At 54.5% G+C, this 230,686-nt stretch carries 207 protein-coding genes, 2 tRNA genes and 1 pseudogene (1 of these 210 cut by a window edge); 106 read left to right on the plus strand and 104 right to left on the minus strand.

From position 1 onward, the window contains the following. Window positions 1–224: 224 nt before the first annotated feature. Window positions 225–1,427 (minus strand): tyrosine--tRNA ligase, encoded by a 1,203-nt coding sequence (gene tyrS, locus AADB16_RS00005; RefSeq protein ID WP_309045076.1) that lies wholly within the window; start codon window positions 1,425–1,427, stop codon window positions 225–227. Window positions 1,428–1,730: 303 nt separating this feature from the next. On the opposite strand from tyrS, the gene AADB16_RS00010 reads away from it, so the two are divergent. Continuing rightward, window positions 1,731–3,110, plus strand: a complete 1,380-nt coding sequence (locus AADB16_RS00010; protein ID WP_410803537.1) for an OapA family protein — start codon at window positions 1,731–1,733, stop codon at window positions 3,108–3,110. A 6-nt stretch (window positions 3,111–3,116) separates the two neighbouring features. Beyond that, the gene (locus AADB16_RS00015; RefSeq protein ID WP_410800551.1) at window positions 3,117–4,214 is read left to right on the plus strand and encodes an anhydro-N-acetylmuramic acid kinase; all 1,098 of its coding nucleotides are present in this window, start codon (window positions 3,117–3,119) and stop codon (window positions 4,212–4,214) included. A 38-nt stretch (window positions 4,215–4,252) separates the two neighbouring features. Here AADB16_RS00015 and erpA read toward each other — a convergent pair whose 3' ends face one another. The 4 genes from erpA to argC all read right to left on the minus strand — a co-directional run bounded on the left by erpA (window position 4,253) and on the right by argC (window position 6,939). Further along, window positions 4,253–4,585: an iron-sulfur cluster insertion protein ErpA gene (gene erpA, locus AADB16_RS00020; protein ID WP_298453167.1), complete on the minus strand. Its 333-nt coding sequence runs from the start codon at window positions 4,583–4,585 to the stop codon at window positions 4,253–4,255. 84 nt (window positions 4,586–4,669) lie between these two features. After that, window positions 4,670–5,149 (minus strand): bactofilin family protein, encoded by a 480-nt coding sequence (locus tag AADB16_RS00025; protein WP_410800553.1) that lies wholly within the window; start codon window positions 5,147–5,149, stop codon window positions 4,670–4,672. 2 nt (window positions 5,150–5,151) lie between these two features. Further along, window positions 5,152–5,892: a DUF6776 family protein gene (locus AADB16_RS00030; RefSeq protein WP_410800555.1), complete on the minus strand. Its 741-nt coding sequence runs from the start codon at window positions 5,890–5,892 to the stop codon at window positions 5,152–5,154. Between the two features lie 9 nt (window positions 5,893–5,901). After that, window positions 5,902–6,939 carry an N-acetyl-gamma-glutamyl-phosphate reductase gene (gene argC / locus AADB16_RS00035; RefSeq protein ID WP_410800557.1) on the minus strand — a complete coding sequence of 346 codons (1,038 nt, stop codon included), beginning with the start codon at window positions 6,937–6,939 and terminating at the stop codon, window positions 5,902–5,904. A gap of 170 nt (window positions 6,940–7,109) precedes the next feature. Between argC and AADB16_RS00040 the strand changes: the two genes are divergently transcribed. The 6 genes from AADB16_RS00040 to AADB16_RS00065 all read left to right on the plus strand — a co-directional run bounded on the left by AADB16_RS00040 (window position 7,110) and on the right by AADB16_RS00065 (window position 13,330). Then, entirely contained in the window at window positions 7,110–8,885 is a 1,776-nt protein-coding gene (locus AADB16_RS00040; protein WP_309045071.1) for a chloride channel protein, read from the plus strand. A 3-nt stretch (window positions 8,886–8,888) separates the two neighbouring features. After that, window positions 8,889–9,311: a protoporphyrinogen oxidase HemJ gene (gene hemJ / locus AADB16_RS00045; protein ID WP_309045070.1), complete on the plus strand. Its 423-nt coding sequence runs from the start codon at window positions 8,889–8,891 to the stop codon at window positions 9,309–9,311. A 12-nt stretch (window positions 9,312–9,323) separates the two neighbouring features. After that, a complete protein-coding gene (locus tag AADB16_RS00050; RefSeq protein WP_410803539.1) occupies window positions 9,324–10,112 on the plus strand; it encodes a bifunctional hydroxymethylpyrimidine kinase/phosphomethylpyrimidine kinase in 789 nt (262 codons plus the stop codon). Next, window positions 10,100–10,768 carry a thiamine phosphate synthase gene (gene thiE, locus AADB16_RS00055; RefSeq protein WP_410800559.1) on the plus strand — a complete coding sequence of 223 codons (669 nt, stop codon included), beginning with the start codon at window positions 10,100–10,102 and terminating at the stop codon, window positions 10,766–10,768. Before AADB16_RS00050 ends, thiE begins: the two co-directional genes overlap by 13 nt. A 15-nt stretch (window positions 10,769–10,783) precedes the next feature. After that, the gene (hemL, locus tag AADB16_RS00060) at window positions 10,784–12,064 is read left to right on the plus strand and encodes a glutamate-1-semialdehyde 2,1-aminomutase (protein WP_309045068.1); all 1,281 of its coding nucleotides are present in this window, start codon (window positions 10,784–10,786) and stop codon (window positions 12,062–12,064) included. A gap of 345 nt (window positions 12,065–12,409) precedes the next feature. Then, entirely contained in the window at window positions 12,410–13,330 is a 921-nt protein-coding gene (locus tag AADB16_RS00065) for a lipase family alpha/beta hydrolase (protein ID WP_309045067.1), read from the plus strand. Between the two features lie 55 nt (window positions 13,331–13,385). On the opposite strand, the gene AADB16_RS00070 is transcribed toward AADB16_RS00065, so the two are convergent. Both AADB16_RS00070 and mrcB read right to left on the minus strand, forming a co-directional pair. After that, window positions 13,386–13,958 carry a tetratricopeptide repeat protein gene (locus AADB16_RS00070; RefSeq protein ID WP_410800561.1) on the minus strand — a complete coding sequence of 191 codons (573 nt, stop codon included), beginning with the start codon at window positions 13,956–13,958 and terminating at the stop codon, window positions 13,386–13,388. Next, entirely contained in the window at window positions 13,955–16,288 is a 2,334-nt protein-coding gene (gene mrcB, locus AADB16_RS00075) for a penicillin-binding protein 1B (protein WP_410800563.1), read from the minus strand. Before mrcB ends, AADB16_RS00070 begins: the two co-directional genes overlap by 4 nt. 157 nt (window positions 16,289–16,445) lie before the next feature. Between mrcB and AADB16_RS00080 the strand changes: the two genes are divergently transcribed. From AADB16_RS00080 to AADB16_RS00090, 3 genes are read left to right on the plus strand one after another with little or no spacing between them, the layout of a single operon-like run. Further along, the gene (locus tag AADB16_RS00080) at window positions 16,446–17,984 is read left to right on the plus strand and encodes an AAA family ATPase (protein ID WP_410803541.1); all 1,539 of its coding nucleotides are present in this window, start codon (window positions 16,446–16,448) and stop codon (window positions 17,982–17,984) included. A 32-nt stretch (window positions 17,985–18,016) separates the two neighbouring features. Next, on the plus strand, window positions 18,017–18,376 hold the full coding sequence (locus AADB16_RS00085; protein WP_309045063.1) for a pentapeptide repeat-containing protein: 360 nt from the start codon (window positions 18,017–18,019) through the stop codon (window positions 18,374–18,376). Then, the gene (locus tag AADB16_RS00090) at window positions 18,373–18,759 is read left to right on the plus strand and encodes a Rieske (2Fe-2S) protein (protein WP_410800565.1); all 387 of its coding nucleotides are present in this window, start codon (window positions 18,373–18,375) and stop codon (window positions 18,757–18,759) included. The genes AADB16_RS00085 and AADB16_RS00090 overlap by 4 nt, the downstream gene beginning before the upstream one ends. Here AADB16_RS00090 and sfsA read toward each other — a convergent pair. Next, on the minus strand, window positions 18,743–19,474 hold the full coding sequence (gene sfsA, locus AADB16_RS00095) for a DNA/RNA nuclease SfsA (protein WP_410800567.1): 732 nt from the start codon (window positions 19,472–19,474) through the stop codon (window positions 18,743–18,745). The genes AADB16_RS00090 and sfsA overlap by 17 nt on opposite strands. Before the next feature lie 182 nt (window positions 19,475–19,656). Between sfsA and dksA the strand changes: the two genes are divergently transcribed. The 10 genes from dksA to pgi all read left to right on the plus strand — a co-directional run bounded on the left by dksA (window position 19,657) and on the right by pgi (window position 31,614). Then, window positions 19,657–20,097 carry an RNA polymerase-binding protein DksA gene (dksA, locus tag AADB16_RS00100; protein WP_298452730.1) on the plus strand — a complete coding sequence of 147 codons (441 nt, stop codon included), beginning with the start codon at window positions 19,657–19,659 and terminating at the stop codon, window positions 20,095–20,097. Window positions 20,098–20,160: 63 nt separating this feature from the next. Beyond that, a complete protein-coding gene (gluQRS, locus tag AADB16_RS00105) occupies window positions 20,161–21,036 on the plus strand; it encodes a tRNA glutamyl-Q(34) synthetase GluQRS (RefSeq protein ID WP_410800569.1) in 876 nt (291 codons plus the stop codon). A 50-nt stretch (window positions 21,037–21,086) separates the two neighbouring features. After that, the gene (locus AADB16_RS00110; RefSeq protein ID WP_298452738.1) at window positions 21,087–21,263 is read left to right on the plus strand and encodes a hypothetical protein; all 177 of its coding nucleotides are present in this window, start codon (window positions 21,087–21,089) and stop codon (window positions 21,261–21,263) included. After that, on the plus strand, window positions 21,253–24,216 hold the full coding sequence (locus tag AADB16_RS00115; RefSeq protein ID WP_410800571.1) for an ATP-binding protein: 2,964 nt from the start codon (window positions 21,253–21,255) through the stop codon (window positions 24,214–24,216). Before AADB16_RS00110 ends, AADB16_RS00115 begins: the two co-directional genes overlap by 11 nt. A gap of 7 nt (window positions 24,217–24,223) precedes the next feature. Then, on the plus strand, window positions 24,224–25,621 hold the full coding sequence (locus tag AADB16_RS00120) for a sigma-54-dependent transcriptional regulator (protein ID WP_309045058.1): 1,398 nt from the start codon (window positions 24,224–24,226) through the stop codon (window positions 25,619–25,621). Window positions 25,622–26,325: 704 nt separating this feature from the next. Next, entirely contained in the window at window positions 26,326–27,708 is a 1,383-nt protein-coding gene (gene pcnB / locus AADB16_RS00125) for a polynucleotide adenylyltransferase PcnB (RefSeq protein WP_410800573.1), read from the plus strand. Further along, window positions 27,708–28,205, plus strand: a complete 498-nt coding sequence (folK, locus tag AADB16_RS00130; protein WP_309045057.1) for a 2-amino-4-hydroxy-6-hydroxymethyldihydropteridine diphosphokinase — start codon at window positions 27,708–27,710, stop codon at window positions 28,203–28,205. The genes pcnB and folK (AADB16_RS00130) overlap by 1 nt, the downstream gene beginning before the upstream one ends. Before the next feature lie 72 nt (window positions 28,206–28,277). Continuing rightward, on the plus strand, window positions 28,278–29,072 hold the full coding sequence (panB, locus tag AADB16_RS00135; RefSeq protein ID WP_298452751.1) for a 3-methyl-2-oxobutanoate hydroxymethyltransferase: 795 nt from the start codon (window positions 28,278–28,280) through the stop codon (window positions 29,070–29,072). Continuing rightward, on the plus strand, window positions 29,069–29,917 hold the full coding sequence (gene panC / locus AADB16_RS00140) for a pantoate--beta-alanine ligase (RefSeq protein WP_410800574.1): 849 nt from the start codon (window positions 29,069–29,071) through the stop codon (window positions 29,915–29,917). The genes panB and panC overlap by 4 nt, the downstream gene beginning before the upstream one ends. A gap of 32 nt (window positions 29,918–29,949) precedes the next feature. Further along, window positions 29,950–31,614 carry a glucose-6-phosphate isomerase gene (gene pgi / locus AADB16_RS00145; protein ID WP_410800575.1) on the plus strand — a complete coding sequence of 555 codons (1,665 nt, stop codon included), beginning with the start codon at window positions 29,950–29,952 and terminating at the stop codon, window positions 31,612–31,614. Here the strand turns inward: pgi and folK (AADB16_RS00150) are convergent. Both folK (AADB16_RS00150) and AADB16_RS00155 read right to left on the minus strand, forming a co-directional pair. Then, complete coding sequence (gene folK, locus AADB16_RS00150; RefSeq protein WP_309045054.1) at window positions 31,597–32,121, minus strand: 2-amino-4-hydroxy-6-hydroxymethyldihydropteridine diphosphokinase; 525 nt, start codon at window positions 32,119–32,121, stop codon at window positions 31,597–31,599. The two genes, pgi and folK (AADB16_RS00150), sit on opposite strands and share 18 nt — an antisense overlap. Beyond that, entirely contained in the window at window positions 32,114–32,491 is a 378-nt protein-coding gene (locus AADB16_RS00155; protein WP_410800578.1) for a dihydroneopterin aldolase, read from the minus strand. The genes folK (AADB16_RS00150) and AADB16_RS00155 overlap by 8 nt, the downstream gene beginning before the upstream one ends. Window positions 32,492–32,631: 140 nt before the next feature. Here AADB16_RS00155 and plsY point away from each other — a divergent pair, with 140 nt between their 5' ends. After that, complete coding sequence (gene plsY / locus AADB16_RS00160; protein ID WP_309045052.1) at window positions 32,632–33,222, plus strand: glycerol-3-phosphate 1-O-acyltransferase PlsY; 591 nt, start codon at window positions 32,632–32,634, stop codon at window positions 33,220–33,222. Between the two features lies 1 nt (window position 33,223). Here plsY and tsaD read toward each other — a convergent pair whose 3' ends face one another. Continuing rightward, a complete protein-coding gene (gene tsaD, locus AADB16_RS00165) occupies window positions 33,224–34,282 on the minus strand; it encodes a tRNA (adenosine(37)-N6)-threonylcarbamoyltransferase complex transferase subunit TsaD (RefSeq protein ID WP_410800579.1) in 1,059 nt (352 codons plus the stop codon). 249 nt (window positions 34,283–34,531) lie between these two features. On the opposite strand from tsaD, the gene rpsU reads away from it, so the two are divergent. From rpsU to AADB16_RS00215, 10 genes are all read left to right on the plus strand, one after another. Then, a complete protein-coding gene (gene rpsU, locus AADB16_RS00170; protein WP_072794797.1) occupies window positions 34,532–34,747 on the plus strand; it encodes a 30S ribosomal protein S21 in 216 nt (71 codons plus the stop codon). A gap of 150 nt (window positions 34,748–34,897) precedes the next feature. Beyond that, window positions 34,898–36,634, plus strand: coding sequence for a DNA primase (dnaG, locus tag AADB16_RS00175; RefSeq protein ID WP_410800581.1), 1,737 nt, complete (start codon window positions 34,898–34,900; stop codon window positions 36,632–36,634). Between the two features lie 107 nt (window positions 36,635–36,741). Further along, window positions 36,742–38,598: an RNA polymerase sigma factor RpoD gene (gene rpoD / locus AADB16_RS00180; protein WP_309045049.1), complete on the plus strand. Its 1,857-nt coding sequence runs from the start codon at window positions 36,742–36,744 to the stop codon at window positions 38,596–38,598. Between the two features lie 99 nt (window positions 38,599–38,697). After that, window positions 38,698–38,774 (plus strand) — tRNA-Ile (locus AADB16_RS00185). A 367-nt stretch (window positions 38,775–39,141) separates the two neighbouring features. Next, on the plus strand, window positions 39,142–39,516 hold the full coding sequence (locus AADB16_RS00190; RefSeq protein ID WP_309045048.1) for a DUF4398 domain-containing protein: 375 nt from the start codon (window positions 39,142–39,144) through the stop codon (window positions 39,514–39,516). A gap of 26 nt (window positions 39,517–39,542) precedes the next feature. Continuing rightward, window positions 39,543–40,352 carry an OmpA family protein gene (locus AADB16_RS00195; protein WP_309045047.1) on the plus strand — a complete coding sequence of 270 codons (810 nt, stop codon included), beginning with the start codon at window positions 39,543–39,545 and terminating at the stop codon, window positions 40,350–40,352. Window positions 40,353–40,690: 338 nt separating this feature from the next. Beyond that, window positions 40,691–42,028 (plus strand): outer membrane protein transport protein, encoded by a 1,338-nt coding sequence (locus AADB16_RS00200; protein WP_309045046.1) that lies wholly within the window; start codon window positions 40,691–40,693, stop codon window positions 42,026–42,028. A gap of 13 nt (window positions 42,029–42,041) precedes the next feature. After that, complete coding sequence (locus AADB16_RS00205) at window positions 42,042–45,293, plus strand: Ig-like domain-containing protein (RefSeq protein ID WP_410800584.1); 3,252 nt, start codon at window positions 42,042–42,044, stop codon at window positions 45,291–45,293. A gap of 160 nt (window positions 45,294–45,453) precedes the next feature. Further along, the gene (locus tag AADB16_RS00210; protein ID WP_410800586.1) at window positions 45,454–47,751 is read left to right on the plus strand and encodes a molybdopterin oxidoreductase family protein; all 2,298 of its coding nucleotides are present in this window, start codon (window positions 45,454–45,456) and stop codon (window positions 47,749–47,751) included. A 19-nt stretch (window positions 47,752–47,770) separates the two neighbouring features. Continuing rightward, window positions 47,771–48,226 (plus strand): DUF2489 domain-containing protein, encoded by a 456-nt coding sequence (locus tag AADB16_RS00215; protein ID WP_309045043.1) that lies wholly within the window; start codon window positions 47,771–47,773, stop codon window positions 48,224–48,226. A 295-nt stretch (window positions 48,227–48,521) separates the two neighbouring features. Here the strand turns inward: AADB16_RS00215 and AADB16_RS00220 are convergent, their stop codons facing one another. From AADB16_RS00220 to AADB16_RS00230, 3 genes are all read right to left on the minus strand, one after another. Beyond that, window positions 48,522–49,886, minus strand: coding sequence for an aminoacyl-tRNA deacylase and HDOD domain-containing protein (locus AADB16_RS00220; RefSeq protein WP_309045042.1), 1,365 nt, complete (start codon window positions 49,884–49,886; stop codon window positions 48,522–48,524). A gap of 103 nt (window positions 49,887–49,989) precedes the next feature. Next, entirely contained in the window at window positions 49,990–52,065 is a 2,076-nt protein-coding gene (gene recG, locus AADB16_RS00225; RefSeq protein ID WP_410800588.1) for an ATP-dependent DNA helicase RecG, read from the minus strand. Between the two features lie 8 nt (window positions 52,066–52,073). Then, entirely contained in the window at window positions 52,074–53,030 is a 957-nt protein-coding gene (locus AADB16_RS00230; protein ID WP_410800590.1) for a hydrogen peroxide-inducible genes activator, read from the minus strand. A gap of 76 nt (window positions 53,031–53,106) precedes the next feature. Here AADB16_RS00230 and AADB16_RS00235 point away from each other — a divergent pair, with 76 nt between their 5' ends. Beyond that, window positions 53,107–53,973 carry an NAD-dependent epimerase/dehydratase family protein gene (locus tag AADB16_RS00235; RefSeq protein ID WP_410800591.1) on the plus strand — a complete coding sequence of 289 codons (867 nt, stop codon included), beginning with the start codon at window positions 53,107–53,109 and terminating at the stop codon, window positions 53,971–53,973. Between the two features lie 65 nt (window positions 53,974–54,038). Here the strand turns inward: AADB16_RS00235 and AADB16_RS00240 are convergent, their stop codons facing one another. From AADB16_RS00240 to gmk, 4 genes are all read right to left on the minus strand, one after another. Continuing rightward, window positions 54,039–54,425, minus strand: a complete 387-nt coding sequence (locus AADB16_RS00240; RefSeq protein ID WP_309045038.1) for a RidA family protein — start codon at window positions 54,423–54,425, stop codon at window positions 54,039–54,041. Window positions 54,426–54,514: 89 nt separating this feature from the next. Beyond that, on the minus strand, window positions 54,515–56,656 hold the full coding sequence (locus AADB16_RS00245; RefSeq protein ID WP_309045037.1) for a RelA/SpoT family protein: 2,142 nt from the start codon (window positions 56,654–56,656) through the stop codon (window positions 54,515–54,517). Window positions 56,657–56,803: 147 nt separating this feature from the next. Further along, window positions 56,804–57,016 (minus strand): DNA-directed RNA polymerase subunit omega, encoded by a 213-nt coding sequence (rpoZ, locus tag AADB16_RS00250; RefSeq protein WP_298452807.1) that lies wholly within the window; start codon window positions 57,014–57,016, stop codon window positions 56,804–56,806. An 89-nt stretch (window positions 57,017–57,105) separates the two neighbouring features. Further along, window positions 57,106–57,750 carry a guanylate kinase gene (gene gmk / locus AADB16_RS00255; protein ID WP_410800594.1) on the minus strand — a complete coding sequence of 215 codons (645 nt, stop codon included), beginning with the start codon at window positions 57,748–57,750 and terminating at the stop codon, window positions 57,106–57,108. A gap of 147 nt (window positions 57,751–57,897) precedes the next feature. Between gmk and AADB16_RS00260 the strand changes: the two genes are divergently transcribed. Both AADB16_RS00260 and AADB16_RS00265 read left to right on the plus strand, forming a co-directional pair. Further along, a complete protein-coding gene (locus AADB16_RS00260; RefSeq protein ID WP_410800596.1) occupies window positions 57,898–58,785 on the plus strand; it encodes a universal stress protein in 888 nt (295 codons plus the stop codon). Further along, window positions 58,785–59,600, plus strand: coding sequence for an RluA family pseudouridine synthase (locus tag AADB16_RS00265; protein WP_410800598.1), 816 nt, complete (start codon window positions 58,785–58,787; stop codon window positions 59,598–59,600). Before AADB16_RS00260 ends, AADB16_RS00265 begins: the two co-directional genes overlap by 1 nt. A gap of 6 nt (window positions 59,601–59,606) precedes the next feature. On the opposite strand, the gene AADB16_RS00270 is transcribed toward AADB16_RS00265, so the two are convergent. Continuing rightward, window positions 59,607–60,380 (minus strand): enoyl-CoA hydratase/isomerase family protein, encoded by a 774-nt coding sequence (locus tag AADB16_RS00270; RefSeq protein WP_410800599.1) that lies wholly within the window; start codon window positions 60,378–60,380, stop codon window positions 59,607–59,609. Between the two features lie 393 nt (window positions 60,381–60,773). Here AADB16_RS00270 and AADB16_RS00275 point away from each other — a divergent pair, with 393 nt between their 5' ends. The 5 genes from AADB16_RS00275 to AADB16_RS00295 are packed head-to-tail and all read left to right on the plus strand — an operon-like array spanning window position 60,774 to window position 67,830. Beyond that, window positions 60,774–62,273, plus strand: a complete 1,500-nt coding sequence (locus AADB16_RS00275) for a flavin-containing monooxygenase (protein ID WP_410800601.1) — start codon at window positions 60,774–60,776, stop codon at window positions 62,271–62,273. Next, a complete protein-coding gene (locus AADB16_RS00280; RefSeq protein ID WP_410800603.1) occupies window positions 62,263–63,873 on the plus strand; it encodes a GMC family oxidoreductase in 1,611 nt (536 codons plus the stop codon). Before AADB16_RS00275 ends, AADB16_RS00280 begins: the two co-directional genes overlap by 11 nt. A gap of 33 nt (window positions 63,874–63,906) precedes the next feature. Continuing rightward, a complete protein-coding gene (locus AADB16_RS00285) occupies window positions 63,907–65,442 on the plus strand; it encodes a class I adenylate-forming enzyme family protein (protein WP_410800605.1) in 1,536 nt (511 codons plus the stop codon). A 2-nt stretch (window positions 65,443–65,444) separates the two neighbouring features. Then, entirely contained in the window at window positions 65,445–66,407 is a 963-nt protein-coding gene (locus tag AADB16_RS00290; protein WP_410800607.1) for an alpha/beta hydrolase, read from the plus strand. 1 nt (window position 66,408) lies between these two features. Continuing rightward, a complete protein-coding gene (locus tag AADB16_RS00295; protein ID WP_410800608.1) occupies window positions 66,409–67,830 on the plus strand; it encodes a coniferyl aldehyde dehydrogenase in 1,422 nt (473 codons plus the stop codon). A gap of 11 nt (window positions 67,831–67,841) precedes the next feature. Here AADB16_RS00295 and AADB16_RS00300 read toward each other — a convergent pair whose 3' ends face one another. Both AADB16_RS00300 and AADB16_RS00305 read right to left on the minus strand, forming a co-directional pair. Continuing rightward, complete coding sequence (locus tag AADB16_RS00300) at window positions 67,842–68,456, minus strand: TetR/AcrR family transcriptional regulator (RefSeq protein ID WP_309045027.1); 615 nt, start codon at window positions 68,454–68,456, stop codon at window positions 67,842–67,844. A gap of 254 nt (window positions 68,457–68,710) precedes the next feature. Continuing rightward, entirely contained in the window at window positions 68,711–69,931 is a 1,221-nt protein-coding gene (locus tag AADB16_RS00305; protein WP_410800610.1) for an oxygenase MpaB family protein, read from the minus strand. Window positions 69,932–70,082: 151 nt separating this feature from the next. Here AADB16_RS00305 and AADB16_RS00310 point away from each other — a divergent pair, with 151 nt between their 5' ends. Continuing rightward, window positions 70,083–70,667, plus strand: coding sequence for a TetR/AcrR family transcriptional regulator (locus AADB16_RS00310; RefSeq protein WP_410800612.1), 585 nt, complete (start codon window positions 70,083–70,085; stop codon window positions 70,665–70,667). 33 nt (window positions 70,668–70,700) lie between these two features. Here the strand turns inward: AADB16_RS00310 and AADB16_RS00315 are convergent, their stop codons facing one another. Further along, the gene (locus AADB16_RS00315) at window positions 70,701–71,567 is read right to left on the minus strand and encodes a YicC/YloC family endoribonuclease (RefSeq protein WP_410800614.1); all 867 of its coding nucleotides are present in this window, start codon (window positions 71,565–71,567) and stop codon (window positions 70,701–70,703) included. A gap of 168 nt (window positions 71,568–71,735) precedes the next feature. Here AADB16_RS00315 and rph point away from each other — a divergent pair, with 168 nt between their 5' ends. Then, window positions 71,736–72,452 (plus strand): ribonuclease PH, encoded by a 717-nt coding sequence (gene rph / locus AADB16_RS00320; protein ID WP_410800616.1) that lies wholly within the window; start codon window positions 71,736–71,738, stop codon window positions 72,450–72,452. Window positions 72,453–72,712: 260 nt separating this feature from the next. On the opposite strand, the gene AADB16_RS00325 is transcribed toward rph, so the two are convergent. Then, window positions 72,713–73,519, minus strand: a complete 807-nt coding sequence (locus AADB16_RS00325; RefSeq protein ID WP_309045023.1) for an exodeoxyribonuclease III — start codon at window positions 73,517–73,519, stop codon at window positions 72,713–72,715. Window positions 73,520–73,600: 81 nt separating this feature from the next. On the opposite strand from AADB16_RS00325, the gene pyrE reads away from it, so the two are divergent. After that, entirely contained in the window at window positions 73,601–74,239 is a 639-nt protein-coding gene (gene pyrE / locus AADB16_RS00330) for an orotate phosphoribosyltransferase (RefSeq protein ID WP_309045022.1), read from the plus strand. 3 nt (window positions 74,240–74,242) lie between these two features. After that, window positions 74,243–74,896, plus strand: coding sequence for a DUF4124 domain-containing protein (locus AADB16_RS00335; protein WP_410800618.1), 654 nt, complete (start codon window positions 74,243–74,245; stop codon window positions 74,894–74,896). A gap of 134 nt (window positions 74,897–75,030) precedes the next feature. Here the strand turns inward: AADB16_RS00335 and AADB16_RS00340 are convergent, their stop codons facing one another. Further along, window positions 75,031–75,411 carry a hypothetical protein gene (locus AADB16_RS00340; RefSeq protein WP_298452858.1) on the minus strand — a complete coding sequence of 127 codons (381 nt, stop codon included), beginning with the start codon at window positions 75,409–75,411 and terminating at the stop codon, window positions 75,031–75,033. Between the two features lie 362 nt (window positions 75,412–75,773). On the opposite strand from AADB16_RS00340, the gene AADB16_RS00345 reads away from it, so the two are divergent. Further along, the gene (locus tag AADB16_RS00345; RefSeq protein ID WP_309045019.1) at window positions 75,774–76,289 is read left to right on the plus strand and encodes a fibronectin type III domain-containing protein; all 516 of its coding nucleotides are present in this window, start codon (window positions 75,774–75,776) and stop codon (window positions 76,287–76,289) included. Window positions 76,290–76,302: 13 nt separating this feature from the next. Here AADB16_RS00345 and AADB16_RS00350 read toward each other — a convergent pair whose 3' ends face one another. Beyond that, window positions 76,303–76,641 carry a DUF2782 domain-containing protein gene (locus AADB16_RS00350; RefSeq protein ID WP_298452865.1) on the minus strand — a complete coding sequence of 113 codons (339 nt, stop codon included), beginning with the start codon at window positions 76,639–76,641 and terminating at the stop codon, window positions 76,303–76,305. 87 nt (window positions 76,642–76,728) lie between these two features. Here AADB16_RS00350 and polA point away from each other — a divergent pair, with 87 nt between their 5' ends. Next, window positions 76,729–79,476 (plus strand): DNA polymerase I, encoded by a 2,748-nt coding sequence (gene polA / locus AADB16_RS00355; protein ID WP_410800620.1) that lies wholly within the window; start codon window positions 76,729–76,731, stop codon window positions 79,474–79,476. A 73-nt stretch (window positions 79,477–79,549) separates the two neighbouring features. Here polA and AADB16_RS00360 read toward each other — a convergent pair whose 3' ends face one another. The 3 genes from AADB16_RS00360 to AADB16_RS00370 all read right to left on the minus strand — a co-directional run bounded on the left by AADB16_RS00360 (window position 79,550) and on the right by AADB16_RS00370 (window position 83,324). Then, a complete protein-coding gene (locus tag AADB16_RS00360) occupies window positions 79,550–80,971 on the minus strand; it encodes an OmpP1/FadL family transporter (protein ID WP_309045017.1) in 1,422 nt (473 codons plus the stop codon). Between the two features lie 121 nt (window positions 80,972–81,092). Then, on the minus strand, window positions 81,093–82,214 hold the full coding sequence (locus tag AADB16_RS00365) for a PilT/PilU family type 4a pilus ATPase (RefSeq protein WP_298452874.1): 1,122 nt from the start codon (window positions 82,212–82,214) through the stop codon (window positions 81,093–81,095). Between the two features lie 75 nt (window positions 82,215–82,289). Next, window positions 82,290–83,324 carry a type IV pilus twitching motility protein PilT gene (locus AADB16_RS00370; protein ID WP_200203444.1) on the minus strand — a complete coding sequence of 345 codons (1,035 nt, stop codon included), beginning with the start codon at window positions 83,322–83,324 and terminating at the stop codon, window positions 82,290–82,292. Window positions 83,325–83,463: 139 nt separating this feature from the next. Here AADB16_RS00370 and AADB16_RS00375 point away from each other — a divergent pair, with 139 nt between their 5' ends. From AADB16_RS00375 to AADB16_RS00420, 10 genes are all read left to right on the plus strand, one after another. After that, the gene (locus AADB16_RS00375; RefSeq protein WP_309045016.1) at window positions 83,464–84,168 is read left to right on the plus strand and encodes a YggS family pyridoxal phosphate-dependent enzyme; all 705 of its coding nucleotides are present in this window, start codon (window positions 83,464–83,466) and stop codon (window positions 84,166–84,168) included. Window positions 84,169–84,229: 61 nt separating this feature from the next. Then, complete coding sequence (gene proC / locus AADB16_RS00380) at window positions 84,230–85,063, plus strand: pyrroline-5-carboxylate reductase (protein ID WP_410800623.1); 834 nt, start codon at window positions 84,230–84,232, stop codon at window positions 85,061–85,063. A 30-nt stretch (window positions 85,064–85,093) separates the two neighbouring features. Next, window positions 85,094–85,678, plus strand: coding sequence for a YggT family protein (locus AADB16_RS00385; protein ID WP_309045014.1), 585 nt, complete (start codon window positions 85,094–85,096; stop codon window positions 85,676–85,678). Window positions 85,679–85,932: 254 nt separating this feature from the next. Beyond that, a complete protein-coding gene (locus AADB16_RS00390) occupies window positions 85,933–87,897 on the plus strand; it encodes a dynamin family protein (RefSeq protein WP_410800625.1) in 1,965 nt (654 codons plus the stop codon). 135 nt (window positions 87,898–88,032) lie between these two features. Further along, window positions 88,033–89,181, plus strand: coding sequence for a homoserine O-succinyltransferase MetX (locus tag AADB16_RS00395; protein ID WP_309045012.1), 1,149 nt, complete (start codon window positions 88,033–88,035; stop codon window positions 89,179–89,181). Then, window positions 89,178–89,780 carry a methionine biosynthesis protein MetW gene (metW, locus tag AADB16_RS00400; RefSeq protein ID WP_298452892.1) on the plus strand — a complete coding sequence of 201 codons (603 nt, stop codon included), beginning with the start codon at window positions 89,178–89,180 and terminating at the stop codon, window positions 89,778–89,780. Before AADB16_RS00395 ends, metW begins: the two co-directional genes overlap by 4 nt. 32 nt (window positions 89,781–89,812) lie before the next feature. Then, window positions 89,813–90,238: a DUF4426 domain-containing protein gene (locus AADB16_RS00405; protein ID WP_410803542.1), complete on the plus strand. Its 426-nt coding sequence runs from the start codon at window positions 89,813–89,815 to the stop codon at window positions 90,236–90,238. Between the two features lie 7 nt (window positions 90,239–90,245). Then, window positions 90,246–90,845: an RdgB/HAM1 family non-canonical purine NTP pyrophosphatase gene (gene rdgB / locus AADB16_RS00410; RefSeq protein WP_309045010.1), complete on the plus strand. Its 600-nt coding sequence runs from the start codon at window positions 90,246–90,248 to the stop codon at window positions 90,843–90,845. A gap of 5 nt (window positions 90,846–90,850) precedes the next feature. Then, window positions 90,851–91,999: a radical SAM family heme chaperone HemW gene (gene hemW / locus AADB16_RS00415; RefSeq protein WP_410800627.1), complete on the plus strand. Its 1,149-nt coding sequence runs from the start codon at window positions 90,851–90,853 to the stop codon at window positions 91,997–91,999. Beyond that, window positions 91,999–92,532: a hypothetical protein gene (locus AADB16_RS00420; RefSeq protein ID WP_309045008.1), complete on the plus strand. Its 534-nt coding sequence runs from the start codon at window positions 91,999–92,001 to the stop codon at window positions 92,530–92,532. The genes hemW and AADB16_RS00420 overlap by 1 nt, the downstream gene beginning before the upstream one ends. Window positions 92,533–92,549: 17 nt before the next feature. On the opposite strand, the gene trmB is transcribed toward AADB16_RS00420, so the two are convergent. The 3 genes from trmB to AADB16_RS00435 form a co-directional block, all read right to left on the minus strand. Then, on the minus strand, window positions 92,550–93,302 hold the full coding sequence (trmB, locus tag AADB16_RS00425) for a tRNA (guanosine(46)-N7)-methyltransferase TrmB (RefSeq protein ID WP_410800629.1): 753 nt from the start codon (window positions 93,300–93,302) through the stop codon (window positions 92,550–92,552). A 71-nt stretch (window positions 93,303–93,373) separates the two neighbouring features. After that, the gene (locus AADB16_RS00430) at window positions 93,374–94,900 is read right to left on the minus strand and encodes a YifB family Mg chelatase-like AAA ATPase (RefSeq protein WP_309045007.1); all 1,527 of its coding nucleotides are present in this window, start codon (window positions 94,898–94,900) and stop codon (window positions 93,374–93,376) included. A 90-nt stretch (window positions 94,901–94,990) separates the two neighbouring features. Then, on the minus strand, window positions 94,991–95,245 hold the full coding sequence (locus AADB16_RS00435) for an accessory factor UbiK family protein (protein ID WP_298452910.1): 255 nt from the start codon (window positions 95,243–95,245) through the stop codon (window positions 94,991–94,993). A gap of 390 nt (window positions 95,246–95,635) precedes the next feature. On the opposite strand from AADB16_RS00435, the gene glnK reads away from it, so the two are divergent. After that, complete coding sequence (gene glnK / locus AADB16_RS00440; protein ID WP_200203395.1) at window positions 95,636–95,974, plus strand: P-II family nitrogen regulator; 339 nt, start codon at window positions 95,636–95,638, stop codon at window positions 95,972–95,974. A 71-nt stretch (window positions 95,975–96,045) separates the two neighbouring features. Further along, window positions 96,046–97,314: an ammonium transporter gene (locus AADB16_RS00445; RefSeq protein WP_410800632.1), complete on the plus strand. Its 1,269-nt coding sequence runs from the start codon at window positions 96,046–96,048 to the stop codon at window positions 97,312–97,314. A 66-nt stretch (window positions 97,315–97,380) separates the two neighbouring features. On the opposite strand, the gene speE is transcribed toward AADB16_RS00445, so the two are convergent. Further along, window positions 97,381–98,262: a polyamine aminopropyltransferase gene (gene speE / locus AADB16_RS00450; RefSeq protein ID WP_410800634.1), complete on the minus strand. Its 882-nt coding sequence runs from the start codon at window positions 98,260–98,262 to the stop codon at window positions 97,381–97,383. A 214-nt stretch (window positions 98,263–98,476) separates the two neighbouring features. On the opposite strand from speE, the gene speA reads away from it, so the two are divergent. The 6 genes from speA to AADB16_RS00480 all read left to right on the plus strand — a co-directional run bounded on the left by speA (window position 98,477) and on the right by AADB16_RS00480 (window position 106,696). Further along, entirely contained in the window at window positions 98,477–100,387 is a 1,911-nt protein-coding gene (gene speA, locus AADB16_RS00455) for a biosynthetic arginine decarboxylase (protein ID WP_410800636.1), read from the plus strand. A gap of 132 nt (window positions 100,388–100,519) precedes the next feature. Beyond that, window positions 100,520–101,119 carry a sigma-70 family RNA polymerase sigma factor gene (locus tag AADB16_RS00460; protein WP_410800637.1) on the plus strand — a complete coding sequence of 200 codons (600 nt, stop codon included), beginning with the start codon at window positions 100,520–100,522 and terminating at the stop codon, window positions 101,117–101,119. Beyond that, window positions 101,116–101,754 carry a ChrR family anti-sigma-E factor gene (locus AADB16_RS00465; protein WP_309045002.1) on the plus strand — a complete coding sequence of 213 codons (639 nt, stop codon included), beginning with the start codon at window positions 101,116–101,118 and terminating at the stop codon, window positions 101,752–101,754. Before AADB16_RS00460 ends, AADB16_RS00465 begins: the two co-directional genes overlap by 4 nt. Before the next feature lie 265 nt (window positions 101,755–102,019). Then, on the plus strand, window positions 102,020–103,795 hold the full coding sequence (locus AADB16_RS00470; RefSeq protein WP_410800639.1) for an acyl-CoA dehydrogenase C-terminal domain-containing protein: 1,776 nt from the start codon (window positions 102,020–102,022) through the stop codon (window positions 103,793–103,795). A gap of 135 nt (window positions 103,796–103,930) precedes the next feature. After that, window positions 103,931–104,722: a tRNA cyclic N6-threonylcarbamoyladenosine(37) synthase TcdA gene (gene tcdA / locus AADB16_RS00475; RefSeq protein ID WP_410800641.1), complete on the plus strand. Its 792-nt coding sequence runs from the start codon at window positions 103,931–103,933 to the stop codon at window positions 104,720–104,722. 21 nt (window positions 104,723–104,743) lie between these two features. Beyond that, window positions 104,744–106,696 carry a cation:proton antiporter gene (locus AADB16_RS00480; RefSeq protein WP_410800643.1) on the plus strand — a complete coding sequence of 651 codons (1,953 nt, stop codon included), beginning with the start codon at window positions 104,744–104,746 and terminating at the stop codon, window positions 106,694–106,696. Window positions 106,697–106,718: 22 nt separating this feature from the next. Here AADB16_RS00480 and AADB16_RS00485 read toward each other — a convergent pair whose 3' ends face one another. The 4 genes from AADB16_RS00485 to AADB16_RS00500 form a co-directional block, all read right to left on the minus strand. Next, window positions 106,719–107,702 carry an NADP-dependent oxidoreductase gene (locus tag AADB16_RS00485; protein WP_410800645.1) on the minus strand — a complete coding sequence of 328 codons (984 nt, stop codon included), beginning with the start codon at window positions 107,700–107,702 and terminating at the stop codon, window positions 106,719–106,721. A 103-nt stretch (window positions 107,703–107,805) separates the two neighbouring features. Next, complete coding sequence (locus AADB16_RS00490) at window positions 107,806–108,270, minus strand: acyl-CoA thioesterase (RefSeq protein WP_410800646.1); 465 nt, start codon at window positions 108,268–108,270, stop codon at window positions 107,806–107,808. Further along, on the minus strand, window positions 108,270–109,352 hold the full coding sequence (locus tag AADB16_RS00495; RefSeq protein ID WP_309044996.1) for an SMP-30/gluconolactonase/LRE family protein: 1,083 nt from the start codon (window positions 109,350–109,352) through the stop codon (window positions 108,270–108,272). The genes AADB16_RS00490 and AADB16_RS00495 overlap by 1 nt, the downstream gene beginning before the upstream one ends. A 35-nt stretch (window positions 109,353–109,387) precedes the next feature. Further along, window positions 109,388–110,191, minus strand: coding sequence for an alpha/beta fold hydrolase (locus AADB16_RS00500; RefSeq protein ID WP_410800648.1), 804 nt, complete (start codon window positions 110,189–110,191; stop codon window positions 109,388–109,390). A gap of 400 nt (window positions 110,192–110,591) precedes the next feature. Here AADB16_RS00500 and AADB16_RS00505 point away from each other — a divergent pair, with 400 nt between their 5' ends. From AADB16_RS00505 to AADB16_RS00515, 3 genes are all read left to right on the plus strand, one after another. After that, window positions 110,592–111,641: an AraC family transcriptional regulator gene (locus tag AADB16_RS00505; RefSeq protein WP_410800650.1), complete on the plus strand. Its 1,050-nt coding sequence runs from the start codon at window positions 110,592–110,594 to the stop codon at window positions 111,639–111,641. Next, window positions 111,641–113,071 carry a cardiolipin synthase gene (gene cls, locus AADB16_RS00510; RefSeq protein ID WP_410800651.1) on the plus strand — a complete coding sequence of 477 codons (1,431 nt, stop codon included), beginning with the start codon at window positions 111,641–111,643 and terminating at the stop codon, window positions 113,069–113,071. The genes AADB16_RS00505 and cls overlap by 1 nt, the downstream gene beginning before the upstream one ends. Before the next feature lie 98 nt (window positions 113,072–113,169). Beyond that, window positions 113,170–113,853, plus strand: coding sequence for a GntR family transcriptional regulator (locus AADB16_RS00515; protein ID WP_410800653.1), 684 nt, complete (start codon window positions 113,170–113,172; stop codon window positions 113,851–113,853). Here the strand turns inward: AADB16_RS00515 and AADB16_RS00520 are convergent. Next, complete coding sequence (locus tag AADB16_RS00520; RefSeq protein ID WP_298452956.1) at window positions 113,850–116,066, minus strand: patatin-like phospholipase family protein; 2,217 nt, start codon at window positions 116,064–116,066, stop codon at window positions 113,850–113,852. The genes AADB16_RS00515 and AADB16_RS00520 overlap by 4 nt on opposite strands. A 28-nt stretch (window positions 116,067–116,094) precedes the next feature. Next, complete coding sequence (locus AADB16_RS00525) at window positions 116,095–116,670, minus strand: hypothetical protein (protein ID WP_298452958.1); 576 nt, start codon at window positions 116,668–116,670, stop codon at window positions 116,095–116,097. 227 nt (window positions 116,671–116,897) lie between these two features. Here AADB16_RS00525 and AADB16_RS00530 point away from each other — a divergent pair, with 227 nt between their 5' ends. Continuing rightward, entirely contained in the window at window positions 116,898–117,263 is a 366-nt protein-coding gene (locus AADB16_RS00530; protein WP_410800655.1) for a hypothetical protein, read from the plus strand. Window positions 117,264–117,269: 6 nt separating this feature from the next. Here the strand turns inward: AADB16_RS00530 and AADB16_RS00535 are convergent, their stop codons facing one another. The 8 genes and pseudogenes from AADB16_RS00535 to AADB16_RS00570 form a co-directional block, all read right to left on the minus strand. Then, the gene (locus AADB16_RS00535; protein WP_410800657.1) at window positions 117,270–120,077 is read right to left on the minus strand and encodes an ATP-binding protein; all 2,808 of its coding nucleotides are present in this window, start codon (window positions 120,075–120,077) and stop codon (window positions 117,270–117,272) included. Then, window positions 120,077–121,516, minus strand: coding sequence for a diguanylate cyclase (locus AADB16_RS00540; RefSeq protein ID WP_410800659.1), 1,440 nt, complete (start codon window positions 121,514–121,516; stop codon window positions 120,077–120,079). Before AADB16_RS00540 ends, AADB16_RS00535 begins: the two co-directional genes overlap by 1 nt. After that, window positions 121,516–122,439 (minus strand): tyrosine recombinase XerC, encoded by a 924-nt coding sequence (xerC, locus tag AADB16_RS00545; protein ID WP_410800661.1) that lies wholly within the window; start codon window positions 122,437–122,439, stop codon window positions 121,516–121,518. The genes AADB16_RS00540 and xerC overlap by 1 nt, the downstream gene beginning before the upstream one ends. 52 nt (window positions 122,440–122,491) lie before the next feature. Beyond that, complete coding sequence (locus AADB16_RS00550; RefSeq protein ID WP_309044989.1) at window positions 122,492–123,238, minus strand: DUF484 family protein; 747 nt, start codon at window positions 123,236–123,238, stop codon at window positions 122,492–122,494. Between the two features lie 16 nt (window positions 123,239–123,254). Next, window positions 123,255–124,172: a diaminopimelate epimerase gene (gene dapF / locus AADB16_RS00555; RefSeq protein ID WP_410800663.1), complete on the minus strand. Its 918-nt coding sequence runs from the start codon at window positions 124,170–124,172 to the stop codon at window positions 123,255–123,257. Between the two features lie 14 nt (window positions 124,173–124,186). Beyond that, entirely contained in the window at window positions 124,187–125,437 is a 1,251-nt protein-coding gene (lysA, locus tag AADB16_RS00560; RefSeq protein WP_298452976.1) for a diaminopimelate decarboxylase, read from the minus strand. A 126-nt stretch (window positions 125,438–125,563) separates the two neighbouring features. Beyond that, window positions 125,564–125,671 (minus strand): annotated as a pseudogene (lptM, locus tag AADB16_RS00565) (LPS translocon maturation chaperone LptM); the annotation flags it as partial. Between the two features lie 70 nt (window positions 125,672–125,741). Then, complete coding sequence (locus AADB16_RS00570) at window positions 125,742–128,612, minus strand: class I adenylate cyclase (protein WP_410800665.1); 2,871 nt, start codon at window positions 128,610–128,612, stop codon at window positions 125,742–125,744. 117 nt (window positions 128,613–128,729) lie between these two features. Here AADB16_RS00570 and AADB16_RS00575 point away from each other — a divergent pair, with 117 nt between their 5' ends. Continuing rightward, a complete protein-coding gene (locus AADB16_RS00575) occupies window positions 128,730–131,198 on the plus strand; it encodes an EAL domain-containing protein (RefSeq protein ID WP_410800667.1) in 2,469 nt (822 codons plus the stop codon). Between the two features lie 40 nt (window positions 131,199–131,238). Here the strand turns inward: AADB16_RS00575 and argH are convergent, their stop codons facing one another. Both argH and AADB16_RS00585 read right to left on the minus strand, forming a co-directional pair. Next, window positions 131,239–132,648, minus strand: a complete 1,410-nt coding sequence (argH, locus tag AADB16_RS00580; protein ID WP_410800669.1) for an argininosuccinate lyase — start codon at window positions 132,646–132,648, stop codon at window positions 131,239–131,241. Between the two features lie 58 nt (window positions 132,649–132,706). After that, window positions 132,707–133,558 (minus strand): substrate-binding periplasmic protein, encoded by an 852-nt coding sequence (locus AADB16_RS00585; protein ID WP_410800671.1) that lies wholly within the window; start codon window positions 133,556–133,558, stop codon window positions 132,707–132,709. Between the two features lie 310 nt (window positions 133,559–133,868). Between AADB16_RS00585 and AADB16_RS00590 the strand changes: the two genes are divergently transcribed. From AADB16_RS00590 to AADB16_RS00615, 6 genes are all read left to right on the plus strand, one after another. Further along, window positions 133,869–134,837 (plus strand): sensor histidine kinase, encoded by a 969-nt coding sequence (locus AADB16_RS00590; RefSeq protein ID WP_309045078.1) that lies wholly within the window; start codon window positions 133,869–133,871, stop codon window positions 134,835–134,837. Further along, the gene (locus tag AADB16_RS00595) at window positions 134,834–135,604 is read left to right on the plus strand and encodes a LytR/AlgR family response regulator transcription factor (protein WP_410800673.1); all 771 of its coding nucleotides are present in this window, start codon (window positions 134,834–134,836) and stop codon (window positions 135,602–135,604) included. The genes AADB16_RS00590 and AADB16_RS00595 overlap by 4 nt, the downstream gene beginning before the upstream one ends. A 104-nt stretch (window positions 135,605–135,708) precedes the next feature. Then, complete coding sequence (gene hemC / locus AADB16_RS00600; protein ID WP_309044982.1) at window positions 135,709–136,650, plus strand: hydroxymethylbilane synthase; 942 nt, start codon at window positions 135,709–135,711, stop codon at window positions 136,648–136,650. Next, window positions 136,631–137,443, plus strand: coding sequence for a uroporphyrinogen-III synthase (locus AADB16_RS00605; RefSeq protein ID WP_309044981.1), 813 nt, complete (start codon window positions 136,631–136,633; stop codon window positions 137,441–137,443). Before hemC ends, AADB16_RS00605 begins: the two co-directional genes overlap by 20 nt. Window positions 137,444–137,451: 8 nt before the next feature. Then, window positions 137,452–138,534, plus strand: coding sequence for a uroporphyrinogen-III C-methyltransferase (locus AADB16_RS00610; protein ID WP_309044980.1), 1,083 nt, complete (start codon window positions 137,452–137,454; stop codon window positions 138,532–138,534). Next, the gene (locus tag AADB16_RS00615) at window positions 138,531–139,772 is read left to right on the plus strand and encodes a heme biosynthesis HemY N-terminal domain-containing protein (protein ID WP_309044979.1); all 1,242 of its coding nucleotides are present in this window, start codon (window positions 138,531–138,533) and stop codon (window positions 139,770–139,772) included. Before AADB16_RS00610 ends, AADB16_RS00615 begins: the two co-directional genes overlap by 4 nt. A 41-nt stretch (window positions 139,773–139,813) precedes the next feature. On the opposite strand, the gene AADB16_RS00620 is transcribed toward AADB16_RS00615, so the two are convergent. From AADB16_RS00620 to rho, 3 genes are all read right to left on the minus strand, one after another. After that, the gene (locus AADB16_RS00620) at window positions 139,814–140,818 is read right to left on the minus strand and encodes a 2Fe-2S iron-sulfur cluster-binding protein (protein ID WP_309045077.1); all 1,005 of its coding nucleotides are present in this window, start codon (window positions 140,816–140,818) and stop codon (window positions 139,814–139,816) included. A 1-nt stretch (window position 140,819) separates the two neighbouring features. Continuing rightward, window positions 140,820–142,307 (minus strand): 4-hydroxy-3-polyprenylbenzoate decarboxylase, encoded by a 1,488-nt coding sequence (gene ubiD, locus AADB16_RS00625; RefSeq protein WP_410800675.1) that lies wholly within the window; start codon window positions 142,305–142,307, stop codon window positions 140,820–140,822. A 263-nt stretch (window positions 142,308–142,570) separates the two neighbouring features. After that, window positions 142,571–143,833 carry a transcription termination factor Rho gene (gene rho, locus AADB16_RS00630; protein ID WP_309044977.1) on the minus strand — a complete coding sequence of 421 codons (1,263 nt, stop codon included), beginning with the start codon at window positions 143,831–143,833 and terminating at the stop codon, window positions 142,571–142,573. A 365-nt stretch (window positions 143,834–144,198) separates the two neighbouring features. Here rho and moaB point away from each other — a divergent pair, with 365 nt between their 5' ends. Genes moaB through AADB16_RS00650 form a run of 4 tightly spaced genes read left to right on the plus strand, consistent with a single transcriptional unit; the run spans window position 144,199 to window position 146,718 of the window. Next, the gene (gene moaB / locus AADB16_RS00635) at window positions 144,199–144,771 is read left to right on the plus strand and encodes a molybdenum cofactor biosynthesis protein B (protein ID WP_309044976.1); all 573 of its coding nucleotides are present in this window, start codon (window positions 144,199–144,201) and stop codon (window positions 144,769–144,771) included. 22 nt (window positions 144,772–144,793) lie between these two features. Next, window positions 144,794–146,005, plus strand: a complete 1,212-nt coding sequence (gene glp / locus AADB16_RS00640; protein ID WP_410800677.1) for a gephyrin-like molybdotransferase Glp — start codon at window positions 144,794–144,796, stop codon at window positions 146,003–146,005. 1 nt (window position 146,006) lies between these two features. Continuing rightward, window positions 146,007–146,267, plus strand: coding sequence for a molybdopterin converting factor subunit 1 (gene moaD / locus AADB16_RS00645; protein WP_410800679.1), 261 nt, complete (start codon window positions 146,007–146,009; stop codon window positions 146,265–146,267). Window position 146,268: 1 nt separating this feature from the next. After that, entirely contained in the window at window positions 146,269–146,718 is a 450-nt protein-coding gene (locus AADB16_RS00650) for a molybdenum cofactor biosynthesis protein MoaE (RefSeq protein ID WP_410800681.1), read from the plus strand. 175 nt (window positions 146,719–146,893) lie between these two features. Here the strand turns inward: AADB16_RS00650 and mobA are convergent, their stop codons facing one another. Both mobA and trxA read right to left on the minus strand, forming a co-directional pair. Then, window positions 146,894–147,484 carry a molybdenum cofactor guanylyltransferase MobA gene (gene mobA / locus AADB16_RS00655; protein WP_410800683.1) on the minus strand — a complete coding sequence of 197 codons (591 nt, stop codon included), beginning with the start codon at window positions 147,482–147,484 and terminating at the stop codon, window positions 146,894–146,896. Between the two features lie 70 nt (window positions 147,485–147,554). Further along, window positions 147,555–147,881, minus strand: a complete 327-nt coding sequence (gene trxA / locus AADB16_RS00660; RefSeq protein ID WP_100639177.1) for a thioredoxin TrxA — start codon at window positions 147,879–147,881, stop codon at window positions 147,555–147,557. A 256-nt stretch (window positions 147,882–148,137) separates the two neighbouring features. Here trxA and ppx point away from each other — a divergent pair, with 256 nt between their 5' ends. Continuing rightward, window positions 148,138–149,619 (plus strand): exopolyphosphatase, encoded by a 1,482-nt coding sequence (gene ppx, locus AADB16_RS00665; RefSeq protein ID WP_410803544.1) that lies wholly within the window; start codon window positions 148,138–148,140, stop codon window positions 149,617–149,619. A gap of 31 nt (window positions 149,620–149,650) precedes the next feature. Here the strand turns inward: ppx and AADB16_RS00670 are convergent, their stop codons facing one another. Beyond that, window positions 149,651–151,627 (minus strand): ATP-binding cassette domain-containing protein, encoded by a 1,977-nt coding sequence (locus tag AADB16_RS00670; protein WP_410800685.1) that lies wholly within the window; start codon window positions 151,625–151,627, stop codon window positions 149,651–149,653. Between the two features lie 46 nt (window positions 151,628–151,673). Between AADB16_RS00670 and AADB16_RS00675 the strand changes: the two genes are divergently transcribed. The 3 genes from AADB16_RS00675 (at window position 151,674) to AADB16_RS00685 (ending at window position 153,508) form a co-directional block, all read left to right on the plus strand. After that, window positions 151,674–152,234 (plus strand): TIGR02444 family protein, encoded by a 561-nt coding sequence (locus tag AADB16_RS00675; RefSeq protein WP_410800687.1) that lies wholly within the window; start codon window positions 151,674–151,676, stop codon window positions 152,232–152,234. Then, complete coding sequence (locus AADB16_RS00680) at window positions 152,228–152,614, plus strand: DUF4124 domain-containing protein (protein ID WP_298453037.1); 387 nt, start codon at window positions 152,228–152,230, stop codon at window positions 152,612–152,614. The genes AADB16_RS00675 and AADB16_RS00680 overlap by 7 nt, the downstream gene beginning before the upstream one ends. Window positions 152,615–152,773: 159 nt before the next feature. Further along, entirely contained in the window at window positions 152,774–153,508 is a 735-nt protein-coding gene (locus AADB16_RS00685) for an FKBP-type peptidyl-prolyl cis-trans isomerase (protein WP_410800688.1), read from the plus strand. Between the two features lie 99 nt (window positions 153,509–153,607). Here AADB16_RS00685 and rsd read toward each other — a convergent pair whose 3' ends face one another. Continuing rightward, entirely contained in the window at window positions 153,608–154,087 is a 480-nt protein-coding gene (gene rsd / locus AADB16_RS00690) for a sigma D regulator (RefSeq protein WP_410800689.1), read from the minus strand. Between the two features lie 101 nt (window positions 154,088–154,188). Beyond that, window positions 154,189–154,695, minus strand: a complete 507-nt coding sequence (locus AADB16_RS00695) for a disulfide bond formation protein B (protein ID WP_410800691.1) — start codon at window positions 154,693–154,695, stop codon at window positions 154,189–154,191. Between the two features lie 114 nt (window positions 154,696–154,809). Here AADB16_RS00695 and fliL point away from each other — a divergent pair, with 114 nt between their 5' ends. Continuing rightward, window positions 154,810–155,253: a flagellar basal body-associated protein FliL gene (gene fliL, locus AADB16_RS00700; protein ID WP_410800693.1), complete on the plus strand. Its 444-nt coding sequence runs from the start codon at window positions 154,810–154,812 to the stop codon at window positions 155,251–155,253. A 38-nt stretch (window positions 155,254–155,291) separates the two neighbouring features. Here the strand turns inward: fliL and rmf are convergent, their stop codons facing one another. From rmf to AADB16_RS00720, 4 genes are all read right to left on the minus strand, one after another. Continuing rightward, window positions 155,292–155,510 (minus strand): ribosome modulation factor, encoded by a 219-nt coding sequence (gene rmf, locus AADB16_RS00705; protein ID WP_309044963.1) that lies wholly within the window; start codon window positions 155,508–155,510, stop codon window positions 155,292–155,294. Between the two features lie 144 nt (window positions 155,511–155,654). Next, window positions 155,655–157,208, minus strand: a complete 1,554-nt coding sequence (gene gshA, locus AADB16_RS00710; RefSeq protein ID WP_410800695.1) for a glutamate--cysteine ligase — start codon at window positions 157,206–157,208, stop codon at window positions 155,655–155,657. Between the two features lie 68 nt (window positions 157,209–157,276). Further along, the gene (locus tag AADB16_RS00715) at window positions 157,277–159,634 is read right to left on the minus strand and encodes a Tex family protein (protein ID WP_410800697.1); all 2,358 of its coding nucleotides are present in this window, start codon (window positions 159,632–159,634) and stop codon (window positions 157,277–157,279) included. A 47-nt stretch (window positions 159,635–159,681) separates the two neighbouring features. Then, window positions 159,682–161,418 (minus strand): EAL domain-containing protein, encoded by a 1,737-nt coding sequence (locus AADB16_RS00720; protein ID WP_410800699.1) that lies wholly within the window; start codon window positions 161,416–161,418, stop codon window positions 159,682–159,684. 146 nt (window positions 161,419–161,564) lie between these two features. Between AADB16_RS00720 and rep the strand changes: the two genes are divergently transcribed. Further along, complete coding sequence (gene rep / locus AADB16_RS00725) at window positions 161,565–163,583, plus strand: DNA helicase Rep (RefSeq protein ID WP_410800701.1); 2,019 nt, start codon at window positions 161,565–161,567, stop codon at window positions 163,581–163,583. Between the two features lie 49 nt (window positions 163,584–163,632). Here rep and AADB16_RS00730 read toward each other — a convergent pair whose 3' ends face one another. Continuing rightward, on the minus strand, window positions 163,633–164,046 hold the full coding sequence (locus tag AADB16_RS00730; protein ID WP_309044958.1) for a c-type cytochrome: 414 nt from the start codon (window positions 164,044–164,046) through the stop codon (window positions 163,633–163,635). Window positions 164,047–164,244: 198 nt separating this feature from the next. Between AADB16_RS00730 and AADB16_RS00735 the strand changes: the two genes are divergently transcribed. After that, window positions 164,245–164,583 carry a hypothetical protein gene (locus tag AADB16_RS00735; protein WP_298453062.1) on the plus strand — a complete coding sequence of 113 codons (339 nt, stop codon included), beginning with the start codon at window positions 164,245–164,247 and terminating at the stop codon, window positions 164,581–164,583. Between the two features lie 13 nt (window positions 164,584–164,596). After that, window positions 164,597–165,721: a phospholipase A gene (locus tag AADB16_RS00740; RefSeq protein ID WP_410800703.1), complete on the plus strand. Its 1,125-nt coding sequence runs from the start codon at window positions 164,597–164,599 to the stop codon at window positions 165,719–165,721. Window positions 165,722–165,904: 183 nt separating this feature from the next. Here AADB16_RS00740 and AADB16_RS00745 read toward each other — a convergent pair whose 3' ends face one another. From AADB16_RS00745 to AADB16_RS00800, 12 genes are all read right to left on the minus strand, one after another. After that, the gene (locus tag AADB16_RS00745) at window positions 165,905–167,257 is read right to left on the minus strand and encodes a phosphomannomutase (protein WP_410800705.1); all 1,353 of its coding nucleotides are present in this window, start codon (window positions 167,255–167,257) and stop codon (window positions 165,905–165,907) included. A gap of 8 nt (window positions 167,258–167,265) precedes the next feature. Continuing rightward, window positions 167,266–167,742, minus strand: a complete 477-nt coding sequence (gene bfr, locus AADB16_RS00750) for a bacterioferritin (RefSeq protein ID WP_298453070.1) — start codon at window positions 167,740–167,742, stop codon at window positions 167,266–167,268. A gap of 182 nt (window positions 167,743–167,924) precedes the next feature. Beyond that, window positions 167,925–168,131, minus strand: a complete 207-nt coding sequence (locus AADB16_RS00755) for a bacterioferritin-associated ferredoxin (RefSeq protein WP_298453072.1) — start codon at window positions 168,129–168,131, stop codon at window positions 167,925–167,927. Between the two features lie 98 nt (window positions 168,132–168,229). Continuing rightward, complete coding sequence (pepQ, locus tag AADB16_RS00760; RefSeq protein ID WP_410800707.1) at window positions 168,230–169,522, minus strand: Xaa-Pro dipeptidase; 1,293 nt, start codon at window positions 169,520–169,522, stop codon at window positions 168,230–168,232. Beyond that, a complete protein-coding gene (locus AADB16_RS00765; protein ID WP_410800709.1) occupies window positions 169,515–170,429 on the minus strand; it encodes a LysR family transcriptional regulator in 915 nt (304 codons plus the stop codon). The genes pepQ and AADB16_RS00765 overlap by 8 nt, the downstream gene beginning before the upstream one ends. Window positions 170,430–170,538: 109 nt before the next feature. After that, complete coding sequence (locus tag AADB16_RS00770) at window positions 170,539–171,549, minus strand: ABC transporter ATP-binding protein (protein ID WP_410800711.1); 1,011 nt, start codon at window positions 171,547–171,549, stop codon at window positions 170,539–170,541. After that, window positions 171,546–172,556 carry an ABC transporter ATP-binding protein gene (locus AADB16_RS00775; RefSeq protein WP_298453084.1) on the minus strand — a complete coding sequence of 337 codons (1,011 nt, stop codon included), beginning with the start codon at window positions 172,554–172,556 and terminating at the stop codon, window positions 171,546–171,548. Before AADB16_RS00775 ends, AADB16_RS00770 begins: the two co-directional genes overlap by 4 nt. Window positions 172,557–172,558: 2 nt before the next feature. Further along, on the minus strand, window positions 172,559–173,491 hold the full coding sequence (locus AADB16_RS00780) for an ABC transporter permease (protein ID WP_298453087.1): 933 nt from the start codon (window positions 173,489–173,491) through the stop codon (window positions 172,559–172,561). Next, window positions 173,488–174,537, minus strand: a complete 1,050-nt coding sequence (locus tag AADB16_RS00785) for an ABC transporter permease (RefSeq protein WP_298453090.1) — start codon at window positions 174,535–174,537, stop codon at window positions 173,488–173,490. Before AADB16_RS00785 ends, AADB16_RS00780 begins: the two co-directional genes overlap by 4 nt. Before the next feature lie 96 nt (window positions 174,538–174,633). Continuing rightward, complete coding sequence (locus AADB16_RS00790) at window positions 174,634–176,196, minus strand: ABC transporter substrate-binding protein (RefSeq protein ID WP_309044953.1); 1,563 nt, start codon at window positions 176,194–176,196, stop codon at window positions 174,634–174,636. Window positions 176,197–176,363: 167 nt separating this feature from the next. Further along, on the minus strand, window positions 176,364–177,086 hold the full coding sequence (locus AADB16_RS00795) for an LrgB family protein (RefSeq protein WP_298453120.1): 723 nt from the start codon (window positions 177,084–177,086) through the stop codon (window positions 176,364–176,366). Continuing rightward, complete coding sequence (locus tag AADB16_RS00800; RefSeq protein ID WP_309044951.1) at window positions 177,079–177,444, minus strand: CidA/LrgA family protein; 366 nt, start codon at window positions 177,442–177,444, stop codon at window positions 177,079–177,081. The genes AADB16_RS00795 and AADB16_RS00800 overlap by 8 nt, the downstream gene beginning before the upstream one ends. Before the next feature lie 75 nt (window positions 177,445–177,519). On the opposite strand from AADB16_RS00800, the gene AADB16_RS00805 reads away from it, so the two are divergent. Together AADB16_RS00805 and AADB16_RS00810 are read left to right on the plus strand one after the other, a co-directional pair. Next, entirely contained in the window at window positions 177,520–178,059 is a 540-nt protein-coding gene (locus tag AADB16_RS00805) for a YaeQ family protein (RefSeq protein WP_410800714.1), read from the plus strand. Window positions 178,060–178,159: 100 nt separating this feature from the next. Then, window positions 178,160–178,236, plus strand: a tRNA-Arg gene (locus AADB16_RS00810). 96 nt (window positions 178,237–178,332) lie between these two features. Here AADB16_RS00810 and gcvA read toward each other — a convergent pair. Next, window positions 178,333–179,292 (minus strand): transcriptional regulator GcvA, encoded by a 960-nt coding sequence (gcvA, locus tag AADB16_RS00815; protein WP_410800715.1) that lies wholly within the window; start codon window positions 179,290–179,292, stop codon window positions 178,333–178,335. 128 nt (window positions 179,293–179,420) lie between these two features. Here gcvA and AADB16_RS00820 point away from each other — a divergent pair, with 128 nt between their 5' ends. Then, entirely contained in the window at window positions 179,421–179,600 is a 180-nt protein-coding gene (locus tag AADB16_RS00820; RefSeq protein ID WP_410800717.1) for a hypothetical protein, read from the plus strand. A 63-nt stretch (window positions 179,601–179,663) separates the two neighbouring features. Here the strand turns inward: AADB16_RS00820 and AADB16_RS00825 are convergent, their stop codons facing one another. The 3 genes from AADB16_RS00825 to AADB16_RS00835 all read right to left on the minus strand — a co-directional run bounded on the left by AADB16_RS00825 (window position 179,664) and on the right by AADB16_RS00835 (window position 183,411). After that, a complete protein-coding gene (locus AADB16_RS00825; RefSeq protein ID WP_410800719.1) occupies window positions 179,664–180,599 on the minus strand; it encodes a ketopantoate reductase family protein in 936 nt (311 codons plus the stop codon). Window positions 180,600–180,664: 65 nt separating this feature from the next. Further along, on the minus strand, window positions 180,665–181,720 hold the full coding sequence (locus tag AADB16_RS00830; RefSeq protein ID WP_410800721.1) for an MBL fold metallo-hydrolase: 1,056 nt from the start codon (window positions 181,718–181,720) through the stop codon (window positions 180,665–180,667). Window positions 181,721–181,743: 23 nt separating this feature from the next. Continuing rightward, on the minus strand, window positions 181,744–183,411 hold the full coding sequence (locus AADB16_RS00835; protein WP_410800723.1) for a long-chain-fatty-acid--CoA ligase: 1,668 nt from the start codon (window positions 183,409–183,411) through the stop codon (window positions 181,744–181,746). A 426-nt stretch (window positions 183,412–183,837) separates the two neighbouring features. Between AADB16_RS00835 and AADB16_RS00840 the strand changes: the two genes are divergently transcribed. The 5 genes from AADB16_RS00840 (at window position 183,838) to AADB16_RS00860 (ending at window position 189,451) form a co-directional block, all read left to right on the plus strand. Beyond that, window positions 183,838–184,527, plus strand: coding sequence for a nitroreductase (locus AADB16_RS00840; RefSeq protein ID WP_410800725.1), 690 nt, complete (start codon window positions 183,838–183,840; stop codon window positions 184,525–184,527). A gap of 53 nt (window positions 184,528–184,580) precedes the next feature. Continuing rightward, on the plus strand, window positions 184,581–185,759 hold the full coding sequence (locus tag AADB16_RS00845) for an acyl-CoA dehydrogenase family protein (protein ID WP_410800727.1): 1,179 nt from the start codon (window positions 184,581–184,583) through the stop codon (window positions 185,757–185,759). A 32-nt stretch (window positions 185,760–185,791) separates the two neighbouring features. Beyond that, on the plus strand, window positions 185,792–186,925 hold the full coding sequence (locus tag AADB16_RS00850; RefSeq protein ID WP_410800728.1) for an acyl-CoA dehydrogenase family protein: 1,134 nt from the start codon (window positions 185,792–185,794) through the stop codon (window positions 186,923–186,925). Continuing rightward, on the plus strand, window positions 186,922–188,346 hold the full coding sequence (locus tag AADB16_RS00855) for a hypothetical protein (RefSeq protein ID WP_410800730.1): 1,425 nt from the start codon (window positions 186,922–186,924) through the stop codon (window positions 188,344–188,346). The genes AADB16_RS00850 and AADB16_RS00855 overlap by 4 nt, the downstream gene beginning before the upstream one ends. Window positions 188,347–188,482: 136 nt before the next feature. Then, window positions 188,483–189,451: an NAD(P)H-dependent flavin oxidoreductase gene (locus AADB16_RS00860; protein ID WP_410800732.1), complete on the plus strand. Its 969-nt coding sequence runs from the start codon at window positions 188,483–188,485 to the stop codon at window positions 189,449–189,451. Window positions 189,452–189,519: 68 nt separating this feature from the next. On the opposite strand, the gene AADB16_RS00865 is transcribed toward AADB16_RS00860, so the two are convergent. The 12 genes from AADB16_RS00865 to AADB16_RS00920 form a co-directional block, all read right to left on the minus strand. Beyond that, window positions 189,520–190,704, minus strand: coding sequence for an acetyl-CoA C-acyltransferase (locus AADB16_RS00865; protein ID WP_410800734.1), 1,185 nt, complete (start codon window positions 190,702–190,704; stop codon window positions 189,520–189,522). A 42-nt stretch (window positions 190,705–190,746) separates the two neighbouring features. Continuing rightward, window positions 190,747–191,529 (minus strand): enoyl-CoA hydratase/isomerase family protein, encoded by a 783-nt coding sequence (locus AADB16_RS00870; protein ID WP_410800736.1) that lies wholly within the window; start codon window positions 191,527–191,529, stop codon window positions 190,747–190,749. A gap of 28 nt (window positions 191,530–191,557) precedes the next feature. Next, window positions 191,558–192,631 carry an acyl-CoA dehydrogenase family protein gene (locus AADB16_RS00875; protein ID WP_410800738.1) on the minus strand — a complete coding sequence of 358 codons (1,074 nt, stop codon included), beginning with the start codon at window positions 192,629–192,631 and terminating at the stop codon, window positions 191,558–191,560. 66 nt (window positions 192,632–192,697) lie between these two features. Then, the gene (locus tag AADB16_RS00880) at window positions 192,698–193,861 is read right to left on the minus strand and encodes an acyl-CoA dehydrogenase family protein (RefSeq protein WP_410800739.1); all 1,164 of its coding nucleotides are present in this window, start codon (window positions 193,859–193,861) and stop codon (window positions 192,698–192,700) included. A gap of 200 nt (window positions 193,862–194,061) precedes the next feature. After that, on the minus strand, window positions 194,062–195,648 hold the full coding sequence (locus tag AADB16_RS00885) for an acyl-CoA synthetase (RefSeq protein WP_410800741.1): 1,587 nt from the start codon (window positions 195,646–195,648) through the stop codon (window positions 194,062–194,064). A 61-nt stretch (window positions 195,649–195,709) separates the two neighbouring features. Further along, window positions 195,710–197,056 carry a TRAP transporter large permease gene (locus AADB16_RS00890; protein WP_309045701.1) on the minus strand — a complete coding sequence of 449 codons (1,347 nt, stop codon included), beginning with the start codon at window positions 197,054–197,056 and terminating at the stop codon, window positions 195,710–195,712. Window positions 197,057–197,061: 5 nt separating this feature from the next. After that, complete coding sequence (locus AADB16_RS00895) at window positions 197,062–197,643, minus strand: TRAP transporter small permease (protein WP_410800743.1); 582 nt, start codon at window positions 197,641–197,643, stop codon at window positions 197,062–197,064. Further along, window positions 197,631–198,704, minus strand: coding sequence for a C4-dicarboxylate TRAP transporter substrate-binding protein (locus tag AADB16_RS00900; protein ID WP_410800745.1), 1,074 nt, complete (start codon window positions 198,702–198,704; stop codon window positions 197,631–197,633). The genes AADB16_RS00895 and AADB16_RS00900 overlap by 13 nt, the downstream gene beginning before the upstream one ends. 45 nt (window positions 198,705–198,749) lie before the next feature. Continuing rightward, a complete protein-coding gene (locus tag AADB16_RS00905; protein WP_410800747.1) occupies window positions 198,750–199,817 on the minus strand; it encodes a C4-dicarboxylate TRAP transporter substrate-binding protein in 1,068 nt (355 codons plus the stop codon). 211 nt (window positions 199,818–200,028) lie between these two features. Then, window positions 200,029–200,493 carry a PaaI family thioesterase gene (locus AADB16_RS00910; protein WP_410800749.1) on the minus strand — a complete coding sequence of 155 codons (465 nt, stop codon included), beginning with the start codon at window positions 200,491–200,493 and terminating at the stop codon, window positions 200,029–200,031. A 193-nt stretch (window positions 200,494–200,686) separates the two neighbouring features. Further along, window positions 200,687–201,460 carry a class II aldolase/adducin family protein gene (locus AADB16_RS00915; RefSeq protein ID WP_309045706.1) on the minus strand — a complete coding sequence of 258 codons (774 nt, stop codon included), beginning with the start codon at window positions 201,458–201,460 and terminating at the stop codon, window positions 200,687–200,689. 37 nt (window positions 201,461–201,497) lie between these two features. Then, window positions 201,498–202,535: a TauD/TfdA family dioxygenase gene (locus AADB16_RS00920; RefSeq protein ID WP_309045707.1), complete on the minus strand. Its 1,038-nt coding sequence runs from the start codon at window positions 202,533–202,535 to the stop codon at window positions 201,498–201,500. 405 nt (window positions 202,536–202,940) lie between these two features. Between AADB16_RS00920 and AADB16_RS00925 the strand changes: the two genes are divergently transcribed. Beyond that, window positions 202,941–203,999, plus strand: coding sequence for a C4-dicarboxylate TRAP transporter substrate-binding protein (locus tag AADB16_RS00925; protein WP_309045708.1), 1,059 nt, complete (start codon window positions 202,941–202,943; stop codon window positions 203,997–203,999). A gap of 74 nt (window positions 204,000–204,073) precedes the next feature. Here the strand turns inward: AADB16_RS00925 and AADB16_RS00930 are convergent, their stop codons facing one another. Next, window positions 204,074–205,135, minus strand: a complete 1,062-nt coding sequence (locus AADB16_RS00930; protein ID WP_410800752.1) for a C4-dicarboxylate TRAP transporter substrate-binding protein — start codon at window positions 205,133–205,135, stop codon at window positions 204,074–204,076. 258 nt (window positions 205,136–205,393) lie between these two features. Between AADB16_RS00930 and AADB16_RS00935 the strand changes: the two genes are divergently transcribed. After that, window positions 205,394–206,173 (plus strand): enoyl-CoA hydratase-related protein, encoded by a 780-nt coding sequence (locus tag AADB16_RS00935; RefSeq protein WP_309045710.1) that lies wholly within the window; start codon window positions 205,394–205,396, stop codon window positions 206,171–206,173. Window positions 206,174–206,265: 92 nt separating this feature from the next. Here AADB16_RS00935 and AADB16_RS00940 read toward each other — a convergent pair whose 3' ends face one another. The 14 genes from AADB16_RS00940 to AADB16_RS01005 form a co-directional block, all read right to left on the minus strand. Further along, window positions 206,266–207,819: an acyl-CoA synthetase gene (locus tag AADB16_RS00940; protein ID WP_309045711.1), complete on the minus strand. Its 1,554-nt coding sequence runs from the start codon at window positions 207,817–207,819 to the stop codon at window positions 206,266–206,268. Window positions 207,820–207,869: 50 nt separating this feature from the next. After that, window positions 207,870–208,664, minus strand: a complete 795-nt coding sequence (locus tag AADB16_RS00945) for an enoyl-CoA hydratase/isomerase family protein (protein ID WP_309045712.1) — start codon at window positions 208,662–208,664, stop codon at window positions 207,870–207,872. A gap of 40 nt (window positions 208,665–208,704) precedes the next feature. After that, a complete protein-coding gene (locus AADB16_RS00950; RefSeq protein WP_410800754.1) occupies window positions 208,705–209,835 on the minus strand; it encodes a CaiB/BaiF CoA transferase family protein in 1,131 nt (376 codons plus the stop codon). 42 nt (window positions 209,836–209,877) lie between these two features. Further along, window positions 209,878–211,098: a CoA transferase gene (locus tag AADB16_RS00955; protein ID WP_410800756.1), complete on the minus strand. Its 1,221-nt coding sequence runs from the start codon at window positions 211,096–211,098 to the stop codon at window positions 209,878–209,880. 35 nt (window positions 211,099–211,133) lie between these two features. Continuing rightward, the gene (locus tag AADB16_RS00960) at window positions 211,134–211,991 is read right to left on the minus strand and encodes a MaoC/PaaZ C-terminal domain-containing protein (protein WP_410800758.1); all 858 of its coding nucleotides are present in this window, start codon (window positions 211,989–211,991) and stop codon (window positions 211,134–211,136) included. A 90-nt stretch (window positions 211,992–212,081) separates the two neighbouring features. Then, a complete protein-coding gene (locus tag AADB16_RS00965; protein ID WP_309045716.1) occupies window positions 212,082–213,002 on the minus strand; it encodes an SDR family NAD(P)-dependent oxidoreductase in 921 nt (306 codons plus the stop codon). Between the two features lie 41 nt (window positions 213,003–213,043). Beyond that, complete coding sequence (locus AADB16_RS00970; protein WP_410800760.1) at window positions 213,044–214,747, minus strand: acyl-CoA dehydrogenase family protein; 1,704 nt, start codon at window positions 214,745–214,747, stop codon at window positions 213,044–213,046. 32 nt (window positions 214,748–214,779) lie between these two features. Then, on the minus strand, window positions 214,780–215,982 hold the full coding sequence (locus AADB16_RS00975) for an acetyl-CoA acetyltransferase (RefSeq protein ID WP_410800762.1): 1,203 nt from the start codon (window positions 215,980–215,982) through the stop codon (window positions 214,780–214,782). A gap of 28 nt (window positions 215,983–216,010) precedes the next feature. After that, entirely contained in the window at window positions 216,011–217,459 is a 1,449-nt protein-coding gene (locus AADB16_RS00980; RefSeq protein WP_410800764.1) for a 3-oxoacyl-[acyl-carrier-protein] synthase III C-terminal domain-containing protein, read from the minus strand. Between the two features lie 32 nt (window positions 217,460–217,491). After that, window positions 217,492–218,637, minus strand: a complete 1,146-nt coding sequence (locus AADB16_RS00985; RefSeq protein WP_410800766.1) for an acyl-CoA dehydrogenase family protein — start codon at window positions 218,635–218,637, stop codon at window positions 217,492–217,494. Next, window positions 218,637–219,512: an HpcH/HpaI aldolase/citrate lyase family protein gene (locus tag AADB16_RS00990; protein WP_410800768.1), complete on the minus strand. Its 876-nt coding sequence runs from the start codon at window positions 219,510–219,512 to the stop codon at window positions 218,637–218,639. The genes AADB16_RS00985 and AADB16_RS00990 overlap by 1 nt, the downstream gene beginning before the upstream one ends. Next, on the minus strand, window positions 219,509–220,417 hold the full coding sequence (locus AADB16_RS00995) for a MaoC family dehydratase N-terminal domain-containing protein (RefSeq protein WP_410800769.1): 909 nt from the start codon (window positions 220,415–220,417) through the stop codon (window positions 219,509–219,511). The genes AADB16_RS00990 and AADB16_RS00995 overlap by 4 nt, the downstream gene beginning before the upstream one ends. Beyond that, window positions 220,414–221,571 (minus strand): CaiB/BaiF CoA transferase family protein, encoded by a 1,158-nt coding sequence (locus tag AADB16_RS01000; RefSeq protein ID WP_410800771.1) that lies wholly within the window; start codon window positions 221,569–221,571, stop codon window positions 220,414–220,416. Before AADB16_RS01000 ends, AADB16_RS00995 begins: the two co-directional genes overlap by 4 nt. Beyond that, window positions 221,571–222,728 (minus strand): acyl-CoA dehydrogenase family protein, encoded by a 1,158-nt coding sequence (locus tag AADB16_RS01005; protein ID WP_410800773.1) that lies wholly within the window; start codon window positions 222,726–222,728, stop codon window positions 221,571–221,573. Before AADB16_RS01005 ends, AADB16_RS01000 begins: the two co-directional genes overlap by 1 nt. A gap of 220 nt (window positions 222,729–222,948) precedes the next feature. Here AADB16_RS01005 and AADB16_RS01010 point away from each other — a divergent pair, with 220 nt between their 5' ends. The 9 genes from AADB16_RS01010 to AADB16_RS01050 all read left to right on the plus strand — a co-directional run. Next, window positions 222,949–223,926: a LysR family transcriptional regulator gene (locus tag AADB16_RS01010; RefSeq protein WP_309045724.1), complete on the plus strand. Its 978-nt coding sequence runs from the start codon at window positions 222,949–222,951 to the stop codon at window positions 223,924–223,926. A 223-nt stretch (window positions 223,927–224,149) separates the two neighbouring features. Next, window positions 224,150–225,301: a DcaP family trimeric outer membrane transporter gene (locus tag AADB16_RS01015; protein ID WP_410800775.1), complete on the plus strand. Its 1,152-nt coding sequence runs from the start codon at window positions 224,150–224,152 to the stop codon at window positions 225,299–225,301. Window positions 225,302–225,427: 126 nt separating this feature from the next. Then, window positions 225,428–226,177 carry an electron transfer flavoprotein subunit beta/FixA family protein gene (locus AADB16_RS01020; protein ID WP_410800777.1) on the plus strand — a complete coding sequence of 250 codons (750 nt, stop codon included), beginning with the start codon at window positions 225,428–225,430 and terminating at the stop codon, window positions 226,175–226,177. Continuing rightward, window positions 226,178–227,119 (plus strand): electron transfer flavoprotein subunit alpha/FixB family protein, encoded by a 942-nt coding sequence (locus AADB16_RS01025; protein ID WP_410800779.1) that lies wholly within the window; start codon window positions 226,178–226,180, stop codon window positions 227,117–227,119. A 1-nt stretch (window position 227,120) separates the two neighbouring features. Beyond that, a complete protein-coding gene (locus AADB16_RS01030) occupies window positions 227,121–227,324 on the plus strand; it encodes a hypothetical protein (protein ID WP_309043912.1) in 204 nt (67 codons plus the stop codon). 138 nt (window positions 227,325–227,462) lie between these two features. Then, the gene (locus AADB16_RS01035; protein WP_309043913.1) at window positions 227,463–228,395 is read left to right on the plus strand and encodes a siderophore ABC transporter substrate-binding protein; all 933 of its coding nucleotides are present in this window, start codon (window positions 227,463–227,465) and stop codon (window positions 228,393–228,395) included. Window positions 228,396–228,406: 11 nt separating this feature from the next. Continuing rightward, window positions 228,407–229,396 carry an ABC transporter permease gene (locus AADB16_RS01040; RefSeq protein WP_309043915.1) on the plus strand — a complete coding sequence of 330 codons (990 nt, stop codon included), beginning with the start codon at window positions 228,407–228,409 and terminating at the stop codon, window positions 229,394–229,396. After that, the gene (locus AADB16_RS01045; RefSeq protein WP_309043916.1) at window positions 229,387–230,346 is read left to right on the plus strand and encodes an iron chelate uptake ABC transporter family permease subunit; all 960 of its coding nucleotides are present in this window, start codon (window positions 229,387–229,389) and stop codon (window positions 230,344–230,346) included. Before AADB16_RS01040 ends, AADB16_RS01045 begins: the two co-directional genes overlap by 10 nt. Beyond that, window positions 230,343–230,686 carry the 5' portion of an ABC transporter ATP-binding protein gene (locus tag AADB16_RS01050; RefSeq protein WP_309043917.1) on the plus strand. The gene runs 424 nt beyond the window's last position, so only the first 344 of its 768 coding nucleotides appear in the window; its start codon is at window positions 230,343–230,345; its stop codon lies beyond the right edge, outside the window. Before AADB16_RS01045 ends, AADB16_RS01050 begins: the two co-directional genes overlap by 4 nt.

Genomic DNA, 230,686 nt, shown 5'->3' on the forward strand with positions numbered 1-230,686 from the left:
GCCGTTGCTCAATCAAGGTGGCGTATTCTACATCGTCTCGCCGCCTTGTCAACCGTTTAATTAAAGAATCTTCAAACTCGTTTTCTTTAATACTTTCAAACAGTTGACCTTCTCAATCCACCCCGTCTCAACGGTGTGTCCCTCGAAGGAGATGCGCATTCTACAGACACACGCAGATCTGTCAACGGCCATTTTGAAATAAACTCAAAATAGCCGAAAATCGATCAAGCAGTGATCAAAATGCGGGCAATCTTCTTCTTCCCAGCCTGAATCACACAACTATCACCTTCGACAAAGGCACGATCACCCTCAAATTGCTGTCCATCAACAAACACCGCACCGCGACCCAGGACATCCCGCGCAGCCGCTCCATTCTTTACAAGGCCAGCCATTCGCAAGACAGACGGCATAAGAATCTCCGCCTGCCCCTCCAGGGAAACCTCTACTTGAGGAACATTCTCCGGGATATCCCCCAATGCAACCCGGTTACCTGCGGACTTGTGGGCCGTACTTGCAGCTTCTTCGCTGTGAAAACGGGTAATGATCTCTTCCGCCAACAGCTTCTTGTAGTCCTGGGGATTAGCCCCCTCCTCAACAGCCTTCTGGAACTCAGCCACCTCCGCAAGGGGACGGAAGCTCAAAAGCTCAAAGTATCGCCAAAGCAACTCATCGGGCACAGACAGTAGCTTGGTGTACATCTCACCCGGCGCGTCGTTTACACCTATATAGTTACCCAAAGACTTGGACATCTTCTGAACGCCATCCAGACCCTCCAATATGGGCATAGTCAGGACAGCTTGCGGAGCCTGACCGTAGTGCTTTTGCAATATACGCCCCATCAGAAGATTGAACTTCTGATCCGTACCGCCGCACTCAACATCCGCCTCCAGCGCAACCGAGTCGTAACCCTGTATTAGCGGGTAAAGAAATTCGTGTATGGCAATCGGTTGTTCAGAGCGATAGCGCTTGGTGAAGTCGTCACGCTCCAACATCCGGGCAACAGTATACTGACCCGCTAACTGGATCATGTCGGCCGCAGCCATCTTGCTCATCCACTCAGAGTTGAAGACCACCCGGGTTTTGTTCGGATCCAGAATCTTAAACACCTGCTCTTTATAGGTAATCGCATTTTGCGCGACCTGCTCATCGGTTAACGGTGGCCGGGTGGCACTCTTACCCGACGGGTCACCGATCTTTCCGGTGAAGTCTCCTATAAGGAAGATGACCTCGTGCCCGAGATCCTGAAACTGGCGTAGCTTATTAATCAGCACGGTATGACCGAGATGGAGATCGGGGGCTGTAGGGTCGAAACCTGCCTTAATACGCAAAGGGCGACCTTCTTTTAACTTCGCAACCAGATCATCTTCCGGTATTAGTTCGTCTACGCCTCGCTTGATAATCGCCAGCGCTTCATCAATAGATGCCATGAATCTTGTATCCCCAATCGGTTTCACAAAAAATATCAGTTACAGACTTCAACAAAAGAACTCTGTGAGTTACCTGGTGCCCTGCTAAAGTGTAAGCGCTCAGTTTTTAAACAATGCCGGGCATTTCGGGCGGTCGCATTATATCAATGGCACCGCAAGAAATCCGGCCTGCAGCGCAACAACCGTAATGTTCTACGCTGTTCCACGCGCTTTTTATACGGTAATCTGTTGGTTCACACTTGAACAACAGCTTTAACTAGATGGCACAAGCTGCCGGAATACGGATTGAAACGGATGCGACACTTGTTGAAAATGTTTCCAAAAACCCATATTACCATTGCCGCTGCTGCAACCGTTGTAGTATCTGCCGCAATTTTGATGAGCCCCAGCGCCGACGTTGAGGCCAAACGAATGTCATATACCCTCGACTTGGAGCAGGGTAAGGCGTCAGCAATTATCTCCCAAAAGTCGCCACAGAAGCGCTCCACCGCTGCCGAGCCCGTTGCTGCAGATCAGCCTGCTGTTGTTTCTCCGGAGACTCCAGAGCCTGTAACCGCCGAAATTACACCCCGCCATACCTGGCAAACATTCGATATTAAATCAGGCGACACACTATCTTCCCTTTTCAAGAAAGCGGGATTCAACGACGGCACCATGCTCTCCGTAATTCATGGCGAAGGTGAGGCAAACAAGCTGCAACGCCTCTACGCTGGCGAAACGATCCGCTTTGCCATTGATAGCGACGGTGAGCTTGCAGCAGTTGAACTCCAGCGCAGCCGCCTGGAAACACTGAAGATTGACATACAAGAAGGGACTTTTACAGGCCAAACGGAAGTCCGCGAACCCGAGCCCAAGCCTGCGTTTGCTTCGGGCACCATCGATGGTTCACTTTACCTCGCCGCGCGCGAAGCTGGGCTAAACGATCGCCTAACTATGGAGCTTTCTGGCATATTTGGCTGGGACATCGACTTTGTTTACGACGTTCGCAAGGGCGACCAGTTTGAAGTTGTCTATGAAGAACTCTATCTCGATGGTGAGAAGTTTAGCACCGGCCGCATTCTGTCTGCCCGCTTTATAAACCGTGGCGAAGAAAACGTTGCCCTCCTCTATACAGACAGCAATGGCGATAGCGACTACTATACACCCGACGGTAAAAGCATGCGCAAGGCTTTCTTGCGCACGCCTATCGACGCGCGAATTTCCTCGTCATTTAACCTACAACGCCGCCACCCAGTACTGGATGTAGTGCGCCCCCATGAAGGAACAGATTACGCCGCACCTCCAGGATCACCCATCAAGGCTGCGGGTAACGGCAGAGTTCAGTTTTCCGGTTGGAAAGGCGGCTATGGCCGTACAATTGTCTTAAAGCACGGTGACAACATCACCACGCTGTATGCACACATGAGCCGATTAGCCAAAGGCATGAAAAACGGCGCCCGTGTCAAGCAAGGCCAAACCATAGGTTACGTTGGCTCCTCCGGCATGGTAACCGGGCCGCACCTACACTATGAATTCCGCGTAAACGGCTCGCCGCGCAACTCCAGAACCGTAAAACTGCCTGATGCACAGCCAATTTCGGCGACTGAAATGGCACGATTCAAAAAGCATACGCAACAGCAAGTTGCGCAGTTTGAAGCCTTCCGGACAAACTTCCAACACCTGGCTTTGGCCTCGGACAACTGATTTATTATGGACACCTGGATCGGGCTCATGTCCGGCACCAGCATGGATGGCATAGATGCCGTGCTGGTGTCCTTCCAGGGCAAATCTGTCCGCACTCACGCCACGCACTCCTGTCCTTACCCTGAAGATCTGCGCAAGCGCCTGGTACTGGCTAGCCAGAATCAAGCCACACCAGACGAAGTGGGCGAACTCGGTACACTGGTCGGCACACTTTTCGCAAACACCGCGGAAGCCCTGATCTGCAAGTCCGGGGTAGACAGGTCGTCAATTCGTGCCATTGGAAGCCACGGACAAACCCTGAGGCACCAACCTTCCGGGCCCGGCCGCTTCTCACTCCAGATCGGCAACCCGTCAATCATTGCAGAGAAAACCTGCGTTACGACAGTGGGAGATTTCCGCAGCCGTGACATGGCCGCTGGTGGGCAAGGCGCTCCTCTGGTTCCAGCCTTTCATCAGCATTTTTTCGGTTCGGACACAGAAGACAGATGCATCCTCAATCTCGGCGGCATCGCCAACATAACCTGGATTCCATCAGCTCGACGCAGCCCGGCAACCGGCTTCGACACGGGGCCTGCAAATGCTCTGATGGATGCATGGTGCCAGGATCAAACCGGACGCCTTTACGATGAAGACGGCCACTGGGCCATGGAAGGCATTGTTGACCACGCACTGTTGAGTGACATGCTCACGGATGCTTACTTTGAGCGGCCGACCCCCAAGAGCACCGGGAAAGAAAAGTTTAATCTTGAATGGGTTAAAACTCTGGTGAAGCGACACGAAAATGTTCTGCCAGAAGACGTTCAGCGCACGCTATTGCAACTGACCGTGATCACAGCGATCCGACAAATGCCTCAGTCACCAGGCATGATCGTTTATGCCTGTGGCGGGGGTACTCGGAATAGCTTGCTTATGAAGGAAATTTCTCAGGGACTTAGCCCTATTCGCGTGCACAGCACCGCTGAACTCGGCCTTGATCCGCAGTGGGTAGAGCCTACTGCATTTGCATGGCTGGCACAGCAAACGATGGAGCACAAACCAGGGAACTTGCCAGAGGTAACCGGAGCTAAAGGTCCGCGAATTCTTGGGGCAATTTACCCGGCATAATAAAAGCGATCGCTGCCGGGCATTAAACTCACACAACCTCAAATCGTAAACGAGCTACCACAACCACAGGTAGAGCTCGCATTAGGGTTCTGTACCACAAACTGAGAGCCCTGCAAGCCTTCCTGGTAATCTACGGTGGCGCCCACAAGGTACTGGTAACTCATAGGGTCTACCAGCAATACAGCTCCATCCCGCTCAATTACAGTATCTTCCTCATCCTGAGTTTCATCAAATGAGAACCCGTACTGAAACCCCGAACATCCACCGCCGGTAACAAACACGCGCAGCCTGAGGTCGGAATTGCCTTCCTCATCAACCAGTTCTCGTACTTTGTTGACCGCACTATCGCTGAAAAACAGCGGTGCGGCCATTTGCTGTTGAACTACACTCAAGCTTGCCTCCGGATTACCTGATACAACTGCATTGATTATGGTATTCCTGAGTAAAACAATCAACTATTCGGACTTACCACCATCTTGGCCGGAAGACTCGTCAGCGCTTTCGACGGAAAGATTGCGATCAGCTTCCGGCCGCGACACCTTATCCTGGGTCAGCAACCCAGAAGGCTCACGCTGGTGAACGAGATTGCCGTTTACCGATGCGCCCATCGCCATCTGGATGAGATTGTAGTAAACGCTGCCGTTAATAGCGGCCTTTTCAGCAAGCTCCAGATGCGCAGACGCATACACGTCGCCGTTCACTGTTCCGTTGATGACTACGTGCGGGGCGGATATGTCGCCGGTCACCTCACCTACCTCTGAAACTCTCAGAACCGCATCACTCCCCTCTTCAGCCAGCACTTTGCCCCTGATATGTCCATCAACATGCAAGCCACCAGAAAAACGCACATCCCCTTCTATGGTCGTGCGCGAAGAGATCAGCGTATCGAAGTTACCGGTGGCCCGACGGGGCTTTGCCTTTTTCTTGCCAAACATTTCTAGTTCTCCGTTAAATCGCCCCAGCCGAAGGTTCGTTCGGCCTGCGAGGATTTGCGTCCTTCGGCCTGAGCAACCACCTGCACTTCAAGTGGTTCAAAACCGTCTGGCAATGTCAGTTTACCTTCCACATCCTGGAAATACCGAAAGCGGAATTTCACGCCAAGATCTTTTATTTCCTGGGACAGGTCTCGCAGTGCGATAACTTCTTTTTCCTGGTCGCGCATCCCAATTATATTGACGGCCACAACACCTGCAATATAGCTCTTGTTGTTACCAACCTGTGTCAACACGAGTTTGAAATTATAAACGCCTGCCTGCCTATCGTTGGTCAGTGAAAACCGATCAACCTGCAACCCCTTGCTGGTTTCAGAGGGCGCCATGATATTTTTATAGAATGTGAGATCTGATTTAAGCGAACCTACCCGGGTTTCCAATTCCACAATGATGTTCCGGGCCTGATTCAGCGCTTGCTCATCAATGAGTTTACCACGCTCGAGATTAACCAAACGCTGACGGGCATCGCGATAGTTGGCTTCCAGAGCTGCCAGCTTGTCTTCCAATCGCTCGTTGGAGGCTTCGACCCCAGTGGACCGAAAACCTCCCTGAGCCAGCCCAGCAGCATACCCGCCAGCGCCAGCAATCACTGTGCACACAATCAGGATCAGCGCCCGCTTCAGCCGGTATCCCGGCCGATGGCGGATAACAACATATTCCTCAGAGGGTTTTCGTTGTTCGCTCACTGGCGTTCCTCACGGCAGTAGCGCAGGTGCTTCAAGGCCCAGCGTTTCTTTGAGGCCAAACATGATGTTCATGTTCTGGACAGCTTGGCCGGCCGCGCCTTTCACCAGGTTATCAATCACAGAGGAAATGATCACAATGTTGCTCTGTTCCTGGCGATGCAGTGCCATACGGCACAAGTTTGCACCCCGTACACTCCGGGTCTCCGGATGGCTACCGAACGGCATCACGTCTACAAACGGCTCGTCACGGTAACGCTCCTCGAACAGTGCCTGCAAACGGTCAAAATCAACCGGATTCTTCAGCTCTGCATAGAGCGTTGCTTCTATGCCGCGAATCATCGGAACAAGATGAGGCACAAATGTTACACCGGTTTCAGTGCCGGCCGCGGCAGACAAGCCCTGTCGAATCTCCGGCAAGTGACGGTGGCCTGATGCCCCATAGGCTTTGAAACTTTCACTGACTTCACCATGCAACATGGCAATTTTGCCCTGTCGGCCACCGCCGCTGGCGCCGGATTTGGCATCTGCAATCAACCGTGACGGGTCAACCAGCCCACTCTCCAGCAGTGGGAGAAAGCCCAGCTGAACCGCTGTCGGATAGCACCCGGGGTTAGCAACCAGCTGTGCCTTGGCAATTTCAGCGCGCGCGACTTCTGGCAAACCGTAAACAGCCTTTTCAACCCACTCCGGTGATTTATGGGGCAAGCCGTACCACTGGGACCAGACCTTCAGATCCTTGAGTCGGAAGTCTGCTGACAGGTCAACAACCCGCACACCCGCAGCCATTAACTCAGGAATCATCTCCATTGCAACGCCGTGTGGTGTTGCAAAAAACACCAGATCGCAGGCGGCAAGAACACTGGCGTCCGGCTCTGAATAAGCCAGATCAAAGTGCCCACGGAGATTTGGGTACATATCGGATACCGGCACTCCGGCCTCAGATCTTGAGGTTATGCAGCTTACCGTTGCTTCCGGATGAACAGCGAGAATTCTGAGGAGTTCGACGCCGGTGTAGCCGGTGCCGCCCACAATGCCTACTTTTATCAACTTGCTCTCCAGCGACGTTGGATAAGGATTTCGAGGTGTCTTTGCCTGTAGCTTAACGCCTTAGTCTATCATGATAAACCAACGACTCATTGCAGCCTGCAAAGTGACAGTTACAATGATGTCAGAAACCCTCTGGAAGGCCACTCTCTTGTTCCGGAACATCGGCACCCATGAATAAAGTCTGGCATCGGATTAGTGAAAGAATAACCTCTGTTTTCACACGCAGTATGTCCGGTGTGGATTCTTTACCACAGCTGGCTATTCTGGGTCTGCTATCCGGGCTGGTCACGGGCGCCGTGATTCTGGTCTTCCGGCTGGCCATCGAATGGCCGCTGGAGTATTTCCTACCGGGAGAAGGCTCCGAAGCGTTTGAAAGCCTCGATATAATCACCCGCGGCGTGCTGCCACTTGCAGGCGCGCTCAGTATTGGCCTGTTTTTACACCGCCTAGCCACTCATGACCGGAAAGTTGGTGTCGTCCATGTGATGGAGCGCCTGAATTACCACCAGGGTTACATCACCGCACGGAGCGCTATTATTCAGTTCGTTGTGGGTGTGGGCACGGTGATCACCGGGCAATCAGCTGGCCGGGAGGGGCCTGCCGTTCATTTGGGCGCTGCATTCTCTAGCCTCATGGGGCAGTGGATGCGCCTACCCAACAACAGCATACGCACCCTGGTGGCATGCGGTTGTGCTGCCGCCATATCCGCATCATTCAACACCCCAATTGCCGGAGTAATTTTCGCCATGGAAGTGGTGATGATGGAGTACACGATAGCCGGGTTCACGCCCATTATTCTTGCGGCCGTTAGCGCAGCGGTGGTCACCCAGCTAGTGTATGGATCTGAGCCCGCATTTAACGTACCTGCGTTGACCATGAACTCGTTTCTGGAGATACCCTGGATTCTGGTTATTGCTATTATTATTGGCGTTTCCGCAGCGCTATTCATTCATCTGGTCGACGCCATGGGGCGGTTCAACCAGCGCCCCATCTTATTGCGAGTGATCATCGCCGGGATGCTGATGGCCGTTGCCGCTGTGGCAGTTCCCCAAACCATGGGCATTGGATACGACACAGTAAACGAAACCATGAACGGCGAACTCGGCCTCTGGTTACTTCTTAGCGTAGGTGCTGCGAAACTGGTTATCACCGCGTTGACCGTCGGGCTGGGCATGCCCAGCAGCATTATAGGCCCAACGCTTGTTATGGGCGCTGCGCTTGGCGGGGCTCTGGGCCTCATCGGGGGAGACATCCTCCCCGGCCACGCTTCATCGGTCGGCTTTTATGCCATGCTCGGAATGGGCGCCATGATGGGTGCGGTGTTACAGGCTCCCCTAGCCGCGCTAATGGCTCTTATGGAGCTAACCCGCAATCCCAACATTATTCTTCCCGGTATGCTGGTTATTACCACAGCTACGCTTATCACAAGTGAGGCATTCGGAAAAAAATCCCTCTTCCTGACCGTACTTAAAAGCCAAGGCCTTAGCTATCAAAGCTCACCGGTTATCCAGGCTTTGCGACGGGTATCTGTGGCGGCAATCATGGACAAGAGCATACTGCGCATAAATAGACACCTCACGGCGGAAGAGGCCCGCAAAGCGCTCCAGGCGGAACCAAAGTGGTTGATCGTCGATGGCAAGAACGGCCCCACAGCTTTGTTACCTGCGGTCGACCTTGCCCGTTACCTGGAAGATTCAGTAGATGCCGCGTCGAACGAAACGGACGAACCTGTCGAATCGATTGACCTGATGGACATACCCGCACACCGGCGCGATATTGCACCGGTGCAATATCAAGCGACCCTCGAAGAGGCAATGCACGAGTTTGAGAACTCCAGCGCTGAGGCGTTGTATGTGCAACGCCATGTAGCACCAATGATTCAAAGGGTTTACGGCGTTATGCTTAAATCTGACATCGAAAGTTATTACCAATATCGACGGAGCTGATCAATGCTGTGGGTTAAGGCCTTTCATATAATTTCTCTGGTGTGCTGGTTTGCCGGCCTGTTCTATCTGCCAAGGCTGTTCGTCTACCATGCAGCCTGTGAGGATGAGCCGGGGCGCGAGCGTTTCAAAATCATGGAGCGCAAACTCTATCGTGGTATAACCACACCCTCGATGATTGCCACAGTGATCTTTGGCACCTGGTTGCTTACTTATAATGTGTCGGGCTACTTCAGCCAGGGCTGGCTGCATGTGAAACTGCTGCTCGTGGCATTGTTGATTATCTACCACTTTTATTGCGGGCATCTGGTCAAGGTGTTCCGCGACGACCTCAACACTCGCGGCCATGTATTCTATCGCTGGTTCAATGAGTTGCCGGTGCTTATCTTGCTCGCAGTTGTTATTCTCGCTGTCGTTAAGCCGTTCTAGGGAGTTTTAGCAATCAAATACTACACTCGCCCCCACGTACTTGTTCTTTCCGGCCTGGACCCTTCCGGCGGCGCCGGCATCCAGGCGGACATTCAGGCCATCACATCACTCGGGTGCCACCCGTTACCTGTGCTCACTTGTCTGACTGTTCAGGATACCCGGAATGTATACGGTGCCGAAGCCGTCAACCCGGAACTGATACGTGAGCAACTCAGATGCATCGCCGAAGATGTCCCAATACACGCGGTAAAAACCGGAGCCCTGGGCAACTCTGCGGTTGTGGATGTTTTGGTTGATTTTCTCAAGAAGCATCCTGATATACCGGTGATAACCGACCCGGTAATCAAGGCGGCTGGCGGTGGCGATCTGGCGGACGACGAACTGCTTGCCACCATGAAAGCACGCCTATTCCCCCTGGCGGAGATGATCACTCCTAATGGTATAGAGTTGGCCTTACTGGGGGAGTGTGATGATCCTGCCGAGGCTGCGCGCAAACTGCTAAGTAAAGGGTGTGCTTCGGTGCTCGCAACCGGCGGGCATGGCACGGGCATTCACATCACCAACACACTTTACAACCACGCCCCCACACCCACATCGTGGGATGTTGAGCGCATTGGCGGAGAATACCATGGTACAGGCTGCACACTGGCAGCCGCAATTGCTGCCGGTCGAGCGCTAGGTCTATCCCCCCGTGCCGCGATTTCCCAGGCTCAGAACTACGTGCACCGCACTATTTTGCACGCCCTTAAGGTGGGAAGAGGCCAACCGGTTCCGGATCGGGGCATTCTGTGGGAGCGATGAAACGGCGTGTACCCATCGGGCTTTATGCCATTACCGACAGCCAACTAACTCCTTCTGCAACTATGGTTGCCTCCGTAGAAGCCGCCATTCTCGGCGGTGCTGTGATGGTGCAGTATCGGGAAAAGTCGGCGCCCATGGCGGAACGGCTGGCACAAGCAAGAAATCTGCAATCCGTATGCGCCACTACAGACATCCCACTGCTGATTAACGATGATATCGAACTGGCAAAGCGCATCGGCGCTGCGGGCGTTCACCTTGGCCAAACAGATGGATCGGCGGCAGAGGCTCGCCATCTGCTTGGGGATGGCGCAATTATTGGCATCACATGCCATGCCGACCTTGCACTGGCTGAAGCAGCCGCGGCAGACGGCGCAGATTACCTGGCATTTGGTCGGTTTTTCAATTCATCAACCAAACCGGATGCCCCGCCCGCCCCAACCGCCATCTTGGCCGAAGCAAAACGTTTCAAGCGCCCAGTTGCGGCCATTGGTGGAATCACTACAGAAAACGGCGAGCTCCTTGTTCGCGCAGGCGCCGACCTGCTTGCGGTTGTTGGCGGACTTTTTGGGGGTAACCCCGAAGCCACAATACAGAAAGCACAGACATTCCAAAGGCTGTTTGCCAGCCACCATCCACTATTTTCAACTCCCAGATAACAGGAGCTCCCACAAATGACACACTCCGAAACCCTGTTCGAACAGGCACAGAAATACATCCCTGGCGGCGTTAACTCCCCCGTTCGCGCATTCCGTGGCGTGGGTGGCACCCCGATCTTTTTCAAACACGCTGAAGGCGCCTACCTCTACGATGAGGACGGCCAGCGCTATATTGATTACATCGGATCCTGGGGCCCAATGATTCTTGGCCACTCTGACAAGCGCATCAAAGAGGCCCTGCACGCTCAGGTAGATCTCGGGGTTGGCTACGGCGCACCTACCTCTATCGAAACCGATATGGCTCGCAAAGTGTGCGAACTGGTACCGTCAATTGATCTGGTGCGCATGGTGAACTCTGGCACCGAGGCCACTATGAGCGCCATTCGGCTAGCCCGCGGATTCACCGGCCGCGACAAAATCATCAAGTTTGAAGGCTGCTACCACGGGCACGTTGATTCACTGTTGGTTAAAGCTGGCTCCGGCGCACTAACCTTGGGCGTTCCCAACTCGCCCGGCATTCCCAGTTGCCTGGCTGAGCTCACGCTGACTCTCGACTTCAACGATATTGAAGGTGTTCGCAAGACCTTTAAAGAAATGGGCGATGAGATTGCAGCCATTATCGTGGAGCCGGTTGCAGGCAACATGAATTGCATACCTCCGGTTCCGGGCTTTCTGGAGTGCCTGCGTGAAGTCTGCGATGAGCACGGCACCGTGCTGATATTTGACGAAGTGATGTCCGGGTTCCGCGTATCACTCGGCGGTGCTCAGGGTCTGTATGGGGTAACCCCGGACCTGACAGCGCTAGGCAAGGTAATCGGCGGAGGCCTGCCTGTTGGCGCCTTTGGTGGAAAGCGTGAAATCATGGAGTATATTGCGCCTCTAGGCCCGGTGTACCAGGCCGGCACGCTGAGCGGCAACCCACTGGCCATGAGCGCAGGTCTGGCAACCCTGAACGCCATCTCTGAACCAGGTTTTCACGATCGTCTGACCGAGAAAACTGTTGCACTACGGGATGGCTTGAAGGCTGCAGCAGATGCGGCAGGCATACCTTTAGCCGTTCAGGGCGCAGGCGCTATGTTTGGTTTCTTCTTCACTGAAGAATCCAGTGTTACCAGCTTCAATCAGGTAATGGCCTGCGACGTGGAACGCTTCAAGACATTTTTCCAAGGCATGCTTAAAGAAGGAGTTTACCTCGCGCCTTCTGCCTTTGAGGCTGGTTTCACTAGCGCCGCTCTGTCGGATCAGGACATCGCCGATACGATTGCTGCAGCCAAGAAGGTTTTCGCAACTCTTTAATTGCCCAAGCTTGTCGGTTCAGATCGGGCAATACGCTTTTGCACCGACACTCGGCAGGACGTCAAAACGATGTCCTGTCGAGACAATCTGTGACCCTCGTCACGCTATAACCCCCTCCCTGGAAGTTTTGCCCCTTTAGCCGTTGACTATAAAACCGCACTGATCAAATTATAGCCAAGTATCCGTAGCGATGCTCTGACGGCAAACATCTAACAACAACATGGAAGTCAGTAAGCAGAGGCTCTGCGCCATGCGTTATGGCACAGGCGCGAAGTATCTGGAACAACCCGTTAGGTTGAGCCGCAGTTTGAATAACAAACACAACCTCAAACTGTAGGAAAAACCATGAAACTCTGGATCAAAACACTCGCTCTGGTTGTGACCATAGCTTGGTCAGCCCCCTCCGCCGCCTGGTGGTGGAACTCTAAACCCGCAAATTACGCTGGCACCCAGTACCCCATAGTATTGGTGCACGGTATGTTCGGCTTCAACTCGATTATTGGCGTGGACTACTGGTATGGCATCGCAGAGGATCTCCGCAAAAATGGCGCGGATGTTTATGCAACGCAGGTACCGGCCCTGGAAAGCACTATTGCCAGGGGTGAGGAACTGCTGTCACAGGTAGAATCTATTGCTGCCGTGCACGGCAAAGTAAACCTCGTAGGCCATAGCCATGGCGGACCTACGGCCCGCTATGTAGCCCGGGTACGGCCTGACTTGGTGGCCTCGGTTACATCTATAGGCTCGCCTCACAAAGGCTCCGCTGTTGCTGATGTGATCATCGGATCACCAGCAAGCGGACTGGCAAATACGTTGGGCAACGCGCTTGGCGGTCTTATAGACCTGATCTCCGGCGGCGGATACGATCAAAATATGGAAGCAAGCCTTCAATCTCTTACAACCCAAGGCAGTGCAGAGTTCAACAGCTTTGCACCTGCAGGCATCCCAACAAGCGCCTGCGGTGAAGGCGCACATTCCGCAAACGGCGTTCGCTTCTATTCCTGGGGTGGCACTGGCGTTCTCACCAACGTTCTGGACCCTTCCGACGCCCTACTTGGTGTTACCAGCCTGGCAATGGGTTCATCTCAGCATGACGGCCTTGTTGAGCGCTGCAGCAACCATTTTGGCAAGATTATCCGGGACAACTACTTTATGAATCACCTGGATGAAGTAAACCAGGCATTAGGACTGCACAGCTTATTCGAGACCGATCCGAAAGCTGTAATCAAGCAACACGCAAACCGGTTGAAGAACGCCGGTCTTTAAGCGACATCCGGCCCTGCCAGAAAATCTCTCTGGCAGGGTCATTCACCACGCTATGTTACAAGGCTGCCGCACGCTCTTCAGCTTGGCTTGCCCCTGCCACATTACCCCGCGCCCTGCGTATATCCGCCAGCAACAACCAACCTGCGCGCTGCAGTCGGGAATCGTTTCCCGCCAGAGATAACCCTTTCAACGTAAATTGCTCTGCAGGCCCAAGCTTATTGCCGGCCACGTAGGCTTCAGACAATTTAAAGTAGACCTCTGCAGATCTGGGCGCGATTCTTTGCGCACGCTCCAGTCGAACAATGGCACCCTGGGCATCGCCACTTTTTAACAGGGCGTCCGCTTCGCGAACCAGGCTGAGAGCTGCTGGTGAAAGCGCATCCCCGGCATCCTGATAACTCGGTTTGCTGCTACGCTGGGGCTGCTGTTCTGGCTCTCGGCTTTCCGTCTGCTCACTCTTGCGCCAGACTTGAGTCTCGTCTTTTCCTTCAGCCGTCTGTGGTGGTTCCGGCGCACGTTCAGAGCCCCCTGCAGGCACGTAAATAGGGCCTCCCGGCCCAGTTGCGCAACCCGCCAGGCTCAGAAATGCTGCCAACATACCCACATGAAAAACACCTTGCCTACTCATTGGAACAACCCTTCAAACCAGCCTCGAATTTTCCGCTCAAGGGTACCAGAGCAAGACACCTTCTGTGTCGGCTCACTACCCGATATAAACGGCAGAAGGCGCGCATTATCGCAGTACTCATCGGTTAATGCCTGCTTTTCCGGATTTACCCAGTGGTAGCTGACACCATCGGGTATTACCGGGGAGAAACCGTGCTGTGGCACTTGTGCCATGAACCGCGACCATACGGGCAAGGCTCCGGTAGCGCCGGTTAGCGCGGTGGGTCCATTATCGTCCCGGCCCACCCAGGCAACCGCCAGCAAATCTCCGCTGAAGCCGGCAAACCAGGAGTCGCGGCCGTCGTCGGTTGTTCCGGTTTTACCGGCCAACGTAAGCTCCTTGGGAACCGAGTAGTAAGCCGAGCGCCCTGTACCTTCCTGCATGGTTTCTTGCATTGCGTACTGCAGCAGATGCACTGCCGCGGGGTCCGCCACCTGATCCACCTCAAGGCTATAGCGTGAAAGCGCCCCACCGGCTGAATCCGTCACTTCTCTGATCGTGCGCAACGGCGTATTGAACCCGGACGTCGCCAAGCCTTGGTAGATTTGGGCAACGGTGACCGGGCTCATGGCAACCGAACCCAATAGCATGGACGGGTATTCAGAAATCGGTGTTGCCACACCAAACGCCCGCAAGGTTTTAATGACAGCCGGAACGCCAACATCCAGGCCCACACGCACGGCCGGCAGGTTATAGGACTTCGAAAGCGCGCGATGCAGGGGTACTTCGCCACGCTCTTCACCACTGTAGTTTTTCGGCTGCCAGCGCCGGCCGTCATCAAATTCAAGCGTAAAAGATTTATCCAGCACTGGCGTCATCAGGGTGTAACGATCCGGCTGTTCCAACGCGGTCAGATAAGTAAACGGCTTGATCAGGGATCCTATGGGGCGGTTAGCATCCAAAGCCCGGTTAAACCCGGCAAACTGCGGGTCTTTGCCGCCCACCAGAGCCAGAACTTCACCGGAATCCTTGGCGGTGACTACCAGCGTCGCTTCCAGGGCTTTGCCGACATCTCCGCTGGCCAGCCTAGGCAAGGTATCCGTAACGGCATACTCAGCTGCGTACTGAATGGCCGGGTTCAGGGTGGTAAAAATTCGGAGACCATCGCTGCGCAGATCTGCTTCTTTGTAATCCCGTGCCAGATGCCGCCGAACAAGATCGATATACGCGGGGTAGCGGTTTTCTGAATACGACGGTTTTGCACTAACGCCAAGTGACAGGCCGCGAGCACGGGCCGCTTTTGCTGAATCAATCAGGCCAGCATCCTCCATCTCACTGATAACCAGATTGCGGCGCTGAGTCGCTCGCTCCGGATGGCGACGGGGGTTGTAATAGCTCGGTCCTTTAACCATACCCACAAGCAGCGCAGTCTGGTGAACGCCCAGGTCTTTCAATGACTCACCAAAATAGAACTGGCTGGCCAACCCGAACCCGTTGATGCTGCGGGTGCCCGCCTGCCCCAGATACACTTCGTTCAGGTAGGTTTCCAGTATGTCGTCTTTCTCGTAATGCCATTCGAGCAAGATCGACATCAAAGCTTCATTGCCCTTGCGTAGCAGGGTCTGATCCCGAGTAAGGAAAAAGTTTTTAACCAGCTGCTGCGTGAGGGTGCTGCCGCCCTGAACGATTTGCCCAGCGCGCATATTGGCCAGCATGGCACGGCCTATGGAGGCCGGTGCAATTCCAAAATGGTTATAAAAGTTGCGGTCTTCCACAGCCATCAGGGCCTGGGGCAGCAACTCAGGGACCTCTTCCAGACGCACCAGTATGCGATCTTCCTTGTGCGCCGGGTAAATTCCGCCAATGCGCGCAGGTTCGAGCCTTACGATTGCTGCGTTGTCACCGGAGGATACGGAGAAACCCTGGATACGATCGCCATATATGTTCAAAGAAAGCCTTCGCCTGGGCTCATTGCCATCCGGAAAACGAAATCCGCGGGTGCTGATAATAAAGTGGCCGCCGTTGCGCCGGTAACTACCAGGCTTTACTCCGTCGCCCTTGCGATAGCCCGCAAGCGTCAATTCCCGCTCCAGTGCGCCCGAACTTACCCCTGCGCCATCGTAGAGTTCCAAGGGCCGCGCATACACTCGGGAAGGCACTTCAAAGCGCCGCCCCTCAAATCTGGATGTGACGACTGCGTCGAGGTACACCATCCAGCAAGCCAGCAGCACAAGGCCAATGGCAGACACACGCATGAACAATTTCCAGAACCAGGAGCGGCGCCCATTCCCGGCGTTTTTTTTCTGGGGCTTTTTATTGGGCTTTTTTGCAGAGGAGCTGTTTTTTTTCATGTGTGGATTATAACGAAGCCTGTACAAGATAAGGCAGGCCAACTATGTGTTATTTATGTAACCTGCCCGTTATGATGGGACGATAAAAATTCAATAAGTTCAGGGAAGCGAGGAGCACACCGTGAGTGAAACATCCCCAGGCAATCTGTTGCTGGCAATGCAGAATCCTGCACTGTACCACCACCCGGTAGATGGATTTCAGATTATAGAAACCCACATCTCTCAGGTGATTCTAACGGGCCAGTATGCCTACAAAATCAAAAAGCCTATGGATTTCGGGTTTCTTGATTTCTCCACGCTGGAACTCCGCAAGCATTTTTGCGAAGAAGAGCTTCGCCTGAACCGTCGCTTGGCAGAGCCACTCTACCTCGAAGTGCTTCCGATCACCGGCAGCCCTGAGCAGCCCGTTATCGGCGGCGATGGTGTGCCGTTTGAGTACATGCTAAAAATGCGTCAGTTCCGTCAAAACCAGCTGTTTGACCAGCAGCAGGAAGCCGGCGAGCTTAAACCGGAACTGCTATCCAGCCTGGCTAAACAGGTGGCAAACTTCCATAACAGCCTTGAACCGATCGCAGACGACAAGCCGCTGGGCACACCAGAAGCCGTGTACGCGGCCATGCAGGAAAACTTTGACCAGATTCGGCCGCTGATCAGCGATGCATCCCTGCTCAGCCAGCTCGATAACCTCGAAACCTGGACCCAAACCACCTTCGAACGCCATCGTGACTTGATTGCGCAACGCAGGGCGGACGGATATGTGCGGGAATGCCACGGTGATCTGCACCTCGCTAACATCACAGTATACGAAGGCAAGGTGACCGTGTTCGACTGCATCGAATTCAACGAGTCTTTTCGCTGGATTGATGTAATTAACGACCTTGCGTTTTTGCTGATGGACCTGGAATCCCGACGCGAGTCAGCGCTGGCTAACCTAGTGCTGAACACTTATCTGGAATACCGGGGCGATTTCGAAGCGCTACCCCTTTTGCCTCTATATAAAGCATACCGCGCGCTGGTCAGGGCGAAGATCGCACTGTTCACTATGGCTAACCCTTCTCTTACTGAACAGGAGAAAGAAGGGCTGATGCAACACTACCGCGACTACGCTCAACTTGCGGAGGATTATAGCAACATTCCAAACCCCTACCTGCTGGCTACCGTGGGCCTTTCCGCCAGCGGGAAGACCTGTATCAGCGCAGCCATGTCAGCAGAACTGGGCCTGATCCGCCTGAGATCTGACGTGGAACGCAAGCGACTGCATGGGCTCGCGCCATTGGAAGACAGCCAGTCCTCCACCGGGGAAAATCTGTATTCTGCCGAAGCCAACGAAAAAACTTACTCGCGGCTGGCCACGCTTGCCGGCGGCTTGCTCGCTGCCGGGCAGCCTGTAATCGTCGATGCCGCCAGCCTGAAAGAAAAGGAGCGCGCATTGATGGCAGCCGTTGCGGAAAGTCAGGGAGTACCCTTTGCCCTGATTCACTGCGAAGCGCCCGAAGCTTTGCGCAAAGAGTGGGTCCGTAACCGTAAGGGCGACGCGTCAGAGGCCACGGTAGAGCTACTGGACGCGCAGAAGGACTGGTTTGAGCCCCTGACAACTGAAGAAACAAGCTACACCGTGCACCTGCGCAGTGATCAGGAACACGTTGCAGAAGCAGTGGCAGACCGCATACGACAGCACTTTGGCCTGCCAAGCTAAAGAACATGAAAGAAACATAATAAGGAAAAACCATGGACACCGACGCAGTACGCCAAATCAATGACCCGCTCTACGAAATGCTTCGCAAGGAAGATGTTACTGCGTTCAATGCTGAAAAACTTGCGCGAACTGATGATCTGCCAAGCTTCGCTCGCGGCGACTTTCGCGGGCTCGATTTACGCGGGCTGGATGCAAAAGGTCTGGACTTCCGGCACGCCTACTTTCGCGGAGCAGACTTGCGGGGCATCAACTTCGCACGCTCTGCCATGGAAGGCGCAAGCATTGCCGGCGCTAAAATTTCTGGATGTTTTTTCCCCCGTAGACTTGAGGCATCCGAAATCGTGATGTCGCTGAACCATGGCACACGGATGCGGTACAACGCCGAAAAATGAGCGACACACAAACAAACCCTTGGCAGGCAGTGTGCGCCCGGGCAGACTTAAAGGCAGGGCAGTTTATTGAATGTTCGCTGCCCCGGGCCGAAGCCGGTCTTGCAACACATTCCGACACCTTGCCGCCGACCGGCTTTGTATTCCTGGATGGTTCAACGCCAAGAGCCTACCTGAATCAATGCCCTCACATGGGCGTTGAGCTGAACTGGAAACCCGGAAGCTTTATGGATTCCGACAACCTGTTCCTTCAATGCTCAACCCACGGCGCCCTGTTTAAGCCCCGGGACGGCGAATGCATAGCCGGCCCCTGTCAGGGCGACGCACTCACTCCGTTGGATATTCGAGTGGTCGAAGGCGTTGTCGAAGTCAAATTTCCAGAATAACCGGGACAGATTCCGACAGAGCCAAACCACCCGTCGGATTACCATCCTCACCCATAAGATTTGCCCGATAGGCTAAAACCTCCACGCCAGCATCGCACGCCTGCCGCAGCAGTTGGCCATAATGGGGGTCGATGTGATCCGCCGGCCGCACCGTTTCAATCCCCGTATGATTTACCACGAAAAGCAGCACAGCGCGGTCACCTAGCGCCACCTGAGCCATGAGCTCTCGCAAATGTTTCTGCCCTCGGGTAGTGACCGCATCGGGGAAGAAGCCCTGACCGGATTCTTCAAGGGTGGCATTCTTCACCTCTACCCAGGCATCGGGCTCGGAGTTGTGGCCAGACAGCAGCAGATCTATCCGGCTTTTCTCCTCGCCGTACTTCACCTCGGACCGGACATGGCTGTAGCCGGCAAGTTCATGAATGCGCCCCCCTTCAATGGCTTCACGGGCCTGCGCATTCGGTCTGGCTGTATTCACACACGCCAGCATGCCAGGTGCCGTTTCGACAAGCTCCCAAGTGAACGGCAATTTGCGCGCGGGGTTACTACTACGACTTAGCCATACCCTGCCATCGGGAGGCTGACAGCCCAGCATGGAGCCGGTATTAGGGCAATGGGCCGTAACCTCCCCGCCATCTGGCAAACGCACATCTGCCAGAAAGCGTTTATAGCGTCGAATTAAGCGTCCTTCAATCAAAGGTTCCGGGAATTTCATGAGCTCTCCAAACACCAAGTACGTATCATAGGGCTGGCACCTCCGGGACTTATCTGCTATTTTCCGCAAAATCCCGTTTTAGGACGACCGCTTCATCCAACTAAATAACCGCGCCGCGGCGGGGGCTGGCGCGCAGGGAAGCTCGGTGTCCTTGTAAGGAATATAAAAAGAGGCCTGGTCATATGGCAACCACAGCAGACCAATCACGCGAACGTTTCACCAACTTCACCCCTTACGAAATGAAAAAGGGTGAAGACTACATGAGTGCTGACATGCGGGAGCACTTCAAAGAGCTGCTGCTGCAATGGAAGCAGGAGCTCATGGAAGAAGTGGATCGCACTATGCACCACATGCAGGAAGACGCTGCAAACTACGCGGATCCCAGCGACCGCGCAACTCAGGAAGAAGAGTTCAGTCTGGAACTGCGCACTCGTGATCGCGAGCGCAAGCTGATCAAGAAAATTGATCAGACCATCGACCGTATCGACAAAGACGACTACGGTTTTTGCGACCAGTGCGGTGTAGAAATCGGCACCCGTCGCCTTGAGGCGCGCCCGACTGCAACACTGTGCATCGACTGTAAAACTCTTGCCGAAATCCGCGAGCGCCAAACTGGCATCTGATACGGCAACCCCCACCTGGCCGGCGCAGCCTGATATGGCCCAGCCGGCCACTGTGTCCACTCCATGATCACACCACGGCAATACCGAGGTCGTTTCGCCCCCTCACCTACTGGCCCACTGCACTTTGGTTCGCTGGTTACTGCTCTGGCAAGCTACCTGGAAGCCAAATCACAAAACGGACAATGGCTGATCCGCATTGAGGATCTTGACCCTCTGCGGGAACCTCCGGAGGCCACCGGGCAAATTCTGAATAGCCTTGACGCCCACGGGCTTTTTCCAGACGAACCGGTCGTTTTTCAGTCTCGCCGCCATCCAGTCTATCAGGCAGCCACCGAGCAATTGCTGAGTAACGGTTTTGCATACCGCTGCATGTGCTCGCGCAAACAGCTTGAAGCACACCGCGGCAGGCATCCACTACGTTGCAGGGATCACAACAGAAAATACGTCGACCAGCCTTTTGCCATACGCTTTGCTCTCAGGGACGAAGTCTGCCACTGGCAAGATCAATTACTGGGGCCGCAAACACACATTGTTCGCGCAGAAATCGACGACCCGGTAATTTTGCGCAAGGAAGGCTTTTTTGCTTATCAGCTCGCAGTGGAAGTGGACGATATCGAGCAGGGCATTACTGATGTGGTCAGAGGCTCCGACCTGCTGGACATGACAGCTCAGCAGCTACAGGTATACCGGGCGCTGGGCGCAACACCCCCACGATGGCTGCACATACCTGTAATTGTGAACGAGCACGGACAAAAACTCTCCAAACAGAATCACGCACCGGCTCTGGACAATCTTAATCCGGTGCAAAACCTGTTTTCCGCGCTGGTTGCTCTCAATCAACAGCCACCGCAATTCTTGCTGTCCGGATCGCTGGAAGATCTTCTGGAGTGGGGTCGCATCCACTGGAATAGAGGGACCGTTCACCTGACATCCCGGTGACTGCCGTGGTATAAAGCCTGTCACAATCCTCAGCGCGGATCGCATGCCGGATGTATATCTATCGCCTGGTTTTTTTGCTGGTTCTGGCCATCTATATTTTTTCGCCCAACATTCTTGACTGGTGGACCACACCAGGGAATGCCTGGTACAGCCCCTTTGTAATCTGGGCCGCTCTTATTGCCGTCGGCTTCTGGCTTGAGTGGCGACGGGACCCCAATGAGTTTTAGTGCTCCCGGGCTGCTCCTTGCCAGCCTTCTCTACCTTATGCTTCTGTTCGGCATTGCCTGGGTAACCGAGCGCGGCATTATTCCCCGACACTGGGTACGCCATCCGCTGGTATACACTCTCAGCCTCGGCGTCTACGCCGGCATATGGGCGGTCTATGCTGCTGTGGGTCTGGCTGCGGAATCCGGATACGGTTTCCTTGCGTACTACCTGGGTATCAGTGGCGCCTTTTTACTGGCGCCGGTACTTCTCAACCCGATCATGAGAATTGGCCGGGCCTACCAGCTCACTTCTCTTGCCGATCTGTTCGCCTACCGCTATCGCAGTCAATGGGCAGGAACACTGGTTACCCTTTGCTCAGGCCTCGCGATCCTGTCACTGCTGAGTATGCAGATACAGGCGGTATCGACATCAGCCAGCATTCTTGCCCCGGATACTTCTCCCCACCTGATCAGCATTATGTTCAGCCTGATTGTTGTGCTCTTTGCCATGCTCTTTGGCGCGAGACGCAATCAGGAAATGGAGAACCACCCCGGACTGGTCGTAGCCATTGCGTTTGATTCCCTGGTCAAGCTGGTCGCCCTGTTGGTGATTGGCGGCGTTGTGCTTTTCACTGTTTTTGGCGGCATGGGCGGACTTGAAACCTGGCTGGCGGGCAACACTACGCCTGCAACCTCCATGTCTATGAGCATAGACGACGGCAGCTGGCGGGCACTCATGTTGATGTCTTTCGCAGGGGCATTGGTGTTACCCCACATGTACCACATGACATTCAGCGAGAACCCTTCACAAAAGGCGCTAGCCAAAGCCAGCTGGGGGCTTCCGTTCTATTTATTACTGCTGGGCATCCCGGTACCATTGATTCTCTGGGGTGGTCAGGAACTGGCGGTAACCACCGGCCCCAACTTCTATACGCTGGGGATTGCTCAAGCACTGGAAAACCCGGCACTGACCCTGTTCATGTACATTGCCGGACTATCGGCCGCCAGCGGCCTGATGATCGTCAGCACACTGGCATTAGCCGGCATGGTTCTTAACCACATTGTTCTTCCCCTGAAAACCCCCAAGGATCAAGGCGACATATACCGCTGGCTACAGTGGGTTAAGCGCATGCTGATTGCCGCAATCATCTTTTTGGCTCTGCTGTTCCATGAGACCCTTGGCAAGAACCTGGACTTATCCATTCTCGGAGCAATATCTCTCGCAGGCACACTGCAACTGCTGCCAGGCGCGCTGGGGGTCATATACTGGCCAGAAGGGAACAGGCGAGGCCTGATTGCCGGGCTGCTGACCGGTTTAGCCATTTGGCTGATCACCCTGGTACTACCCTTCTCCCACACCGCTAACCTGCTGGGCTGGCTGAACGCCCCCATAGTGCCGGATTACGGCAACTGGCACATATTCACGTTTGTCAGCCTTACCGCAAACATAATTGTATTTACCCTGACGTCAATATTGAGCTCCAGCTCAAATGACGAAACCAGTGCAGCCCAAGCCTGCTCCATGGGTGCCCTATCGCGCCCCCAGCGCCGTGAATTACTGGCAAGCTCGTCAGACGACTTCGAACACCAGCTAGCCGAGCCTCTCGGCCGAGATGTAGCCAAACGCGAAATAACGCGTGCGCTCGGGCAGCTGAAGCTGCCAAACGTGGAATACCGCCCGTACCAACTACGACGCCTGCGCGACCAGATTGAAATCAACCTGTCGGGCTTGCTTGGCCCATCGGTAGCCAGGGATATGGTAAAACGCCATCTGGGCTTCAAACCGATGACTGGTGGCAGCAGCGCCCAGGATATACGCTATGTAGAGCGCGCACTGGGTGATTACCAGAGCCAGCTCACAGGGTTGGCCGGGGAACTCGACACGCTGCGCCGGCACTACCGGCAGACCCTTCAAAATCTCCCTATACCCGCCTGCTCTGTGGGCGAGGACGGCGAAATACTGATGTGGAATCAGGCGATTGCTGAGCTCACCGGCATCACGGCCGATGAAGTTGTCGGCGCCCGACTGATGACCCTACCGGATCACTGGCATCACCTACTCGACGACTTCAACCGCGGTGAAGACCTGCATCGCTACAAACACCGCCTGGATCTGCGAGGCCGGCCACACTGGCTAAACCTGCACAAAGCGGCCTTGAGCGGCCCTGACCACCCGGATGGTGGCAGTGTTATTCTGGTTGAGGATCAAACTGAAACCCGTTTGCTGGAAGACGAACTGATGCACAGCGAGCGACTCGCCTCCGTGGGGCGCTTAGCTGCAGGCGTTGCCCACGAAATCGGCAATCCGGTTACGGGCATCTCCTCTCTGGCGCAGAACCTGAAGCTGGAAACGGACAACCCGGATATCCTTGAGACCGCCAGTCAGATTCAACAGCAGACGCGCCGCATATCAGCCATTCTGCAATCACTGATGAACTTTGCCCGCACTGGCAATCATTCCAGAACCAACCGATACGAACCTGTTAGCATCCGCCGTTGCGTAGACGAAGCCAGCAACCTTCTCTCTCTCAGCGATAAAGGGATGGGCATTCGCTACATTAACGATTGCCCCGACACCCTGCAGGTACTGGGTGACGAACAACGGCTTGTACAGGTTTTTGTTAACCTGTTAGCCAACGCCCGTGATGCCTCTCCAGACAGAGGCTCAATCCAGGTGACTGGCAAGCAAGACGGCTACTCGGCTATCATCGAGATCATTGATCAGGGCTCGGGTATACCCGAAGATCAGCTTGATCATGTCTTCGAGCCCTTCTACACCACTAAAGCCTCCAACAAAGGAACGGGGCTTGGTCTATCGCTGGTTTACAGCATTATTGAAGAACACTATGGGAACATTCAGGTTGAAAGCCCGGCCAATGCTCAAAGCGGGCTTGGTACCTGTGTACGATTGAAGTTACCCGCTTACGAGCCGGAGACAGACTCCGTCACCACCCGCCCGAACGAAAGGTACTGAGACTGCCATGCCCCGTATTTTGATCGTGGAAGATGAAGACATTATTCGTTCCGCCGTTCGCAAACTGCTATTGCACGCGGGCTACGAAGTTGAAGATGTCGGCTCTGTAGAAGAGGCCGAACAAAACCACGATCCTGACCAGTTCGACCTGATCATTTCAGATCTGCGACTCCCGGGCGCTGCTGGTACAGAGTTGATCAACCGCGCGCCAAATACGCCAGTGTTAATCATGACCAGCTACGCAAGCCTGCGCTCAGCGGTAGACTCCATGAAGTTGGGAGCAGTGGAATATATTGCCAAGCCCTTTGATCATGATGAAATGCTGGCAGCGGTAGAAAGCATTCTCGCCCGAACTGCGCCGTCCGGCCATGACCGTGACACCGATGCCACCGCGGCCCCGGAGAACGGTGACCCTGCAAGCATCATGTACGGCCAGTGCGAGCCCATGCAAAGAGTGTTCACTCTTATTCGAAAGGTGGCACCGACCGAGACAACCGTGCTTGTTCAGGGGGAGTCGGGTACCGGTAAAGAGCTCGTTGCTCGCGCGCTTCATCTCCTTAGCCCCCGCGCCACAAAACCGCTGATCTCGGTAAACTGCGCAGCCATTCCCGAAAGCCTCATCGAATCTGAACTATTTGGGCATGAAAAAGGCGCCTTCACCGGGGCCGTGTCGGCCAGAACAGGTCTGATCGAAGCTGCAGATGGTGGCAGTTTGTTTCTGGATGAAATTGGCGAGCTGCCAGCGGAAGCTCAGGCACGTTTACTGCGGGTTCTTCAGGAGAGTGAAATTCGCAAAGTGGGCTCAACCCAGAGCCGAAAGGTGAATGTACGAATGATCGCAGCCACCCACCGCAACCTGAAAGCAATGACTCGCACCGGCGAGTTCCGGGAAGACCTGTACTATCGCCTGAATGTAATGCAGATACGCATTCCGCCACTGCGGGAACGCCAGAGCGATATTTTAGGTCTTGCCCGACGCTTTCTTATCACCCAGGGCAACAAAGTGGGCCGACCAAACCTGAACCTCAGCCCCGAAGCCATGCGAGCGCTTGAAAGGCATCGTTGGCCGGGTAACGTGAGGGAGCTGGAAAATGCCATCGAGCGCGCCAGCATTCTGAGCGATGGGGATATCATTACACCGTCACTGCTAGACCTCGATAGTGAGGGTGGTGACGAGTACATCCCGGAATCACTGGTGGCAGGCAACAATGAGCAACTAACGGCCCGAGAACCCGATAGTGCAAATGACCTTTCCCTGGAGGACTACTTTCAGCATTTTGTGCTGGAAAACCAGGATCGCATGAGTGAAACCGAGTTAGCTCAGAAGCTGGGCATTAGCCGGAAATCCCTTTGGGAGCGTCGACAGCGCCTTGGCATTCCCCGGAAAAAGACCTCTGGAAACTGACATTTTTAAGGGACGTGAATGCCCCTCTTTACAAAAGCCATAGTATGAACCACGACTCAGATGTTACCGCCTGTTCCTCTTGGTAACACTTCCCACGGAAACCACAGGTAGTGGGTAACACTTATACCGGATACGGGGTAACACTTACACTGATAATTTTTTTAACCTACTGTTAACTAACAATATTTAAATGTTGGCACACCAACTGCAACCTATTTAAGCGCACGACAACAAAAACAACAGTGACAATGCAGCGCCTCAACAAAAACAAAAAGCTGCGGGAATGCGTTCAGCAACAAAAACAAAAATAGAACGTGAGCGAACTGAGTGTTTTGGGTACTTTGCTTTTTTGGTAGTCCCTTGGCATGGGCAAGTTGTAGAGATGCAAAGAAGAATCACCCTTGAGGTGACGCAGCACCTACCAATAACTTGTTTGATGTCGTTGACTGCTCATTGTGTTCAAAGCTTTCCGTTTGCACTACTGATTAGCCCCGGTTTCGGGGACGCACAGTGGGGTAAAAAAACGAAGAAAAATCCCGAACAAAAATAAAAACAATGCAGATCGTCAACGTTTTGAGGGCGGATTCGTGTAAGCGAATCCGCCTTTTGATTATTCGGGGTATGCAAGATTCCACGGCAAACGTGTGCAAATCCTGCTCAAACCGTTAAACTCTCGGTTTTGCCCAACGCAACCACGGATTTCAATGTCAAAATCACTCTCCTCCATTTTCGAGCAATCCGTCGACAAGCTCCGCTCATTCATCCCCGGAAACGGTAAGAAGAAAGCTCGGGCCTACCAGCGACGGGAGGTTCCCAGGGACCAGCACAACGTATCACGCTCAGTACTGAGCGAGCCCGCCAAAAAGGTTCTCAGCCGCCTCAACAACTCCGGTTATGAGGCGTACCTTGTGGGTGGCGGCGTGCGCGATGTGCTTCTTGGCAAACAACCCAAAGATTTTGACATAGCCACCAACGCCACTCCGGAAGAAGTACACGACCTGTTCCGCAACTCCCGCCTGATAGGCCGGCGCTTTCGGATTGTTCACGTTGTTTTCGGGCGCGAAGTTATTGAAGTAACCACCTTCCGCGGCAATGCAACAGATGCAGATGACAGTAATACTGACGATGATCGCAAAACCAGCGAGCACGGCCTGCTGTTGCGCGACAATGTTTATGGCAACCTGGAAGAAGATGCACTGCGCCGGGACTTTACAGTCAACGCGCTTTATTACTGCATTCGGAACTTTACTATTGTTGATTTTGCAAACGGCATGGAAGATCTCCATAACAGGCAACTCCGGCTGATTGGCGACCCGGAAACCCGTTACCGCGAAGACCCTGTGCGCATGCTTCGCGCAATTCGCTTCGCGGCAAAGATGGACTTTGCCATCGAGCCCGAGACAGAAGCTCCGATCCGGGAACTGGCACCGTTACTGACTCACATTCCTCCAGCGCGCTTGTTTGAAGAAGTTCTGAAGTTGTTTTCCGCCGGTTACGGCGAAGCAACCTACGACCTTCTCACCCACTACAATCTGCTGGAACCATTATTTCCTGAAACGGTGAAAGCCATCGAAGCCGGGGAGTCGGATGAACTGATTCGTCAGGCACTGCGCAATACCGACAGCCGTATAGCCCAAGGCAAGTCCGTTACCCCCTACTTCCTGTTCGCCGCCATGCTCTGGCCTGCATTGCAAAGAGAGTGGAACCATCGCCAGGATAACGGCGACCCGGTGCAGCCTGCTCTGCACGGCGCAATTGGCAAGGTCATTGGCCGCCAGGTACAGGCCACCTCTATACCCAAGCGTTTCTCGGGCCCCATGAAGGAAATCTGGGAGCTGCAGATGCGCCTGCCTCGCCGTCAAGGCAAGCGGGCCTTTGTAACCATGAGCCACCCAAGATTCCGTGCAGCCTACGACTTCTTGCTGGTTCGGGAAGACTGCGGCGAAATCGAACCCGGCCTGGGCCAGTGGTGGACAGAGTTTCAGCGCATGGATGAGCGCGGGCAGGAGCGCATGCTTTCAGAGCTCAGCAGCGACGCACCTAAAAAGCGCCGTCGCCGCAAGCCGGTCAAACGGCCAGCCCCCTGATGAGAACCGATGCCTTTATTGGCTTGGGCAGCAATCTGCAAGAGCCGGCAGCCCAGCTGGCAAGAGCGGTAGCAGAGCTGGCAGCCCTGCCCGAGACAACACTGGTCGCGCAGTCGCCGTTTTATGCCAGCAGCCCCGTGGGCCCGCAAGATCAGCCAGACTTTGTTAATGGCGCCGCGTGGATCTCCACCGGGCTTGAGCCCCATGCCCTGCTTGACCAGCTTCAGGCCATTGAACAAGCCCACGGGCGGGAACGCCTGAAACACTGGGGACCACGCACGCTGGACCTTGACCTGCTGGTGTTTGGCGACCAGTTACTGGACGACGACCGGCTTACCGTCCCCCACCGCGAACTCCCAAACAGGAACTTTGTTCTTCAGCCGCTGCTGGATCTGAAACCGGATCTGCAGTTGCCTGACGGCACCACAATCGCTAACTTGAGGGCACAATGCCCTGACAACCGGTTGCGCAAACTTCCGCCTCGGGATTACCCTTAGCAATTAGATAGCAATTGAACGCCGGTCATCCCGGCACGGTCTTGGCCCACCTACCCAAAAGGCAAGGATATTATGGCTGTTACCATCAACACCCTGCTGGAATACAAGCAAAAAGGCGAAGCCTTCTCCGCCCTCACCTCTTATGACTCTACCTTTGCACAGGTAGTCAGCGAAGCCGGCGTGGATGTTATCCTGATTGGCGATTCCCTGGGCATGGTGCTTCAAGGCCACGACAGCACCTTGCCCGTCACCATGGATCAGATCGTGTATCACACTAGCTGTGTCGCCAAGGGCAACCGTGGCTCCCTGATCATGGCTGATATGCCTTTCATGAGTTACGGCACTGTAGAGGCTGCGCTGGAAAATGCCGCCGAGCTCATGCGGGCCGGTGCCCACATGGTCAAGCTGGAAGGCACAGACTGGATGAAAGACACCATTAGCGCGCTCAGCGAGCGAGCGGTGCCGGTATGCGCACATCTGGGCCTCACGCCCCAGTTCGTCAACAAATTTGGCGGATACAAGGTTCAGGGTCGTGATGAAAAATCTGCAGAGCTGATGATCAACCACGCCTGCGAATTGGTCGCTGCCGGCGCAGACGTTATCCTGCTGGAGTGCGTACCCGCGCCCTTGGCCGCCCGCATCGCGCAAGCAGTAACTGCCCCGGTGATTGGCATTGGTGCCGGCGCCGATACAGATGGCCAGATTCTGGTACTGCACGACATGCTGGGGGTTACCACAGGCCGAAAACCACGGTTTGTGAAAAACTTTCTGGCAGAGACAGATTCCATTCAGGAGGCCATTGCGGCCTACGCAAAAGCCGTGCGTGAGCGCACATTCCCCGCCGAGGAGCATACGTTCAAGGCATGAGAACCGTCCATTCGCTGAAAGAACTGCGTGCCATCCTCCGCGGTTACCGCCAGCAGGAAAAAACCATTGGCCTGGTGCCCACTATGGGCAACCTGCATGAGGGGCATATCTCACTGGTTCGCAAAGCTGCCGAAGCGGCAGACGTTGTGGTTACCAGCATCTTCGTGAACCCCATGCAGTTTGGCGCCAACGAAGATCTTGATACTTACCCGCGCACGCTGATCGACGATCAGAACAAGCTTGGCGAAGCCGGGAACACATTGGTGTTCGCACCCTCTGCTGAAGAAGTCTATCCCGACGGCCTGGCCCGGCACACCCGGGTGGTGGTGCCTGATGTCAGCGATGGCCACTGCGGAGCCAGTCGTTCTGGGCACTTTGAAGGTGTCGCAACGGTGGTTTCCGTTCTGTTCAACATGATCCAGCCGGATTTCGCCGTGTTCGGTGAAAAGGATTTTCAACAACTGGCGGTGATTCGCAAGATGGTGCGGGATTTAATGATGCCGGTTGAAGTTATCGGCGCGCCCACCGTGCGGGAAGACGATGGCCTGGCCAAAAGCTCGCGCAATGGTTACCTCTCGGAAGACGATCGCACCAAGGCGCCGGCCATTTACCAGGTACTGCAAGCCACCGCCGCGAAGATTGAAGGCGGGCGCGATGACTTTTTGGCCCTTGCACAGGAAGCAAGTGAACGCCTGAGCGAGGCCGGCTTGCGCCTTGATTACTTCAACATCGCAAACAGCCAGACCCTGAAGCCAGCCACCCGGGAAGACCGGGACCTTACATTGTTGGCAGCCGCTTTTCTCGGCTCCACCAGGCTGATTGACAACATCTCGATAACCCGCTGAAGCCTTATGCCCAAACACCAGGAAAGGACTCTATGACGACTTCGCCAGACGCTGCACTGACATCGTCTCCCGAATGGCAAGCGTTGGTTGCCTGTCGGGAAAGCCTGCGACACCGCCCCATGAAGTCGCTTTTTGTGGAAGATCCGGAGCGAGCGAGCCGGTATTTTATTGAAGGTGCCGGCCTGTCCCTCGACTTCTCCAGGAACCGGCTTACCGACGAAACTCTTGAGGCACTGATGGCTCTGGCGCGCAGCCGGAAGCTGGAAGATCGCAGGGCTGCGTTGCTGCGCGGCGACAAGGTGAACATTACCGAGGACCGCCCTGCACTGCACACAGCGCTGCGCAATCCCGGAACGGACTCCCTAATAATTAATGGGCAGGACGTGATTGCGGAAGTGAACGCCACCCTGGATCGTATGGAGACCTTCGTCGCAGAAGTGCTGAACCACTCCCGGACCGGCTATACCGGCAAGGGCTTCACCGACGTAGTCAGCATTGGCATCGGCGGCTCGTTTCTAGGCCCCAAACTGGTGAGCGAAGCGTTGCAGCCGTACCGGGTACCCGGCATTCGCTGCCATTATGTAGCCAACATTGATGGCACAGAAATCAGCGAAACCCTGGCCAAAGTGAACCCCGAAACCACTCTGTTTCTGGTTCAGTCGAAATCCTTTGGCACCCGGGAAACCCTGGAAAACAGCAAGGTCGCGCGAGCCTGGTTTATAGAACGCAGCGGTAACGAGCAGGCAGTCGCCAGCCACTTCATGGCGGTAACCGCCAACGTAAGCGCCGCACAAAAATTCGGCATAAACCCCGACAATGTCTTCCCCATGTGGGACTGGGTCGGTGGGCGTTACTCCCTCTGGTCCGCAATCGGGTTGCCCGTAGCGCTGACCATCGGCATGGATAACTTCCGGGCTCTGCTCGCAGGCGCCCACGCCATGGATAACCATTTCCGCGACGCCCCCCTGGAAAGGAACTTGCCCGTTGTCATGGCCATGCTGGGCATCTGGTACAGCAATGTCTGGGGCGCAGAAACCCACGCCATACTGCCTTACGATCACTACCTCCGCAGCTTGCCGGATCATCTTCAGCAGCTGGACATGGAGAGCAGCGGCAAACGGGTTAATCAGCAAGGCAAGCTTTTGGATTACCACTCTGGCCCCGTCATCTGGGGCGGCGTGGGAGCCAATGGCCAGCACGCTTACCACCAGCTGATTCACCAGGGCACCCGGTTGATTTCTGCCGACTTCATCATTCCTCTGCAAACTCACAACCCGGTTGCGACCCATCACGCCGACTTGTTTGCCAACTGCCTGGGCCAATCCCGCGCTATGATGACCGGAAAAACACTGGAGGAAGCAAAAGCCGAATTGGCGGCCAGCGGTATGGCGGAAGCAGACATTGAACGCCTGGCGCCACATAAGGTGATACCCGGAAATCAGCCCAGCAATACCTTGATGATGAGCAAGGTAACTCCGGAAACCGTCGGCGCACTCATAGCCCTGTATGAACACCGCACCTTTGTGCAGGGTGTTATCTGGGACCTGGATTCGTTTGATCAGTGGGGTGTTGAGCTGGGCAAGAAACTGGGTGAAAACATTCTACCGAGGCTGCTTGAATCGGAAACGTCGGGCGAAGCGAGTGACAGCGCTACGGACAATCTGATAGCGCTATTTCGATCAGCAAACGGCCGTTGAAATCACCCTGCCCTGCCAGCTGAAGTTTACCGGCCAGAGTTTCTGGTCGATGCTATATGCCTGCCATAGTTCAAGGTAGCTTTTGCGGCATATCGGGTGCTTTACTCCCGGGGCAACATCTGCCAGAGGCCGCAACACAAAAGCATTCTTAAGAATCTCACTTCTGGGCAGCTCCACGCCGTCGAGACAACCTACCACTTCACCGTAAGTCAGAATATCCAAGTCCAGAGTTCTCGCACTGAACTTCGGGGCCTCTGGCCGTCGACCGTTATCAGCTTCCAGCTGTTTGAAATGCTGTGAAAGCTCGCCCACTGCGAGGCTGGTCTTCACGCCCACTACCAGATTCAGAAACGGAGAGCCGTCAAACCCTACCGCCTCACTCTCATACACGGGAGAAATCTCCAGCTCACCAAACCAACTTGCCAGAGCGTCCAGAGCCGCTTTTACATAGCGCTCTCTGTCGATATTACTGCCGACACTGATATATACCGGAACCTCATCAGGCATCACCGGGCACTCCTTCACATGCAGTCCGTTCAATACAAACACCGACAGATCGGGCGGCAGGCACAGCTCCTGGCTTGCGTAGCGTTAATCGTAACCAGCCGATGCCGAACTCTCTTTGCAGTTTCTCTGCAAGAACCTCAGCACCGTGCTCCAACAGCTTTGGCTTTAGCTCTTTCAAGCAGCGCTCTACGCACTCACTGACCGATGCGTAATCAAGGGCATCCGCGACATCATCAGACCCTCCGGGAATGCGGTTATCCCAAGCCATTTCCAGATCCACAACCAGGGCCTGGGTCACATCGCGCTCCCAGTCGTATATACCCACCACGGTTTCTACGACCAAGCCTTCGATCAATACGCTGTCTGCCAAGAGGGCTCCCGGGGCGATCCCACACACTGCTGATTGAAAAACATACAAACTGCGACTACTGTAACGGCGCCGGCCTGTAAATTGAGGGCCGGCATTTTCGCACATTTTACCCTGACACGTCTTCGTCTCTGAGCGCACAAATGTTCCTGAGTGACCCAGTAATGATTGTTTTGCTTTGTATGGCTGCCTATCTGGGGGGCTCAGTACTGTTTGCGCTGCCGGTGTGCAAGATATGGGGGCTGCCCGATCCACGGGCACAGGGCTCCGGTAATCCCGGGGCCACCAATGTTTACCGAACCGGGGGCTGGCGCCCGGCGCTAATAACTTTGGCCTTGGATGCGGCAAAAGGCTGGCTGCCAGTCTGGCTCGCACACAACGCTGGGCTATCTGCTTTGGTTCAGGCTATGGTGGCGCTCTTCGCAGTTACCGGGCATATGATTCCGGTTTTCTATCGTTTCAAAGGCGGTAAAGGAGTCGCAACAGCCCTTGGCGCGGGGCTTGCGCTGGCTCCCGTCACCACAGCCTCCATGGCAGCACTGTGGCTCCTGGTCATTTGGCGTTGGCGGATCTCCGCGTTAGCCTCAGTGATCGCCATTGTTAGCGGGCCACTCATTAGCGCACTCATCGAACCCGAAACGCTTCCCATGTTCGGCTTACTGGCAATCCTCGTTGTTGTACGCCACCGCAACAACCTGATCCGGCTCGCACAAGGCCGGGAAACCAGCCTCTAGTTCAGTCTACCAGCCCGGCCAGCCGAGCCTCACTGAGAGGTGGCAATGTATTCATTGGCCATCTAGGCACAGCTACAATGCGCTCTCCGTCACGCTGACCCACTTTCATTCGCTGGGCACCAGCGTACGCAATCATCGCTCCATTATCAGTACAGAATTCGGGGCGCGCATAGAACACATGAGCGCGGAGCTTTTCAGCCATTTTCTCCAAGCCAGCCCGCAACCGCTTGTTGGCGCTCACCCCGCCGGCAATGACCAGCCGGTCACATCCTGTTTGCTCCAGCGCTCTGCGGCATTTGATCACCAGGGTATCTACAGCGGCCGTTTCAAACGCCAATGCAATATCAGCTCGAACCTGGTCACTCAAGCCCTCCGCCGACTTCATTTCTGCACTCACTGTATTCAGCGTGAAGGTTTTCAAGCCACTGAAACTGAAATCCAAGCCCGGGCGATCCGTCATAGGCCGAGGGAAACGGTAACGACCAGGCGTGCCTTTTTCTGCCAGCGCAGCCACCCGGGGCCCACCGGGGTAATCCAGCCCAAGCATTTTTGCCGTTTTATCGAAGGCTTCTCCTGCTGCGTCGTCTACCGACTCCCCCAGCATCTGGTATTCCCCAATGCCATCTACCCGGACCAACTGGGTATGCCCACCCGACACGAGTAACGCCACAAATGGAAAGGCCGGTGGATTGTCTTCCAGCATAGGTGCCAACAAATGGCCCTCCATGTGGTGTACCCCAAGCACCGGAATGCCAAGAGCAAAGCCCAGAGCATGGGCCACCGACCCACCCACCATAAGCGCACCAATCAAACCCGGCCCTGCGGTGTAGGCAATCCCGTCTATGTCCTCGCGAGCATGGCCAGCCTCTGCAAGAACCTGCTCACACAGGGGCAGCAGCTTGCGAACGTGGTCGCGGGATGCCAGCTCCGGCACCACACCGCCATAATCAGCATGCATGTCAATCTGACTGAACAGGGCATGGCTCAATAGCCCCTTGTCGGTGTCAAACAACGCAACACCGGTTTCATCACAGGAAGTCTCAATACCCAGAATCAGCATAAAACCCGCCCACTTCGGTTGGCGTAAATGGATAAACGACCCGCATTTTAGCAGAAACCCGAAACTCACAGGCAGTTTCGTCGAACAAACATTGACCTTGCCACGACCGAGGCGCTATCATTGCCGCCCTAAATTACGAACTGGTCGAGTTTTAGCCAATCTGGCCAGGAATCGAGAGAATCGAGCCAGTCTGGCCTTGCCAGATGCGCATCTAAATGAAACCGAATCTATCAGGTAGGTGATTGTCGAATGCCAGCTGTTAAAGTGAAAGAGAATGAACCGTTTGACGTAGCACTGCGTCGCTTCAAGCGTTCTTGCGAAAAAGCAGGTGTGCTTTCGGAAGTACGTCGTCGTGAGCACTATGAGAAGCCGACTTCCGTTCGCAAGCGCAAAGCAGCTGCAGCCGTTAAGCGTCATCTCAAGAAGCTTCAGCGGGAACAGCGCAAGTTCGAGCGTCTGTACTGAGTTACCGCAGACGCCGCTTGACTGCAAAGCACTGATTGCCTGTACAGCCACAGGCTGCACAGAGCGACCAAGAAATGCCGCCGGGGCCTGGCTTCGGCGGCATTTTTGGCTATTGGCCCTTGCACGCCAAGGACCTGATGTGGAGCCATTATGAGCGGACTGATCCCCCAGCGCTTTGTCGAAGACCTGCTCGACCGGGTAGATCTGGCAGAGCTGATCGGATCGCGCATCACTCTCAAAAAGGCTGGCGCCAACTACAAGGCGTGCTGCCCGTTTCACGATGAGAAAACGCCGTCGTTCAATGTTAGGCCAGATAAAGGCTTCTACCATTGTTTTGGCTGTGGCGCCCATGGTGACGCCATAAGTTTTGTTCGTGAATTTGAAGGCTTGGGGTTTACCGAAGCCGTAGAAGATTTGGCCCGCCGTGCGGGATTGGAAGTGCCTTACGATGAGGCGGCCAAACATGAAATTCAGCAAGCTCGAACACTTACCGACGCTCTGGATTTTGCCAGCCGCTTTTACCAATCGGCGCTTTATGGCCAGCAAGGCGCCTTCGCCCGTGACTACTTAAAACAACGGGGACTGGACGACACTATTATTCAGCAGTACCAAGTGGGCTATGCACCTGCCGCTGGCACTGCATTGTTCGATGTTGCCAGCAAGGACTTGCAGGGGCCGCTGATCGAAACCGGGACCGTCTCGGATAAGTACGGCAGGCCAAGGGATCTTTTTCGCAACCGGGTCATGTTCCCTATTCGTAACAGCCGGGGCAAAACCATTGCTTTCGGTGGTCGAACTCTTGGTGATGACAAAGCGAAGTACATCAACTCCCCGGAGTCGGATGTTTTTCACAAAAGCCGGGAAATATATGGCCTGTTTGAGGCAAAGCAGGCGTTAAAGCAGCTCGACAAACTGCTTGTAGTAGAAGGTTACATGGATGTTATTGCCCTCGCACAGAACGGTATTCATTACGCCGTAGCGACCTTGGGCACAGCAACGAATCAGGATAGCCTCACCGCCCTGCTAAGACAGGTGCGGCACATTGTGTTCTGTTTTGATGGTGACCAGGCCGGGTTCCGAGCCGCAGACAAAGCCATGGAAAACGCCCTGGAACTAATGGCAGACGGATTGCATCTGCAATTCCTGATGCTGCCAGAAGGCGAAGATCCGGACACTTTGGTGCGCAAAGAAGGCCCAGATGCATTCCAGAAACGCATTGATGGCGCAACACCGTTCTCGCGGTATCTGTTTGACCGTCAGAGCGAAGGACTGGACCTTCAGCTACCGGAAAATCGAGGCGAACTGAGAGCCAAAGCAGAACCGCTCCTGAATAAAATGCCCAGAAGCACCCTCAGGGATGCCATGTGGCACGAAATGCTGCGGCTCTGCGGGGGGCGCAACCAGTGGCAAGATCGCAAGCCCCAACAGCGGGGTAACTGGAAAGGCGAGCGCCGCGACCGGGTTACAGAAGAACGCATTGACGTAAAGCTGAGCAAAGATAGCATCTTGTGCCTTGCTCTACTGGAAGCACCGGATCTGGCGACAGAAGTAACTGAACTGGCGCGCAGCTCCCGCCAGTATAACCAAGCCATGACATTTGCCGGCTTTATCCTGGACCAAAAGATCCGGGATCGGAAATCACTTATAACAACCCTGGCAATGGATAGCCAGGCACGCGAACGGTTCTACAATCTGTTTGACGGCATTGAGCACATCCCAACCCGGGAAAGCACGCTGGCCGCAGCACGAGAACTGTTGAGCCCCAACGAAGAAGCTGCAAGACAGCAAAAGCTGGCTACACTTTTACGTAACTTCGCAAATCTTACCGCCGACGAACGGCAGGAACTGCGAGAGCTGAGCGGGGGAACCCCGGAAAGCAGCACTTGAAACTTTGCGCATTGATCACCATCTAACCATTCGGTGGCAGTGCATTAGAGCGGCAGCTATAATGGCTGTTTCATTTTTATTTATTTAAGCGAGTTCACAGGGTGTCTATGTCAGGCAATTCGCAGAAATCACGTTTGAAAGACCTCATCGCACGAGGCAAGGAACAAGGCTACCTGACTTACGCCGAGGTAAACGACCACCTCCCGGAAGACATTGCCGATCCGGATCAGGTCGAAGACATCATTCGCATGATCAACGATATGGGCATTCAGGTATCCGAAGTGGCACCGGATGCCGATACCTTGCTGATGACCGACGGTGATTCCACCGCCGACGAAGCCGCTGCCGCTGAAGCCGCCGCTGCTCTCGCCGCCGTTGAATCCGACGCCGGTCGCACCACAGACCCTGTCCGCATGTACATGCGCGAGATGGGCACCGTGGAACTGCTGACCCGTGAAGGCGAAATTGTTATCGCCAAACGCATCGAAGAAGGCATTCGCGATGTTATGGCAGCCGTCGCCCACTTCCCGGGCACCGTCGGCACGGTTATTCAGGCCTATGATCGCATCATCGAGAATGAAGGCCGCATTACCGACATTATTACAGGCTTCCTGGACCCGGACGACGCCGAACCTTTCATGCCGGAACCGCCACCAAAACCCGAAGCCTCCACTGACGATACGTCTGACGACGATGCCGACGACGATGCGGACGAGGAAGAGGAAGAGCCAGAAAGCGGTCCAGATCCTGAAGAGACACGCTTGCGGTTTGAGCTGCTCAAAGAAAAGCTGGAAGCTGCGGAAAAATTGCTGGCCAAGCACGGCCGGGGCGACAAGAAAACCCAGGCCGCCTTGAACGATCTGGGCGTGGTTTTCGCACCGTTCAAACTGGGAAACAAGGCATTTGACGAGCTGGTTAACGTTGTTCGCTCAACCAACGATCTGATACGCGAAAACGAACGCGCAATCATGAAGATCTGTGTGCGCGAGTGTAAAATGCCACGCAAGGACTTCATCAAATCATTCCCGGGCAACGAAGCAAACCAGGAATGGGGCGAGAAAATCGCCAAAAGTAAAAAGCCTTACGCTTCTGCCATTAACGAGCGCATGGACGAAATCGTCCGCCTCCAAAAGCGCATCATGAACGTGCAGATTGATGTGGACCTTGATGTTGTCGACATCAAAGAGATCAACCGCCGAGTTTCTATTGGCGAGGCAAGAGCCCGCCGCGCCAAGAAAGAAATGGTTGAGGCCAACCTGCGTCTGGTTATTTCTATCGCCAAGAAATACACCAACCGTGGTCTACAGTTCCTCGACCTGATCCAGGAGGGCAACATCGGCTTGATGAAAGCCGTCGACAAGTTTGAATACCGTCGTGGCTACAAGTTCTCAACTTATGCCACCTGGTGGATTCGTCAGGCCATTACCCGCTCCATTGCGGATCAGGCCCGCACCATTCGTATTCCGGTGCACATGATTGAAACCATCAACAAGCTCAACCGGATTTCTCGCCAGATGCTGCAGGAAATGGGCCGCGAACCCACGCCAGAAGAACTGGGTGAGCGCATGGAAATGCCGGAAGACAAAATCCGCAAGGTTCTGAAGATTGCCAAAGAGCCGATTTCCATGGAAACGCCGATTGGCGACGATGAAGACAGCCATCTGGGCGACTTCATTGAAGACATCCAGGCCCTCTCACCAGTGGATTCCGCAACAGCCGAAGGCCTGCGTGAGGCTACTCGCTCAGTACTGGCCGGCCTCACAGCTCGTGAGTCCAAAGTACTGCGGATGCGTTTCGGTATCGAGATGAACACGGACCACACACTGGAAGAAGTCGGTAAACAGTTCGACGTAACCCGTGAGCGAATCCGTCAGATCGAAGCCAAGGCCCTGCGCAAATTGCGCCATCCTTCCCGTTCCGATCACCTGCGCGGCTTTATTGACGATCAGGGAAATCAGGGGTAAATCGAAAAAACTAACAGTAGCGGGCGCTGTGCCTCATCGGTATAATGGCGCCCGCTTTGTTTCCTCTTCCGGGAACTCCCAAAGCAAACACTGCATTTCGGGCCTATAGCTCAGTTGGTTAGAGCAGAGGACTCATAATCCTTTGGTCGGTGGTTCGAGTCCACCTGGGCCCACCATATTTTTCAATAACTTAGCCTGCTTTCGAGCGGGCTTTGTTGTTTATCGCGACTCCTCAGATCATCGTTTGTGACATCTTATTCACGTCAGATCGGTCCCCCGAAATTATTTTATTTCAATCACTTGAGCGCACTCGCAAACCCTAGATTGCGCGCCTGCGGTGTCCGACAGCCTGTATCTATTGCAAATCAGTCACCGTTGATGGCTAACCGACTGCTAAACTTAGGTCAGGTGCGCATGGCACTCCGCAGTTTTACGGTGTTCTCACCGTTCATGGTAAGTGTCCGTCAACCCTGACGGCAGGTTGGTATTCGTGCAGTCCACACTTTCCTGCAGAGCAGTTATATCGCTGAAAGGAGATCGTGCATGAAAACACATAAATCGATGTTGTACACCGCCGGCATCGCCGGACTACTACTTACTTTGGGTGGTTGCGCCAGCCCTGGCGAGCCGCCGGATTCCGAGCTTCAGTCCGCAGAGAGTTCTCTCCAGCAGGCCGTTGCCGCAGACGCCCGGGAATTTGAGCCGGTTCTGCTCAATAATGCCCAGAACAAAGTCGCCGACGCTAAAAAACTGATCGAGCAGGAAAAATATTCGCAAGCTGAGCGACTGCTGGAGCAAGCCGCTGTAGATGCTCAACTTGCAAGCGCGCGCTCAGATACAGCAAAGGCGAAACACGCGGTAGAAGAGATCAATAGCAATATTGAATCTCTGCGCCAGCAAATCAATCCAGACCAGTAACCGCCCTGCGTGAAAAGGAGATTGTTATGAACAAACGCAACATAACACTGGGCATGGCGATGGGCTTGTCCGTAGTGCTTGCTGGCTGCGCCTCAACGCCGCAGGAAAATGCAATGGTAGATGAAGCCCGCGCATCCTATGCCAAGATAAAAGATGACCCGGATGTTGCTCGCAGTGGCGACCGCCAGTTGCGTAGCGCACGAGATGAGTTAACCCGAGCCGAGTCTCTGTTGGAGGAAGGCGAAGATACCTCGCGCATTGAGCACGCTGCCTACCTTTCCAATCGTCACGCTCAGATTGCCAGTGAGCAAGCAGAGCGCGCCAGACTACAAAAGCAGATTGACTCTGCCGAAGAACGTCGGCGCACACTCATGCTGGACAAGCGCTCCGGCGAGGCGGCCCGCGCTCAAAAAGAAGCCGAAATGCTGCGCAAGAGAATGGAAGAACTGCAAGCAGAGCGCACGGATCGGGGCATGGTACTCACCTTGGGTGATGTGCTCTTCGACCTCAACAAGGCAGATCTGAAACCATCTGGAGAACAGACTGTAGGGCGTCTTGCAGAGTTCATGAGGGAATATGAAGACCGGAGAGTCCGCGTGGAAGGCTACACCGATAGCACCGGTGCCGAGAGCTACAACCAGACCCTATCCGAGCGGCGGGCACAGTCAGTGAGTGATGCGTTGGTATCCCAAGGCATTAATCGCAACCGAGTCGAAACCAAAGGTTTTGGTGAGCAATACCCTGTAACGAGCAACGACACCTCTACTGGCCGCCAACAAAATCGCCGCGTAGAGATTGTGATCTCCGATAAGGAAGGCAAGATCGAGACGCGGTAAAACCAGCGCAACCGTTTGTAAATCTCACCAGGGGGGAGGCTTTCCTCTCCCCTCGTTCCAGATGCCCCCTCTTGTTTACCGCATTTACCTCCCATACTCCAAAATGAGACAAGATTAATAAACTCTTACCTACTGTATTAACAGGCATTTTTTGAACCAATACACCGAAAATGGTCATTCCGCCATGATACCGTGTCAAAAATGCCAACGTCCTAAAAGGACAAGCGCCATACACTGTCAGATCAATCAACGTACCAGCCGTTACTGAACCGTCTTCCTGCGAGTTGATGAGCATACGGCCAGAGTATAAAAACAACGCGATAAAATGGAGTGTATCAATGGTTCCCATCACCCGGTTCTCAGTACGGGCGCTGAGCCTAGCGGTTGCAGCTGTATCCACAACTTTCGCCATGTCGGCATCTGGCAGCATGGGCAACATAGGTACAACCTATGGCGTAATGCCCGTAGACGTTGCTACTGCCCAGTCTCTCTCCATGTTTAATGACCAGGTTTCCGCTACCTACTACAATCCGGCTGCACTTACCCGGGATGAGCGCGGCGAACTTACCTCTGGTCTGCTGCACGCCGAACAAGAACTTCGCTCTGCAAATCCCAACGCAACTGGCGATGTGCTTTCCAGCTCTCCCAGCCAGCACGTATTAATCGGCATGAAAACCAACCTGGGCTCACTTACCCGGTTTGATCACCCGATTTATTTGGGTTTCATTGCCGGTGTTGAGAAATACGGCAAGGAAATGCTGGCCTTCGGATCGGAAACGTCGGAAACCGGCCAGTTCCTGCAAAACGGCAAAGAGCCGCTATTTCTGAACATTGGTGGTGCCACACCCATTTGGCGGGGTATCTCGGCCGGAGCCTCTGTTCGAATTACACTTGCAGCAGCTGCACAACTTAACGCAGTAACCGAACTTAACGGCGACTCCCGGCAGGAGCAGTTGACGGTAAACGCTGAGCCCACTCTGAAAACCATTCTCGGCACTAACATTGATTTTGGCAGCACATTTTGCGCCGACAACAGCTGTTTTCTTGATGGCTGGGAAGCCGCTTTCTCTTACCGCACCAAATCAGCAGCCAAGACCACCGTTGGCTCCAACATTGAGGTTCCGGGTATAACCGTCAGCGAGCCCCTGATTTTGGCGGTCTCCACTATTGATTCGTTCCAGCCCGAAACGTTTGTTTTTGGTACTCAGTACCGCGGCGATGGCTGGCGGGTTGGCGGTAGCATCGAGCAACAGAACTGGTCTGAGCTTGAAAATGAGTTTGCCAAAGACAGCATTAAGGATCAGGAGGCCGTTCCTCCAGGCAACCGCATCGGCTTCAACGACACAATTATTCCCCGCATCGGCGCCGAGTATCAGCTTAACGAGAACTTCGCTTTCCGTGGCGGTATCGCCTACGAAGAATCGCCTCTGAAAACCACTAAAAACCCCGAACTGAACTATCTGGATACCGACAAAATAATCGTCGGGGTGGGTGTAAGCGCTACGTACAACCGTACGCGCCTTCTGGCCTACCCGGTGCGTTTGGACTTAGGCTATCAGTACCAACAACTACAAGAGCGGGACTTCACACTGGTCGACTATGACGGGAACGAAACCAGCGTCACGGCCGACGGTGATATCCATGTAATCAGCGGCTCCATCACCCTGAAGTTCTGAGGAGAAGCAGGTCATGAGAAAACTAAAAACATTAGCCTTGGTTCCTGCCATTTTGCTAGCAGCTTGTGGTGGGGACGAACAAAGCGTTAAAGAAAGAGCTACGCCCGGCTCGTTGGTTTATTCCTACCCGACCGATGGGCAAGCAGATGTAAGCCCTAAAGCTGACATCGTTTTACGCTTCAGCCACGCCATTGTGGATGATGAAACAGACATTGCCGATAAGATTGAGCTGGCCTCAAGCGGCAGCGTTCCGGCGTTTACCGTGAAAAAGATCGACGGTGGCAAAAGCCTGAAGCTGGAAATTGCTGATGGGCAAAAGCTGGGCAGCCGAGCGGGTTATTCCCTTACCTTCAACGCACCTCTCAACGCTGAAGGCGGCAGACTTGTCGACACCCCCAACGCTGTTGGCGATGAAGGCATCCAGTTTAATACCCGCGGTGAGCTTAGCGGTATTGCTGGCCTGGCCAACACGTCTGACACCTTTGGTGTCGCTTGGCAGGTGCCCGATACTGAAGGCCTTTTCCAAGTGATGAACTTTTCTACCTTCCGCCTGGCCATGACTCAACCGGTTCACCCTGAGTGGCAAACACTTGGGGGTTCCATTGAGCTTCTGGACAAAGACGGAGAGGCGGTGCCTGCCACTGTACTGGTAAAAGGCAACAGAATTACCGTTGATCCTTGTCTCACAGAGCAAAAAATCGACTGCGGAAGCCGTGCAGACGTATTGAGCGCTGGCCAAACTTATACTCTCAAGCTCGATAGCATCGCCAGCCTGACGAATGGCCCAGACGGCACTCGATACAGCGAGGAGTTTAGCTTCACACCGCGCGCCACAGGCCCAACTGCTGTATTGGCTCAGGACGCTATAGACTCAATTGACGGAAGGTACTCCTCCATATTGAATGGCCAAGCCATTAACGGGGTAGTGCTTAACTCCGTACTTCAGGGCGTTACCGATTCATCACAGCAAACCGGCTCACTGTTTGCCGAGTTAGGGCATGCACCCTCCTTTGCCGCGGATGAAGCAATACCTTTGCGGATTCCAAAAGGCAGTGTGCTGGAGAGCACCAGCTTGAGCATTAAGGTTGGCGGCACAGTTCAGGCTCTGAACATTGATGATGGCAGCCCTCAGGAAACCGGTACCATCAAGGTTACCATGCTGTCTGACGCCTCCGGCTACATGACCCCCAACTCTTATACCAACGAAAAAACAGCACCTCGCCACATTACTCTGTTTATGGACGTTTCCATGAACACAGAGGAAAAAATGCCTAATGCTGCTTTGTCCCAGGATTTAATGGGGGTTGAGCTTCGAGGTATTGTGCGTGTTAAGGATGGTGTACTGACAATCGATGCCATAGGCATGGTTGAACCCAACTTGTTGGGCCAGGAGTATACCGATTCGACTATCGCATTCCATCTGCAGGCCAACATGGATGGAAAAGGCCTGGATGCGGCAGACGAGTGGGAAGCCACCCGTGATCAAACACCTCCCCAGCTGGTTAGTTGGATGCCGGGAGCAGAAGATGCCAAGCCTGCAACACGTCAGTCTATGCATCGCCCAGGTGACCCGATTATCCTGTTCTTTGATGAGCCTTTGGATCCTGCGTCAATCTCCGCAGGTGTAAACCTCTATGCCGATGGCCAAGAGCTAACGGTAGCCAACGGCACGCTCAATACCGCACTCGACGGAACAGCCTTAACACTGAATCCGGAAGGCGGGTTGAAGCCAGGTGTTCAATATAGAGTGTCAGCACCTGGTTTAATCGATTTGGCCGGAAACCCCTTCGTATTGGCGGATGATTTATCGTTCAGCCTCGATGGCCAGCGCGATGTGCTCGCCAATGCGCCACCTCTGGCGTTAACCACCTACCCTGGCTACCCATGCGAAACCGACCACACACAGCTGGATCTGGAAGCTGGTGTTTTGGGTAAATGCTGGACAGCAAAAGATAACCGGGGGGACGTATTACCGGTTAGCAAAATGCCGGGAGATCGCCCGATCACCGTAGTCTTTTCGCAGCCCATGGACCTTGATTCGATACGCTTGAACGAAACCTTCATAGTCCAAAAAGTTGATAGCGATGGGAATGATGTAGAACCAATCACTGGTCGTTTAGAAAAAAACAACCAGCGTGTGCGCTTCTATCCGGATCAGCCTTGGGAAGTAGGTGCATTCTACCAGTACACACTGATCTCCAGGAGAGGCGACGACTCCACAGCAGGCTCAGCGTATTCCAACTATTGCGATATGAGCGTGCCTCAATCCATCTGCGGTGCAAACGCTTACCCGCTCAAAGCGGATTTGCTGGAAGGTTTGAATGGCGGCTGGGGAAATGGAGAAGACCCATATAACCCCATGAAGATCTACTTCGAGGGTGCTGAAGCAAAAGATTCAGTATTCACAGCCTTGCGGAATCTTCCAATTCGCGACACCAATGCCAACTTCAACATAGACTGTGGCTCCAACGACGATCCTGACTGCCTTGAGCCCTTTGTTCATGAATATAAGGACCCTGCAGAAGTCGCGGACAGCACCCATGTAAGCGGATGGCTGCCGTCAGCAAACTCAACAAAATTGAGCGTCGTAAATAACAAGGCCAAGCTGACGGCCCTTGGAATTCCGAGTCAGATTCCCGCTCGCGTCGGATGTAAAAATGACGAGAGATGTCCGAAAGACAAATTCATCTATCAAACCTATGCGTTGAATAGCGAAGTCATAGGTCCAGGTACCTGGACCGACCCGGCGACGGGTACCGAGGAAGATGCAATCCTTGTTGAGTTGTATCCAACTCTATTGGCTACGAGCTCCATCGATACTTACGTTGATCTTGGAATACTGGAAGCTGATGTCCCTACAAACACCCAGATCATTCGGATGCGCTATTCAGAAGACCCGAGCTGTGCTGGACAAAACGGTTGCCCTCGCAATCAGTTGATAAAGGGCGCAATCGTGACGGTTGATGGGAAGCCAGTATTCAAAACACGAGCGGAGTTGATGCTTGATGCTCCCGAAATGAAAATTACTGCCAACGGCCCGCACGACCTTTACGCCCGGCCCTTCTACTTTGATCTGGAGGGCGATGTTACCTTCTTTGATGATGGTCGCATGCAGATCGAGCAACGCAATACGAACCTGGTAGATATCAAAGTTGAGGCCAAACCTTTGGGCCTCATTATAGACCTGCCCCTGCAGATCCCTGTGGGTGGCACCTACCTCAACTTCATTACAAATCCTGTTAAGGATCTCCCCTCCGTGCAGTAAATCTGCCGCGGTACTCTTAAGGCCAGTGGCCAGTCTCCGGACTGGCCTTTTTTGTGCCTAAAACAATACCCCGGAGTTTCCCACCACAGCGTATTTCCTGCTAATCTGGTTGCACAATGAAACCCAACCTGTAACAACAAAAACATCAGGAGAGACCTTCATGCGAAACGGCACTCATTACCGCACCTGTCATTTATGCGAAGCCATGTGCGGCGTTGCCATTGATGTGAAGGAGGGGCGCATTGCGTCAATTCGTGGAGACGACAAGGATCCTCTGAGCCGGGGCCATATTTGCCCCAAGGCGGTGGCCCTACAGGATCTACATGAAGATCCTGAGCGCTTACGCAAGCCGGTTCGTAAAACCGCCAATGGCTGGCAAGAGATTGAGTGGGATGAAGCCTTCTCAATCGTGGCTGAAAAGCTTCACGGAACCCGCACAACCCACGGCCGCAATAGTATTGGCGTGTACCTAGGCAACCCAAATGCCCACAACCACAGCTCATTAATCGCCACCATGCCGTTTCTACGGGCCATTGGCTCCCAGAATCGCTTTTCTGCCACCTCCAATGACCAGCTTCCCCACATGCTGGCAAGCCTGGAGATGTTCGGCCATCAGGTTCTGTTCCCCATACCGGATATCGACCATACAGATTTGTTTATCTGTATTGGTGGCAATCCGATGGCGTCCAATGGCAGCCTGATGACGGTGCCGGATTTCCGTGGCCGGCTGAAAGCGCTTAAAAAGCGCGGCGGTAAAATGATTGTGGTGGATCCCAGGCGCACAGAAACCGCCAAGCAGGCCGATGACTTTCATTTTATTCGCCCTGGCACCGATGCATTTTTGCTGATGGCCATGGTGAACACGCTGTTCTCAGGAGGGCTGATCCATCCAGGGCCCGCAGAGCATCTTATAAAAGACCTGGATCTTTTGCGCCTGGCATCCATGCCCTTTACACCCGAAGCCGTAGCCCAACGCACAGGCATTGCAGCGGCAACCATACGGGATCTAGCTCAACAGCTTGCAGACACGCCAAAAGCAGCACTTTACACCCGCATGGGCACCAGCACCCAAACGTTCGGAAGCATCACAACCTGGCTGGCGTACTGCCTGAACATTCTTACCGGCAAACTGGACACCGTGGGCGGCGTGATGTTTACCCAGCCAGCCATCGATCTGATTGCCCTGGGCGCCATGTCTGGTCAGCGAGGGCACTTTGGCGCTCGCCATAGCCGGGTTAAGGGGTTGCCGGAGTTTGCTGGAGAATATCCGTCCAGCACCATGGCTGACGAAATACTCACACCGGGCGACGGGCAAATCCGAGCCTTTGTGACCGTTGCCGGCAATCCGGTGCTTTCCAGCCCGAACGGGCGCCGGCTGGACGAAGCCCTGAACGGGCTGGATTTTATGGTATCGGTGGATTACTACATTAACGAAACTACTCGCCATGCCGACATTATCCTGCCGCCCACCGCCGTGCTCGAGCGCAGCCACTACGACATTATTTTCAACATGCTGGCCGTTCGCAATGTATCGAAATACAGCGAAGCACTGTTTGATGCTGGCCCGGACAGCCGTCATGACTGGCAGATTCTGCTGGAGCTGGCGCATAGGCTTGAGAAACTACGCAAGGGTGGCAAGCTGCCGATCCGTTCCGAGTTGGGCTGGCAAGCGTTCAAACGCGCAGGCCCTGACACCATCGTTGATATGCTTCTGCGTACCGGGCCTTATGGCACAGATACAGGGCGCGTCCGTGGGGTTTTGGAGCCCGCGACGAAACGGATTCTGGAACTGCTGCCTAAGCAACATCCTTTGCGAGGCCTTGCCGAACTGAGTTCTCTCAACCCCCAGTGGCAGAGACTTCCTAAAGGGCTTTCCCTGAAGCGATTGAAGGAGCACCCCAGCGGGATTGATCTCGGCGCTCTGAGGCCCGCTCTGCCCGGCCGGCTGTTCACCCGGGATGGAAAGATTAACCTGGCTCCCCGGCGCTATCTGAAAGACGTAGAGCGCCTGCACCAGCAGCTCTCTGTGCCTGAATCGCCCAACGAACTGCTGCTGATTGGGCGGCGCCATATTCGCAGCAACAACTCATGGATGCACAACAGCCACCGTCTGGTAAAAGGCAAAGACCGCTGTACCCTGCTGGTCCACCCGGACGACGCCAAGCGTTTGGGGCTTAAGGAAGGCAGCACTGCTGAGGTCCGCGCTGATGATCGCCTGGTGGTCATGGCCGTGGAAATTACTGAAGACATGATGCCGGGAGTGGTTTCCATTCCCCATGGCTGGGGTCATAACCGCGAAGGAACTCAGCAGTCCACGGCGACAGCCCATGCTGGCACCAGTATCAACGATGTGTTGAGTGATGAATTAACCGACCCGGTGGCGGGTACTTCCGTATTGAATGGTCAGCCAGTAACTGTCAAAGTCTGCCAACCAGAACAGCAACCTACACCCGCCTGAACCAGACTGGGAGAACAACATGCCTCACTGGCTACAATGGAGCCTGATTATTGCCGGCGCGGTCGCCATCCTTGCCCTGCTGGGGTTTATCCGGCGGCAAATGGTCACTCTGTCTGAAGACCGGAGACGGCAGCGAAAAGCAGAGGCTTTTCAGGCGAAACGGCGCAAGGATATGGTCGATAGCATTCGCGTTATTGCCATGGCCATTGAAGAAAACCAGATCGAATACTCCGAGGCATGCCTTCGCATAAAAGGCTTGCTCGACCATGTAGCTCCAGAATTGATGAATGCCCCGCCATACCGGGTGTTTATGGATGTATATGAACAGCTTCGCCACATGCCTACTCACCAAGCTCGTCAGAATACCGAGACGCGCTTCGTGGAAAAGATGGACAAGGAGCGGTTTGAAGTCGAAAGGCGACACACCGATGAAATACGCCGTGCCGCAACGGCCATCCGGAATCACAGCTTCTGACTTGCTCCGGATTTGTGTCGTTTTGTAACAGAATTGTCTGCAAATGATAATTTTATCGATTTGATATCAGAAGCTTGCTCGAATCCCTAAAAATGACGGAGCGCTCAGCTTCTCATTCCCGCCGGTGGGTGCCTTTCCTTTTTGCATATGTTGTCTAAGTTGAAATCAGGGTGATAGGTTTTTACGGTTGGTGTTGAGATCGCGATGATCGCCCTGGGTTATTTCTCCTGTTACGTTCGGACGACGCTGCAATGAGCGGAAACCTTGCCGGCCTTTATGGCCGGCCTTTTTATATCTACTGATTCATCATACCAGCCATGGCCATGACCTTGTCCCGGTTGGCTACCAACTCATCAAACTGTTCTTCTACCAGCTCACGATTGAGGCCGAGCTCGTCATAGACCTCTTGTTCAGCGGGTGTATATGCACCCATGGCGACGCCCCTTTCGGTAAGCAACTGGCGGCCAAGCCACAGGATTCGGGCATATACATTGTGGGTGCCTTGGTAGGTTATGCTTTTCTGATACCTTATGGCCTGTGTGACCTCATCTGGCATACCCCAGTTTTCCATAAGCTGAGCTGCGATCTGCTCCCGGGTGATCCCCAAAAGATAGTGCTCCGATACCGAGGAATCAATATCAGAGTTCACCTCCAAAGAGCGACATACCAGCTTGAAATGGGGAGGGAAAACCTGGGCCAGCAGAAGGTAACCAAAGTTGTGTAGCAGACCTGCCAAATAGGCCAGCCCGAACATGGGGCGCTCTCCCCGCGGCATCATACTCGCCAGAATGCCCGCTGACTGAGCTTGCCAGATGGCTTGTTGCCAATAGTCCACATAGCCTTCGGGGTGGTCCTGGGGCTGCTTGAGTGCTCGCCCCAACGACAAGCCCATAGCCAGGTTCATCACCATATCAAAGCCAAGCACCCGTGATACCGCATCGTGCACTGAGCGCACTTGCCCGGCCGCGGCATAAAACGATGAGGATGCCCAACTCACCACCTGAGCCGCCAGGCTTGGGTCACTCTCGACGATATCGACCAAATCCCCCATGACAGCGTTTGGATTTACCCGCAAGTGAATAATGCGCTGTGCGGTTTCCGGCAACGGTGGCAACTCCAGCGTGTCTTCCAGACGCTGTTGAATGCGCAAACTGGTGAATTTTTTGATGGCGAAGGTTAACTGGTTACGGTCATTGCCCGGATCATCCAGATTTACGGTTATGTTTTCCGATGCCACCGTAAACGACAGGCGATCCGCATTTTGCGTCAGAGCACGGAACTCCTCAGCAGGCATCACCATCGCCAGATTTTGATCGCCCAACGCTAAAGCTACCGAGGGCAAATCATCGACCCGGCGATCCACGATGGTGGGCCAACCCGTAAGTGAAGGCAGAGCCGGCAGTTCTCGCAGGCCGGCACGCTCTTTAACCCGAATTTGCTCGCGAGGTTTCATCAGGCGAAAGTCCCGCCCCATCTGCTTGTTCAATCGTTCCAGATCAATCAAATCGTCTTTGCAGCATATGGCTTGAAGGTTGTCCTGCCCGTCGTGAAGCAACACCATCCGCAACAGCTCGTGCTGATTAGCCTGGCGCATATCTCTCAGTGATACGCCTTTGGCTGAATTGCCCAAAGCCTGTTGAACCGTGACAGGTAGTTCCATCTTTTTCTCCTGATTATCGCTGCTTGCCATCCGGCCACCAGAATCTGGCGTTGGTTTTTTAGTATAGATCATGTGTTAGCTGTATAAATTTTCATGCACCGGTTCAAACATCCCCGTAACGCATTTTTTCACCCATCCACCGTCGAATCAGCGCCTGCACCAGTTGTGGCTGCCTCATGAGCCCCGGCGCCATCTCCCGCACCGGTTCAATCCACCCCTTGTCCCGCTCAAAGTCTGCCAGCCGGAACTGCATCATGCCAGTCTGGCGGGTTCCAAGCACTTCCCCTGGCCCACGTATCTCCAGGTCCTTTTCGGCAATAACAAAGCCATCCTGACTGTCTCGCAGGGCCTGCAGGCGCGCCTTGCCATTGGTCGACAGCGGAGGATGGTACATGAGCACGCAGAAGCTGGCCTGCTCGCCCCGCCCCACCCTGCCACGGAGCTGATGCAACTGGGCCAGGCCCAGGCGCTCCGGATTTTCAATGATGATAAGTGAGGCGTTGGGCACATCCACGCCCACTTCAATCACCGTAGTGGCAACCAGTAAATCCAGCTCCCCCTGTTTAAAGCGTTCCATCACTTCGGCCTTTTCCGAAGATTTTAGTCGCCCGTGCACCAGCCCGACTTTCAGGCCAGTCAAGCGATCAGTCAGTTCTTGCGCTGTTACTTCTGCCGCCTGGCACTGCAAGGCTTCCGACTCTTCAATCAGTGTGCACACCCAGTATGCCTGGCGACCGTCAGTGCAGGCGCTGCGTACGCGCTCAATCACATCGTCCCTACGGCTGTCAGGAATGACGATAGTTTCAATGGGCTTTCGGCCCGGGGGTAATTCGTCGATCACCGAGGTATCAAGGTCGGCATAGGCACTCATGGCCAGAGTACGAGGAATGGGTGTGGCGGTCATGATCAGCTGGTGGGGTGCAAGGGTTCCGCCTACACCTTTTTCCCGCAAGGCCAGGCGCTGGTGCACGCCAAACCGGTGCTGTTCATCCACAATGACCAACGCCAAGCGGTGAAACAGCACATCATCCTGAAACAACGCATGGGTGCCGATGATTACGCTGGCCGTACCCGTATGCACGGTTTCCAGCGCTTCTTTCCTGGCTTTGCCTTTGACCTTGCCAGACAGCCAGGCCAGCTGGATACCGAGTGGCTCCAGCCAGCCTTTAAAGTTCTGATAGTGCTGTTCAGCCAATATTTCAGTCGGCGCCATAAGCGCCACCTGGGCACCCGCGCCGATGGTTTGAATTGCCGACAGCGCGGCCACCACGGTTTTACCCGAGCCTACATCCCCCTGCACCAAGCGCAGCATGGGTAGCGGCTGGCTTAAATCCTGCCGGATTTCACTCATAACTTGACGTTGGGCACCCGTAAGCGCAAACGGCAATCCCTCAAGAAAGCGCTCTGCCAGGTCGCCAGTGGGGAGCAAGGGCAGAGCTTGCCGAGCCTGAATCTGTTCACGAACCTGCAGCATACTCAATTGATGCGCCAGCAACTCCTCCATCACCAGGCGCTGCTGGGCAGGATGGCGCCCCTCCATCAGCAGATGAACCGGAGCGCTCGCCGGGGGAGAATGCACCATCTGGACAGCTTCATTAATTCCCGGCAACTGATAGCCCGCCAGCAACTCAGCTGACAACCAGTCTCGTATAGGGTGGCGCTGAAGGTATCCCAGAGCCTGCTGACACAAACCTCTTACTCTGGGTTGCTGTATGCCTTCGGTCAGCGGATAAACCGGTGTAAGGGTGGCCTGCTCCCCTGTGGGCATAGCTGGCGGGTTGGTTTGGTACTCCGGGTGGTAAAACTCGTACCCGGCGCGCCCCGGACGCACCTCGCCAAAGCAGCGAACCCGGGCACCTTCGGACAGCTGGTTTTTTTGCGCAGCATTGAAGTGGAAAAACCGTAGCACCAGAAACCCGCTGCTGTCTTTCAGAGTGACCTGCAGGCTACGACGACGCCCCATCACCAGATCTGACTTCATCACCTCGCCTTCCACAACGGCGACATCGCCTACCCTCAAGCTACCCATGGGGATAATGCGGGTACGATCTTCGTATCGATGGGGAAGGTGGAACAACAAATCCTGTAATGATGAGATTCCCAGGCGCGCAAGCTTCTCGGCAAGGGCGCTTCCTACGCCCTTGAGCTCCGTAACCGGGAGGTCATCCAGTGATGCCATATCTGGGCTCAGCCTGTCGCAACAACCGGAGTGTCCTCTGTCGCTTTTTCAATCACCCGGCATTGGCCGGCTGCAAGCGAGAGAACATCAATGGCTTTGGGCCGGGGGAAGGTTACCCGCCAGGCCAGGGCCACGGTGCGGGATGGTACCGGGGCGGCAAAGGGCCGGGTAACGAGCACATCCTGCTGATAACGCATACCGGTGGCGGCGGAGAGTGGCAGTACGGTAATTCCTAAACCGGAGGCAACCATGTGGCGTATGGTTTCCAGAGAGCTGCCTTCCGTAACCAGCGAAGGCGATCCTGCATCTGCCCGGTTTGTGACGGCCTCCACCAGAGGTGGGCAGGCTTCCAGCACCTGATCCCGGAAGCAGTGGCCGGGGCCAAGCAAGAGTAATTGCTCGTTGGCCAGTTCATCCCCTGTAATTTCTGCCTTGGCGGCAAGGGGATGGTCTGCAGGCAGTAGCACCACAAACGGCTCGTCGTACAGCGGTAGGGTCAGCACCTCCGCCTCTTCAAACGGCAGCGCAATGATAATGGCGTCCAACTCGGACTGACGCAGTTTTTTGCGCAGGTTAGCAGTGTAGTTTTCTTCTATATAGAGCGGCATTTCCGGCGCGGCACGGCGCAATTCAGGCAAAAGGTGCGGAAACAGATAAGGCCCGATAGTATAAATGGCGCCCACTTTGAGCGGCGAACTCAACTGGTTTTTACCATCCTGAGCCATGTCGCGGATAACACCCACCTGATCCAGAACCCGCTGGGCCTGCTCAACAATACGCTGACCCGTTTCCGTTACGCGAATACTGCTTTTGCTTCGCTCAAACAGCGGGATACCCAACTCTTCCTCGAGTTTTTTGACCGCAACGCTGAGTGTCGGCTGGCTAACGTGACAGCGCTCGGCGGCACGGCCAAAATGCCTTTCACGGGCAAGCGTAACGACGTATCGTAACTCGGTAAGAGTCATGGTGATCTCCGGTCAAAAGGATACAGGTCGAAGTTTCACTAATTTATGAGATAGAGGATAAGGATTGATATTGTCTATGGCAATCGCTGATCGCAATAGTATGCCCAGAATTCTTGTGGCAGGTTGTGGCAAGCTCGGGGGCACCATCGCCAGTATGCTGACAGAGTCGGCGCAGGTGTATGGCTTACGTCGTAACCCAGCCAAGGTGCCCGAAGGCGTGACGGGGATAGGTGCGGACCTGACTCACCCGGAAACCTTAACGGGCATGCTGCCTGAGAACCTGGAAACGGTGATCTACTGCCTGACACCCTCCAGTTATGACGAGCAAGGCTATCGCGATGCCTACGTTAACGGCCTTGCCAACCTGCTGAAAGCCATTGACAACCAACATCTAAAGCGCCTGTTTTTTATCAGCAGCACCAGCGTTTACGCCCAGAACGATGACAGTCTGGTTGATGAAACCAGCCCGGCCTCACCCTCACGTGTCACGGGACAGCAAATTCTGGCCGGAGAAAAGACGGCACTGAATAGTGGTCATCCCGCTACTGTTATTCGCTTTAGCGGAATCTACGGGCCATCAAGAGGTCGTTTTCTGGAGGAGGTGATCGACGGCCGCATGAACCCGACAAAGCCGGCACCATTCAGCAATCGCATTCACGAAGATGACGCGGCCGCGGCTGTGGTCTTTCTTAACCAGCGAGCGCTATCAGGCAGGCGTTTGGACACCTGCTACGTGGCCAGCGATTGCGAGCCGGTTCGGCTGGATGAGGTGGTCGACTGGGTTCGCCAGCAAGTGCCCTGCGCCGAGCCCTTAGCCGACGCCAGAAAAGGCGGCCGGGCGGGCAGCAAGCGCTGCAGCAACCAGCGGCTACTGCAATCAGGCTTTACCTTTCGCTACCCGGACTTCCGTGCCGGATATCGCGATATGATCGATAAGGGCTAGACCTACAACGAACAAAGGCGACCCGCAGGCCGCCTTTGTTCTGACTATCCTGGCTGCGTGCTGAATCAGCTCAGCACCATTACCGCTTCTACTTCTACAGGAACATCCTTAGGCAACGCTGAAACCTGCACCGCTGCGCGTGCCGGGTATGGCTCGGGAAAATACGTCGCCATAATCTCGTTAACCGTGGCAAAGTTTGCCAGATCGGTCACATAGATATTCACTTTAACGATGTCTTTCAGCTCACCACCTGCCGCTTTACAGACGGCCTGCAGGTTATCGAATACCTGACGGGTTTTCGCGGAAAAATCGCCCCCGACCACATCCATGGTTTCAGGATCCAGCGGAATCTGACCAGAAATATAGACAGTGTCACCGGCCTTTACAGCCTGGGAATAGGGGCCAATTGCCTTGGGTGCGTTTTCAGTCTGAATTATGGATTTGTTGGTCATACCGTTTACTTTCCTTATCGTCTAAAACACCAATCGTCGCTGTTCCATACGTGAACTGTCAACCAGACAGTTCACCCCTGCCCACCTCGTCAGTATTTGACCCGGTTGATCGAGGTAACGGCTTTGATATTGCGAACCCGGCGCATTACGCGGGCCAGATGTTTGCGGCCGTGCACCTTCACCACAAGGCTGACCACGCTAAAGCGGGCATTCTGTTCATCTACATTTATCCGCTCTATATTGCCATCCGCCATGGCTACTGCATTGGCCACTTCGGCAATCACTCCATGCTGCCGCTCCAACTCAACCCGCAGCTCTACGGAGAACTCATCGGTAATGTCCTTAGCCCAGGTGAGGTGGGTCAGGCGGGACCGACCCTCATTGTCTTCCGGCAAACGAGAGCAGGTATCAGAGTGGATATGCATGCCGCTGCCTGAATCCATCACGCCAACCACCGGGTCACCGGGGATCGGCTTGCAGCAAGTGGCAAAGTGGACCAGCATGCCTTCGGTTCCCTGGATGGTTACTGGCACATCATTACCACCCTGAATATCCTTGACCTCCCCGCTGGACCCTGCGCTTTCAGCACCACTCACAAGCTGGCGCGCAACCAGGTAAGCCATTCGATTGCCCAGCCCAATATCGCTGATAAGCTCATCGAAACTGTTTACCTGATTATGGTTCACAACAGCCTGTTTCTGGGCATCATCGATATCGGCCAAGCGCTTACCAAACCCGTTGAGGGATTTTTTCAGCAGCACGCGTCCCAATTCCATTGATTCCGCCAGCTTTTGCCCTTTAAGGGTATGACGTATGCTACTGCGAGCCTTGCCGGTCACCACAAAACTGAGCCAGGCGGGGTTCGGGCGGGCCCCGGGCGCGGTGATAACCTCTACGGTTTGGCCGCTTTGTAATGGCTTGCTCAGCGATCCGAGATTACGGTTGATTCGGCAAGCGACTGTAGCATTGCCAATATCTGTATGAATGGCATAGGCGAAATCCACGGGCGTAGCACCCCTGGGTAGCTCCATGATTTTACCCCTCGGGGTAAACACATAGATTTCGTCCGGGAAGAGATCCACTTTTACGTGCTCGATAAACTCTAAAGAGTCATCCGCGCGTTCGCGCATCTCCATCAACCCTTTCACCCAGCGATCAACCCGCGTTTGGTTCACGCTGGTAACGCTGCTGGGCTCATTTTTGTACATCCAGTGGGCTGCAATACCATCGTTGGCTATATGCTCCATTTCCTCGGTACGGATCTGGATTTCAATGTTTACGTGCATACCAAAAAGGGTGGTATGCAATGACTGGTAACCATTGGCCTTGGGCATGGCAATGTAATCTTTGAACCGACCAGGCATTGGCTTGTAAAGGCTGTGGACAGCACCCAGAATCCGGTAGCAATCGTCTTCGGTGTCGGTGATGATGCGGAAGGCGTATACGTCCATGATTTCGTAAAAGGACTTCTGCTTGAGCTTCATCTTGTTATAAATGCTGTTCAGATGTTTCTCGCGCCCCATGATCCGGCCCGGCAGGCCACGCTCTTCCAGCTTTTCCTGAAGTCGGCCTCGTATGTCTTCAATAATCTCCCGATGACTGCCGCGCAACTTGTCCACGGCCTTGGAGATATAGCGGGAACGCATCGGATGCAGCGCAGCAAACCCCAGGTCTTCAAGCTCTGTGGAAATTGCGTGCATACCAAGGCGGTTAGCTATGGGGGCGTATATATCGAGGGTTTCTGTGGCGATGCGCTGGCGCTTTTCGTAGGGCATGGGGCCGAGAGTGCGCATGTTGTGCAGGCGGTCAGCCAGCTTTACCAGAATAACGCGAATATCCCTGGCCATGGCCAGAGTCATTTTCTGAAAATTCTCGGCTTGCGCTTCTGCACGGGAACGGAATTCTATTTGGGTCAGTTTACTGACGCCGTCCACCAGCTCGGCAACATCGTCACCGAATTGCTCGGCAAGCGCATCCTTGGGAATACCGGTGTCTTCAATAACATCGTGGAGCATAGCCGCCATCAAACTCTGATGGTCAAGCTTCAGATCTGCAAGAATGTGAGCAACGGCGAGGGGATGGGTGATGTAACGGTCACCACTTTTGCGCATCTGGCCCTCATGGGCCTGCTCGGCATAATAGTAGGCCCTTCGCACCTGGTTAATGCGATTGGTATCCAGATAGGTGCTGAGCTCAACCGCCAGACCTTCTACCCTAGCCTCAAGTGACACCGCGCCTCCGTAATACTCCAGTTTCCCACGTTTGCCAGCAGCAGAAACAAAAAGACCCGAATGCATGCATTCGGGTCTTTTTTCTATCCTTCCAGCAACGATCTATAGATACACTATAAAACTGCGGAGGCAGATTTCAATGCATTCTTAGTCTTCTTCGATTTCGTTCAGCAAATCGCGGCTGACCAAACCTGCAGCAATTTCGCGCAGGGCGATAACCGTAGGCTTATCGTTTTCTTCCGCAACCATCGGATCAGCGCCTTTGGTGGCTATCTGGCGGGAACGCTTGGTGGCCAGCATGACCAACTGGAAGCGGTTATCAACGTGTTCCAGACAATCTTCAACAGTAACTCGTGCCATAACATCCCCGAAAATAATAAAAATGACTGATTTAGCAGACCGCGTAGTTTACTGCCAGCGGCACAATTTGTATACAGCAAAAGTCCCTATCAGGCGGAGCCGTCACTTTCACCACAGAGTTCCGCAAGCAGTTGCCTGTGCCGTAACTGTTGCGTGGTTACCTGCATACGCTGGCTGCGTACGATCGCCAGCAGGTCCGCCAGCGCTTCCTTGAACTCATCGTTTACAACAATGTAGTCAAACTCGCCTACATGGCGGCACTCTTCTCTGGCCTCAGTCAACCGCCGACTCACGACATCCGGCGCGTCGGTTCCTCTGCCCACGAGGCGTTCCCGAAGGGCTTCCGCCGAAGGCGGCACAATAAAAATACTGACACACTCGGGAATAAGCCGACGCACCTGGGAAGCGCCCTGCCAGTCGATTTCCAGAATCACATCTCGCCCGCTGGCCAGCATCTCTCGGACCCACACCTGAGATGTGCCGTAATAATTACCGAAAACGTCTGCATGCTCCAGAAAGTCGCCTTTACCGATCATGGCTTCAAACTCGGAGCGGCCAACAAAATGGTAGTTAATGCCATCCTTCTCGCCTTCGCGCATGGGGCGCGTCGTATGAGAGACGGACACTCCCAACTTGTGGTCTGCATGTAGCATTTCTGCTACAAGACTGGTCTTACCGGCACCCGATGGCGCAGAAATAACGAACAGCGTACCCGTTTCACCGGCCTGGCTCATGATTGAACAACTCCTGGACTGGACCTGGCCGCCACTAGTGGAGGCCCGCAAAGCGAATAATTATACGACCTTTGACCAAACACCGCATCCCGGATGCCGCCACAACTGGTAACATCAAGGAAACAGCAGCAAACGACGGAAGGCAGCATGGATAAACTTCTGATTGTCATGGATCCGGCCCACAAGCACCAGAAAGCTCTGGCCCGGGGAATCGAACTGGCACGCGCCACGGGCGCCCAACTGGAAATCGTGGCGTTCATCCATGAACATCTGGGCGCTTTGCCGTCAGACCCTACCGTGCAACAACGTGCCCGGGATGCCCTCATTGAACTTCGTCAGCGCTGGCTGGATCAGATGCTGGCGCTTTCCGACTGCACCGACCTGCAAGTCGCCACGCATACTGTGTGGGAAAAGAATATTCACCAATGGATCATTGAACACGCCCATCCAGTCCGCTTCAAGGCCGTCATCAAAACCGGAAGCCGCTCGGAAACATGGTTATACACGCCGACTGACTGGCACCTTATCCGTGAGTGCCCGGTACCGGTGATGCTGGTAGCAGAACAGAAATGGAACCATGCCCACCCGATTCTTGCCGCGGTAGACCTGAGTTCCACCAAACCGGTCAAAAAGGCCCTGAACACTAAAATCATTGAGCAGGCTCGCGCATTGGCAAAGGCCTTTGGATCCGAGGTTCATCTGGTTCATGCCCTGCATATTTCCGAGGTGCTGGCAGATCTGGAGATCATCAATGTGGCCGAACATGAGCAGCGGCGCCGGGCAGCACTGGAGCCGACCATTACCCACCTGTGCAACACCTGGCACCTGAGACGGGACCAGGTTCACCTGGCCGCTGGCCCGGCACACAAGGTTATCCCCAGCGTGGCCAGCAAGTTGAAAGCCGATATGGTGGTCATTGGTACCAGCGGTAAAACCGGCCTGAAGGCTCGCGTGATTGGTAACACCGCAGAGAAGGTGCTCATTCACCTGAGAACCGACTTGCTAGCGATCAAGCCCGGAGACACTGGCCAGTAATGCGTAGAAAATTTGACGTTACGATAAAGCAGCCTGAAACAGCCAGCGAAGCCCTGAGCACGGCATCAGGGCTTCCCCGCCAACGCATCAAAGACGCCATGAACAAAGGCGCCTGCTGGTGGACTCTGAAAGGCAAGAAAGTGCGGTTGCGGCGTGCAACCAAAGAGCTGCAAGCCGGCACCCAGTTGCAGCTTTATTACGATGAAAATGTTCTGAACCGCAAGCCCGAAGCGGCCACTCTGGTCGAAGATAAAAGCCGTTACAGTGTGTGGTTCAAACCCCATGGCTTGTTAGCTCAAGGCTCACAATGGGGAGACCATTGCAGCCTGTTGCGCTCGGCTGAGCTTGAGCTGAAGCGCCCTTGCTTTCTGGTTCACCGACTAGACGGGGATGCTGCGGGGCTAATGCTGATTGCCCACGACTCAAAAGCCGCGGGCGCACTATCCCAATGCTTTGCCGGCCGCACCATGACCAAACACTACCTGGCCCGAGTAACCGGCATTATCAATACTCAGGATCAGCTAATCGATTCCCCAGTTGACGGTAAAGCGGCTATCAGCCGGGTAACGACACTAAGCACCGATGAAGCCGCCGAAGCCAGTCTTCTGCAAGTTATCATCGAGACCGGCCGCAAACATCAGATCCGCAAACATTTGCAGAGCATTGGGCATCCGATTATTGGCGACCGCCTATACGGAAAACCTGCACGAGTTCCCTTGCAGCTCCTCGCCGCCGGCCTGGGGTTCGACTGCCCCTTTAGCCGCCAGCGGGTAACTCTGGAATTACCGAAAGAGCTTGCCAACCTGGCCGAATGAGCCCACTCAGTTACCTTCAAACTCCGGGGCACGGCGAGCAACAAATGCCTGAACGCCCCGCATGAAGTCCTTCGACTTGGTTGTAACATTCTGTTCCTCGGCCTCAACCGCTACCGCTGAGCGCCAGTCGCAGCTGGCCACTTCACGCAGCAATCGTTTGGTTCCGGCGACAGCAAGCGGCGCGGCACCAGCCAACGCACTGGCCCATTCAAACGCTTCTTGCTCGAGGCTTTCAGCAGGCACGGCCTTATTGGCCAAGCCATGAGTTAAACAAGTCTCTGCGTCAAGCCGCTTACCTTCGATGATGGCCGCCAGTGCACGGTGACGCCCCATGGCATTCAGCAGATGCCATGTGAGCCCGCCATCGGGCACAAGCGCAATGGCAGCAAACGCGAGATACACACTGGCATCTTCTGCCATCATCACCAGATCGCATGTCAGAGCCAGCGCAGCGCCAATACCGGCTGCCTGACCATGAACGCGCGCGATATACAGCTTATTTCCGTGATGTATGGTTTTCAGCAGTGGCTCATATTCGTCCAGCAGCAGATCCGATATTTGCTTGTAGTCAAAATCCTGCAAATCCTGCCCCGCAGAAAATCCCTTACCGGCTGCACCGATAATGCAAACCCGAATGGTTGGATCTGCCTCCACCTCAGCCAGGGTAGAGGTCAAGGCTTTGCGCATCGGCGCATTCAGAGCATTGTAGTGCTCCGGCCGGTTGAGTGTAATCGTCGCAACTTGCCCATCGCGGGACAAAAGAACTGGCGTGTCACTCATCTCATTGTTCCTTCTCTGTTAAATCGATTCTTTTGTTTTCGCGCCGGTTTCAACCAGAACCTGCACCCCGGCCCTATGAGCCTTGCTGCTTCGCCAGTATCACGGCTGATATTTTCGGTATAACTAGACTGCACTTCTGAACACAAATATTCATCTGCGAAATCTTCCATGAGGAGCCGCTTTATCTTGCACAACAGGCCAAATTGAACACTAGCGTTCAAAACAAGTCAACAAAGTGCAAAAAGTTTGTCTCTGCCCTGGTTTTATGATTAGCTGTTAACCGCCTATGAATATTTTTGATCACAGGTGTTCACTACAAGCCGTTCCAGAAAATCGTTCGCGATGACAGCGGAGTGCATAGGGCCGGATGCCGGCCAGCTAGAGGGAGATATTATGAGTAATAAAAGACAGCCTTCAGTGCTGGTAATCGGGGCAGGCGCCACCGGTATTCTTGCAGGTATCAAACTACCGGAAGCAGGAATCAGCGACGTTATCATTATTGAAAAAGCAGACCGGGTTGGTGGCACATGGCGTGAGAATACTTACCCCGGAGTAGCCTGCGATATCCCCTCACCTCATTACTGCTACTCATTCGAGCCCTGGCCTTGGTCAAGCCAGTGCGCACAAGGCGGCGAAATTCAGGAGTATCTGGAACACGTTGCTAAAAAATACAACGTACTTCCGATGATCCGCTTTGGAACGGCTGTCGTTTCCACCGTTTATGATGAGACCACAGCAACCTGGACTGTGAAGACCGACAAGGGCGATGTTTTCACCGCGGATTTCGTGATTGCTGCGACCGGCATTCTTCACAAACCCAAGCGCCCTGACATTCCCGGACTGAACAGCTTCAGCGGCGAGATGTGGCACACCGCCGAATGGCGGCACGATGTGGATTTGAAAGGAAAACGTGTAGGCGTAATTGGTACAGGCTCCACCTCTCACCAAGTGGTACCCGAGCTGGTCAAGGCCGGGCACGAAACCTTTGTATTCCAGAGAACACCTCAGTGGGTATTTCCCTTTCCAAACCTGAGCTTCCCGGAATGGATGCGCAACCGCTGGAAAGAAAAGCCCGCGCGGATGAAGCCCTGGAAGTCACTGTACAAAACATTTATTGAGCAGTTCTTTGTAAAAGCCACAACAGGCGAGCCGGTACAGCGGACGCTTCTGAACCTGTCCAGCAAAGCCTATCTTCGCCTGGGTGTTCGCAAGCGCGATTTGCGCGAGAAGCTCACGCCGGATTACGGCGTTGGCTGTAAGCGCATGGTGGTCAATTTCACGTTTTACCCTGCGATACAGAAAGAAAATGCTCACCTGATTACTGACGGCATCAAAGGTATCGAGGCTGAAGGCGTGCGACTGGTTACAGGAGAGCTGGTTCCCCTTGACGTTATTGTGCTGGCAACCGGGTTCGACAACTTCGCCTACATGCGCCCAGGCAGTCTGGTCGGCCGCTCTGGCCATACCATTGATGATGCCTGGAAAGACGGCACCTACCCCAGCTACCACGCTGTGCTCATGGAAAACTTCCCCAACTACTTCCTTATGCTCGGCCCTGGCACCCCCATCGGTAACAACTCGGTGATTGGCATGGCTGAAGAGCAGCTGGACTACGTGTTGCGGTTGATGGACATCTGGCGTGACGGCGAGGCAGACGAGATTGAACCCACCCCGGAAGCTGTGTCGGCCTTCGTTGAGTATATAAAGGCCGGGCTTGGTGAGTCCGTCTGGACGAGTGGCTGCCAAAGTTGGTATCTGGACGCGGCCGGAATACCCGTCGTGTTCCCCTACACCTGGAAAGAATTTGTCGCCTCCATGGCTGAGATCGACCGGAGCGAGCTGACCATGGCATGCGTCAAACCTTGCCAGCAGGAGATTCTCCATGCAGTTTGACTATGTGATTGTTGGAGGGGGCTCGGCTGGCTCTGTGCTCGCAGCTCGTTTAAGCGAGGATCCGGAAAAACGAGTATGCCTGCTTGAAGCCGGTGGCGACGGTAAAAGCTTGCTTGTTCGCATGCCTGCGCTGACAGTAGCGATGATGCCAGGCAAACCCGTAAAGATGAACAATTGGGCATTTACGACCGTGCCCCAGCGAGGACTCAATGGCCGCTGCGGCTATCAGCCACGTGGGCGCACTTTGGGCGGCTCCTCAGCAATTAATGCCATGGTATACACCCGTGGCAATCCCCGGGATTATGATCGCTGGGCTGAGCTCGGCGCTGAAGGCTGGGACTGGAAGGGCGTACTGCCCTACTTCCGCAAATCCGAGAGCAATGAACGCGGCGGAAGCGATTTGCATGGCGCTGCAGGCCCATTGCATGTGGCCGATCCTTCTAGCCCCCGCTCTATTACCAAAGACTGGATTGCTGCCGGCCAAGCCTGCCAATTGCCTCTTACAGACGATTTTAATGGCGAACCCCAGGCTGGAATCGGTTATTACCAGGTAACCCAGTTCCACGACAGTCGCAGGGGACAACGATGCTCTGCGGCGGCGGCCTATCTCCACCCTGTGATGGACACCCGCCCCAACCTGAAAGTGATTACCGGTGCACATGCTACCCGCGTTTTGTTCTCCGGGAACAAGGCCACAGGTGTTGAATACCGCCAAGGCGGTAAAACGCTGACCATCGAAGCTACCAACGAAGTCATTCTGTCTGCCGGTGCATTTCAGTCGCCTCAGCTATTGATGCTGTCCGGAATTGGCCCTGCGGCGCATCTACAGCAACACGGTATCCCCGTAATTCATGATCTGCCAGCGGTAGGTCAGAACCTTCAAGACCATCCCGATGTTGTTTTGTCCTACGGGGTTAACACCACCGATGTGTTTGGTGTCGGTGTATCAGGCACCTTCCGCTTACTGGGTGGGATGCGAGAGTGGTTTTCCAGCGGTAAAGGCTTGCTGTCCACCAACTTCACAGAAGGTGGCGCATTTTTCTCAGTGGATGGAGTGCATGATGACTGGCCCAACGTTCAGCTGCACTTTGTTATCGCGCGAGTTGAGGATCATGGCAGGAAGATCAAACCGGGCTATGGAATCTCTTGCCATGCTTGCATTCTGCGGCCTGAAAGCCGAGGCCATGTTGCTCTCGCCTCCTCTGACCCGATGGCAACACCGCTAATCGATCCCGACTTCCTGGGCGACGAGCGAGATGCGGAGCTACTTTTAAAAGCGGTTCGACGCACCTTGCAGATTATGGAATCTGAGCCGGTCGCGAGCCGAATTACCCGGTCTTTCACCGCTCGCTCCACTGACAGCGACGAGGATCTGCTGGAAATGATCCGCAACCATTGCGACACCGTTTACCACCCCATTGGAACCTGCCGCATGGGCAGCGATCAGGATTCGGTTGTCGATACATCTTTGCGGGTACGAGGCGTTGAAGGTCTTCGCGTGATAGACGCTTCTGTGATGCCAACGCTAATCAGCGGCAACACAAACGCACCGACAATCATGATTGCAGAGAAGGCAGCAGCGGAATTCTTCCGCGACTGATACAGCCTTCCTCACTGGTTAGAGAAAATAACAATGACCTTCCAGACGTTAGATGAGCTTTACCTATTCGCCGAAAAAACCGATAGCGGGCGAGCAGCTTTCAGTGACCTGTCCGGGCGAGCGCTAACCAGCCCGGATTTTGTGCGCGACCTTCGGCAAATAGCCGGCGGGCTAACCCAGCTTGGGCTAGAGTCCGGCAAGGGCGTGGCTGTACTGGGACTTAACAGCATCGAAACGCTGCAGATCATCCTCGCTGCACCCTTGGCGAACCTGATTCCAGTCCCTCTCAATTTACGATGGGCCGCGGCAGAAATTGCCTTTGCGCTGGATGATGCAGATGTTGCAGTGGTCGCCCTGGACGATCCATTCCTGCCCTTGGCGGCCGAACTTGCCAAAAACAGGCCGGAGTTGATCTTCGTGCATATCGGTCAGGGCGAAACGCCTGCGGGTATGCAGTCGGTAAATGATCTGCGCGCCGAGCCTGTTGAGCTGAATAATGAGCGAGACCCAGCAGCCCCGGCTATTATTCTGTATACCGGAGGCACCACCGGGCGATCCAAGGGAGTGGTTCATTCCCATGCAAGCCTGGTCGCCGGCGCCATGGTTATGGCTGTGGCTGGTTTCCCCAGCACTGGAAAGACCTACAGCTCCTGCTTCCCGTTCTTCCACGTTGCAGGGATCCAGCCCACGCTGACCCGCTTGATCCAAAACTCAACCCAACTGCTGATGCCTATGTTCAGGCCGGATTTTGTGGCCGCAGCAGTACGTGACCACGGCGTACAAGAGCTGGGCCTGGCACCCACTATGATGCAGATGCTGATCACAGACCCGGAGTTCAGCTGCAAAAACTTCGCTGGTCTGGAACGGTTGATGTATGGCTCTTCGCCAATCTCCGCCGGACTCCTTGCGGGCCTCAAAGAGACCTTCCCTGGAGTTACCTACACTCAGGCCTACGGTATGACGGAAGCTGGGATAGTCATATTTCTAGGGCCCCAATTTCATAGTGGCGAATTTGAACGCATCGACGGCGCAGGCCAGCCGGGGGCACCCGGCACAAAGGTCCGCATCGAGGACAATAATGGTGTCGCCCTGCCCCAAGGCCAGGTTGGTGAAATCGTGGTTTATGGGCCAACGGTGATGTCCGGATACCGCAACCGCCCCTCAGAGACCGACGCCGCACTGCGTAAAGGAGGCTACCGAACGGGTGATCTCGGCATGCTTGATGACATGGGCGTTCTCTATGTGCGCGACCGGTTAAAAGACATGATCATTACCGGCGGCGAGAACGTCTATTCCTCGGAGGTTGAAAGCGCCATATCAACACTGCCTGGTGTCGCCATGGTCGCAGTGATCGGCTTGCCGGACGAGAAATGGGGCGAAAGAGTCCATGCTGTAATCGTCCCTAAAGAAACCCACACCCTTACATTGGAAGAGGTTAACAGCTATCTGAAAGACCGGATTGCCGGCTACAAGCACCCTCGAAGCCTGTCGCTGGTGAAGGAGCTGCCACTATCACCCATGAACAAGGTGCTAAAGCACGAGCTCCGCGCCCAACTTACCGGAGACTGATCATGGCGAATGGTATTTCAAAGCGCCAACGGTTCTGGACTCTGTTCCAGCACCTGTTTGAAAAGCCCTTGATTGGCGCGGTTCCATCACAAAAGCTATTACGCCGCGTGGCTGGCTTGCACGCTTGGCTGTGCTATCCCCGTCCTATGGATGTTCGCTTGCAACAAGGCGAAGTGGGCGGGGTTCCGGGGCACTGGTGCGACCTTGGCACCCCCACCGTCACGCCTGACTCCAAAAAAGTGGTGGTATGGCTTCATGGCGGTGCCTTTACGGTAGGCGGCGTAGGTTCCCACGGGGCTTGGGCGGCCGGAGTTGCCGCGGCGAGTGGCGCCCGTGCGTTTCTCGCTGACTATCGGCTAGCGCCGGAACATCCATTCCCCGCAGCCCCCGACGATGCCGAAGCGGTTTATCGTGGCCTGCTTGATGAAGGCTACAAGCCTTCATCAATAGCTATTGCAGGCGACAGCGCTGGCGGCGCATTGGCATTCGGCCTGCTGGCTCGAATTCGAGAGGCAGGCTTAGCAGACCCAGCAGCCGTAGTCGCTGTTTCTCCCTGGCTGGATCTGTCACTTTCTGGTGAATCTGTGCGCACTAACAAGCGCAGCGAAGCTATGGTGCCGGAAAGCTGGCTGCGGCGCACAGCACAACTTTATGCTGACGGTCAGCCACTTGATGACCCTGCAATATCACCACTGTTTGTAGAATGGGACCGCCCGCTGCCACCCACCATGCTGCTCACCGGCGAAGACGAACTCCTGCGTGATGACACCGAGCGCACGGCTAGCGCTCTTTCAGCTGCCGGCGGTGAGGTAGAGGTATTGCGGCAGGCCGGCGCGGGTCACATCTGGCCCGTCCGTATGCATCTTACGCCTGAAGCCAGCTACGCCAACAACCAGATGGCCGCCTTCCTGAGGCGTGCATTCTGGCCCGACACTTTCCAGCTTCATCTCGCTGAGGAGCGCTGATATGACTTCGAACCCTCCCCAATCTGATCACCTGCTAGCCATTTTTTCAGCAGCTCGTGCCGCGCACTTAACCAACCCAATGCCTTCTGCTGAATTACGCAGGGAGCGCCTGTCCCGGCTCGAAACGGCTCTGCTCAAATATGAACCGGAGTTGGTCGCCGCGATGAATACGGACTTCCGGCACCGTTCGGAGGCTGATTCAAGCATCTTCGACATCACTGTTCCGCTTGGCGACATTCGGCGCAATCGCCGTTCCGTCAAACATTGGATGAAACCGCGTAAGGTCGGAGTACCACTGCACCTGAAGCCTGCGCGCGGCCGTATCATTCCCCAGCCCAAAGGGGTGGTGGGCGTCATATCGCCCTGGAACTTCCCCGTGTATCTGGCCATTGCCCCCATAGCTGCGGCACTTGCTGCGGGCAATCGCGTAATGCTGAAGCCATCGGAATTAACCCCCAAAACATCCGAAGTGATGGCCCGGATGATTGCCGACACGTTTGAACCAACAGAGGTCTCTGTGTGCATCGGCGGCGTTGAACTGTCTCAGGAATTCTCCAATTTGCCATTTGATCACCTGTTTTTCACCGGTTCGACTCGGGTAGGAAGGGAAGTGGCAATCGCAGCTGCGCGAAATCTCACCCCCGTTACGCTCGAACTGGGTGGGAAATCTCCGGCCATCATTGGTGAACACGCCAGTATCGATTATTCAGCACGCAGAATTGCATTCGGAAAAGTGGCCAACGCCGGGCAAATCTGTGTTGCCCCAGACTATGTTTTGCTACCTCGAAATCAGGTGGAAGCCTTTGCGACGGCAATGGAAACTGCGGTGCACAACTTCTTCCCGGATGGCCCGCAAAGCCCGGACTACACCGGCATTGTTAACGACAACCACCTGAACCGCCTGCGAGAGCTGGTCGCTGACGCCAAAACCGCAGGTGCTGAAGTGCGGGAGCTTTTACCCAACAACACCGAGCATGCCAAAGGCAAAATGACCCCAACGCTGGTGCTTAACCCGCCCAAAGACAGCCGAATAATGCGTGAAGAGATATTCGGGCCTGTACTGCCGCTGATCACCTACGACTCTCCCGAGGAAGCCCGGGACTTCGTAAACTCTCGCCCGTCTCCGCTGGCGCTGTATGTTTTCTCAGACGGTCGCCAAGAGCGGGACTTCTGGCTCAATGGCACTCTGTCTGGCGGAGCCTGCGTGAATGAAACCGCGTTCCATGTGGTTGCAGACACCATGCCGTTTGGCGGTGTTGGTGAGAGCGGCATGGGGTCCTATCACGGTAAAGCTGGATTTGATCAGCTAAGCCATCTCAAGTCGGTACTCATACAGCCGAAGCTTAACGGCGCATTTGCCTTCAATCCGCCAGCCGGTGGTTTTAACAAGTTCGTAGGAAAGGTACTGCGGAAGATCGTATGATCTGATTGCTTTCAGACGGCCTCTGAGGAGGCCGTCAAAATCTCAAGCGCTTCACGGGCATCATTTTTGGCGTCCTGCTGAGGTACGCCGCACGCAGCCAGCACCATCAAGCTTAACGCCTCGGTCGACTCCCTCCAGCTTTTCTGCCCCTCAACAACGAGAGTCATGAACCCGTACGTGGACCCTGCAAGTAGCTGCAGGTAGTACACAGCCTGGTCTTTCGCCAGCGGCAACTCCCCCTCTTCTACAGCACGGCGCAAAACCTCATAAGGCAGATTGCTCCAGATATCCCTAAGCCGCCCAATATAAGGTGCAAATCGGATAAGAAAACGCCCATGCTCTGGCAACTCATGCGCATATCTCAGGAAAAGCCCAAGGAGCACACTCAAAGCGACTCTAGGGTTACCAACTGTACTGATTAACTCTCGGGCTTCACCCTCGAATCGGCTACAGACTTGCTCCGTCACCATGGGGAAGAGGTTCGTTACATCATCAAAATTATTATAGATGGTGCCACGGGCGATTTTCGCCGTTCGCGACAGGTCACTTACCGATATGCTCTGCTCACCTGTATCGGCAAAATGTCGAAGGGCAGTATCCAGAATATGTCGCTGTACACCGGTCATTGAACATCAGCCATGCGAGTGAATTGCGCCCCCTGATCAGAACTGTCGGAGACCTGATCGGCAACCGGGATAGTGATTTACGAAGGGATAATTTGAGGCCTTATTATCCGGCATTCGACCGGGTAACTGCAAGTTTCCTCGACGGCTGGTGGCCGCCCCATCAGCTGATGGGGCGGCACTGTCGGAGCGCTTACGCTATGCTCTAATGGTTGGCCATGCCGAAAATACCCAAAGCATTTATCAGTCGATATTCGTTACCCGAATTGCACACCGCTCGTAATCTCAGGATGGTCTTCTCCGAACAGCGTCTGCAATTGATTTCGTTGTGCTTTTCGACCCTGGCGCATCAATCGATTGCGCCCACCTGGCAATATTCTATGGCCAGTCGTCCAGGCTGCGTTCAGTGGCGCAAACACGGCGGGATACCACGGCAATGTCAGCTTCGGAAGGCCAAGCGCTTCCATTCCTTTCCCACCTACAAACAACCGCGTCATGCTCAGATGAACCTGACGCTCCCAACGCCCCCGGATTTTGCCAAAGTTGGGGTAACGTCTGCCGAGGGGTTCGTCCATCAAGGCGCGACCAAGCTTGCGGCTGTTTTCGTCGGCCGTGGCTTGGCTAATTACGTTTTGGTACAGCGCAATTCTGCCTTCCTGCTCGGATTCACACAGCAGCGATTCATCAACGCCCATAAGCCAGCCGATATAGCGCCACAGATGCATAATGTCTTCTGAGTCCTGACGACTGATGAGAGTTCCCATTAGCTTTTGCCCAAACAGGAAGGATACAGAAAACGCCAGATAGGTCGCTTGCATATCAAGCTGATTGACCGGAAGCCCCCACTCGGAAGCATCCCAGTCGGGACTATCAAGAAGTTGTTGCCGAACCATTGCATGAATCAAGCGAACTCGAAGCGTTGTTTTAAAGCCTTCGGCATCACGATTCAGGCCGCCAGGGGTAATACAGTCGAGCCACCATTTTGTGGTCTCTGCTACCCGTCGCGTAGCTCCCCGCTCCAGCGCGCCAGTCATTATCAGTGTCTGATTGATGCCTCTTGCCTGGTATCCGGCCATAAGCCCAAGATCACGCAAAACACGCATGCCAGTTTGCCCTGAAATGGCGCTAGCGCGCGCGCCCCGTTCGAGCCGCTCCCAGTCCACCCAAGCGGGGGGCTGCTTGATAGCATCGAAGAAGGCTCGCAGGGGTGGTGCCATATCCTTCTGGTCGAAATTTCCGGAATCCAGTATTTTCTTGAACTGACTAAATGCCTTGCCACCACCTTCACCACGAACCCATTTTGCCAAGTCGTCTGCAACAGGATCACCTACCATCAGGGCTTCTCCCATGCGCTGCCATTGCTGCTCATCGGGAACTGCCGCTTTGCGGTCACGAATCAGCCATAGCAGCGGCTTGGCAATTCGTTCAGCTTCGGCTCTGTCCGTGCCGTGCCGTGATGGCACTTTTTGACGATCCATAAATCAGCTTCCCCTGATATCAATTGTTTTTGGTACGATCTAGTACCAGACTACCAGCGCCCGATGCATTTTGGTACTATTGAGTACCAAAATTAATTGCACCTCGCCTAATAGGCCCGACTGGCGAGGCTCTCGAGCTGGACATTACAAAATGAAGGTTGAGAACAGTTACCGTGTTCGGCTGCTTGACGGCCTTGCGCAAGCGCTTGAAAGCAAACGCTATCGTGCGATTACCTTGGCGGATATCGCCGCAGCTGCACGGGTGTCGCGACGTACGTTCTATGAGCATTTCCAGAGCAAAGACGATTGCCTGCTAGCGCTTGCCGATTACACAAGCAAAGGCATGATGGTGGCCGTTCTTGACGCCACTTCACCCACCAAAACCTGGCCGGAGTTGGTTCGCGATATAACTCAGGCTTACCTGTCCTTTATCGAGTCCAAACCCCACTTGATGCGGGCGCTGTATATCGATCTCGCGGCGCTGGGCGAGTCAGGGGTGGAAATGCGGCGTAAGGTAGCAGAGCAGTTCGCCGTTTTTCTGCAGAAACAAGTTGAGCAGCAGCGTGCCCAAGACAACACGCTGCAGTCGCTGAGCCTGCTAATGAGCATGGCGTTGGTGGCGGGAATAAATGAGCTCATTCTCTATGAACTCACTGAGAAGGATAATGGCTCACTGATGGCGCTTGCATCCACTGCTGAGGAATTAATTCATCGGGTAGCAGCAGGGCAAAAATAAAGGGGCAGCTGCACAACGCCGCCCCTTCCATCATCATTCTATATTCTGCACCTGCTCACGTACCTGCTCTATCAACACCTTCAAATCCACTGCTGCGCGTGTCACGCCGGCATCAATACTCTTGCTGCTTAGAGTATTGGCTTCCCGGTTCAGCTCCTGCATCAGAAAATCGAGCCGTCGACCGATGGCTTCCTCACGCTTGAGGGTGTCTGTCACTTCGCTGATGTGCGCATCCAATCGGTCCAATTCTTCTGCCACATCACTCTTCTGCGCCAGCATGACCATTTCCTGGGCAACGCGCTCCGGATCCAGCTCCACTTTCGCCTTCTGAAAGCGTTCACGGAGATGCTCTTCCTGCGCCTTTAGCAGCCCCGGCATGCCTTCACGGATGGTCATAACCAAGGCTCTCATTTGTGTCAGGCGGTCTTCAAATAAAGGGCGCAAGCGCTCCCCCTCTCGCTCTCGAACAACAGCAAGGTCCTCAACCGTGTCCTTAAAGAGCTTCAGCGCAGCTTCCTTAACCGAGCTGTAGTCCTGCTCGGGCACCGACAAAACGCCAGGCCAGCGCAGAATATCCAGAGCATTGATGTGGGCGGGGTTGTCCAATATACGGTTAACATGGTTTGCAGCCTCGTTGACCGCCTTCGCTATGTCTTCATTGATCTCAAACCCCGGCACGCCAGCCTCAGCCGACTGCAGGCGAATCGACACATCCACCTTGCCTCGCTTTAACTGCTTTCGCAGCTCTTCCCGAAATGGGTTTTCAAGCTCGCGCAGGGCTTCGGGCAACCGGAACGACGGTTCAAGATACCGGTGATTAACGGTACGAATCTCACAGGTCAGCGTTCCCTGGCCATCCTGAACATCCTTCCGGGCAAATGCTGTCATACTTCTGATCATGTTAGCTCCGGCTTGGTCAGTAATCGTGATCATTCAATACAGAACCCGAGTCTATCAGCCAGCAGCCACCCCGGCACCCAGATCCAACGTGATATACTTTCCGGCTACCAAATTCGAATCCGCCCGGGGCAAAATCCCGGACACTTACCTCAGAAATCAGGAAACACTATGCGTCCAAGCGGCAGAACCCCCGAACAGCCCAGAGAAATTCGCCTGACCCGGAATTACACCCGCCACGCCGAGGGTTCCGTACTGGTTGAATTCGGGGACACCAAGGTCATCTGTACTGCTTCTGTAGAAAACAAAGTACCGCCCTTCCTGCGCGGAGAAGGCAAAGGCTGGATCACAGCCGAATACGGCATGCTGCCCCGCTCAACTGGCAGCCGCATGGGCCGTGAAGCAGCCCGTGGCAAACAAGGCGGCCGCACCGTCGAAATCCAGCGCCTCATTGGCCGCTCCCTGCGCGCAGCCGTCGACATGAAAGCCCTGGGTGAGCACACCATCACCATCGACTGCGATGTTATCCAGGCCGACGGCGGCACCCGCACAGCAGCCATAACCGGCGGTTGCGTGGCATTGGTTGATGCCTTGAACCACCTGGTTGAAACCAAGCGACTGAAGAAGTCACCGCTGAAGCAAATGATTGCCGCTGTATCCGTTGGTATTTACAAAGGAGAACCGGTGGTTGATCTGGACTACCCGGAAGACTCCGAAGCCGATACAGACCTGAACGTGATCATGACCGACCAGGGCGGCTTCATCGAGATTCAGGGAACTGCAGAAGCCGCGCCGTTTGTTCAGGAAGAGCTGAACAGCATGCTGGCACTGGCCAAGCTGGGTATTGATAAGTTGTTTGTACTGCAGAAAGAAGCGCTGGAAGGCTAAGGAAGGCAACTCTCAAGTCTGGACGGCTAAGTTGATAGAGGCTTATTGCAATCTAGCGGGTTCGGAGGGGGGACCTTACCGGGAACGTCTCCGGCCAAGGACGGCCGGAGTCGAGCGCACAGGGGTGAGGCAAGCGTTTATGAAGCGCAGCTTCATGCGTAGCCGAACGACAGCAATCTGTGATTGCTGGCCGGACCCCGCAGGGGTGCTTGTAGCGTTTCCCGGAAAGGTCTCCCCCTCCGGACACGCGACCGCCTATCTCATATGCCAATCTCGATATCGTAATCCATAATAACCGGAGCGTGATCCGAAAAACGGGTCGTGCTGTCAATCCAGCCATCCTGAATGGTCTTGCGAATACCCGGCGTCATCAACTGATAATCCACCCGAATCCCCGCATTCTTCCGCGAACCCTCAGTCTGCTCCGGCCACCAGGTAAACTGATTGCTCTGCTTGTTGATATCACGGAACGCATCCACGCACCCCATCTCATCAAACAAACGATCCAACCAGGCCCGCTCGTGGGGCAGGAACCCTGAAAAATCTACCCGGTGGTAAAGTGGGCTGGCATCCGTCACATGATGTGCCGTCTGCAGGTTTGCACCGAAAATAAACTGCCGACGCTTACGCAGGGTTTTTTGCATATGCAGGCCAAACGCATCCATAAAATCATCTTTATGGTCGAGTACCGTCAGATCGTCCTCGCTAATCAGCTCCTCCTCACGTCCCAGCGCGCAAGGTGCCAGAACAGAGGCAACTGAAACCTTATCAAAATCTGCCTGAATAAAGCGCCCTTCGCGATCCGCCTGCTCGTTAGCGAAGCCATACATAATGGCCTTGGGGAAGTGCCGCGTGTAAATGCCCACGCCACCGTCCTCGTTGTTTTCGCCATCGATGAAGTAAGCTTCATACCCTTCAGGAATGAGGTTAAAATCCTCAACCTCATAGGCGCGCATACGGTGATCCTGAACACACACAACGTCTGCGTCCTGCTCGGCCAGCCAGTCAAAAAAACCTTTTTCAACAGCCTGGGCAAGACCGTTGACGCTGATTGATACTACCCGCATACGTGTTCCCTGATTCGGTTTGTGTGTATGATACCGTTTTTACGCGCTATTAAAAGATTCACACCCGCCAGAAGCCCTGCCATGCACGACTATCAGCAAAATTTTATTGAATTCGCCATTCGTCGTAACGTACTTCGTTTTGGTGACTTTACTCTCAAATCCGGCCGCACCAGCCCATATTTTTTTAATGCTGGGCTGTTCAACACCGGCGACGACCTACTAAACCTCAGCCAAGCTTATGCGGCCGCTATTGCCCGCAGCGGCGTTGATTATGACATCATATTCGGGCCTGCCTATAAGGGCATTCCGTTGGCCACTGTAACCGCCATGGCACTGGCCCAAGAGGGCAACAGCAAGCCCTTTGCCTTCAACCGTAAAGAAAAGAAAGATCACGGCGAAGGCGGTAATATTGTTGGCGCCCAGTTGCAGGGCAAAGTGCTAATCGTCGATGATGTCATTACCGCCGGCACAGCCATACGCGAATCCATCGACCTTATTCGCGCCTCAGGTGCCGAGCCTGCCGGCGTATTGATCGCCCTGGACAGGCAGGAGCGAGGCAACGGCGAGCTTTCCGCAATACAGGAAGTAGAAAGCGAATTTGGTATTCCGGTGGTCAGTATCATCCGCCTGGAACAGGTTTTAGACTATCTTGAGACTAACCCTGAGTTTTCTGGCCACGCTGCAAAGGTTGCCAACTACCGAGAACGCTATGGAGTCTGATTGATGCACGAACGCCGCACCGTTTTCTCAATTACTGCTTCTGCTCTTCTGTTGTCGCTGGTTATTCCAGTCAAAGCAGAGGCTAGCATGTACCGTTTCACGGACGAAGACGGCCAACTTGTCATCAGCAACACCATCCCGCAACCAGCCACACAGCGCGGCTACGACATCCTCAACTCGAACGGGCGCGTAATCGAAACCATTCCACCCGCGCCAACAGAAGATGAAATCACCGCGCGCGAAGCAGAAAAGCAGCGCCAGAAAGAGCTGTCGATTCAGCGTGAAAAAGACGCGCTGCTGTTAAAACGATTCAGCCATCCGGATCAAGCCATCAAGGCCATGCACCGCAAGCTGGATGAGCTGCGAGGGCTGATTCAGCTTAAGCGAGGCAACATTTCTGTCATTTCCAGCCAGCTGGACAGCGAACAGAGCCGCGCAGCGGATATGGAGCGCACCGGGCAGAAGATACCGGACACCACACTCGAAAAAATCCGACGTCTTGAGTCACAGATCCGCGATATTGAACGGGAAATCTCTTGGCAAACTCAAGAAATAGACTCACTTAAACAGTCGTACGAACAAGACATCGAACGCCTTGAACGAGTCACCGGCGAAACCCGCACCCTGACACTGGACCCCGACAACTCTGACAACTGAGTTGCCTCAGAAGCACCGACGACCGGCCACCACATAGCAGCACCTAATAAAAAGGGGCGCCAAAACCAAGTTTGGCGCCCCTTTTTTACATGCCAGCACTCAACTGCGTGCTGGCCTTACTGCATCACCTTAAATTAAGCAGAAGCAGCAGTTTTCTTCTTTGCAGTCGTCTTAGCGGCCGGCTTCTTGGTCTCTACCGACTTCTTGACGTCCTGAGCGGTTTCGGCGACAACATCTGCGCCTTCAGCAGCTTCTTTCTCAAGCTTGGCTACGAGGTCGCCAGCAAAGTTACCGAAACGGCTGTTCAACGTGCGCAGCTGACCGAACAGGCTGTCGCTGTATCCGTTGTAACGCTTGCGCAGGGTCTTAACGCTGTACTCACGCGCTTCAGTTTCGAGTTTTTCTGCGAAATCGAATGGCTTGGCCGAAAGCTTCTTCTGCTGCTCTTCAGCGGCATTGATGCCTTTCGCTACGATTTCCTGAAGCTGTTCCTGGTAAGTTTTGAGTTTGCTCATGTCACTTCTCCTTGGTTAACCGAAGTTGTTTAGACCTTCCCCTCACTGCTGACCGCGGTTTGGGCTGCTTGATCAGCGAGAAGAAAAGCCCCTTTCTCTGATTCTGTGTCCAAGGTTACGGTGAAAAATTAGAATGTTCATACTAAAACCAGAATGAGCACTGCGTCTGCATATAGGTTTTTTTACGGATTATTCACTTGTCAGGCACCTCTCGATCCGCATAATGCTTAGCTGTTTTCTGTAGCCCGTCTCCCCGTTTTATTCCGGCGCCGCGAACTCATAAAAAATAGAGGCTGCAATACCAGCCCCAACGTGCGAGCGATACAGCTGCGGCTGTATCGATAGTCTATTTAGAGAACCTCATGAAACGTGCCATGCCTTATCGAGTCTTCTCGCGGCGGAGCGGGTTTAGCCTGCTCGTTTGCCTGCAATTTATTGCTATTACCTCGGCATTGTTGCTCCTGACCGGCTGCCAGGAAGATGACAGAGCAACTCGCACAACGGTTGCCCGGGCATCTGAGCTCGCAAACAGCAGGTTCGACATGGCAACAGGTGGTTTACTCGAAACGCTTGGACAAAAACCGCCAGCCAACAAGCCCACAGATGAAGCAAAGCCCCCGAAAGCATTGAGCTGGAGCGCTCCACAAACTCGAGAGGATGGTTCCGCACTGACGCCAGGGCAAATTGCAGGGTTCCGGATTTACTACCGCTTACGGCACGAGGACAGCTTCCATGTAATCCCTGTCGACAACCCGGAGCGCACAACTCAGCCACTTACCGACCTGTCGCCTGGCGCTTACGAATTTGAGATTACAACCGTGGATGCAGAAGGATTGGAAAGCCGGCGCTCAGCACCGGTATTGGTTGACTTGATCTGAACGCAACACAGGCTTACCAGCGAAACAGAATCCAGCTCGGCACCAGCATGTCGGAATCGGTTTCCCGTATCCAACCGCCGCCATCCGCGGGCACCAGATAGTATTCGAGCCCCACTTCCGGTACCACCTTGATCTCCATAAGCTGACCATTCACCCGGTACTCATAGAACACCTCATCATCACCTGGCCGGATAACAATCTGTGGGCCTGCGTTTGATGACTGGTAATCAGAAACCACCACCGGCTCTCTGGGTGTTTCCACCAAGGTTTCATCCAAAGCACCGCTGTCTTGTGCTATTGCAGAACCAAAGCCCAAAACCAACAAAAAGGCAGAGCAGGCGATTCGCTTCATTTTCGTGATACCCTTTTAAACATCCTATTAAGTACAGAGTTGCACAAGCCAACCCACGCTTCAATCAGAATCCGGACCCGTTTTGACATGACAGAGCAAAAGACCCCACCTGTGGTGCTTGTGGACGGTTCGTCCTATTTATTCCGTGCATATCATGCACTTCCGCCACTAACGACCAGCAAGAACCACCCTACTGGCGCCATTAAAGGCGTTATTGCAATGATCCGGCGCCTTGACCAGGATTTTCCCGGATCAAAAGTCGTTGTGGTATTCGACGCCAAAGGCAAAACGTTCCGCCACGACCTCTATGAAGAGTATAAGGCCAACCGGCCACCCATGCCGGAAGACCTGGCCATACAGATTGAGCCCATTCACCAAATGGTGCGAGCCATGGGCCTGCCACTGCTGATTGTGGAGGGAGTGGAGGCCGACGACGTTATCGGCACCCTGGCCAACGAAGCCACCAGCAAGGGCATTGATGTAGTAGTTTCAACCGGCGACAAGGACATGGCGCAGTTGGTGAGCGACCATGTAACCCTGATCAACACCATGACCGAAGTCCACATGGATTGGGACGGAGTTGTGGAAAAGTTTGGCGTTCGCCCAGACCAGATAATTGACTACCTGGCGCTGGTTGGCGACAAAGTGGATAACATTCCGGGCGTTAATAAGTGTGGCCCGAAAACAGCGGTAAAATGGCTTGCCGCATACGACACGTTAGACGGGGTGATGGAGCACGCCGACGAGATTAAAGGCAAGATTGGCGAGTACTTGCGTGATGCCCTCGACACCCTGCCGTTAAGCCGCGAACTGGCCACCATTAAAATGGATGTGGAACTGGCATTCGGCCTTGAAGACTTGGAAGAGCGGCAGCAAAACGACGCAGAGTTGTTGGAGCTATTCAGGGAATACGAACTTCGGGGTTGGACGAACGAGCTGGAAAGCAAAGCTCCGGAAGCCGCCGCCGGCGCTTCCAAACAGCCAGCCGAAACACCCGATGAACACCCTGCTCCGGCACCAAAGGAGAAACGTTACAGCGTAGTTACCAGCCAGAAGGAATTGGACGACTGGGTCGCAAGGCTGAAAAAATCCGAGCTGTTCGCTTTTGATACTGAGACAACAAGCCTGAAATACATGAGTGCGGAAGTGGTGGGCGTGTCTTTTGCCATTGAAGCAGGCGAAGCGGCCTATGTGCCTTTTGGACATGACTATATGGGCGCACCTGAGCAACTTGATCGAAATGAGGTTCTGGCCCAGCTCAAGCCGCTACTGGAAGACCCGGCCCTGAAAAAAGTCGGCCAGAACCTGAAGTACGATAAAAACGTACTGGCCAACCACGACATCTGCCTGGAAGGCATTGCCGAAGACACCATGGTGGAGTCTTACGTGCTGAATTCCGTGTCGTCTCGCCACGATATGGACACCTTGGCCCGGAACTACCTGGGCGAGGAGACGATCACATTTGAATCCATTGCCGGCAAAGGCGCCAAGCAGCTGACATTTAATCAGCTGGATCTTGAGAAGGCTGGTCCCTATGCCGCAGAAGACGCGGACATTACCTTGCGTCTGCACCAGGTGCTGCGCCCCCAACTGGCGAAGGTCGGCAAGCTCCAATCAGTCTATGAAGACATAGACTTACCCCTGGTGCCGGTGCTGTCGCGCATGGAACAACGCGGCACATTAATCCGCGCAAGCACCCTGCGACAGCATAGCCAGGAACTGGCGGAACGGATGGCAGAACTGGAATCAGAAGCCCACGACGTTGCCGGCGAAAACTTCAATCTCGCATCACCCAAGCAACTGCAGGCTATTTTCTACGAGAAAATGGGGCTACCGGTGATTAAGAAAACGCCCAAAGGTGCCCCCTCCACAGCGGAACCCGTGTTGCAGGAACTGGCCCATGAGCACGAGCTGCCGAGACTGATTCTGGAGCACCGCAGCCTTAGCAAGCTCAAGTCCACCTATACGGACACCTTGCCGGAGTTAATCCATCATCGCACCGGGCGCGTGCACACCTCGTATCATCAAGCGGTAACAGCCACCGGAAGGCTGTCTTCGTCTGAACCCAACCTGCAAAACATTCCTATTCGGACAGCCCAGGGGCGGCGCATTCGCCAGGCGTTTATAGCCGAGAAGGGCTACAAGCTTCTGGCGGCGGACTACTCGCAGATTGAACTACGCATTATGGCGCATCTTTCCGGCGATAAAGGCATGCTGACAGCCTTTGAGAATGGCGAAGATATCCACAAAGCAACTGCCGCAGAAGTCTTTGGCGTGGCACTGGCCGATGTGAACAGCGACCAGCGTCGCAGTGCCAAGGCCATCAATTTTGGCCTGATATACGGCATGTCTGCCTTCGGCCTGGGTCGGCAACTGGACGTGAGCCGCAAAGTAGCGCAGGAATACATAGACCGCTACTTTGAACGCTACCCCGGCGTACTCACCTACATGGACAATATCCGCAAGCAGGCCCATGACGACGGTTTTGTTGAAACCCTGTTTGGCCGACGCCTGTATCTGCCCGAGATCAATGCCCGAAACAAGCAGCTGCAACAGGCCGCTGAGCGCACAGCAATTAACGCGCCCATGCAAGGCACAGCGGCGGACATCATTAAACTGGCGATGATAGAGGTGGAGCGCTGGCTGCTCGCAGAGCATCCCGATACCGCTCGCATGACCATGCAAGTCCACGACGAATTGATTCTTGAGGTGAAGGAAGAAGCCGTAGATGAGATTCGTGAAGGGTTGATCAAACGCATGTCCGGCGCAGCGAAGCTTGCCGTGCCTCTGCTGGTAGAAGCTGGCGTGGGTGATAACTGGGATCAGGCGCACTGAATGAAAACGCCCGGTGAGAATACTCTACCGGGCGTTTTTTATTTCTGGTTCAGCTAAGCTTTAACCCATAAATTTAGAAAGCTTTGCTAACCTGCAGGGAAGCACTCCAGGCGCTCAGCTCGTATTCGCCTTTATAGTTGGACGCACCCGCAGATGGATCCTTCTGATCTGGCGCAGCATGAAGGTAGGAGTATTCATCAACCTTCGGGTCGTCAGTAAACAGCAAGGTACCGACGGCCGCATCAACGGTCCAACCGTTATCAACGCTCTTCCACTGGCCACCCAGTGTCAGCCAGTGCCGGTCGCTCGAAGGGATACGGGCTGTCAGATAGTTGTCTACAGGCGATTCATCCCAAGCATAACCAGCCTTCAACGCCCACTCTGGAGTTACCTGCCAGATTGAACCGACGTTAAACTGCCAAGTGTTTTTCCACTTTTCGGTGATGTGGGTAATGACTTCGTTTCCTGTCAACCCGGAAACCTCGCCCGTCCCGCCTTCGCGGCTGATGATATCCAGCTCCTCAAAACGGCTCCATCTGGAATAGCTAGCTCCAGCGAGAAGCGTGACGGTATCATTCAACTGATGCCGTGCGCCAAGAGTGATGCTCTCGGGAATGGCCAAGGGTACTCGCACGTCCTCGGTAAGAGTTACCGGCATCAAACCAGTTGGTGGCTGCCCACCTGGAGCAGGGAAATTGCTAATTTCAACATCCCCTTCCAGGTTAAATTCGGTGCCTGTTTGCGCAGCCAAACCAAACTGAGTGCGGTCAGACAGCTCGTACAAAAAGCCAACGCGGAAAGTTACGCCAATGTCGTCACCGTTTATATCCGCGTAGGGGGCGCCGAATTCAGCCTCATATGCGTCTGCTAAAGGGCCCGCCGCTGCAGCGCCAACTTGCTGTGCAAGCGCTCCACGGATATCCTGATACTTCGACAAACGTCCTTCGGCGTACATTACGTTCAAGCCAAGACCCATGGACAGGCCTTTACCGTTATTCACAGATATCGCTGGCGAAAACGAAATTACGGTCAGTTCGGTTTTATCTGCAAAATAGCGCCCAACAAAATCATCCTCGTAATCTGCAGCCAGACCATAAGGCGCATGAAAACCAAAGCCCACATCGATCGATTCGTTGATTTCATGGGTCAGGTAGAAGTTAGGCAGAAAGGCCGGGTCTGCAATATCACCGCCGGTACCACCATTTACTGGCCCACCCAGTGTATTCGTAGCGCTGGCACTCTTAGCCTCAGCGTTAATATCAAGAACTGCCGCACCAAAAGAGATGTTCGTCCCTTTCAGCTGACTCATGCCCGCCGGGTTGAACAAAACTGTCGTTGCGTTCTCAGGGTTGGCAACAGCACCGGCGTTAGCAACGCCCATGGCACTTGCACTTTGCTCGTTCAGGGAAAAACCGCCAGCGAAAACGCTGGCTGGAGCAGCCACTGCGGCCAGCGTGGCTAGCCGAATAGCGCGATTCAGACGTGTAGATTGCATAACAACGTTAACTCCATTGTGTAATTTGGGCGGAGTATACGCATCTGTGCTTACTGGCCTCAAATGCCAAAACTAATAGTTCGAATTACTAACAGTTCCCGGCCAGGCCGGGTATACCTGCTTAGTCGTTCTGTATGGTCAGTTTATCCACAGATGACGACAGCTTATCTGCCCCTTGTGCATCAGCACCCAGCTTGATCATCAGGCGCAGATCGTTTGCCGAATCGGCATGCGCCAAAGCATCTTCATAGGTAATTGAACCTTCGGCGTAAAGTTCGTACAGCGCCTGGTCAAAAGTCCGCATACCGGTTTCGTTGGACTTGGACATCAGCTCTTTTAGCTTGTGAACTTCGCCCTTTCGAATCAGATCGGCGACCAGTGGCGTATTGATCAGAACCTCAATGACCGCCTTGCGGCCTTTACCGTCCGGTGTGGGAATCAACTGCTGAGCGACAATAGCCTTCAAGTTAAGAGACAAGTCCATCCAGATCTGATTGTGCTGCTCTGGCGGGAAAAACTGGATAATCCGGTCGAGCGCCTGGTTGGCATTGTTTGCGTGGAGTGTCGCAAGGCATAGGTGGCCGGTTTCAGCAAACTGAACCGAGTACTCCATAGTCTGGCGGGTACGCACCTCGCCGATGAGAATAACATCGGGTGCCTGGCGCAATGTATTTTTCAGCGCGACCTCAAAGCTCTCGGTATCAATACCAACTTCCCGCTGGGTCACAATACAACCCTGATGTTGGTGCACGAATTCAATGGGGTCTTCAATGGAAATAATATGTCCACGGCTGTTGCGGTTACGGTGCCCCAGCATGGCAGCCAGAGAGGTTGATTTACCCGTACCTGTGGCACCCACGAACATGATCAGCCCACGCTTGGTCATAGCGAGCTCTTTGACGATTTCCGGCAGCCCAAGCTCATCGACCTGAGGGATCTTCACCTCAATCCGTCGCAGTACCATGCCGCACAGGTTGCGCTGAAAAAAAGCGCTCACCCGGAAGCGGCCAATACCCCGGGCGCTGATGGCAAAGTTGCACTCGTGGGATTCCTCAAATTCGGCGCGCTGCTTCTCAGTCATTGCACCGTAAACCAAATCCCTGGTCTGCTCCGGCGTTAGTGCATTCTTGGTGACAGGCAACACTTTACCGTGCACTTTCATGCTGGGCGGTACACCGGCAGTGATAAAGAGGTCTGAGCCTCCTTTTTCTACCATCAGGCGAAGCAGCTTTTCGAATTCCATTTTATTTACCTATGTTCTTTCTTTTTTCTTTGGGACTACCTTGCCAGCACTCTCTTTGCCTCGATGACTCGAGGGTCAGAAATTGTCCGGCATTTTCGCCTTAAGCCGCGCAGCTTCGCGGGAAATCAGACCCTTCTGCAACAAGCGCTCCAGACACTGATCCAGCGTCTGCATGCCCAGCGAACCGCCGGTTTGAATGGATGAATACATCTGGGCAATTTTATCTTCGCGAATCAGGTTCCGAATCGCAGAGGTACCAATCATGATCTCATGAGCTGCGATACGGCCGCCGCCCATTTTCTTCATGAGCGTTTGGGAAATAACAGCTTGCAGCGATTCGGAAAGCATGGATCGCACCATGGATTTTTCCTGCGCGGGGAATACGTCTACAACTCGGTCGATGGTTTTTGCTGCTGAGGTGGTGTGCAGAGTTCCGAATACCAGGTGTCCTGTTTCTGCCGCAGTGAGCGCCAAACGGATGGTTTCCAGATCTCGAAGCTCACCAACCAGAATAATGTCAGGGTCTTCCCGCAATGCGGAACGCAGGGCTTCGTTAAAGCCGAGAGTATCCCGGTGCACTTCCCGCTGGTTGACCAGGCATTTCTTGGAGTCGTGCACAAATTCGATCGGGTCTTCTACCGTGAGAATGTGCTCGTAGCGCGTATCGTTTATATAGTCCACCATCGCTGCAAGCGTGGTCGATTTACCCGAACCTGTCGGCCCGGTAACCAAAACCAGCCCACGGGGAACTGAGGCAATATCCTTGAACACCTGGCCCATGCCAAGGTCTTCCATGGTCAGAACTTTCGAGGGGATGGTACGGAAAACAGCACCTGCGCCCCGGTTCTGATTAAAGGCGTTAACACGGAAGCGTGCGACACCGGGTACTTCGAAGGAAAAGTCCGTTTCCAGAAACTCCTCGTAGTCCTTGCGCTGCTTGTCGTTCATGATGTCGTAGATAAGCCCATGAACTTCTTTGTGTTCCAGGGGCGGAAGATTGATACGGCGCACATCACCGTCAACACGAATCATCGGTGGCAGGCCGGCGGAAAGATGCAAGTCAGACGCACCCTGTTTCGCCGAGAAGGCAAGCAGTTCAGTAATATCCATACAAGTCCTCGGAGGGCTTATTCTTTTATCCAGATAGCGCCTGTCTGGCATGACCCTACTGCGATCACTTGGCATTTCAGTGACCTGCGAGTAACGTGTCGCCATATAATGGGCAGACCAAACGCGACTATTTCATACTATGAGCAGCATAGCAGACAACCTCGGGAGCGTAACCCGACGCATACAAAAAGCAACATTGCAGGCAGGCCGCGATGCCGGTTCTGTGAGCCTGTTGGCGGTCAGTAAGACCCGCTCGGCAGAGGAACTCAGAGAAGCGGCTGCGGCTGGCCAATTGGCCTTCGGGGAAAACTACCTTCAGGAAGCGCTCGACAAAATATCAGAGCTCAGCGATCTGGCCGACATTGAATGGCATTTCATTGGCCCCATTCAATCCAACAAAACTCGGCAAATCGCCTCGGCTTTCTCCTGGGTTCACAGTGTTGATCGCCTGAAAGTGGCGCGGCGCCTGAGCGAACAAAGAGAAACTGACCTGCCCCCATTGAATATTTGCCTTCAGGTCAACATTAACAACGAACAGAGTAAATCCGGGTGCCGGCCAGATGAACTACCGGAACTGGCTTCAGAGATAGGGCAGTTGCCGGGGCTCACGCTCAGGGGCCTTATGGCCATACCCGACCCAGACCAAGACGAGCCCGATCTGAGGGAAAGCTTCCGACGGCTTGCGACTATCATAAAAGAGCTGAAACGAGACTTTCCGGAAGCCGGGCCACTGGACACTCTATCCATAGGCATGTCCGGTGATCTCGAAATGGCAATCGCAGAAGGCTCCACCTGTGTTCGCGTTGGCACAGCCGTTTTTGGCGAGCGCCCTCAGAAGAGCTGAGCGGGCCCTTACCTGTTATTATCGGAACCGGAATACACATGAACAATCGCTGGAGCAGACCTTGAGCAAATCACCAACCATTTCGTTTATCGGTGCAGGCAACATGGCCAGCGCCATCATTGGCGGCATGCTGGATAGCGGTTTCAAAGCCAGCAGCATTTGGGCCAGCGCGCCAGACGACGAGCATCTGCAGTCTATTCGCAAGCGTTTTGGAATTAGTGTGACAACCGACAACCGGTACTGCGCACAGCAAGCAGACATAGTGGTGCTCGCGGTTAAACCCCAGGCCATGGCCGACGTATGTCGCGACATAGCTCCCATTGCCCAGAACACTCGCCCTCTGATGGTCTCTATCGCCGCTGGCCTGGGCGCCGAAACTCTTGATGAGTGGCTCGGTGGTGGTTTGCCTATTGTGAGAGTCATGCCAAACACCCCTTCGCTTGTGGGCAAGGGCGCGGCCGGTCTATTCGCCAGCGAAAGTGTTACGAATGCCCAGAAAAAAGCTGTGCAGTCGGTTTTCGAAGGCATCGGCATTGCGGTGTGGGTTGACGATGAAGCCTTACTCCATGGCGTAACCGCCCTGTCGGGTAGCGGTCCTGCCTATTTCTTCCTGATGCTGGAGGCCCTTGAGGCCGCGGCAACCGACGCTGGCGTAGATCCGGCAACTGCCCGCCAACTTGCCATTCAGACCATGGCGGGCGCTGCGGAAATGGCCGCAAAGAGCGAGCAGGATCCGGCGCAGCTAAAGAAAAACGTGATGTCTCCGGGCGGCACAACTGAACAAGCCGTGCATACCTTCGAAGAAGGCGGCATGCGTGAGCTGGTTAAAAAGGCGTACAACGCCGCGTACACGCGCTCGGAAGAAATGGCCAAAGATTTGGCAGGTAAAGAGTAAAACAGTCACTGACAACGGAGAACAGGCTACATGCTGGCAGACATCCTGATTACGATCCTGCTGATCGCGTCCACATTTTACATGACCATCATTCTGCTGCGCTTTTTGCTGCAGCTGGCCCGGGCTGATTTCTATAACCCGATTTCCCAGTTCGCGGTGAAAGCAACAAACCCTTTGCTTCGTCCTATGCGCCGGATTATTCCTGGCTGGGGCGGTATTGACGGAGCAGCACTGGTACTGGCGGTTCTCATTCAGGCAGTCGTCTTCTTCCTGATTCTTGTTGCCCTTAACGGCGGTATTCCATCCATAAACCCTCTCATACTCCTGGTTTGGGGGGTTGTTGCAGTATTGGAACTGATCGTGAAGATTTACTTCTGGTCGGTTATCGCTGTAGTCGTCGTCAGCTGGATTGCCCCGGGAAGCAGCCACCCTGCCATTCAACTTGTCGCACAAATCACAGAGCCAGTCATGCGCCCGGTGCGCAACTTGATGCCGTCCATGGGAGGACTTGACCTGTCACCCATTATCGTTTTCCTGATACTGAACGTTCTCACGGTTGTTATCGGCCACATGAAAATGGCTGTTGGCCTTGGCGCCATTGGGCTGGGAATGTAGGTTACGTCTCAAATCAACAATCCGTAACAGTTTTCCACAAAATCCAAGAATATCATGCCGCATCTTCAACCTATTGATTTTGCGGCAACTTCCATTAGAATCCTGCCACCGACCGCTACACACCCTGAAAACGCCTAGCCGCAAACATTACGGGAACAGGTTAGTATTAAAAGTAATTAATTAATTCGTCCATCATGCGGATCCCGGTTCAGCTAGCCGGGGGAATGCCGAAAGTGGTGCAGAGGGAATATCCGATGAGTCTTCAGGGAAACCTTACCCAGCAGGTAGAGGCCTACCATAACTGGAAAAAAGAGCTGATCCGCCAGATCGGCCGTTACCGGCTATGGCTTCAGGACAACAACCTGTTTTCTGATGACATCAGCGCACGGATTCGCCATGGGCTTGAACTGCTCATTGAAGATGAGCTCACCATTGCATTCGTTGGCGAGTATTCCCGTGGCAAAACGGAACTCATAAACGCTCTGTTCTTTTCCGACTTTGGCCAGCGCATGCTGCCCTCACAGGCCGGGCGCACAACCATGTGTCCTACAGAGTTGTTTTTTGATCGCAACGCCAACGAAAACTACCTTTTGCTGCTCCCCATCGAAACCCGCACCGGCGAATTATCACTGCAGCAGTTGCGTAAGCAACCAGAACGCTGGGTAAAACATGAACTGGATGAGCGCGACCCTGAAATCATGCGCGAGGTGCTGGGTGAAGTAGCTCGAGTGAAAAGCGTTTCCCCCGGAGAAGCACGCGCTCTGGGATTTGATGAAGGCATGCTGGAGCAAGACCGAAACAATCCCGGCAAGGTTCTCATTCCTGCCTGGCGCAATGCCCAGATCAGTATTCGTCACCCCCTGTTTGAGCGCGGCTTACGAATTCTCGACACGCCAGGGCTGAACGCACTCGGCTCCGAGCCCGAGCTTACCATCAGCATGTTACCGCGCGCGCACGCTATTATCTTCGTGCTAAGTGCCGATACTGGCGTCACCGCTAGCGATATGACTATCTGGAAGGAATTCATTGATACCGAGCATGCTGACCACCGCGCCGGTCGCTTTGCGGTATTGAACAAGATTGACGTGCTGTGGGATGACTTGCAGGGCGAGAAGCACACTCACGATGCGATTGAACGGGTGCGCGGCTATACCGCAGACCATTTGGGCATCCGCCAGCAAGATGTCATCCCACTGTCGGCAAAGCAGGGCTTGGTTGCCAGAGTGCGGAAAGATAACGATCTGTTTGCCCGCTCCAACATTGGCAATCTTGAGCAGCTGATCATTCAACGCATCCTGATGCATAAAGAGCAGCTGATCACCCAAAGCCTGATCAACGATCTGCTGGGTATGTTGCAAAACAGCCAGGCCGCCATGCAAAACCGGCTGGATTCCCTTGATGAGGAATTCAAGGCCTGCTCCGGCGTCACCATGGACAAAGCAGCCCTTGCTCGCTTGGCCGACCGCTCCCAGAAAGATTACGACTTTTACTACAAAAAGCTGATCACATTGCGCTCAAGCCGCCGGCTTATGGCATCTCAAGGCGATATGTTGAAAAAGCTGGTAGACGAAGACCGGTTTGAAGCTCATGCCGACAAAATCCGAAAATCCATGTCAAAAAGCTGGACGACGGCCGGCATGAACAACGCCATGGAACAATTTTTCGAATTACTTGAGGGCGACTTCAGCAACCTGCTGAGTGAGGGGCGCCTCGCCGAGAAGATGGTTGGTGCTATTTACCGTCGCTACAACGAAGATACCCGTGCCCGCCACCTGGAGCCAATTCCTCTTCGCGCCGGCCGCCATGTTATTGCTATAAGAGAGCTGCGCAAAAAAGCCCGACGCTTCCGCGCCAGCCCCAAAAACCTGCTGACCGAGCAGTCTGTCCTGGTACAACGTTTTTTCAATATCATGGTGAGCGAAGCCAGAACCCTACATGCCCGTGTACGCGCAGATGTAGAGCGCTGGCCTTCAGAAGCGCTGCTACCGATCATGCAGTACTCCATGGAGCAAAAGCAGCTACTGGAACATCAAATCCGTCGCCTTAGGGATATGGTGAGAAGCGATCGTGACAGCCGCACCGAGCGCGAACGACTCCACAACACCATCACGGACCTGCGCCGTCAGCTGGAACTGGCAGATGCCATGCAGCGGCAAATCCGCAAGCCTGCACCAACCATGATCCAGCAAAAAGTAGTCAACATTTCAGGCGGGTTCTAGCCCGCCGCTTGACCCTCATACGGTCTGTTGGTTGCAGGTATGACGACCCGCCTTTAAACTGCTTTGCTGGTACAGGTTTTTGCCCTTACCAGCAAAGCAGTTTTTAACGGACCGAACCAGGAACCTGCCGCGCCAATGCCCGATTCCCTGCCTGTGGATTCTGTCGGGGTAGTCACCCCGCAGACGTACCATTTTGAAACGCCCATTGAACTGGCATGTGGCCAAGCACTGGAGCGATACGATCTTGTGGTTGAGACCTACGGCGAACTTAACGCCGACCGCAGCAATGCTGTTCTCATCTGCCACGCGTTGAGTGGTCACCACCACGCCGCCGGCTATCATTCTATGAACGACCGCAAGCCCGGCTGGTGGGATACCTGCATAGGCCCCGGCAAGCCCGTTGATACCAACCGGTTTTTTGTAGTCTGCCTCAACAACCTTGGTGGTTGTCACGGCAGCACCGGCCCCATCTCGACCAACCCTGCCACAGGCAAGCCTTACGGCCCGGATTTCCCCGTAGTCACCGTTGGCGACTGGGTTAAAAGCCAGGCACTGTTGGCGGATCGCCTCGGGATTGACTGCTGGGCAGCCGTAGTGGGTGGCTCGCTGGGCGGTATGCAAGCACTGCAATGGAGCCTGGATTACCCGGACAGGCTGAATCATGCCGTGGCCATTGCCTCCAGCCCAAGGCTCACAGCTCAGAACATCGCCTTTAATGAAGTCGCGCGGCAGGCAATCACCTCAGACCGGGAATTTCATGATGGCCGCTATTTTGATTTCGACACACTGCCCCGCCGCGGGTTGATGCTGGCGCGAATGGTGGGCCACATCACTTACCTCTCCGATGCCTCCATGGGAGAGAAGTTTGGCCGCGAACTGCGAGATCAGGCTTACAAATTTGGTTACGATGCCGAGTTCCAGGTAGAAAGCTACCTTCGTTATCAGGGCGAACGCTTCTCTGAAGTCTTCGATGCCAACACGTATTTGCTAATGACCCGCGCGCTGGACTATTTTGACCCCGCTTATGAATTTGGCGGTGATCTTTCGAAAGCTCTGGCCAAAGCCACCTGTGAGTTTTTGGTACTTTCGTTCAGCACCGACTGGCGCTTCACTCCAGCCCGCTCAGAAGAGATGGTAAACGCCATGATCGCTGCTCGCCGGAAGGTCAGTTATGCAGAAATTGACGCACCTTGGGGCCACGATGCATTTTTGATCCCAACCCCTCGCTACACTGATATTTTTACCGCATACATGGATCGTGTTGCCAGAGAGGTGGGCGCATGAGAGCGGATCTTGAAATCATTCAGCAATGGGTAAAGCCTGGCCACCATGTACTGGATCTTGGCTGTGGTGACGGCACCTTGCTCGATTACCTCAAGCGGGAGCGCAATGCCAGCGGGTTTGGTCTGGAAATTAACCCCGACCACATAACTACCTGCATGAACCGCGGTGTTTCAGTGATCGAGCAAAACCTGGATACCCAGGGCCTGGACAACTTTGAAGACAACAGCTTTGACATTGTATTGATGACGCAAGCGCTGCAGGCAGTTCGCCGCCCAGACAAGGTGCTGGATGAAATGCTGCGCCTAGGCGACGAAGGCATAGTGACCTTCCCCAACTTCGCACACTGGCGGCTGCGCTGGGGGTTGGCTCTTAGCGGTCGCATGCCCGAATCAGACGCATTGCCTTATAAGTGGTACAACACCCCTAACATACGGTTATGTACCTTCAAGGATTTTGAAGCCCTGTGCCGAGAGAAAGGCATTCGCATCAAAAGCCGTCGCGTGGTGGACGGTCAGCACCAGAACAACTGGCTGGCGCGTTTCTGGCCGAACCTGTTGGGTGAGATCGCGATCTACCGCATTACCCGGGAGAAAACGTAATGAAACCTAACGCTCTGCACAACATTATTGCCATGGTGGCAGCCGCTCTCTTAGCCACCCTTGTGAGCCTTCCTGCTCTGGCTGGATCGGAAGATTTTGGAGACTACCAGGTTCACTGGAGCGTGCTCCCAAGCACCTTTCTGACACCTGAAGTCGCAAAGGCCAACAACCTGCAGCGCAGCAGAAGTATTGGCGTCGTCAATATTTCCATTATGCAGGAAGGCACAAACGGTGCTATTGAGCCCGTATCCGGTCAGGTGGAAGGCAAGGTTTCAAACGATATTCAGCAAGTGAAGTTTCTGGCCTTTCGCAGGATACAGGAAGGTGATTCCGTGTACTTTATTGCCCAGTACCAGTACTCATCCGGTGAGCTGATGACATTCAACGTTACCGCTAGCCCTACCGGGTATAAGCAAGAGCTGCCGGTACGATTTGCCCACACACTTTTTGGCGACTGAGCAGCCTATGCCCGAGCAACTCGTTATTGCCAGTAACAACAAAGGCAAAATCAGCGAATTTACCCAACTCCTTGCGCCACTGAATCTTATTCCGGTGCCCCAGGGCGAACTGGGAGTGAGCGAAGCCGAAGAGCCTGCGGTTACCTTCGTTGAGAACGCCATTCTCAAAGCGCGCCATGCCGCACGCGAAACCGGCTTGCCTGCGCTGGCTGACGATAGCGGTCTGGCGGTGGACGCGCTGGGCGGCGCGCCCGGGGTTCGCTCTGCACGATATGCAGGGGCCAGGGCTTCCGACCTCGACAACCTTAATGCGCTCCTTGAGGCGATGGTTGATGTGCCCGATGGCCAACGCGGTGCGCAATTCCACTGTGTGCTGGTGTACCTGCGCCATGCAGACGACCCGACACCCATTGTTTGCCATGGACGCTGGCCGGGCACGATTCTCAGGGCGGCGCAGGGCGACGGCGGCTTCGGCTACGACCCCATCTTTCTTTGCCCGGAAAAGAAATGCAGCGCCTCGGAACTGAGCCGGGATGAAAAAAATCGGATCAGTCACCGGGGCCGGGCCTTGGCGTTGCTGATGGAACAGCTCAAGGCCGAGGCCTGAGCCCCTTGGCCACACTCACCCCCAAGCCGGTCACACCACCTCTAAGCCTGTACATTCATGTACCCTGGTGCGTGCGCAAATGCCCCTACTGCGACTTTAATTCCCACGCTGTTCAGAGCGACATACCAGAATCCGCTTACCTGAATGCACTGCTTGAAGACATTGATCAGGATATCGCATTGGCATCAGGCCGCACGGTGGAAACCGTGTTTATCGGTGGTGGGACACCCTCGCTCATGAGCGGTGGATTTTACCAAAATCTATTCAAAGGGCTGCGGGAGCGGCTGACCTTTGCAGCCGATGCAGAGATCACGCTGGAAGCTAACCCGGGCACTCTGGAAGAAGGCCGGTTTGAAGCCTTCCGCGATGCCGGCATCAACCGCTTGTCTATCGGTGTACAAAGCTTCAACCCGGCTCACCTGAAAGCTCTCGGCCGTATTCATGACAGCACGGCGGCACATAGAGCGATCGAGTCTGCTAAAAAAGCCGGCTTCGATAACTTCAATCTGGACTTGATGCACGGCCTCCCCGACCAAACTCCAAGCGAGGCGCTTGACGACCTCAAGGCAGCAATGGGTCATGAGCCTCCTCACATTTCCTGGTACCAGCTGACTCTTGAGCCGAATACCGAGTTCTATAGTCGTCCGCCAGATTTGCCAGACGATGATCTGCTCTGGGAGATTGCTCAGCGCGGTGGCGAGTTTTTGCACCAGCACGGATTCAGTGACTACGAGGTATCTGCCTGGTGCCAGCAAGGCAAGGCTTCAAGGCACAACCTTAACTACTGGACTTTCGGGGACTACCTGGCACTGGGCGCAGGAGGCCACGGCAAAATCAGTCTTCCCGATGGCACCATAAAGCGTTACTGGAAAACACGGCAGCCAGAGGCCTACCTGAACCGAATTGGCAGTCGCACCGCCGGAAGCGACACTATTGAGGTCGCTGAGCTCCCTTTAGAGTTCCTGATGAATGCGCTGCGCCTGCGCAATGGGGTGGATGAACGTCTTTTCTATGAGCGTACGGGTTTACCCTTGTCATCCATTGAGGTACAACTTCAGTCATTGCGTGATGATAAACTGCTGATTGGTGACCGACTTCAAGCCACCGGCTTGGGGCAAAGGTACCTGAACAGCCTGTTGGAGCGTTTTCTGTAATGAACACGGCAAAACGATTGTTGGCTTTTCCCAAGCGTCTGAAAGGCTGCCTGATCGCAACGGCGGTGTTACTCGCTGCACTAATACTGATTAATCAGCCGCTGAAAACCGGCTCTGCGCATCAAGGAATTGTAAGCTTTCAGCTAGCGGGGGGCGCTGAGCACGCGCTGGCGATTGTACAAAGCTGGGGAGAGGAGGGTCTGCAATGGGCCAAACTGTCCCTTTGGCTCGATTTCTTTTTCATTCCTGTCTACTGCCTGACCCTGATTCTGCTAACGCGACACTGCACACTCGACCGACCTGGCATTCGTGAGCGGACCGCTGCCCGCTGGGTCAGAACATTGTTTATTTTGGCCGGTCTGGCGGATGCGACGGAGAACGTTCTGCTGCTGAACAACCTGGACGCACCTACAGATGCCATCAGTCTTGCAGCCACTATCAGCTCCCTGACCAAATTTACGGCGCTTACACTCGGCATTGCAGGGCTGGTGATTATTCGTGCTGCCCGGCGCCAGCCATTGGCACCGGGGTAACTGCCAGAACGTGAAACCTAGTTGGTGCGGTGAAACAACAAATCCCAAACACCATGGCCCAGGTTTTCCCCACGCTTTTCAAACTTGGTGACCGGGCGATAATCCGGTCGCGGTGAGTATTTGCCCTGCTCCTGGGTATTAGCAAAACCTTCCGACTCGCCCATTACGTCCATCATATGCTCTGCGTAGTTTTCCCAGTCTGTAGCCAGGTGCAGAATGCCGCCAACACGCAACTTGTGGCGGATGCGCTGAACAAATTCAGGTTGAACCAACCGGCGCTTGTGATGCTTCTTTTTGTGCCAGGGATCCGGGAAGAAAACCATAACCTGATCCAGGCAGGCATCCGGCAGGCATAGATCGATCACATCGTTAGCATCTATGTTATAAACGCGGATATTTTCCAGGCCTCGCTCTTCGATCTCCTTGAGCAAAGCGCCCACGCCCGGCAAATGAACTTCCACTCCAATGAAATCCTGCTCCGGCGCCGCTTCAGCCATGTCCGCCAAGGAACGACCCATGCCGAAACCGACCTCCAGGTTGAGCATGGCATCGCGGCCAAATACCTGACGCGGGTCAATCATTCCGTTTTCACGGCTTAAGCCAAACTTTGGCCAACTGCGCTCGTAGGCCTTTTTCTGGCCTTCCGTCATGCGCCCTTGGCGCAACACAAAACTACGGACGCCGCGACGAGTTGTAATCGGTGAGTCGCTTGTTGCTTGTTTCGATAGATTTTCGTCGCCAAGGTCGTGCGGTTCTTTTTGATCAGTCATCTGCAATCCTTAACCCCCGGCTGTGGGTGTTGTTAACGGTATTTGCATACAGTTTACCAGAGTAGAAAGAATCAGGCGGATACCACAGAGCTCTTTCCGGTTTGGCGATCAAACTGTCGGTAACCCAGGGCCTCGATCAGGTGAGGCTGAGTAACCGAATCTGACCCATCAAGGTCTGCCAGTGTACGGGCAACCCGCAGTATCCGGTGCAGCGCCCGGGCTGATAGCCCCAGCTTTTCCATGGCGCCAGAAAGCAACTTTTCACTGGTGTATTCAAGGCGACAGGCCTTCTGCAACTGGCGGCCGGCCAAAGTCGCATTCACACACCCGCGTTGTGTCTGGCGCTCTCTGGCAAGCGCTACCCGCTCTCGCACCGCGGCACTGGGCTCGCCGTCACCGCCGGATTGCATCAACACATCGCCACTTTGCACAGGCACTTCTACGTGCAAATCGAATCTATCCAACAGTGGCCCGGAAATTTTCGAGCGATAACGCATCACCTGCTGCGGCGTACATTGGCATTCAATGGTGGGATGCCCGTTGTAACCACATGGGCAGGGGTTCATCGCGCCGATGACCTGAAATCGAGCAGGAAAAGTGACCTGCCGCGCCGCGCGGCTGATGGAAATCTCACCGGTTTCCATGGGTTCACGCAGCACTTCCAGAACCCGACGCTCAAACTCCGGCAACTCATCAAGAAAAAGCACCCCCCGGTGTGCCAGCGAGATTTCGCCCGGCCTCGGGCTGCTGCCCCCGCCCACCAGCGCCACTGCGGAAGCGGTATGATGGGGAGATCTAAACGGTGGTTGGCGCCAACTGCCCTCGCCCACTCCCAACCCGGCGACCGAGTGCACGCTGGCCACTTCCATGGCGTGATCATCGCTCAAGTCCGGCAGGATTCCGGGTAACCGGCTGGCCAACATACTCTTGCCGGTTCCTGGAGGGCCAAAAAAGAGTAAATTATGGGCACCAGCGGCAGCCACTTCCAGTGCCCGGCGAGGGACACTCTGGCCACGCACATCCGCCAGATCAGGCGTACTCGAAAGAGCGAATGGTTCAGGCTTTGTGCGGGGCACAGGCACCAATCTGGCGCGCCCACACAAGTGCTCGCAAACCGCCAGTATATGCCCTGCTGCCAGCACATCATCATGGCTTGCAAGCGCTGCTTCTTCAGCGTTGCTATTGGGCACCAGCAAACTCCGCCCCGCATTCCGCGCTGCGAGAACCGCAGGCAACACGCCTTTTAGCGGGCGAAGTGCACCATCAAGGGAGAGCTCTCCAAGGAACTCCAAGGCAGCAAGGCTTTCGGCAGGAATCTGTCCTGAAGCGGCCAGGATGCCAAGAGCAATGGGCAGGTCAAAACGCCCACCCTCTTTCGGGAGATCTGCGGGGGCAAGGTTGATGGTTATTCTTCTGGCTGGGAATTCGAAGCCTGCGTTCAACAATGCACTTCTTACCCGTTCGCGGCTTTCACGCACCCCGGTTTCTGGCAGGCCAACAATAGAAAGCGCGGGGAGTCCTCCTGAGAGGTGAACCTCAACCGTGACCTCGGGTGCAGACACGCCAATGATGGCGCGGGAATGAACAACGGCAAGCATAACAACCTTCCATGGTTTCTGACGAATCAGTGCGGGCCCTGGGCTGATGGACCCACCTTAGCCCGGCTTCCTGCCGGGGTTAAAATCAACTTACTGCGCTTTCGCAGACTTCTCCAGCTCAACCACTCTTTTTTCGAGGGACTCTACCATTTCACGGGTTTTCATAAGCACTGCTTGCTGGGCATCAAATTCGTCGCGAGTCACGAGTTCCAGGCGAGACAGTACCGCCATGACCGTAGCACGGGCCTGGGTTTCAAAATCGTCCCTGGCAGCACGTGCCATATCCGGTACAAATTGCCCAAACTGCCCCTGCAATTGCGCAAAAATATCCTGTGGGCCTTTCACTCGTCACCTCACTGATTAAAATAATGTCCGGTTTCGGCCAAAAGACAACAGCCGCTACCTGTTAGCAGGAGTGTATCACACAGCCAGCCCTGCCATACTAGGCGTGGTGAGCACTATAATAACCCTGCCTGCCCCTTGGCTTGCTCCGTTGTGGCTCACGGGATGGCAGAGCGCCCTAATCTGGTGCATAAACTGGTTCCAGGATTAATACCGCCCTGCAATCATAAAGCTACAAAATATTGATTTAAATGTATTTTTTTGCGTTGGCACACCCGGTGCTATAGCTCTTGTACGCAATCCGCACAGTTGACGTGCAGAGCAGCAGCACTCCGAACTCAACGAATGGCCGGTGGCCTCTTATGTTGGGACGGTTTTACCAAGGAGAAAGCAATGAAACTTGTGACAGCGATCATCAAGCCTTTCAAGTTGGATGATGTCCGAGAGGCACTATCCGAGATTGGCGTACAAGGCGTAACCGTCACCGAAGTGAAAGGCTTCGGACGGCAGAAGGGCCACACGGAACTCTATCGTGGCGCAGAGTATGTGGTGGATTTTCTGCCAAAGGTGAAAGTGGAAGTCGCTATTGGCGACAACCTGCTGGATCAGGTTATCGAATCCATTACCAAAGCTGCCAATACCGGAAAGATTGGCGATGGCAAGATCTTCGTGACCGAACTGCTACAGGCGATTCGAATTCGGACAGGCGAAACCGGCGAAGAAGCGGTCTGATTCGGCTCTGATTACCTGAACAAACCAACGCAAAAAAACCACTCTGAAGTGCCTTGTGCGGAGGGCTTCCTATGGAAAGCAATGTTTTTCACCTGCAGTATGCAATAGATACCTTTTATTTCTTGATGTGCGGCGCATTAGTAATGTGGATGGCTGCCGGTTTTGCCATGCTCGAATCCGGGCTGGTAAGAGCTAAAAACACCACTGAAATCCTCACCAAAAACGTCGCACTCTATGCCATTGCCTGCACCATGTATCTGGTGTGCGGCTATGCCATCATGTACGACGGCACCCTCCTACTGAACGGCATTGAGCAAACCGATGCGGCAGCAGTTCTGGGTGATTTTGCAAGCCGTGAAGATGGCTTTGAGGGCGGTGCCATTTACTCCAGCGCTGCGGATTTCTTCTTCCAGGTGGTATTTGTCGCCACCGCCATGTCGATCGTATCCGGCGCCGTTGCGGAGCGAATGAAACTCTGGGCATTTCTCGCCTTTGCAGTAGTAATGACCGGCGTCATCTACCCTCTGGAAGGCTCCTGGACCTGGGGCGGCAAGGATGTTTTCGGGTTGTATAACCTGGGCGACCTTGGTTTCAGTGACTTCGCCGGATCCGGCATCGTCCACTTGGCAGGCGCGGCCGCCGCTCTTGCGGGTGTACTGCTGCTGGGCGCACGGAAAGGCAAATACGGTCCCAAGGGCGAAATTCGCGCAATACCTGGTTCTAACCTCCCCTTGGCTGCTTTGGGCACCTTTATCCTCTGGATGGGCTGGTTTGGCTTCAACGGCGGTTCTGTTTTGAAACTGGGGGATATCGCCAGTGCCAACTCCGTTGCCATGGTATTCCTCAACACCAACGCAGCTGCCGCAGGTGGCGCCATAGCCGCCCTGATAACCGGTCGCCTACTGTTCGGTAAAGCGGATTTAACCATGCTTCTTAACGGTGCAATCGCTGGTCTGGTGGTTATTACCGCCGAACCCTCCACTCCAAGTGCCTTGATTGCAACACTCTGGGGCAGCCTGGGCGGTGTCGCTGTGGTGTTCAGCGTTATCTTTCTCGACAAGCTGCGTATCGACGACCCGGTCGGCGCCATCTCGGCTCACGGCGTATGCGGCTTGCTCGGACTGATGCTGGTACCTGTCACCAACGCCGATGCAACCTTCAGCGGGCAATTGATTGGCGCCGCAACCATCTTCGGTTGGGTGTTCCTCGCCAGCCTGCTGACATGGGGCATCATCAAGGCGGTAATGGGAGTAAGAGTCAGCGAACAGGACGAGTACGAGGGCGTTGATTTGTCTGAGTGTGGCATGGAGGCTTATCCGGAGTTTGTTACCGGGAAGTGATACAGATTCTATCCATGCTAAAAGGGGTGCCAAATGGCACCCCTTTTTTTCAAGCGGAGCTAAATCTTAACTTTCACCCGGACGTGTCTCATCTTCAAGGGCATCGATCATGAACTGCGGCATAGCCAGCGCTCCGTGGTGAATGCCGCTGTTGTAATAGCGGGTCACGAAGGGGCGTTTATTGGCGTCGTCTTCGCGGAAATACCTCAGCGGATTGTCTTTGCTGGCCATGGTGCAGCTCCACCAGCCGGTGGGGTATACAGGCTGAGGGAACGGCATGGTTTGTACGTGGTCGAAGCCAGCTTTGCGCATGTCGTTGTGCATGTCTTTGATAATGGTATCCGTGTGCAGCAACGGCGATTCGCTCTGCTGCACGATAATACCGCCCTCACCCAGCGCAAGCATGGCATCGCGATAGAAATCCAGAGCAAACAGTCCTTCAGCAGGGCCGACCGGGTCGGTACTGTCAATGATGATGATATCGATGCTGCCAGGATCTACTTCCCGCATCCACTGAACCCCGTCACCAAAGAAAAAGTTGGCTCGTGGGTCATCATTGGATTCACACAGTTCAGGGAAGTACTCTTCCGACATGCGGGTGACACGCTCGTCGATTTCAACTTGCCATGCCTCTTCAACGTCTGGGTGCTTCAGCACTTCCTTCAAGGTGCCGCAGTCGCCGCCACCCACAATCACTACCTTTTTCGGTTTTTTATGGGTGAAGAGCACCGGATGGGTCATCATCTCGTGGTAGAGAAAGTTATCCCGAGTAGTCAGCATCACGCAGCCATCCAGCACCATGAGGTTGCCGAAAGTTTCGGTTTCGTAGATTTCCAGTTTCTGAAACGGTGTTTGCTCTTCGTGCAGTTTCTTCTTCACCTGAAGGGAGAAGGCGGTTCCCTGATCCTGGAATACTTCGGTGAACCAATCGTTATTCAGCGTTGTCATGGTGCTCTCCTGCAAAACCCTGGTGCAATGGCCAAAACCGGTATTGTAGGGGCGTGTGCCGGTCAGCCATAGTGTTTGTTGGCAATTATTGTGGTTTAGCCCTGTTGCCGAAAAATCGATGGCCACAGCCTCTTTCAGCTGCAAAGGCTAAACCCTACAATACCAGCCAGGCAGCCGGCCTGCCCGGCCCAGGTTTTCCATAAGGATTGCAAGCATGAGCAACACCAGCGCCTCCCCGGCTCACAAGGTTTACAACATCACCCAATGGAGCGATGGCTATATCGGCGTTAATCCCGAGGGCGAGGTTGTTATTCGGCCAAACCGAGGCAAGAACGATGCGGAGATCAACCTGCCGGAGCTAACTCGGTCGTTAGTGGGCTCCGGGCTTCAACTGCCTGTGCTGATCCGTTTTACAGACATTCTTCACGACCGGGTGAACAAGCTGTGCAACTCGTTCAACAAAGTAACCGCTGAGCATGGCTATAAAGGGCAATACACAGCGGTTTACCCCATCAAGGTCAACCAGCAGCGGCGAGTAGTCGAAGAACTGATGGCGGCAGAACCGGCTGCCAGCAACGGCCAAATCGGCCTGGAGGCCGGCAGCAAGCCAGAGCTCATGGCCGTGCTGGCACTGGCCAGGCAAGCTGGCTCGGTTATCGTGTGCAACGGCTACAAGGATAGAGAGTACATCCGCCTGGCGCTTATCGGCCAGAAGCTGGGCCACCGGGTGTTTATTGTGGTGGAGAAACAATCAGAGCTGCCGCTGATCCTGGAAGAAGCCGCAAAGCTGGAGGTCTCTCCCCTTATTGGTGTTCGGGTTCGCTTGGCCACCATTGGCAAGGGTAACTGGCAGAACACAGGCGGCGAGAAGTCCAAGTTCGGCCTGTCTGCCAGCCAGGTTCTGGATGTGGTGAACACTCTGCGCCAGGCCGATGCCCTGGATACCCTGCAACTTCTGCACTTCCACCTGGGTTCCCAGATAGCCAATATTCGCGATATTCAGACCGGGTTGCGGGAATGTGCGCGCTTTTACAGCGAACTGAGGCACATGGGTGCCCCGGTGAACACTGTGGATATTGGCGGTGGTCTGGGAGTTGATTACGAGGGTACCCGCTCCCGCAGCGCCTGTTCCATGAATTACACAATGTATGAGTACGCCTACAACGTGGTGCGCGTGCTGCAAGCTGAGTGCGATCGTTACAACCTTCCGCATCCAGATCTGATCAGCGAATCCGGCCGGGCACTGACCGCACACCATTCTGTGCTGGTGACCAATGTGATCGACCATGAGGAGCCGGAAGATCACTCGGCCAAACAGCCAGAGCAGGATGCACCGGCACCTCTGCAGGATCTATGGCGTGACCTGAAGAGCCTGGAAGACCCCGAATCCCCGCGCTCGTTGGCAGAAATTTATCACGACGTGCTGCACGCCATGTCAGATGTTCACGGCCAGTTTGCCCACGGTACGCTGTCTCTGCAGGAGCGTGCAGATTCGGAAATACTCTATATTCGCTGCTGTCGTTTGCTTCATGGTCAGCTGGACAGAAACAGCCGCGCCCACCGTGAGATCATTGACGAGCTGAACGAAAAGCTTGCTGCGAAGCTGTTTGTAAACTTCTCGCTGTTTCAATCATTGCCGGATGTGTGGGGGATCGATCAGATATTCCCGGTAATGCCGGTGAATGGTCTTAACCGCCCGCTTACCCGCAGAGCCGTTATTCAAGACATCACTTGTGATTCGGATGGTCGTATCGATCGCTATGTGGATGGCCAAGGCACGGAAACCACACTCCCCCTACCCGAGGAGAAGCCCGGCGAGGCTTTGCTGATGGGTTTTTTCATGACCGGCGCCTACCAGGAAATCCTGGGGGATATGCACAACCTGTTTGGTGACACGCATTCTGTAGACGTGCGCCTGAACGAAGCCGGGAGCTACAATATCAACACGCCCATTATCGGCGACACAGTGGCCCATGTGCTCAGGTATGTGAACTTCGAACCCAACAACCTGCTGCAAGCTTACCGCGACAAGTTCGCTGCAAGCGGCCTGCCTGAAGGTATCCAATCCGCGCTGCAGGAAGAGCTGGCTGCCGGGCTTGAGGGGTACACCTATCTCGAAGAATAGGCGTTTCTTTCGATACCAGACTGATCCGCACTGAAATCCGCCCCGTAAATACGGTGACTGACATTCTCGGGGCGAGTGCATAGAATGAATACCGTAACAAACATAAATCATGCAACAGTCAAGGAGCGTCCGGTGACCACACTGGATCAACAGCCAGCACGTGCCGAGGGCCGAAAGGACCCTTGGAGCCAGTTGTTGGTGAAGGTGGGGAAAAGCCAGGACCGCCAAGCCTATCACTCCTTGTTTGAGCACTTCGCACCACAGCTCAAGTACTACGCTATGGCAAACGGCATGGCCACTCACGCAGATGAGCTGGTACAGGAAGTATTCGTTTCTATCTGGCGCAAGGCCAGCCTTTATGACTGGCAAAAAGCCGCAGCCTCCACCTGGATTTTCACCATCGCACGTAACCAGCGCATTGATATGTTGCGCAAGATGCGCCGAACCAGTGTTGAAATGGCGGTTGAAACCGAAGATCTTTGGCAGATTCCCGGAGAAGACGACAACCAACCGGTAACCTCTCTGCACCGGCTCATGTCTGAGCGGCGCGTAAGGGAGTCGCTCAGCCAGCTGCCTGAAGATCAAATTACGGTCATTGCCAAGGTATACATGGAGCAGAAGTCCCACCAGATGGTGGCCGACGAACTGAACATTCCCCTGGGCACTGTGAAGAGCCGGGTGCGCCTGGCGCTAAGCAAACTGAAAGTGATTTTGCAGGATCAGAACGTATGACACGGCATCATCCCGATAGCCTGAGCCTGATGGAATACAGTGCGGGCAACCTGAGCGAACCCCACGCTCTGTGCATCCGCCTCCATCTCGATAAATGCTCACATTGCCGCCACCAGGTTGACACCCTCGACAGCCTTGGTGCTGTGATGATGGAGCAGCAGCCAAAAGTCAGCGTTTCCGGGGCGATGTTCGACGATATTCTTGCCAGAATTGACAGCTCTCCGGAGCTCAAACCACAAGCGACCGTGCAGCCAAAGACGAGCCTTCTCCAGAAACTGTTAGGTGAAGACATCAACAATTTGCCCTGGAAACGACAACTGGGGGATGTCAGCGTTCTGGACATCACCGAAAAGTTTCCGGGCCAGAATGAGCAGGTTGTCTTACAGAAACTGGTAGCAGGAGGCAAGGCGCCCGCTCACACCCATCGTGGCACAGAAACAACCATCGTGTTGCAGGGAATGTTCTCTGACCAGAAAGGCGTATTCAACCAATGGGATTTTGTGGTTCTGAATGAACAGGATGAACACAAGCCCATCGCACTGGGTTCAGATGACTGCATTACGCTTTCGGTTCTGAGTGCTCCATTGAAGCTGACGGGCACCTTCACTCGTTTGCTGAACCCGTTTATACGCTGACTTTCCACGCCCATTTCGGTTTACTGCCGCTTTAGCTGCCCATTACCACGGCAAGCTTGAGCCGTCCCAGCTCCTAAAGCGGCTCTTCTCCTTCTGTGTGCTATCCCGCCAATAACTGACAACAGATTCCCGGCGGTCTCAGCCGGGCTGTGCACCTGCAGCTGCCCCAGACCGAATAAACCGGTGAACCACCGAATTAAAACAGCCGTATGAATTGGTAATAACACCAGCAAAAGACAAAAAGCGCTCACCAAGGAGAATGCTCATGCAATACCAGGCTCCAGCAAATGATCTTCGCTTTCTGTTGTTTGAAGTACTGGATGTTGACCGGCTTCACGAACTGGAAAAGTACGCCGATGCCACACCGGATCTTATTTCTGCAGTGATTGATGAAGCCGGCAAGCTGGCTGCCGAAGTCATTCAGCCCACCAACCAGAATGGTGATCGTGAAGGCTGCCACTACGATCCTGGAACCCATGATGTGAAAACACCACAAGGGTTCAAGGAAGCCTATAAAAAGTTTGTGGAAGGCGGCTGGACGGCTCTGGATGCACCCGTAGAATTTGGCGGCCAAGGCCTGCCCCACACCCTCAAGTTTGTGGTGGATGAAATGGTGTGTTCCACCAACCTGTCTCTGGGCATGTACCCGGGGCTGACCCATGGCGCCATCAGCGCTCTTTACGCCCACGGATCTGACGAACTGAAGCAAACCTATCTGGAAAAGCTGATCTCCGGTGAATGGACAGGCACCATGTGTCTGACAGAACCCCAATGTGGCACCGACCTCGGTATGATTCGCACCCGCGCCACGCCGAATGATGATGGCAGCTACGCCATTGAGGGCACCAAAATCTGGATTACCGGCGGCGAACACGATCTCACTGACAATATCGTGCATTTGGTGCTAGCCAAGTTGCCCGGCGCGCCGGATACCACTAAAGGCATTTCCCTGTTTATAGTGCCCAAGTTTCTGCCGGAATCCGGCGAGCGCAACCCGACGTTCTGTGGTGGCCTGGAGCACAAAATGGGTATCAAGGGCTCCGCCACCTGCGTGATGAACTTTGAGGGCGCCAAAGGCTGGCTGGTAGGCGAGGCGAACGATGGCATGCGCTCCATGTTCACCATGATGAACGAAGCCCGCCTGATGGTTGGCATGCAGGGCCTGGGCCTTGCGGAAATGGCCTACCAGGAGAGCCTCGCATTTGCCAAAGAGCGTCTGCAAAGCCGTTCCCTGAGCGGCCCGAAGAACCCGAATGGCCCGGCAGACCCGATCATCGTGCACCCGGATGTGCGTCGAATGCTGATGCGCCAGAAGGTCCTGAATGAAGGTATGCGTGCTTTGGCGTTGTTTACCGGTCACCAGCTGGACCTCTCAGTCGCCCACACCGATGAATCCACACGCGAATCGGCGGATGATCTGGTGCAACTGCTCACCCCCGTAGTCAAAGCGTTTCTGACCGACGAAGGCGCCAATAATGCCAATACAGGTCTGCAGGTACTTGGCGGCTCTGGTTTCACCACCGACTGGCCATTGGAACAGCTGGTTCGTGATGGCCGTATTGCCCGCATCTACGAAGGTACAAACGGTATTCAGGCGATGGATCTGGTGGGCCGGAAACTGAGCTTGAAAGACGGGCAGCTTGTGCGCACTTTATTTGGTGTACTCTCAGGCTACCTGAAGGACAACCCGGAAGCGCCTCATCGCGAAGACCTGAAAGGTGCCATGGGTGCGCTGGAAAAAGCTACCATGTGGCTGGCAACCTACGCCCCGAAAGATCCTGAGCAGGCCGGCGCAGCAGCCACACCTTATTTGCGTTTGATGGCGCTGACGGTTGTCGGCTATATGTGGTCGCGCATGGCAAATGTGGCGAGTCAGCAGCTTGCGGCAGGAGAAGGCAACAAGCCGTTATTGGAGGCCAAGTTGGTGTCTGCCCGCTTCTATTTTGACAAGCTGTTGCCGGAAATTCACTGGTTGTTGAGCGACATTGAGAGTGGAAAGGACACTCTTATGGCTATGGAGGACGCTCACTGGGCTGCCTGAGCCCTCAGCCAGACATTCTTGATTAAGCCACACAATGCGTGGCTTTTTTCACCTGTTTTATGTCTGCTCAGACACTAGGGTATAATCGCGCCCTTGATTTCATCCGGCTAGCGCCCGGATCCAAACGGAGACCCCATGAACACCGACGACTATGCTCTCCGCTTTGGCGGCATTGAACGCCTTTACGGGCGCCGCGCCCTGCACGCCTTCCGCGATGCCCACGTTGCAGTAATCGGCTTGGGCGGAGTGGGTTCCTGGGCGGCGGAGGCATTAGCCCGCAGTGGCGTTGGCACTATTACACTGGTCGACATGGATGATATCTGTGTGTCCAACACCAACCGCCAGCTCCATGCTCTGGAAGGCCAGTACGGGCGCACCAAAACCGATGCCATGGCGGATCGGCTGAAAGCCATCAATCCCCATGCCGATATCCGTGTTCATTTTGGCTTTCTCACTCTGAAAAACCTGGCCGAGCTGATCACCCCAGACATGACAGCGGTGGTAGACGCCATAGACAGCGTGAAACCCAAGGCGGCCCTGATTGCCCACTGCCAACGGGGCAAGATCCCCATCGTCTGCGCCGGAGGCGCGGGTGGCCAAACAGATCCCACTAAAATTCTGGTGGCAGACCTCAGCAAAACCACACAGGATCCGTTACTGGCGAAGGTTCGTAATCTCCTGCGCCGGGAATACGATTTTTCTCGTAATCCAAAGCGGCGATTTGGGATCGAGGCCGTATACTCAACTGAACAACTCACATATCCTGCCGGAGATGGCGAAATTTGCCTGCAAAAGCCTGCAACCTCGGGCCCCACACGGCTAGACTGCGCCACCGGCTTTGGCGCCGCCTGCCCTGTTACGGCCAGCTTTGGCCTGTTTGCAGCTTCCCGGCTGTTAAATCGCATTGCAAAACGCGCTAACCAATAATCACACGGGTTCCAGATCTTTATGCCAGCCAGCACAGTCCTGATTCTTGCCATCATTGGTATTCTTTCACTGTCGTTTCAATGGCTTGCCTGGCGTGTGCGCGTGCCTGCCATTCTTTTTCTGCTTGCCGGCGGTATTCTGGTGGGCCCGGTACTGGGTTTTCTGAAGCCCGACGAAGTATTCGGTGACCTGCTATTTCCCATGGTCTCATTGGCGGTTGCCATCATTCTGTTCGAAGGCAGCCTGACTCTGCGCTTTGATGAGATTCGCGGGCACAGCAAAATGACCCGCAATCTCATATTCGTTGGTTCTGTTGTTACCGGGATTATTGCCACTCTGGCTGCACGCTGGGTATTGGAGATTTCATGGGCTGTTGCCATGCTTTTTGGTGCAATTTCTGTTGTCACAGGGCCAACCGTGATCGCGCCCCTGCTTCGCTCTGTGCGCCCGAGCGCCAAGCTGGCCAATATCCTGCGCTGGGAAGGCATCATTATCGACCCTGTAGGTGCCCTGTTAGCGGTTCTGGTATTCGAGGGCATAGTGTCATGGGGTCAGGGGAACGTGTTCGGCCATTCCCTGTATATCTTCGGTAAAACCCTGGTCATCGGCTTCACCACTGGTGCTCTGGCGGGTTATCTGAATGGCTTGGTGCTGCGCAAGCACCTGATGCCGCACTACTTGCACAACGCCGCAACACTCACCTTTATGCTGGGTGTCTACGCCTTCTCCAATGAAATGGCCCACGAATCCGGCCTGCTCACCGTTACGGTCATGGGCATCTGGATGGCCAATATGAAGCAGGTTTCTGTAGACAGTATTCTGGAGTTCAAGGAGTCCCTGAGCGTACTGCTGATTTCGGCTTTGTTTATCATCCTCGCCGCCCGGGTCGAGTTTGCTGCCATTGCGGATCTGGGCTGGGGATTGGCCGTGGTTCTCGCTGTTCTGATGCTGGTCGCCCGGCCACTCAGCGTATTTCTTTCGGCCATAGGCACTGATCTGAACTTGCGTGAAAAGCTGTTCTTAAGCTGGATTGCGCCAAGAGGCATTGTTGCGGCTGCTGTTTCTGCCCTGTTCGCCTTCCAGCTTCAAAACCTAGGCTACGAAAGCGCAGCCGCCCTTGTGCCCATGGTGTTCGTATTGATTATTGCCACTGTTACGCTGCAAAGCCTGACTGCACGGCCTATCGCCCGATTGCTCAAAGTCACCGAGCCGGCTGAGTATGGTTTTCTGATTTTAGGCGCTAACCCGGTGGCCCGTATGATTGGGCAAGCTCTCAAAAAACATGACGTTCCGGTAGCTTTGGCGGACACCAACTGGGAGAACGTGCGCCAGGCGCGGATGGACAACTTGAAGGTGTATTTCGGTAACCCGATTTCCGAGCATGCCTCAACTCACCTTGATCTCACTGGAATCGGCAACCTGCTGGTTATCTCTCCGTACAAACACATGAACTCGCTGGCCACCTACCACTTCCTCGATTGGTTCGGTGACACCAGCGTATTCAGCCTTTCGGAAGGCGACCAGGATCAGAAGGCTCGGCACCAGACCGCAGGGAAGATTCAGATGACTCGCGGCCTGTTCGACGACGTGAGCTACGCCAAACTTGCGAGCCTGGCGAGCCAGGGGTACACGGTAAAAACCACCCAGCTCAGCGAAGAGTTTGAATACAACGACTTTCTGGCGAAGTACCAGGGAGAGGCCTTGGTACTGTTTGTATTTGACAGCAAGAGCCGCATCAAACCAGTGCGCAGCATGGATGATCTGAAACCAGATGATGACTGGATCCTGATAAGCCTGGTGCCACCACAAGACCGCAAAGAACGGAAAAGCAGAGAAAGTAATGGGGAAGGAGCAGAGCCTTCGGCTATGGGTAAGGAGCCTTCGGCCATGGGCAAAGAGCCCTCGGCCCCCGGGAAGGAGGCCTCAGCTTCAGAGGGCGACTCCTCAACAGAAAGCTCGTCCCCCAGAAGCTGAATTCAGCAAAAGTACTTCAGGGCTAGCTGCAATCCAGAACCAGCTTGCCCCGCACATGCCCACCCTCAAGTAGTTCGTGGGCTTGTGCCGCCTGATCCAGCTTAAAAGCCTTCTCAATGTGCACCTTCACATCACCGTCTTCAATCAGCTCGGCAATTTCATCAAGGTGAAACACATCCGGGCGCACGGTCATGCCGTAAGCCTTCAGCCCCTGGGCTTCGGCGGCGCTGATAACCTCATCGGCTGTCACCGTCGGAATAGTAACCAACACGCCGCTCTCCCCAAGCGTTCGCAGGGAGCGTTTGCCCGTCTCACCGCCAACCAGATCCAACACAACATCCAGCCCAAAGCATTCGTCAGCAAAATCTGTGGTGTTGTAGTCGATCACTTCGTGCACACCCAGCTCCGCAAGGAAATCACGATTGCCTGCAGAGGCCGTGGCAATAACGTGAGCCCCATGTGCAAGTGCAAACTGCACCGCCAAGTGCCCCACACCGCCAGCGCCTGCGTGCACAAGAATTTTCTGGCCTGGCGCAAGCTCTGCCACCTCAAACAGCGCCTGCCAGGCTGTGAGTGCCGCCAGCGGCAAGGCACCTGCGGTTACAAGATCAAGCTCCTCGGGCACAACGGCCAATTCATCTGCTGCCGCCAGGGCGTATTCGGAATAGCCCCCACCATTCAATGGAAAGCCCACCAACCCCATAACCCGGTCGCCGGGTGCCAAGGTGGTTACGCCATCACCGATGGCAACAACTTCCCCAGCCACATCGTAGCCTGGAGTCCAGGGCAGCGAACTCTCTATCTGCTGAGCTACAAATCCGAAGCCTTTACGGGTTTTCCAGTCGATAGGATTCACCCCAGCGCCGTGAACACGAATTAGCACCTCACCTTGATGTGGCGATGGAATCTCTGAGCTGACAACGTCCAAAACATCACGCTCACCAAATTGGTGGTAGACCACCTTTTTCATGGACGATTCAGAATGCTGATCAATGGGGGTATCCATGGGTCTCTCCGCAAAGGGTGCCGATAGTGATTGATTTGGATGGGGCGCTTTATTCTATTTTCAGACTACCAGAAGTTGACAGTAATAGTGACTGGCCACCAACTTACAAACCTTTCCCGCCGTCTATACTGGCGGCTTTCAAGATGTCGGCAAATTCTTTCGGTGCCCGGGAGGGACGCTGGGTTTTCAGATCCACGCAGGCGTGAGTCGACATTGCCCGCACCAGAGTTCTCCCATCGGCTGGTCGCACCAGCTGGAACTGCCGTGCAGAACGAAAACGGCCGTCGAAGCCGGTAAGCCAAGTGCCCAAAATCAGCCGATCACCCGGGTTGGCAGATGCAAGATAATCGATCTCTGTACGGGTGATTGCCATAGCTTTGCCAGTGGCTTCATGTAGTTCCCAGGTCATACCGAGACTCTTGATGTGCGCCCAGCTGACGTCTTCGAGCCAGCGCACATAGACCACATTGTTGGCGTGCCCCAACTCGTCGGTATCCTCCTCAACCACCTGGATCTCAAGGGTATAGGGGTCAGGAAGATCCCATTGTATTGGCTTCTGTTCGGTCATTACCGCTCTCCAAGGCCCGGAACATCCTGCAACGGCAAACGCCCGATGCGATCATTGTGCAATGAGCCAAAATACAGGTAATCACCGTGGGGGTTAACCGACGTAATTTCCTGCAAATGTTTGCCCTCGGTGTCGTGCAGACTGGTGATGACCTCTCCTTCCCCATTAAACGCTACCACCAGACCATATTCCTGAGGTGCAGGCTGAAAGCTCTGCGGCAGTTTGGCAACCAGTTCTTTGAGCCAGGGTTTGGGGTGTAACTTATCAATATTGGCATTCCGGAGTGTAGGAAAGGCTACCCAGAACCTACCCTGGTCATCCACCGCAAGATTGTCGGGAAAGCCTGGCAGGTTTTCTGCAAAAATCTCTGCCTGGCCAGCTTTCGGGCCATTTATCCAGTATTTATGAATGCGATATTTCCAGGTTTCATTCACCAGCAGGTAATCGCCATCCGGTGCCACCGCAACGCCGTTGGCAAAATGCAGGTCTCTCAGCAAAACCTCGGTTGCACCGGTTTCCGGGGTATACCGCAAAAGCCGACCATGGGGGCGCATTTCAAAAAGATCGAGAAGGTAGTCATGCTGGTAGAAACGGGAACTGGCATCGGAGAAATAGATGCGCCCATCAGAAGCGATATCCAGATCATCTGTAAACCGGAAGGGTACTCCCTCAGCCTCCGTGCTCAACACCGTAATCTCGCCGTCAGGCGTCACGGACAGCAGGCCCTTCCATGCATCCGCGACAATCAAGTTGCCACTCTGATCAAACACCATGCCCAAGGGGCGGCCTCCGGTAGACAACCAGTTTTCAACCCGACCATCGGGAAACACCCTCACAATGTAACCGTCTTGGGTGCCGGCAAAAACCACACCTTCGGAGCTAACGGCTGTGTCTTCCGGGCCATAAACCTGGCCCTTTGCCAACAATTTCGCCTGCCGTAGATGCTCATTCGGGGTAAGCAAACCCGTCATCGATTCCGGGGCTGGCGGCTGCCAGGCTTTGGCATCAATAGGGGATGGCGCCATAAAAAGGCCACCCAGAAGAATAAACAAAACCACTAACCCACCCATCAACCACTTCATACGCTCAACCTGTGTTTGTTGTTTTTTTTAAAGGCTTAAACGGCATCCTTCCCCGTCAAAAACTGCTGACACAACGCCACGAAGGTGTCAGTCTTTTCCGCATGCAGCCAGTGCCCGGTGCCATCAATCACCTCCAGCTGCGCCTCAGGGAACAGCCGGTAGATTTCCTCACGATGTTTTTCCTGAATATAGGCCGAATCAGCGCCTTTCAAAAACAAAACCGGGCCTTTATAGGGCGTATCGCCTTCTGGTGCGGCAGCCAGATTGGCATAGCAGGCATCAATCGCTTCCAGGTTCAGGCGCCACCGATATACAGATCCGTCTTTTGGCTGGTCCTCGTTCGGAATACGTTCCAGATTCATCAGCAAAAACTGCCGGACACCTGGTGTCTCAACAAACTCAGCCAGTTGTTTATCGGCATCACGGCGGGAGCGCACGCTTGCAAGATCGACTCTCATCATGCCCTCAAGAATCGCATCGTGTCCGGCTTTGTAGGCAACCGGAGCGATGTCGGCAACGATCAGCTTTTCCACCCGCTCTGGTGCTTGCAAAGCAACCTGCATGGCAACCTTGCCACCCATCGAGTGCCCTAGCAGGCAGGCTTTATCGAGCCCCTGCTCATCCATGTAGGCTATGACATCCCCCGCCATGGAAGGGTAGTCCATGGTGTCGGCATGGAAAGAACTGCCGTGGTTACGCAAATCCAGACCATGAACCTGCCAGTTTGTATGGAACTTACGGGCTATAGCGCCCAGATTTTCCAGCGCGCCAAAAACGCCATGCATCAGAATAAGTGGGGCACCTTCTCCGGTAATTCGATGGTTCAGTATTACACTCATGGGCAGGCTGTCTCCGTCAGGTATCACAATGTTCAGATGCGGATACATTAACACTGCCAGTCAGGCGAGCAAGGGGAAGGATTGTCGGCGAAGCTTTCCTGGGGGCAGAAAAAAACCGGGCAGTGCCCGGTTATTAAAGTCATAAGCTGGTTTACTGAGCAATTAGCAGTAGTAAATCTCGCCAAGATATTCTGCCAGCGCTGCTACGTTTTTGCGCTCAAACTCTGTACTCGGTACAAAAATGACTGGTTTCATAAAACATCTCCTTGATGAGTTATCCATTACTTCAACCTGTGGCTTAAATGCTATCGTTACAAGAGGTGAAGTGCGTTGACAGACTGTCCCAATCGTTTGACATTTTGTAACAAACCCATGACAACCCGTTAATGAGCCTGTAAATGTGACCCAAACGCCTATCAGCACGACAACAACACCCTTTGTTGCTGCATCCAGTACGCTGGCGCTGGCTCACTACCTGAACCGCCAGGGTGTACTGAACAGGCAACGGGTTGAGCAGATTCTTGGTATGGACCTGTCAGCACTCAGGGAGCCAGACAGGCGTGTACCCGCGCAGGCACACTACCGGCTTTGGGATCATGCCGAGCGAGTCACCGGCGACCCCGCCGTGGGCCTGAAAGCCGGCCAGATTATTGACCCCGAACGTATGGGGCTGGTGGGGCATGTGTTCTTCAACTGCGACACCTTGGGCGAAGCGGTCACCCAATACGTGCGCCTGCACAGACTCATTAATGAATCCGTGATACTAAGCTTTGAGCAGGTTGGCGACCTGGTCATTCTGACCTGGCAAGCGGACTCGCCGGAACACTACTGTCGCCAGGATATGGACCGGACAATAGCCGCTGCCTTGTCCCGGGGCCGGCATTTTATCTATTCCGGGCTGACTGTCGAGTGGGCAGAAATTGCTCACCCTCGTCCGGACTACGCCGATAAATATGAGACTCTTCTGGGCGGGCCCGTGGTATTCGGAGCCGCGGTGACCCGGCTGGCCATCCACAGTCGCCACATGAGCCACCCGATACCCCACCGCAATCCCTATGTGTATTCAGCCGTCCTGAAACAGGTCAACGGTCTGTTGGCGCGCCTGCAAACCCGGCGCTCTTTCAGTCGCAAAATACGCAAACTGATATCGCGCCAGATGTCGACGGAAAAGATTGATGCAGATACTCTGGCACGGCAGTTCCACATGAGTCGCCAAACCCTGTACCGGAGGCTGAAAAAGGAAGGTTACAGTTTTCATGAACTTGTAGAGCATGTGCGCAAAGACAAGGCTCTGCGCTACGTTGCGTCTGACCAGTTCGCTCTGGGTGAAATCGCCTTTTTGCTCGGTTTCTCCGAACTCAGTGCGTTCAGCCGCGCGTTCAAGCGCTGGACCGGCATGGCCCCAGCCCAATACCGCGAGCAGCACCTTACTCCAAAAGCGGATGAATGATGCCTGATACCTCATTAGTGGCCCTTGCTGTCAGCCTGCTCTATCTGGGCTCGGCGGCCTGTATTTATCGAATTCTGCTCACCTACCGCACCACTCAGGGCGCCATCGCCTGGATCATTGGTCTGCTAGGCCTGCCCTATATTGCAGTGCCACTCTTCCTGGTCTTGGGACGTTCGCGATTCGGCGGGTACGTTAAAGCGCGGCGGATGGGAGACAAGTCCCTCACGGCCCTGCTCAAACGCTTTGAACAGCACACCACATCTCTCTCCATGCTGGAGCAACAGCATCTTGATGAGCAGCTCCAGGTTCTTTGCAGGCTCGGGCGGCAGCCGTTCACCGAGGGCAACAAATGCACGCTACTCAAGGATGGCGAAGCGACGTTTGAGGCGCTGATTTCGGCGATGGAGAGCGCCACTTCCTATATTCTTCTGGAGTTCTATATTGTTCGCTCAGACAAGATTGGCCAACGCATCAAAACGACCCTTGAAAAAAAGCTTTCAGAGGGAGTGCAGGTGTGGTTTCTCTATGACGACGTTGGCAGCTTCGGCCTGTCCCGCCGCTATCTGAAAGAACTGGCAAAAGCCGGCGCCAAGGTGGCTTCGTTCGGCGACGGAAACATTCGGCGCCGGCGGTTTCAGATCAATTTCCGCAATCATCGAAAACTGCTGGTCTGCGATGGAAGAATCGGTTTTGTCGGGGGCATCAACCTCGGCGATGAGTATATGGGCACTGCACTGGGCGAGGAGTTCTGGCGAGATACCCACTGCAGGATAGAAGGCCCCGCCGTGACCGGGTTGCAGCTTGCCTGGCTGGAAGACTGGAACTGGGCAAGCAATGAATTCCCCGACCTGGACTGGACTCCCAAGGAAACACTGCCTGGCAATGAACAGGTGCTGGTACTCCCCACTGGCCCGGCGGATACCTGGGAAACCTGCACACTGTTTTTCCTGAGCTGTATCAACAATGCCCGCTCCCGCATCTGGATCGCCTCCCCTTATTTTGTTCCAGATGTTCAGGTTGTGAACGCGCTGCAGCTCGCTGCCCTCCGGGGGGTGGACGTACGAATCATAATTCCGGAAAAATCAGACAGCCGACTGGTTGGATTGGCAGCCTATTCCTATTTGATTCAAGCCAACCAGGCTGGCATTGGTATTTATCGTTACCAGCCCGGCTTTATGCATCAGAAGGTTGTCCTCGTGGATGATCACTATGCCGCTGTGGGCACGGCAAACCTGGACAACCGCTCTATGCGCCTGAACTTCGAGATAATGGCTATCAACACCTCAGAAGCCTTTGTTTCCGATGTAGCTACCATGCTCACCGAGGACCTTTCCTATTGCCGAAAAATGACAAAAGAGGATTATCAGGATCGCTCCATTGCCTTCCGGCTGACGTGCCGTGCCGTTCGGCTTCTGGCGCCTTTGCTCTAGCTTGGCCTGGCCTCAAATCACAGGAACACTGGCTCCGCTATGGATGAATATGCGATTATCCCCAATATTCATTCACTTAAGCCCAGCGAACACCACCCATGAAGTCCTTCCAGCCCAAGGTAACGCTGACCGAGCAGGTCGCCCGTCACATCGAAAACCTGATTGTTTTCGGCCAGCTTAGCTCCGGCGAGCGCATTTACGAGGCTGCCATGGCCAAAAGTATGGAAGTCAGCCACGGCTCTATCCGGGAAGGTCTGTTACTTCTCGAAAAGCGTCACTTGGTCAAGAACGTGCCGCGCAAGGGCGCTTTTGTGACGGAGCTGGATGATTATTTTGTGCGCAGCCTTTACGAAACACTGGAGCTGTACCTGACCCATACCGGTCAAAAACTCGCCCGCCAGTGGCAACCAAAAGACATTGAGCGGTTAGAGCAGCTGTATCAACAAATGGAAGCTCATTTTCATAACAATGACTTGATGGCTTTTCTGGATTTGGGCATTGAGTATACCCAAGCGTCTCTCGCCTACGCTGACAACTATTTTATCGTTGCGGCAATTGAAGACCTATGGCCTTCGGCACGACGTTGCGCCTTCGCGGCCTTCAAAAGTGGCGGAAGTCGCCTCCTGGAAGACAACTTGGAGCACATGCGGGAATCGATCAGCGCACTCAAGGACAGAGACGAAGAGAGGCTGGCCGCCATCCTCCACCAATATGCTAACCAGCAGTGTCAGCAGGTGCGGGAGGCGACAGCCACCACCGATGGCCCAGGCAAAAAGATCTAATAAAAAAGCTGCGTGAACGAAAATCCAATGTTCAGATAAACCGTCCAGTTATCCTGGTTGCTGTAGGCTGTTGCAAGCTGCACGGGGCCAAGAAATGTATCGAGCCCGGCAAATGCACTCCATGATCTCACCGAGCTCGCCCAACTGGCATCACTGAGCGATTCCCAGGCATTTCCCGTCTCAAACCCCATGCCGGCAAACCATGGGGTAATAGGCCCACCGAACGACTGGCTGGCATAAACAGACCCCATGGCCGCACTGTCGCCCGTAATCTGACCGGGCGCATAGGCAGACAAACGCCGAAACCCTCCAAGACGAATCGCATTTTCAATCCCGGGTTCCCCGCGAGTGACTGTATGTGCGTAAAGCAGTCCCGTGAGGGTAAAGCTATTCCAGCTGTCAGTGCCAAGTACCATTCCGGTCACCGAATCGAAGTGCCTGTCAGATCCAAGGCTTTCACGCTCCACACGGCCACGAATTCCCGCAAACGCTCCATTTTGGGGGAAGAAGGCATCATCAAGGGAGTCGTGTACCAATTGCAGGCTAAGGTTGCCTTGGTGAACTGCGTCTTCGGGCGCCGTTGTGGTGCCAAGCTGCTGATCTACGGTGGCATACCCTCGGGCATACTCAAACCGGATTTCGGCGTTGCCGCCTAATTCCATACCCAAACCGAGATCTACCTGACTAAACGCCACATCCAATTCAGCAACCCGCTCACCTTCGGAGCCATAAATTCCAAAGGTGTCCTGATAGTACTCCACTCCTGCCACCAGAAACCGCTCATACCCATAATCAATCGGCTGGTACCACTGAGTTCGAATAAAGGGCTCAGTACCGAGTTGCACCCCCGTTTGCCACTCGGCGCCCAACACGTTCAGTTCGGTTACACGTAAGGAGGACGCAAGATTGAAATGAGTGTCGCCGTCAAAGTTGTCTTCATAACTTAGGCCGAACGATAAATAGTTGGGCCCCCAGCTTTTTTCCTGAACCTCTATAAGAAGCAAAATCCCATCCGGAGATGGCGTCTGGGAATAGGACACAATCTCGTAGTACCCAAGCCCATAAATACGTTTCAGGTCTGCTTCCAGCGCTTCTACATCCAGCGGCTCACCGATGGGTTGCCGTATCCGTTCCCGAAGAAACTCGCGGCCCAGGCGACGCTCATGCTTCACCTCAATTCCGGCAACGATATTTTTCCTGTGGGTGGCAGAGGCCATGTGTAATGCGTATAAGTGCCACGCCTCGTCCGACACGGCCAGACGATTCAACTCAACTGCGTTCATTCGGGCACCGCTGGCACCCAATTCAAACAAAACCGAGGCGTTTTCAAAATCTGCAGCACCGTGGCCTTCCAGATCCGGACGGATGAGAATATCTTTCTCATCAAGCATATCCAATTGTGAGTCGGTATTTCGCCGGGTCATGATCGTTGTCAGTTGACCAAATATGGAGAATGCCTCCCGAAGTTCATCTGGCCCCAACAAGGCATCGGTAATATCAACCGCAATGATCAGGTCTGCACCCATATCGCGAGCGACACTGACAGGAAGGTTGGCAGCAATGCCTCCATCAACCAACAAGCGGTCGCCTAACCTGACGGGTGCATAAACACCGGGAATGCTCATACTGGCACGGATGGCTGTAGCAAGATTCCCACTGCCAAGCACCACCATTTCACCGGTTTCAAGATCAGTCGCAACAGCGCGAAAGGGAATAGGTAATCGATCGAAATCTTCTACCAGCGAAACACTGTTTGTCAGTTCGTTGAGGATAAACCCCAGATTCTGACCGGCAATGATGCCGGCACCCACATGCAGGCCATCAAGGCTAACTCCGAGGCCCGGCGCTAGCGGGTATTTCCAGTCGGCCTGTTTCCGGCGAACAGGCTTGTAAACCCTGCCAGGGTCATCCCGGAAGCTCGACAACCAGTCCATCTCAAGAAAGCGGTGCTCAATCTCGGAAACTGGCATGCCAGAGGCATAGAGAGCGCCGACAGCAGAACCTGCGCTGGTTCCCACCACCATGTCCACGGGTATCTTCATTTCCTCCAGCACCCGAAGCACGCCTACATGGGCCATGCCTTTGGCGCCACCGCCGCTTAGCACCAGTCCTATTCGGGGGCGTTCAGCCGCAGTATCACTGGCCGCTGCAGCGAGCGATATGGGCGACACCAAAATCAACCAGGTCAGCGCTAATAATGAGAGCGGCTTCAAAACCGGGCAAGTTCCGTGCGTCTTATGTTCACTTCTTGGGCTCATCGTCTACCAACGAAAGGTGAGACACGTCGGGCACCATCGGTGGAGGGAGATCCCTTTCAACACCTATGTCACTCCCCGGGGGCGCCAGCGTCCAGTCATCAAGATGCTGAAACATGGGTGGTTCTACTTCATCTGGCTCCACCAGCGTTACCCCGACAGGATCGAGCCCCAAGGCTGATCCCGCAAGAATGTCATCAACCTTGTCTCCTGCTACCGGCAAACGGTCACCGGCCTCAACAGCGGGTACCACCGAATGGGGAACTGCTTTAGCGGGGGCTGGTTGGGGCTTGGGAGTGGGTGCAGACGCCGGTGCCGATCTTGCCTGTGTCTGGGCCTCAGGCATGGACTGAACATAAGCAATCATGCCGTGCTTGAGCAACACCTGGCGATACTTTTCGGCCTGATCTTCATCAAGTTTATTGCGGATCACTACAGGGCTGCCGCTGAACATGCGTTCTATCTGCTCAACACTGGCTTTAAACAGCGTGCGGGCATTGTTCCGCGCTGTTGTCATTTCGGTGCCAGAGGCACACTCGCCCTTGAACACGAGCTGAAACATGGGCAACTCTCCTGCTGTCGATTTTCGTTCCATCATAGTTGATAGCGCACTGTCAGGGGAGCCCCTGTTCCCGGAACATACTGTCTAAATGTATGCAAACTGCAAACAATTGAAAAAGGTAGGCTCAACCCCGCGTAATAGACGACAGTATTTGCAATAATCAATCTTAACTAAACATTACATTTCGTTACACGCTATCCGGAAGCTATGCCGGGGGAGCTGCCACCATGACTATTCAACACCTGATCCGTTCGGCAGCTGCTGCAGCTTTACTCAGCACGCCCTTAGCCCAAGCGGAGAATCTGGACATTGTTATGAGCCAGGTATTCCCTCGGGATCAGGCAACTTACATCGGTTTTGAAAGCATTGAGCGTGAAGATGTCCCGGCCACCTCTGCCATCGATCGCAAGTATCTTGTGGTCGACTTTCGTCTTGCGGCAAGCCAACCAGCAGCAGAACATCTCCAGGCCAGCGTTCACAAAGTCTGTATGGCTTTGCTGAAAGACCGCGAGTTGGTTCGCAGCCTTTCAGACTCCGGCTATGACATGGTCTCTGTAGCCTTTGATCGCCGCTCCCAGTTCGACTGCCTGTAAACCTGCTTAGTCTTCCCGGCCAAGCAGTTTCGGGAAGGCATCAAGCGCACTGTTAACAGCATCCAGGTTGAACGCCTCTACATCGGCCATCAACTTCTCGCCGTAGCGTGTAACAGACCGTGAACGGTAACGCTGGCCCCACTCCAATACCCGGCGAGCAAAATCGTTCATTTCTTCAGGGTCTCCGCTTTCCCGCACGGCCTCCCACTCATCACCGAAATCGGCAGTCAACTGTTCTTTAAGCCAACCCCGCTCCTGAATACTCAGCGTTTGTGCTAACAGCCTTTCAGATTCCTTGGTTTCGCCTTCGTCCTCGGCTTGATCTCCAGTCGCTTGAACGTCAGGCAGCGTGAGCGTAAAAACAGAACCACTCCCCGGCTCGCTCTCTACACTCAACTCACCGCCCATCATCTGAGCCAGCTTACGGCTGATGGCAAGCCCGAGCCCGGTGCCTCCATAGCGGCGCGTGTTCTGTCCCTCCTGCTGCTCAAAAGCGTCGAAAATACGTTCAAGCTGATCGGGCGGAATGCCGATGCCCGAATCTTTCACCTTGATCGTGAGCCGATAACTTTGTTGTTCAGGTGTTTCTCCAGCTTTGTCCTTTACTGGTTTGACGGTCGCCCGTACAGCGACACCGCCCTCATGGGTAAATTTGATAGCGTTGCCCACAAGATTAAACAGCACCTGCCGGAAACGGGTTTCATCCAGCATCATGGCGACTGGCATGTCAGAACCTACGCTAACCTCGAGCGTGATTCCTTGCTCCCGTGCACGAAGATCAAAAATGTGCCGAACATCATCTAGCAACCGGCGCACGGAAACGGGGGTATAATCCAGGCGCATTTTGCCAGCTTCAATGCGGGACAGATCAAGAATATCGTTGATCAGCATCAGCAAACTGCGACTGCCTGCCCGGATGGCATCCAGATAGTTGCGCTGCTGAGGGTCCGTAACCGTGTTACTGAGCAGATCGCTGTAGCCGATCACCGCATTCATGGGCGTCCGGATTTCATGGGACATATTGGCCAGAAACTCGCTCTTGGTTCGGCTGGCAGCCTCTGCTTTCCGGGCCAGACGTTCCGCCTCCAGCTTGGCGGCTCGCAGCTCATCTTCACTTCGGCGCAGGGCATTTTCTGAACGAATCCGCTCATCCACCTCACGGGAAAGCTTGCGGTTCCAGTAAAGAAAGATCAACACAACAACAATAGCGAGCAGAACAACCCGGCGAACGACGGTGTAATCGGTTTCCTGCTCAATATCCAGATGGATCCAGCGATTGTAGATAGCCTCGGTTTCAGCTGGTTTGAGATTGCCCAGTGCCTTGTTCAGGATTCGGTGAAGCTCCGGGCTGTCCTTTCGTACCGCTAGCCGGAGATCGTACTGATAGGGCGTGATACTGGTAATTCGGAGATTCGAAAGCCCCAGTCTGGCAACGGTATAGCTGACCGCCGGAATATGGGTCACCATTACATCAAGATCACCATTGGACAGCGCAAGCAGCCCGGCTTCTATCGTTGCCGTCGGATAGAGGTCGAGGTTTGGATGGTTGATAAGTAGATAGTCGTGAGCGGCATGGCGGTTGACTACGCCCACACGCTCTGTGCGTAACTCCCTCAGGTCTCCAATAAAACGACCGTCATCCCGGATTGCCAGGGCAATCGGAACATTCACATAAGCCCGGGTAAACAGGAACGACTCTTCTGTTCTCGGGGTGCGCGAAAGACCAGGAAGAATGTCCACCTCTCCAGACATCAGGGCGTGTTCTGCGACCACGCGGTCTTCCAGAATTTTTCGTTCAAACCGAGCGCCCAACTGGTTTTCCAACCGCGCGACAAGGTCCGGCACCAATCCTGTGGCGCGGCCGTCCTGAGCGTATTCAAAAGGGGGCCAGTCAGAACGGAAAGCGATCTTGAGGTCAGGGTGGCGTTTGAGCCAATCGACGTCTGAGCCGGAGAGTTCCACACCGTTCTGCTCCAGCTCGGTGAGATCCACCTGCAACCAGGACTGCCGGATAACACGGTGTTCGTTGTGGCTTATGGCTTCGACGGACTTATCCAGAACCTGGAACAAAGGCGCATTGTTTACTTCCACCTGAAACACCACATCGACCGATTTCTGATCGAGCAATACCGACAAGCCAATGCCATTAATCATGGCTGACTGCAGGTAGTCCGAAACCACTGGAATTGGCCCCAAAAAGGCATCGGCCTGGCCGGACAACACGTGGCTGACAGCTTCACCCAAGCTCTGAACGGGCACAGGCGTAAACTCTTCAACGGAGTCCAGCATGCTGTATTGGTTAGGGTCGCCTTCCACAACCGCTATGCGACCACCTTCAAGGTCTGCCAGCGAACGGATGGCCGCATCGCCTGCGCTCACAAACAAACCATAGGTGAGCGTCATCAGGGGGCTGGTAAAGCGCTTGCCCTCAGGAACAGGTGAGCCAGGGATTCTGGTGGTCAGAAGCGCATCAACTTTGGGTACATTGAGCAGCGGTCCGGCGTTGGTTCCGCCCATCACAACAGGTTCAATCGGCAGGTCGAGTTTACTGGATAACCTGGCAAGATAGTCAATGTAGGTGCCGGCAAGCTCGCCGTTTCCGGTATCAAACACCAGAGGCACCTGATCAGCGCGCACACCGATACTGAGCCTGTCCTGCTCGCTGACCCAGGTCAGATCTTTGCTGCCCAGCACCGGGGCTGGTGAAGCTTGGGGAGGGTCTGCCAGTGCTGACGGCTGAAAAACCAGCAACAACAGGTAAATCGAAAACAGAAGGGAGGCCTTCACTGGATATCCTAAAAGGTTGCGCTGCATTAGCCGATTCTGATGCAATTCCGGCCGCTGTCCTTGGCAAGGTAAAGCGCCTTGTCAGCTCTGTCAAAAACGGTTTCTTCAGTATCATCAGGACCAAAGCCTGCAATTCCGCCAGAGAAAGTGATCATCACCGGGTCCCCACCAAAATGAAACGGCAAGGCGCTGACGTGGACGCGAAGCTTGTCTAAGACGACTTGAGCATTTTCAGGCAGGGTTTCCGGAAACAGCAAGGCAAACTCTTCACCGCCAAAACGGGCGACGAAATCCGTTTTGCGCAGCCGGTGTTTAATTTCCTTGGCCACAAGCTGCAACACCCTGTCCCCTGCCTTGTGCCCGTATGAATCGTTCACACGTTTAAACAGATCAACATCCAGAACACCCACTGTCAGTGGATACTGGTAGCGCTTCCAGCGGTTGAATTCAAAAGAAAGGCGTTCTTGCCAAGCCTCACGATTGGGCAGCTGTGTAAGTAAATCTGTCACAGCTCGCTCACGCTCCTTGCGCATCTGCCCACGCATCTGTTCAGAGTGTGTTTCCATGACAACCATTTTCTCTTTCATGGCCATCAGTTGCTCGGAAAGCATTTTTTCCCGTTCTGTTTCCTCAACGCGGAAACGACCGACCGCTTGACCAATAGACTCCAGATGGCTGCTGACCGACTGCTTCAACTCCTGAAGGTCACCGCTTGCTTTGATCTGTTGGCCAACCTGCTCAATCTCATTCCGAATGCTACGATCCAGTTTTTCAGCTGCTGCTTCGCGGCCAGACTGGGCCGACGACTGCACCGAAAAATGCTCCTGCAGCACCGCCAGGCGTTCATCAAGGCGCTTGAGGAATGCCTCAAACTCCCTCTGGCTTCGGGTTACAGCGGCAACAATCAAATCTGCCACCTGATTCAGACCCTCTCGCAACTCGTCCCAATCATCACTGGCGAGAAGTGCCCTTTGAAGGTTTCGCGCGCGCGCCTCGGCATCTGGCTCAAGGGAAACCTGGTTGAGCAACTGCCCAAGGAGGTGTCCGACACGCCGGGCAATCCGCAGGCGCTGGCTCTGATCTTCAGCATCCACGACAGGCTCGGGCTGATCGGCTTCACCCACACCTTCACCGGTAGGTTCAGCGACTAATGACGGTGCCACACAAGGAGATTGCTGGACACTCCTGGCCTCAGAGGTTGCAGCATCGTCGAGCAGAGCAATCTGGCGATCTATCTGTTCTTGCAGTTGCCGCCAGCTTTCCACTTCCACTCGGTTCTTGCGTAGATCAGACCGTATTTGATCCAGCAGGCGATCCAACTCTGGCGTCTGGCCCGCGGATGCGAGACTCGTACGCACCAACATACGCTCCAGCACATTGCGCTCGGTTTTCCACTGCGCTTCCCGCTGCTCGGCTGTCTCAAGCTCCTGGAAGTACTTTGTTTTCCAGGTTTGATCCGATGACATCAAGTGTTTCCTTCCTGTCCGGCGTTCTGGTCGTCGTGGCCCCGGGGACTACGTCGGCGCGCTCTTGGATGACTTTGGTCATAAACCCGAGCCAAATGCTGGAAATCCAAATGAGTATAGACCTGAGTTGTGGCTATGTCCGCATGGCCCAACAATTCTTGTACCGCACGCAAATCACCACTGGATTCCAGCATATGACTCGCAAACGAGTGCCTGAGCATGTGGGGATGGAGTTTCTGATCAGCCCCTTTTACCATGCCCCAACGACTCAGCCGAGCCTGAATACTGCGATGGCTGATTCGGTCACCCCGGCGGCTTACAAACAGGGCTGGTTCAGTCTCGGGAGCCAACCCAGCCCGGATGGGCAGCCACTGGGTTATGGCCTCCAGCGCTTTTCGACCAACAGGGAGCAACCGCGTTTTCCCACCCTTACCGACGACCCGTGCCTCGCCGCCTTGGCGGTCAACAGCATCAATATCCAGGCTGGCCAGCTCCGCAAGACGCAGGCCTGAAGAATACATCAGCTCGAACATGCACCTGTCGCGCACTTCCAGAGGATCATCCGGTGCTGCATCTAGAAGAGTGTTGACCTGATCTACGTCGGCCACGCGGGGCAGGCGCCGGCTGCTTTTCGGCGCCCGTATATCGAGTGCGGGGTTATCTTTGGCCAACCCTTCACGTAACAGGTATTGATAGAAACGTCTTACAGCTGACAGGTGGCGGGCAATGCTTCGGCCACTGAGCCCCTGGCGACTGAGGTTAGCAACGTAACGGCGAAGGTCATGACTATTAACGGCGCACCACTGAGCGCCGCCCTGCTCCACCAGCCAAACCGCAAAGCGATGCAGATCTCGCTGGTAACTGTCACACGTTCGGGGGGAATGGCGCTTCTCAGAGGCCATGTGTCGCAGGAAATCTGCCATGTGCCTGGCTAGCTCATCAGGTATTTGAACTGAACCAGGCAAAACGACCACTCTAGCGAGACTCCGTCGCAAGGTCGGCGACCGGAGCAGCAGTTGTGTGGCGACGAACCATCGGAGGCAATAGTCGGCTCAATGTGTCGCTGATGTAGCTGAGAAACAGAGAACCCATCTGCTCATCGAAATAACCGGGCTGACAACTACCGACCGCAAAAACGCCCACCAACTCTTCATGGCGCAAAGGCACCAGAGCAACGGACGCAATGGGTTCGTCGCGATCCGGAAACAGGAACTCCCGCTGGTTTTCACGGAATTGGCCGCAAACCGCTTTACTGCCCTCCAAAAGGTTACCGAGATGTTCCTGGGCTTCAGCCGGTGTAACAACGTGAAGTGCGCCCTGGGCACTGCCGGCCACCGCCGCATCAGTAAACAGAATCACGGAGGCTGCATCCAGCCCGAAGTCACCACGAATGCTGTCATCAATGGTAGAAGCCATATCCATAAGATTGCGGGCTTCGATTACTTGCATCAGCAACCGCTTGCTCTTTTCAAACAAACGGTCGTTATGACGGGCGATGGATACCAGTTCAACCAGCTCATGGCGAAGCGTGTCCCGCTGTTCGCGGAAAAGGTGCACCTGGCGCTCTACAAGCGAGATTGCCCGCCCACTGTCGTGGGGCAAGGTCAGGCTGCGCAGGAGTTCGTCCTGATCGACAAAAAAATCAGGATTGTCTTTCAGGTACTCAACCACCGCTTCCCGGGTGAGCTCACCGGCCTTCTGGTGGGCCGTTTGGTCTGTCATCGCGCTCTCCTGGCTATCAGATCCGTTGTTTGTGTGGGCGGCAGGGCCTTCTACGCCGGGCGCCACCTGATTCACCGGGCAGTCTCAACTGCCCCTCAAATACACTTGTGGCGGGGCCTTCCATCATAACAGGCGACCCTTCGCCCTTCCATTCGATGACCAGCCGACCGCCACGAAGATCCACCTCTACGCGCTCATCAAGCAGACCGCGCAAGCGCCCTGCGACAACTGCAGCACAGGCACCGCTGCCACAAGCAAGGGTTTCGCCAGAACCGCGCTCGTATACCCGCAGGCGCACATGATTCCGACTGATGATCTGCAGGAACCCTATATTGCCGCGCTCGGGAAACTGCGAGTGACTTTCCAGTTGCGGCCCAAGGCGCTCCACTGGCGCCGTATCCACGTCCTCGACGACAATAACACCGTGGGGATTGCCCATGGAAACCGCGCTTAGTTCAACGGCTTCTGCCCCCACTTCCACCGTGTATACGTTCTTACGATTGTCAGCGGCGAAGGGAATAGCCTGGGGGTTCAGCTCAGGCACGCCCATGTTGACCATGACCATGCCGTCTTTAGCTGCTCGCAACTCAATTACGCCACCGGCTGTTTGCACACGGATGGTCTTCTTATTCGTCAGGCGCTGATCGCGCACAAACTTTGCGAAGCACCGGGCGCCATTGCCACACTGCTCAACCTCAGAGCCGTCGGCATTGAATATCCGATAACGGAAATCCACATCGGGCAATCCCGGTGGCTCCACAACCAGAAGCTGGTCAAAACCGACACCAAAGTTGCGGTCTGCCAGCTCCCGAATCATTTCCGGGCGCAGCCTGAATGGTTGGCTAATGGCGTCGACAACCATGAAGTCATTGCCCAGCCCATGCATTTTACTGAACCGGAGCAGTGGCCCCTGATGTCGACGCTGCGAGTTCATATCCTGCCCATCACTCATTCAGGCAGGCAGTTTTCGGGCGCGAGCTGTTCTTCAATGGTTTCGCGGTGCCGAACAATGTGTACTTCATCACCATCAACCATCAATTCCGGCGGCCGGTTCCGGGTGTTGTAGTTTGAGCTCATCACAAAACCATAGGCTCCAGCAGAACGCACCGCCAAGAGATCTCCAGCCTTGAGCTGGAGCGGGCGATCTTTGCCCAGGAAGTCTCCGGTTTCGCACACTGGACCAACCAGATCCCAGATTTTCTCTTCTGCATCCTCGTGAGGCTGCACCGGAACAATCGCCTGCCAGGCGCTATATAGTGCAGGACGGATCAAATCGTTCATGGCTGCGTCGATAATCGCGAAGTTCCGATGTTCGGTGCACTTCAGAAACTCAACCCGGGTAATCAGTATGCCGGCATTGGCCGCAATAGAGCGGCCAGGCTCAAGAACGAGAGCCAGGTTGCGCTCACCGATACGCTGGTCCAGCGCCTTCACGTATTCAGCAGGTTGAGGCGGTGTTTCATCATTGTAAGTAACACCCAAGCCACCGCCCATATCCAGATGCCGAATATGAATACCGTTGTCTGCCAAAGCATCGATCAGCTCCAATACACGGTCCAGTGCATCCAGGAACGGCGTTACCGAGGTAAGCTGAGAACCAATGTGGCAATCCACACCTATAATTTCCAGGTTTGGCAAGGTTGCAGCACGGGCATAAACGGCCAGCGCTTCCGCGATATCAATACCAAACTTATTCTCTTTCAGACCGGTAGATATATATGGGTGTGTTCCTGCATCAACGTCCGGGTTCACCCGCAACGAGACAGGCGCCTTCACTCCCAGCTCGCCTGCTACGGCATTAAGTCGGTCGAGCTCAGTGTCAGACTCCACGTTAAAGCAACGAACGCCCGCTTCCAGAGCACGGCGCATTTCCCATTCCTGCTTGCCAACCCCGGAAAACACCACCTTGCCCGGGTCGCCGCCGGCACGCAAAACCCGCTCCAGCTCACCCGCAGACACTATGTCAAAACCGGCGCCCATGCGTGCCAAAACATTCAGCACGGCAATATTGCTATTGGCTTTAACGGCATAGCAAATGAGAAGTTCGCGCTCACTCAGGGCTTCATCATAGGCCCTGTAATGGCGTTCCAACGTAGCACGGGAATACACATAAGCTGGCGTACCAAAACGCTCAGCAATGGAGGAAACAGGTGCATCTTCGGCGTAAAGTTCGCCGTCACGGTAGTTGAAATAATCCATTTTATTCCTGATTCGTTTAGCGGTGTCTGGTTGCGCGTGGGGCTATTCAGCTTGCGTGTCAGCCCGAGTGCTGCGGCCGCCCGCGTGCCCGCTTTGAGCTACAGCGCTGTTTGCCTGCTCGACTGGCTTGGACGATGTTTCCGGATTCTCCCGGTATAACGGTCCTTTCTGACCACAGCCACCAAGTGCTGCTGCCACAACCAGTATCACGATCGGCATGTTCCTCACGCGCATACTTGACACCTCTGAGTTCATAATGTCCAAAGTATACCTGACCCACGCCCTGCACGGCGAGGCCGGAGCGCTACAGAAATGCCTCCAGTTCACGGTTCAGGGAATCCTCAAGAAAAGCCCGGTAATACAGGTACTGACTGGTTTGTATATCCTGCTGGTACACCCTTGGGTCCAGATCGTGGGGCAAGTGCAGATCCGTCAGGTAAACCGGATAGCGATCACGACTCTGTCGAAGAGAATGGATATAGTGAGCAACAGCCGGAATCAGCTGATCACCGTATTGCAGAACCGTAAACTCCTGCTCACCGCAGTAAAGGTCGAAACGAACGCGGCTATCTCCTTCCTGGACGCCCACCGCTTGCACCTCGAATCCCGGCAGAGGCGCACCAGCATCTGCCTGCGGCCGATATTCCGAGCGCCAGACTCCGTTGTTTGAAACCAACTCATAACAGCGAACTCCAGCGAGACCGACGGGCATTTCGGTATTGCGCAGGGTGCGTCTTTCCACCAGATTTTCCAGGAACCGCAACAACGGGGCCAAGAGATGGCGACGACCAGCGGCTTGCTGACTCCAACCAAAAACAGATCCACGTTCATCAATCACTCGGATCTGAACCCCCTCGCCCCGCAGCATATAGAACACCTGGATGCTGTCTGGCTCACTTGCCTGACAGGCTACCCGCAAAGCCGGATCGTCCAGCAGTGCGTGGCGATCAAACACGACAGGCAGATAAGTGTCGCGGGGTTGAGCAAGACACTCCAGCAAGGCAGCCCGATTCTCAAGGGCCATAAACCCGGGCTCGGTGCCGCTGAACTCCAGCAGAAAATACCGACGATCCATTTCAATCACATAGCGCAAGGGGTGGGGGCCTGAGCCTCCGGCAAAGAACTGGCGCAACACGTCGGCAAACAGCTCCCGCACCCTCCGGGCAATAGCACTGCCGTGCCCCCGGTTATGGCTGTGCACCTCAAGGCCGGGAATGTTGTGGGGCGCCATGGCCACAGAAGCAAGAACATTCTTCAGGCACTGGATCAAGGTATCCCCGGATGCATAATGCTGAAGGCTGACCTCTTGCCAACTGTTGAGTGTGATCTGATCAATGCAAATAACCAGATTTTCGCGACCGCCACTGAACCCCAATGAATCGTGCCTGGCACTGAGCTTGTGCAGGCCTCGCTCAGTAAGATGGGACTGGGGGTCAACACCCACGTTGATCAGAAGGAGGTTGCGCAAAGGGCGGACGCCACGGGCAAGAGCTTCTCGCTCGGCAGGTTCGACTGGAAACGGCAAAAACCCCGCAAGCGCATCCAGCATCTCCCGCAGCTCGCTAACCGAGGCAATGCCCTGCCCGGTGCGGACGTTGAGTCGAGTGGAGCGGGTGAGCAAGCCGTTGCAGTAACACCAGACCACCAGCTCGGCGAGATTACCGGAGCGCCGGATAACCGGCTGCCAGAAGGCATCCGAAGGGTCTTCCAGATCCCGATATAGCAGCCAGCCGGTTCCTGTACCGCCCTGTTCTGACTGATGGTGAAAGGCCAGATTTTCCTCTGCCAATGATGGCACTAACCCCGGATTGATCAGCTCTACTTTGCCGGCCTTGCGTTGAAACGATGCGTAGAGTTTGCGGCCAAGCAAATTGATATCGTTTGCGCTGATGGCTGATTGCTCACCGTGATCACGGGCCATTTTCGACAGCAACCGATAGCTGTGAGTCAGTTCCGACACCACTACTCGGCGCAGGGAAGATGCTTCCTCCGCCCGCCAACGGTGTCGATTATCCAGCAATTCAAGCTGCTTTTGCTGCCACCCCCAGTCATCAACCAGGCTCCTCAGCAGTCGAGCTCTCCAGGGCTCCGTCCCCTGCTGCCCCACCATACCTGTGCGAGTCAGTGGCAGGCCCGCCTTGATATACAAGCTACGACGCACCAAATCCAACCGCGAACTGGCACCATCATTCAGAAGCCACTGCTCAAGGCGCTGGTAGAGCATCACATACGGATCCAGATCATCCGCGTTCGTATCTCCATCGAACACTGCCTGCTTGAAAACAAGCGATAAAACCGGAAGATCCTGCGTATGGGCGTAGCACTCAATAAGCAGCAGTTTCAAAATTGCTTTCCAGGGCGCATCAATTCCCTTGTAGAGCTGCCACACACCCGCACCCAAAAACTCACTGGCGGGTATGGATGGCACAGCGCCAAAATCAATGTATGCATCACCACGAATAAAGCGATAGTCCACCAGCATATCGACGCACTTCTGGTACCGCTCTTCCTGCTCCGGGGGAATCAACCACCACATGGGATAACACCCACCTAAATGAATGGCCGTGCGATAAAACTCATCCAGCAGCAAATAATGCTGGGCGCTACCGCAATTTTCCCCACTCACTTCAATCCGCTGCCGACCTTCACGCCATTCGGCGGCAGAAAACACAAATACATGCAGTTCAATGCCAAACGACAAGGCCCACTCAGTCAACCGTTCCGCCTTACGTTCCAGAAGCCTGATTCCCCGCTCCTGAAGGTCGTCCCTATGACATAGCCACACATCCAGATCACTGGTAACAGAATGGCCCAAGGTACCAGGGCTACCCATTAGAAAGAGCGCTTCCAGATCGGCTCTGCGCCTGCCTTCGTCCCGCATGCTGAAGGTGCGAGCCAGGCGTCGTGCTGCGCCTATGGTGGCGGAATCCGGCTGGTAATGGCTTAGGCCATAGGGGCATTGGACATCCAGATAGCCCGGCAGCGCTGGATGATTGGTGTGAAACACCAATGGCAAAATCTCCAGCACCACCTGCTGCCGGTAGGTAAGCGACGAGTGGGCTCGCTCCCAGCGCTGGCGGTTAAGCATGAGAAATCTGTCCCGCAGGCGGCGCAGGATTTTGCGGTCAATGCCCTCGTCAAAATCCAGGGCAATCGGTGTAGCGTGAGCAGTCAAGGCAGCTCCGGGGGAGAGGTTCTTTCCGGTTTAATTATCAGTATGATGAACTCATCGTGGCACAATCATCAAAAAATAAAAGCGGCATACGCTTAAGTAAACCCGAGGCCCGGCCCAGTGAAAGAGCTTGTCATACAGCGTTATCGCACTGATACATCCAGTGTCACCGGTCGCCAGACCCTGTTGCGTATTGATGATGAAGGTAAGGTTCTATACGCGGACAGCAATGCCGAGGCTGTACTTGGGTACGATGCCAGTGAACTGGAAGGCATTATGGTACACCGGGTGTTGGCATCCAGAGAAGACGACCCCTTTGCACCAGCCAATCGACACCGTATCGAGAGTGGCCAAACTGTGCTGGTCACCTTTCGTCACAAGGAAGGTTTTTTCTACACGGCAAGCCTTTCATTGCGCATCAGTATACGCGATTCAGATGGGGCTGCGAGCGCCCGCATTGCTCAGCAGGAAAGCTCTGCCATAGACACCCGCCTATTGCGCTTTTCTGAAAGCGCAGCGGGCTTCGGAATATGGGAACTGGATATCACCAGCAACCAGATGACCTGGACAGAAGGGTTATATCGGTTGCTGGAGCTGAAACCGGGAACGGAAATTACACCGGAACAAGCACTGTTCTACTGCCAGGGTGGCCAGGAACGTATTCGGGCACTTTTCCGCAGATGCGCACGCACCGGCGCACCCTTCACAATTGAGCTTCATTTGCTGACTGCCAAAGAAAAAAACATTCGAGCAACACTAAATGGCCGAGCCCTTAAAACCGGCGGCAGGTTACGTAAACTCGGGGGGACTCTGGTAGATCGTACCGGCGAAATGCAACGCGATCATGCCCGCTTGAAGGCTGCAAACATACTGAATGCCACCACGGCCGCGAGCCCCGGGTTGATCGCTGCCGTGGATAAAAACCTAAATCTGCTGCATTTCAACGCGCCCTATGCCCGCTTGTTTGGCAGCCTGTTTGGCGCAACACCCAAAGTGGGCGACAACCTGCGTCAGTTACTTGAAAAACACCCGAATGAACGACATCTGGCGGAACAGCTCTGGCAACGTGCCTTTGAGCAGGACAGCTTTATTGTGGACATGCCTGTCACGCAACAAAGTGGTGAGTGGCCGGTCTACGAGTTTCACTACCAGCGCCTGACAGACAGCAAAATCGGGGACCCCGGCACGGACAAAAGCGAAACTGCGGGTGCTGTGGTTGTAGCCAGTGACATCAGCAACCGCGCCAGCAAAACAGGGGACAGCGAATACAGATACCGGCACGACCCGGTAACTGGCCTCACAAACCGAAGAGAATTTATCGCGCGCCTTCAGCGCCAGTTGGACCAAGCTGGCAAAGAAGCTACCGACAGCTGCCTTTTATATCTGAACCTCGACGCCTTTGGCAACTTCAACAGCATCGCCGGAAACGGCGCCAGCGACCGCTACCTCAGGGAGCTGGCCAGCATTCTCGATGTGCGCAGTAGGCCACAGGATACGGTATCGAGGCTTGCCGGTGATACCTTCGCGCTGCTCATCGAAGACTGTACAGAGTCGGCAGCCCGCAAGCTTGCAGACAACCTTCTATGCCTCATCCGAAATTTTGTTTTCGAGTGGCAAGGACACCAGCTACAAACCACCGCCAGCGGTGGCCTGCTGATAATCGGAAAAAACACGCCTACCAACTCCGAACAATTGCTGGGACAAGCTGCAGATTTGTGTCATGACGCCAAAACATCCGGTCGCAACCGAGTTCACACTGCCCACGCCACACGCCCGAAACCGGATCACAGCGACAGCAATGAACTTGTCGACCAGATCCGAAAAGCCCTGGACAAGCAGTCGTTGATTCTGGAGTTCCAGCCACTCAAGCCGGTCTCCAGCGTTACCTGGGGTGATCACATCGAAATTCTCGCAAGAATTCCAGGTAACGGTGTGCATGAGCAATGGTTGCAGCCGGAGCAGTTCCTGCCGGTAGCCGAACGTTTTGATTTGGCCAAACGACTGGATCGCCAAGTCATACTGCAAACGTTTACCTGGCTTGGCGAGCACAAATTACTGGAGCCCAGACTGAAATATTGTGGATTCAACCTGTCCCTCGCCAGCGTCCTGGATGACACCTTTGCGGACTTCATGGAATCTGTCCTCGGAGCGTCAAACTACCCGGCAGAATCCTTTTGCCTTGAGGTTCGTGAAGCCCACGCAACGCAATACCCGGATGAGGTTGCCGTGTTGTGCGACGCTCTGCACAGGATTGGTTGTCGAGTAGCACTGGATGGTGCCGGCGCGTCTGTGGAGAGTTACAGGCTTGCGGCAAAGCTGCCTGTAGACGTTATCAAACTAGACCGCAGTTTGATGCACAGGCTGGGAACCGACCCGGTTCAGCAGATCATGGTAGAAGCGCTGCATCGGATCGCACAGGAAGCAGGTAAAATAACGGTGGCAACGTTTATCGAGAACGATGACATTCTTCGGAAGGTCCGGACGCTGGGCATTCATTTCGGCCAAGGGTTCAGGCTTGGGCCACCTATACCCCTGGCGGAGCTGACGCCGGTGGCGGTAGATCTCACCACCGGGCGGATAGGCGGCTAAGCCCCCAAACTCAGTAACAAAAAGCTCGGGGGCAAAGGGTTCAGCCCAGCAACTTGCGAGCGCGGCCTACAGCCGCCCGCACCTGAGCTGGAGCGGTTCCGCCCAAATGGTCACGGGCCTGAACTGATCCTTCGAGTGTGAGCACATCAAAGACATCTTCATCGATGGTGTCAGAGAAGCGCTTCAGCTCTACCAGAGTCATATCAGAAAGATCCCGCTCTTCGGCAACACCAAAGGCCACGGCCTTGCCTACTACTTCATGGGCATCGCGGAACGGCATGCCTTTTTTGACCAGATAATCCGCCAGGTCTGTTGCCGTCGAAAACCCGCGCTTGGCGGCAACACGCATGTTATCGGCTTTCGCACGAATAGCCGGGACCATGTCGGCGTAGGCTTTCAAGCAGCCCTTGATGGTGTCGACCGTGTCGAACAGAGGCTCTTTGTCCTCCTGGTTATCCTTGTTGTACGCCAGCGGCTGGCTTTTCATCAGCATGAGCAAAGACATCAGATGGCCGGTCACTCGCCCGGATTTACCCCGAACAAGCTCCGGCACATCGGGGTTCTTTTTCTGGGGCATGATTGAAGAACCGGTGCAAAAACGATCCGGCAAATCAATAAAATCAAACTGTGCGGAGGTCCAAAGCACCAGCTCTTCGCTGAAGCGAGACAAGTGTGTCATCAACAAAGCCGCGAAGCTGCAAAACTCAATGGCAAAATCCCGGTCACTCACCGAATCCAGCGAGTTTTCAGAAGGGCGCTCAAAGCCCAGCAACCGTGCGGTCATGGCGCGATCGATCGGGTAAGTGGTACCTGCCAGTGCCGCGGCCCCCAGAGGCATCACATTCACACGCTTGCGGCAGTCCTGCAAACGCTCACCATCACGCACCAGCATTTCATACCAGGCCAGAAGGTGGTGCCCGAAAGTGACTGGCTGTGCAGTTTGAAGATGGGTAAAGCCAGGCATGATGGTATCGGCTTCGCGTTCGGCCAGATCCAGCAGGCCGGCTTGCAGGCGCTTGAGTTCTTCGGCAATCACATCAATCTCATCACGCAGGTACAGGCGGATATCGGTGGCTACCTGATCATTTCGACTGCGCCCTGTGTGCAGTTTTTTACCTGTAATACCAATACGATCCGTTAACCGGGCCTCGATATTCATGTGAACATCTTCGAGACTGACCGACCACTCAAAGCGCCCTGCTTCAATGTCTTCTTTTACGCCGTTCAGGCCTTCAATAATGAGATCGCGCTCATCCACCGTCAGGACGCCAACCTCTGCAAGCATGGTCGCATGGGCGATGGAACCGGTAATGTCATGGTGATACAGGCGCTGATCAAACCCGACAGATGCTGTAAAACGCTCCACAAACGCGTCGGTGGGCTCACTGAAGCGTCCACCCCATGGTTTTTCGGAGGTTGCGGCCTGATCAGGTTGTTTCTTGTCCGTCATGGTGTAAGTACTCTCGTTACATGTAATGAGTCAAATAGATGTATATATCAGCGTGTGATCAATCGGGCATATCTCGACAGGAAGGGCAAACATAACGATGAACAATGGCTGAGTAGGTGCCGTCATTCTGCATGGCCTCCAACGCACGATCAAAGTCTGCGACAAACTCCGGACTAACTGATTCTTTAGAGAAAATATAATGGGCTTCTGTGCTCGAGACGACCATCGAACTGTATGTTATCCGGTCAGAAAGCCCCAACCCATGGATCTCATGCATAGCCGTCAGTTTATCCGCAATTACCCCATCAATACGATTCAGAGCCAGCATTCTCCAAAGCGAATCCCGGCGGGACGTGTACTCGATATTTCCTCTGTACCTTGAATCCTGGACGAGGGCGCCGTATTCCTCACTATAAGATACGTTGATTTGTGCCCCTAGCTTGAACCCCGAGTCCAGAACCTCTCGCAATCCCGAAAACCTGAACTCAGCTTTGTCAGAACGACGAATGAACAGCAGGTTGGGCGAGATGGTCGGCACTGTATTAGCGTAGTGAGCGTATTTTTCCCGTTCGGGTGTGCGATGGGCTCCTGAGACCATATCGATACGCCCCTGACGCAATTCTACCAGCCCACGCGCCCAAGGAAGCTTAACCAGCGTAAGATTACAGTTCATTCGTCGCATGACTTCACGACTAATATCAGCATCGATGCCCGCAACACGGCCCCGTTGCGGGATGAAGTAAGGTGCGTCATCATCCCAGCGTAGCGTTATACTGCACTCAGCAAAGCTTTGCGCTGCGTACCCAAGCAGTGAAATAGCCAAAACAACCGCTTTGAATAGTCCTGCGCACGAAGCACCCCGCAGAATCAACAATGTTGCAGATTCAGAGTTATTGGTGGCTTGTCTCATTATGGGCTCCGCCTAACTCTTGATTTAGATCGAACTGTCATCCCCGCAAAAACCGGCGGAACCCAGCTGAGCCTGAAGAAGAAGGATCAAATTATATGGCCGCAACAGGGAACGCTTTAGTGAGTACTGAATATAGTCTATCTTTTGTGCTGACAGCCCAGCACTATCTCGCGCGAAAAAATGGGCACAAATATCGTGACGGGAGTATAACATTCTGACCCGCAGAAAAGTGACTACCCTGAGCAGGGACAAGACTGTCGCCATACAGAATTTTTTCGTGCCCGATCTTTGTCGGGTACGCTCTGTATTCATGCTACTGATCACCAGCGAACTGCTGGTGCTGGTGCTGGCAATTGTTCAGGCCAGCGACGGCTGGATTGACTGGAACTACTTCGCACTTCTCTCGCTATTTGTACAGTGGACCACCCTCACCAGTGCCGCGCTGATTTGCCTCCTGCGCACCCGGTTGGCTCGAATGCCCGTCTCCCGGGCCACCTTCGCTATTGCGGCCATAGTGCTCATAGATGTGCTCGCTTTCAGTCTGTTTGCGGACAGTGTTCTGCACCCGAAACCGGGCATTGTCGACTGGCAGGCTATCGCCAAAAAGCTCCTGCTGGCTCTGTTGATTACGCTCATCGTTCTTCGCTACTTCTACCTGCAGCACCAGTGGCAACAGCAGCGGGAAGCCGAAATGCAGGCACACTTGATTGCCCTGCAGGCGCGAATACAGCCGCACTTTTTGTTCAACAGCATGAACACCATCGCCAGCCTTATTGCCTCGGATCCGGAACAGGCCGAAGAAGCCGTGCTTGATCTTTCTGAACTCTTTCGCGCCAGCTTGCGCACCGGCGACCAACTCATTCCAATGACAAAGGAGCTGGATCTCTGCCAGCGCTACCTGGCAATCGAATCCCTGCGTCTTGGCCCCCGCCTGAAACTGGAATGGCACATTGCCGACGGGCTGGAGCGCCAGGCGATACCACCACTAACCTTGCAACCACTGGTTGAGAACGCGGTTTATCACGGCATACAACCTCGCCCCGAGGGTGGTACGGTGCGCATAGAGGCCGAAGCTCGGGGCAAATACGTGTACCTGCTCGTTCAAAACCCCAAACCGGACAACAACAGCAGTCAGCACAACGGCAACCAAATGGCCCTGAGCAACATTCAGGCAAGGCTGCAGGCTCTATTCGGGGAGGCCGCTGTACTTAAACACAGCCATCAGGGGGACGTTTATACCGTCACCTTGCGGCTGCCCAAAACTACACAGTACTCATGACCAAACAGAAGATTCTAATCGCGGATGATGAACCTCTAGCCCGGCAGCGCTTGAGGCGTCTTGCCGAGAGCTTGCCTGAATACGTGGTTTGCGGGGAAGCCGGGGACGGCGACACCACACTCACTCAGGTTGCCGGCCTGCAGCCTGATATTCTTTTACTGGACATACGCATGCCCGGTCTTGACGGCATGGAAACAGCCGCGCGCCTGAGCCGGCTCAGCAACCCGCCAGCAATCATTTTCTGCACCGCCTACGACAACTATGCAATTCAGGCTTTCGAGGTTCAGGCTGTAGCCTACCTGCTCAAACCCGTGCGCAAAGATGCACTGACTGAGGCCCTGGCCCGTGCGGGGCGGATTAATCGCGTACAGCTACGCACACTTTCTGACAGCATGGCGGGCAGCGCCGCCGAACGGGAAACTGTGGAAGATGGGCAGCTGTCGGTTCGAACCCATCGAGGTACAGAACTAATTGATATAGCCGGGATCCGCTATTGTCAGGCAGATCAGAAATACGTGACCATTCACCATACCCGTGGTGAGACTGTATCTGATTACACCCTCAAAGAACTGGAAAGCGCCTACCCCAACCAGTTGCTCCGGATTCACCGCAACACTTTGGTGGGCGTACAATATATCCAGGCACTCAGGCGCACATCGGATGGCCAAAACCTGCTAGCACTCAGAGACGGTCTGGGTGAACTGCAGGTAAGCCGAAGGCACACCAGCAATGTGCGCCAGTGGCTACAAAGACAACAGCCGGGCTGAGGCAACCACATACCTTGCAGGCGCTGCAGCGCGGCCATCCACGGGACTTTTACGGCGCCACAGGGTAACCTTGGCGAACATTTTCATAACTGGCAGTGAGCATCATGTCCAAACGAACCCTTCGCGTCGCAACCCGAAGTAGTGCCTTGGCGCTATGGCAGGCAGAATTCATCAAGGCCGAACTGGAACGGCTCCACGACAACGTGGCTGTGGAACTGATCAAGATTAAAACCCAGGGCGATAAAATCCTCGATGTGCCTCTGGCTAAAATTGGCGGTAAAGGTCTGTTTGTAAAAGAGCTGGAAGAAGCCATGCTTGACGGCCGTGCAGACCTTGCCGTGCACTCCATGAAAGATGTACCAATGGCCTTTCCCGAAGGCTTGGGCCTGGTCGCTATTTGCGAGCGAGACGACCCTACCGATGCCTTTGTCAGCAACAACTACGCAAACGTAGACGCCTTGCCACAAGGCGCTGTGGTAGGCACCGCCAGCCTGCGCCGGGAATCCCAGCTGCGTGCCTACCGGCCAGATCTGGAAATTCGGGTTTTACGGGGCAACGTAAACACCCGGCTGGCAAAACTGGACGCCGGTGACTACGACGCCATCGTTCTTGCCAGCTCTGGCCTGAAGCGTTTGGGCTTCCATGACCGAATTCGCTACGCCATACCAGACACAGTATCCCTGCCAGCGGTTGGCCAAGGCGCCCTTGGCATTGAGTGCCGGCTGAATGACAACGAACTGCGGGCGATGCTGGAACCCCTGAGCCACGCTGACACCTCCGACCGGGTGAAAGCCGAAAGAGCAATGAACCGTCGCCTTGAAGGTGGTTGCCAGGTGCCTATCGCGGCCTATGCCCTGCTGGAAGACGACGACACCTTGTGGTTGCGTGGGTTGGTTGGCGCTGTGGACGGCACAAAGATTCTCCGTGTGGAAGGCCGCGCGCCGCGCGCCGAAGGCGAACGCCTTGGCCGTGAATTGGCGGAAGAGCTTTTAGCGTTAGGTGCAGACAAAATCCTGGCTGAAGTTTATGGCCACACTCCAGACTAATCCAGCCACCCTGGCCGGCCGGCGTATTCTTATATGCCGGCCGGAACCGGAAGCATCCAGGCTGGCCCGGCAGTTTCAGGCTGCCGGCGCCGAGACGCACGTATTCCCACTGGTAGAAAGAGAGCCTCTGCCAGAAACCCCCGAACGGCGCACCACCCTTCTCAACCTCGACGAGTTCTCCCATGTTATTGCCGTCAGCCCCTACGCTGCACGCCTGCTGCTCGACGAGCTGGATACCTGGTGGCCGCAACTACCTACCGGACTAGACTGGTATGGCGTGGGGGCCGGCACGGCCAGAGCACTCGCGGAATATGGCATAAACCCGCGCAAACCTGATGAAGGCTGGACCAGCGAAGCTTTGCTGAAGCTACCTCGCCTTGCGAATATCGAAGGGGAGCGGGTACTTGTTGCCCGAGGCGAGGAAGGGCGAGAATTGACCCGCAGAACACTGGAAGAGCGTGGTGCCCGAGTCACCATATTGCCTCTTTATCGAAGATTCTGCCCGGATTACACGCCTGCGCAGATCAACACCGCCCTGATTGCGTTCGCCCCGGATGCTATTGTTGCGCTCTCTGGAGAAACCTTGAACAATCTCATCGCACTATGTGCCAATTGCAGCCATAATCTATACGACAGACCCGTCATCGTGCCCGCTCGGCGTATCGCCGATCAGGCGCTTGCGGCGGGATTCAAGGCTCCGTGTATACCAGGAAGCCTTGCCGATAACGACATCGTGGCCGCCGCCGCAGAACAACTGGCAGGCCTGGACGGTGGCTCCGGAAAAGCCAAGTAAGGACGCCCGTGACTGAAACAACAAAACAATTACCTGTCCCGATTGCCAAAGAACAACTTGCCCGACAGAAAGTCTGGCCGGTTTGGGTTATCGCCATCATTGCGTTGGTCAGTGTTGCCGCGCTGGCACTGTGGAACTGGCAGCAATGGAACGACAACCAGTCCACCCTACAAACGCTGAAAAGCTTGCAGCAGGATACCTCGCAGCTTGAGAATATGTATGGCGACCAGGGAACCCAGCAAAGCCAACGCTTGCAGGCTCTGGAAGATAAACTTGCATCCCAGCGCGAACTGATCGCCACCCAGCAGCGGCAAATTGATCACACTGCCCGCGAATTACTCGAAGCCGGCAACCGCACCCGTACAGACTGGTTACTGGCAGAGGCAGAGTACTTACTGCGCATAGCCAACCAGCGCCTGCTGATTGAAAAAGACATTCGCGGCGCGCTGTCTGCCCTTGAAGCTGCAGACGAAGTGCTGACCGAATCCGATGATGTTGGCGTGTACCCTGTACGTCAGCAACTGGCGCGGGAAATTCTGGCACTAAAAGGCATTTCCAGTGTCGACAGAACCGGGCTCTATCTCACCCTTGAAGCGGTCATAGACAGCGTTCATCAGCTAACCGATCAAGCACTTATCAGTGAGCAAGCTCCCGGATTTGTTGGTAACGCCCAGTCTGAGGAAACTTCCGAAGAAGGCGGCGAACCCGGCGTGCTACTCAGGGCCTGGAAAAAGTTCAAATCTACCCTGATGCAAGTGGTTGTGGTTCGCCGCCTGGACGAATCTGTCAAACCACTGTTATCGCCAGACCAGAGCGCATACGCACGCCTGAATTTGCAGCTGATGCTTGAAGAAGCAGAGATGGCTGTACTCAGAGGCAACCAACCACTTTACGAGCGCTCTCTAGCCAAGGCTCAAGCAGCCGTTGACGATTGGTACGACGGGAGCAATCCACGAGTCAGCGCTTTGACCAATACCCTCGGCGAACTGACTACACGGAACGTAGCACCGGATCTACCCGACATAAGCCAATCTCTGGGCCTGCTCAAAGAGCGGCTGGCAGGCCGACTCAACAAAGGCAGTGATTCATGATTCGCCTGCTTCTGATCATTCTTTTTGCCCTGCTCATTGGCACCGCGCTTTCACTCGGGCTGCAATACGACCTGGGTTACATTCGCATCAGCCTGGGCAACTATCTGGTAGAAACCAACTTCTGGGTTGGGCTTTTGCTCCTGGTGGTTGTGGTTGCGCTGATCGTGCTCACTACAAACCTGATCCGCCGCATGCGACAAGGCACTGGGCTGATTGCCAACTGGGTTTCCCGGGGCAAGGAGCGAAGGGCCCGCCGCCGCACCACAATCGGCTTACTGGCTCTGGCAGAAGGCAACTGGCCTCGAGCCCGCAAGATGTTGACCTCAGCCGCCAGCCACGCAGACACGCCCCTTATTAACTATCTGGCAGCAGCCCAGGCAGCGTTTGAGAGTGGCGACCATGAAGCCGTAGATGAACTGCTGAGAAAAGCGTTTGAAAGCACTCCAGGATCGGACATGGCCGTGGGCATCACCCAGGCTCAGCTGCAGCTTGCAGGTAACCGTCTGGAACAAGCGCTGGCAACACTGGTGCGCCTGCGCAAACAATCTCCACACCACCCCTTCGTCCTGAAGCTACTGAAAACCACCTATCTTCGTCTTGAAGATTGGCGCGAACTCTCAAGGCTATTGCCAGAGTTGCGTAAGCGTAGCGTGCTCCCCGAATCAGAACTTGGTGAGCTTGAGCGGCTTGTTTGGCACAACCTGCTGGAAAAGGCTGCCGAAGACTGCCGGCGTCAGCAACAGGCTGATCCGAACTCATCCCTGGAGCCACTCACCCGCCTCTGGGATGAACTGCCCGGATTTTTGCGCAGAGATGAAAAAACCATTGCTGATTATGCCCGCCTGCTGGCCGATCTTGGCGATGAAGCACAGACCGAAACCCTGCTACGCAAAGTTTTACACAATCACTGGAGCGATGACCTGGTCAACCTCTATGGCCGGATAGAAGGTCGCAAACCCGACGAGCAGCTTCTTACCGCAGAGCAGTGGCTGAAAGATCGCCCCAGCAATGCGGAGTTGCTACTGGCACTGGGCCGGCTCAGCTTGAGAAATGAGCTGTGGGGAAAAGCCCGGGAATATTTTGAAACCAGCTTGAGATTACGCCGCAGCCGGGACACTCTGGCAGAACTGAGCCGACTGAGCGCTCATATGGGCGATGAAGAAATGAGCATAAAGCTTATGATGCAAGGGCTGGCAACCGATAACGGGCTGCCGGAACTGCCCATGCCAAGGGCCTGAGCAGCGGCCAGCATGCAAGATTTGACCATTTACCCAGCACCTCAACTGCGAGGTGCATACTCCAGCACATCAGAAAAGAACGCTTGAGGTGGAAGCCCCGCTTCCACCAGAGCGTCCATCAACGTGTAAACCATCGTTGGCGAGCCACTGGCGTGTACTTCCACATTTTGCCAATCCATGCCTGAGGCCAACACAGCGCGTACAAGTTGGTCGTGGTGCCCACTCCATTCGCTGTCTTCGTCATCACCCACCACTGGCTGAAAGCTGAAAACAGGCCACTCCTGTTCCCACTGTCGAGCCATGGATCTGAGGTACATATCCTCGTGGCGACGCACGCCCCAGAACAATCTTACCGGCTGGCTAGAAGCTATGCCGCGCAAATAGTCCACCAGGCTTTTCATCTGCGCAAACCCCGTACCAGCTGCAACCAGAAGCAATGGCTTCTCAGGAGTGCTCGCCAGACAGGCTTTGCCGTGGGGTAATTCCAGGCTGACGGTTTCACCCGAAGTCAGCGCATCAATAACCTTTTGCGCCGACAGCCACTCCGGGGACGCCTGAATATGCAACTCAATATTCTGCTCCGACGGACTGCTGGCAATGGAAAAATAACAGGGCTCAGCATCCGGCAGGTTGATGGACAAATACTGGCCCGCATGAAAAGCCACCTCCCGCCGCCGCGGCAACTGAAGCTCAACCCGATACACGTCATGGCTGATTGAGCTCACATCCACCACGTTTGCCTGAAACTTTCGGGGCTGATTCTGTCCTGCTGCCATAACGGCACTCATCTCCAATTCTAGATGGTCAAGCGCGGCGGTTCTGCACATCATCAGTCGCGCGCCGACCGGAATCATCTGTTGGTTTCGGGTGTTCAGAGCGGAGCCGCTTTTCAGGCGAGCTTCACAAAGTTCGCATACACCATTTTTGCAGGCGTGGGGAACAGCAATACCGGCACTGCCTGCTGCGTTTAACAGATCCCCGTTAGCGGGCGCCAGGTAGCGAATGCCGGAGGGCTCAATAGTCACCTGCCACTGCCTGTTGCTCATATCAATCAGGGCGGCCAGCCGAAGTTTCAATACCCAGACTGTCCCAGAGTTCGTCCACACGCTGTTTTACAGCGTCGGTCATGGCGATGGGCTCGCCCCACTCGCGGGTGGTTTCACCCGGCCATTTGTTGGTGGCGTCCATCCCCATTTTGGAGCCAAGGCCAGACACCGGCGATGCAAAATCCAGATAATCAATGGGCGTGTTTTCGACCAGTGTGGTATCGCGAATCGGGTCCATGCGGGTGGTAATGGCCCAAATCACATCTTCCCAGTTACGGGCATCTACATCGTCATCAGTCACGATCACGAACTTGGTGTACATAAACTGGCGCAGGAAAGACCATACCCCCATCATCACGCGCTTCGCATGGCCAGGGTATTGCTTTTTCATGGTCACCACTGCCAAGCGGTAGGAGCAGCCTTCGGGCGGCAGATAAAAATCCACAATCTCCGGAAACTGCTTTTGCAGAATGGGGATAAACACCTCATTCAGCGCCACACCCAGAATCGCCGGCTCATCGGGCGGCCTGCCAGTATAGGTGCTGTGGTAAATCGGATCTTTGCGGTGGGTGATCCGCTCAACGGTGAACACCGGGAACTCGTCCACTTCGTTGTAATAACCGGTATGGTCACCAAACGGGCCTTCCGGGGCGTTGTCATCCGGGTAAATAAAGCCTTCCAGGACAATTTCGGCACTGGCTGGCACCTGCAAATCACTGAGGCCGCACTGCACCAACTCGGTCCGACTACCCCGCAACAAGCCTGCAAACGCATACTCGGAAAGAGAATCAGGAACAGGCGTCACTGCACCCAGAATGGTTGCCGGGTCGGCGCCAAGGGCGACTGCAACGGGATAAGGTTTGCCAGGGTTCTGTTTCTGAAACTCCTGAAAATCCAATGCGCCACCACGATGACTCAACCACCGCATGATCAGCCGGTTACGACCAATCACCTGTTGCCTATAAATCCCCAGATTCTGCCGTTCTTTGTGGGGCCCACGGGTAATCACCAGTGGCCATGTCACCAGTGGCCCGGCATCCCCAGGCCAGCAGTGCTGTACGGGGATTTGGTAAAGATCAACTTTGTCTTTTTCTATCACCACGTCCTGACAGGGCGCTGACCTGAGCACTTTCGGGCTCATGCGCATCACTTGCCGAAGCAATGGCAACTTTTCGACCGCGTCTTTGAAGCCTTTGGGGGGATCTGGCTCTTTGAGGTAGGCAAGCAGTTTGCCCACTTCCCGGAGTGCAGTGACGTCTTCTTGCCCCATGCCCAGAGCCACTCTTCGGGTGGTGCCGAAGAGGTTGGCAAGCACAGGCATGTCGTAGCCTTTGGGGTTTTCAAACAACAACGCAGGACCACCTGCCCGCAGCGTGCGGTCGCAGATTTCGGTCATTTCCAGGTGGGGGTCTACTTCCACTGAGATGCGTTTCAGCTCACCCAGTTTCTCCAACTGGTCAATGAAGTCCCGCAGATCGTTGTATTTCATCGTTGGCTCCGTTCACGGTTAGCTTCTAATACGGAGTTCGCCACCTTCCAGACTTCTCAGCCAGTGCCAGAACGCAATGAGGGCCTGCTTTCCCAGACACGCCGTAAACCCATCCCTGGGGGCTTGGTCTTGCCATCCTTGGCAAGACACAGTCTGGGAAAGCAGGCCCTCACCGCGTTCACGGAATCACCAGTTAACTCAAGGCAAAAACTCGCTAAAGCTGAACTGTAATCCAATAAAGGCGCACGCCCAAAACTTCGACTCTAGCGACGCTTCATAGACTGGAAGAATTCGTCATTAGTCTTGGTGTCTTTGAGCTTATCCAGCAAAAACTCGATGGCCGCAGTGTCGTCATCCATGGAGTGCAACAGCTTACGCAGAATCCATACACGCTGGATATCCGCTTCGCTCATCAGCAAGTCTTCGCGGCGCGTGCCGGAGCTGCGAACGTTGAGCGCAGGATACACCCGCTTCTCGGCGATTTTACGGTCCAGGTGCACTTCCATATTACCTGTGCCCTTAAACTCCTCGTAAATCACTTCGTCCATTTTGGAACCCGTGTTCACCAGAGCCGTGGCCAGGATAGTCAGGCTGCCGCCCTCTTCTACATTACGGGCTGCACCGAAGAAGCGCTTGGGCTTTTCCAGAGCGTGGGCATCAACACCACCGGTCAGTACTTTGCCAGATGACGGGATGACCGTGTTATAGGCGCGAGCTAGGCGGGTGATGGAATCCAGCAGAATAACCACGTCTTTTTTATGCTCAACCAGGCGCTTGGCCTTCTCGATAACCATCTCGGCTACCTGAACGTGGCGCGCAGGTGGTTCATCAAAAGTAGAAGCAATCACTTCGCCGCGCACGGTGCGCTGCATTTCGGTTACTTCTTCCGGGCGCTCATCAATCAACAGAACAATGATGTGACACTCAGGATGATTACGCGCAATAGACTGGGCAATACTCTGCATCAGCAGGGTTTTACCGGCCTTGGGTGGCGATACAATCAAACCACGCTGGCCTTTACCGATAGGCGCAACCAGGTCCAACACGCGGGATGACAGATCCTCGGTGCTGCCGTTACCGGTTTCCAGCTGCATGCGCTCGTCCGGGAACAACGGAGTCAGGTTTTCAAACAGGATCTTGTTACGGGCGTTGTCCGGTTTGTCGAAGTTGATCTCAGCCACTTTCAACAAAGCAAAATAACGCTCGCCGTCTTTCGGGGGCCGGATCTTGCCGGCAACGGTATCACCGGTGCGCAGGTTGAAGCGGCGAATCTGGCTGGGGGAGACGTATATGTCGTCTGGTCCAGCCAGGTACGAAGCGTCGGCAGACCGGAGGAAGCCGAAACCATCCTGCAGAATCTCCAATACGCCATCGCCGTAAATGTCTTCGCCGCTTTTCGCATGTTTCTTCAATATCGTGAAGATAACATCCTGCTTACGCGAGCGTGCCAGGTTATCGAGGCCCATTTCTTGCGCGATTTCGAGCAATTCGGGCATGGAGTTCTGCTTGAGTTCAGTAAGATTCATAGGTTATTAGATTTTCAGGAATGGAATTAAACGGACGTTGGTATGACAGGGGTGCCCTGAACAGATTGTGTAATTCGTTGTCAAAACAGATGCTGGCAGATGGAGCAACCGGTGCGAATGAGAGCCGGAAAAAAACAGAAGCCAGTATAGAGTGGGTACAAACGTTCGTAGGGCGAGACCGATAATCATCTACCTTGCTGGCCAATGTCAAGAGCACCAACCAAATTAACGCCAGTTTTTTCAGCCGCCATGTCTGCGCACAAGGGCCGGAACCTCCCCCTGATGGGTTACTCCCTTCCATTGTCCGGCCCTGATGGGGATACTGGCACTATAGAATTTTTTCGTGTTTTTTCGGAGCCCCGATCATGAGCAGTGAACGCACCAGCGAACTTAACCCACTCAATATCGCCATTCTCACAATATCCGACACTCGTGGGCCCGAGGAGGACTCCTCCGGGCAGTTTCTTGAAGACAGCGTACTGGAAGCCGGGCACACGCTGATTTCACGGCGCATACTACCGGACGACGTTTATCTCGTGCGTGCAGCCATGTCGGCCTGGATTGCGGAACCCGACGTGCATGTAGTGATCATTACAGGCGGTACCGGCTTTCATGAGCGTGACAGCACCCCCGAGGCGGTTTCGCCCTTGCTGGACAAGACTATTGAAGGTTTTGGCGAAGAATTCCGACGCCAGTCGGCTGCTGAGATCGGCACCTCTACTATTCAGTCCAGAGCCTTCGGTGGCCTTGCCAACCATACAGCGATTTTTTGTCTACCCGGTTCTACCGGAGCATGCCGCACGGGCTGGAACGGCATTTTAAGTACTCAGCTCGATAGCCGCCATGGCCCTTGCAACTTTTCCGCGCTGGTTGGCCGCAAACCTGAACGCGCCGTTGAGCGTCTTCATCAGGTTATAGGAACTCGCGCCGCGCGCTAATTTTGACTAGGGAGAGAGAACCATGGCTGCCAATCTGACACCGGTTGAAGAGGCTATTGACCACCTTCTGAGTAAGGCCCCGGTGATCACAGAGAGCGAGTGCTTGCCGCTCACTGAAAGCCTGGGGCGAATACTGGCTCAAGATTATCAGGTGCCGGCAGATGTGCCGCCAGCAGATAACAGCGCGGTGGATGGCTACGCTCTGCGCGCCGAGGATTACATTCCTGGCCAGGCTCTGCCAGTCTCAGACCGCATCCCCGCCGGCTCTGCTCCCAGCCCTCTAAAACCCGGCACGGCTGCCCGCATTTTTACAGGCTCGGAGGTTCCCGAGGGCGCCGACACGGTGATCATGCAAGAGCGAGTGGATGTTACGGATAAGGGCATCCTGATCAATGCCGAGGTGAAAACCGATCAGAATATTCGCAGGCGCGGCCAGGATCTTGCCGAGGGCAGCCTTGCTTTGGCAAAGGGCACGAAGATCAGAGCGCAGGAAATGGGCCTTCTGGCGTCCATGGGCGTGGCTGACGTTACAGTGATGAAAAAATTGCGTGTCGCGATTCTGTCTACCGGCGATGAGTTGGTAGACCCGGGCACGCCACTGGGGCCGGGGCAGATTTACAACACCAATCGTTTTACATTGCTTGGACTGCTGGCAGACGCGGGTTGTGATGCAGTGCTATGCGAAACCCTGAGAGACACTCGCTCGGTTACTCGCGACACGCTTGAACGCGCGGCAGCGCAAGCAGACCTGATTATCACCAGCGGAGGCGTGTCCGTGGGTGAGGAGGATCACGTGCGGGCGGTGCTGGAAGAGTCTGGCGAGCTGTCACTATGGCGCATGGCCATCAAGCCCGGGAAACCTCTGGCATTTGGCTCGATCAAGGGTACTCCGGTACTGGGTCTGCCCGGGAACCCCGCCGCCGTGCTGGTGACATTTCTGGTTGTAGGTATGCCTTACATCCGCACCTGCCAAGGGCGCATGCAGGTTCACCCTGTGGGCCAACAGGTGCCTGCTGCGTTTACGGTTGCTTCGGCTTCCGTGCGCAGGGAGTTTGTCCGTGCACGCACCGAGTCTGTTAACGGCAACGCACGGGTCAGCGCCTACCCGAACCAGAGTTCTGGTGTGTTGAGCTCTGCCTGCTGGGCTGGTGGCCTGGCCGTGGTTCCGGAGCATGCCACAGTGGCAGAGGGTGACCTGCTGACCTACTACCCATTTACTGAGTTATTGAGCTGATATGACTGACCAGACCCTGACTGTTCGTTTTTTTGCCCGCCTCCGGGAGGAGTTGGGTACGGAGGAACTCACGCTACCGGCAGAGAAGGAGCAGACGGCCGGTGATTTGCTGGCAGCCCTGGCTTGTCGCGGCGGGCCTTGGGCACAGCTGCAAGGCGGGCAACCGGTGATGATTGCGATCAATCAAGCTATGGCGAAGCCTGCGGCGTCGGTTAAGGCCGGGGATGAGGTGGCTTTTTTCCCGCCGGTAACGGGAGGTTGAGATGATCAGTGTTCAGTCTGAGGATTTTGATGCCAGCGTTGAATATGCCGCTCTGCGGGATAGTGGCGCGGGCACGGGTGCTATTGCCACATTTACGGGGCTGGTTCGTGACAATGGCGATACGGCGGATGTATCCGGGTTGTTTCTGGAGCATTATCCGGGGATGACAGAGCAGGTGATTGCGGGGCTGATTGAGGAGGCTTCGCGGCGCTGGGATGTGCGGAAGGCTCGGGTTATTCATCGGGTTGGGCGTTTGTTGCTGCAGGATCAGATTGTGTTTGTGGGGGTTTGTAGCGCTCATCGGTCGGATGCGTTTGCGGCTTGCGCGTTTATTATGGACGCTTTGAAGACGTCGGCGCCGTTCTGGAAGAAGGAGCTTTCTGAGGCTGGGGAGCATTGGGTGGAGCAGAAGGCTTCGGATGTTGCTCGGGGTGAGGCTTGGGGTAAGTAGCTAGCCCCTAAGTGGTGCTTGGCTGGTCGGTCTTTGGCGGGGAACCTCTTCCCGAAAAACGCTGTTAATACGTCCTTGTACGCTTGGCTCCGCCATCCATGGCTCCGCACATTTTCGGGAAGAGGTTCCCCGCCAAAGCCCTGGTTTGTGCCCATACCTCTAGCTGGCACTGCCTTCAGCTTATTAAATCTTCTGGCCGGTTTCGGTTCTTGAACGCTTCTTCGGCATCTGCGCAATCCAGAATTCTGGCGCCGGCGCTTTCAGCGAATACCATAACTCTTCGATTGTCGTCTCTAAGTTGGGCTTCCAGCCGGTTGATAAGTGAAACAGGAAACACACCGTGCAAGGGGTGGGATTTTCCTTTGCATTGGGCGATAACCGGGGCGTTAGGCCGTTCTTCCCAGACAGTTAATAAACGTTTGAATACGCTGGGCTGTATGCCAGGAGTGTCGCAGGGGCAGACAAGCACGGCGTCGAAGCCGCGTTTTCTTGCTTCGGTCAGGCCTGCGAGCAATCCGACCAAGGGGCCCTGGCCTTTAAATTCAGGGGTGTCTTGCAGTACGTCGCCCAGCAGGCGGTAATCTTGCAAGGAGCGGTTAGCGCTGATGAGTAATGGGGCGGCAACGCTGCTCAAGGCTTCGGCTACCCAGTGGGCCATTGGACGTTCGCGCCAAAGCATGAGGCCTTTGTCTTGGCCGTTCATGCGCGTTCCGGCGCCGCCGGCGAGCAGCAGGGCGCAGACTTTTTCCAAATTTATTTGGGTCATCACAGGTCCAAGCAAAAAAAACCGCCCAAGAGCGTGGCCCAGGGGCGGTTTTCAGGCCATCAGGATGCAATCAGAGATTGCTGTCCAGGAATGCCGCAAGCTGGGATTTGGACAGTGCGCCGACTTTGGTGGCGTCAACGTTGCCGTTTTTAAACAACATCAGAGTCGGGATGCCGCGGATGTTGAACTTGGGCGGGGTCTGCTCGTTTTCGTCGATGTTGAGTTTGCAGACTTTCAGTTTGCCAGCGTATTCGTCAGCAATTTCTTCGAGTACGGGCGCAATCATTTTGCAAGGTCCACACCACTCCGCCCAGTAATCTACCAACACGGGCACGTCAGACTGAAGTACGTCCTGTTCAAAAGATGCATCCGTTACATTTACAATATTTCCGCTCATTTCAATTTTCCTGATTAATGCTTTGGTGACTACTTTACGCGATTGGTCCCGCGTATGTGAAGCAGTAGATCCACCGGCTTGAATCCACAATCTTCTGACCTCAATCAAATTGATCATCTTTCCGCTTGTCGTACAGCGGTGCATTGACTGACATATACCGGGATTATCGCTTATAGTACGCGCAAGTTCTTACCAAAGGATCCTGACCACCGTGACGGACACTTCTTCCGCCGAAAACACAGCTGCACCACCAGACATGCTTGCGTCCATTGATATGGGCTCGAACAGTTTCCATATGGTTGTGGCCCGACTGGTTCAGGGCGAAATCCGAACCATGGAAAGAATGGGCGAAAAAGTTCAGCTGGGCGACGGTCTTGATGCCAACAACAACCTGACGGAAGAAGCCCAGCAACGCGGCCTGGACTGCCTGCGGCGGTTCGCCCAGCGCCTCAACGGCACACCACCGGAAGGCGTTCAGATAGTGGGCACCAATGCCCTGAGGGTGGCACGCAACGCCAACCAATTTATTGCCCGGGCGGAGGAAGTCCTGGGCTATCCGGCGGAGATTATTGCGGGCCGGGAGGAGGCTCGCCTTATCTATTTAGGCGTCTCGCACACGCTGTCTGACGATGCTGGCCGGCGCCTTGTGGTCGACATAGGTGGCGGCAGTACCGAGCTGATTATTGGTGAACGCTTTGAACCCCAGGAGCTGGAAAGCCTGCACATGGGCTGCGTGTCTTTCCGAAACCGGTATTTTGCCGACGGCCGGATTACCCGCAAGCAAATGGATAACGCCATTACTCATGCGGAACAGGAGCTGTTGGGTATTCGCCGGCGCTTTCGGTCAGTTGGATGGGAAAGTTCTGTCGGCGCATCCGGCTCAATCAAAGCCATTTGCAACGTGCTGGCAACCCTGAAGATCACCGATGGCACCGTAACCTGGAGCGCCATGGAGGAGTTACGTCGGCGACTGGTGGATATGGGCAGCGTCGAAAAACTGGGTGAACTGGGGCTGCGGCCTGATCGACAAAACATTTTCCCCGCCGGCTTTGCCATTCTTATGGGTGTATTCCAATCCCTGAACATTCAGGAAATGACCTATACAGACGGCGCACTTCGGGAAGGTCTCCTGTACGGAATCGCCGGTAGAATCAAACATGAAGATGTGCGGGAGCGCAGTATTTCAGCGCTGCAAGAGCGATATCAAGCAGACCAGAGCCACGGGGCTGCAGTGGAAGCAACCGCTGTTGCCGCATGGGCGCAAATTGCAAAGCATTGGGGGCTGAACACCCTTGCCGATGAAGAGGCTCTGCGCTGGGCTTGCCGGCTTCACGAAATTGGCTTGGCTATTTCCCACAGCCAGTACCACAAACACGGTGGCTATCTTCTGCGCTACTCCGATCTGGCAGGTTTTACCCAGCAGGCACAAATGGAGTTGGCGATTCTCGTGCGTGGCCATCGGCGCAAATTCAGTTCGTCCATTTTTGAAGGAGTCGATCCTGGTGATCTGGAACGACTGAGGCATCTCTGTATTCTGGTGCGACTGGCCGTGCTGATCCAGCATTCACGAAATCTGGAGCCGCCACCGGCCTTCACCTTGGAGCCAAGAGAAAATGGTCTTTTGCTGACGTTCCCGGAATGCTGGTTTGATGAGCGCCCGCTCACCTATGCCGATCTGATGAACGAGCAGGAATATCTTGCCAAGCAGAACTTTGTACTTGAGCTAGCGGGCGGCTAGTAGACTGGTGGACTGATGGGAGGGATACGAATTACCCTCCCAGCTCCCCTTCCATCGCCTCGACCGTTTCACTGACCTCCAGCCATTCCGCTTCGGTATCTTCGAGCTTGCCTTTCGCCTCTGACTGTTTGGCCAACAGCTCTTTCAAGCGGACTTTAGACCCATCACCGTACACAGCTGGATCGGCAAGCTCCGTTTCGAGATTACTTAGTATCTCATTCAGGGAATCCATCTGCTTTTCCAGTGCAGTCTGGCGCTTGCGGTATGGGCTCAGCTTCTGCCGTAGTGCTGCTTCTGCACGCTTGCGGGCTTTTCTGTCGTCGGCACTTTCTCCTACTGCGATGTCTGATTCAGCCCCTGGCGGATCCTCGGCATTCTGGATACCGGTCAACTGTCGCTTTGGCGCCTCAGTATCGTCTTTTCGGCGGTCTGCCAGCCAACTTTCGTAATCTTCAAGATCGCCCTGGTACTCCACAACGCGGCCATCATTAACCAACCAGAATTCATCAACTGTATTACGCAGCAAGTGCCTGTCGTGGGATACCACCACAATGGCGCCCTCAAAGTTCTGCAGGGCCATGGTTAATGCCTGGCGCATTTCCAGATCAAGGTGGTTGGTCGGCTCATCCAACAAAAGCAGGTTAGGTTTTTGCCAGGCAATTACCGCCAGGGCAACTCGAGCTTTTTCACCACCCGAGAAAGACCGGATAGGACTTAAGGCCTCATCTCCATGGAAATCGAACCCACCCAGGAAGTTGCGAATGCTCTGTTCGGAAGCTCGCGGCGACAAGCGCTGCAAATGCAGAAAAGGACTGGCATCGAGGTCCAAAGATTCCAACTGATGCTGGGCAAAGTAGCCTATTGCCAAATGCTCACCACAGGTTCGCTCACCAGACAGCAGAGTGCTAGAAACGCCCTGTTCACCCTGCCCAAGCAAGGCATCCATCAAGGTGGATTTGCCGGCACCGTTCGGCCCCAACAGGCCTATGCGACTGCCCGGCAAAAGGGTCAGGTTAATGTTGCCGAGAATGGTGGTGTCACCGTGTCCCGCCTGCCCGCGCCTTATCGATAGCAGCGGGTTCGATACTTTGTCTGCCATCGGGAATTCGAAACTGAACGGCGAATCGATATGTGCAGGGGCAATCTTCTCCATCCGCTCCAACGATTTAACCCGGCTTTGAGCCTGGCGGGCTTTGGTGGCCTTGGCCTTAAAGCGATCAATAAAGCGCTGTATCTCTGCAATTCTCGCCTGCTGCTTTTCAAAACCTGCCTGTTGTTGCGCAAGCCTTTCGCCGCGTTGCAGCTCGAACCCAGAGTAATTACCCGTATACACCTCCAGCTTGCGCTGATCAAAATGCACCACATGGGTAGCCACCCGGTCCATAAAGTCCCTGTCGTGGGAAATGAACAATAGGGTGCCATCATAACGGCGCAGCCAGTTTTCGAGCCAAAGGCAGGCATCCAGATCCAGGTGGTTGGTTGGCTCATCAAGGAGCAGAAGATCTGAAGGGCGCATCAGTGCCTGAGCAAGGTTCAGGCGAATGCGCCAGCCACCAGAAAAAGCGGAGACAGGCCTGTCTGCATCTTCATTCTGAAAACCCAAGCCTCGCAACAGGGATTCTGCGCGCCTTGCGGCAGACCAGGCTTCATGTATATCCAACTCACCGTGAATGTGCGCAACGGCATTGTCGTCGCCCCGGGCTTCAGCTTGTTCAAGCTCTCGCTCAAGCCGACGCAAATCAATGTCTCCATCAAGAACGAAGTCTCGCGCGCTTCGCCCTGTTGCTTCAACTTCCTGCGCCATATGGGCAATACGGGTACCGCCAGGAAGTGACACACTACCCTGCTCGGGTGACAGTTGGCCCAGTAATAACTGAAACAGACTGGATTTACCGGCACCATTGGCACCCACAATTGCCACACGCTGGCCAGATTGCACTGTCAGAGCAACAGCATCTAGCAACCAGACGCCACCCCGTTGTAAACTGAGATCGGTTATCGTTAACATGTTGTCATATAATCAACGTGAAATTGTCAGAGTCGGTTCATTGCCCATGCCAGCCCGTTCTCAAGCCAACCAGGGTTTACCGTTAAAAACCATGGCGTTGCCGGCAGACCTGGAGCCAGACAACCCCCTTTGGCAATTTGCATTGGCGTTCTGGCAGCATTCGCTGGCGCAAGAAACGTGTCTGGCCTTACAAAATGAGGGCTGGAGCGTAACACGAATTTTATGCGCGGGATGGCTTGCACTCAACGGCAGGGCATATACCGGTATTGAAGAGGCTACGGTAACAGAGTGGCGCGATCGTGTAACCGGCAGCTTGCGAGCCATTCGCATGTCGGTGCCCAAGGCGCAGACAGCTTATAGTGCCCTGCGCACAAACCTGGCCAGCCTTGAGCTGGAGGCTGAGCGCATAGAACTGGCTATAGCCTGGCAGTCTTTTAAAGCCCCTAAACTGGAACAACGCAACATGTACGTATGTGACGAGCTTATCCAGTCCAACCTTACCGCGGCCGCACCGGCAGCCGGCATAACGGAAGGCACCAGGCAGCGACTCAATACACTGGTCGATATTTTTTCCGCCTTTGCTTCGGGCGAGGTACAGCCATGCTGATCAAATGGCTTGTCCGGCTGGCGTTCCCGGCTCTTGGGCTGCTAATGCTGCTGATGTTCTTTGGTCTGAATGAAGCAGAGCAGGCATCGGAGCCTGTCGCCAAAGAAACCCAGTCAGGAATGCCTGCGTTTGAAGGCTTGGTTCCTTCTCCAGTGCCAACTGAAGGCCCCGACATAGTATTCAAATGGCAGGATACTGATGGCAATTGGCATTACGCCGATCAACCACCAGAACACGGCCCCTGGAACACGCTGGCCATTGAAAGGATGGACAAGCAACGGTCGCCCTCGAGAATCTCGAACCCAGAGACCGACTGGCAATCTCCTTACAGCGCACCCTTCTCCCTTAGCCCTCCTGGCGCCGTGAATAATGAAAGTTAAGGATCTAACAGCCCCGACAAGGAACAATCTGTAGCGCCTTAACAGATGTTCAGTGGAATCTGCGCTCAGAACCCGTTACCTTTTCCCACCTGATAAACACAATACGTGGGCCACGGCCCTCTCCGCTATAAAACCGTCATAACCCAAAAGGATGATGTAATGAAGAAAACGCTGCTTGCATTGGCGATAACCGGCTTGGTTGCCGGCTGCTCAACTCCTCCTGAAACTCCGGCGGATCCAAAGCTGGACTCTACCGATCAGAAGGTTAGCTATGGCATGGGCCTGGTACTGGGCGAACGCATGGGCAACGACCTGCCAAACCTGCAAATGGATCAGTTCCTTCAGGGTATCCAGCATGGACACGCAGGCGATGACGAAACCAAGCGCATGAGCCGTGAAGAAATCCAGCAAGCACTGATGGAATACCAGCAGACTCTGCAGGAAGAGCAGGGTAAGCAAATTGAAGAGCTGGCCCAGAAAAACCGCGAAGCCGGTGATGCCTTCCTTGCCCAAAACGCTGAGCGCGACGGCATAGAAACAACCGAATCCGGCCTCCAGTATGAAGTTCTGGAAGAAGGCAATGGCGTTAAACCTGGTGCAACCGATATGGTGCAGGTGCACTACACCGGCGAACTTCTCTCTGGTGAGGTTTTTGACAGCTCCCGTGAACGCGGCGAGCCTGTGACCTTTGGCCTGAACCAGGTCATTCCGGGCTGGACAGAAGGCCTGCAGCTAATGAGCGAGGGTGCCCGTTACAAGCTATACATCCCTTCTGACCTGGCTTACGGCCCAGGCGGAAGCCGAGCGATTGGCCCTAACGAAACCTTGGTGTTCGATGTAGAGCTGCTAGCCATTAACCCGGATGCAGACGAAGAAGGTTCTGCCTCCGAGTAATACGGAAAGCCGAGCTTCAGCTTGTCTGAAGCCACAAAAAAGCCTCAGAGCGTTCGCGCTACTGAGGCTTTTTTTAATCCCTTCAGATGTCTGAACAGTTCAGACCGATGCGACTTTATCTGCATGCACAGTGTGGAGGTGCTGTATCAGGAAGTCCTCCATTTCAAATCGGCTCTCCAGGGTTTCACCCAGATGAGAAAGCTGTTCAAACAGGGCTGTGATGTCCTGTTCGGATAAATCGCCCTCCCCCAACTGATCGTTGAAGTTGAGTGCCACCTCTGTAGTTTCCTCAATGCGGGGGTATACCTTGCCTGCCAGTTCCAGACCTCCGTCGTTGAACTCCCGGGCCTCCCTGACCAGCTGCTCATATATTTCGAAATGGCCTGTCGAAACATAGTCCACCAATACCTCGCACAGGCGAACAAACTTTTGTTTCAGAGCTTCGGTTTGCGAGAAGTCGCTTTCTGCAGACAAATCGCAGTAATGAACCAGCAACTCCTGGCGGTCCTTTAGCCAGCGATCAATAAGCTCGCTGACGCCACCCCAGCGTTCCCTGGCATTTCGGCAATTTTCCAACATGACACCCGCTCTCCGCTTGGAAACCCTAACAATGGGCCTGACGCTGATATTGGTTAAGTCCGGATCAAGTTACCCTATGCTGGCCACCGGCCGCAACCGTTTCAGGTCACCAGCCAGGTTTTCACGCGCCCCCGGTGGAAGAGCATCGTCAGCCCCATAATGACTAACAGGACAAAAAACACAGCACTCCATCCGGGAATGCTCAAACCAAGAAAGCGCCAAACCACGGCGGCGCAGTCTCCTGTGCCTTTGAGAGCCGTAGACAAGACTTCCATAAACGGCAGCACCTCAAGCATATAGTCCACAGAGGGGCCACAGGCAGGCACCTGATCAGCAGGCAAGTTCTGCAGCCACAACTGGCGACCCGCCACGCCCAGCCCGGCACCTGCCGTTACTGTCAGCAGCAAGCCGTATACACGCACCCCCACTTCCCCGGGGCCATGCAACGCCGCCAGCAAGCTCACCAGACCCACGCCCATAAAGCCAAAGCGCTGGAGCCAACACAAGGGACAGGGCTCAAGCCCCATTACGTGCTCCATATAAAACGCCACACCCAACAACCCGGCGCAGACAACAAAAATGAGTGCAAAAATTGCTCTTACTTTCACAAAGATTCCTCAGTTTTACACAAATGCGCTGTCCAGCCTGCTATTCTCGACTTATCCGGCGGAACCGCTGCTGATTTTGTCACTAAACCCTAAACCATAACGAACTGCAAGCCTATGACACCCCAGCCAAAATTCGCTCTATTCAGTATCGCCCTACTGCTTTTTGCACTCTCCACAGCCTGGGCGGAAGAAGCTACCAACGAGGAAGGGGAAGCCACCGAAAAATCAGGCACCACGGATTATATTGCCATGGACCCTGCCTTTGTAACCCATGTTGGCACCCCGGGTAGCAAGCTGACTTACCTGAAAGCAGCGGTGAGCCTCAGAGCCTCTCAGAAGACAACACGATCTGCTGTGGAAGCCCACATGCCACGGCTGCGCCATGAACTTGTAATGCTGTTTGGTGAGCAGACAGATACGGCCACGCTGACCACGATGGAAGGCCAGCAAGCGCTGCGAGAAGAAGCCAAATCACGAATAAACGAGGTGCTGGAAGAACAGCAAACCGGCGAAGCCATTACCGGCGTGCTGTTTACAGAATTTGTTGTACAGAAGTAGTACACGCAAAGCGTGAACTGATACAGAACCAGCGCGCTTCAGGCAATCCGGGAATACAGGCCGTTATCCCCGAGGGCATTTTCTTCCCGGACAACCTCACCAGCATCCTCCCAGCCAGATTCCCAGGCGGCTACAACAACTTCGCCACGATAGGGGCAGCGAGTTTTGTCCATTCCCATGGACGCTGCCATATATCCCTGGCGATAGGCTTTGTTCAGCGCTTCAACATCCCAGCCGAGCTTTATATCCCTTGCCATGCCAATTCTCCCTTAAGCCAATCCTAATGAATCTAGCACCAGCGTCAGAAAGTGACAAATATTTGCACACCTTCTGTGAAGCAGGCCCGCGGATTTTACAATTCTGCAAAATCCGCACTTTGCAAAAGCAATAGCCCATTCCGGTCAGGAGCGCAGATACTGCTCCAGAAAATCACTGAACGCCAAAGTATCTGCGGCTTCAATCTGTTGCTGCTGCGCCAGTGAGTCCTTGGCCGCGGCGACAAATGAAGCATTTACGCCAGCATCCATGCCTTCCTTGCGAAGCATATTCTGATGCTTGAGAGCCATGTCCATTGTCCAGTCCCGGTGGCCGAGTCCAGACGCCTGCATCGCATCAACAACCCGGGCAGACGGCACCTGGCGATCACCCGACAGAACACTTCGCTGGGCTGATAGAGCCTTGCGATAGACATCTCCACCGTTCCAGCCATCCAGTATTTCAGCCAGCGGTTCAAGACCATCAAGAATCGCTGTTGCAGCTTCACCGACGGGCGTGCGCTCACCCGCTCGGCACAGCTTGAGCTCATGATGACGCCCGTTGGAGACAACGTCTTTGTAGTTGTCATCCAGCAAGACGCACTCCGCATCGCTGATTTTCGGCGATTCGGACAACAAGCAATCCAGCAGAAAGAGATCAAGAAAGTCGACCTGGGCCTCGCTGACACCCACTGGGGAGAAGGGATCGAGATCCAGGCAGCGCACTTCAATGTACTCTACACCGCGGGATTCGAGCGCGTGAATCGGCTTTTCTCCGCTTCGGGCAGTGCGCTTGGGACGCACGGCGCTGTAATACTCATTCTCAATCTGCAAAACGCTGGTGTTGATCTGGATAAACTCTCCATCACGCTGCGTGCCAATCGCTTCGTATGCCGGCCAATTGGTATGAATGGCTCTATCCAGTGTCTGGGTATAGGTGCTGAGCTTGTTGAAACAGATATTCAACGATGACTGAGCGTTGTTGTGATAACCCAGGTCACTCATGCGTAACGAGGTGGCTGTCTCGCCAAACCAGCTCCGCTCACCGCATCTGGCCAGCTCATGACGCACGCCGTCTACAAAGCTCGCATCCAGGGCCGGTGAGGCGCCGAACAAAAGCATCAGCAACCAGCTTCTACGTCGGAAATTGCGAATCAGCCAAAAATACTGATCGGACTTGAAGTCCTTCATGTTTTGCTGGTCACCCAGCGCGCGCTGCCAGATTTCCATAAAGCTGTCCGGCAACGAAAGGTTGTAGTGAGTGCCGGCGATGCTTTGCATCATCCGCCCGTACCTCACCGCTAACCCCTGACGGTATACATGCTTCATCCGCCCGGTATTGGACGAGCCATACTCGGCAATGGGGATGCTGGCATCGCCATTCAGCTCACAGGGCATACTGGCCGGCCAGAAAACCTCATCTCCCAGATTCTGTTGTACGAACCGATGGGTGTTGCGCAGGGACTCCATCATCTCAGACGTGCTGCTACAAACGGGTGTTATGAGCTCCAGCAAGGCTTCGGAATAGTCCGTTGTGATGGTCGGGTGCGTGAGCGCAGAGCCCAAGGCCTCCGGATGTGGTGTTTGCGCGATGAAACCGTTGCGGTCAACGCGCAAACCTTCTTTCTCTACCCCTTTCAGAAACCCGTTCCAGTCGCTGGCTGCGAACTGGCGGAATACAGAGTGGCGGGATTCAGCCATGATTGACTCCTGCTGCAACCGGCGGTGCCTTGTGGGCGGTGCCGGCTGTTGGATATATTTTAAACGAGCTAGCGCTTGTCTTTACGAGCCGACGCAAATGCCTGAGCCAATGCGCCCCCCATGGCACCCTGCCCGGCGTTCTGACCAGCACCCTTATTCTGGTTCTGTGGTGCTGGTCGGCCTGCCGGCTGCCCCGCACGGTTGCTGGCTGACTTGCCCGGCGCCGAGCGCTTCGACTCCGCCTTTTCACCTGGCTGGTCGTCCATACGCATGGAAAGTGCAATCCGCTTGCGAGGGATATCCACCTCCATCACCTTGACCTTAACAATATCCCCGGCCTTGACGACTTCCCGGGGGTCTTTGATAAAGGTATGGGAAAGTGCCGATATGTGCACCAGCCCATCCTGATGGACGCCAATGTCTACAAACGCGCCAAAATTCGTCACGTTGGTAACAGAACCTTCCAGAATCATGCCTGGTACGAGATCGCCCAGTGTTTCCACGCCTTCTTCAAAGCTTGCAGAGCGGAATTCAGGGCGCGGGTCACGGCCAGGTTTTTCAAGTTCGGAGAGAATATCCCGAATGGTCGGCACACCGAACTGATCTGTTACGTAATCCTGGGGATTCAGGCCTCGCAAGAACGCGGAATCGCCAACAATGTTATCAACTTTCCGGTTGTTCTTTGCCGCAATGCTCTCAACCACTCCGTAAGCTTCCGGGTGCACCGATGAGCGGTCCAATGGATTCTCACCGCTGGCGATGCGCAGAAAGCCTGCAGCCTGTTCAAACGTGCGCGCGCCCAACCGGGGCACCTTCAATAACTGCTTGCGATTACGGAACATGCCGTTCTGGTTGCGGTATTCAATAATATTCTGCGCGATGGTCTGATTCAGACCCGACACCCTTGCCAACAACGGTGTGGAGGCTGTGTTCAGATCAACGCCAACACCATTCACACAATCCTCAACCACTGCGTCCAGGCTGCGGGAAAGCTGAACCTGAGATACGTCGTGTTGATACTGGCCAACTCCAATTGACTTGGGTTCAATTTTCACCAGTTCGGCCAGTGGGTCCTGCAACCGTCGGGCAATGGAGACAGCACCACGAATGGTCACATCCAGATCGGGCAATTCCTTGGACGCAAACTCGGAAGCAGAATAGATTGATGCTCCGGACTCACTCACAACAATGCGCGCCAGTTTTAGCTCCGGGTAACGCTTGGTAAGATCGCCCACCAGCTTTTCGGTCTCACGGGAGGCTGTGCCATTACCGATGGCCACCAACTCAATTTTGTATTCACGACACCAGGCTGCGAGTTTCTCGATTGAGCTGTCCCACTGGTTCTTGGGCGCATGGGGGAAGATAGCCCCATGCCCTGCCACCTGGCCAGTACCATCAATGATGGCGACCTTAACGCCGGTGCGTAACCCTGGGTCCAGGCCAAGGGTCGGACGGGGCCCAGCGGGCGCCAGCAACAGCAAATCTTTCAGGTTAGCAGCAAATACGTTGATGGCTTCGGTTTCGGCCGCTTCACGTACCTGGGTCATGAGATCTGTCTCGATCTGTGTGGACAGCTTTACCCGCCATGTCCAGCGCACCACTTCTGACAGCCATTTATCGGCGGCACGGCCGTTGTCCCGGATGTTCCAGCGGGCTGCAATACGTTGCTCAGCGGGGTGCGGTTGACGGCGATCATCTTCCACGTCGCCTACAGCTAGCGTGTAGGAAAGAATGCCTTCGTTGCGACCGCGCAGTATTGCCAGAGCACGGTGTGAAGGCACTTTTTTCAAGGGCTCTACATGATCGAAGTAATCCCGGAATTTGGCACCTTCGTTTTCCTTGCCCTCAATCACGGTGACTCTTAACTGGCCCTGCTGCCAGATGAGATCGCGCAGCTCACCTAACAGCTCTGCATCCTCGGCGAAGCGCTCCATCAGGATAAAGCGGGCGCCGTCGAGGGCAGCTTTGGTGTCTGCAACGCCTGCATCCGCATTGATATAACTTTCAGCTGTGGCTTCCGGCTCAAGGGTAGGATTGCCATATAACGCATCGGCCAGAGGCTCCAGACCTGCCTCCCGGGCAATCTGGGCTTTGGTGCGGCGTTTTGGCTTATAGGGTAGGTACAGATCCTCTAGCCGGTTCTTGGCATCCGCACTTTCAATGCTGCTACGCAGTTCGTCGGTCAGTTTACCCTGCTCCTCAATACTCTTGAGAATGGTGCTGCGACGATCTTCCAGTTCCCGGAGATAGCGCAGGCGCTCTTCAAGTGACCGCAACTGGCTATCATCCAGAGAACCCGTCACCTCTTTTCGGTAGCGGGCAATAAAAGGAACGGTGGAGCCTTCGTCCAGCAGGGCGACGGTGGCATTAACCTGTTGCTCGCGTACGCCGAGTTCGTCCGCTATGCGCCTGGAGATACTGTTCATGCAACCTCTGTGATGCGTTTCTGATAAAGCAGCAAAGGTACAGCGGCTTACAGTTGCAGGCAAGCGGACTCGCCACGCTTGTTCAGGAATTGCACAAGGTCAACCCAGGGCATGGGGCGGGCATAATAGTAACCCTGTATTTCATCACAGTGCTGTTGGCGCAGAAACTCAAGCTGGCCTTCCGTTTCGACGCCTTCGGCGACCACACTGATCTGGAGACTATGAGCCAGGCTGATAATCGCACGGATAATGTGCTCGGCATCCGCAGACCTACCAAGATCCTGCACAAACGACTTATCAATTTTGACCAGCGAGATTGGTAGGTGTTGAAGATTACTGAGAGAGGAATAGCCAGTGCCAAAATCATCCAGGGCGAAACTGATACCCAGCTGGTTAAGCTCCCGCAGGCAACGTTGTGCGTATTCAGGGTCGTGCATCATTGCGCTTTCCGTTAATTCCAGTTCCAGCAAACTGGTGTCAACGTTGGCATTAAAAATGATGCGAAATATCGTTTCCGTCATTTTTCTATCATGAAACTGGCGGAACGAAAGGTTCACCGCGAACACCAAACCGGGGTACCCGATTTCTGCAGACTCCTGCAGGCGCTTGCAGGCCTGCTCGATCACCCAATAACCAATCGGAACGATCAAGCCGCTGCGCTCGGCAACAGGAATGAACTCGTCGGGCCCGACCAAACCACGCTCTGGATGGTTCCAGCGCAACAGGCACTCAACACCACGCACCTCGTTACTGGCCAGATCGATTCTTGGCTGATAATACAGCTCCAGCTCATCGCCCCTGAGCGCATTGCGAAGGTCCGCTTCCAGTCTGAGTTGGTACCCGGCAGAAATGTGCAGCTGTCGGTCGTAAAAGCGGTAACTGCTACCAGGATCCCGCTTGGCCTCAAACATTGCCCGGTTTGCCCGGCGCATGAGGTTTTCGGGGCTGTCTCCGGACTCCGGAAAAGTAGCCACTCCGAGGCTGGCACTGACAACTACACTCTGGCTATCAATTGATATTGGCTCATCCAGCACCTGCACAATCTTGCGAATAATCTGGGTGATGTCCAAAGTATCTTCAAGCTTTTCAACAATAATGGCGAGTTCGTCTCCGCCGATGCGCATCAGAGAATCCACACGACGCAGCGCCAGTCGAACCTTGGCAGCTACTTTGATCATCAGCTGATCGCTTTTCTGATAACCAAAGGATTCGTTAATACTGCGAAAATCATCAATATTGAGATGCAAAAGCGCCAGCCGGTGGTTCCCGCGCTGAGCCCTGTGTAACGCTTGCTGCAGTCTGTCAAAAAACAGATCCCGGTTAATGAACCCACTCGCTACCCCCCGACCCAAGAGGCTGTGGGCCGAGTTCGCCAACTGCTCCTGATACCAGAGGCATTTTACTGCTCGGCGAAAATTCCAGGAATCAAGTTCCTGACGACACAAATAATCGGATGCACCACCAGAAATAAGGCTTGCCGCACGCTCACGGGACGTTTCCGCACCCAGCGCCAATATCGGCCGATCGCCGCTGGCAACCGCCAGATACTGCAAAAATGAGGATTCAGGGCCACCATGGAATGCAACATCCCAAACCAGAACATCGAACTTCGCGTTGCGGATAAGATCGTCACAATCCAAAAGCTCCGGACACCAGGTTAAATCCGTACGAATCTCAGGCTCATCCGCCAACAAAGCGTTGAGCCAGAGAAAATCGGTATAATCCGGTGTCAGAACCAGAAGACGAAGCTGGTCTGAGCCAACAGTTTCCAGTGGCAAGGTCATTAAGCAGAATCCATGGGTACGTGAACAACAATCCTGTTCTGTTAAAAGAATAGCTGATAGATCGACAAGGTACAGGAAGTCTGGCTGGTGTAGACTAATGTCCTAGTAAGACAACCCCCGTCTCAAACCATTCTGGCAATGTATTTGTGAACAAACTCAACCCGCGACAAAATGAAGCAGTCCGCTACACCGACGGCCCTTTGCTGGTGCTGGCCGGCGCCGGCAGCGGGAAGACCAGCGTAATCACCCGCAAAATCGCCTATCTGATTGAACACCTTGGCATTCCGGGGCGCCACATTGCGGCCGTTACCTTCACCAACAAGGCGGCCCGTGAGATGAAAGAACGGGTGAGCCGGATTGTCGACCGTAAACTGGCTCGCGGATTGATTGTCTCCACCTTCCACAACCTCGGACTGAACATGATCCGGGAGGAACATGCCCACCTGGGCTACCACCCGGGATTTTCTATTTTCGATGCAGAAGATGCCAAAGCCCTGATACGGGACCTGATGCTTCGGGAGGCCAGCGCCGATGCCGGCGACGAGCTCAACGATGTTCAGATGACCATATCGTCCTGGAAAAACGCCTTGCGGGGGCCAGCGGAAGCCTACAGCAAAGCGGCGGATGAGCGGGAGCAGCGTATTGCCATTGTGTACAAGCATTATAACGAGTACCTGAAGGCATACAACGCGGTCGACTTCGACGATCTTATTTTACTGCCCGTGCAGTTGTTCCGAAACAACCCCGAGGTGCTAGCCAAGTGGCGCAGAAAAATACGCTACATGCTGGTGGACGAGTACCAGGACACCAACATTTGTCAGTACGAACTGGTGAGAATGCTGGTTGCCGAGCGCGCGGCGTTCACCGTTGTTGGCGATGATGACCAATCCATTTACGCCTGGCGTGGGGCACGGCCAGAAAACCTGGCGCAATTGAAGGAAGACTTCCCGAGCCTGAAGATTGTAAAGCTTGAGCAGAACTACCGCTCCACATCGCGCATCTTGCGGGCTGCCAACACGGTTATTGCCAACAACCCTCACGTGTTTGAAAAGGCTCTTTGGAGCGACCACACCATCGGCGAGGAAATCCGCATTGTACGGTGCCGTAACGAAGACGCAGAAACCGAAAGGGTGGCCACGGAAATCGTCGACCAAAAGTTGAAAAAGGGGCTGGCGTTCAAGGATTTTGCCGTACTGTACCGGGGCAACCACCAGGCCCGTCTTTTGGAAATGAAGCTGCAGGCTTACCAGATTCCCTATCACATTTCGGGAGGGCAATCGTTTTTCTCAAAAAACGAAATCAAGGACGCCATGTCGTACCTGCGCCTGCTGATTAACCCGGATGACGACGCCGCATTCCTGCGGGTAGTGAATGTACCGCGGCGTGAAATCGGCCCTCGCACCCTTGAACAGCTGAGCCACTACGCCCGGGCGCGCAACGTCAGCCTGTTTAAATCCCTGAGTGACATGGGGGCGGAATCCCACGTAACCGAGAAGGGACTGGACCGTCTGCGCCGCTTTGCCCACTGGGTGGATGTCACCTGCGAGCGCCTGCACAGCGAAAACCCGGTGCCGGTTATCAAGCAGCTGTTCACGGATATCGAGTATGAAGAATGGTTGCACCAGCACTCCGGCACGCCGAAACAGGCCGAACGCCGCATGGAGAACATCTGGTATCTGGTGGAGTCGATCCAGCGCATGCTGGAGGACGGCAAGGGCACAGCCGATGAGCTGGGCATAGAAGACGCCATCACCAAGTTGATTCTACGCGATATGATGGAGCAGCGAGAAGAAGAGGATGACAGCGATAAAGTACAACTGCTGACACTCCACGCATCGAAGGGCCTGGAGTTCCCTCACGTATTTATTCTGGGGCTGGAGGAAGAAATCCTGCCGCACCGATCCAGCATTGAAGAAGGCAACGTAGAAGAAGAGCGACGCCTGATGTACGTGGGCATTACCCGCGCAAAAGAAACCCTCACCCTGACCTACGCCGCCCAACGCAGGCAATATGGCGAAAAAATCGAAACTATTCCCAGCCGGTTTCTGGATGAACTGCCCCCGGACGACGTGCGCTGGGAGGGCACAGGCGATCTGGATGTTGAAGCAAACCAGAAAAAGGGCAAAGCAACCTTAAGCGCCCTGATTGGTGATTTAGGGTTATAAAACGCAAAAACCCCGCCGGAGCGGGGTTTTTGTAATAAAGATGCTGACGTTACTTACTCTCAGCCACTATATGCTCGACCGCAGCAACAATTTCTTCATCTGAACAGCTGGCACAGCCACCTTTAGCTGGCATGGCATTAAAGCCATTGATGGCATGATCGATCAGAGTATCCATGCCCTGGTCAATACGAGGAGCCCAGTCACCGGCGTTGCCGATAACCGGTGCACCTGCAGCGCCGGTGGTGTGGCATGCCAGACATACAGCACCATAGACTTCGCTACCTGAGCGAGGTCCGGAGCTTGCCGTCTGGGTAGCTGCCGCAGCTTCGCCACACTCTTCACCCTGCAGGCACACTTCGCCAACTGGCTGAATGCGCGCACGGATTTCATCATCAACACTTGCCATGACGGCACCGGCCGTAATGCCAAAACCAAGCAGTACGACAGCCAGGACTCTCTTCATCTTCACAATGCACCTCGCCTTTGAGCGTTATAATCTTTGGTTGCCGCATTATAGCGACTGAATCCCGGCAAAAAAACCGAATAGCAAAATCATAAATTGATTTCCACCATTTATATTGCCATTACGTAAGCGTGGAGACTCTTTCTGGCCATCCGGTTACCATGTTGCAGCTTACTCAGTATTTCCAGGATCCGACCCATGAATAACCCGGAGAAACCCTCCCCACATCCCCTGCGCAAGGCGCTGCTGATTACAGAGTTCAGCGCGTTGGCAGTGTTGCTGACATCGATGGGCTGGTTCTCAAGTCAGACAGATACCGGCCATAGTATCAATCCGGCGTGGCTGCTGATACCCGCTATTGCAAGCCTTGGTGTTTTCATCAGTTTTATTGGTCTTATGTATTTACGCTGGGTTGTGGCAGCAAGTGCCGAAAACCAGCTCCGACATAAGCTTGTTTTTGCGCTCCTGGCCCTCACCCTTATCGGAGTTTGGGTTTACGGCATTGCCAGTACCTGGCTCAGCCTCAATGCAACATAGAGAGACCTCGAATATGCTCAAACGCCCTTATGCCATGCTTTCAAAGGCAGCTGCGCTTGCCTGTCTGTGGCCAACACTGGCGGTTGCACAGGGGGATTCGCACGCTGGAGAACACGGGCTTTCCTCCCCGAAAGACTGCGCGCTGATAAACGAAGGCGTGCCGCGCCTGGCCTGCTACGACTCGTTCAACAACCCCAAAATGGCACGAGACACGGCACCGGAGCAACAGATTGAGGAAGCCGAGGAGGCCGCTGACAATTTAGCGCCTGACCGTCAGAATCTGGAGAATACGGGTACAGCATCAGACGAAGATGACCCTGACCGAAACGTAATGGGCAACATGGTGGATCGCAGCGTTAATGCAGAAAAAGCGCTGTTTTCCTTTTCAGGCAGTTTTATCAGCCACCGCCCCTCTTATATCCTCCCGATTACCTGGATGGATGACACCAACCAAACACCAACCAGCCCCAGACTGGGGACGACAGGTTACGATTACGAACTCGAAAATGAGGAAGCCAAGTATCAAATAAGTTTCAAGGTTCCTTTGCTGACGGGCTGGCTGGAGGACCGCACGACGTTATGGTTCGGTTATACACAGCGTTCTTTCTGGCAGGTGTATAACAAGGATGATTCTGCGCCGTTCCGAGAGACCAACTATGAGCCGGAGGTTTTTTTGCGGCATCAGACCAACTGGAATCTGGGAGCGGTAACCCTGAGTGGTGTGACGATTGGGATGAATCACCAGTCTAATGGGCAGTCGGAGCCCCGTTCACGGAGTTGGAACAGGGTGAAAGCCAGCGCCGGCTTTACGAGTGGGCGCTGGCTATTTGTTGTTGAGCCCTGGTATCGGATTCCTGAAGACAGTAAAGATGATAATGAGGATATCGAGCGGTATCTTGGACATGCGAACTACGGCGTGATTTATAAGCTTGCCGAGGATCGGACATTCTCTTTGAATCTGATGAACAATTTGCGTTCGGATAATCGTACGTCGGTGGAGTTTGGTTATAGCTTTCCGTTGGGGGGTACGATTAAGGGGTTCTTCCAGTATTACAATGGGTATGGGGAGAGTCTGATTGACTACAATCATCGGATTGAGCGGTTCGGGCTTGGGATTATGCTGAACGATTGGCTTTGAGTTTGGTGCCTGGCTGGGCTGCCGGTGGGGCGGAGGTCGGAAACACGCTGTGGATACGTCCGTGTACGCTCGGCTACGCCATCCATGGCTTCGCACAGTTTCCGACCTCCGCCCCACCGACATCCCAGCGCCAGATCAGGTGGCCGATCTAGCTTCCTCTCACGGCCACTTAATCAATCGCAACTACTTATTCAACCGCTCCATTTCTGCAAGCAACTCTTCAGTTTTAGCCTTCATCAGTGGTATGTCAGCACGGGATTCCACGTTCAAGCGAACGACGGGCTCGGTGTTGGACATGCGCAGGTTGAAGCGCCAGTTGTCGAATTCCACGCTTAAGCCATCTACATAGCTCACGCTCTTTGCGTCGGCGCCGTATTTTTCTTCAATCGCAGCGATGACCTTAGGGGGGTTATCGATGGTGCGGTTGATTTCGCCGCTGGCCGGGTAGGCTTCGATTCGGGCGTCGATGAGGGATGAGAACGGCTTACCGGACTGGCACAGGCGTTCGGCGAGCAGCAACCACGGGATCATGCCGCTGTCGCAGTATGCGAAGTCGCGGAAGTAGTGGTGGGCGCTCATTTCCCCGCCGTATACGGCGTCTTCGTCGCGCATGCGCTGTTTGATGAAGGCGTGGCCGGTTTTGCTTTCGATGGCTTTGCCGCCAGCAGCCTCTACCAGATCCAGGGTGTTCCAGATCAGCCTTGGGTCGTGGATGACTTTTCCGGGGCCAGTTTTGCGCAGGAACTGATCTGCCAGCAGGCCAACGATGTAGTAGCCTTCAATGAAGCGGCCGTTTTCGTCGAAGAAGAAGCAGCGGTCGAAATCGCCGTCCCAGGCGATGCCCATGGCGGCACCGTGTTCGATGACGGCGTCGGCTGTGGCCGCGCGGTTTTCTTCGAGGATGGGATTGGGTACGCCGTTAGGGAAGTTGCCGTCTGGCTGGTGGTGCACTTTGATGAACTCAAAAGGCAGATGCTTTTCCAGTTGGTCGATCACCAAGCCAGCGCCACCATTGCCAGCGTTAACGACAATTTTCATGGGCTTCAGGGCAGCCGCGTCTACATAACCCAAAAGATGATCTATGTAGGCACTGGTGACTTCCAGTGGCTCATAACGCCCTTGCATCGGCGCATCCCCAAAGGGCTCTCGCACTCTGTCGCGAATGTCGTTCAGACCATTGTCAGAGCTGATAGGGCGAGATCCCGGCCCAACCATTTTCATTCCGTTATGGTTTTTGGGGTTGTGGCTGGCAGTCACCATAATGCCACCGTCCATTCCATAATGATTGGTAGCAAAATACACGTGCTCTGTGCCGCACAAGCCAATATCGAATACATCCGCACCTGCGGCCATCAAGCCCGAGCTCAAGGCTTCAGTGATTTCGTGGCTTGAGAGGCGAATGTCGTATCCGACAATAACCTTCCTGGCGCCGGTGATTTCCACGTAGGCTCGCCCGATGCGCTCTGCCAGAACCGGGTTCAACTGCTCTGGAACACTGCCGCGCAGGTCATAGGCTTTGAAACAGGACAAATCCATTGTCTGGTTTACTCCGATGCAGAAGACTGAAGTTGGATATAGTTTTGGATGCCCATCTGGCTGATCATTTCAAGCTGGGTTTCCAGCCAGTCGATGTGTTCTTCTTCACTATCGAGGATGCTGCGGAACAACTCGCGACTGGTGAAGTCCTGCACTTCTTCGCAGTAGATAATGGCTTCTTTCAGATCCACATGGGCGATGTGTTCGATTTTGAGGTCGCAGGCGATCATTTCCTCAACGTTCTCGCCAATCATCAGCTTGTTCAGATCTTGCAGGTTGGGCAGGCCTTCCAGGAACAGGATGCGCTCGATCAACTGATCAGCGTGCTTCATCTCATCGATGGACTCTTCGTATTCCTTGGCCGCGAGTTTGGTGATGCCCCAATCTTTGTACATGCGCGAATGCAGGAAATACTGGTTGATGGCCGTCAGTTCGTTGGCAAGGACTTTGTTCAGATACTGGATGACTTTCTTGTCGCCTTTCATTGCAGCACTCCTTGATCTCAGCCGGCTCATTCTCCCTTCACTGACGAAAGGCCTGCCCGGCTGTTTGATTCGGGTTCGGTGAGCCTTCAACGCTCTGGTTGACTAACTCTCTCGTCACCCGACAAGGATAGCGCGTTACGGCGCATTACAAAATTGCAGAAAGGAAATAAAGGCCAGTCGGGTCAGGCGGGGCTTGCCAGCATGTTCGCCAGGGCCAGGTAATCCGGTGAGCGGCTTTCTCGCAGTATGCCCCGCGCCATACTGGCGCAACGCCCGCACTGGGTGCCTACGCCAAGCTCTTTACCAAGCTGACGCATGGAGGAAACACCATTATCTGCGGCTGCTCGGATGTCTCTGTCTGTCACTCCGTGGCATAGGCATACGTACATAATGCAATCTCACCATCAACACTAAAGGTAGTGATAATTATTATCATTAGCATCAAAGATTGCAAGCGTGTTGTGTTAATTTTGTGCAACGGGATGTTTCAGGCTTCGGCCTCCCGAGTCAGGTTGCGGCACCCTGTGTCGGTTACCACTACGTTGTCTTCTATGCGTATGCCGCCGCACCCCTGCAATTCGTCAAGCAACGGACGGTTGATGTGGTGCCCGAGTGGGCCAGATAGTAATGGCTCCAGCAAAGATGGTATGAAATACAAGCCTGGTTCGATGGTCACCACCATACCGGGCTCCAATGTGCGCGTGAGGCGCAGGAACGGTGCATCGGCAGGGGGCGCTACCGGTTTGCCGGCCACATCGTGCACTTGCACGCCGAGGAAGTGGCCAATGCCATGGGGGAAAAAGGCCCGGGTAAGGCCTTCAGAAACCAACTCTTCATCGCTCAAGCCGTCCACTATCCCTGCTGCACTCAATAGTGCGGCAATGCCAAAGTGGGTTTTGCGGTGTATATCCAGGTAATCAACACCCGGTGCCACCATTTTGCAGAGCCGAAACTGCAGCTGCTCAAGCCCGTGTACCAGCGCAGAAAACCGCCCTTCTTCAACACCTGTGGTAGTGCGAGTAATGTCAGAGCAGTAGCCACGGAAGCGCACACCGGCATCGATGAGAAGACTGCGGGATTTAACCGGTGCTGCCGTATCGTAATACTGATAATGCAGGATGCCAGCGTGTTCGTTCACACCAATAATGCTGTTATAGGGCGCGTCGACCTCACGTTGTTGAGTTGCTCGCTGGTAGGCCAGGTTGATTTCAAATTCACTGGCGCCCGCCAGAAATGCATCGCGGGCAGCCTGGTGGCCTGCCATTGCCAGTTTGTTGGCTTGGGCAAGACAGGCTATTTCGTAGGCCGTTTTATGCACCCGGGTTTCGTCTAGTGCGTTGCACAAAGCACCCGGGTTTTCATCTCCAGGCAAGCCCGCAAGCAAAGCGGGATCACCAACAACCGCCAACTGGCTCATTCCTTCCAGCTCAGGCGCCGACGGGCTTTCACTGAAGCGAAGTTCAAATTTCTCCAGCCAGGGCTCCTGCGGGAGTTCAAGGCTGGCATGCCAGAAATCAACGGGTTGATGCAATGAGAGCAGCGGCTTTTTGCCTTTGCGAATCAACAACCATGCGTGCTCAAAGCCAGCAAGCCCTGTCCAATGCAGGAAAGGTCCATAGCCCTGAAAGTGCCAGGACTGATCATCGCCATAACACATGGGCGCTGCACCGGAGCTAATTAACAGCCCGTCGTATCCGTGATCCTCCAGAACCTGCTCATAGCGGTTCTGCAAAACACCCACATGTTCAAGCTGAAGGGATAGCAGGTCTGTGTCAGGCATGTTGGTCTTCCAGTGTTTTCCAGAGGGTTAAAAGGTCTTCTGAGCGAGGTTCCCGCAATCGAATCAAGCGGATTTCCAGCGGTACATCCCAGCGCTCGTCGCCGGCTCGGGTCAGGCTGCCGAACTGCTCGCTCTTTTCCGTCATCCGGCTGGGCAACCAGCCCATTCCATAGCCCTGTTTCACCAGTGCCTTGATGCTTGCCGACTGAGTGTTTTCATTGAGCGGTAAAAGATTTACAGACTCCTCTCTACGAGACAGGTGCCCCTCAATAGCAGACTGCAAAAAGCCCCGTGAGTGATAGGCAATCAGCGGCACGGACTGGCCAGCCGCTCCCGGCAATGAGAATCGGGGCTCACCGTTGTCTGCCACAACGCTCATGGGCACCAGCCTTTCACTCGCAATCGTGATGGACTCGTAGTCGCCTCGACTCAAGCGGCCGCTCCATGGCAAATCCTGATGCCAGTAGCACAGCACCAAATCGCATTCCCCGTTATCCAGGGCATCCAGAAACTGCTCCCCTATCCAGCTGGTCGCCTTCAGGTTGAGCTGTAGCCGCTCTGCAACACCCGCCTCACTGGCCCAGCCCTGGTAAAAATGAGAAAACAGCCCTTGGGTTGAGCCAACACTGATACGAGCAGATACCTCCGCTTCCATGCTAGCGATCTGAGCGCGCACGTCCCGAACATCCCGGGTCACCCGCTGGCACAGCTCGAAAAACTGTTCACCGGCGGGGGTCAGCGACAAAGGGAGGGTTTGTCGGTTAATCAGCGTGGCACCCATAGATTCTTCAAGCAGCTTTATGCGGCGACTGAAGGTGGGCTGGCTTACATGCTGCAGTTCAGCAGCGCGGGAAAAATGGCGGGTACGGGCCAGTGCCATAAAGTCTTCCAGCCAACGTATTTCCATGGGCTCCCCAGCGAATGACAGATTAAGTGTGCAGTAGATGATTTTAAATAAGGCTATGCCGCTGGACGCATCATAGCCTATTGCTACCGCACTCTTAAAACCTGCTCACCTACAGCCGCCCTTCCTCCACCGCATGGCAAGCCACTTGTGTACCGCTATCTGTAGTAATCAGCTGCGGAATTTGCTGGCGACAACGGTCATTGGCGTAAGGGCATCGGCCATGGAACACACAACCAGATGGCAAGTTCACCGGCGTTGGTACTTCGCCCTGCAGGCGAATATAGTTAGGCCGATCGTCTTCCAGCTTTGGAATGGCCGAGAGCAACGCCTGGGTGTAGGGGTGTCGTGGTTCCGCAAACAAGGTTTTAGTGTCTGCAAGCTCACATACTCGCCCGAGGTACATCACTGCCACACGGGTGCCGAAGTGCTCTACCACGGCTAGATCGTGGGTGATGAACAGATACGTCAGATTGCGGGTTTCCTGCGCCTCCATCAGCAGGTTCAGCACCTGAGCCTGAATGGATACGTCCAAAGCCGAAATAGGCTCATCCGCCACAATAAACTCAGGGTCTACAGCCAGAGCACGGGCAATGGCTATACGCTGACGCTGACCGCCGGAGAATTCGTGGCCAAACCGGCTACCCCAATCCGGGTCGATACCCACAGATGCCATAACCTCCTGCACCTTGCCGCGCACCTCATCTCGGGACAGCTCAGGACGATGGAAATGGATTGGCTCTTCCAACGTTTGCTGAATCGTCATGCGGGGATTCAGGGAGGCATAGGGGTTCTGGAAGATCATCTGCATTTTGCGGCGGTACGGCAGTACATCCCGGCCTTTGAGGTTGTCGATACGCTGGCCGTCGTAATGAACTTCGCCTGCGCTGGGTGATAACAACCCCATCACCGTTCGGGCAACCGTAGACTTGCCGCAGCCGGATTCACCCACCACACACAAAGCCTCACCTTTGTGCACCTGCAGATCCACACCGTTAATGGCATGAACGGCTTCCTGCTTGCGCTGGAATCGGCCGCCCTTGAAGGTTATCTGCTCGAGCAGGCTGCCAGACAAATCAAACCGTTTTTCCAGCCCGCGAATTTCTACCAACGGGGAGGTCATGATCCGGCCTCCTGCATGCGTTTCTCCTGCTCAATCAGATTGCTGACTTCGTAACACGCCACATCCACATTCCCCGATCGCACATACTCCGGCATGGTTTGCCGGCACTGGTCGGTTGCAAAATCACAGCGCGGGTGGAAGGGACAGCCAGTAGGTACGTTTTTAAGAGAGGGCATGGAACCGGGAATCTGGAATAAACGCGCACCTGGCTCGCCCATCTGCGGCAACGCATTAATCAGCCCTTGAGTGTAGGGATGCTGGGCGTCGTTAATAATTTCCCGCGTAGGGCCTTGTTCAATAATGCGCCCGGAATACATCACCAACATGCGCTGAGTGACTTGGGAAACAACACCCAGATCGTGAGTAATCAGCATCAGCGCCACATTTTCCTGTTCACACAAATCCAGCAGCAGCGCCATGATTTCCGCCTGAATGGTCACATCCAGTGCGGTAGTGGGCTCATCAGCCACGATAATTTCCGGGTCGAGCAGCAAGGCGATGGCAATGATCACACGCTGGCGCATACCGCCCGATAACTCGTGAGGGTACTGGTCGAGACGCTTTTCCGGCGAGGGGATCTGCACCTTGCGCAGCTTATCCAGTGCTATATCCCGCGCTGCCTTGGTGCTGATTCGGCGATGCGCCTTGATAGCTTCAACCATCTGGGTGCCAATGGTCAGCACCGGGTTGAGCGTCATCATGGGGTCCTGGAAGATCATGGCAATGCGATTGCCACGGATCTTGCGCAGCTCGCGCTCGCTCATGGCCGCCAAGTCCTTGCCTTCCAGCAAAATCTGCCCGCCAGCAATATAACCGGGGCGGGCAATCAGATTGAGGATCGAGAAGGCTGCAACCGATTTACCGGCACCAGACTCCCCTACCAATCCTAGCCGCTCGCCTTTATCGAGGCTGAAACTGATTCCGCGCAGGGCCGTGAGATCGCCGCCACGAACGGCAAAGCGAACATCCAGATTCTTTACTTCCAACAGTGGTGTGTCGTTTTTCATATCTAGCCCTTGTACAGCCGTGGGTTCATAACATCCCGCAACCAGTCACCCAAGAGGTTGATGACCAGCACGAGCACGACCAGCACCAGGCCGGGAATCAGAGTTATCCACCAGGAACCGCTTTGAATGTAATCAAAGCCGGATTTGATCAGAGAACCCAACGACGGCTGGGTTTCAGGCATACCCAAACCCAGGAACGACAAAGCCGCTTCAGAAATAATCGCGTTAGCAATCTGCACCGTTGCGATAACAAAAATTGGCGACAGCGTGTTGGGCAGAATATGGCGGAACATGATGCGGTTGGTGCGAAAGCCCATCACCTTGGCCGCATCCACGTACTCTTTCTTTTTCTCCGCCAGCACAGACGCCCGAACGGTTCGGGCAATTTGCGGCCATTCAGCTACACCGATAATAAAAATCAGCATGTAAATGGCGATTTCACCAAACATCAGGTTGCCGAAACTGGCCTTGAACACCGCGCCCACAATGATGGCAACCATCAGGGTGGAGAAGGAAAGCTGAACATCTGCAATCCGCATCAGGATAGAGTCGACTTTGCCGCCCATGTAGCCCGCCAGCAGGCCGAACAATATACCCAGCACCGCCTGCAGCACCACCGCGCCAAAGCCGATCAACAAGGACACCCGTGTACCGTAAAGAATGGTAGAGAGCATATCCCTGCCCTGGGCATCAGTACCCAGAGGGAAGGCCGGATCAGCCCCGGACATACCCACCGGCGGCAGTTCCGAGTTCATGATATCGATCTGCGCCAGGTCGTAAGGATTCGTTGGCGCGAACAGTGGCGCGAATACAGCTGCAAACACCATCAAAAGCAAAACGATAAAGCTGGCAATCGCCACCTTGTCGCGCTTGAAGCTGTACCAAAGGAAGGACTCGCGAAAGCGATTCCAGCGGGAGAGGGTCGCCGTTGTCATGCTTTCTTACCTGTCAGTTTCACCGTGGGGTTCACCAGCCCGTAAACCAGGTCCACCAGTGTATTAGTGATCACGAAAATCAGCCCCACCACCATCAGGTAGGCGACGATCAGAGGAATATCGCTTCGGGTAATGGCTTCCAGAAACATCAACCCAACGCCGGGCCACTGAAACACGGTTTCCGTAAGAATTGTGTAAGCCACCATAACACCCACCTGCACACCACCTACGGTGATGACTGGCAACATGGTGTTCTTGAGAGCATGGAGAAAGTTAATGCGTGCCGAGCTCAGGCCTTTTGCCCGGGCATAACGAATGTAATCGCTTTGCAGCACTTCCATCATTTCTGCACGAATCAGGCGGATAAACAGCGGCAGCATGATGGATGCCAAGGAGACGCAGGGCAGTACGAGATGCATCAGCCCGAGCTCTGAGAAAAAGCCGGAATTCCAGGTTCCAAAAAGGTGCTTCAGGTCATCGCCACGCCCGTAGGAGGGCATGCCGCCATCAGTACTCAAGGCACCGTTCAGCCACTGGCCCCAACCGGAATCTACAGGAAACCACTCAACGGTAATGCCAATGGAATATATCTGGATAAGAACAATGGCCGTAAGAAACACAGGAATGGAGATTCCCACCGTGCTCACGCCCATGAAAAACTTGGCCAACCAGGCCTGAGGCCGGATGGCGGCATAAACGCCAATGGGTACAGACAACAGCATGATGATGAGGCTGGCACCGATCACCAACTCCAGAGTGGCCGGCAGATGCTCTGCAATCACTGTGAGCGTTGGCTTGCCGTAAAAATAGGAGTTGCCCAAATCGCCCTGAATGGCTTTGCCCGCAAAGCGCAGGTACTGAACCACCATGGAATCATTCAGCCCCAGTTCTTCACGCAGGGCTTCGCGCTCCTCCATGGAAACAGACATGCCGACCATTTCCTGAAGCGGGTCACCAAGGCCATCCTGAATGGCAAAGGCGATCACACTGATCACGAACATGACCAACACTGCCTGGGAAATGCGTTGAACCAAAAACGCTAACATGCAGGAATTACCACTGATGAGTATTTAAAAAGCCTCTCTCCCTTTACCTAACGAAAGGCGGGAGAGAGGTTGGAGAGAGGGGGGCAGTTTTCCCCTTTACTCTACGACCAGATCACCCAGATAAGGGAAGTTCATAACGTTCAGAATCGGCTCAATCTTCACGTTCTTCTTGCTGGCCCAAGCCAGATCCTGCCAGTGCAGCGGAATAAACGCGGCATCGTCGTATAGGCGCTGCTCAACTTCCTGCAGCATGGCGGTGCGCTTGGCAATATCGGTCTCCACGCTGGCTTTTGCTACCAAGGCGTCGATTTCCGGGTTGCAGTAGTTACCGGCGTTGTACTGGCCTGCGCCACTGCCCGCTTCTGTGCAGAAGGTCAGAAACTCGTAGAAGTTGGCAGAATCTTCCGTATCTGCGTGCCAGCCAATCAGCATCATATCGCCAGAACGGTTATCAAACTCCGGCCAGTACTGAGCTTTTGGCAAAGTCTTCAGATCCACTTTGATGTTGATACGGGCCAGCATGGCAGCTGCTGCCTGCGCGATCTTGTCATCGTTCACGTAGCGGTTGTTCGGCGCCATCATGGTGATGGTGAAGCCGTCTTCATAGCCCGCCTCTTTCATCAGCTGTTGGGCCTTTTTCACGTCATAGCGTGGTTTCAAGGATTCGTTGTAACCCTGGTAGCCAGCCGGTGACAGCTGAGCTGCAGGTGTGGCAAAGCCTTTCATGATCTTGGCTGCAATGCCTTCCTGATTGATGGCATAAGCGACCGCCTGGCGAACCTTTGGGTTCTTGAAGGCTTCAACCCGATCCTGATTCATGTGAAACAGGATGATGCGGGTACCGCTCATGGTAACCAGCTCCGAGTTCTTGTCACGCTTGATGCGATCGAGATCGGTAGGTGGTACCGGGGCGATAAAATCCACACCGCCAGACAGCAGTGCCGAAACCCGCGTATTGTTCTCTTTGATTGGTGTCAGCACGATTTTCTTTACGTTACCTGGGGACTCTTCATCCCAATAGTTCGCAAAGCGCTCAAATTCCATACGCACGCCCTGCTGGCGGGATGTCACCTTGTAGGGACCAGTACCTGACAGATTACCGGAAGCAAAAGAGTTACCGTGCTTCAGGATAGCGCCCTTCATCTTGCCGTCTTCTGTTTCACCGGAATAAAACTCGCTGTCCAGCGGGAAGATGTAGGTGGCGGTATTGAGCAGTAGCGGAAATGGCTCGCTGGTTACCAGTTCAAAGGTGTAATCATCAATAATATTAATGCCACTAAAGGGCTTGAAGATGGCTTTGAAGTCCTGGCTTTCCTTCAGGCGATCGTAGGTGAACTTCACATCTTTGGTGGTGAGTTCGTTGCCGGAATGGAACTTCACCCCCTCACGCAGCTTGAAGCGCATGGTGTTCTCATCAACACGCTCCCAGCTTTCAGCAAGGCGGGGCTCAAAATCGAGGTCTTTGGTCCAGCGTACTAGCGGATCAAAAGACATATGGGATAGCTGCAGAATGCCGCCGGAGAGCTGCTCATGAATATCGAGGGTTACCGGATCGGCGTCGTACGCCATTTTAAGCTCTTTTGTCGCCTCAGCAGACAGAGCAACTGGCGCGCTAGCCAGCGCAAGGGAACCAATAAAAGCTGCAAGTAGTTTTTTCATTGCGTTTTCCGTCGTTGTTTTACGAGTTTTTACGGCGCACCGAACCTCGGGCGCACCGGACGCCTGTATTAGAAACTAGTCCCGGAAACTACTTACGGCAATCGAAATTACAACTTGCCGCTATGCGCGAACTGAATGACGGCGAATTCGATAGGCGTATCGCGCTCTCAAAGGCGAAACACCAACGGCAGGATCAGCGCCGTAAACACGCCTGTAAGCCCCATCCCCAGAGAAGAAAAAGCGCCAGCGGTATGGCTGATCTCGAAGGCTCTGGCTGTGCCTATCGCGTGACCATTGAGGCCCAAGGCAAACCCGAGAATGCGCTCATCCTCCACCGGCAACCACTTCGCCAAAAGATCAACAAACAACGTTGCAACCACTCCGGTAATCAGCAACCCGCCCATCATCAGCGCCACAGATCCACCCAGTTGTTCGGTAATACCTATGGCAATCGGCGCGGTTACAGACTTAGGGGCCAGTGACGCCAGCACCTCAGGCGTAGCACCTAATGCCCATGCGATCACCACGGCATACACCGCCGCCATTGTGGCCGCCAGCGGCAGTGTAACCACAATCGGAAGCCACAGAGCCCGGATATGATGGATTTGCTGATACAGGGGAATCCCCAAAGCGACAGTTGCCGGCCCGAGCAACACCGTAATCCAGAGCGCCCCCTCCTGATAACGAACATAATCAATGGATAACACCGCAATCACTGCCGATAAAATTACTGCGGAGAGCAATACTGGCGGCATCCATAATGGCTTGCCAATGCGCGCAAACAGCCAGTTTCCGACAAAAAATGCGGTCAAGGTAAGCCCGATTGCGAGTATCGGGCTGGCCGCAAGCAAGTCGGGAATCGCGATAAAACGGCTGACTAACTCAGTCATTGGAGCGTCTCTGTGCCGATAAACGAAGCACGCCCTTCATGACCAGCAGTGTTGTAAGGACGCTCAGAAAGGTGCCCAGCAACAAGGCAGCAGCAACCGCCAGCCACTGCCCTGAGAATTGTGACGCCAGGAAGAACACCCCCACCACACCCGGCATGATCAGCAACACCAGCACGGAGATCAGCGCCTGACTTGCCGTTGCCAGGTCATCATTCACCCTGCCTCGCAGCATTAATGATAGTGTCATAAGAATCATGCCCAGCACGCCGCCACTGACCGGCAACAGGAAAAGTACCCGCAAGGCCTCACCAAGCAGGAAAAACAAAACCAGAATCAGAAAACCACGCAACATCGGCATGTCGTCTTACTCACCACTCACAGAATTGCTTTACACTACCGCAAATCAACATCTTGATACCAATGCAGGACAGCCATGGCGCTCAAAGCAACTATATTAAAAGCCACGCTCAATATTGCCGACATGGACAGGCATTATTATGCGGACCATCAGCTCACCATAGCGCAACACCCGTCAGAGAATGATGAGCGCATGATGATTCGCCTCCTGGCCTTTGCCCTGAATGCCAGCGACGATCTGGAATTCACCAAAGGCCTAAGTACAGACGACGAACCGGAACTGTGGCTGAAAAGCCTGAGTGATGAGATTGAACTCTGGATTGAACTGGGCCTACCCGACGAAAGCCGCCTGCGCAAAGCCTGCAACCGTGCGCGCCAGGTTATCCTGTACGCTTATGGCGCTCGCGCTGTTCCCGTATGGCTGGAGAAGCACAAAAGTAAACTGAGCCGCTTCAAAAATCTGACGATTATTGAACTGCCGAGCGAATCTACTGAAGCCTTGGCTAAGCTGGCGGAGCGCAACATGAGTTATCAGGTAACTATTCAGGATGGCGAGGTGTCGTTCAGCAATGAAGATGCGCTAGCAAACATTACTCCAGCCCTTCTATTCCCGTAACTCAAAGCAAGCCCCTGGTACGCACCGAGGGCTGGACAGCACAGGCCTGCGCACGTAAGATTGCGCTCTCGAAATTGACGCACAGCCGTCGCATTCGAATGCGCCCGTAGCTCAGCTGGATAGAGTACTGCCCTCCGAAGGCAGGGGTCACAGGTTCAAATCCTGTCGGGCGCGCCATATTTTTCAAGGCCTTACGTGAAAGCGTAGGGCCTTTTTATTGGTTGTGCCCAAATGGCGCCCGGCTTCTTAAACCACTTTTCCTCAACGCTAGAATTACTGCCTTTGCCCAGAGCCTGAGGCCGTGCCTGGCACGTTAGCGCTCAGTTCACTCTCCACTCCATAAACATCCGGCGCCTGGATCTCTGCAATCAACCACTCTTTAAATGCCTTCATGGCCGCGGTTAACGGGCGATGCTTCTGATGAACGAGGTAAAAAGCCTTTCGGGTGTCGAGCGGGATATTAAACGGCACCACCAAATTCCCGGAACTGATCTCTCTGGAGGTCAACGTAAGGTCCGCCAGAGCAACGCCAAGATTTTCTTGCGCAGCAGCAGTGGTTAACTGGCTGCTGGACAACTGAAGACTGTCTTTCGGCGTAATGTATTCCGAACTGGCCACCTGGAACCAGTTCTCCCACTCCCACATGCGGGTGCTGACATAAATCAATGTGTGGTGCCGCAAATCGCCCGGGTCCCGCAAAGGCTGCTTACCCTCAAGTAACTTGGGGCTGCACACGGGTACGAGCATTACTTTCTGCAGGAAATGGACTTCTATATCGTCCCACTCGCCATTGCCGTAGTAGACCGCCATATCCGTGCTCGACTGATTGAAATCGAGCAAACCAACAGAGGCACTTATCCGCAGCTCTATATCGGGAAACATCTCTCTGAAACGCGACATGCGGGGCATTAACCAGCGAGTCAGAAAATTGGGCGCGACGCTGATCTGGACCACATTTGTTTCTTTGCTGGCCGTCAGCCTGTGGGTCGCCACCTCAATTTCGTTCAGCGCATGTTTCACAGATACCAGGTACTGCTTTCCAGATGGCGTTAGCTCAACCGTGCGTTTGCTCCGGCTGAACAGCTTTATCCCCAAATACTCCTCAAGAGTCTTTATCTGGTGACTCACTGCGGATGCAGTGACAAACAATTCCTTTCCGGCGGCCGCAAAGCTGCCGTTTCTGGCGGATGCCTCAAACATCCTAAGGGCGTTTAAGGGGGGGAGTTGCCTCATAGGGCTTACTACCTATCATGAGTTTTTCTCAGCAGTCTCGTTAGAAACGATCGCTTTCCCAAATTTTTAGACCTAAGTAGCATATCCCCATAGCACTAATATGGTGAAAACCAAGGAGATTATCCTCTATGAATACTCAAGCATCACGCGTTCCCAGCATTACCGAAATCAATCAGGCTGTAGAACTGGCCAAAAATGAGCGCAGCAAATACATCGCGGAAAAAACCAGCGCGCTGTCTGCCAAGCTGAGCACATTCATTCGCACTACAATTCAATCTGTAGCGGGCAAAGCTTCTCCAAGTCACTGACACGCTTAGGCGCTTCAATCCCACAAGGGACTGAATGAAAGCGAGTTGCCATGCTAGCGCCTCCTAGTCTCGCCCTTCGAGCGCGGCGCGCATTTTCAAAGTGACCAGCACCGTATTCAGGTGTGGCACCGCAATACCATGGCGCTTGGCTATGGCCACCACGCTGCCAAGCACAGCGTCCCGTTCGATCGGGCGACCGTTCAGGTAGTCCAGCGCCATACTGTTCTTGTACGCGGGCATCTTACGGGTACTCGCGATATTCTTGTCGATCAACGACTCGTCCATGGGGTAGCCGTCGGCCGCCGCTACCTCCATCACCTCGCGCATCATTGCCCGCATTAGCTCTTCGCCTCCATCTGTGTCCACCAAGGTTCGCGTGTCCGCACCATTGGCGATGACCGACAGGGGGTTAAACGGAGTATTCCAGAGACATTTCCGCCAACGCTCGCCCACTAGGCGTTCAGTCAGTTCAACATTGATCCCGCCATCCCGAAACAATGCAGCAAGTATCTGGCAGCCCCCATCAATGCCTTGCGGGTAACGCCCAAACACCAGCTTTCCAAAGGCCTTGTGCTCGACTATTCCGGAATCCACCCGGCTTACCGCCGCAAACGCCAGACAACTTATGAGCGGGTTATACGGGTAGGCATCCACCAACTCTTGTTCAATATCCAGCCCGTTTTCAATCAGTACCAGGCGAGTATTCTCACCCATCCAGGGAGCAATCATGGCTGCCCTGTCTGCGCCGGGAAGCACTTTCACACAGAGAATCAGGAAGTCGGGATAGGTTTCTGGCATGTCGCCAGACCGATAGACATGATCAGGCGCGAAGGACAAGTCACCGAGCGGGCTTTCGATTCGAATGCCATGCTCTTTGATCGCTTCATAATCTGAACGCACCACAACGCTCACAGCGCATCCGGCTTTCTTGAGAATGGCACCGTAGAAGCTACCAATCGCTCCGGCGCCAACAATCAGCATGCCTGGCTTTTCAGTCATATGTTTTCACCATTTCCACAGCGAAGCTTGAGGGCGGCAAAGGACCTGACCTGCAAACAAAGGCCTTAAACTGCCTGATACCACCGCACACCTTCTGTATCAACCGAACAGGTGATTTCACCCAGCTCATACAGATAATTCAAACATGCTACAGCTTCCCCGGTCGCAAGATTCAGAATCAGAAGGTTATCTTCAGCTATGGGCCTTGAAAACAGCACGTCGAACAGATCGTAGGCGCGCTTCGGTGGTCCTTGGAGTGACTCCAGCAGCGCAGCAAACACTCGTGTCTGGGAGTCCATCAATTCGTCAATCCGGGCGTGCAACCCGATAAAGCACTCCTGGTGGGCGGGCAACACCATTACATCATCCGGTATTTCCGCTTTCAGTTTTTTCAGTGAACCAAGCCAATCCGCCATGGGGTTAGCGAAAGGGTCCATTGGAGTAACGGACACATTTGAAGATATTCGCGGCAGCACCTGATCGCCGGAAACCAGCAGCTTTAGCTCCTCGGAGTAAAAGCAGGCATGCTCGGGAGAGTGGCCATTACCCACAATCACTCTCCAATCGGTGCCGCCGATTGAGTGGCGCTGCCCTTCAATCAAGCGATGGTACGAAAAGGGTGGCTGAAAGACTCTTTTCCGATAGGAGCCATACTGCTGAGCATAGGTTCCGATGGCCTTTTCAGGCCAGCCGGCACTGCGGTTAAAATCATCAAATTCGGGGGGCACACCGTCCTCGTTGATCTGGCTGTATACGATGCGATATGTCATGTATTCCAGCTGGGTCATCCAGAACTGCTCTGCGCCTTCACGCACCAACCAACCTGCCATGCCCACATGGTCCGGGTGAAAATGTGTTGCATACACAGTCTGGACTGGCGCAGCGTCAGGCAAACTGTGCATTATTTGCTGCCAGGTGCTTACTGCTTCCTGAGTGTACATTCCAGTATCAATCACGGCGTAACCGTCATCATTTCTCAGGAGCCAGATATTTATGTGGTCTAACCCGCCAGGCAGAGGCATACGGCTCCAAAGCACATTGGGTGCGACTTCCCGCAACTCTCCGAATTCAGGGGCGCGTTCCAGCGGATAGGCTATTCTGCCAGCGGTAATTATACTCAACGCAGGGTCCTCTATAACGGTATTCAGTGTTTTGCGCGTGCCTGATCCTGAAGCTGGCGCCACAGTACTTTTCCAGCTGCCGATTTGGGTAGTTCATCAAGAAACTCAACGTGAGTCGGCACTTTGTACGTCGCCATGCTCTGCTTGCACCAGTCAATAATGTCCCCTTCCGTATGCGCTGTGCCGGCCTCAGGTTTCAAAACCACAAGAACTTTCGCTGTTTCTCCACGCTTTTCGTCCGGTATGCTAATCACGCAGGCTTCCTGGATATCAGGATGGCCGTACATAATGCTTTCGACTTCGGCAGGCCAAACCTTGTAACCGGAGGCGTTAATCATGCGTTTTAGGCGGTCGACCATAAAGAAGTAGCCTTCTTCATCCTGGTAAGCGAGATCGCCGGTGCGCAGATAGCGCTTGCCCTCGCGATGGACAAAGGCGTCATCGTTTGCCTCGGGCTTTTGCCAGTACTCAAGCATCACTTGCGGGCCGTTGAGGATGATTTCGCCGGTTTCGCCTTGGGGTAATTCCTCTAGGGTGGCTGGGTCGATGATGCGGGCATCCACATTGAACGTGGCGATACCCAGGCATTGCCGCTTGCCGCGCTCCACCGGGTTGGCGAGCACAAAGCCTGCGGTTTCGGTTAGCCCGAAGGCCTCATTGTAAGTAAGCCCATACTCTTCGTTGAGCCTGCGGGATACCGCCTCAGGCATCGCTGCCCCACCGCCCATCAAGCGATGGAGGCTCGAAATATCGTGGTCAGCCAGCGCCGGGTTGGCGAAGAACTCGACAAACATGGCAGGGGTTCCCGACCAGCTGGTAACCCGGTATCGCTCAATGAATTCCAGCGCCATTTGTCGATCCCAGCGCTGCATGACTACCACCGTTGAGCCACAAAAGATTGGCGTATTCATCCCCGCCTGCATGCCCAGCACATGGAACAACGGAGCTATCGCCAACACAGTGGTTGCCGGGCTGCTACCACGCCAGGCAGACGTACCTGCAACAGCGGCCAATATCGTGTGATGGTTATGGACGCAGCCTTTCGGATTGCCGGTTGTTCCTGATGTATAGGCAATCAGGCACACATCCTTATGAGTGCCGGTGTAGGGCAAAGGCTGGCGCCCTGAACTCAGAGCCTCGCCCCAACCCACAACATTCTCATGAGCGGGGACGTTTCGGGGATCGGTCAAGCTAGACGGCAGACGCCTCGCTGCCTCCCAATTCAGCTCATCCAAATAGTCGGAATATGTGTGAATAATCACATGGTCCAGACTTCCCGAATCCAACACTGTCATTGCATTCTTGTGGAGCTCCTGGGCTGCCAGAAGTGTTCGGGCACCGCTGTCAGAAATGCAGTACTCAAGCTCGCCCGCCAGGTTCATCGGGTTAACGGGTACAACCACACCCTGGGCACGCAAAATGCCGTAGTAGCCAACCACAAACTGCGGACAATTCTGGGAGTAAAGCGCCACTCGGTCGCCTGGTTTCACCTTGCATTCGGCCTGCAAGTAGCCCGCTATAGCCTCGGCCTGCTGAAGCAGTTCAGCATAGGTAAGTACAGAATCGTAGAAAACCACCGCGGGCTTGTCCGGGTAACGTCTTGCAGACACTTCCAGGCTATCGAAAAGGGTCGTCTCGGGAATGTCCAAAATACGAGGAAGGCCTTGAGGCCAATATTTCTTGTAGCTCATTGCGTCGTATTCCTAAAGTCAGCAGCACAACCAGCACGTTGTTCATTGTTGTATAGAACTATTTGGCAAACGGCACTCCATGGACTCATTGAGTGGTTTCCGATCAAAGCCTATAAAACGTGCCATACAAGTTATTAGCTGAGCAACCGGAAAAATATCCGACCGTTTTTTTTCACTACCTGAAGCCTGAATTTCCTTCACATAATAAAAGTTTAAACACTTTTAATTCAGCACCTTATATTACGCATGCAACACAAACCCGACCGAGATATACAATATGAACATAAGCTCTATCTAAATTGTGCTTTTCTCACCTTGCAGCCAACTTGATATGGTTTTTGCTCACAATATAAAAACTGACCAGCACCAGCCGAGCATAAGCACTTCAAACGCAATCAACTTCTTCGGCTTTTTTCGGAGCCCGAAATGACTAAAGCTAGTAATCCGTCTATGTCCCTGAAGGACGCAATCAGCCATAGGCGCTCTGTACGAGGCTTTCTGCCGAAAGCGGTTCCGACAGAAACGATGAAGGCAATATTCGAACTGGCCCAAATGGCACCATCCAATTGCAACACGCAGCCCTGGCATGTGCTTGTTGCCTCTGGCGAGTTGCGCGACCAACTGCGGGACCAGTTCGTGGAGCGTGCCAAGTCAGGCACCCCCTCGACACCGGATTTCAATTATGTGTCGAGGTTTGAGGGTGACTATCGCGGCCGGCAGGTTGAGTGTGCTGCAGCGCTTTACGGTGAAATGGCAATAGCCCGTGACGACAAAGCTGGGCGCAATCGCGCTGCCCTGCGCAACTTTGAACTCTTTGACGCGCCACACGTGGCTTTTTTGTGCATGGACCGTTCTTTCGGTGCCACCATCGCTGTGGATGTGGGAATTTATGCACAAACCCTGATGCTGGCCATGACGGCCTATGGTTTGAGTTCCTGCGCCATGGGTAGCTTGAGATCACACCCTGATCTTGTTCGCGACGCATTCGATCTTGATGACAATATGGGCGTGCTGTTTGGTGTGTGTTTTGGCTACGAGGACCCTGAAGTCCCGGCCAACAACACCCGCACCAGCCGAGTTCCACTCAGCGAGGCCGTTACATTCAAAGATCACTGACAATGTATTTCCCATGAATTTCAAACTGCAGTAATGCACCGGGGGTCTAAGCAATGGATATCTCATTTTCTGCGGAAGAGTTGGCGTTTCGTGATCAGGTTCGGGAATTTTTCAAGCAGGCTCCTGTATCGGAAGTCACCGCACTCATAGCCCAGCCAGATACCTACAAAGAGGGAACAATTCGGTGGCAAAAACATCTGTTTGCCCAAGGCTGGATTGCCCCCACCTGGCCCGTTGAGTACGGGGGCGCCGGTTGGACGCCCACCCAGATGCACATTTTTGAGACCGAACGGGTGGCGGCCAATGCGCCCGACGTGCTGCCTTTCGGCCTGAAAATGGTCGGGGCGGTTATCTACACCTATGGCACCGAGCAGCAAAAACAGCGGTTCCTGCCACGCATTCTTGAATCCGATGACTGGTGGTGCCAGGGCTATTCCGAGCCGGGTGCCGGGTCCGATTTGGCATCCCTGAAAACCCGCGCAGAGCGTGATGGCGGCCACTACGTTGTTAATGGATCCAAAACCTGGACCACCGGCGCGCATCATGCTGACTGGATCTTCTGCCTGGTCCGCACCAGCACCGAAGGGCGCCCTCAGCAGGGCATCTCCTTTTTACTGATCGACATGACGACCCCGGGCGTCACGGTACGACCTATCCCCACGATTAACGGCGAGCACTCACTCAACGAAGTGTTTTTCGACAATGTTCGAGTACCCGTAGAAAACCGTATCGGTGACGAAAACAAAGGCTGGACCTACGCCAAGTCGTTGCTGGCTCATGAGCGAACGGTTATCGCCAGGGTTGCCGATTCAAAACGTCGTCTTGAGAAGCTCAGGCAATATGCGCTCAGGGAAACAGAAGGCGGCCATGTAATGGCACAGGACCCGGTTTTCAGATCCCGTTTTAGCGACATTGAAGCGGAATTGATGGCGCTGGAATACACAGGGCTGCGGGTATTGGCGGCTCAGGCCAGTGGTCAGGGGCCTGGCGCCGAGTCGTCGTTGCTGAAGATCAAAGGCACGGAGGTTCAACAGGCCATACATGAGCTGACCATTGATCTGGCTGGCCCCTATGGTGGCATTATCAATGACAGCCTTGGCTCGGGCGACATTGGCCACGAATTCGGAGATCAGGCACGGAAGGACTACATGTATGGCCGTGCCACCACCATTTACGGTGGCTCCAATGAAATTCAGAAAAACATTACTGCCAAGCACGTGCTTGGCCTGTAACCGGACTGATCTAATGCTGAGGAGTCATATCCGTGCACTTTAACCTATCTGAAGAACAGGCAATGCTGCAGGCCAGTACCGCCCGTTTCATTGATCAGCAGTATTCTTTTGAAGTCCGCGAAAAAGACGTAAGGCTGCCTGAAGGCTTTAACCGCGACACCTGGGCGACCTTTGCGGAGCTTGGTTGGCTATCCGTGCCTATTTCAGAGGCCGGTGGTGGATTCGGCGGAAACGCAGCAGACACCATGGTAATAATGGAAGAACTGGGCAAAGGCCTGGTGGCATCGCCTTATATTCCTACGGTTATGCTATTCGGCAGCTTTGTCGATCTTGGCGCGCCAGACATACTCAAGCAAAACCTGCTTGAGCCTTTGATTGCCGGGCAACTTCAGGGCGCTTTCGCCTATCAGGAGCGCCAAAGCCGTTACAACCTTGCAGATGTAAAAACTACGGCAACCCGCGAGGGTGAGAGCTATGTGCTCAACGGTGAGAAAACACTGGTGATGAATGGCGCCACTGCAAACCAGATAGTTGTATCTGCACGCATTAACGGTGAACAGTTCGACACGGCCGGCATCAGCTTGTTTGTAATTGATGCAAATGCCCCCGGTGTACACAAAACCTCCTACCGTCTTATGGATGGCCAGCTGGTTGCCAATATCCGGTTCGAGAACCTGAGCGTGGCGAGCAGTCAACTGCTTGGCGAGGAAGGCGACGGTTACAGCCTGATTGAAAAGGTCGTCAACAACACCGTCCTTGCCCTGTGTGCCGAGGCGATGGGCATTATGGTCAAGCTCACCGACACGACCCGGGAATACACCAAGGCCCGCAAGCAGTTTGGAGCGCCTATTTCGTCATTCCAGGTATTGCAGCACCGCATGGTTGATATGTTCATGGCCTGCGAGCAGACCCGTTCATTACTCTTCAGGGCTGTTTGCTCTGTAGGGACCACCGATGCCGATCGCAGTTTGCATGCTTTGAAATATATGATTGGCCGCAATGGGCGAATGATCTGCAACGAAGCCATCCAGTTGCACGGAGGCATGGGTGTTACCGATGAACTGGACGTTGGCCATTACGTAAAACGCTTGATGGTGATCAACACCATGTTCGGTGATGCGGACCACCACCAACAACGACTTGCTCAAATATCACTACCCACGTGAGCACAACTTCGGCCACCATAGAGAAACAGAGCGGCACTCTATGGCCTCTTAACCTATCAGCTTTGTGTCTGGTGGCCGTTTCCCTGAGTGCTGTTGTTGTCGAATTCGGCGCTTCGCAATGGGCCAGCGCGCTTGCAGCCGCCGCAATTCTTTTGTTTCTGGCGGTGCAGTGGCGCCAGATCCACAGAACTTTTCAGTTTTTTGTGGTTGTGGCTATTGGGCTCGGGCTTACGCTCTGGTTCAATCATGACATCACATGGCCAGAGCTGGCGGCGGCCATCGACCGGGCCGCCTTCTTTACATTTTTTCTGACATCTCTTGCGGTGCTGAGGGAAGCAGCGGGCAGCTCTCCTCTGGTTCGCAGGTGCGGCACCATTATGGTGAATCAACCTCCAGGACGACGCTACCTGCTGATGTCATTCGGGTCTCACCTTTTCAGCGTTATGCTGAATGTGGGCGCACTGAACGTGCTCGGAACCATGGTGAAGCGCGCCATCCACTATGGCGATACAGACGAGCAGAAGCGTATTGCCGGAATCCGCAGCCGGCGAATGCTGACAGCCGTTCTGAGGGGTTTCAGCAGTATTCCTCTCTGGTCGCCGACCTCCGTTACCATGCTTCTGGTGCTGTCTGCCATTCCCAGCCTGCAGTGGGAGCACTACGCACCGGTGGGGCTTCTTCTGGCCGCCGTATTTATCCTGTGGGGGGCCGTTCTTGACCGGATTTCCTACCCGCAGCGAAAGGTGACTCCGGGAGCCAATCACCGGCTGTACTATTTGCTTCCTCTGGTTCTGTTGGTTGCGCTGATACCTGCCACCGCCATTGCCGTATCGGTTCTCACCGGCCTGCAAATGTTTTCAGCTCTGCTGATGTGCGTACCCTTTATTGGCGTAATCTGGATTAGCTTCCAATACCGGCGCTCAAATGCGCGCCTGGCTGCGGCTCTCGTTGCCCGGCGAGTCACCCGGTCATTTCCGGTAACTTTCACCAACCAGCGCAATGAAGTCGCCCTGTTTGCCTCCTCCGGTTTTATTGGCGTGATTCTTATTCCGTTGATTGATCCCGCCTGGATAAATAACTGGATAGAACAGGCCAATATTGGCGATGCCTGGCTGATGATCATAATATCCCTGATCATTCTCCTGTCATCGTTACTTGCCATTAACCCCATCATTACGGTCACACTGCTTCTGGGGGTTTTGCAGCAACTGCCGGATTTATCAATACCGCCAACGGTTCAGGTCGTCGTCATTTCCCTCACTTGGGCGGTATTTGCCGGCTTGTCGCCGTTCACTGCGGCTTTGCGCTTTATTTCGAATTTTTCCGATGTCACACCCGCTGTATTTGGTTTTATCTGGAACGGCGTATTCAACCTGACCGTGCTAATAGCCCTCTATGCAGCACTCCTTATTCTCCTGTAATTATCTGGAACAACCACACAAATAAGCCTCCATACCGAAAAAGCCTACGACATAGACAATAACGATAATAGCCAGCTAATTATTATTTGGTAGATTGTAATATGCCAATAAAAAGCCAGACAGGAGTGGAAACTCAATGAGCTTACCCGAAATAATTAAAGACAATACGACACTACCGGTCATCGGTTCTCCGTTGTTTATCATTTCCAACCCCAAACTGGTGGTTGAACAGTGCAAAGCCGGTATTGTTGGCTCCTTCCCTGCATTGAATGCCCGGCCAGCCGAAAAGCTTGACGAGTGGCTGACCACCATCAAACAGGAATTGGCTGACTATAAAGAGCAGAACCCGGATGCCAAGGTAGCGCCCTTTGCCGTGAACCAGATCGTTCACCCCTCCAACGACCGTCTTGAGCATGATATGGCCGTTTGCGTAAAGCATAAGGTGCCTATCATCATCACCAGCCTTCATGCCCCCACTGAGGTTGTGAAGGCAGCACACAGCTACGGCGGTCTGGTTTTCCACGACGTCACCAACGTAAAACATGCCAAGAAGGCACTTAGCGTAGGCGTTGACGGCCTGATTCTGGTGGCTGCAGGCGCCGGTGGGCACGCCGGAACAACTAACCCTTTTGCCTTGCTGACCGAGATTCGTCAATTTTACGATGGCACGGTTATTCTGGCGGGCTCGATCACCCGTGGAAATCATGTTCTCAGCGCAGAAGTTATGGGGGCAGATCTGGCCTACATGGGTACACGCTTTATAGCGACTCACGAAGCTAACGCAGATGACGCCTATAAACAGATGGTTGTGGACTCGACTGCATCCGATGTTATCTACTCAAACCTGTTCACCGGCGTGCATGGCAACTACCTGCGCGGCAGTATTGAGAACGTGGGGCTCGACCCGGACAACCTGGTTGAATCCGACAAGAGCAAAATGAAGGTTGGCTCCAAGGGAAGTGCCAAGGGCAAAGCATGGCGAGACGTGTGGGGCGCGGGACAAGGCGTGGGCAATATTACTGCCATCACCTCCGCTGCAGAGGTGATTTCACAACTGCGGGATGAATACGCAGAAGCTCGGAACAAACTGACTGCCGCCTCTTAACGCGGCTACGGATGCCGCGGTTCGGTTTCCCGAATCGCGGCACTCTCTTCTGGCTATTTAAGCCTGAGTTACACTACCTCGAACAGACCAGCCGCGCCCTGCCCGCCACCAATACACATAGTGACAACCACCAGTTTGGCACCTCGACGCTTGCCTTCCAGCAGCGCATGCCCGGTCAGGCGTGATCCGGAAACACCGAACGGGTGACCAATGGCGATGGCGCCACCGTTCACGTTCAGCTTCTCCATGGGAATGCCCAGCCGATCGCGGCAATACACAACCTGCGAAGCAAAGGCTTCGTTAAGTTCCCACAGGTCGATATCGTCCATGGTCAGGCCGTTACGCTCCAGCAACCGGGGAATCGCAAACACCGGGCCTATGCCCATTTCGTCTGGCTCACAACCCGCCACCGCAAATCCGCGGAAGATGCCGATAGGCTCAATGTTGTTCTTTTCCGCGTACTGGCTGTTCATAACCGTACACACCGAAGCACCGTCCGACAGCTGGCTCACATTTCCTGCGGTAATAAACTGGTCAGGACCACGCACCGGCTCCAATGAGGTCAGGCCTTCTGCGGTGGTATCGGGGCGGTTGCACTCGTCACGATCCACCGTGACCTGCTTTTCGCTCATTTCGCCCGTCGCCTTGTCTTTCACCAGCATGGTGGTTTCCATGGGCACGATTTCATCATCGAACAGGCCGTTCTTCTGGGCGGCCGCAGCGCGCTGCTGGCTGATCAGAGAGTATTCATCCTGCGATTCACGGCTTACACCGTAGCGCTGAGCCACAATATCAGCAGTTTCGATCATCGCCATGTACAGGTCAGGCTTGTGTTTCATCAGCCATTCGTTGGTAGCGCGGTATTTGTTGAGCTTGTCGTTAATGACCAAACTGATCGATTCAACACCGCCTGCCACCATAGCGGGCACTTTTTCCGAAATAACGCGCTGCGATGCCAGAGCGATGGATTGCAGGCCAGAACTGCAGAAACGGTTAATGGACAGACCCGCAGTTGTCACCGGCAAACCGGCCCGAATTGCCGCTTGCCGAGCCATGTTTTTGCCCTGCGCTCCTTCGTGGTAGGCTGCGCCGAGGATGACATCCTCAACCACGCCCGGGTCGATACCGGCGCGCTGCACAGCATGCTCGATAACATGTGCGGCCATATCAAGGCTGTGAGTGTTGTTGAAAGAACCACGATATGATTTAGCCAAGCCAGTACGGGCTGTGGATACGATAACTGCATCTGCCATTACAAAATCCTCTTGTTGTAACGTTAATAACCGCAAATTCGGCTAAGCACGTTTGAACTTACCCAGTCGGCGCTCACCTACTGCACGAGCACCTTCAAGGTGGTCTTCGGTTTTCGCCAGCCATACCTGCTCGGCAAACTCGTGTTTTACCCGTTCCCTGAGCTCTTCAATCAGCCCAACTCGTGAAGTAGCACGAGTTGATTCCACGGCCAGAGGCGCACATTCGGCAATTTCTGCAGCCAGTGCGATGGCGTCATCACGCACAGCCGCAGCACTGGACAACTGGTCTGCCAGACCCCATTCGTATGCCTGCTCACCGTTTATTCGCCGGCCTGTCAGCAGCATCAAATTAGCTTTTTGTGCACCTATAATTCGCGGCAGCACAGAGCTGATGCCAAACCCCGGGTGGATTCCCAGCCGTACAAAGTTCGCAGCAAACCTGGCTTCCGGCGCAACAACACGGAAGTCCGGAACCAACGCCAGGCCAAGCCCGCCGCCAACAGCCGCACCGTGAATAGCACCGACGACGGGTTTTTTACAACCGAACAGGCGGATGGCGTTCTGATAGAGCCGGATAGCACTGTCCGGAGACTCCGGATCAAATAATGCCTTGCCTGATGAGAAAAAATCGGCGCCAGCGCAAAATGCCTTGCCTTGCGCAGCAAGCACAATGGCGCGGCAGCGGTCATCCTGTCCCAGCTCATCAAAACAATCGGCAATCTGCTGAATCAGCGAGTTATCAAAGAAGTTAAGGGGAGGCCGCTGTATCTCGACCACAGCGACATGGCCGTGCCACTCAACATCAATATCGTTGTAGGTTGTCATTGTGTATCTCCGTTGAAATGCCCACTCTTCAATAGGCTCGTGCAATAGAGGCCCAGGCACCGCCTTCGTCGGTCAGGCTGACTTTGCTAGCTACATGCTGCCCCAGCCACTGGTTCCAATAGAACTCGGAGCCAAATTCCTCACGCCAGCACCACATTCGGCGACTGTACTGCTGCAGCGGGTATTCATGGCTAAAGCCCATGGCGCCATGGGCCTGGTGTGCCAGTTGTGCGACCTTGCCAGCAGCCTCGGCAGCTACAGACTTTGCTGTGGCAATGGCCATTAGCGCATCATCAAACTCGCAGTCAGGCTGGGATACTGTTCGGGCCGCTTGCTCAACAGCCGCGTTGGCCAGAGCACTCTCACCCGCTATATCCGCCACACTGTGCTGAATGGCCTGAAACCGTGACAAGGCCCGGCCAAACTGATTCCGTTCCTGCACGTAATTTACAGTGAGCGTCACAATATGCTCCAAGGCGCCAGCAATCTGATGAGCCCGGGTAAGCGCGGCCATGCCCCGTGCCAACTCGATTGACCCCCCGCTGTGAACCGTTCCGGAGGCAAGAGGCACCGCACCCTTAAACGCAACGGTGCTTCGGGGCTCCCCCGCCAGGCTCCGCTGTTCGCTGATCTCGCAGGCATCAACGTTAACCAATGCAATCGTTAACTGCCCTGATTGCAGGCAGGGCACAGCCAGTTGCGACACCTGAGAGGCAAACGCTACCCCTTCAACAACGCCGTGTAGCTCTCCATTATTCAGCTCAGGTAGCGCATCCAGTGCTAGCGCAAAACCATTGCTCTGTTCGCCGCTTGCCAGCCCTGCCTGAGCCAGCAACCAGTTGGCCACCAGGGATTCCGCCAATGGCACGGGTAATGCGTAACGGGCAGCACGCCTTATGAGCGAGAATCCCAGCCCCATAGAGCCACCCACGCCACCTTCAGCCTCGGGCACCCAGACGAGCAACAACCCGGCTTCTTTCAGCGCTCCCCATAGTTCGGTTGGGTAGTGCCCACTATCGGCGGCATTGACCACGTCAGCGCTGCAGTGGTCTGCAAAAATGCGCTCTGCGGTATCCAGAATTAACTGATCAGACTGTTCCATCGGATGCCTCTTTTATTGTCAGCTACTATTCATTCACGACCTGCGTGGTGCGCCTTATAAAACACCTCAACGCAGCCCGAGACCGCGTGCAATAATGCCCTTCAGAATTTCGTTGGTACCGCCACGAAGTGTGAACGACGGTTGCCGAAGCAGGCTTTCCGACAATAGATTCTGAAAGTCATCACCGCTGTTCTGCGACATAAAGATTGGCCAGAACTCCCGTAACTTTTCGACTATTTCCTGCTCAAACCGGGTTCCCAGGTCTTTCACAATTGCAGCTTCTACCTCCGGCGATTGTCCATTTTGCAGCAGCGTTGCAATCCCCAGAGACATGCTGCGTAACGCACGAATCCGGGCAACCAGACGGCCCAGAACCGCTTTTTGGTGTGAGTTTTCCGGCATTGCAGCCATTTCGGAGAACGCCCTTTCCAACGCAACAAACGTACTCAAAAAGCGCTCAGGGCCAGACCGCTCCATAGCCAACTCCCCAGTGATCTGCTTCCAGCCATCACCAACGGCACCCAGCACCGCATCGTCCGGTACAAAAACATTTTCAAAATTGGTTTCGTTGAAATGCTCGACGCCACTCATGTCCTGAATGCCGCGAATAGTGACCCTAGGAGAGTCCAGGCGGACCAAAAACTGGGTTAGCCCCGCATGGCGGTGGTTTTCGTCTACCTTGCTGGTTCGTGCCAATACCGTCATGTATTCGCAAACCTGCGCTCCTGACGACCAGAGTTTGGTTCCGGTAATTTGCCACCCTCCTTCGGTGGGTAATGCCCGTGTTCTGACCGCTGCAAGATCGGAGCCCGCGCCTGGCTCACTTAGCCCGAGCGCAAAGTAGCATGTGCCTGCCGCAATACGTGGCAAGATGCCTTCCTTCATGGCTTTGGTGCCGGATTGCAGGATAAGCGGGCCGCTCTGGCGGTCAGCAATCCAGTGCGCATGCACAGGCGCGCCTGCCACCAGCAACTCTTCAGTGATGACGTAACGATGAAGAGCTGTTAGTTCCTGCCCGCCATATTCTTTTGGCCAGGTGACACCAATCCAGCCTTTTTGCCCCAGCCTGCGAGTAAAGTCCGTATCAATGCCTGCACACCAGCAGTCAGCTCCCGGGTGGAAGGTACCTTTGCGCCGCTCATCGGCAAGAAATTGGCGCACGTCCATCCGGAGCGTTTCAACACTCGGATCAACTATAGGTGCAGGAAAATTAAAGTTGATGTTCTGCATAACGAACCACTCCTAAAACAATCTCTGGAGGATCTGACGCTATAAATAAAAAAGGGTTTTCTTTCTCAAGAAAACCCAAAACCTGAAATACAAAATATTCAACACCCAACAGAAATAACAATATCAAATACAAGAACAACAACAAATACACTTTATGTATACCACTAATACATCAAAAACATACTAAAACCGAACACTGCCTAATCACTCGAAAAGCTTTTTCTGAGCTCAGTTTTAAGTATCTTATTTACGCCAGACATTGGCATGGGTTCTTCCCGGATAGTAATTCCGGTTGGGCACTTATAATGTGCAATACGATCACGGCAGTATTGAATCAGTTCTTCTTCTGTTACCGCGGGGCTACCTTCTCGTAGACGAACAACCGCATGAACCGACTCACCCCAAATTTGATGCGGTACGCCAATAACAGCACACTCAACAATGGCAGGGTGGTGGGATAATACGTTCTCAACTTCAATTGGATAGACGTTTTCGCCACCACTGACGATCATGTCCTTTATTCGGCCTGCCAGAACCAGGTATCCGTCTGCATCGAAATAGCCACTGTCTCCAGTGTGATACCAGCCATCACGCAAAGCAGCCTCTGTTTGCTCAGGTGCTCGCCAATACCCCTTCATTATGTTTGGCCCGCGCACCACTATTTCACCTGTTTCTCCCTGGGGTACGCTGCGGCCCATGGCATCAACAACCTTCAGATCCACGTAGGATGTTGGCCGCCCTACGGTATGCAACTTGGATTCGCCACCACCTGAAATCACATGGTCCTCGGGACCAAGGGTTGTAATAACCGGCGACGCTTCCGTCATTCCGTAGGCCTGACAAAAGCGAATACCCGGGAATTTATCAATGGCGCGCTGCAATAAAGCGACCGGCATAGGCGATGCACCGTAGCCAACCATTTTCAAAGAGGACAGGTCGAATTCATCGAGTTTCGGGTGATCCAGAATCATCTGAAACATAGTAGGCACTAACTGCAAGCCATTGATTTTGTACTTCTCAATGGTCGCCATCACCTCTTCGACATCAAACTTCGGCAACAGAATCGTATGGGTACCGAGGGTTACCGCGGTGTATACCCGGGAACCAGCCGCCGTATGAAACATAGGGGCAACAAGCAAGTAGCGCCCAAGCTCTACCAACTCATACAGAGGAATGGTGCCACGGCTGTTTGCCAACAGGTTAGCATGGCTCAGCATGACGCCTTTGGAGCGCCCCGTAGTGCCACCGGTGAAAAACAGCACAAGCGTATCATCGCCACCACTGCGCTCACCCATCGGCTCGGCGCTGGTTTCCTCAATCAGTGCCTCATACGAGAGCTGGTATTCCGGCGTGCTCAACTCACTGGCATTGATAACAATCTCTACCGCGGAACAAGCAGCAACTAACGCCTCAGCCTGAGCAAGATGATACCCATCGACAACCAATACTCTTGGCTCGGAGTCTTCAAGGCACTCAATCATTTCTCTCTGGGACAAGCGAAAGTTGATCGGCACCACAATTGCACCGATAAGAGATGGCGCAAAGAACATCTCGAACAACCGGTGTGAATTGAAACCGAGATACGCAACCCGGTCTCCGGCCCGGATACCTCGCAGAGCCAGCGCGTTAGCAAGGCGACGGCAACGATCAGCGGTATCTGCCCAGGTATAGGTACGACCTTCATCCGTGATTGAAGGTGCATCTGGCCAGCGCGCAGCTGTGGTTTCCAGAATCTCACCAAAACTCATGGATGGTTCATCGTTTCGCGTATTCGCCTTGGCCAACATAATAAAAACCCTGCTCTATTCTTATAGATTTACAATGTTCAGTGACGATCGCTTCCAATCGCTATGACATGCTCATTGGCAATAGCAGTGAAATAATCGGGAAAGCCAACAACAAGCCCACCACAATCAAATCAACAACCATAAATTTCATTACACCGAAGAAAATCGTATGCACCGGAATCTCTCGTGAAATCACACTCTTAATGACAAACACGTTCAATCCAACCGGGGGCGTTACCAAACCCACTTCCAGCAGCTTGATAACAATGACGCCAAACCAGATCAGGTCGAGGCCCATGTTTTCAACCAGGGGAATAACGAACGGCAGGGTCAGCAACATGGTGCCGAGTGGGTCAAGGAACATACCCAGACCGACATAAAGCAGCACGATGCACAGCAACACCATCCAGTTTTCAAACCCGGCTGCTGCGACTGCCTCTACAAGCACGCCGGTCACGCCAGTGAGCGACACAAAGGAAACAAAAATCTTGGCACCAACTGCGATAAAGAACAGTCCGGCTGACTGATAGGCAGTCTCGCGCATTGACGCCATGAAGTCAGACCAGGTCAGGCGACGGGAAAGAACACCAAACCCCAAGGCAAAAGCCAAACTGATGGCTGCGGCTTCTGTTGCCGTAAATAGTCCACCGTATATGCCGCCAATGATGATGGTCATCAGCATCAGAGCTGGCCAAGCCTTAATCGCGGCATTAAGCCGTTCTTTGCCTGTGAAGTTCAGATCTTTTGGCACGGGCGCGGCCGAGGGCCTCACCAGCGACCACACAACAACCACCAGAATAAAGCCAGCCAGGCTCAAAAGCCCCGGCAGAATACCGGCCAGAAACAGCTTGTTGACAGATTGCTCAGTAAACATGCCATAGATAATGAACAACACACTTGGCGGTATCAGTGCGCCCAGGGTTCCACCCATGGCAACAGTAGATGTCGCGAGTTGCGGGCTGTAGCCGAAGCGCAACATTTCTGGAACACAGATCCGGCCCATAGAGGAGGCGCACGCAAGACTTGAGCCAGTGATCGCAGCGAAACCACCACAACCGAACAAGGACGCAATAGCGAGACCACCCGGAAGCTTGGCAAGCCAGACTCGCATGGCTTCGTAGATATCCGTGGTTATGCGTGAATGATAGGCAATGTGCCCAGCGGCTATGAACAGCGGAATCATGCTCAAAGGATACGAATGGATGAAGTCGTAAGCGTTGGACTCAATTAACCCCAGCGCCGGCCTCAAGCCCCGCATGAAGGTAAAATCACCACCCGGGCGCCAGGCGTAGGCCACCAAAGAACAAACGGAAGCCACACTTACCAGCACATACCCAATAGGTACCCGCATAGCCAGTAGAACAATCGCGGCACTGAAACCGTACATGCCAATTACTGAAGGTTCCATCGTGCTTACTCCTCCGCCTGCTCAGCACTGTGTGGACGAACTACTCCGCACAAAACCAGTGTTTCAAAAATCGCCAGATCGATGAGCCGGATAAAAAAGATGCCATAGCCGATGAAAAACGCGATGCGTCCGGGCCACTTCGGCAACTCCAGCAATCCAAAGAAATACGAACCACTATCGATGGCGTCTACCATCGATATATATGCGGCATACGCAATAGGCGCCACGGCGCACAAACCGACGACCGCACTCAAGATATTCAACGAGATCTGAACCCGAGGACCAAAACGGTTGGTAAATACCTCTACCGCTATAAAGCCCCGGTCTGCCGCCACGTATGCCAGCGGCAAAATCAGTGCTCCAATCATCAATTCGCCAACGATAACCACCTCGTCAGAAACGCCGGAGTAGCCAAGCTCACGCAGTATTACACTTGCCATGATGATGACGCCGAGCGCCAAAATGCAGAACACGGCTATGTAGAGCAGTATGTTTTCAAGGCCGGCCAAAAAGCCTCGGGCGCGGGTTACGCCCTTGGAGCAGGCCATACCTATACTGCGTCCGTGATAACTCTCTATCGATCCCATGGGTAACCTCGCTCATCTCGCTCAGTTTCATACTTCTTCAATAGGGCGGTGTATTCGTCCCAGATTCCCTGACCATCCAGGCCGGACTTGTTTGTCTGCTCAATCCACTCACGAACATACTTTTCAGTGGCGCTGAACAACTTCTGCCGATCCTCCTCCGGCAATTCGATTATTTCGATTTTATTGCCCAATTTACCTGCGGGCAGGTCAGAGGAAACTTCCTCTATCTCTTCCAGAAGCAGGCGGGCGTAATGGTCTGTCATAGCGACACCGGCATTACGGAAGATTTGCTGCTGTTCGGGCGTGAGTTCTTCCCAAATGTGCCGGTTCATCACCAGAGCAAACCCCATGATCTGACCCCAGTCGACCCGGGTAACGGAATGGGTAACTTCCGGCGTTTTAAAGGCGCGCATGGCGTAAAAATAAGCCGCAGAACAATCCGCAAGCCCCGTTTCAAGTGCTTGATAGATATCTGAATAGGTCATGTTGACCATGTTTGCGCCCAGATCCTTGAGAACCTTGGCGTAGGTTACCGAGGCCCGCATCCGCTTGCCCTTCAAGTCCTCAAGGGTGCGAATCTCGTTACCTTCTGTGCACTCGAACTGAACGCCTGTGGTGGTGTAGTTACCAAGATAAACCAGGTCATGCTTGGCGAGTGCCTGTTTCATCTGCTCATTCTGGGTCATCAGGTCGTACATCGCATGCAGACCAACCCATGGGTCCGAATTGGCCAGTGGCAAATCGCCGATGGCCAGGGCATGCAGCTTTTGTGGCTGGTAAGGAGCGAGCACCGTACCAAGGTCTGCAGTGCCCGCTGTCACGCCGTCCATAATCGCGCTGTACTTCAGCAGCACTCCGCCCCAATGGATGTCAATCCGCATCTCACCACCGGACTCGCGCTTGATCTCTTCTGCGAAAAACTGCAATGCCTCGGCTCTGGTGCCGCGGTTAGGTGTACCTTCGGCGTACCGGAATGTGGTTTCTGCCAACGCCTGGCCCATTCCAAAAAACCCTAGCGCCAGAACAATCATTAGGTTTTTTATAGTCTTAACAGGCTTCATTGTTATTATCCTCTCGTACCCAAGACAAACATTTACCCAATCTGATCAGCGGCTCCAGGGGTAGCCATTCTCGTCGCGCTCTTGCTCATACTTCTTTACCAGCGCTATGTACCGGTCCCAGATTCTCTGGCCATCAAGGCCTCGCTCAGAGGCCTCTTTAATCCAGATATCACGATATTTGGCTGTCGCATCCAGAATTTTCTGGCGTTCTGTGTCACTCATTGAGGTCACCGGAACGATGCGACCCCACTCACCGGTCGCCAGACTGTTCGCCGCAACGTCAATCTCTTCAATCTGAAGCTGCGCAAAGTGATCCACCATGCTGGATCCCGCCTGCCGGATAACATCCTTCTGCTTTTCTGTCATGTCATCCCAGGTGTATTGATTCATCGCGATGGCAAACCCCATTAGCTGCCCCCAGTCAGCGCGGGTAACGGTGCTAATCACTTCATAGGTTTTGTAGGCACGCATGGTGTAGAAGTAGCTGCCCAGGCAATCCACCAGGCCAGAATCCAGTGCCTGATACACATCACCGTAAGTCATGCTGACCATGTTGGCGCCAAGGTCACCCAGCACGTTGCCGTAAACTGCCGATGCGCGCATGCGCTTGCCTTTGATGTCATCCACCGTGCGGATTTCATTGCCCTCGGTGCATTCAAACTGCACGCCTGTGGACGTAAAGTTACTCACGTACACCAGACCCTGATCCATCAAAGAGTCCCTGAGCTGTTGCTCTGTGGTTTCCAGTTCATACATGGAGCGCATTCCCACCCAGGGGTCGGAGCTAGCCAGAGGAATGTCCCCAATACTGAGGGCACTGAGCTTGCGCGGGTTATAGGCAGACAACACTGTCCCCATATCAACCGTACCCGAAACAACGCCATCCATGATGGCACTGTACTTGAGCAGGGCTCCGGCCCAATGAATCTCAACCACCATCTCACCACCAGACAACCTCTTTACTTCACTGGCGAAGTACTCCAGAGCCTGCGCCCGCGTCCCACGATTCGGGCTGCCGTCGGCGTAGCGCAAAACCAATTGAGCCGAAGCCTGGGCAACCAGGGCAAAGACAAGAAAAACAGTGATACTGACGAGCCTTAAAGGATGTTTCATAATCGTGACCTCATGAGATTGCTCAGATTTTTGTTATCACAACGATTGGCAGAGTCAGGGGCGTGGCGTTTCGACAAAAATACTCACCTGCCAACGCTATACTTCCTGCTCTTCAATCCACTTTAAAAAGACACTAGCACTCGCAAAAACCTCTAACAATTATATAAATTCTATATTACCTATATTTTTATTTGCTAAGACGGTTCCCTGGCTACTCCGCTGGCACACCCTGCTCATCTTCACCACCGGCAACATAGCGAAACGTGCCCGAGGCCGTTGCGACCAGTGTGTCCTGATGAAATACCCGGGCGTCTACGAAGAAAATTTTGCGACCACTGCTCACCACCCGCGCCTCAGCGCGAAGCACCCCTTCCGAGACAGGTTTCATGAAACTGGTGTTCATCGAGATGGTAATGCAGCGCCGGAGGTTGCCGGGTACGTCGCAATACACACCACTAAAACCGCAAGCGGTGTCCAGCAGCGACATAACCACACCTCCGTGGACGAAGCGATTGCGGTTATGGTGGGTTTCATTGAGCTCAAGTTCGACGACCGCCCAGTCTTTACGCCATTCAACCAACTCGAAACCGAGCAGGTCCCGAAAACCCATAGAGATCAATGTCGGAACAGAGCCTTTTTCAGGCAACTGCCCCTCATTACTCGGTCGTACTGACATATCCGGCCCCGTAGAAGAGTTGTTTTTTCAGGACCTATCAAGATATCAAGTCCAAACACCCCAAACCATTATCTATATTGGATACAATCTATATAGAAAAGGCATGGGGCCTATCAGGGGCATGGAAGGAGGCGGCGAGCCCTGTTTCCGGGCTCGCCGGGCACATCATATTCGCAGCGGCTGCGGATATTCGTTAAGCGGCATAAGACGGGTCAGTGCGATCGAGCATCCGCAGGAGCGCAGGCCACTCACGCTTGCCCAACAAGCCCCGCTTGCTTGGGTGCAGCACATCTGCCGTCGCATCGCACGCTTGCTGAGTTGGCATATTGAGCCTCCGCCCCATGGACAAGGCATCGACCTGGGCTTTGCAGGCCATTTCCAGCCAATAAATGCGACTGAAAGCCTCGCCTACGGAAGGGCCAACCGCCAGAAGGCCGTGGTTTCTCAGGATCATCACGTTATGCTCGCCCAGATCCCTCTGGAGCCGGGCCTTTTCATCCGGATTAAGAGCCGGGCCTTCGTATTCGTGGTACGCCACGGCGTTGTAAAACCGCATGGCGCTCTGGGTTAAAGGCAGCAACCCTTCCTCAATAGCCGACACGGCCATGCCCGCACGCGTGTGGGTGTGTATCACACACATGGCGTCATGGCGCACTTGATGCACAGCCGTATGGATGAGCGCGCCGGCTTGATTGACACCATATCCATGAGGGCTCTGCGGCTCCAGAACCACCTCCCCGTTCAGATCAATGGTTATCAGGCTGGATGCGGTAATTTCGTTATAGAGATACCCATAGGCGTTAATCAGTAAATGCTCTGTGCCGGGAATTCGCGCCGAAATGTGGTTATAGATCATATCGGTCATACCATAGTGGTGGACCAGCCTGTAACAGGCTGCCAACTCCACTCGGGCCGCCCACTCTTCCGGTGACACCACATCACGAACCTGCTCTATCGCTACTTTCATGAAAGGCCTCCTCTGCCGTCAGATTTCATCAGGTTCTTCATCCCAGCATCGCCACCTGCACGTCGCGACTTCCATCAAACGGGTTGCGGCCATGCCAAACCTGCAAGTTATCGAGAATCATCACGTCGCCATCCTTCCACTGCCAGGCTCGCTCCCGTTCGTCGAGAAATCTGGTGAAGTGCAAGGCTTCTTCTTCAGTAAGGGAGTCTCCATTGCCAAGGAAGGTGCCAGAGGGGCGCTCCTGGGTCTCCTTTAGCCGCCGGATGATTTCAGGGTCCAAACCGGCCATATTGCTGTCGACCCTGTAAATATGGAGGTTGGATCTGTAGAGCTTTTGCCCGGTATCGGGGTGCTCCACCACCGCCGCAGTGCGGTTCACCATGGTCAAACTCCCATCTTTATTCCAGATGGGCTCCAGCCCTCGCTCCTTGCACCGTTCTGTCACTTCGTCCCTGTCTTCTGTTTCGAAGGCAACATCCCATCCCCGCAGATCTACATGTGGAACCGATGCTTCCAACTGCCCGGTTGGTTCCGCAAAGTTACGCACCGTCATCACGCCGTGGGTTTCCAGTTTTTCCTGCAAATCGGATGGAAGTGACTCAAATAGCCCTCGCGTATCCGCAACAATGGTAGCGCCACCTGTGTGCGCGGTTTCCTTGCTGAAAAAAGCGACTCTCGGCGGAAAACTCTGCATATAGGCCATTTCTGAGTGCAGACGAATTTTTGCATTTTTATCGAGCCGAGTTGCTTCCATCACTTTGCCTGCAATTTGGCTTCGCGGAGCGAGTCCACCCAGGTAATCGCCGTCGTAAGACGGAAATACCCCAACAATCGCCCCAAAATCTTCAGTTTCGCGCACAGGAAAGCCGCGCAAGATAACGCCGCCATGGGTGATGATGAGCTTGTCGAGCAGGTCGCGATGAGACTCCATCCAATCAATAAAAGGCTTCCGGGACTGGAGCCGCTCTCCGGCTGGCTCTATAAACAGCAGTGGCGAGCTTTCCTTGGGCGCATGGCAGATTACATCCGGGCCAAGCAGTTTAACGTCTTCCGATATTTCGAAGGTCATAGTCATAGCAAGACTCCTTATCCTGTTGTTTTTATTTAATACAAAAGCCCAATCAAATACCGCCACCTGGGCTTAAGAGACCACCATTAAGTCATCAAATGAAAAGCTAATAGTTGAGTTTATTTCTAATACTAAATATTAAAATCAATTAAAATAAACAAGAACAAATAAACATTGCATTGAGTCTCTCAACAAACTCATGAAGACAGAAATACATTTTCGGCATACAGCACCACCAGTTTTGCTATCAGATGAGATCCTCACACAGTCTTTTCCACGGAACAAAACAACCCCAACCAAACAATACTCAGTATATAAAATCAGCATCGACTGCATACCGCATTGCTATTGGCTGGTAAATAACCGGAGTGATAGCTTGATAAATGTCTAAAACCAAAAATGGAGATAACAATGATAAAAACTTTGATTTCCAGCTCTATCCTCACACTGGCGCTGACAACGACGGTTTCTGCCGCGACACAGCTGCGTTATGCCGAAGGGTCACCAAACCGGGGTGCTCGGGCGGACGCCGTTTTCCATATGATTGAGGATGTGAAGAAGCTTTCTGGCGGTGAGCTGACCTTTGACACCCACTGGGGTGGCGCGTTGCTGAATTACAAATCCATGGTTGGTGGCGTAGCCGGTGGCACAGCCGACATGGGTACCATGCTTGCCGCCTATGATCCAAAGAAACTGAGATCGTTAACCATTGGCGATATACCCACAGCCTATTCCGACCCCTGGGTAGGCACTCGCGCCATGTACGAGCTGATGTCCACCAATAAGGACATGCAAAAACTGTTGGCAGATCAAGGTTTTGTATACCTGACCGGATTCTCGACCACCGGGGCGCAGTTTGAGTGCGCAGGCGACAAACAGATTCGGTCGATAGCTGACATCAAAGGCAAACGCATGCGGGCTGTTGGCAACTTTGCCAAAATTCTCGATGACCTGGGTGCCAACCTGATAAACCTGAACATCAGTGACGCCTACCAGGCTTATGACACGGGCCTCGTTGACTGCGGCGCATCCTATTTCTACACCATCAGAGCGTTCAAAACCTTCGAAGTGGCGTCTAACTACACAATCGCCAACTGGGGCCAGCTCCTTGGTTTTGCAACGCTGATGAATATTGATATATGGAACGATCTGTCTCCGGAGCACCAAGCGGTTTTGCAGAAAGCGGGCTCCAATGCCGTAGATTATGCCGCCAAACTTCAGATTGAAGAGATGGAGCTGGTGGTTGATGGCCTGCGCACCGGGTCCATCGGCAAGAAGGCAGAGCTATATGAACTGCCCGAAGAAGACCGTTCCGCACTTGATGTGGCTGCAGAAAAATACGTCCAGGAATGGATTGATCAAGCGAACCAGGATGGTGTAGACGGCCAGAGCATATGGAATGAATTCAAAGCATTACTAGCCAAGTACCAGGAAGAGAAAGATAGCAAAGGTTATCCCTGGCAGCGTTAATCTGAATGAAAAAACCCGCAGGCATGGAACATGCCTGCGGGCTCTCTGGTCTTAAAGTTATAATAAACCGGTCGTTATTTCCTGTCCCAGGGGTAGCCCTTGGTATCACGCTCGTTCTCATACTTCGCTAGCAGAACCTGATATTCGTCCCATAGCTTCTGACCATCCACACCGTCTTTAGTGATGCTATCGATCCAGTCACGGGCATACTTTTCAGCTGCTTTTTCCAGTTTGGCTTTCTCTTCGTCGGCCATTTCGTACACAGTCACTTTTTTACCGATCGACCCGGTGCGCAGGCCATCAACCACCAGCTCCATCTCTTCAATCTGAAGTTTGGCGGCATAATCTACAGCGTTAGATCCGGCCTCACGCATGATGGCCTGCTCTTCCTTGGAGAGATCCTCCCAGGTGTAGAGGTTCATCAATGTGGCAAACCCGTTAATCTGCCCCCAATTCACCAGTGTGACGTTATCAATAACTTCGAACGTCTTCATGGTGCGTATGGTGTACAGGTAACTCGCGCTGCAATCGACCAGCCCGGTATCAATCGACTGATAGAAATCGCCCGCCGTCAGGTTAACCAAGCTCGCACCCAGCTCGTCCAACACCTTGGCATAGGTGGCAATGGCGCGTATCCGCTTACCCTTGATATCCTCTACGGTGCGAATCTCATTACCCTTACCACATTCAAACTGTACCCCTGTGCTGGAATAGCCGGTGATGTAAACCAGCCCCTGGCGCGCCAGTAGATCTTGCGTAACCTTGTTCGTAGTCATCAGTTCATACATGGCCCGAGTACCCACCCAAGGATCCGAAGAGCCTACAGGCACATCGCCAATCGTGAGAGCTTTCAGTTTCTGGGGTGTGTAGGCGGCAAGCATGGTGCCCATATCGGCTGTGCCACGGGAAATCCCGTCAGTCATGGTTTTATAATCGAGTAACGCACCACCCCAGTGGATATCGAACTTGAGCTTCTCTCCAGACAGTTGCTTCACCTCTTCCATGAAATGCTCTACTGCCACTGCGCGACTCCCACGGTTGGGCGAGCCCTCAGCAAAGCGCAGTACCATATCTGCAGATACCGTCCCTGCCATAGCGCACATCAAAACTGCGCCAGACACCATTTTTTTTAACATTATATTCTCCCCAAAAGCAGTAGCGAATTTCATTCGACCATAGCACCGCCCCCGGAGCCGGACCACTACAACTTATGGCTAGTGGCCATGCCTAATAACTATAAAAGAACACATTTAAAACTTGTGCAAAAGCCCACTTGCCCGGTCATATATTAAAATCGCATACCCCGGTACAAATTTATCTATTGGTCGCCAAGCTAGCCACGTGCCAACCTTAGTAGACTACCTACGTTTACATTAGGCACAGGCAAAATTCCAATGAGTGACTTATTAACGGAATGGCAGGACGACCTGCTCATACTCACATTAAACCGGGCAGATAAACTGAACGCTCTGACCAAGGAAATGCGTGACGGGTTAATTAGCGCACTGGCCGGGCAAGCACATGAACCAAAGGCACGGGCCATCCTTATCCGCGCGGAGGGGCGGGGTTTTTGCGTTGGCGCCGATTTGCAGCCGGACAAGATTCTTGCGCGGCGGGACACGATTCAACAGGAGATGGAAGACGGCATAAACAAGCTTGTCTCTCTTATGCGCAGCATTCCTGTACCTGTTATAGCCGCTGTAAACGGCCCCGCCGCAGGCGCAGGGTTCAGCCTTGCCTTGGCCGCTGATATTGCCATTGCGAATGAATCCGCAAACTTCAGTCTGGCGTTTGCGCGAATTGGCCTGGTAATGGACGGCGGCGCATCTTTCTTTCTGTCACGAGCCATAGGCGCTGCACGTACCCGTGCTCTGGCCATGCTGGGCAAGAGCATTTCTGCCTCAGAAGCCCTCGACATGCGGCTGATTTACAGCATCAGCGAAGACGCCAGCCTTCAGGATGATGCCCTGGCGCTGGCGCTAAAACTTTCCAAAGGCCCCACAGTGGCGCTCGGTTTGATCAAGTCAGAAATCGAGTTGGCGCAAACGGCAACACTGGAAGAAGCTCTGGCGTTTGAAGCCAGTTGTCAGGGCAAGGCGTTCAAAACAGATGATTTCGAAGAAGGGATTGGCGCTTTTCAAGAGCGGCGACCTGCAGCCTTCAAAGGACAGTAAACCGACAAGTTGAGTCTTTTGAAAATACCCGAATCCTGCTGTGACAGCGCCCTTGAGGAAGCTATCACAGCAGGATTTTTTTGGTTTTGTGCTCAGATACTTCGCCCGGCAGCCTGCCAGTATTTATCTCTCAGACGGCGCTTGAAGATTTTGCCTGAATCCTCGCGGGGCAAATCGTGCCCAACTTCAATACGTCTGGGTACTTTATAGCCTGCCAGGTGCTTTCGAAGATACGTTTTCACGTTTTCGACGTCGATATCATTACCGTCGTCAGTCTCGATAACAGCCATCACTGACTCACCAAATTCCGCATCAGGAACCCCGAATACCGCGCAGTCTTTAATCCCCGGGCAGTTGTGCAAGACCTCTTCAATTTCAGCCGGATAAATATTAACGCCACCGGAAATAACCATGTCTTTGATGCGATCGGCAATGAACAAAAAGCCGTCTTCATCAAAATATCCCATATCGCCGGAGGTGATATAGCCATCCCGGTCGATCGCTGCGCGTTCTTCCGGCTTACGGTTGTAAGTGAAGTCCATATTCGGGAAGCGCGAGTAAATCTCACCAATCTGACCTGGCGGTAGAATATTACCCTCAGCATCCAGGATACGGACATCCGCTTCTGGCACGGTTGTGCCCACGGTACCCGGCTTTGCCAGCGCTTGCTCAGAGGTACAGGCAGTAACACCACTGGATTCCGTCGAGCCGTAAAACTCGTTGATAACCGGGCCGAACCATTCAATCATCCGGGTTTTCACATCGGCGGGGCAAGGCGCGGCCGCATGCACAACAAACTCGAGACTGGAAAGGTCATACTTGTTACGCACATCTTCAGGAAGCTTCAATAACCGAATAAACATTATCGGGACCATGACCGCCGCCGTGATTGCGTACTCCTCAACCAATGCCAGAAACGACTCCGCATCAAAGCGCGGCACAATCAACAGCAACTCACCAACCCTCGATGACTGCATGGCAAAACCATTGGGCGAACTGTGGTAAAGCGGGCCTGGAACCATGGCGCGCACGCCTTCTTTACAGCCGTATACCCGCGACCGGAACGCTTGCATCTCTTTGGCATTTTCAGGGGGCAAGGGCTTCCGCCTTACGCCTTTTGGGTGCCCGGTGGTGCCGGAGGTATAGATCATGGACGCCGGCCCTTCCTGCGGAGGATCAGCAATCGGATCAGATTCCGCCAGCCACCGGGCGAAAGCAATTTGATCGTTCGGCACTTTGCAGTCTTCGGGTGTGAGATTAAACGCCTCGCGTAACGCCTTGGGCGTCTCTACCAGAATGCACTGGACACCTTCCGGAATCTCGTTTTTGACCTTGCGCCAAAGATCGGCATGTATGACCAGTATCTTGGCCGCGCAGTCGTGGAGGATATACGTCAGCTCTTCACCCACCAGATGCCAATTGATTGGCACCGCATAACCACCGATATAGGCTGTGGCTCTGGACAGGGTCATAAACGGAATATCGTTGCGCATGAAAATAGCGACGCAATCGCCCGGTTTAACGCCAGCCTCTCTCAGCCCGGTTGCAGCACGCTTGATGTCGTTTTGAAACGCCTCATGACTGAGATGCTGGTCTCCGCAAACTATCCCGGTCAGGGCGCGTGTATGTTGTTTTTGGGTAGTCATAAATCCGGGGTCTCCTGTAACACTGCTGACTGGGTAGGAATAAGGTAGGGCTATTTACCGGTGTACTGGGGTTTGCGCTTTTCGTTGAACGCGCGCACGCCCTCCACCCAGTCATCGGTTGCCGTGCAATCTCCAAAGGATTCCGCTTCGGCTTGCAGTTGCGCTTCCAATGAAGAACTCAGTGATTGCAGGATGAGGCGTTTGGCGTTGCCGTAGGCATGAGTGGGACCCTTGGCGAGGCGCTCTGCCATGGCTTTGGTGCGTTCTTCCAGGGTGCCTTCAGGCACTACCCAGTTGATCAGGCCCATGCCTGCGGCGTCCTGGGCGGAAAACCGCTCACCCAGCAAAGTGAGCTCCATGGCTTTCTTTTCACCGACCAGTCGTGGCAGTTGATAGGTGCCGGCACCGTCCGGGGTCGTTCCTATGCCTGTGTAAGCCAAAGTGAAAAAGGCTTTTTCACAGGCCATCACCAGATCACAGCACAGCGCCAGGCTCACTCCGGCCCCGGCAGCGGCACCTTGCACACTGGCAAGAATCGGTTTGTTCAGACTGCGCATCAGGCCCATGATGGGATTCAATTCCTGAACGCGCCTGGTGAAACGGGCTCGCCGCTGCTCTGGCGTCCACTCTGTGAATTCCATAAACCCTTTTACATCGCCACCGGCTATAAAGTGCTTACCGGCACCTCTCAACACCACACAGCGAACCTCATCATCGACTCTGATCTGTTCCAGGCGCTCGCGTATTTGCTCGCGCATTTCGGTGGAGAGTGCATTACGGGCTTCGGGGCGGTTCATGGTGAGGTACGCCACCCCATTCTCAACGCTGTAAAGTAAATCGCTCATTGTTTTTGTTGCCTCGCAATATCGGGAATTGCCGAGCTTTCTAGCTGCACGCTTTCCCGGCACGCAGCTGGTCAATCTCTTCTGCGCTGTAGCCAATTTCTTGCAACAGTGCATCTGTGTCTTGGCCGTAGGGTTTGGCTGCGAAACGGATGTGTGCTTCGGTACGGCTGAACCTGGGCGCAGGCGCTGGCTGCTTCATGCCGCCAATGTCCACGTAGGTATTACGCTCAACATTGTGCGGGTGCGATTGCGCCTCGATCAGATCCAGCACCGGCGCAAAACAGATGTCGCTGCCTTCCATCAGCTCACACCATTCATCACGGGTTTTCTGTCTGATGGTGTCGGCTACAATTTCGGATAATTCCGGCCACTTGGTCTTATCCATCTGATCGGCAAACTTGTCTGCCGGCAGGCCGGCCACTTCGATCAGCTGGGCGTAGAACTGGGGCTCGATGGAACCCAGGGAAATGTATTTGCCGTCGGCGGTTTCGTAGGTGTCGTAAAAGTGCGCACCGGAATCCAGGCGGTTCACGCCACGCTCAAGGCTGTGGGTACCGCGCTCATGGGCAGAATTGAACATGGACATCAGCACTGCGGAGCCGTCGGTCATGGCCGCATCAATCACCTGCCCTTTGCCGGATTTTTGAGTCTCCAACAGTGCGCAAACAATGCCAAAGGCCAGCATCATGCCGCCGCCACCAAAATCCCCCACAAGGTTCAGCGGTGGCACGGGTTTTTCGCCTTTGCGCCCGAACGCATGCAGGGCGCCGGTCAGGGAGATGTAATTGATATCATGGCCTGCCGCCTGCGCCATTGAACCGTATTGCCCCCAACCGGTCATGCGGCCATAAACGAGCCTTGGGTTCACCGCCAGGCAGTCATCCGGCCCAACGCCCAGTTTCTCTGTTACGCCGGGGCGAAAGCCTTCAAGCAGAGCGTCTGCGCTTTCAACCAGCTTCAGTAGAGCTTTGACGCCTTCGGGGGTTTTCAGGTTCAAGGCAACCGAACGCTTGCCGCGCCGGCTGCAGTCCAGCTCCGGTTGAACGGCAGTCACGCCAACCCGCTCCACACTGATCACTTCAGCACCCATGTCCGCCAGCATCATGCCGCAGAAAGGCCCCGGGCCTATGCCCGCCAGTTCAACAATACGAATCCCGTGTAATGGCCCCATTAACTCTATCCTCCTGATCTCAGCCAGATTCTGTCGGCCGGTTCAACCTGCGGTATGCGCTGCCACAATTTTCTGATCAAACAGGCGCCCGATTTCGGTGTTGCTCAGCCCGAGTGTTTCGGCAAGAATTTCTTCTGTGTGCTCACCCAGATGGGGCGCTCTGCGCACCGGCTCTTTTTCAACAGAGGTGAATCGCAGAGGATTGTCCGGCATCAAGTAGGTGCCGATACCCGGCTGTTCCACCATTTCAAACAATGGGTTATCAACTGAACAATCGCGATCGTTCTCCACCGCTTCTTTAACTGTCTGGTACTTGCCCCAGCACACCCCGCCGTTATCCAGCGCGGTTTGCACGTCTGAAAAATTGCGGGCTTTGAACCAGGGTTCCAATATCGAAGTAATCTCATCGCGGCCTTTGTAGCGATCCCCTTCCTGTTTGAAGTTGAAACCGGAGCGCGCCTCCAGTTCACTGATCTGGGTTTCCGTTTCCGTAACACTCACAATGGCCCGCCACTGGTTGGGGCTAACGCCAACGATCATGACCCGCTCGCCGTCTTTGCACTCGAAGTCGTGGCCATAAGTGCCGTAGATGTGATTGCCAATGGCATCACGATCAGCATTGTTGATCATGGCCTCGGCGATATACCCCAGGTTACCCAGTGTTGCCCAGGCTACGTCTGCCAGAGCGATTTTTATCAACTGACCTTCCCCAGTGCGGGAGCGGTGCCGCTCAGCCGCTAACAGTCCCAACGCAATCTGCTGGCCGGTAATCACATCCCAGGCGGGCATCGGGTTATTCAAAGGCCCGGCTTTGCCATCTCCGGTCAGGGAAGGAAACCCGACCTTGCAGTTCACCGTATAGTCCAGTGCACTGCCGCCGTGGCGGTCGCCCGTGAGATTCAGGTAAATCAGGTCTTCACGGTGCTGGCGCAGGCGCTCATAGGCCATCCAGCCTTTCGCAGGGAAGTTAGTCAGGAACATGCCGGCCTGATCACCAGGTGCTGCCACCAATCGGGTAAGCAACTCTTGGCCTTCAGGTTTACGGAAGTCCACCGCGATCGAACGCTTGCCCTTGTTCAGGCTGTGCCAGTAAAGGCTGCGCTGATCGGCGGTAACCGGCCACCGGTTGTAGTCAATGCCACCACCGATGGGATCAAAACGAATCACGTCGGCACCAAGCTGGGCCAGTGTCATGCCACCAGAAGGCGCGGCCACAAATGCACTGCCCTCAATTACCCTGAGTCCCGACAAGATGTTCTGCATATCCATGCTCCGTGTTGATACGTTGTTGCAAATGCTCAGCTAACTTCGGCGTAACCGTTGTTAATCACCACAATGTCGCGCTCTACAGAGCGACAGCGGAAGGCGATTTTGTTGCCGTCGCGCCACATTTCAGTGCGAATGGTTTCGCCCGGATAAACCGGTGCAGAGAAACGCACGCGCATACGATTCAGGCGCGCAGGATCGTAGTCGCACAAGGTTTTCAGCAGAGCATGAGTCGCCACACCAAAGGTGCACAGACCATGAAGAATCGGCTTTTCGAACCCGGCCTGGCGCGCAACACTCGGTGAGGCGTGCAGGGGGTTATAGTCTCCGGACAAGCGGTAAATCAAAGCGGCCTGATCCAGAGTTGGCAGATCGCAGATCAGGTCTGGCTCACGCTCGGGAATCCGGTCTGGCGTTGCGCTGGAGGTAGATGGACCACCAAAGCCGCCATCACCCCGCGCCATGATGGTGCTGAGCAGTGTGCACAGATCTTCACCTGTTGCCTTGTCACGCACCACGCGCTCGGTAACAACCAACGCACCTTTGCCTTCACCTTTATCAACAATCTCGGTGACCTTGGTGGTGGCTTCAACCACACCAGAGGCAGGCAGGGGCTTGTGGATGATGAATTCCTGGCCTGCATGCAGAACCTTGACCCAATCAATACCCGTATCCGGCTCGCGCGCCCAGAAGCCTGGGTAGGCCAGCACAACAGACATGCTGGGCAGTGCCTTGAGGCCGTCTTCATACACAAACTGCAGGCAGTTTTCATTCAACGGGTCATTGCCCAAACCCACACCCAGCGCGTACAGCATGCTGTCTTTTTCGGTGTAATCGTGGGTCAGTGTTTCAAACTTGCGGTTAAGCAACTGTTCGTAATTGATTGCCATGATGGGCTTCCTGTTAATAGGCCGGTACTGGCGCAGCATCTCCGTGGATAAGCTGCGCCGTGCTCAGTCGTCAGATTCAGGTGGAGGGAATCAGAACGGGTCCCAGCTGAAGACGTCAGCAGAGCGATCCAGCTTGTAGAAGTCGCTTTCAAATGCAGGCAACACACGGCTCAGAACGGTTTCCGGCGTCCAGCCTTCCAGGGTGTGGGCCGAACGCATGGGGCGTGGCTGACTGAACAGGAAAATTTCGTTGTTGCGCACGCCAAAGATCTGGCCGGTTACGTGCTTGGCAGCATCGCTGCACAGAGTGACTGCCAAAGTGGCAATCTTGTCTGGCGTCATCTGCTGAATCTTCGCAACGCGGGCTTTCTCTTCTTCGGTTTCTGTCGGGATGGTTCCGATCAGACGGCTCCAGGCAAAGGGCGCGATGCAGTTGGAGGTCACACCAAAGCGGTTCATATCCAGTGCCAATGACTTGGACAGCCCCATGATGCCGGCCTTGGCGGCAGCGTAGTTGGCCTGGCCAAAGTTGCCGATCAGACCAGAGGTAGACGTCATGTTTACAAAGGTACCGCTGCCCTGCTCGCGGAAGTGCGTAGCGGCTGCACGGCTGACGTTAAAGCTGCCTTTGAGGTGAACCGCGATAACAGAATCCCAGTCGGCTTCCGACATTTTGTGGAAGATGCCATCGCGCAGGTTGCCGGCGTTGTTAACAACACCGTCGATGCGACCAAAAGTATCGATGGCTGTCTGGATGATGTTATGGGCACCGTCCCAATCGGTCACACTGTCATAGTTGCTGACGGCTTCGCCGCCGGCCTTCTTGATCTCGCCAACCACTTCATCAGCCGGCGTCTGATCACCACCGGAGCCATCTCCCGCACCACCCAGGTCGTTTACAACCACTTTGGCGCCATGCTCGGCCAACATAATTGAGGTCGCACGACCAATGCCACGACCGCCACCGGTAACAACGATGACTTTACCTTCCAATAACTTTGAATCGCTCATAATAGGCTCCGCTTGCTTAAGCTTGTTTTCGTTCAAGGTTTTTACTTCGCCTGTGCTCTGGTGACCAGATCACGGGCAATTACTTTCAGCGCCAGGGTTTCTTCGGCGCCTTCGAAGATGGACAGCACACGGGCATCCACGAAGTAGCGGCTGACATCGCTTTCTTCGGCGTAACCCATGCCGCCATGAATTTGCATAGCCTCCCGGCTCACCCATTCTGCCGCACGGCAAGAGAAGAGCTTGACCAGGCTGGCTTCCATCTGCCCTTTGCCTTCATCCATCAACCGGGCTACCGCGTAGGTAAACTGGCGTGAGGCAATAAGGGTTGAGAACATCCGCGCCAGCTTGACCTGGGTCAGCTGATACGCGCCCACCGGCTTGCCAAACACCTTGCGTTCACCGGCGTACTGCAGGCCCTTTTCACAGGCTGCCTGCATCACACCGGATGCTCTCGCTGCCGTCTGGATACGACCACCGGCAAATCCGGACATGGTGAAATAGAAACCCTTGCCCTGGCCTTTTTCCTCACCAATGAGGTGGTCCGCCGCCACAAAGTAGTCTTCAAAGAAGACATCGTAAGAATGCATGCCGCGGTAGCCCAAGGTGGCAATGGCCTTGCCGGAGATCTTGCCGCCAGACGGTTGCTGGTGGTCAAACTCGTGGCCAGCAGCTGCGGGCTTTTCCACCAAAAACAGGCTCAGACCTTTGTGTCCAAGGCTCATATCCGGCTCGGTTCTGGCGATAACCACCAGCAACTCTGCCTTGCCGGCAAAGGTGCACCAGGTTTTGCTGCCGTTGAGCACCCAGCCACCTTCGGTAGGGGTTGCACGCAAGCCAAGGGATGCCACATCCGAACCATGGTTGGGCTCTGTAATGGCAATGGCACAAAGGGTTTCACCCGATGCCAGGCGCGGCAGCCACTTTTGCTGCTGGGCTTCGGTACCGCCACTAAGCAATGCTTTGGCGGCAATTTCAGGGCGGGTTATCAGGCTACCCGCAGCGCCCAAAGAGGCTCTGGACAGTTCTTCTGTCACCACGATCATGCTCAAGCTATCGTCGTGGTCGTCAGGCTGCAGGCCACCAAAGCGCTCGGGAATGCTGATGCCAAAGCTGCCCAGTTCAGCAGCGGGCTTCAGGATTTCATCGGGGATATCGAGATCGTGACGGTGTATTTTCTCCGCCAATGGCATAACCACATCGTTGGCAAACCGGGCGAAGGTTTCCCGTACCATCTCTTTATCATCGTCCAGCAGGGCGGGCAGATAGAGGCTGCCCCGGGATGACAACTGCTCTCCCAAAGCGGCCAGATACCCGGCACTTCCGAAGTTGTTGATGAATGAGCTCAGTTCGGCATCGCTATACAGCGCCAGCACGGAACCACGCTCAATGCCGGCGTCATCTGCCAGCGCCAACAGGCGCTGCATGACTTTCTGCAGGGCTTCCGCATTGAACGCCAGCGCCACAGTCAGCGCCAATGAGTCCTTCTGCTGTGCCTTTTCCGCATAGCGGTTGACGGCATCGGCAGCACTCAGTTCGGCGACACAAAAAGCGAGCTCATAGCACGACAGCTGGTGCTCATCGAGACGCTCGGAGTTTACCCGCCCGTCAACGCTGCACAGCGTGTTAAGCCGCCCCAGTGCCAGATCAACCAGTTCCCGGGCCTTCCCCAGGTATTTGTCGGCTACCGCTAGCGAGTCTATCGCGTTCATATTGCTCTCATTTACCTGTTTGCTACTGGCGTTCATGGTTCAACCCCTTGTTCCTGGCCGGCTCAACCTTATTTCTCGTACCGACCGATGATGGAAATACTGCAAATGTTCTGGTGCGGGAAGCCACCCAGGTTGTGGTTCAGGCCGATACGCGGGTCCGCCAGCTGGCGGTCGCCTGCCCTGCCACTGAACTGCAGGTAGTTCTCGTAGATCATCCGCAGTCCGGAAGCGCCTATCGGGTGACCGAAGCACTTGAGCCCGCCATCGATCTGGCAAGGGATTCGGCCATCGGCATCGAAGTCGCCGTTGAGCACATCGCGTACCGCCTGCCCATCTTCTGACAACTGAAGGTCTTCCATGGTCACCAGCTCTGTGATCGAGAAGCAGTCGTGCACTTCGGTCATGCTGATTTCTTCACGGGGGTTCTTGATGCCGGCTTCGTCGTAGGCACGCTGAGCCGCAACACGGGTGGTCTTCAGGTACGAGCCGTCCCAGTCGCCGTAGCCTGCCTCGTAGCCGTTGGACGCAGCCAGCTGCAGCGCCTTGACGGACACCAGGTCGGAGTTCTTCAGACGTGCGGCGATTTCAGGGGTGGTCACAATCGCGCAGGCCGCACCGTCACTCACTCCACAGCAATCAAACAGGCCGATAGGATCCGCAATGTTGGGCGCATTCATAGCCTGCTCAATGGTGATTTCACGCTGCAAATGCGCTTTCGGGTTTTTCGCGCCATTGGAGTGGCTCTTCACTGAAATGTGCGCCATGGCGCGCTTCAGATCGTCCTTATTAATGCCGTGCTTGGCACGATAGCCTGAGGCCAGTTGCGCAAAGGCACCGGGTGCTGACACGTTCGGCCAGAACATATCGTTCTCAACACCCCGTGTGCGCTGGGGCAAACCGCCGTAGCCGATGTCTTTCAATTTCTCGACGCCAAGCGCCAGCGCTATATCGCAGGCACCGGATGCCACCGCATAAACCGCACCTCGAAATGCTTCGGTTCCGGTTGCGCACATGTTCTCGACTTTGGTCACCGCGATGTTCGGCAACCGCAGGGCGATGGACAGCGGCAAGCCGCTCGGCCCTACGTTGTGCGCATCCATACCCGCACCGAACCAGGCTGCCTGAATCTCGCTTTTATCAATGCCCGCGTCTGCAATGCACTCTTCAAATGCTTCCGCCATCAGGTCCGCAGGACTGCAATCCCAGCGCTCGCCAAACTTGCTGCAACCCATTCCCAGAATCACAACTTTATCTTTGATTCCACTAGCCATTTTCGTTCACCTTGTCTTAGCGCGTGTATTACTGCTGCGATGGAATAGCTTTCCAGAAGTACTTCCGGAAACCGCGTTGGTTATCGAACTGTTTGATCCGGAAGTGCGACGTTACCGTCACGCCGGATTCCACTGTCCCTTCCTCAACTTCGGTGAAATCCATCATCAGGCGACCACCACCTTCAAACTCGACCAGTCCGAAATAGGCCGGTGGGTTCCAGTCAAACGTCAACCGGTCTGCAGTCCAGGTCTTGATCCGGCCTGGCACCTGAGACAACGCGTAATCATCCTGACTGTGCAGGGCGCCGCACTCGGTGTTAACGCAGTAATTTTCTTTCGGGATCTGGATGGTGTTGCACTCGCGGCACTTGCCACCGATGAACCCATTGAGCAGATCTTTCTTGCGGTACATGGCTGCGAGATAGCTCTGCTTGTCCAGCTCACCGCGCTTGCCGATATCACGCTCAACCAGGTTGTTAAAGCTCAGGAACCGGTTGTAGTTGGTTTCCGGGCGACGCTTTTCCAACGCTCCGTTAAAGCCGGTTTTTGGACGCCTTGAGGCAATCGCTTCGGTAACACGGAACAGCACGGCATCAGTGCCTTGACCGAACCCGGCCAGCAATACCAGATCGCCGGCTTTGGCTTTATCAAGAACCGCAGTCAGCAGCAGGATCGGGTGCGCAGCACCCGCCACTCCCAAATTGCTGATGTGGCTGTCTACTACTGCGTCAGCAGCAATACCTAAAGCCTTGGCGACCACACCAGGCGTGCGAGCCTGATCCGATGGTAATACAAAGTGGGCAATGTCAGCGGCTTTCGTGCCAGTGTTTTCGAACAATTCGTTAACCGCAGCCGGCACGCTGTTCAGGTAGCCTTCGTCACGAATCCAGCGCTCTTCCCAGTCGTAGTTGAAGGTTGCGTCTTCACCACGGTAATGGTCGACAAAGTCATCTGCGAAGCATGCACTGCCCAGGTATTCGGCGATAACGCCGTGAGTACCAACGCCCAGTGCGGCGGCCCCGTCACCCCACAACATTTCCTGGCGTGAACCACACATGGTGCGGCGGTGCTCGGATGCCACCAAGAGCGAGGAACTGTCATCCTTGCCACCGGCTTCCAGAAGGCTGATCAGAGCGGTAGTTGCTGCGCGCTGTGATGCCGTTACATCCATGGTGCGCAGGCGGTTACCCAGGTTCAGCGCTTCGCTGATTACCACAGAGTTCTGGCGATCCAGAAACGGTACGGTGGTTGATGCCAGGCACAGGGTCTTGATGGTGTCCCGATCGAGCACCGTCAGGCAGTCTTGTGCAGCTTCAACCGCCATGGTGATGGTGTCTTCATCCCAGTTGCACATGCTGCGCTCGCCTTTGGCGAGGCCACGAAGGCTGGCATCAAACCAGTCGTTGGCATCCGCAATGGCACTTTTTTGTAGGCGGCTGCGAGGAACGTAGGCGCCGTAAGCAGTAATCCCGAACATATGATTGTCTTCCTCTTTAGCTGGGCCGGTGCTTAAAGCGTGCGGGCAATAAGCAGTTTCATGATTTCACTCGCACCGCCATAGATACGACGAACCCGTGCATCCACAAATGCCCGTGAGATCGGGTATTCCTTCATGTAGCCGTAGCCGCCAAAGAACTGCAGGCACTTATCAACCACCTTGCCTTCATTTTCGGTGGTCCACAGCTTCGCCATGGCGCCTTCTTCAGGCGTCAGAGTGCCTTCGTTGGCTTTTGCCAGGCACTGATCAAGGAAGGCCCAGCCGACGGTCAGGTCGGTTTTCAGGTCAGCGAGGGTGAACTGGGTGTTCTGGAAATCGAGCAGAGTCTGGCCGAATGCCTTGCGCTCTTTTACATACTCAACGGTCAGGTCGAATGCACGCTGGGCTTCCGCTTGGGCTCTGCAAGCAATGGTGATTCGCTCGCGGGGCAATTCGCGCATCATGATGGCGAAGCCCTCGCCTTCATTACCCACCAGGTTGCTTACGGGTACCCGTACATCCTGGAAGAACAGTTCTGAGGTATCCGCGGCTTTCTGCCCGATTTTGTCCAGGTTACGGCCCTTCTCAAAACCAGCGCGATCGGCTTCAACAATAATCAGGCTGATGCCCTTGGCGCCCTTGCTGGGGTCTGTGGAACAGGCCACCAGGCAAAAATCGCAGTTCTGACCGTTGGTGATAAAGGTCTTCTGGCCATTAATGACGTATTCGTCGCCGTCACGAACCGCAGTGGTGCGCATGGCTTTCAGGTCACTGCCACAGCCAGGCTCTGTGAGGCCAATCGAGGCAATGCTTTCTGCGGTTACCATGCGCGGCAGCCAGTATTTTTTCTGCTCTTCAGTCCCTGCGTGCAACAGGTAATAGGCGACGATGTCGGCCTGTACCGAGAACCCGACGCTGGCGCCACCAATGGCGTAACCGGTTTCTTCCGAGAAAATCATGTTGTAAAGGAAGTCAGCACCCGGGCCGCCGTATTCTTCCGGCACGCCGCAGCACAAGAAACCGTTGGCGCCGGCTTTCTCCCAGAACGAGCGGGGCATGATTTCGTCTTTTTCCCACTGATCAATATTGGGCTCCAGCTCTTCCCGGAAAAAGCGCCGCGCGTTGGTGCGGAACAGCTCATGGTCACTGGAATAGACAGCTCTGTTTTCAATAGTCATTACACTCTCTCCTTTAACTGGTTGAGCAATCGGACCGCCCGCTCCACAACCGGCTTGTCGATCATTTTTCCGTCGAGTGAAAATACGGCTTCACCCTTCTGTTCATGCGCCCGGGAGCTTTCAACAATCTCCCGTGCTTTCTGAATTTCTTCTTCAGAAGGCATAAAGCCTTCATTCATAATGGTTACTTGCGACGGGTGTACCGCCAAGGCCCCACGAAAGCCCAACTGCCGCGCCCGTTTGATGGTTGCCGCAAACCGATCCTGATCGCTGTAGTCTGCGATTGAATCAACAAACCCGTAAGGTGTTACGCCGGTGCGGTTGGCCGCAAAGACAATGGCCTGGCTCGGCGCCAGCAGGGTATCCGGATTGGGATCCATGCCCACTTCGGAACAAAAGTCCTCGGGGCCAAGGGTCAGCCCGACTACTCGCGATACCGATGCAATGTCGTCCAACTTCAGCAGTGCTGCCGGTGACTCAATCTGTACCAGCATCACCACGCTGCCGGGTGCCAGGCCACGTTCAATCTCCAGTTCGGTGACGACATCAGCCAGCGCCTGTAATGCCGCTGCGCTTTCTACCTTGGGAACAACCAGCCCACGCACACCCTTGATGACCGCAGCCTCGAGATCACGCACGGCCATGCGCAAAGGCTGATTGATTCGCACCATCATGTCCGCGCCTGACTGGGTTACCTGGTGAACAACCACTGGCAGGTGATCCCGTGCTGACTTCTTTTCACCAAGGGGCACACTGTCTTCAAGATCAACAATGATGGCGTCCGCCCCACGTGTGTGAGCTTTCTCCAGGAACCGGCGGTTGTTAGCAGGCACAAACAGCAAAGAACGCCACGCCGGCATGTTGCGTGTATTCATCCTCGTGCTCCCGTTAATGAGGTTTCGTTGGCGCCTTTCAGCTCCACTTCCAGAGACATGGCAAGCTGGTTTCCGGGGGTCAAAGCCCAGAGCTTCACCGTGTTGCCATCCCGGGCGCCGTTAACGGTGAACGGCTCCAGATCAAACAATGGCTGTACGCCGCGGAACGTGAACCGGGCAATTTCCACCGGCCCCAGGTTGCTGTACATCAAGTCAAGTAACAGCGTAGCTATCAGAGGCCCGTGCACTACCAGGCCCGGGTAGCCCTCAGCTTCAACTGCCCAGTTGCGGTCGTAGTGAATGCGATGGCCGTTGAAGGTCAGAGCGGAATAGCGAAACAGCATGACCGGATCCGGAGTAATTGTTTTGCTCCACTGCGGCGCCAGCTCCGGTGTATATTCCGGGGCTACGGGCGCCGGACCTATTGGCATTGCGCGGTATACAATGTCCTGAATCTCAGTGAGCACGGGTTCCTGATTGCCCTTGAACAAGCGGTGCGCGACGCTTACAAACACCAACTCACCCTGCCGGCCGCTCTTGGGTACAACCGACTCGACAGTCGATGTGCAGGTGAGCTGATCGCCGATATGAAGGGGCTGGTGACACTCAACCTTGCTTCCGGCCCACATACGCCGCGGCAGTGGCACCGGCGGTAAAAAATCGCCTGTTTTCGGGTGCCCGTCCTGGCCGGTAGCCGACGCTTGCGGAGTTGGTGTGAAGAACAACCAGTGCCAGGGCAGAGGCAGAAAGCTACCTTCTGTTAGCTGCGGGTTCTGGTGGTCCAACGCGGCAGCCATCTTGGCCACGACGTTAGCACTGACCAGATCAGACGATTCCTGAGTTCGCCCCACCCACTTCTGCAGCCCATCAAATTGTGTTTTTTCTGCCGCTGACCTTGCCGTCATGACTGCGCCTCCATAGCGTCTGAATTGCTGGCATCAAACTCGCGCCTCAGCATTACACTGTGCTCCCCCAGCGCAGGTACCGGACCAAACCCATTGTGTTGGCGGCGGGTAACTGCGGGCGGCGCAACAACACTGACCGGGCCAGACACCGTCTCAACCTGAATGCGCCGTAACTGCGGGTGCCGGCTGAACTCCTCGACTGTTTTGACTTCGCCATAGGCAATGCGGGCCTGATTCAGGCGATCGACCAGTGTGTGCCGGCTCATAGCTGCGATAATGGGTCGCACCACTTCGTTAAGCGCATCGCGATGCATGCAGCGCGCGATGTTGCTCTCATAGGCTGGATCTGTTTTCAGCGCCGGGACCTCCAGCACCTGATCACAGAAGCGCTCCCATTCCCTTTGGTTCTGCACTGACAACACAACTTGCTGCCGATCAGCGCAGGAATAGACTTCGTAAGGTGTGATTGCAGGATGCCTCAGACCAACACGCTCGACTGGAATCTGCCGGGATTCACTCTGTAACAGAGGTACGGTCATCCAATCTGCTATCGCATCGAACAGGGACACCTCAATGCTCTCGCCTTCGCCTGTGCGTTCGCGGGCGATCAGCGCTCGCAGCACTTCCGCGTGGGCGTACATGCCGCAAGCGATGTCACAAACAGAAACCCCAACCCGGGCCGGCTCGTCTGCCGCACCGGTAATCGAAGCCAGACCGGATTCACACTGAACCAGCAAGTCATAGCCCTTCATATTCTGGTAAGGGCCTCTGCTTCCGTAGCCGGTGATATCAACGGTAATCAGGCGCGGATTCTCGCGGCGAAGTGCTGCCGAACCAAAACCGGCGCGCTCGGCGGCTCCCGGGGCCAGGTTCTGCACAAACACATCGGCTTCCTTCAACATCTGCAACAGCAACTGATGATCAGCGCTGTCTTTGATGTTCAGACAAATGGATTCCTTGCCTCGGTTGAGCCATACAAAATAGGAGCTCTCTCCGGCGGCGGCCTGATCGTAATATCTGGCAAAGTCGCCTTCACTGCGCTCTACCTTTATTACACGGGCACCCGCGTCGGCGAGCCTGGAGGTGCAATAGGGCGCGGCTACGGCCTGCTCCAGCGAAACAACCAGGAGCCCTTTAAGAGTAGGCGTGCTCATTAAAACGACCTCGGCATGCCAAGATCATGGGTGGCCAGGTGAGACAAAATCAGGTTGGTTGAGATGGGAGCGACCTGGTACAAGCGGGTTTCCCGGAACTTGCGCTCAATGTCGTACTCTTCGGCAAATCCATAACCACCATGGGTCTGGATGCAGGTATCACCCGCTTGCCAGGAAGCCTCCGATGCCAGCAACTTGGCCATATTGGCCAGCGACCCGCAGGGCTCTCCGGATTCAAATGCTGAAATAGCCCGGTCAACGATGGCTGCCGCAGCCTCCGTTTGAGCATAGGCTCGGGCAATCGGAAACTGGACACCCTGGTTCTGGCCAATCGGGCGGCCAAACACTTCACGGCTTGAGGCATAAGCCGCGGCCTTCTCGATGAAGTAGCGGGCATCACCAATGCACTCGGCCGCAATCAGAATCCGCTCTGCGTTCATGCCATCGAGGATGTAACGGAATCCAGCGCCCTCCTCACCAATAAGGTTCGCCGCCGGCACACGCACATTGTCAAAAAACAGCTCAGTGGTGGCGTGGTTCATCATGGTTTTGATCGGGCGTATAGATAGACCGCCAGCCAAAGCATCCTTCATGTCCACCAGCAACACCGACATGCCTTCCGTGCGCTTGGCACAGGCATCGCGCGGAGTGGTACGCACAAGAAGGATCATCAAGTCCGAATGTTGAGTGCGGGAAATAAATACTTTCTGGCCGTTGACCACATAGTCGTCGCCATCTTTCACCGCTTTAGTGGTAATACGGGTGGTGTCTGTGCCACTGGATGGCTCAGTTACACCAAACGCTTGCAACCTCAATTCGCCGGCGGCGATACGGGGCAAATACTTCTGTTTTTGCTCTTCGCTACCGTGGCGTAGCAGAGTACCCATGGTGTACATCTGTGCGTGGCAGGCACCGCCATTACAGCCGGAACGCTGTACCTCTTCCAGTACCGCGCAAGCAGCACCCAAAGGCAAACCCGAACCGCCGAATGCTTCCGGAATCATCACCGACAAGTATCCGGACTGGCCAAGAGCATTCACGAACTCAGTCGGGTAGGCACCCTGCTGGTCCAGCGCTCTCCAGTATTCACCCGGGAACGCGCTGCACAAACGTGCAACGGACTCCCTGATTTCTGGATACGACAACGGCGATTTCATTTCCATCTCCTGCTGGTAAATAGATGTGCCTCTACAACACACCTCTCCGACCATCCTTAAATCACACTACCAGCAAGACATACACCCAACAATTATATAGTTTTTATATCCGCCATCAGTTTTTTGCATACCATCTCCGAGCCACCACGCCCGCTTTCAAATAATTACGGCATGCAGTAATCTGATACCATCACTTTTGGGCATACCCTGGAGAGCACTCATGGCCGCTAACATTAATGTTGATGTCCGACAGCTAAACACCTTTCTTACTGTTGCAGACACCGGCAGCTTCAGCCGGGCATCTGAAAAACTGTTTGTTGCTCAGCCGGCGTTAAGCCGACAAATCCGGATGCTGGAAAGTGCGTTGCATGTAGATGTGTTTGTTCGGCATGGCCGAGGAGTAGTGCTGACTGCGGCTGGTGAACTTTTATACGATAGAGCGCGCAAGCTCATGCAGGATCTGGAACGAACCCTGGCTGACGTAACGGCGGTCGGAGGAGAAGTTACCGGGCAAGTGATGCTGGGAATTCTTCCAACGGTGGCACATCTTTTTTCCGGCACCATCGTTGAAAAGTACTGCCAGCAATACCCTCAGGTAGACCTAGCGGTGAAATCAGCCATGAGCGGCACCTTGCAACAGATGGTTGCCCAGCACCGGCTCAACCTTGCCATAACGTACAACCCGACCAGCCAGAGAAACCTGCGATGCATACCCCTGCTTGAGGAACCCCTTTGCCTGATCGGACCAAACAACAGCCCGTTCGCTGGCCGCAGCGAAATAACGGTCGATGAGGTTCTGAAGCTGCCGTTGATTTTGCCGGAAGAAAAGCACGGGCTGCGCATGAAAGTAGAGCGAGAGGCTACCGAACGTGGCGTTCCGCTCAACCTGGCCCTTGAGGTAAGTGCTTGGCCATTATTAACCGACACCGCTCGTCGCGGGCTGGGGTATACCATTCTCCCTGCGGCTGCAGTGCATGAAATGGTGGCTCGGAACGAGGTCATGTCTATTCCAATCACTTCTCCCGAGATGACTCGAACACTTGCTCTAGTAACGCCTGTAGACCTGCCCTCCTCTGTTGCCACCCGAAAACTTGCAGAGCTGATCATGGAGCAGCTGGCGATACATGTTCGTGAGGGGCTATGGAAAGGGCGCCTGCTGTTCGATGTCAATAAACCAAATCCGGTGGGTGCGGATTGATTGCAAAAGGAGAGATCGCATCTATCTCTCCGCGCAGCACCCCTGACCAGCTATTCATTTTCGTTATGCTCCATATCAAACATAGATAATTGTTGCCCTCCCCGCGCGCTGCTAGGCTCGTTTGGTCGCCCAAATTGCGACTTTAGAGTTGTCTGTATTTGCCTCCATCAGACTGAACGATCTCTAGCGGCAGAAATTTAAATAATAACGGGGAACGCGACCTATGCTACGCAATAAATTGTCCACAGCAGTTAAAGTAACCAGCTCTCTGCTGGTGTTAGGCTTGGCTAGCCAGGCTAATGCTTTTGAAGTGCAGGCCGGCGACTACACCGCCGACATTTATGGTTACGCACGCCTCAACGCCTCTTACGATATTGATGAAGATATTGCGATTGGTTCCGGCACGCGCGCAGGTGACTACAGGGAGATCACTAAAGGCGGCAGCAAAGGGGCCAAGGGCCACTTCGGCGCAGACGCTTTGCAATCCCGCATTGGTGTGCGCACGACGACACCCGAAGGCGTTAAAATGAATGTGGAAGGTGACTTCCGCACAACCACAGGCACACTGCGCCTGCGTCATGCCTATGGCGAGTATAACGGCTTTTTGATGGGCCAGACCTGGTCAAACTACGGAAGCCTGATTGGCACAACTTCCCAGCTAGAGTTTGACCAAATCCCTGGTTCAGGTGGCTATGTAGGGCGGAAGGCACAGGTACGCTACACGACAGGCGCCTTCTCCTTTTCAGCTGAAGACCCACTATCCAGCATTCTTGACAATTCCGGTGCCGCAGCCTCCGATAAAAAGAACGGCTCTCCGGCACTGACCGCCCGCTTCTCATCCAAAGCCGGCAACCTGACTTACGCAGCAGCAACCGTTGTTCGCCAACTCTCCGTCGACGACGGCACCAATGATGACAGCGCCATAGGGTTTGGTGTATTCGGCGCGGGTAAGCTGGCAGTGACCGATAAGCTCAACATTCAGGGCGCAATCAACTATACCGACGGTGCTAACCAGTACCTTTGGCGCTCCGGCACCAACTACGGCGCCGCCGATGCTTACATGAAAAGTGATGGCAGCCTGGAAACCATTTCAGGCTTTGGCGGCACCATCGGCGCCAGCCTGAAGGTAGGGCCTGGTACAGTTAATACTGCCTATGCCCTGACACAAGTTGACTGGGACGATGCAAAAAAGGATGGCGTAACTAACGCAGCCACCCAAAACAAGCGCAACACGATGGCGCTACTGAACTACCAGTGGAGCCCGGTTAAAGCAGTGATGCTCGGCGTGCAGTATACCTACCTCAAAACAGAGCTGGAAAACGGTGATGATGGCGACGCCAACCGCCTGATGTTTGCTGCTCAGTACAACTTCTGAGCCTGAGTCGAGGTAGCTTTTAAAAACGTTAAACCAGCTTCTTTTCCCCACTATGTGCAAAACCAGTTATACCGGTGGGGAAAAGAGGCGCATAAGAATTCGCCAGATTTAATTCGGGAGGCATAAATGCGAATACTGGTCGCTGTAAAACGAGTAATCGACTACAACGTAAAGGTACGCGTCAAGCCGGATAACACTGGTGTTGATCTCGCCAACGTCAAAATGGCAATGAACCCATTCTGCGAAATCGCTGTTGAAGAAGCGGTTCGTCTGAAAGAAAAGGGCATTGCAAACGAAATCGTCGTGGTTTCCATCGGCCCCAAGGCGTGTCAGGAGCAGATTCGTACTGCTTTGGCGCTGGGCGCTGACCGTGGCATCCACATTGAAGCCGATGAGGACGTTCAGTCCCTCGACGCCGCCAAATTGCTGAAGGCCGTGGTTGAGAAAGAAGAGCCAAAACTGGTTATTCTCGGCAAACAGTCCATCGATTCTGATAACAACCAGACCGGCCAGATGCTGGCTGCGCTGACTGGCATGGGCCAGGGCACCTTCGCGTCTGAAGTGGTTGTTGATGGCGAAAAAGTCAATGTTACCCGTGAGGTAGACGGTGGTCTGATGACCCTTTCCCTGAGCCTCCCTGCAGTGGTAACCACCGACCTGCGTTTGAACGAGCCGCGTTACGCGTCCCTGCCAAACATCATGAAAGCCAAGAAGAAGCCTCTCGATGTGATGAGCCCGGCGGATCTGGGTGTTGAGATTGCAGCGCGCCTGACCACGTTGAAAGTGGAAGCACCGGCTGCCCGTTCAGCAGGTATTAAAGTGGCAGACGTAGCCGAGCTGGTCGATAAACTGAAGAACGAAGCGAAGGTGATCTAAATGAGCATCCTTGTAATTGCTGAACACGACAACAGCAGCCTGAAGCAGGCGACTCTGAGCGTTGTAGCGGCTGCCAAGGCCATCGGTGGCGACATTGACGTACTGGTTGCCGGTGAAAACTGCGGCGCGGTTGCAGAAGCCGCTGCCAAGGCGGAAGGCGTTGCAAAGGTACTGGTTGCCGACAACGCAGCATACGGCCACTTCCTGGGTGAGAACCTGGGCGAGCTGGTTGCAGAAGTGGGTAAGGGCTACAGCCACATCCTGACCTCTGCCGGTACCACGGGCAAAGACTTCATGCCGCGCGTTGCTGCGCTGCTGGACGTTGCTCAGGTATCTGACATCATTCGCGTTGAATCCGCAGACACCTTCGTTCGCCCGATTTACGCCGGCAATGCCATCGCAACGGTTAAAACCAGCGACAGCATCAAGGTTGTTACCGTGCGCCCAACCGGGTTTGATCCGGTAGCCGCTGAAGGTGGTTCTGCTTCTGTAGAGCAGCTGGACGTTGTAAAAGACGCAGGCCTGTCTTCGTTTGTAGGCGAAGAGAAAGCCAAATCGGATCGTCCTGATCTGGCCAGTGCCGGTATTGTTATCTCCGGTGGTCGTGGCATGCAGAACGGCGACAACTTCAAGATGCTGGAGCAGGTTGCTGATCTGCTGGGCGCTGGTATGGGTGCATCCCGTGCTGCGGTTGACGCCGGTTTTGTACCGAACGACATGCAGGTAGGCCAGACCGGTAAGATTGTTGCGCCACAGCTGTACATCGCAGTGGGTATCTCCGGTGCTATCCAGCACTTGGCAGGTATGTCTGATTCCAAAGTGATCGTTGCGATCAACAAGGATGAAGAAGCACCTATCTTCCAGGTTGCCGATTACGGCCTGGTAGCGGATCTGTTTGAAGCCGTTCCCGAGCTAGAGACTGAGCTGAAGAGAGTTAGCTGAAGTGTGCAACGCAGACCAGCCAATCTCCTTCAATAAATGGCTTTCCGAACTCCAAACCATAGCGGCAGACGCCTGCTGCCCATGGATGCTCTCATCAGACCCGGACTACCACCGAAAGGCGTTTGATGAGGGCGTAAGCCCCATTGAGGAATTCGAGCGCCTGCAAAAAATCAGTGCCGACAGCGGATGTGGCTGCGGCACCTGACCATGCTTCATAAATAGCTTTTCCGCTCAAAATCTCAAACAAAAAACCAATTGCAAATAGGACTCATTCGCATATTATGTGTCGCGCCGTGCCTTGTGGGCTCGGATCCATCGTACTGACACTTATCAGGAGTCGATTATGCGACTGAACTTACCCGCTATCTTCCGCACTTTTCCATTGCTCAGCCTTTTGCTGATTGGCTTGGTCGCGCCCGTGCAGTCGGCTGAACTGCTGACGATTGATCATGCCCAGGGACAAACACAAGTGCACATGCTGCCAAAGACAGTTGCAGTGCTCGACTGGTCGACCTTGGACACGATGACCGCGCTAGGTGTTGAGGCCCAAGGCATCCCCCGCTCCAACATTTTACCGCCGATGCTGGACCAATACGCCGATGCCCGATTCGTGCGGATCGGTAGCCTGTTTGAGCCTGATTACGAAGCACTGCAAAACCTTAAGCCGGACTTAATCATTCTGGGGCGACGTGCTGGAGCGCAATATCAGGAAGTGTCTAAATACGGGCCTACTCTTGATTTGACGCCAGACCCCAAAGACATGCTGGGTAGTGTGGTGCGCAACACAGAAATCCTTGGGCAGATTTTTGATCGCCAGCAGAAGGCTGCCGAACTGACCGAAAAGCTCAAAACATCAGTAAGCCAACTGCAAAAGCTAAGCGCAGAACAGGGCACCGGGCTGACACTACTCACCTCAGGCGGGAAAATGAGTGCGTTTGGCATTGGCACCCGTTTTGGCATGATCCACGACGTCTTCGGCGTGACACCTGCAGTGGCGGATTTGAAGGTAGGCCGGCACGGACAGTCAGTTTCTTATGAATTTTTACTGGAAGCCAACCCTGACTGGCTGTTCGTGATGGATCGTGATGCCGCCATTGGCCGTGACGGTATCGCCGCACAGGGCATGATGGACAACGAACTGGTGCAAGCAACCGAAGCGGGCGCCAAAGGGCAAATCGTTTATCTGGAGCCGGTGAGTTGGTACTTGCTGGACAACAGCGGCTTAAGAGTTATGCAGAAAAACGTTGATCGCTTGCTGGATGTGTTTTCTGAATAAGCGAGCGTGAAATGAATTCTTCGCCTATCAAACACCATACCGTTTCATGGCTGATTGCATTAACGCTGCTCGTGTTTGTTCTGTCTGTTATCAGCCTGAACGTGGGTGCCAGTCGCATGAATCTGCTACACCTGTTCACTCAACCAGATGACCGAATAACCCAACTGTTGTTTGTCAGCCGCTGGCCGCGCACGTTGGCGCTGATACTGGCTGGGGCATCGTTGGCCGTTGCCGGGCTGATATTGCAGATGATGGCACGCAACCGGCTGGTTGAACCGTCCATGGTGGGCACGGTAGATGCTGCCGCTTTAGGCGTTTTGCTTTGTGCAATTGTGGCTCCGGGCATGGCGCTGTGGCTTAAATTCGGGGTAGCTACCGCATTTTCTGTTACAGGAACGCTACTGTTTTTGACGGTGCTCAAACGCATTCCGCTACGCTCAGCGTTGATTGTGCCGTTAGTAGGTTTGGTTCTTGCTGGCGTGATTCATGCCGTTAGTGGCTTATTGGCCCATCAGTTTGAGTTGTCGCAGGCGTTACGGTCCTGGAACAGTGGTGATTTTTCTGCAGTTTTGCGGGGTCGTTATGAGCTGCTATGGGTTGCCGCCGGCATCATGCTACTTGCCGCATTCTTGGCCGACCGCTTTACCGTGATCGGTATGGGCAAAGACTTTGCCACCAACGTGGGCGTTAATTATCAAGGGCTGACCGCCTTTGGGGTATTGTTGGTCTCGATGATTGTGGCCAGCACCGTGGTCATCGCCGGCGCCTTGCCCTTTATTGGTCTGATTGTGCCAAACCTGGTTCGCCTGATAACCGGGGATAATCTCCGCCGCGCCATTCCACTGGTGGCTTTGGCCGGTTCAGCGTTAATGCTGGCAGCTGATTTGCTTGGCCGTGTGCTTATCCACCCCTATGAAATCCCCTCGGCCAATATCCTGGCCATCTCCGGCAGCTTGGTGTTTTTGATTATTTTATTACGGGGGCGCAAGCAATGGGCTTAAACCCGCGTGGCAAATTGTTGCTGAGTCTGACAGCGTTGCTCGCGCTGTTGAGCGTAGTGGGGTTTATGACCCTTAATGTGCAGAGTGACTGGGGCTTTATCATGGAATACCGTGGTAGCCGCCTGTTAGGCATGCTGCTGGTTGCAATCACTATGGGCCTGGCCACCGTCGTGTTCCAGACTGTCACTCACAACCGTATCTTAACGCCATCGCTGATGGGTTTTGACGTGCTTTATGTGCTGGTGCATTCGCTGGCGCTATTAGTGTGGGGGGCAGAACAAAGCACAAACTGGCCAATAGAGTTGCGTTTTATTGTGGAAGTGGCGGCGATGGTGGCAATAGCCCTGTTGTTGTTCCGTCTGCTATTCACCGGCTCGGTGCGTGGCCTGCATGTGCTGATCCTGCTGGGCATGGTGGGTGGTTTACTGTTCCGAGAGCTGGCAGATCTCGCCCTGCGGATTTTTGACCCCAGCGAGTTCTCAATACAGCAGGGCAGCGGCGTGGCCAACTTCAACCGCATCAACCTGAAGCTGTTGTGGATCGGTTTGGTCGGTGTAGGTCTCTGCAGCACGCTGCTGTTCCACTTCCGCCGTCAGCTTGACGTACTCAGCCTGGGCCGCGATGTGGCGATCAACCTGGGCATACCCTATATCAAAACCATCACACTATTGATGCTGGCCATTAGTGTGTTGATTTCCATTAGTACCGCTTTGGTCGGCCCCCTGCTGTTTTTTGGTTTGCTGATGGCCAATCTTGCTTATTGGCTAACCGGCAGCCACCAGCACCGTTGGACCTTGCCGGCGAGCGTATTAGCGGGAATTGTCTGTTTAGTTGGCGGACAGGTTGTATTCGAGCACCTTCTCAGTTCTGGCCTACCTTTGGCCATGGTGATCGAGCTGTGTGGGGGCGTGTTATTTATTGTGTTGTTGTTGCGCGGAGTCAAACAATGATTGAAGCACGTGGGCTGAGCAAGAAATACCACGACACCTTGGTGCTCAAGGATGTCAGCCTGAAAATCAGCAAGGGCGGGCTTACCTCAATTATCGGCCCCAACGGTGCAGGCAAATCCACGTTGTTGTCGATGATTAGCCGGCTAACGCCAATGAGTGCCGGCACCGTAGAAATAGATGGCCTGGATGTCACCCGCACGCCCGGGCATGAACTGGCGAAACGGCTGTCGATTTTGCGTCAGCATAACGAATCCACTCTGCGCCTGACGGTACGTGACCTGGTCGCCTTTGGCCGGTTCCCGCACTCACGCGGACGTTTGACCGCTGAAGATCAGCAGCA

The organism is Marinobacter sp. KMM 10035, assembly GCF_046537445.1.
GTDB classification, from domain to species: Bacteria; Pseudomonadota; Gammaproteobacteria; order Pseudomonadales; family Oleiphilaceae; genus Marinobacter; species Marinobacter sediminicola.

Coding starts and splice junctions, on each gene's coding strand:
- pepQ (WP_410800707.1), bottom strand. CDS start 169,522: ATGCCTGACACAGACCTGCTATCCCTTCAGCTTGAACATGTGGGTGTT.
- AADB16_RS00930 (WP_410800752.1), bottom strand. CDS start 205,135: ATGTTAAAAAAAATGGTGTCTGGCGCAGTTTTGATGTGCGCTATGGCA.
- AADB16_RS00595 (WP_410800673.1), top strand. CDS start 134,834: ATGACCAAACAGAAGATTCTAATCGCGGATGATGAACCTCTAGCCCGG.
- panC (WP_410800574.1), top strand. CDS start 29,069: ATGAGAACCGTCCATTCGCTGAAAGAACTGCGTGCCATCCTCCGCGGT.
- AADB16_RS00305 (WP_410800610.1), bottom strand. CDS start 69,931: ATGGATCGTCAAAAAGTGCCATCACGGCACGGCACGGACAGAGCCGAA.
- AADB16_RS00065 (WP_309045067.1), top strand. CDS start 12,410: ATGAAACTCTGGATCAAAACACTCGCTCTGGTTGTGACCATAGCTTGG.
- AADB16_RS00515 (WP_410800653.1), top strand. CDS start 113,170: ATGAAGTCCTTCCAGCCCAAGGTAACGCTGACCGAGCAGGTCGCCCGT.
- AADB16_RS00480 (WP_410800643.1), top strand. CDS start 104,744: ATGCCAGCCAGCACAGTCCTGATTCTTGCCATCATTGGTATTCTTTCA.
- dksA (WP_298452730.1), top strand. CDS start 19,657: ATGGCAACCACAGCAGACCAATCACGCGAACGTTTCACCAACTTCACC.
- AADB16_RS00875 (WP_410800738.1), bottom strand. CDS start 192,631: ATGGAACAGTCTGATCAGTTAATTCTGGATACCGCAGAGCGCATTTTT.
- AADB16_RS00525 (WP_298452958.1), bottom strand. CDS start 116,670: ATGTTTCAGCTCGTGTTCAAGGGCGAGTGTGCCTCTGGCACCGAAATG.
- AADB16_RS00885 (WP_410800741.1), bottom strand. CDS start 195,648: ATGTTGGCCAAGGCGAATACGCGAAACGATGAACCATCCATGAGTTTT.
- dnaG (WP_410800581.1), top strand. CDS start 34,898: ATGAGCGGACTGATCCCCCAGCGCTTTGTCGAAGACCTGCTCGACCGG.
- speE (WP_410800634.1), bottom strand. CDS start 98,262: ATGACAACGCTGAATAACGATTGGTTCACCGAAGTATTCCAGGATCAG.
- AADB16_RS00775 (WP_298453084.1), bottom strand. CDS start 172,556: ATGAAAAACGACACACCACTGTTGGAAGTAAAGAATCTGGATGTTCGC.
- AADB16_RS00310 (WP_410800612.1), top strand. CDS start 70,083: ATGAAGGTTGAGAACAGTTACCGTGTTCGGCTGCTTGACGGCCTTGCG.
- hemJ (WP_309045070.1), top strand. CDS start 8,889: ATGCTGTGGGTTAAGGCCTTTCATATAATTTCTCTGGTGTGCTGGTTT.
- AADB16_RS00945 (WP_309045712.1), bottom strand. CDS start 208,664: ATGAGCGATTTACTTTACAGCGTTGAGAATGGGGTGGCGTACCTCACC.
- pyrE (WP_309045022.1), top strand. CDS start 73,601: ATGCACGACTATCAGCAAAATTTTATTGAATTCGCCATTCGTCGTAAC.
- rdgB (WP_309045010.1), top strand. CDS start 90,246: ATGCCCGAGCAACTCGTTATTGCCAGTAACAACAAAGGCAAAATCAGC.
- AADB16_RS00495 (WP_309044996.1), bottom strand. CDS start 109,352: ATGAAGTGGTTGATGGGTGGGTTAGTGGTTTTGTTTATTCTTCTGGGT.
- metW (WP_298452892.1), top strand. CDS start 89,178: ATGAGAGCGGATCTTGAAATCATTCAGCAATGGGTAAAGCCTGGCCAC.
- pgi (WP_410800575.1), top strand. CDS start 29,950: ATGACGACTTCGCCAGACGCTGCACTGACATCGTCTCCCGAATGGCAA.
- AADB16_RS00220 (WP_309045042.1), bottom strand. CDS start 49,886: ATGGAACTACCTGTCACGGTTCAACAGGCTTTGGGCAATTCAGCCAAA.
- AADB16_RS00730 (WP_309044958.1), bottom strand. CDS start 164,046: ATGAAGAGAGTCCTGGCTGTCGTACTGCTTGGTTTTGGCATTACGGCC.
- AADB16_RS00940 (WP_309045711.1), bottom strand. CDS start 207,819: ATGACTACCCAAAAACAACATACACGCGCCCTGACCGGGATAGTTTGC.
- AADB16_RS01020 (WP_410800777.1), top strand. CDS start 225,428: ATGCGAATACTGGTCGCTGTAAAACGAGTAATCGACTACAACGTAAAG.
- AADB16_RS00785 (WP_298453090.1), bottom strand. CDS start 174,537: ATGTTAGCGTTTTTGGTTCAACGCATTTCCCAGGCAGTGTTGGTCATG.
- AADB16_RS00530 (WP_410800655.1), top strand. CDS start 116,898: ATGACTATTCAACACCTGATCCGTTCGGCAGCTGCTGCAGCTTTACTC.
- fliL (WP_410800693.1), top strand. CDS start 154,810: ATGACACCCCAGCCAAAATTCGCTCTATTCAGTATCGCCCTACTGCTT.
- erpA (WP_298453167.1), bottom strand. CDS start 4,585: ATGGCCGCACCGCTGTTTTTCAGCGATAGTGCGGTCAACAAAGTACGA.
- AADB16_RS00345 (WP_309045019.1), top strand. CDS start 75,774: ATGAAACGTGCCATGCCTTATCGAGTCTTCTCGCGGCGGAGCGGGTTT.
- AADB16_RS00485 (WP_410800645.1), bottom strand. CDS start 107,702: ATGGATACCCCCATTGATCAGCATTCTGAATCGTCCATGAAAAAGGTG.
- AADB16_RS00905 (WP_410800747.1), bottom strand. CDS start 199,817: ATGAAACATCCTTTAAGGCTCGTCAGTATCACTGTTTTTCTTGTCTTT.
- hemL (WP_309045068.1), top strand. CDS start 10,784: ATGACACACTCCGAAACCCTGTTCGAACAGGCACAGAAATACATCCCT.
- AADB16_RS00300 (WP_309045027.1), bottom strand. CDS start 68,456: ATGACCGGTGTACAGCGACATATTCTGGATACTGCCCTTCGACATTTT.
- cls (WP_410800651.1), top strand. CDS start 111,641: ATGCCTGATACCTCATTAGTGGCCCTTGCTGTCAGCCTGCTCTATCTG.
- AADB16_RS00990 (WP_410800768.1), bottom strand. CDS start 219,512: ATGAATACACGCAACATGCCGGCGTGGCGTTCTTTGCTGTTTGTGCCT.
- gmk (WP_410800594.1), bottom strand. CDS start 57,750: ATGAGCCAGGCCGGTGAAACGGGTACGCTGTTCGTTATTTCTGCGCCA.
- AADB16_RS00870 (WP_410800736.1), bottom strand. CDS start 191,529: ATGACAACCTACAACGATATTGATGTTGAGTGGCACGGCCATGTCGCT.
- tyrS (WP_309045076.1), bottom strand. CDS start 1,427: ATGGCATCTATTGATGAAGCGCTGGCGATTATCAAGCGAGGCGTAGAC.
- AADB16_RS00115 (WP_410800571.1), top strand. CDS start 21,253: ATGAGTTTTAGTGCTCCCGGGCTGCTCCTTGCCAGCCTTCTCTACCTT.
- AADB16_RS01040 (WP_309043915.1), top strand. CDS start 228,407: ATGAATTCTTCGCCTATCAAACACCATACCGTTTCATGGCTGATTGCA.
- AADB16_RS00390 (WP_410800625.1), top strand. CDS start 85,933: ATGAGTCTTCAGGGAAACCTTACCCAGCAGGTAGAGGCCTACCATAAC.
- rsd (WP_410800689.1), bottom strand. CDS start 154,087: ATGTTGGAAAATTGCCGAAATGCCAGGGAACGCTGGGGTGGCGTCAGC.
- AADB16_RS00295 (WP_410800608.1), top strand. CDS start 66,409: ATGACTTCGAACCCTCCCCAATCTGATCACCTGCTAGCCATTTTTTCA.
- AADB16_RS00210 (WP_410800586.1), top strand. CDS start 45,454: ATGCGAAACGGCACTCATTACCGCACCTGTCATTTATGCGAAGCCATG.
- AADB16_RS00860 (WP_410800732.1), top strand. CDS start 188,483: ATGAGCTTACCCGAAATAATTAAAGACAATACGACACTACCGGTCATC.
- rpoZ (WP_298452807.1), bottom strand. CDS start 57,016: ATGGCACGAGTTACTGTTGAAGATTGTCTGGAACACGTTGATAACCGC.
- AADB16_RS00845 (WP_410800727.1), top strand. CDS start 184,581: ATGGATATCTCATTTTCTGCGGAAGAGTTGGCGTTTCGTGATCAGGTT.
- AADB16_RS00890 (WP_309045701.1), bottom strand. CDS start 197,056: ATGGAACCTTCAGTAATTGGCATGTACGGTTTCAGTGCCGCGATTGTT.
- tcdA (WP_410800641.1), top strand. CDS start 103,931: ATGAACACCGACGACTATGCTCTCCGCTTTGGCGGCATTGAACGCCTT.
- AADB16_RS00090 (WP_410800565.1), top strand. CDS start 18,373: ATGAGCGACACACAAACAAACCCTTGGCAGGCAGTGTGCGCCCGGGCA.
- glnK (WP_200203395.1), top strand. CDS start 95,636: ATGAAACTTGTGACAGCGATCATCAAGCCTTTCAAGTTGGATGATGTC.
- AADB16_RS00820 (WP_410800717.1), top strand. CDS start 179,421: ATGAATACTCAAGCATCACGCGTTCCCAGCATTACCGAAATCAATCAG.
- AADB16_RS00650 (WP_410800681.1), top strand. CDS start 146,269: ATGATCAGTGTTCAGTCTGAGGATTTTGATGCCAGCGTTGAATATGCC.
- AADB16_RS00975 (WP_410800762.1), bottom strand. CDS start 215,982: ATGGCTAGTGGAATCAAAGATAAAGTTGTGATTCTGGGAATGGGTTGC.
- rpoD (WP_309045049.1), top strand. CDS start 36,742: ATGTCAGGCAATTCGCAGAAATCACGTTTGAAAGACCTCATCGCACGA.
- AADB16_RS01005 (WP_410800773.1), bottom strand. CDS start 222,728: ATGAAATCGCCGTTGTCGTATCCAGAAATCAGGGAGTCCGTTGCACGT.
- AADB16_RS00960 (WP_410800758.1), bottom strand. CDS start 211,991: ATGGCAATCAATTACGAACAGTTGCTTAACCGCAAGTTTGAAACACTG.
- AADB16_RS00715 (WP_410800697.1), bottom strand. CDS start 159,634: ATGAACAGTATCTCCAGGCGCATAGCGGACGAACTCGGCGTACGCGAG.
- AADB16_RS00615 (WP_309044979.1), top strand. CDS start 138,531: ATGATTCGCCTGCTTCTGATCATTCTTTTTGCCCTGCTCATTGGCACC.
- gshA (WP_410800695.1), bottom strand. CDS start 157,208: ATGGCTGAATCCCGCCACTCTGTATTCCGCCAGTTCGCAGCCAGCGAC.
- AADB16_RS00325 (WP_309045023.1), bottom strand. CDS start 73,519: ATGCGGGTAGTATCAATCAGCGTCAACGGTCTTGCCCAGGCTGTTGAA.
- AADB16_RS00680 (WP_298453037.1), top strand. CDS start 152,228: ATGCTGATCAAATGGCTTGTCCGGCTGGCGTTCCCGGCTCTTGGGCTG.
- AADB16_RS01035 (WP_309043913.1), top strand. CDS start 227,463: ATGCGACTGAACTTACCCGCTATCTTCCGCACTTTTCCATTGCTCAGC.
- AADB16_RS00335 (WP_410800618.1), top strand. CDS start 74,243: ATGCACGAACGCCGCACCGTTTTCTCAATTACTGCTTCTGCTCTTCTG.
- AADB16_RS00910 (WP_410800749.1), bottom strand. CDS start 200,493: ATGTCAGTACGACCGAGTAATGAGGGGCAGTTGCCTGAAAAAGGCTCT.
- plsY (WP_309045052.1), top strand. CDS start 32,632: ATGTTCCTGAGTGACCCAGTAATGATTGTTTTGCTTTGTATGGCTGCC.
- ubiD (WP_410800675.1), bottom strand. CDS start 142,307: ATGAAATACAACGATCTGCGGGACTTCATTGACCAGTTGGAGAAACTG.
- mobA (WP_410800683.1), bottom strand. CDS start 147,484: ATGACCCAAATAAATTTGGAAAAAGTCTGCGCCCTGCTGCTCGCCGGC.
- AADB16_RS00490 (WP_410800646.1), bottom strand. CDS start 108,270: ATGACCGAACAGAAGCCAATACAATGGGATCTTCCTGACCCCTATACC.
- AADB16_RS00370 (WP_200203444.1), bottom strand. CDS start 83,324: ATGGATATTACTGAACTGCTTGCCTTCTCGGCGAAACAGGGTGCGTCT.
- AADB16_RS00315 (WP_410800614.1), bottom strand. CDS start 71,567: ATGATCAGAAGTATGACAGCATTTGCCCGGAAGGATGTTCAGGATGGC.
- AADB16_RS00780 (WP_298453087.1), bottom strand. CDS start 173,491: ATGACAACGGCGACCCTCTCCCGCTGGAATCGCTTTCGCGAGTCCTTC.
- AADB16_RS00935 (WP_309045710.1), top strand. CDS start 205,394: ATGAGTGACTTATTAACGGAATGGCAGGACGACCTGCTCATACTCACA.
- glp (WP_410800677.1), top strand. CDS start 144,794: ATGGCTGCCAATCTGACACCGGTTGAAGAGGCTATTGACCACCTTCTG.
- AADB16_RS00605 (WP_309044981.1), top strand. CDS start 136,631: ATGGCCACACTCCAGACTAATCCAGCCACCCTGGCCGGCCGGCGTATT.
- gcvA (WP_410800715.1), bottom strand. CDS start 179,292: ATGAGGCAACTCCCCCCCTTAAACGCCCTTAGGATGTTTGAGGCATCC.
- hemC (WP_309044982.1), top strand. CDS start 135,709: ATGTCCAAACGAACCCTTCGCGTCGCAACCCGAAGTAGTGCCTTGGCG.
- pcnB (WP_410800573.1), top strand. CDS start 26,326: ATGTCAAAATCACTCTCCTCCATTTTCGAGCAATCCGTCGACAAGCTC.
- mrcB (WP_410800563.1), bottom strand. CDS start 16,288: ATGAAAAAAAACAGCTCCTCTGCAAAAAAGCCCAATAAAAAGCCCCAG.
- AADB16_RS00360 (WP_309045017.1), bottom strand. CDS start 80,971: ATGCAATCTACACGTCTGAATCGCGCTATTCGGCTAGCCACGCTGGCC.
- AADB16_RS00085 (WP_309045063.1), top strand. CDS start 18,017: ATGGACACCGACGCAGTACGCCAAATCAATGACCCGCTCTACGAAATG.
- moaB (WP_309044976.1), top strand. CDS start 144,199: ATGAGCAGTGAACGCACCAGCGAACTTAACCCACTCAATATCGCCATT.
- AADB16_RS00950 (WP_410800754.1), bottom strand. CDS start 209,835: ATGGGGCCATTACACGGGATTCGTATTGTTGAACTGGCGGGCATAGGC.
- AADB16_RS00120 (WP_309045058.1), top strand. CDS start 24,224: ATGCCCCGTATTTTGATCGTGGAAGATGAAGACATTATTCGTTCCGCC.
- AADB16_RS00795 (WP_298453120.1), bottom strand. CDS start 177,086: ATGACTGAGTTAGTCAGCCGTTTTATCGCGATTCCCGACTTGCTTGCG.
- AADB16_RS00405 (WP_410803542.1), top strand. CDS start 89,813: ATGGTGGCAGCCGCTCTCTTAGCCACCCTTGTGAGCCTTCCTGCTCTG.
- recG (WP_410800588.1), bottom strand. CDS start 52,065: ATGGCATCACTGGATGACCTCCCGGTTACGGAGCTCAAGGGCGTAGGA.
- AADB16_RS00835 (WP_410800723.1), bottom strand. CDS start 183,411: ATGAGCTACAAGAAATATTGGCCTCAAGGCCTTCCTCGTATTTTGGAC.
- AADB16_RS00025 (WP_410800553.1), bottom strand. CDS start 5,149: ATGTTTGGCAAGAAAAAGGCAAAGCCCCGTCGGGCCACCGGTAACTTC.
- sfsA (WP_410800567.1), bottom strand. CDS start 19,474: ATGAAATTCCCGGAACCTTTGATTGAAGGACGCTTAATTCGACGCTAT.
- AADB16_RS00740 (WP_410800703.1), top strand. CDS start 164,597: ATGCTCAAACGCCCTTATGCCATGCTTTCAAAGGCAGCTGCGCTTGCC.
- AADB16_RS00280 (WP_410800603.1), top strand. CDS start 62,263: ATGCAGTTTGACTATGTGATTGTTGGAGGGGGCTCGGCTGGCTCTGTG.
- AADB16_RS00550 (WP_309044989.1), bottom strand. CDS start 123,238: ATGACAGACCAAACGGCCCACCAGAAGGCCGGTGAGCTCACCCGGGAA.
- AADB16_RS01000 (WP_410800771.1), bottom strand. CDS start 221,571: ATGAGCACGCCTACTCTTAAAGGGCTCCTGGTTGTTTCGCTGGAGCAG.
- AADB16_RS00590 (WP_309045078.1), top strand. CDS start 133,869: ATGCTACTGATCACCAGCGAACTGCTGGTGCTGGTGCTGGCAATTGTT.
- AADB16_RS00755 (WP_298453072.1), bottom strand. CDS start 168,131: ATGTACGTATGCCTATGCCACGGAGTGACAGACAGAGACATCCGAGCA.
- AADB16_RS00745 (WP_410800705.1), bottom strand. CDS start 167,257: ATGGATTTGTCCTGTTTCAAAGCCTATGACCTGCGCGGCAGTGTTCCA.
- gluQRS (WP_410800569.1), top strand. CDS start 20,161: ATGATCACACCACGGCAATACCGAGGTCGTTTCGCCCCCTCACCTACT.
- AADB16_RS01010 (WP_309045724.1), top strand. CDS start 222,949: ATGGCCGCTAACATTAATGTTGATGTCCGACAGCTAAACACCTTTCTT.
- polA (WP_410800620.1), top strand. CDS start 76,729: ATGACAGAGCAAAAGACCCCACCTGTGGTGCTTGTGGACGGTTCGTCC.
- AADB16_RS00290 (WP_410800607.1), top strand. CDS start 65,445: ATGGCGAATGGTATTTCAAAGCGCCAACGGTTCTGGACTCTGTTCCAG.
- moaD (WP_410800679.1), top strand. CDS start 146,007: ATGACTGACCAGACCCTGACTGTTCGTTTTTTTGCCCGCCTCCGGGAG.
- AADB16_RS00900 (WP_410800745.1), bottom strand. CDS start 198,704: ATGAAGCCTGTTAAGACTATAAAAAACCTAATGATTGTTCTGGCGCTA.
- AADB16_RS00670 (WP_410800685.1), bottom strand. CDS start 151,627: ATGTTAACGATAACCGATCTCAGTTTACAACGGGGTGGCGTCTGGTTG.
- AADB16_RS00865 (WP_410800734.1), bottom strand. CDS start 190,704: ATGGCAGATGCAGTTATCGTATCCACAGCCCGTACTGGCTTGGCTAAA.
- AADB16_RS00190 (WP_309045048.1), top strand. CDS start 39,142: ATGAAAACACATAAATCGATGTTGTACACCGCCGGCATCGCCGGACTA.
- AADB16_RS00620 (WP_309045077.1), bottom strand. CDS start 140,818: ATGAGCAACAGGCAGTGGCAGGTGACTATTGAGCCCTCCGGCATTCGC.
- rpsU (WP_072794797.1), top strand. CDS start 34,532: ATGCCAGCTGTTAAAGTGAAAGAGAATGAACCGTTTGACGTAGCACTG.
- AADB16_RS00080 (WP_410803541.1), top strand. CDS start 16,446: ATGCAGAATCCTGCACTGTACCACCACCCGGTAGATGGATTTCAGATT.
- AADB16_RS00385 (WP_309045014.1), top strand. CDS start 85,094: ATGCTGGCAGACATCCTGATTACGATCCTGCTGATCGCGTCCACATTT.
- AADB16_RS00535 (WP_410800657.1), bottom strand. CDS start 120,077: ATGCAGCGCAACCTTTTAGGATATCCAGTGAAGGCCTCCCTTCTGTTT.
- AADB16_RS00365 (WP_298452874.1), bottom strand. CDS start 82,214: ATGGAATTCGAAAAGCTGCTTCGCCTGATGGTAGAAAAAGGAGGCTCA.
- AADB16_RS00895 (WP_410800743.1), bottom strand. CDS start 197,643: ATGGGATCGATAGAGAGTTATCACGGACGCAGTATAGGTATGGCCTGC.
- AADB16_RS00275 (WP_410800601.1), top strand. CDS start 60,774: ATGAGTAATAAAAGACAGCCTTCAGTGCTGGTAATCGGGGCAGGCGCC.
- AADB16_RS00270 (WP_410800599.1), bottom strand. CDS start 60,380: ATGAGTGACACGCCAGTTCTTTTGTCCCGCGATGGGCAAGTTGCGACG.
- AADB16_RS00735 (WP_298453062.1), top strand. CDS start 164,245: ATGAATAACCCGGAGAAACCCTCCCCACATCCCCTGCGCAAGGCGCTG.
- AADB16_RS00805 (WP_410800714.1), top strand. CDS start 177,520: ATGGCGCTCAAAGCAACTATATTAAAAGCCACGCTCAATATTGCCGAC.
- AADB16_RS00880 (WP_410800739.1), bottom strand. CDS start 193,861: ATGCAGAACATCAACTTTAATTTTCCTGCACCTATAGTTGATCCGAGT.
- AADB16_RS00970 (WP_410800760.1), bottom strand. CDS start 214,747: ATGAACGCCAGTAGCAAACAGGTAAATGAGAGCAATATGAACGCGATA.
- AADB16_RS00200 (WP_309045046.1), top strand. CDS start 40,691: ATGGTTCCCATCACCCGGTTCTCAGTACGGGCGCTGAGCCTAGCGGTT.
- AADB16_RS00825 (WP_410800719.1), bottom strand. CDS start 180,599: ATGACTGAAAAGCCAGGCATGCTGATTGTTGGCGCCGGAGCGATTGGT.
- AADB16_RS00465 (WP_309045002.1), top strand. CDS start 101,116: ATGACACGGCATCATCCCGATAGCCTGAGCCTGATGGAATACAGTGCG.
- AADB16_RS00340 (WP_298452858.1), bottom strand. CDS start 75,411: ATGAGCAAACTCAAAACTTACCAGGAACAGCTTCAGGAAATCGTAGCG.
- AADB16_RS01025 (WP_410800779.1), top strand. CDS start 226,178: ATGAGCATCCTTGTAATTGCTGAACACGACAACAGCAGCCTGAAGCAG.
- rph (WP_410800616.1), top strand. CDS start 71,736: ATGCGTCCAAGCGGCAGAACCCCCGAACAGCCCAGAGAAATTCGCCTG.
- AADB16_RS00965 (WP_309045716.1), bottom strand. CDS start 213,002: ATGAGCGATTCAAAGTTATTGGAAGGTAAAGTCATCGTTGTTACCGGT.
- AADB16_RS00585 (WP_410800671.1), bottom strand. CDS start 133,558: ATGAGACAAGCCACCAATAACTCTGAATCTGCAACATTGTTGATTCTG.
- AADB16_RS00995 (WP_410800769.1), bottom strand. CDS start 220,417: ATGACGGCAAGGTCAGCGGCAGAAAAAACACAATTTGATGGGCTGCAG.
- AADB16_RS00540 (WP_410800659.1), bottom strand. CDS start 121,516: ATGTCATCGGATCAAACCTGGAAAACAAAGTACTTCCAGGAGCTTGAG.
- AADB16_RS00445 (WP_410800632.1), top strand. CDS start 96,046: ATGGAAAGCAATGTTTTTCACCTGCAGTATGCAATAGATACCTTTTAT.
- AADB16_RS00215 (WP_309045043.1), top strand. CDS start 47,771: ATGCCTCACTGGCTACAATGGAGCCTGATTATTGCCGGCGCGGTCGCC.
- tsaD (WP_410800579.1), bottom strand. CDS start 34,282: ATGCTGATTCTGGGTATTGAGACTTCCTGTGATGAAACCGGTGTTGCG.
- AADB16_RS00235 (WP_410800591.1), top strand. CDS start 53,107: ATGGCAATCGCTGATCGCAATAGTATGCCCAGAATTCTTGTGGCAGGT.
- AADB16_RS00260 (WP_410800596.1), top strand. CDS start 57,898: ATGGATAAACTTCTGATTGTCATGGATCCGGCCCACAAGCACCAGAAA.
- AADB16_RS00395 (WP_309045012.1), top strand. CDS start 88,033: ATGCCCGATTCCCTGCCTGTGGATTCTGTCGGGGTAGTCACCCCGCAG.
- AADB16_RS00205 (WP_410800584.1), top strand. CDS start 42,042: ATGAGAAAACTAAAAACATTAGCCTTGGTTCCTGCCATTTTGCTAGCA.
- AADB16_RS00195 (WP_309045047.1), top strand. CDS start 39,543: ATGAACAAACGCAACATAACACTGGGCATGGCGATGGGCTTGTCCGTA.
- AADB16_RS00110 (WP_298452738.1), top strand. CDS start 21,087: ATGTATATCTATCGCCTGGTTTTTTTGCTGGTTCTGGCCATCTATATT.
- AADB16_RS00265 (WP_410800598.1), top strand. CDS start 58,785: ATGCGTAGAAAATTTGACGTTACGATAAAGCAGCCTGAAACAGCCAGC.
- folK (WP_309045054.1), bottom strand. CDS start 32,121: ATGCCTGATGAGGTTCCGGTATATATCAGTGTCGGCAGTAATATCGAC.
- AADB16_RS00240 (WP_309045038.1), bottom strand. CDS start 54,425: ATGACCAACAAATCCATAATTCAGACTGAAAACGCACCCAAGGCAATT.
- lysA (WP_298452976.1), bottom strand. CDS start 125,437: ATGGATTATTTCAACTACCGTGACGGCGAACTTTACGCCGAAGATGCA.
- AADB16_RS00955 (WP_410800756.1), bottom strand. CDS start 211,098: ATGCAGAACATCTTGTCGGGACTCAGGGTAATTGAGGGCAGTGCATTT.
- AADB16_RS00500 (WP_410800648.1), bottom strand. CDS start 110,191: ATGAGTGTAATACTGAACCATCGAATTACCGGAGAAGGTGCCCCACTT.
- AADB16_RS00915 (WP_309045706.1), bottom strand. CDS start 201,460: ATGAAAGTAGCGATAGAGCAGGTTCGTGATGTGGTGTCACCGGAAGAG.
- AADB16_RS00770 (WP_410800711.1), bottom strand. CDS start 171,549: ATGACCTCCCCGTTGGTAGAAATTCGCGGGCTGGAAAAACGGTTTGAT.
- dapF (WP_410800663.1), bottom strand. CDS start 124,172: ATGAACTCGCAGCGTCGACATCAGGGGCCACTGCTCCGGTTCAGTAAA.
- AADB16_RS00985 (WP_410800766.1), bottom strand. CDS start 218,637: ATGACTATTGAAAACAGAGCTGTCTATTCCAGTGACCATGAGCTGTTC.
- AADB16_RS00420 (WP_309045008.1), top strand. CDS start 91,999: ATGAACACGGCAAAACGATTGTTGGCTTTTCCCAAGCGTCTGAAAGGC.
- AADB16_RS00230 (WP_410800590.1), bottom strand. CDS start 53,030: ATGACTCTTACCGAGTTACGATACGTCGTTACGCTTGCCCGTGAAAGG.
- AADB16_RS00070 (WP_410800561.1), bottom strand. CDS start 13,958: ATGAGTAGGCAAGGTGTTTTTCATGTGGGTATGTTGGCAGCATTTCTG.
- AADB16_RS00285 (WP_410800605.1), top strand. CDS start 63,907: ATGACCTTCCAGACGTTAGATGAGCTTTACCTATTCGCCGAAAAAACC.
- speA (WP_410800636.1), top strand. CDS start 98,477: ATGAGCAACACCAGCGCCTCCCCGGCTCACAAGGTTTACAACATCACC.
- ppx (WP_410803544.1), top strand. CDS start 148,138: ATGCTTGCGTCCATTGATATGGGCTCGAACAGTTTCCATATGGTTGTG.
- AADB16_RS00685 (WP_410800688.1), top strand. CDS start 152,774: ATGAAGAAAACGCTGCTTGCATTGGCGATAACCGGCTTGGTTGCCGGC.
- xerC (WP_410800661.1), bottom strand. CDS start 122,439: ATGGCAGATTTCCTGCGACACATGGCCTCTGAGAAGCGCCATTCCCCC.
- AADB16_RS00375 (WP_309045016.1), top strand. CDS start 83,464: ATGAGCAGCATAGCAGACAACCTCGGGAGCGTAACCCGACGCATACAA.
- AADB16_RS00980 (WP_410800764.1), bottom strand. CDS start 217,459: ATGTTCGGGATTACTGCTTACGGCGCCTACGTTCCTCGCAGCCGCCTA.
- AADB16_RS00470 (WP_410800639.1), top strand. CDS start 102,020: ATGCAATACCAGGCTCCAGCAAATGATCTTCGCTTTCTGTTGTTTGAA.
- argH (WP_410800669.1), bottom strand. CDS start 132,648: ATGACGGACAAGAAACAACCTGATCAGGCCGCAACCTCCGAAAAACCA.
- AADB16_RS00790 (WP_309044953.1), bottom strand. CDS start 176,196: ATGAAAAAACTACTTGCAGCTTTTATTGGTTCCCTTGCGCTGGCTAGC.
- trxA (WP_100639177.1), bottom strand. CDS start 147,881: ATGAGCGGAAATATTGTAAATGTAACGGATGCATCTTTTGAACAGGAC.
- AADB16_RS00350 (WP_298452865.1), bottom strand. CDS start 76,641: ATGAAGCGAATCGCCTGCTCTGCCTTTTTGTTGGTTTTGGGCTTTGGT.
- folK (WP_309045057.1), top strand. CDS start 27,708: ATGAGAACCGATGCCTTTATTGGCTTGGGCAGCAATCTGCAAGAGCCG.
- rmf (WP_309044963.1), bottom strand. CDS start 155,510: ATGGCAAGGGATATAAAGCTCGGCTGGGATGTTGAAGCGCTGAACAAA.
- AADB16_RS01045 (WP_309043916.1), top strand. CDS start 229,387: ATGGGCTTAAACCCGCGTGGCAAATTGTTGCTGAGTCTGACAGCGTTG.
- AADB16_RS00430 (WP_309045007.1), bottom strand. CDS start 94,900: ATGCTTGCCGTTGTTCATTCCCGCGCCATCATTGGCGTGTCTGCACCC.
- AADB16_RS00015 (WP_410800551.1), top strand. CDS start 3,117: ATGGACACCTGGATCGGGCTCATGTCCGGCACCAGCATGGATGGCATA.
- AADB16_RS00765 (WP_410800709.1), bottom strand. CDS start 170,429: ATGGAAATACGTTGGCTGGAAGACTTTATGGCACTGGCCCGTACCCGC.
- AADB16_RS00840 (WP_410800725.1), top strand. CDS start 183,838: ATGACTAAAGCTAGTAATCCGTCTATGTCCCTGAAGGACGCAATCAGC.
- AADB16_RS00040 (WP_309045071.1), top strand. CDS start 7,110: ATGAATAAAGTCTGGCATCGGATTAGTGAAAGAATAACCTCTGTTTTC.
- AADB16_RS00675 (WP_410800687.1), top strand. CDS start 151,674: ATGCCAGCCCGTTCTCAAGCCAACCAGGGTTTACCGTTAAAAACCATG.
- panB (WP_298452751.1), top strand. CDS start 28,278: ATGGCTGTTACCATCAACACCCTGCTGGAATACAAGCAAAAAGGCGAA.
- trmB (WP_410800629.1), bottom strand. CDS start 93,302: ATGACTGATCAAAAAGAACCGCACGACCTTGGCGACGAAAATCTATCG.
- AADB16_RS00800 (WP_309044951.1), bottom strand. CDS start 177,444: ATGCCGATGTTGCGTGGTTTTCTGATTCTGGTTTTGTTTTTCCTGCTT.
- AADB16_RS00925 (WP_309045708.1), top strand. CDS start 202,941: ATGATAAAAACTTTGATTTCCAGCTCTATCCTCACACTGGCGCTGACA.
- AADB16_RS00920 (WP_309045707.1), bottom strand. CDS start 202,535: ATGACTATGACCTTCGAAATATCGGAAGACGTTAAACTGCTTGGCCCG.
- AADB16_RS00720 (WP_410800699.1), bottom strand. CDS start 161,418: ATGACCTTGCCACTGGAAACTGTTGGCTCAGACCAGCTTCGTCTTCTG.
- rho (WP_309044977.1), bottom strand. CDS start 143,833: ATGAATCTTACTGAACTCAAGCAGAACTCCATGCCCGAATTGCTCGAA.
- AADB16_RS01015 (WP_410800775.1), top strand. CDS start 224,150: ATGCTACGCAATAAATTGTCCACAGCAGTTAAAGTAACCAGCTCTCTG.
- bfr (WP_298453070.1), bottom strand. CDS start 167,742: ATGAAAGGCGACAAGAAAGTCATCCAGTATCTGAACAAAGTCCTTGCC.